This window comes from Rubricella aquisinus (assembly GCF_014199445.1).
Lineage (GTDB): Bacteria > Pseudomonadota > Alphaproteobacteria > Rhodobacterales > Rhodobacteraceae > Rubricella > Rubricella aquisinus.
In genome coordinates this window covers 57672-282034 of sequence record NZ_JACIJS010000004.1, presented here as the reverse complement: position 1 = coordinate 282034, position 224363 = coordinate 57672, and the positions used below count along the sequence as shown (strand labels likewise).

The window sequence follows — 224363 nt, the reverse complement described above, 5'->3', positions numbered from 1 at the left end:
CGCGGCGGCCCTCACCCCGCGCACCCGTGCGGTGATCCCGGTGCATATTTACGGGATGCCCTGTGACATGGATCCCATCATGGCGCTGGCTCAGGAGCACCGGCTTTGGGTGCTGGAGGACGCGGCGCAGGCCCATGGTGCGCTCTATCGCGGGCAGCGTATCGGGGGGCATGGGCATGCCGCCGCGTGGAGCTTTTATCCCGGCAAGAACCTTGGCGCTTTTGGCGATGCGGGGGCCGTGACCACCAATGATCCCGCCCTTGCCGCGCGGATGCGGCGGATCGGCAACTATGGGGCGGAGGAGAAATACAAGCATCTTGAGCAGGGCCTGAATGCGCGACTCGACCCGCTTCAGGCGGCGCTGCTGCGGGTAAAGCTCGACCATCTGGAGGCGTGGAACGCACGGCGCGCGCGGATCGCTGCACGCTATGACGCCGAATTGCCCGGCGATTTGCTGCGGCTTCCGCACATGCCGAATTGGGCGCAATCCTCTTGGCATCTTTATGTGGTGCGCGCTGCCGAGCGGGACGCGCTGGCGCGCCATCTGGCACAGGACGGGATCGAGACGATCCAGCATTACCCGATCCCCTGCCACGCCCAAGCCGCCTATGCAGGCGATCAATGGCCCGCGCTCCCCCGGGCCGACGCGTTGGCGCAGGAGGTGCTGAGCCTGCCCATCGGGCCACATCAGACCGATGCGCAGACCGACAGGGTGATCGCGAGCCTGCACCGCTTTTTCGCCACATGACAGATAAAGGGAGCCAGTGATGGGCACGACATTTCACCCGTTGAGCGATGTTCAGGCCGATGCCATCGGGGAGGGCACGACGATCTGGCAATTCTGCGTCGTCCTGAAGGGCGCCACAATCGGGCGGGATTGCAACATCTGCTCCCATTGCTTTATCGAAAACGATGTTGTGATCGGGGACCGCGTGACGATCAAGAACGGCGTGTCGCTATATGACGGGATGCGCATCGGGGATGATGTGTTCATCGGGCCGAATGTGACGCTGACCAATGATCCCTATCCCAAAAGCGCGCGTGGATCAGCGCGCGCGGCGCAGGCTTTCCCCCAAACCCATATCGGCAAGGGTGCCTCCATCGGTGGCGGCGCGGTCCTGCTGCCGGGGATCACGATCGGTGCGGGTGCTATGATCGGTGCGGGCGCGGTGGTGACGCGGGATGTCGCGCCGGGGCAAACCGTGGTCGGCAATCCCGCGCGGGCGGTCACGCGCCCCTAAGGTCGTCCAGCGCCTCAGGCGGCGTGAGACCGGCCGCGATGTCATCGGCCACCTGTGCCTCAAGCTGTCGGATTTTGTCCTCCAGCCATTTGCGGGTTTTTCGGGGCCGGGGGGAATAGGTATTGCTGTCGATCAGGCTTTGCCGTTTGTCGCGCAAGAGGCTCAGCCGGTTGAGCGCGCGCATCCCCTGATGCGCGCCCTTGATCTGGTGCGGATTGAGGTCACTGATCCCGCCATCGCGGTGAAACACCAGCGGTTCGGGCACATGCTTGATCGTGCCCGCCAGAAACGCCCGAAAGGTAAACACCCGATCCTCCGCGATGCCCGGCACGCTGAGCGGGCCAAAGCGGTGGTATATCTCCGGGTTATAGGCCGCGACCGCCCCGACGATGCCATAATGGGACATGGCCATGCGAAACAGGCCCATGCGCCGCATCTCGACATTGGTGACGATATAGTCGCCCACATGACCGTCATAGGTCATGCCGACCATGTCGGAGAACACGATCATCGGGCGCGCCGTGCCCTCTGCATCGCCCTCCACATAGGCCGCATGAAGTTTGCGCGCGCGGTCGGGAGTGGAGATATCGTCGCCCGCCTGCAACACCACAAGCGCGCCTTCGGCCCTCTCGAACATCAGATTGACATGCGGCGCGATGCCAAGGTTACGGGGCGTGCGGTTCACCTCCACATCATGCGGGCCATCATACCCCGCCACGACCGATCGGATCACATCGAATGTCTCATCGGTGGAGCAATCGTCAGACAGGATGATTTGCAGGTTCTCATAATCCTGATCGAGCGCCGATTGCACGGCCTCCGCCACTACGGGGGCCTGATTATAGGCCATGACTATGAAAGTGACCCGCTCTGCCTGCGCCATCAGTTGCTCCGCAATTTTCCTCAGAGGGTTGTAAGGCTTTTGTAAAACTGGTGAAAGCCATTACCCTTGCGACCAAAGGGCGACAGCACGCAACCCGTCACGCCGGAGGTGATCCGTGACCCGAATGCTCGTAACAGGAGGTGCCGGTTTTATCGGATCAGCGCTGGTGCGCAGGCTGGTGGGCGCAGGGCATGAGGTCTGCACGCTGGATGCGCTGACCTATGCGGGCACGCGCACGTCCCTGCGCGGGGTTGATCCGCACCCGCGCCACCGCTTTGTCGAAGGTGACATTCGCGATGCCGGCACGGTTGCGGACGTGTTTGCCTCCTTCCAGCCGGACCGCGTTTTTCATCTGGCCGCTGAAAGCCATGTTGACCGCTCCATCGACGGGCCGGGGGCGTTTATCTCCACCAATGTGACCGGCACCTATGTGCTGCTGGAGGCCGCCCGCGCCTATTGGGACAAGCTGCCGGGTGCTGCGCAGGCGCGGTTTCGGTTTTTGCATGTGTCTACCGATGAGGTTTATGGCTCTCTCGGGGCGGAGGGCGCATTCAGCGAGCACAGCGCCTATGACCCATCCTCCCCCTATTCAGCGTCCAAGGCCGCGTCGGACCACCTCGTGAAAGCATGGACGCGGACCTATGGCTTTCCGGCGATGATCTCAAACTGCTCGAACAATTACGGCCCCTATCAATTCCCCGAAAAGCTGATCCCGCTCACCATCCTGAACACCGCGGCGGGGCGCGCGCTGCCGGTGTATGGCACGGGGGAGCATATCCGCGACTGGCTGCATGTGGAGGATCACGCAAGCGCGCTTGACCTCATTGCAGCACAAGGCCAGATCGGCGCGACCTACACCGTGGGCAGCCGCAATGAGCGGCGCAATATTGATGTCGTCAGAACCATCTGCGCGGAAATGGACGCGCTCCGGCCAGAGGCCGCGCCGCATGATCGGCTGATCACCTTTGTCGAGGACCGACCCGGCCATGACGCGCGCTATGCCATTGATCCAACCCGGCTGGAGCAGGATTTGGGCTGGCATGCGCACCATGGCTTTGCTGACGGCATCCGTGCGACGATCCGTTGGTATCTGGAGAACGTGGACTGGTGGCAGCCCTTGCAGGCGCGCTATGCGGGCGCGCGATTGGGCGTCACGCGTTAGGGCGGCAGCGCAGGGGGCCGCGCCATTGCCTATGGACAAGCCTGCCCGCGCGACAGCACAGTCAATGTCCCAAGGGGCGGCAGGAGAACGGCGATGAAGGGCATCATTCTGGCAGGCGGCACCGGATCGCGGCTTTGGCCGATGACGCAGGCCATCTCGAAACAGATCATGCCGGTCTATGACAAGCCGATGATCTATTACCCGCTGAGCGTTCTGATGCTCGCGGATATTCGGGAGGTGCTGATCATCACCACACCGCATGACCGGCCCGCGTTTGAAGCGCTCTTGGGGGACGGTGCGGGATGGGGGCTGCGCCTGACCTATGCCGAGCAGCCCGACCCGGGCGGCCTGGCGCAAGCCTATACGATCGGGGCCGCGTTTGTGGGGGAGGAGCCGTCCTGCCTGATCCTTGGCGATAACCTGTTCGTCGGGCAAGGCCTGTCGGAGATGCTCGCCCGTGCGCGCGCGCGGGTCGAGACAGAGGGCGGCGCGACCGTGTTCGGCTATAGCGTCGCGGACCCCGATCGCTACGGCATCGTCACGCTCGACGCCTCAGGCCGGGCCACGACGCTGGAGGAAAAGCCCACAAGCCCCCGCTCAAATATGGCGGTGACAGGGCTCTATTTCTATGACGGCACGGCGGCAGCACGCGCCGCCACGCTCACCCCCTCCCCGCGCGGGGAGTTGGAGATTACCGATCTTAACCGCAGCTACCTTGCCGATGGCGCACTGCATGTGGAGCAGATGGGGCGCGGCTATGCGTGGCTCGACACCGGAACGCCCGACAGCCTGTTGGAAGCGGCCACCTTCATCGGCACATTGGAACGCCGGCAAGGGGTCAAGATCGCCTGCCCGGAGGAGATCGCCTATCGCAAGGGATTGATCGACGCGGCAGGGCTGCGGGCCGCAATCGCGAAGCTCGCGGGCAGCCCTTACGCGGCCTATCTTGAAGGCTTATTGCCGGACTAGGCCGCGCTCACGCCTGCCCGTCAAACCAGATGGGTGGGGCCGTGTCAGACCATAGCGGGTATTTCGACATGATCCGGGCGAAATCTGCGCTTTCCAGAAACCGGTCCAGCCACACGATCAGATGCGGCCAATCCTGTGCCCGGAACCACGCCCGGTCGATATGCGCGAATTGGCGGACAAACGGCAGAATGGCGAGGTCCGCCAGCGTCAGCCGCGCACCAAAAAGCGCGCCATGATGGCCAAGCTGCGCATCCAGTTTGCGCAGGAAAACGGCCGCCTTCTCCCGCTCCTCGTCCGGGTCATGCGCGGGGTAACGGCTGGCGTATTTGGTGCGATCCAGCGCCGCCTTGAACGGGCCATCGCATTCCGCGATCCATGCCCAACCCGCATCGGGCATGTCGCGCAGGCCATCGGGGTCATTCCGCTCAAGCGCCCAGATCATGATATCGAGGCTCTCATCCAACACCCGGTCCGGCAGGCGCAGGCAGGGCACCGTGCCGCTGGGGGATGTCTCAAGAAAAGCCTGCGGCTTGTCGCGCAAGAGGATTTCGCGCAATTCCACACGCTGACCCGCGCGCGCAATGGCGAGCCGGGCGCGCATGGCATAGGGGCAGCGTCGAAACGACCAAAGGACCGGATGGGACGTCATAAGCTCATCCCCGGGCATCACAGCGGCGGAAGCCCGACCGCAGCGCGGCCCTCCGGCGTTTTGATCGAAAAATCGCCGCCCAGATGCGGATCAGCCGCCGCCGTACACAGCCACGCAAGCGCATCTGCTACCCATTCGGGCGGAATATGCACCCCGGGATCAAGCTGGCTTACTGGATTGATCCCGGAGGCCCGGATCTGCGTCTGCATCGGCGTGGCGACCGTGCCGGGGCTGAGCCCGACCACCCGCACGCCCTGATCCGCGTATTCCTTATGGGCCACTCGGGTCAGCGACAAAACGGCGGCTTTCGTCGCACAATAATGGCTCCACCCTTCCAGCGCGGCCGTGGCGGCACCGGAACTGATGTTGATGATCGTGCCGGACCCGTTTGCGACCATCACCGGGATCGCATAGCGCAGACCGTGATAAACGCCCTTGAGGTTCACATCGACGACGCTGCCCCATGCATCCACATCGCTGTCCGCAAGCCGGGCAATCGGGTCGATGAGACCGGCATTGTTGATCAGCACGTCGAGCGTCCCGGTGGTGCGCACAGCCAAGTCGATCAGCGCCTTCACATCCGCCGCGCGGCTCACATCGCAGCGCAGCGCGTCGGCCTTGCCCCCCGCGGTGCGGATCTCATCAGCGATGGCGGCGATGCGGCCCTCATTGCGGGCGGCCAGAATGACATGCGCCCCACGTGCCGCGAAGCCACGCGCCGCCGCCGCGCCGATGCCCTGACTTGCGCCCGTGATGACGACGGTTTTTCCATTGAGTTCGGTCATGCTTCGATCCTTATTGGGGTTGTCAGTCATTTCATGTTCGCCAGCGCCGCCAGCTTATCGGGATCGCGTCCCACCGGGAAGGCGTGGGGCCGGTCCGCTCCCACAGGCGGCTAACGGGCGCGCCGGGAACGGACCCGCAAGGGATCAGAAGGGCGGGATCGCCCGCGTCTGCGCCACGAAATGCGGCTGCTTCAAGCGCCTGGGCGTGGTCAATCTTCATTCCCTCGTCTCCGAATGGTGGTGCGATGGTCAGACCCTATTGATGTAACTCTTTGGGAAAAACAGATTGAATGACATAAGTGTCGTGCGCATTCTACATGAATGGATATCGCAACCCTCAAAACCGTGGTGCTGGTGGCCCGACATGGCAGCTTTGCCGCGGCGGCGCGGGCGCTGGATGTGGACCCGTCCTCCGTGTCGCGCATGGTCGCGGGGGTGGAGGCTGAGTTGGGGGTGCGGCTGTTCCAGCGCTCCACCCGCAGGCTTTCCGTCACCGAATTGGGAGCGCGCTACATCGCTGAGATCACGCCGCTCTTGGAGGAGATGGACCGCGCGCTCGACACCGCGCGCAGCGCCGCGCACGCGCCGTCGGGCACGCTGAAGATGACGGCCTCCGTCGCCTTTGCGCAGGAATGTATCGTGCCGCGTCTGGGGCAATTCATGGCGCGCTATCCGGCCATTGCGATCGAATTGATCCCGACGGATGACATGCTTGATCTGACGGCGAAGGGCATCGACCTTGCCATCCGGCTGACCCCTGCCCCGCGCGGTGATCTGATCAGCACCCGGCTGATGGACACCCGCTATGTCGTTTGCGCCTCGCCCGCGTATATCGCGGGCGCGTCCCCCCTGACGGAGCCGGGGGATTTGCGGCACCATCGCTGCCTGCGCTTTGCCTTGCCGGATTACCGGACGCGCTGGCGGTTCCGCCGGGCGGGGAAAGCGCCCTTCGCGGTGGATATCACGGGGGATCTGGTGATTGCGAATGCGCTGGCCCTGCGCCGGGCCGCGCGCGACGGGCTGGGACCGAGCCTGCTCGCGGACTGGTTGGTTGGCCCAGATATCGCAGCGGGGCGGCTTGTGGATGTGTTTCCGCAGTATGACTGCTCCGCCGCGCAATTCGATACGGCGGCTTGGGCGCTTTATCCGTCGCGGTCCTATCTGCCGCAGAAGGTCCGGGTGATGATCGACTTTCTGCGCCAATCCTGAGCGGTTTGGGCAGTGCCCGGTCAAAGCTGGGGCGCGACGCCCTTTCGCGGCAATCGCGGCGCAGCGGTCGGTCCCATTTGGCCAACCCACACGCTGCCCAGAACAAGGGCCATGCCAAGGCTCTGCGGCAGGGTCATCCCCTCCCCCAAGAGGGCAAGGCCAAGCAGCGTCGCCACCACCGGGCTGAGAAGCCCAAGGGGTGCCACGGTCGATGGTCCCAACCGGGCGATGCCCCGGAACCAGATGAAATAGGTCGCAGCCCCCCCGATCAGACCGAGCCAAACCAGCCCAACCACCGCGCCCGCATCCAGCGGCGGCAAGGGCGGCTCCAGCCAAAGCGCCACTGGCACCAAGATCAGCCCACCCGCCGTCAACTGCCATGCGGTGAAGGTGAGCGCAGGCACGGGCGGCTGCCATTTGCGCGTCAACACCGTGCCACAGGCCATGGAGACCGCACCGCCAAGCGCTGCCAATATCCCCACCATGTCAAACCCGGCCCCCGGCTTGACCACCAAAAGCGCAACGCCAAGCATCCCGCCAAGGCCCGCGAGCACAGCGGCCGGGCGCACCGATTGATCCAGCAAGAGCTTTGCCAGAAACAACACGATCAACGGCTGGATCGCGCCAAGGGTCGCGGCAAGCCCGCCGGGCAGTGCATAGGCCGCCACGAACATCAGCCCCCAAAACAGCGAAAAGTTCAGCACACCCAGCACCAAAGAGCGCAGGATCCACACGCCACGCGGCAGATTTCGTGTCCAGAGCAGGAGCAAAAGCCCGGCGGGCGAGGCGCGCAGCATCGCAATGGTAAGCGGGGAGCCATCCGGCAGGAGTTCGGTTGTCACGATATAGCTGCTGCCCCAGATCGCGGGGGCGAGGGCGGTGAGGGCAAGGTCAAACGGGCGTGTCATGGGATTTCCTTTTATCTTGACGTCAAGATAATGGCACTTCTCTTGATGTCAAGATAACTGTCTGATAGCCTCCCCCCATGGACGCAGTAGACCGAATTTTCGCGCAATGGCGCGCCGAACGCCCCGACCTTGATGTGACGGCAATGGGGCCCATCGGGCGGCTGTCGCGCGTCTATCATCATCACGCGCGCCGGATGGGGGAGACGTTCGCCCGGCATGGGTTGAATGGCGCAGGGTTTGACGTGCTGGCCACTTTGCGCCGGTCCGGCCCGCCCCATGCGCTGTCACCCGGGGCGTTGATGGCTGCGATGATGATCACATCCGGCACGATGACGAACCGTATTGATCAACTGGTCAAGCAGGGGCTTGTGAGCCGCGCGCCCGATCCCGACGACGCCCGGCGCGCGGTGGTTCAACTGACGGATAAAGGCTTCGCGCTGATCGACAAGGCCGTCGCTGACCATGCCCAAACGCAAGCCGCGCTGCTGGCACCCCTTTCAGATACGGAAATCGCGGCCCTTGATGCGGGATTGCGCAAACTGATGGCAGCCGAAGAGGACCGCGCGCCGGAATAGACGGGCGCGCCTAGTCGCCACCATGCGCTTGAAATGCCGCGATCAGCCGCTCTTGCGTGGCATGCGGGTCTGCGGGCGCGGTGGGTGCCTTGACCCGTTTGCGTCGCGGCTTGGGCCGGGGTTTCGGTGCGGTCACCGGGGTGCGGCGCACGACCTGCGCGGGGATACCCGCGACGGTGCATCCGGGCGGCACGTCCTCCAGCACCACACTGCCCGCGCCCACCTTGGCACATGCGCCGATCTCGATATTGCCGATGATGTTCGAGCCTGCCCCGATCATCACGCCCTGCCGCACCTTTGGATGCCGGTCGCCAAGCACCTTACCCGTCCCGCCAAGGGTCACGTTTTGCAGAATCGTCACGTCATCCTCGACCACCGCTGTCTCCCCGATCACGATGCCCGACCCGTGATCAAGCATGATCCCCGCGCCAAGCTGTGCGGCGGGGTGAATATCCGGCCCAAACACCAGCGATGCGCGGTTTGATAGCCATGCGGCAAGCTCCCGCCGCCCCGTCATCCACAGCCGATGCGCGATCCGGTGCACCTGCACCCCATGAAATCCCTTATAATTCAGAAACGCATGAAGGTGCGTGCGGCAGGCCGGGTCATTGGCGTGGACCGCACTCAGATCAAGTGCCGTGTCCGTGATGATATCCGGCGCGTCGCGCATCACGTCAAGAAGGAGGATCTGATACATCCCCTCACTCGTCTTGCTGGCCGTCAGGTCAAACGCAAGCCGCGCGGCGAGCGCCTCCTCAAATGTTCGGGGGATCAGGATCGTGCGGTTGAGCATCGGCGCGAGAAACGGCTCTGCCGCACCCATGGCACGCGCCTCCCGCCGGAGTGTTTGCCACATGCGGGACGGGCGAATTTTGGTGGTTTGCTCACGGCTCATGGCGCTGCTCCCGCGACATGCGCGCCGCCTGCCCCACCGCGCGGGCCTGTGCCGATCCGGTGGCCCCGATGACAAGACCGGCAATCACGACGATCAGCGCCAGCACCTCCACCAGACCCGGCCACTGCCCCAAGACCGGGATCGCCATTAGCGCCGCTGTGCCGGGCACCAGTGCGGACAATGCCGCCGCGCGTGCGCCCAGAAGGTGCAGCGCGCGACCAAAGGCAAAAAGCGACACGAGACCCGACAGAACCCCCTGAAACATCGCCTGAAACGCGATATCGGGCAGGCCCGCCGCGCGGATATTCGACAGATCACCAAGCACCCAAACCGGGACCAGCACCACAGAGGACAACGTGCCCACAACCCCAATCGCGAGATAGGGGGAGATGTCAGAGTTGCGCATCGTCACCGTAAAGGACGCCCAACAGACCGCCCCTGCCAGAAACAGCACATGCCCGGTCAATAGCTGATCCGTGCCCGGCGCGATCCGGGTATGGGCAAGGATCGCCATCGCCCCCGTGAGGATCAGCGCGATCGACAGCATCTGCCGCCGGACCAGCCGCTGCCCAAGAAACACAAGGCCAAGGAGCGCCGCCATCACGGGCATCAACCCCGGCACCAGCGCCCCCGCATGGGCGACGGGCGCGAATTTCAGCCCATAGCCCACGCAAATCGTGAATGGCGCGCCATAGGCGGTCAATGTCAGGCAGCGCAACAGGCCCAATTGCCTGACTTTCGCCCGCTGGTGCCACAAGAGCGGCGCAAGAAGCACCGCAGGGATCAGCGCGCGCAACCCCGCCAGATCAACAACAGACAAGGCGGTCGTGCGCCCGGAGGAGGTCAGCACCAGCCACCCCGCCCAAATGAGCACGGCCAGCGCCATCCACGCATAGCCCGCCAGCACGTCCCTATCATCGGGGCCGGGCGTCATCCGACCCTCCGCAAGGGCGGACCGTCCTGCACGCGGGGAAGGCTGGGCAACAGGACATGGCCAGACCCGCTTGGCTGCGCGAACCAATGCGGGTGCTGCGGCATCGTGACCGCCGTCCCGCCCGGCCGGGCCTGCCCGAGGGCGGCTGACGGTTTCGGGCGCGGTTCGATCCGAATGGGACGAAACATGCGGCGTCTCCCCTCAAATCCGGCGCGCGATCGGCGCGCCGGGGGTCATGGACCCTGTGCGTCCTGTGCCGCGCTGGCTCAGGACTGTTTCGCGCGGATCTGCGTGACCTGTTGGCCCTGCATCCCCCAGTTATCGAGCGGCACCTCGTCGATCACAACGAATGTGGTCGCCGGGTTCTTTCCCAGCACATCCTGCAAGAGCTGCGTCACCCCCGCAATAAGCTGCGCCTTTTCCTCGGATGAGGGGCCGGTGCCGTTGGGGCCGCCCTCTTGGGTCACTTTGATGTTTACATAGGGCATTGTGTCAGTCCTTTCGTTCGACAAATGAGAAAACCTTGGTCAGGACGCGCCATCCTTCATCCGTGTTGATGAGGGTCAGAAGATCCTGATAGTTGCGGCCCAGCATGGTCATGCGCGCCTCGACGATGCCGATCCGGTCCCCTTTGAGCGCGATGCGTTCAACGACTTCCTCGCGGGGGTCATTGCGCGATGCGGGCGGGGTGCGGGCGTCGATCCGCGCCATGTAATCCTCAAGGCCCATGGTCTCATAGGTGCCGTCCGTCCCGTTCACATAGGACAGGTCGGTATGGAAGACGGTGCGCAAAACGCTGCTGTCGGAATGATAGAGACCGTCGAAATAGCGCCCAAGGAGGGCGTCGATTTCAGCGTCATGTTGTGTGCTCATAGTGCGGATCCTTTTGTCACGCCTGAATAAAGCCGGATACGGGCCTGACCCATGGGCCGCAGGCAGATGAGAGGCGGTGCGGGCATGGGTCAAAACGGCTCCGAACGGTGTTTGCCCATCCTGTCTAGCGCCGCAGAGGAACAATTGATAATATCGTGTTTTCAAGATTTCGATCTGTTTTCTCGATCATGTGAGGGTGAATGACGCTGGACCAACTCATCGCGCTCGATGCCATTGTCGCAGCAGGCACGTTCCGCGCGGCAGCGGATCGGCTGAACAAGGCGCAATCGGCGGTCAGCCACCAGATCCGCAAGCTGGAGGACGAACTGGGGTTCGACCTCTTTTCCCGCGAAAGCTACCGCCCCCGTTTGACGCCCGAGGGGGAGATTTTCTATCGCGAGACAACCCGCGTTCTGGAGCAGGTCCATGGGTTGAAAGCGGTGGCCGCTGGGCTGGCGAGCAAGCAAGAGCCGATGATCTCCATCGCGATGTCAGCCACCATGTCGCTTGACCCGATCCTGACGGTTCTGGGGGAGGTGGGCCGCCAATTCCCCGGCACGCATATCCGCGTCGCGACCGAGATGATGGGCGGTCCGCTCGCGCGTCTCATGGGGGGCGAGGCGGACATGATCGTGGCGGGGCTGGATGGCGTGCCGATTGATCTGGTGGAAACACTCCCCGTTGGCAGCATAACGATCCAGCCCGTTGCCAGCCCCACCTTTCCGCCCGCGCAGTTGCCCGGCATACGCTCGCGCCGCGCGATGCAATCCTACACGCAAGTCGTCGTGTCCGGCACCGGCGGGCGCGATTACGAACAGAGCCGCGATCTTTTATCAGGCGGACAACGCTGGACCGTATCGGATTTTCAGGCGAAGAAATCCATCCTGCTCGCCGGGCTGGGCTGGGGCGGCATCCCCGAGCATATGATGGGGGACGAGCTGGCCACCGGGCAGCTTGTGCCGCTCGCGGTCGAAGGCTATCCGCCCCGCCGGACAGAGATTTTCGCGATCCGCCGCCGGGACCAGCCGATGGGTCAGGTCATGTCGAGCATCTGGAGCCGCCTTGCCGCGTGATCACCGACAGGGGCGCAAAAATTGTCTAGGTTTCACATCAAAATCGTTCTCTCAAACAGAACGATTGATCCTATAATGCATATTTTATTTTAGAAAACCCCTCCCCTATGGTGCGGCCTCAAGCCGGATACGGAGGGTTTCATGGTCTCGATGTCGTTTCTTTCACCGCTGGTTCTTGTGGCTATGTCCGCATATGCGTGGCGCATGCCCGGTCGCAGGCCAGAGGCCGTGCCGCGCCTGTCTGAATACGCAGCCCTTGGCGCACTCGCACTTGCGGTGTTGGGCTTGGTCCAGCTTGCCGTCGCCGGGCCAGCGGTGCTGTCCACAAGCGAAGGTGGCGGCGCGCTGACGCTTCAGGCCAATCTGGTCAATATCACGCTGACGCTGCTTGTCGCCTTTATCGGCTGGGTCGTGATCCGGTATAGCCGCACCTATCTGGATGGTGAGGCGGATGAGGGGCGGTTTCATGCGCTGATGCTGGCGACGCTCGCGGCCGTGCTCATTTTCGTGCAATCGGGTAGCCTGATGGTGCTGATCCTGTCCACGCTGGTGGTTGGGCTGGGGCTGCGGCAATTGCTGCTGTTCTATGCCGACCGGCCAGAGGCGCAGCGCGCGGCGGCGAAATTCACGCTTGTCTGGCATGGCGCGGACCTTGTGCTGTTCCTTGCCGCCCTCTTGCTGATCTCCAGCTATGGCACGGGGGTGTTGAGCGGGATTGCCGAGGCTGCGGGCGCACAGGGCCTGACCACCGGCGCGTCCATCGCGGTTTTCCTGATCGTGCTTGCCGCCGCGCTCAAGACCGCAGCCTTCCCCCTGCATGGCTGGCTGACCGAAGTGATGGAAGCGCCGACGCCCGTGTCGGCCCTCCTTCATGCCGGGATCATCAATTCGGGTGGCGTGCTGCTGATCGCCCTGTCCCCATTGGTGCAATATAGCCCCGGCGCGATGGCGGCCCTTGTGATGATCGGTGGCTTTACCGCCCTGTTCGGCGCGGCGGTGATGCTGACCCAGAGTGCCGTGAAAACCTCCCTTGCGTGGTCCACCGTGTCGCAGATGGGATTTTTGCTGTTGCAATGCGGGCTGGGACTTTGGGCGCTGGCGCTGCTGCATATTCTGGCGCATTCGCTTTATAAGGCGCATGCTTTCCTGTCCTCCGGTGGCGCGGTGCAGGCGGTGGCGGGGCTGCGCCGGCCCGGTCCGATCGCGGTGCCGAATGTGGGTGCGGTGCTCAAATCCTTCGCGCTTGCCGTGGCGCTTTATGCGCTGATCGCGACGGTGTTCACCGCTGTGACGGGGCCAAAAACAGCGCAGGCGCTGGCGCTTGGTGGCATCCTGATCTTTGGCGTCGCCTATCTGGTGGCGCAGGGCCTTGCCGATCTTGCGCCGCGCGAATTGACCAAGCGCACGGCGCTCACGGCGCTTGCCGCGGCGGTGGCCTATTTCGGGTTTCAGGCAGTGGCGCAGGCCATTTGGGGTCCGGCCCTGCCGATGGCGCCGGTCCCCGGCCCGCTGGAATGGGCGCTGATCGTGCTGGCTGTCGCGTCCTTTGGGCTTGTGGCCTTCGCACAAGCGCTGTTCCCGCTCTGGGCGCATCACCCTGCCACGGCCGGATTGCGGGTGCATCTCGCAAACGGGTTCTACCTCAACGCCCTTTTGGATCGCGCGATTGGTGGCTTTCGCCGCACATCGTCCAACTGAGATCATGGAGACACCGATGCTCGACACTGACGCACAGATCGCCCCTGCTGACACCTCAATGATCCTGACCGCCGCAGAGGCCGCTGGCCGCCGCATCCCGCCTGCCTTCCCGCTGGAGGCCACCGTGGCCGTGAACCCGTTTCTGGGCCAGACGGGCGAGGACCTTGCGACCGCTTCCGCGCGGTTGCAGCGGGTCGCGGGCGTGCGCGCCACGCAATCCGGCGCGGTCTATCGCCAGATGCTCGCCGATGGGCAAATGACGGAGGAGGACCTGACCGCAGCCCTTGCCGCGTCACCTGCCGTGGATAAACCCGCGAGCGTTGCAGCCCTGCGCGCCCTGCTGGACGAGGACGCAGGCACCACCACCCGCGCCCGCGCCACCGTGGCCGACCTTGCCGCTGCGGCGACCGGCATCGACTGGCCCTCCATCATCGAGAAAACCGTGGGCCTGTGGGCCGCAGGTCAGTTTGATCGCGGTCAGGCACTGTGGTCGCCCGCACCGGGGCAGGACGCGTTCGCCGCATGGCAATCCTGGGCCACCCATGACCTGACGCCAGAAGTGGCGGGGCTTTCGGGCTTTTGCGCCCATGTGGCCGCCGCCCCCGACACGCCGGAGCGTGCCATCCTGCGCGCGTCCGAGGCGCTTGGCCTCAGCGAAGCGTCAGCGGAGACAGTGTTTCACCGGCTCTACATGGACCTTGGCGGCTGGTCGCAGCACGCGCGCTGGCTGTTGTGGCAGGCCGAGCTTGCGGGCACGAGCGACCGTACGCTGGCTGACCTTCTGGCGATCCGCCTGATCTGGGAGGAAGCCCTTTTGGCCCACGCGCCGGAGGTGGCGGAGGCATGGGCCGCAATGGTCGCCTCTCATGCGGAACCGATCACGCCAACGCCGCAGGACATCGCCCTTTCCATCGCGCAAGAGGCCGCCGAACGGGCGCATCAGCGCACGCTCACATCCGCACTGAGCGGACCAACCCAGCCGGGGGAGCGGCCCGCGCTACAGGCGGCGTTCTGCATCGACGTGCGGTCCGAAGTGTTCCGCCGGGCGCTTGAAAGCGTCGATCCGGGGGTGGAGACCATCGGCTTTGCGGGCTTTTTCGGCCTGCCGTTGGCGCATAAATCCCATGGCTCCGATGTGGTCGAGGCGCATCTTCCGGTGCTGCTGAACCCCGGTGTCGAGACCACGAGCCACGCCAAACCGGCGGATGAGGAGGAAACCCGCATCGCGGCGCGCACCGCGCGGGCATGGGGGCGGTTCCGGCAGGCGGCGGTGTCCTCCTTCGCCTTTGTCGAAGCAGCCGGGCCGGTTTATGCCGGAAAGCTCTTGAAGGACGCGCTGGGCATGGGCGACAAACCCGCCCCTGCCGCACCCGCGCCGCAGGTCGTGGGCGGCATGGACGCGACGGCCAAGGCCGACACGGCCGCCGCCGTTCTGGGGGCCATGAGCCTGACCAAAGGCCATGGGGAGGTCATCCTGCTGCTTGGCCATGGCGGGCATGTCACGAACAACCCGCATGAGAGCGCCTATCACTGTGGCGCATGTGGAGGCTATACTGGCGAGGTTTCCGCGCGGCTGCTTGCCGCCCTGCTGAACGATCCTGAAACCCGCGCGGGCCTTGCCGAACGCAAGATCACCGTGCCCGATGACACGCTGTTCGTCGCCGGGCTGCATGACACGACCACCGATGAGATCACGATCTATGAGGATGGCCTGCCGTCATCGCGCGGCGACGATCTGCGCCGGATCAAGGGCTGGCTGAAACAGGCCGGAACCATCGCACGGGCAGAACGCGCGACCACCCTGCCCGGTGCCACGCCGCTGACCGTGGCGGAACGCGCGCTGAACTGGGCCGAAGTGCGCCCCGAGTGGGGGCTGGCGGGCTGCGCCGCCTTCATCGCTGCCCCACGCACCGCCACAGCGGGCAAAGACCTTGGCGGGCGGGCATTCCTGCACAGCTATGACTGGCAGGCGGATGACGGTTTCGGCACGTTGGAGCTGATCATCACCGCACCTGTGGTCGTGGCAAGCTGGATCAGCCTGCAATATTACGGCTCCTCCGTGATGCCGGGCGTGTTCGGCGCGGGCAACAAGCTGATCCACAATGTCGTGGGCGGCATTGGCGTAATCGAGGGCAATTCGGGTCGTCTGCGCCCAGGCCTGCCATGGCAGGCAGTCCATGACGGGGAGCGGCTGATGCATGATCCATTGCGCCTGTCCGTCATGATCGAGGCCCCGCGTGAGGCGATCACAGATGTGCTGGAGCGGCACCCCGGCGTGCGCGATCTGTTCGACAATGGCTGGCTGCATCTGTTCACGCTGAAAGATGGACAGGTCGATGCCCGCTACCGGCCCGGCCTTGCATGGGACAGCACGGCACTGCCGCTGGCGGCGTGACGCCCCTGTTTGAGCAATTTCTTCGGTCGCGCGGATCGGCTGCGCGACCGGTAGAGCATCCCTTTCGTTGCGCCCACCGCGGCACAAGCCGGCGCGCGCTGCGCCATTTACCGCGCAAATCGGCCAAAGCTGCGGCGGTATTCGCTCAAGGTCATGCCGGTCGTCGCCTTGAACATGCGCCGCAGGTTTGGCTCGCTTGAAAAGCCCAACTCCGCGCAGATCGCGCCGGGGCTTTGCGTGCTTTCCGCCAGCCGTTGCGCAACCTGAGACAGTTTGATCCCGCGCGCCCATTGGCCCAACGCCTGCCCGGTGTCCTGCTGAACCCGGCGCGCCAAGGTGCGTTCGGACATGCCCATCGCATCGGCCAAAGCCGCCGCAGACAGATCGGTCGCGGGTAGACCCCGGACAAGCGTGTGCAGGCGGCGAGTCAGGGCCGTCGGTTGGTCAATCAGCGCGGCATGGCGGAACGCGTCATGCGCAACCGGCGGGCGGGGCAGCACCATGAACCGAGACACGTCCCGCATCACGTCCTCCCCCGCAAACCGCTTCACCAGCCACAGTGACAGGGGGACATAACCCATCGCGCCGGACGCCGTGACGATGTTGCGGTCTTGCACGAAATCCAGATCGGTCTGCCAATCCACGTTTGGGTATTTCTGGCGCATATAGCCCTGCACCCACCATGTCACGGTCGCGCCGCGCTCCGCCAACAGGCCCGCCTCCGCCAGCAGGCACACCCCCGCGCAATACCCGCAAATGATCTGATCTGGTGAGATCGGGCCAAAGCGCCGCAAAACGCTGTGGGAGCGCTCGATCCCCTGTGAGATATCGCGCAGGGATTCCGCCCAGAAGCCGGGCACGACCAGCGTGTCATAAGGTGGATCACCCGCCCCCTCCTTGGCCGCGAGGGGATGGTGGAGCGATGGGTTGTCCTCATGGGCAGAGATAAGCGACACGCGGAACCGGGGCGCATCCGCGAGCCTGTTGGCAGCATGGAGGATATCGGCGAAGGCCAGCAATCCGGCCAGCATACTGCCGTCAAAGGCGATCAGCCCAACGTGATGCGGATCGGACATGGCGTAAATTGAACTCTAATTGTCATTTCCTGCCATATTGCCGCAATCCCCGCCGCGCTACAACAGGGACCGCAGCAAGAGGGCCAGATGATGAAAATTCACCAGATTCGCAACGCAACCATCCTTGTCGAATATGATGACGTGCGGCTTTTGGTCGATCCTATGTTGGCCCGGAAGGGCGCGTTCCCGACGATGACGTTTCTCAAGGCAAAGGGGCGCAATCCGACGGTTGATCTGCCCGAGGGCGCGATGGCGCTGATGGAAACCGCCACCCATTGCCTGATCACCCATTGCCGGCGCGGGCATTTCGATCATTTCGACACCGCCGCCAAACGGTGGCTGCGCAAACGACAGATACCGGTGTTCTGCACGCCGCGCGACATGCCCTTCCTCAAGCAAAAGGGCCTGAATGTCGTGCCGCTGAAACGGGACGACGCGCGCGCGCAAGGCTTTCTTACAGGAACGATCCAGACGACGCCCTGTCGCCATGGGCGCGGGATCATCGGTCCGTTCATGGAGCATGGCGCGGGTTACCTCATCAAACAGCCCGGCGAGCCGTCCCTGTATCTGACCGGAGACACCCTCCTGACCGAGCCCATCAAAGAGATCGTTCGCACGCAGACGCCCGATGTCATCGTCGCCCCGGCAGGCGATGCCCGCTTCGACATTGGGGGACCAGTGATCATGGGGGTTGCGGACATGATTGCGCTGGCGCGGCTGACGCCGGGTGTTGTTGTGGCCAACCACCTTGGCGCGATCAATCATTGCCTTGTGACGCGCGACGAGGTTGCGTCCGCCGCCGAGAGGGCCGGATTGGGCAACCGGATCTGCGCGCCCGATGACGGGGCAACCTTGACCTTTGAAAGCCGGATCAAAACAGGTGACAGGCCGCGCGCTGTTTGAGGAGGGCGGCGCGGGGCCGTGCGCGGCCCAATCGTCGCTTTTTGAAACTGTGACAAACCGCCCCGCTTGCACGCGGGCAATTAGCTGATACTTTTTGTCAGGTACACACGGGAATCGTCACATGCTTGCCTTTCAGAAGGTCACCACACTGCCCCACCGCCCCGAATCGGATCCGGTTCTGGAGCGGCTTCGGCGTGTGATGCGCCGCTCCCGCGCGCAACGGCGGCTGGATTTGTTCACCGCCTGCACGTTGTTGTCGTCGGATCGGTCGGTCGCGTTTGACGCTTATGCGCAGGCGCTGTTGCGCACGCTGGGGCGCGAGGTTGGCCAGCCTTTGGTCCTGTTCCACCCTGGTACTGCTGAGCGGTCCTTTGATGAGGACTGGATTTTGCGCTGCCTTGAGCGGATCAGGGCGGGCGATGGCGCGAGCGTGATGTTCCTGATTTCGCGACGCGTTCCCAAATTCAGCCGCAGACAGGTCATGTTCCTCCTTAATGGTTTGGCGGAGCGAGCGGATGTGCTACATGTTGAAGGACATGCAAGCCATCGCCAGCACGTACAAACTATATGAATTTACTAAGGAATATGACATGACCCAAACGGCACAAAGCCTGTCGGCCTCTGCACAGGAAGCCATTTGCGAGGCGCTCAACCAAGCCGTCGCAGAAACCGTTGTGACCACGATGATGGCGCAAAACTTTCACTGGAACGTCACCGGCATGGCGTTTGGCCCCCTGCATGCCCTGTTTCAGGAAATCTATGAGGATCACTTTACAGCGCAGGATGACCTTGCCGAGCGGGTTAAGGCGATTGGCGGCCATGCCAATGGGGTGCTCGCGGATATGGTCGCGGCATCCAAGGTGGACGAATTCACTGGCCATGGCACTGACAAGGAAATGATCGCAGCCCTCGCTGCCGCACAGCGCACCGTGGCAGAAACCCTTGCCGGGACCGCCGCTGTTGCCGAAGAGCATGGCGATCTGCTGACCCAAGACCTCGCCATTGGTCGTGGTCAGGTGCACGAAAAATTCGCGTGGCTCCTCTCCGCCCATCTGGGGTAACGGTCCAAAACGAAGGAAAAGCCGGCCCGAGGGTCGGTTTTTTCCATTTGAGGGTTCAAACGTCATGCGCGCCGCGATTGCATGGGCTGGCATCCGTGGCCTCGGCACCCCGACACCCGTGACCAAAGGGCGGCATGACGTGATGCAGGAACTGTCGCTTCACTAAGGACCGCCCGATGATTCCAGATTGGACAGAACGGTTCCAAGGCACCGCCGCCTTGCCACGATCGGTCAGAGATCGGTTGGTCCGGGTCGCGCGCGTCATAAAAATGACCAAAGGCGCGCAGGTATTCGGCCCCGTGAACGTGCCAGACAGTCTCCTTTTTCTTTACGAAGGTCGCATTCGCGTCTCTCAAAGCTCGGACTCGGGGCGAGAGATCGTGCTCTACCGGGTCGATGCGGGGGAAAGCTGTGTGCTGACGACCGCCTGCATGTTGGCTGAGGAGGCCTATAACGCCGAAGGGATCGCGGAAACAGACATCACCGCAATCGTGCTCCCCAAGCCCGCCTTTGACCAATTAGCCTCCGAAGAAGAGGCCTTTCGCAAGTTTATTTTCGCGGCCTACTCGCGACGCCTTATTGATTTGCTCCGCGTCGTGGATGATGTGGCTTTTGGGCATATGGATGTGCGTCTCGCCGAACGGTTGCTTGATTTGGCGGGTGACATGAAAGAGGTCACCGCGACCCATCAACAACTCGCAAGCGAATTGGGAACGGCCCGGGAGGTCGTAAGCCGCGTGCTGTCTGATTTCCAAAAGCGCGATATGATCGCCCAATCGCGCGGACGTATCGCGCTCATCGACAAACCGACCCTCCGCGCCCTCGCAGAAAGCCGCTGAGCGAAGAATCTTCGACTTAAGTGACAATGTCACTGAAGGCGCGCCGGTGGCGTCATACCTGTTCTCCAGATCATATTGAATGGAGACACTAATGACGATGAATGTTGGAACGATTGACCGTATCCTGCGCGCCGCACTCGGCCTTGGATTGTTCTACCTCGCTTTCTTGAGCGGGCTGCCTTTGTTTGATGGCGGTCTCTTCAAATACGGCGCAGCGATCCTGGGTGGGGTCATGCTGATTGTCGCGGCAGTACGCATCTGCCCAATCTATGCGCTTTTTGGCTTCAATACGTGCCGGGTGTAACGATGGTGACTGAATTTACCCCCTTTGCGTCTTTTGGTGGCGGGCTGGCGATTGGATTGGGGGCCGTCCTCCTGATGCTTGGCCTTGGTCGCATCCTCGGCGCGACCGGCATCCTGTCTGGCCTGCTTTTCGTGGAAGATCGGGAGGAGTTCGGCTGGCGTGCCGCGCTGGTCACGGGCATGGTTTTGGCCCCGGGCCTCGTCTTTTTGGTGACGGGAACCCTGCCGGAGGTCAACGTCCCGGTCAGCCCGGCCATGATCGCCATTGGGGGCGTTATTGTCGGGTTTGGTGCCAGCCTCGGGTCCGGCTGCACCTCGGGTCATGGCGTTTGCGGCCTTTCGCGACTGTCCGCCCGATCCCTCGTTGCCGTGCCGGTCTTTATGACCACCGCTGCACTGACCGTCTTTATCATCCGCCACGTCATAGGAGCCTGAGACATGAAACATATCTATGCTTTGCTCACCGGTCTGGTGTTTGGAACAGGCATTGCGGTGTCTGGCATGATGGATCCGGCTAAGGTCCTGAATTTCTTTGATGTTGCTGGCAGTTGGGATCCGAGCTTGGCTTTCGTGATGGGGGGCGCTTTGGTCGTGACCTTCATCGGCTACCGCCTTGTTTGGCGCCGGAATGCCCCGCTGTTCGCAACTGAATTTCAGGCACCCAACGCGAGCGTTATTGACCGCAATCTCATTGGGGGCGCGGCGCTTTTTGGCATCGGCTGGGGTACTGCGGGCTTTTGTCCCGGTGCGGCGATCCCGGCGCTTGGTACGGGTCGCTGGGAGGTGGTGCTTTTCCTTGTTGCTGTTGGCGTCGGCTCCGGTCTTCGGCGGGGCCTTGGCGCGTTGGCGAAACGGCAAGTGATCCTTTGACCCATAAGGCGATCACCGGGCTGCTGTCTGAAGCAATCCCATTGGCCACCGCGAAAGGAGCGGAGAAAGATGACTTATCCTGTCAACATGACCATCACCCCCAAGGTGCAGGCCTTCTTTGATGATGCCACCAACACGATCAGCTATATCGTGCAAGATCCGACCAGCAATTCGGCTGCCATCATCGACAGCGTGATGGACATTGATTACGCGGCGGGCCGTATCACCTTCGGCCATGCCGACGCGCTGATCCGACAGATTGAGAGCCAAGGTCTGACGCTTGAATGGATCATAGAGACCCATGTCCATGCGGATCACCTGAGCGCCGCACCGTATATCCAAGACAGACTGGGCGGCAAAATCGGCGTCGGGGCCAAAATCACCGTGGTGCAGGAAACCTTCGGCAAGGTCTTTAACGAAGGGACAGAGTTCCAACGGGACGGAAGCCAATTCGACGCGCTGTTCGAGGACGGCGACACCTACATGATCGGCAACATGCAGGCGTTTGCAATCTATACGCCCGGCCACACGCCCGCCTGTATGGTCCATGTGATGGGCAATGCCGCCTTTGTGGGGGACACGCTGTTCATGCCCGATGGCGGCTCCGCGCGCGCCGATTTCCCGGGCGGGTCGGCTGAAGTGCTTTATGACAGTATCCAGAAGGTGCTGAGCCTGCCTGATGAGATGCGATTGTTCATGTGCCACGATTACGGCCCCAATGGGCGGGACATTCAGTGGGAAACAACCGTCAAAGACGAGAAACTGCACAACATCCATGTCGGCGGCAACAAGACGAAAGAGGAATTCGTCAGGTACCGGACCGAGCGGGACGCGCAGCTTGCCATGCCGAAGCTCATCATACCATCGCTTCAAGTGAATATGCGGGCGGGGGAAGTGCCAACGGACAAGGACGGGAACCCGATGCTCAAAGTGCCCGTGAACGCGCTCTGACATCGGAATCCTAAACGTGCAGACCCTCACAAGCGGACCATCCAAAGGCGCGCCCCATGGCGCGCCATCCACCCCTGTCTAAAGCAGTTCCCATGACAAACCCTCGCCGCTTTTTGCCGATCCTTGACTGGGGACGGTCCTATGACCGGTCTTCCTTCTCCAATGACATGATCGCGGCGGTGATCGTGACGATCATGCTGATCCCCCAAAGCCTTGCCTATGCTATGCTCGCGGGCTTGCCACCGGAGGCGGGGATCTATGCCTCGATTGCGCCGATTGTGCTCTACGCGGTTTTTGGCACCTCGCGCGCGCTCGCCGTCGGGCCAGTCGCGGTCGTGTCATTGCTGACGGCCTCAGCCATTGGACACGTCGCGGAGCAAGGTACGGCGGGCTATGCTGTGGCCGCCCTGACGCTGGCATTCCTGTCAGGTGGCATCTTGTTGCTGCTGGGCGTGTTGCGACTTGGGTTTTTGGCTAACTTCCTGAGCCACCCTGTGATCGCGGGCTTTATCACGGCAAGCGGCATCCTGATTGCCCTGAGCCAGTTTAAGCACATCCTTGGCATCAGCGCGTATGGGCATACTTTGCCGGAAATGCTCTGGTCCATGATCGCCCATCTTGATCAGATAAATTGGATCACCATGGCCGTCGGCTTTTCCGCTATCGGGTTTTTGGTCTGGGTCCGGGGCAACCTCAAGCCGCTCCTCAGGCGAATCGGAATTGGCCCAACACTGGCCGATTTTCTGGCCAAAGGCGGGCCGGTGGTGGCCGTGGTTGCATCAACCTTGGCTGTCTGGAGCTTTGATCTGGAGGGCCTTGGGGTTCAGATCGTCGGCGCCGTCCCGCAAAGCCTGCCGCCGCTGACCCTACCCAGCTTTGCGCCTGATCTCGTGGGGGCGTTGCTGGTGCCTGCTCTCCTCATCTCGGTGATCGGGTTTGTCGAAAGTGTTTCCGTGGCCCAGACACTTGCCGCAAAGAAACGCCAGCGCATCGACCCTGATCAGGAGTTGATCGGGCTGGGTGCTGCCAATCTCGGCGCGGCGTTCACGGGGGGATTTCCGGTCACGGGCGGCTTTTCACGATCGGTGGTGAATTTCGACGCTGGTGCTGCGACACCGGCTGCGGGCATTTACACGGCGATGGGGTTGGCGGTTGCTGCTGTCAGTCTTACGCCACTCATCTACTACCTGCCCAACGCCACATTGGCCGCGACGATCATCGTGGCGGTGCTGAGCCTTGTGGACCTGTCGATCCTGAAAAAGACGTGGGGCTATTCACGGGCCGATTTTACCGCCGTCGCCGCGACGATCCTCCTCACGCTCGGGCTGGGTGTGGAGATTGGCGTGGGCGCAGGTGTTGCGATTTCCGTGCTGCTCCATCTTTATAAAACATCGCGCCCCCATGTTGCGGAAGTGGGCCTTGTTCCCGGCACGCAGCATTTCCGCAACATCCACCGTCATGAGGTGGAAATCGACCCGAGCCTTGTGACCCTCCGGGTCGATGAAAGCCTCTATTTTGTGAATGCGCGCTTTCTGGAGGATTTGATCCAAAGCCGCGTTGCCACGGGCTCAGCGGTAAAAAACGTCGTTCTGCTTTTCTCAGCCGTCAATGAGGTCGACTATTCGGCGCTCGAAAGTTTGGAAGCCATCAACGCCCGCCTCGGCGATATGGGAGTGGGTCTGCATTTGTCCGAGGTGAAAGGCCCCGTCATGGACAGGCTGAACCGATCGCATGTGATTGAGCAACTGAATGGGGAGGTTTTTCTTTCCCAATTCGACGCATGGCACGCGTTGAAGGGCCAATCGTGATCTGATCCCCGCGCGTAACGGTGCCGATTGCCTGATGGGAAAGCTATGGTGTTTGGGGCGTCATGCACCCTGTGTCCCGCCCGCCGATGGACACCCCACCATCAAGACCAAACACTTCGGGCGGCAGATAAATGCCGCCCGTGTTGTCCCAAGGCACTACTCAAGCGCGTCTTGGCCAAACCAGTTCTGTCGCTTCGCTTACGCCGCGATCAGGCCAAGGCTTTCGAGCTTCAGGATCACCTGTTGCGCGCAGTAATCCACCTCAAGCCCGGCGGTATCAAGGCGCAGTTCGGGATTTTCGGGCGCCTCGTAAGGGTCAGAGATACCGGTGAATTCCTTGATCTTGCCTTCGCGCGCGAGCTTATAGAGCCCTTTGCGATCCCGCTTTTCGCATTCCTCAAGGGAGGTCGCGACATGGATTTCGACGAACGCGCCAAACGCTTCGATCTCCTCACGCACGGCGCGGCGGGTGGCGGTGTAGGGCGCAATGGGTGCGCAGATCGCAATCCCGCCATTCTTTGTGATCTCGGACGCGACATAACCGATCCGGCGGATGTTCAGATCGCGGTGCTCCTTGGAGAAGCCCAGTTCGGAAGACAGGTTTTTGCGCACGATGTCACCGTCGAGCAGCGTCACCGGGCGGCCGCCCATCTCCATCAGCTTGACCATGACCGCATTCGCAATCGTGGATTTACCGGAGCCGGAGAGGCCCGTGAAAAACAGCGTGAAGCCCTGCTTTGAGCGTGCGGGCTTGGTGCGGCGCAATTCCGCGACCACTTCGGGGAAGGAGAACCATTCAGGGATTTCCAGCCCTTCTTGCAGGCGGCGGCGCAGTTCCGTGCCGGAGATGTTGAGCACCGTGTGCCCCTCCTGCACCTCGTCGATGGGCTGATATTCCGCCCGCTCCGACACCCAGACCATGTGTTTGAAATCGACCATTTCGATGCCGATCTCGTCCTGATGCGCCTTGAACATGTCCTGCGCGTCATAGGGGCCGTAGAAATCCTCGCCCTGACTGTTTTTGCCCGGTCCGGCGTGATCGCGGCCCACGATGAAATGGGTGCAGCCGTGGTTCTTGCGGATGATCCCGTGCCACACGGCCTCCCGCGGGCCTGCCATGCGCATGGCAAGGTTCAACAGGCTGAGGGAGGTGGTCGAGGCCGGATATTTGTCCAGCACCGCCTCATAGCAGCGCACGCGGGTGAAATGGTCGATATCGCCAGGCTTGGTCATGCCGACGACGGGATGGATCAACAGGTTTGCCTGTGCCTCCCGCGCGGCGCGGAAGGTCAGTTCCTGATGCGCGCGGTGCAACGGATTGCGGGTCTGGAAGGCCACAACCCGATGCCAGCCCATCTTGCGGAAAAAGGCGCGCAGCTCGTTCGGCGTGTCGCGCCGGGCGCGGTAGTCGTAATGCACGGGCGGCTGAATGCCGGTGATCGGCCCGCCAAGATACACCTTGCCCGCAACGTTATGCAGATAGTTCACCGCCGGATGCGCCAGATCGTCAGCGCCAAACACCTTCTCCGCCTCGCGCGCCTTGTTCGGCACCCATTTGTCGGAGACCGAGAGGATCGCGAGGATCACCCCTTCCGGGTCACGCAGGGCGATATCCTGACCGGGCGCAACACCTTCGGCGAATTTCTCCGTCACATCGAGCGTGATCGGCATCGGCCACAGCGACCCATCCGTCAGGCGCATCGTTTCGACCACGCTGTCGTAATCCGCCTCACTCAAAAAGCCGCGCAACGGGTTGAACCCGCCATTCATCAACAGCTCCAGATCGCAGACCTGCCGTGCGGTCAAATCCCATGACGGCAGATCAGCCGCTTCCAGCTTGAGCTTGGATGCGCTATCGGGGGAGACGTAGAGTTCTGGGAGAGGGGCGTGGGCGAGGTTCATGACAGCGGGCCTGGGTTTTTCTACAGAGTGGAATTGGTGATGCGGGCCTCATGGCCGATCTCTTGTGAAAAAGCAATGTTGCAGTGCAGCTTAAATGAAGGTTTCTGTCCATGAGCAGCCTTGGCATCGGTGTTCTGACATGGCGCTCCCCGGCCAATCTGGATCGGACCTTGCAGAGCCATGAAGCGGGCGGGCTGTGGCCGCTGGTGGATCAGCGCCTCGTCTTCGTACAGGAGGGCGATGCCGACAGCGTCGCGGTTGCGCGCAATGCGGGCTATGAGGTGGCGACCAGCCGCGAAAATCTGGGCATTTTCGGCGGGTTTCAGGCGCTGGGGCGCGCGATGCGCACAGACTTGATCCTGCCCAATGAAAACGACTTCCAGATCATTACATCGCCTGAGACCACGGCAAGCGAACTTGCCCACGCGCGATCCCTGATCGACACCGGACAGGCCGATATCGTGATGCTGCGCAGCCGGAAAGAGCCGGGTGAGCCGTTTTTTCAGGCAAAATACCATGCCTTTTTCCCGGAAGGTGCCGACACCATGACGGCCCGGCTTCGCCGTATCCTGCGCCCGTTCAAGGCGCGCCGCATGGCCGCCCGCGGCATCCGCTTGTTCGAGGATGCGGCCCAACGCGCGCCCTTCGCCCTTCAAGAAATCGCACCGGGCTGGAATATGACGACATCCCGGTGGCAAACATGGAGCAACAATCCCTGCCTTTTGCGCCGCGATTTCTTCAACGACGTGATCATCGCAAAAGCCGATCAGACCCCGACCCGTCGCCGGATCAACGGGCACAAAAACCTTGAGATGGAACTCAACAGCCGCTGGTGGCGCGCGCAGGCATTCAGGATCGCGCAGGGCCCCGGCATCTTTTCCCATGATCGGGTCGGATATCGCGGCTACGACTGATTTCTTTTTTCGTCAAATACCTCCCGCCGGAGGCTCCAACGGCTGCTGTGGAAGCCTCCGGCGGGAGGTATTTTGGGAAAAAAGAGGCACTTGGCCGCGCTATTCTTTCCAGTGTTCCGCGATCCACGGGGTCGGGCGGACATGTTTGTAGAGTTTCTTCCACGCGGATTTCACCGGAAAATGACCGATCACCGCGTCCTCTGGGTCCGGCTTTCCGGTAAAGACAACAATTTTCGCGTCTTTCGGCAGTTTTGGCGCCTGAAAGAAATTGAGCGGCCAAGGCGGCATCAGCGTGTGTTTGAAGCTGACGCACCATTCAGCGGGCCAGAAATTCACCACGTCCAACTGGCGCGTGATCATGTCCTGCTCGTTGCGGTATTTCTTTTTGTTGGGCCAGAAATCATCCTGAATCTGATGATAGAGTTCCGGCGCTTGCCCCACATGGAACCGGAAACAGGAGGTATTGCCGATCTTTTGCGCTTTCTGTGTCCAGTTCAGGATCACGCAAAAGGTGCCCGGTTTGTAATCCCAGAAATCATCCAGATTGCCGGTGATCAACAGGTCCAAATCAAGGAACAGGCAATCGCCCTCGACCCCTTCAAGGTTCTCCTGCCACAGCGACATTTTTCGCCATGGTTTCCAGCGCCATTCTTCTGGCAACTCAATCTCGGGCAGCGGATAGGGCTCAATCCCCTCAACCAGCCCCGTCGCGTCATCGGTATAGCACACCACCCGCGTCGGTCGCGTCGTGTTGCGCATCACCGCGGCATAGAGCCGGTTGACGTATTCAGGGCCATATCGCGTGCCCCATTTCATGCAGATGACGGTTTGGGGCCGGGTCACGCTGCATCCTCGGACGCGGCGGCCTCTTGCTCTGCGATGAAGCGTTCAGCCTCAAGGGCAGCCATGCAGCCCATGCCCGCACTCGTCACCGCCTGACGATATTTGTCATCCGTCAGGTCGCCCGCTGCAAACACACCGGGAATAGAGGTTGCGGTGCTGTCGGGCGCGGTTTTAACGTAAGACCCCGAATGCATTTCCAGCTTGCCTTGCACCAATTCGGAGGCAGGCGCATGGCCGATGGCGATAAACACGCCATCGCAGGCAATCTCGCTATATTCGCCCGATTTGGTGTTTTTCAGCCGCACACCCGTCACGCCTTTGGGCTGATCGGTGCCGAGGATTTCGTCGATTTGCTCAAACCAGCGGGTTTCGATCTTGGGGTTCTTGAACAGGCGGTCCTGTAGGATTTTCTCTGCCCGCAATTCATCACGGCGGTGCACCAGCGTGACCTTGGACGCGAAGTTGGTGAGGAACAGCGCTTCTTCCACCGCGGTGTTGCCACCACCGACCACCACGACCTCCTTGCCGCGATAAAAGAACCCATCGCAGGTCGCGCAGGCGGACACGCCAAAGCCCTTGAACGCTTCTTCGCTGTCCATGCCGAGCCATTTTGCCTGCGCGCCCGTGGCAAGGATCAGCGCGTCACAGGTATAGGTCGTGCCGCTGTCACCCACGGCCTTGAACGGTCGGCTGTCCAGATCAAGCGCCATGATATGATCGGAGATGATTTCGGTCCCCATGGCGCGGGCGTGCTCCTCCATCCGTACCATCAGGTCGGGGCCCTGCACCTCGGTATCGCCGGGCCAGTTTTCGACCTCCGTCGTTATGGTGAGCTGTCCCCCCGGCTGGATGCCCTGAATGAGCACCGGGTTCAGCATCGCACGCGCGCCATAGACAGCCGCGGTATAGCCCGCAGGGCCGGAACCGATTATGAGGAGTTTGACGTGGCGCGTATCGGACATGGGACTTCCCTCGTGATCTGTATTTGGCCGCTATATAAGGCCCATGGGAGGCAGGATGCTAGGGGATGCGCACATTTGGGTGATCACCGATGGAAAGATCGGCGATCTGGTGCAATGCCGCGGCGTGGCGCGGCGCTTGTCGCACCATGTGGAGGAGCGCGTGGTGGCACCGAGCGCCCCTTGGGATTGGTTCAGCCCGCGCGGCCCGGTGCCGCCACGGGACCACCCCAGCCGGGCGGGCAGCCCCATTGCCCCGCCTTTTCCGGCACTTGTGATCGCGTCGGGCCGCCGGACGGTCCCGTATCTGCGGGCGATCAAACGGGCGCATCCGGCAACCTTCACCGTGTTCTTGAAAAATCCACGGATCATGGACCGGGCGATTGATCTGATCTGGGCGCCTGTGCATGACGATATCGCAGGGGCGAATGTGTTTTGCACCGATACCGGCCCGCATCCCTTTACTCAAGATGTGCTGAACAAAGCGTCCGACAGCGGCAAGGCGCGCTTCGCCGCGCTGCAGGCGCCTCGGATCGGCGTGATCCTCGGCGGCGATTCGGGATCGGTGACGTATGATGGCGCCCATGCTCAGAAATGTGCCGCCGCAATCGCGGCTGGCGTGGGCGGGCAGCAGGCTATGGTCGTCCCGTCGCGCCGCACGCCCGATGCCTTGGCCAAGGCGATCCGCGCGGCACTGCCCAATGCATGGTATTGGAATGGCAGTGGGGCGAACCCGTATCTTGAGGTGCTGACCACCGCCGATCAGCTTATCGTCACGGGCGATAGCCATAACATGGTGTCTGAGGCATGCCTGTCCGGCGCGCCGCTCCATGTGTTTCGCCCGGACCGGTTGCAGGCGAAACTCACCCGGTTTCTCGACCGGATGGAGGCGCGCGGGGCGCTGCGCACCCTCGATGGCCCGGCAACCCCGTTTCAGACAGAGCGTGTCGATGCCTCTGGCGAAATCGCTACCGAAATCGCGCGCCGTTTCAAAGGAGCCTAGTCCCGCGATTCGGCCGTGGGTCAAGGTCCGAGGAACGAGCGGCCTTGACGCGCGGGCGAAGCGTGACACCCACAATTGAGACGGTGATTTGAGGAACAGACCTGTTCCTCAAACACCTCAGCGCAATCTTAAACCGGCGCGCAGCGCCGGCCTTTCCCGGCGCTTCATTTCATTCCGCGCGTTCGGGCGCAAACGCTGCCCCGCAGCGTTTGTCTTTCGCCCTCACCCCAAAGGGAGGCGCAGCCGACGTGCGGGAGCGCGCCCCTTGACCAGTTATGCGGCCGTTTTGACGAATTGCCCCGGGAAGGCGAGCTGTTCGACGGCGCGCCAGTCTTTCGTGACATAGTTCACGATCAGGGATTTGCGGATGCCCTTGATCTCTCGCGGCTCAAACCCGTGCCATGTCTTGTCCGAGGGGACAAAGATCATCGCCGCATTCGGCGCGAATGGCGACCGGCCCACATGGGTATCCGCATCGGCATAAATATCGGTGCCAAGATTTTCATGCCCCTCCCCATCCGACAGATACAGAAGGAAGGTAAATTTCTTCACGCCAATATCCGTGTGCGGCTGAAGCCAGAACCCTTGCGTATCCTGCGCGTATTCAATGCGCAGATAGGTGTCGGTCAGATCGGTGTCATAGATCTCTTCGACCGCTGCGATCATCTCGGGCGATTGCAGCGCCTCGGCCACCTCTGCGGCGACGGGGAATTGTGCGGTGCTCTCCGCGTCAAAATAGCGGCGGGTCTTGTTGTTGGCCTCTCGTGTGCCGCCCTCGACCTCCAGATCGGGTGCCGGGAAGGGCAGATCGCGGACCTCCTCCATCACGTCCTGCGGCAACACATCGGTCAGGTTCCAATGGCGATAGGGCTCCTCGCCCTGTTTGCCTGCCTTGAAAGAGGCAATCACGCTGCGCTTGATCTCATCCACTCGGCTCATATCGCTTTCTCCGCTCTTTCCTTTGATTTTAAACCTTATGTCGCGTGACAAACCGGGCGGGTCAAGATAGATCGCCGTTTTCCCGCCGACGGGAAAAAATATGTCGCTATCTTGAAATATTCTTGCGGGAAATCTATGGATGCGGCTAACTAATGAAAATCGACAGAGGTTAATCTGATCCCCATGCCCGGCATTAAACTTGATCCTATCGACCGCAAGATCCTCGCCGAATTGCAGGCCGATGGGCGAATGACCAATGTGGAACTCTCCCGCCGGGTGGGTATTTCCGCACCGCCCTGCCTGCGCCGGGTGCGCGCGCTGGAGGAAACGGGCTTTATCCATTCCTATCATGCGCGGGTAAATGCCCGCGAATTGGGCTTTGAGGTCACGGTGTTTGCGATGGTGTCGCTGCGCAGTCAGGCCGAAGCCGATCTCAGCGCCTTTGAGGATCGCGTCCGCGCGTGGCCGCTTGTGCGCGAATGCCACATGCTCAACGGAGAGATTGATTTCATCCTCAAATGCGTGGCCCCCGACCTGTCGAGTTTCCAAAGCTTCCTGACGGGCGAATTGACCGCCGCGCCCAATGTCGCGAGCGTCAAGACGAGCCTCGTGATCCGCAACGGCAAGGAAGAGCCGGGCGTGCCTTTCGACGTGCTAGAATCGCGGATCAGCGACGACGACTGATCCTTAGCGCGCGAGTGCGGCCTGCACCTGCGGATGCGCCATGAAATCAAACGCGGACAGCCACGCCAGCCCGCGGATTTCCGCGCGCGTCACACGGCCGTCGCGCACCTCCGGCACAACCGACACGGTGAAGGAAAACGGCAATCCGCCGCGCGGGCGGTCCACGGTCCAGACCATGCTCAGCACCGTCGCCCCATCCGCCCGCTCCGCCCGGTCAAGCGTGCCGACCATCACAAACGCTTCGCGGGCTGAGACGAAAGCCTCGGCGGTCAGGTCCGGCCCCAGCAACCGCACGACCTGATCTTCGATCACCTGTGATAGGGCCGGGGCGAACCCATCATCGACATCAACAATCGCCACGACCCGGTCCCCCAGCCCGACGACGCGGGTCGATGCTGCGGGCGGTGGCGTGCAAGCGGCCAGCAGCACAAGGGCAAGAACAATGATTGCGCGCATCACACCGTCAGGCCGAGCGGCAAACGGGACAAGGGCTCAATCCCGCCCTCCGTCACGATGGAGGAGCGTCCGGGGCACATCGCGGCACCCGTTTCACTGTCCATCAGGATCATATGCAGGAAATAGACTTGCCCTGCCCCGATCACCTGATCGGAGCCCGCGTGAAACATCTGCGGCTCCATCCAGCTTGGCGCGTAGCGCGCGCCGAGCGCATAGCCGCACGCGGCCAACCGGTGCGCGCCCAGCCCCGCCTCATCAAAAATCCGCGCGTGTTCCGCGTAAACATCCCGCATCAGCGCGCCGGGTTTGAGTGCGGCTTCACAGGCGGTCAAGGCATCCGTGGCCACGGTGAACAGCCGCTCATGCACCGCTGTCGGCTCCCCCACGCACAGGGTGCGCATCGCCGCCGCGTGGTAATGGCGATAGACGCCTGCCCATTCGAGCGTGATTTGATCGCGCGCCGCCAAGGTCCGCCGCCCCGTGGCATAGCGGCACAAAAGCGCGTGATCGCCGGAGCCGATGATGAACGGATTGCCCGGATAATCCCCGCCGCCCGCAAAAACGGCGCCTTGCATCGCAGTGAGGATATCGCCCTCCTCCGCGCCCGGTTGGATCAGCGCGGCCCCGGCGGTGAATGCCGCGTCACACAGCCGCCCCGCCTCACGGACATAGGCCAATTCGGCCTCCGATTTCGTCAGGCGAAACGCAGGGATCATCTCTGAGCAATCATGGAGCCGATCCGCGCCCAGCGCGCCCGCGATCCGCAGCCAGTTCTTTGCCGTCAGCCCGTGGGTGTCCACCTCCACCCCAAACCGCCCGGACAAGAGCCCCAGATCGGCCAGCATGTCCAGAAGGGCCTCCGCCGGATCGGTCCCATCCTGCCAGACGCGAATGTCGCTGATATTGGACGTCAACTGCGCCTGCCGCAAATCCGCCGAGCGGGTCAACAGATGCGCGCGCCCTTCGGCAAACACCAGACACTGGAAAAAGCAGTAGCCGAACGTGTCATATCCCGTCAGCCAATACTGGCTTTCGGGTGCAAAGATCAGCAGGGCATCCAGCCCGCGCTCTTCCATGGCGTCGGTCACCTTGGCCCGGCGGGTGGCGAATTCAGCGTCGTCGAAATGCAGCATGGTCAGACCTTGATGACAGAGATCAACCGCCCGTAATCGGCCTCTCCCTTATGGGTGGTGCGGCGATAGGAATAAAAGCGGTCGGGGTCGGTATAGGTGTCCCGCCCGATCCATTCGGCCTCTGCCCCTGCGTCGCGCAATCGGTGCAGGACCAGCCCCGGCAGATCAAATTGCACATGATCAGCGTCGCGCCCCCCGGCGAAGAAGCGGTCATAGTCCGGGTCTTCGTCCAGAAACCGGTCAAGGAAATCGAGCGTGACCTCATAGGAGCCTTGCGCGATGCACGGGCCAACAGCGGCCCGGATGTCGCGTGCGCCAAGGGCGCGCATCGCCTCCACCGTGGCGCTGAGCACTCCGGTCAACGCGCCTTTCCAGCCCGAATGCGCCGCCCCCACAACGCCCGCCTCCCTGTCGGCAAACAGCACCGGCGCGCAATCCGCGGTCAGGATGCCAAGGCCAAGGCCCGGCGTGTTCGTGACCATCGCATCCGCTGCCGGGCGGGTCGCGGGCGGCTCCGTCAGGGTGACGACATCGGGCGAATGCACCTGATTGAGGGAGACAAGCTGATCGGGGCGCAGCCCCATCGCCTCTGCCACGCGGGTGCGGTTGATCCGCACGCAATCTTCCAGATCGCTGGAGCCGGGACCACAATTCAGCCCCTCGAAAATACCTGAGGACGCGCCGCCCTTGCGGGTGAAGAAGCCATGCGACACCCCGCGCAAACTATCGGACTGGAGGATTTCAAGCGTCATATCAGTCAAACCCCGGCAGGCCGGGCCGTGCAGGATCGCACAGCGCCAGAACCTTAAAGAGCGTCCCCATTTCCGCGCCATGCGTCAAGCGGCGGTGCTGGGTTGCGATGCGTTCCGCAGCGTCGGGCGCGCGCGCCAGCGCCTGTGCGCGCGCCGTGATCCCCAGCCGTTCAAGGAACGCGCCCTGCGTCGTGAACCCGCCCCGCATCGGCGCGGCCCACGCGGCAAGGTGGGAGAAATTGACATGGGAGGTCAGGTCCGCCGCCCCGATCCGGGTAAGCGGCGGGATCATCTCGTGCTGGTGCAGCGCCTGTATCGTGTCGCCAGTGCCGTCCCAATCGCCATAGTCGATGATGACCGCCACACCACCCGCGCGGAGCCGTGCCGCGAGCGTCTCCATCATCCCTTGCGCGGGTCGGTATTCGACCAGCGTGTCGGGCGGGGTGGCTGGAAACAGCGCATCAAGCCATGGCAGCGGCTGCGCGGGGGAAAGGCCGAAGGCCAGCGCGTCCCCCTCTAGCCCCACCATCCGCTCTCGCCACGCCGCCCCATCGCGCACGAATTGGCGGATGGGCAGCGCGTCGAAAAACTCGTTGGCAAGCAGGAACAGCGGCCCCTCGGGCAGGGTCGTGACCGTATCATGCCATATCGGCGCGTGACCCGTCAGCGCCTCTGCCTGTTTGGCGCGCAGGGCGGGGGAGGTTTCAACGAGCGCGACCCTTGCGGCGGCATGAAAGCCCGGCACGCCGCGCGTCGCGCGCAGCACATCCGCCATCAACGTGCCCCGCCCCGGTCCCAACTCGGCAAGGTTGAAGGGCGCGGGCATCCCCTGATCCATCCAGACCTGCGCCAGAAACAGGCCCAACATCTCTCCGAACATCTGGCTGATCTCGGGCGCGGTGGTGAAATCGCCCGCCGCGCCCAGAGGATCGCGAGTGGTGTAGTAGCCATGCGTCGGATGCTGGAGCGACACCTCCATAAAGCGGCTCACCGGGATCGGGCCGGTCTGCGCGATCTCCGCCTTCAGGATGCGTTCAAGCGGCGTCATGCTTTGGCCGCATCCGCAGGATGATCACCCCAATCACAATGAGCGGCAGCGACAGAACCTGCCCCATGGTCAGCCCCATCTCCCCCAAGGCGATCACATGGCCCAGCGGATTGCCCGCCGTGACGAATTGCGCATCGGGCTGGCGAAACAGCTCGACAAAGCTGCGTGCTATTCCATAGCCGATGAAAAACACGCCAATCAGCGTACCGGGCCGTTTCAGCGCGCCCCGGCGGAAGGCCAGATAGGCCAGAACGGCAAACAGGACCAACCCCTCAAGCCCCGCTTGATAAAGCTGCGACGGATGGCGCGCGCAGACTGCCGCCAGCACCTCCGGCGGGCAAATCTGAGCCTCTGCCGATGGGAACACGACGCCCCATGGCACGTCTGTCACGCGACCCCACAATTCGCCATTGATGAAGTTCGCGATCCGGCCAAGGCACAGGCCAATCGGTGCGACCAGCGCCACCGCATCGCCAAGTTGCCACGCGGGCACGCCATTGCACCGCGCCCAGATCAGCCCCGCCACGATCACCCCGGCAAAGCCGCCATGGAACGACATACCGCCATTCTGGATCATCACGATCTCAACCGGATTGGCGAAATAATAGGCCGGCTGGTAGAACAGCACAAAGCCGAGCCGCCCCCCGATCACCACGCCAAGGATCATCCATGTCAGCAGATCCTCGGGCTGTTGCGGCGTCATCGGGGCGGTGTTGTTGGGCCACAGCGCGGGCCGTTTCATCATCCGCGCCATGATCTGCCAGCCCGCGATCAGGCCCGCGATATAGGCAAGCGCGTACCAGCGGAGCGCCAGCGTGACGCCAAACAGCTCAACGCTGAAGATCACCGGATCAATATCGGGAAAGGGCATGGGCACTCCATGGGTTGTTGCCGTTTGATCCGGGGATATCGGGGGTGTGTCAACCCTGCGCTTGCCCCGCGCGATGCGATACCCCATATCAAGGGAAAGGAATGTCCCACGAGGAGCAAGACAATGCAGACCCGCAACAAAGTGTTCGACGATCTGTCCCAGTTGATGACCAACGCGATGGGTGTTGCCCAAGGTGCGAAGGATGAGGCAGAGAACGCGATGAAATCCATGATGGATCGCTGGCTCGCCGATCGCAACCTTGTGACCCGCGAAGAGTTCGAAGCGGTGCGCGCGATGGCGCAAAAGGCTCGTGAAGAAAATGACGCGCTCAAGGCCCGGATTGAGGCGCTTGAGGGCAAGGGCGACGCTTAACAACCCCACCTTAGCCGGATCGCGCCCTCCCTCAGGTGGGCGCCAAGACAAATGATCTACATGCTTTATTGCGCAAGCCTGCACGCAAGTTCCGCTGTTCGAGAGCGCGTAATGCGCCCTCCCGTGCGGGAGGGTGGGGGCGATCCGGCGCCTGCGGCTTGATCCCGGATCAAGACAGTTTGACCTCGAAAACCGAAACCGCCGCTCTGATCCAGAGCGGCGGTTTGTCGTTCTACATATTCGGGTAGTTCGGCCCCTCGCCGCCCTGTGGCACGGCCCAGACGATATTTTCGCTCGGGTCTTTGATGTCGCAGGTTTTGCAATGCACGCAGTTCTGCGCGTTGATCTGGAAGCGCGGGTTGCTGCCATCCTCGTCGCGGATCACCTCATAGACCCCTGCCGGGCAATAGCGTTGCGCGGGTTCTGCGTATTTCGGCAGGTTCACGCTGATCGGCAGGCTCGGGTCTTTGAGCTTGAGGTGGCTCGGCTGCTCCTCCGCGTGGTTGGTGGCGGAGAATGACACGTTCGTCAGCCGGTCAAAGCTGAGCTTGCCGTCGGGCTTGGGGTAGTCGATCGGGGCAAAACGGCTCGCCGGGGCGGTCGATTGCGCGTCATTCTTGCCATGCTTGAGCGTGCCGAAAATATTGAACCCGGTGAGCGTATGCGCCCACATATCCGCCGCCCCACCCAGAAGGGACGCGATTATGCCATATTTGGACCAGAGCGGTTTGACGTTGCGCACGGCTTTGAGGTCTTTGCCAACCGGGCCAGTGCGCAATTCCTGCTCGTAGCCGAACAGCTCATCCGACCCGCGCCCGGCCTCAAGCGCTTCATGTGCGGCTTCTGCTGCGGCCTTGCCCGACAGCATCGCGTTATGGTTCCCCTTGATCCGGGGCACGTTCACCAAACCGGCAGAACAGCCCAAGAGCGCGCCGCCGGGGAAGGTGACTTTCGGGATCGACTGATAGCCGCCCTCGGTGATCGCGCGCGCGCCGTAGGCGACACGCTTGCCGCCCTCCAGCACTGCCGCGACTTCGGGATGATGTTTGAACCGCTGAAATTCCATATAGGGAAAGAGATGCGGGTTCTCGTAGTTCAGATGCACGACAAAGCCGATAAACACCTGATTGTTTTCCGCATGATACATGAAGGAGCCGCCGCCCGCATTCCCGCCCAAGGGCCAGCCCATCGTGTGCGTGACCTGACCGAGCTTGTGGTTTTCGGGCTTTACCTCCCAAATCTCTTTCATGCCGAGGCCGTATTTCTGCGGCTCGGAATTGGCATCAAGGCCGTAGCGCGCGATGACCTGCTTGGAGAGGCTGCCGCGCACACCTTCAGACAGGAAGACGTATTTGCCGTGCAGTTCCATGCCCGGCTCGTAATTCGGGCCTTTGGTGCCGTCCTTCTCGATCCCGAATTCACCAGCGATGACGCCTTTGACCTCGCCATTCTCGCCATAGATCAGTTCAGAGCAGGCGAAACCGGGGAAAATCTCGACGCCCAGTTCCTCGGCCTGTTCGGCGAGCCAGCGGCACACATTGCCCATCGACACGATGTAATTGCCGTGGTTGTGCAGCAGCGGCGGCATCGGCCAGTTGGGCAGTTTCAATTGCCCGGCTTCACCCAGAACAAGGAACCGATCCTCGGTCACTTCGGTCGTGACCGGCGCGCCGCGCTCTTTCCAATCGGGGATCAGCGCGTCCAGACCGCAAGGATCAAGCACCGCACCTGACAGGATATGCGCGCCGACCTCGGACCCTTTTTCAAGAACGACAACTTCCCGCTCGGGATGAAGCTGCTTGAGGCGGATCGCCGCTGAGAGGCCCGCAGGGCCAGCCCCCACGATCACCACATCATATTCCATCGACTCGCGTTCTACGTCCGCCATTGCATCCTCCCATTGCCTGCGCGCGCTCATGTTTTGCGAAAGCAGGTCTGCATTACAAGTTGCTATACGAAATATTCGTGCGCAGGCGGTGCGTCAAACACGACACAACGTCACGGGGGCACACATGGGAATTATCGTGGCTTGACCCATGTGTCTTGCGCGGATCGGCGACTAGATGCCCTTGCCCATCTCACCAATATCCCAGAACAGCCCGGCCATCAGCCGCAGCGCGTCGCGGGTGACGGGCTTGAGGATGTGCTCGTTCGGCGCGTGCTGGGAACAGCCGCGATAGGAATGGGGCACCCAGACAGTCGGCAGGCCCAGCACATCCGCGAATACCTCGTTCGGCAATGACCCGGCGAGGTTGGGCAGGATATGGGGCGCTTTGCCGGAGGTCTCTAGCAGCGACCGCGCCACGAACCGGACCCACGGATGATCGGGCGACAGCCGCGTCGCATCAAAGAACGCGCGCTCATGGGGGATGATCTGCACCATCCCGAACCCATGCGCATCCAGATGACGGCGCAACGCGGGCAAGATGTCATCCTGATCGGTCCCAACGACAAAACGCAACTGACAGGCGGCTTTTGCCATGCCGGAGATTGCGTTGACCGGGGCTTCCGGCACGCCGCTTTTCATCGCGAGCACGGCAAAGCTGTTCCAGCCGAACAGGCGTTCGGCGGGGGTCAGGCCCTCTTCGCCCCAGTTGGGGTCAATCTCCGGGCCGCCATCGCCTTCGATAGGCAAATCGCGCAAAGCGTCGCGGATGTCCTGGGTCAGGCTGGTGGGGCGCCATTCGGGAAGTTTGATCTGCCCGCGCGCATCGGTGATCGTGGACAGAGCCTGCGCCACGATCATCGCGGGATCGGCAAGCACACCGCCCCAATTGCCCGAATGATGCGCCCCATCCCGCAGATCGACCACCAGATCGAAGGAAATACCCCCGCGCGCACCCATGAACATCGTCGGCGTGTCCGACTGAAGCCGTGGCCCGTCGGACGCGATCAGAACATCGGCGGCAAGCTCCTGCCGGTGGGCCGCGCAGAACTCCGACAGCCCCGGCGATCCCATCTCCTCCCCCATCTCGATGAGGAAGCGGCAGTTGAAGCCGAGCGATCCGCGCGCCTCGATCACAGCGGCAAGGGCGGCCATATTGATCAGGTGTTGCCCTTTGTTGTCCGCGGTTCCGCGCCCATAGAGCCGCTCCCCCTCCTCGACAAGTTGGAACGGATGCACCCCCTCGCGCCACTGCTCGGTCTGCGCACGGATCACATCGCCATGGCCATAGGACAGGATCGTGGGCAGCGCTCTGTCCTCGATCCGGTCGGCCACAAGGATCGGCCCCGCGTTCTCCATCGGGTTTGGGTAGATGCTGCTGGTAAAGCCCAGCGCCTCAAGACGTGGGATCAGGACCGCCTCAAGATAGTGATGCAGCGTCTCGATAGTGCCGGGTATCTGGCTTTCCGTCGGGCAAGCAACAAATTCGCCAAGCGCGCTGGCAAACGCGCCCGTGTCGAAAAAGCGGGTGGCGGCGTCTATGGCGGTGGCACGGCTCACGCGGTTAACCTTTCAGACCGGAGGGCGGACATCATCAGGGATCGGGCAGCTATAGGGTGTCTGCTCAAGATGGTCATGATGCGTGTCCCGCGCAGCCGTGATCAAGGACGGGTCTTCGATCAGGCGGCAGGCCGTCGCGGCCATCGCCTTTGCCGCATAGATCATGCCCTTATGCGCGGCAGGTGCCTTGCCCTGCGCCACGGTCTGCCATGTGTGAAACGGAGTGCCGATGGCACATGTGGCGACTCGCGCCTGCACGGTTGGCACGGCCCAACTGACATCGCCCACATCGGTGGAGCCTTCGCCCCCCTCACTGTGCCGATCAAGCGGCGCGATGAAATCGCACAGCGCCAGCCCTTTCACCGGTTTGGCCCCGATCCGCTTAAAGGTCGTGTCGATATCGGCTTGGGTCAGCGTGGCCTGTATTTCGCGGGCGAACGCATCGTCGGCTGCATCAAACACCACCGGACCGAGCTTTTCCAACTCGCGCTGCATCGTCTCCTCCAGCGGGCGGTTTCCCAAAAGGTTTGACACGCCTGAGAACACTTGGCTCGTGACGCGTGTGCCGGTCATCAGCGCGGCACCATCCGCGATATTGCGCACGCGGGTCACGAGGTCTTGCAGATCAGGAAGCGAGCTTGCCCGGATCAGTTGGCGCACCGTGGCCTTGGCCTGCACCACATTGGGCGCAACCCCGCCCGCATCAAGATAGGCATAATGCACGCGCGCCGCGTCCGGCATGTGTTCGCGCAGGTAATTGACGCCGATATTCATCAACTCGACCGCATCAAGGGCAGAGCGGCCCAATTCAGGCGCGCCTGCCGCGTGCGCCGCCTTTCCGTGAAAGGTGAAATCAATCCGCGTATTGGCCAGCGAGCGCGCCTCGTTCACGCCGGTGAACGTCGCCGGATGCCATGAAATCGCGGCATCCACATCATCAAACAATCCTTCGCGCACCATGTAAGTCTTGGCCGCGCCGCCTTCCTCCGCCGGGCAGCCGTAATAGCGCACGCGCCCCTTGATGCCGTTCTCGGCCATCCAATCCTTGAGCGCGGTTGCCGCAAGCAGCGCCGCTGCACCCAACAGGTTATGCCCGCAGCCATGCCCGTTTCCGCCTTCTTCAAGCGGCTGATGCTGCGCCTTGCCGGGTTCTTGGCTCAGATAGGGCAGCGCGTCATATTCCCCCAAAATGGCGATGACCGGGCCACCCTCGCCCGCTTCCCCGACCACGGCGGTGGGGATACCGGCGGCATTCTCCGTTAGCGTGAACCCTTGGGATTGCAGCATCCGTTTGTGTTCAGCGACCGATTTGTGTTCGGCATAGAGGGTCTCTGGCGTGTCAAAAACGCGGTCGGACAGGGTGATGAAGTCATCACGGTGGCGGTCGACATGGTCCCAAATCGGGTCAGTATTTTGCAAGGGAAGCTCCAGCGTCACGCATCAAGCGGTTTCGAGATGTTCCAGAAGGCAGGCGGTTTCGCGCCCGTCCTTTCCGGCTTTCAGTTCGGGTATGGTGGTCCGGCACGCGGCGGTCGCGACCGGGCAGCGAGGGTGGAAGGTGCATCCCGGCGGCGGATCAAGCGGCGACGGGATTTCCCCTTCGATCGGTGCAAACACCCGGCGCCGCTGATCAAGGCGCGGCGCCTCGGCAAGCAGTGCCTTGGTATAGGGATGGCGCGGGTTCGAGAAAATCTCCTCCGTCGTGGCGCTTTCCACGATCCGGCCCAGATACATGATCGCCACCCGATCCGCGATATGCTCAACCACGCTCAGGTCATGGCTGATGAACAGATAGGTCAGGCCCAACTCTTCGCGCAGGTCCATGAACAGGTTGATGACCTGCGCCTGAATCGACACGTCAAGCGCCGCGATGGCCTCGTCACAGACGAGGAATTTCGGCTTGACGGCAAGGGCCCGCGCGATGCCAATCCGCTGCCGCTGTCCACCGGAAAACTGGTGCGGGTACCGCTTTTTCAGGGAGGGATCGAGACCGACCTTACGCATCACCTCTTCGACGTAAGCGGGGATGTCGTCCTTGGTGACGATGCCGTGCATTTGGGGCGCTTCACCAATGATATCCTCGACCCGCATCCGGGGATTGAGGCTGGCGAACGGATCCTGAAAGATCATCTGGATGGCCAGCGTCGCCGTCCGCTTATCCGCGTTGTTGAGCGTGGCGACATCCCGGCCTTCAAAGAACATCTGTCCATCGCTTGCCGCATGAATACCCGCGACCACCCGCCCTAGCGTAGACTTGCCGCAGCCAGACTCGCCCACAAGGCCCAGCACCTCCCCCGGTTGGATCGACAGGGTGACATTGTCGACCGCATGGACGGTTTCCTCACGGATATCCGCGCCGAGCTTTTGGGCGATCTTGCCCGCCACGTCCAATCGCTTGGTAAAGCGTTTCGAGACACCCCGGATTTCTACGAGCGGTGCGGTCATTGGCCTGCCTCGACTGCAAGATGTGGATTGAAACAGCGGAACCGGCGGTCGCCCGCATGGTCATTGGGTGGCTGCTGATCGCAGGCAGCGGTCCGGGCATGACAGCGCGGGCCAAAGGCGCAGCCTTCGGGCAGGGCCAGCATGTTGGGCGTCATCCCTTCGATCTGAAAAAGCCGCTTGCCGCGCCGGTTCGCCGTCGGCACCGATCCGAGCAGGCCAACGGTATAGGGGTGCAGCGGCCGGTCGATCACATCGTCAATCCCGCCCTGCTCCACGATGCGCCCGGCATACATGACCGATATCCGATCCGCGAGCCCCGCCACCACGGCAAGGTCATGGGTGATCCAGATCATCGCCGTGCCGGTCTGTTTGGTGAGCTTTTGCGCCTCATGGATGATCTGCGCCTGAATGGTGACATCAAGCGCCGTGGTAGGCTCATCCGCGATGATCAGGTCCGGCTTGTTCAGAAACGCCGTGGCAATCGCCACGCGCTGTCGCATCCCGCCCGACAATTGGTGCGGATAGGCCCGCAGCCGCTCCTCCGGGGAGGGGATACCGACAAGGCCAAGCGCATCGCGCGCCCGCTCCCACGCGGTCTGTTTCGACACGGCCTCATGCGCGAGGATCGCCTCCATCATTTGCGTGTCCACCCGCAGCACCGGGTTGAGGGTCATCATCGGATCCTGAAAGATCATGGAGATACGATTGCCCCGCAGGCTTTGCAGCCGGTTTTCAGGGGCATTGGCGATCTCCTCGCCGTTGAACTTGATCGACCCTTCAACGATGCGACCGGGCGGGTCGATCAGACCAAGGATGGAGAAGCCGGTGATCGACTTGCCCGAACCGGACTCGCCCACCAGCCCCATGATTTCTCCCTTTGAGACGGTGAAATCGACACCATCCACGGCTTTCACCACGCCTGCATGGGTGAAGAAATGGGTCTTGAGCCCGCTGATTTCGAGAACGGCGCTCATTTCTTCAACCTCGGGTTCAGGACGTCGCGCATGTGGTCACCAACAAGGTTGATCGACACCACGGTCAGCAACAGCGCGAGGCCGGGGAAAACGGAAATCCAGTAGCGCCCGGACAGCATGTATTCAAAACCGTTCGCGATCAGCACCCCGATGGACGGCTCGGTCTGGGGCAGCCCGACGCCAAGGAAGGACAGCGTTGCCTCCAAAGAGATCGCACTCGCGGTCTGGACCGTGCCCACAACGATGAGCGGGGCCATGCAATTGGGCAGGATATGGCGGAACACGATGCGCGCGCGAGAAATGCCAAGGCATTGTGCGGCCTCCACATATTCCTTGCTCCGCTCAACCAGAGCCGTCGCGCGCACCGTGCGCGCGTAATAGGCCCATTGCGCGATAACGAGCGCGAGGATGATCTTGTCCACCCCTTTGCCTAATGCCGCGACCATCATCAGCGCCACGAGCGACGCGGGAAAGGACAATTGCAGATCGACGATGCGCATGATGATCGCTTCGATCCGTCCGCCCGCATAGGCCGCGACCAAACCGATCACCATCCCGATCAAGAGCGCGATCACACCTGACGCAAGCCCCACGGTCAGGGAGATGCGCAACCCATAAAGGATCGCGGAATAAAGATCCCGCCCCGACCCGTCAGAACCGAGCCACATCGTATAGCCGTCAATCGATTCCGATCCGGGGGGCAAGCGCCCGTCCATCACCGTGACCTGCGCAAGGTCATACGGGTTTTGCGGCGTGATCCATGGCGCGAACACCGCCAGCAGCACGATGATCACAAAAATGGCGAGCGCCAGCGTGGCGATCTTACTCTCAAAGAATTCTGCGCGAAACCGCTGGAACGGGGTCTCTACCCGTGCGGGGGTCGCGGGGTTGTTTGCGGTCATATCGCTCATGCGCCCTGATCCTGTAGCCGGACCCGTGGGTCGAGAATGGAGTAGAGGATATCGACCACCAGATTGATCAGCACAAAGAACAGCACGATGATCATCAGGTAGGCCACGACGACAGGCCGGTCGAGTTGGAGGATCGCGTCGATCAAGAGCTTGCCCATTCCGGGCCACGCAAAGATCGTTTCGGTCACAACCGAGAAGCCGATCAGGCTCCCGAATTCAAGGCCCATGACCGTGACCACCGGGATCATGATGTTCTTCATCACATGCACAAGGATGATCCGGCGCGTCGCCAGCCCCTTGGCACGGGCATATTTGACGTAGTCCTGTCCCATGGCCTCCCGCACCCCGGCGCGGGTGAGGCGGATGGCGAGGGAAATCTTGAGAAGCGCGAGGTTAAGCGCGGGCAGGAAGATATGGCTTAGCCCATCGAGCGTGAACAGGCTGCTTTGAATGCCAAGGAAACTTCCCAGATCGCCACGCCCGGTCGCGGGCACCCAGCGCAATTCCACCGCGAACAACATGATCAGCATCAGACCGACCCAGAATGTCGGCAGCGAAAAGCCGAAGATCGACACGGCCATGATGCCCTTTGAAATGCGGCTGTCGGGATACAACCCGGCATAAAGCCCAAGCGGAATGCCAATCACGATGGCCAGAATAAGCGCGGAGAAGGCCAATTCCATGGTTGCGGGCATATGGTGGAGGATCAGCTTCAGCGCTGGTTCCCCAAAGATGAAACTGTCGCCAAGGTCGCCCTGTGCGGCCCCTTTCAGAAACAACCAGTATTGCTCAAGGATCGGACGATCCAGACCAAGCCTGCGGATCGCGGCTTCAATATCGGCCTGATCGGCATCGGGGCTGACCAGCATATACACCGGATCCCCCACGATATTGACGCCGAAAAAGACGATCACGGACATCAGGAACACGACAAGCAGCGCCTGTAGCATCCTTCGGATCACGAACACGGTCATGAGACTGCTCCCCGAGCAAGGTGACCGGGCCGCATGTGCTGCGGCCCGGAGGAGGTGTGGTTACTCTTTCACCACGCCCATCGCGAGCGTGTACTCGTCGGTGCGCGCGATATAGCTCAGACCTTTCCGTGCCGCCCAGGTGTTGACCTGGAAATGGGTCGGAATGATCGCCACGTTCTCGATGGCGCGTTCGGTCGCTTGCGCCAGAAGGCTCTCGCGCTCTGCGTCATTGACCGTGCGCAGGGCCTGTTGGATCAGCGCATCCGTCTCAGGATCGGAATGCCGCCCCCGGTTGGAGGAGCCAAAACCCGCATCCTTATCATAGGTCGCGATCAGCGACTTGAGCGGCGAGGACGCCTCACCAGAGCCAGCCCCCCAACCCACGAGGATGAAGCTGAACTCAGGCAGACCTTCGGGGCTGCCGGTCGATGCGCGCCCGAAATACACCGAGCGGGGCATGGTCTCCACCGCCGTCTTGATCCCGACACGGGTCAGCATCTGCGCAATCGCTTCCGCGATTTTGGCATCGTTGATATAGCGGTCATTCGGTCCGTGGATCGTCAACTCAAAGCCATCGGGATACCCGGCTTCGGTCAGCAGCGCCCGTGCGCCCTGCGGATCATAGGCCACGACCTCCAGATTGTCGGACACGCCAAAGAACCCATCCGGCAAAAGCTGCCCGGCGGGCCGCGCGACGCCTTCCATCACACGCTCGACAATCGCGTCGCGGTTGATGGCCATGCTGATCGCCTTGCGCACGCGCACGTCAAGCAGCGGGTTTACGATCTCACCACCGCCATTTGCACGGACATAGGGCGAATTCTCGCGGAATTGGTCCAGATGGAGGTAGATGACCCGGTTGGACACGCCTTGGCTCAACTGGATATCGTCATTGCCACTCAGGGTTTCGATATCGGTCGTCGGCACACCCGAAATCATGTCCACGTCACCTGCCAGAAGCGAGGCAACACGGCTCGGCCCGGAGGTGATTGGCCGGAATTCGACTTCGGACCAGATCGGCGCTTCGCCCCAATAGTCGTCATTGCGCACAAGCACGATGCTTTCGCCCGGCGTGTAGCTCTGGAATTTGAAGGGCCCGGTTCCAATCGCGGCGGTGCCTGCGTTGAAATCTTCCGTGGTAGAATTGCAGCCAAGCTCGGAAATCACCGGGATGGTGGAGATATCGTTGCCCATCAGCGGATAAGGTTCTGCGGTGCGGAAATGCACGGTGTAGTCATCCACCTTGATGACTTCCTTACCCTTGAGATAGGTGCCATAGCCTGAGGGCGAGTTCGGCACTTCGGGCGCGCGCGCCATGGTGCAGATCACGTCATCAGCGGTGAAATCGCTGCCATCATGGAATTTCACGCCCTCGCGCAGTTTGAATTCCCATGTCAGATCGTCAATCGGCTCCCATGAGACGGCAAGACCGGGGGACAGGCGCTGCCGTTCGTCCTGCGCAATAAGCCGGTCGAACATATGGACCGACATCGCGTTGTTCGGGCCAAGGTTGTGGAAATGCGGATCAAGAGATGTCGGCTCTGACGCGAGACCGATGGTCAATTTCTCTGCGGATGCGGCACCTGCGCCTAAGGCCAGAATGCCAAGTGCGACGGCTGTCGCGGTAGTGAGTTTCCTCATCGAATGAACTCCCTGTTCAATTGGCGCTTTGAGGGATCGAATCTCCGTTCGGCCCCTCGCACTGAAAAAAGGCTAGCTACCGCAAAAATCATTGCCAATACTCAATGCTATGCACTTCTGCATAGATCAATCCAGCCGCTTTGCAGCAGCGGCCAGCCTCAGGGGAGCGTCCCATGGTCGAACATCGGCATCGTTTGCGTGAATTCGAGTGTTTGCGGGCGGTGGTTGTGACGGGCACGACGATCGGGGCCGCGCGCCGCCTTGGCATTTCGCAATCCGCCGTCAGCCGGTCCCTGTCCCAGCTGGAGGCGCGGGTGGGGCGCCTCCTTTTTCTGCGCAGATCAGGGCGGATCGAACCAACGGCAGAGGCACTGCGGCTCAATGACAAGCTGGATCCGATTTTCGAGACGCTCGCGGATATCGAAGGTGCCGAATGGGTGACCCCCGATGCCGAACCGCTGCGCCTGATCGTGCCGCCGACGCTGGCGCATCACTTTGTCATTTCGCGGGTCGCGCGGTTTCTGAAGGAAAACCCGGGTAAGCAGTTGCAACTCGATATTCAGGCAACGGATGTGCTGGTGTCGGGTATTCTGGAGCTTCGCTACGACCTTGGCCTGACAAGCGGCATGATCCAGCGGTCGGGTGTCCATCTGGTGCCATGGCGGCGCAGTCAGGTCGTGTGTGCGATGCCGACCGGTCATCCGCTGTCGGAAAAGGAGGTCATCACGCCCCATGATCTGGAAGGCGTGGCCCTCATCGAATTTCTCCGGCGGCTCGGGACGCGGGCGATCACCGAACAGCTATTCGCCCGCGCGGGCGTGCATCCGAAACAGGTGGCCGAAACAGCAACGAACATGGCCGCGCTGGAACTGGTGCGGCAGGGGCTGGGCGTGACCCTGATCAACCCATTTCCGCTATTGACCTCCGGGCTGGACGGGATCGAGGTGCGCCCCTTTGATGCCGCGATTTTCTATAACACCAGTTTCGTGCTGCCCTCCGGCCGCCCGCCATCCCAGCTTGCACGGCAATTCATGCAATTCATCAAGCTGACCACGCCGCTCGACAAATACTCCGAGCCGGTCTAGCCCCTATCCGTCCACATCCGCCTGACAGATCAGCCATCCTTGTAATAATAGCTATAGCCGTTCAACGCTGGTGCACCGCCCAGATGGGCATAGAGCACCTTTGAGCCTTTCGGGAAAAAGCCCTTTCTGGCGAGGTCAATCATCCCTTGCATGGATTTCCCTTCATAGACCGGATCGGTCATCATCGCTTCCGTCTTGGCCGCGAGGCGGATGGCATCATTGGTTTCCTCGGATGGCACGCCATAGGCCGGATAGGCATAGTCTGGATTGATATGGATTTCATCTTCGCGAACCTTGCGGCCCAGTCCGACAAGCTCTGCGGTGTTGTCCACGATGCCGCGGACCTGCGCGCGGGTCTGATCCAAAGTGCCGGAAGCGTCGATGCCAATCACCCGGTCGGCCCGGTCCTGCGCGGCAAAGCCCACGATCATCCCGCCTTGGGTTGAGCCGGTGACCACGCACACGACGATATAGTCGAATGTGACGCTCAACTCGGCCTCCTGCTCGGCCACTTCTTCGGCAAAGCCGACATAGCCCAGCGCGCCATATTTGTGAACGGATGCGCCCGCCGGGATCGGATAGGGCTTGCCCCCCGCATCCTTGACCGACTGGATCGCATCCTCCCAGCTTTTGCGAATGCCGATATCGAACCCGTCCTCCACAAGGCGGCTATCTGCCCCCATCAGGCGGGTCATCAGGATATTGCCCACCCGGTCATAAACCGCATCGTAATGCGGCACCCATTTTTCCTGAATGACCACGCATTTCATGCCGATCTTCGCCGCGGTCGCCGCCACCATGCGGGTATGGTTCGATTGCACCCCACCGATGGAGACGAGCGTGTCCGCACCACTCGCAATCGCGTCGGGCACGATATATTCAAGCTTGCGCAGCTTGTTCCCCCCAAAGGCGAGGCCGGAATTGCAATCCTCCCGTTTGGCATAAAACTCGACATCGGCCCCGATGGCGTCTGTCAATCGTGGCAGATGTTCAATGACGGTCTTGCCGAAGGTGAGGGGGTAACGATCAAACGGGGCGAGCAGCGACATGGGGCATCTCCTGATTTGCTAACGAGAAAAGCGTAGCAAGAGAGAGGCGAAAGGTGCTTTCAAAATAATGCGTGAATGCTTATAACTTGACGGATGATGGGGCCATTATATTCGCAGATTACGAGCCAATACCCGCCTTTCTGAAAGAATCCTTCATCCCTCATGGACCGAATCGACAAAAACATCCTGCGCCACCTTCAGGCCGATGGCCGTCTGACCAATGCGGAATTGGCCAAGGCGGTGAATGTCAGCCCGGCGACCTGTCATCGCCGCACGCAGGCGCTGTTCGACAATGGCCATATCACCGCCGTACATGGGAAGGTGAACCCCGCTTCGGTCAATCGCGGCACGCTGGTGATGGTAGGGGTCGTGCTGGACCGCTCCACCCCCGAAAGCTTCGCCGCGTTTGAGGAGGCGGTGTCGGATACGAAAGAGCTGCTTGATTGTCACCTTGTCGCTGGGGATTTCGATTATCTGCTCAAAATCCGGGTCAAGGACATGACCGACTTCAACACGATGCACAACAAGATGCTCATCGCCTTACCGGGCGTGCGGCAGATCAGAACGTTCTTCGTTCTCAAAGAGATCAAGGAAAACGCGCCGCTCGATTTCTGAACGCGGCAGCCCTAGATCGCGCTGGTCTCTTTTCTGCAAAAAAGCCCGGTGATCCGTGCAACCGACCCTACCCGCTCACAGGCGGCTTCACACCCTTTTTCGCACAACGCTTGAGATAGGCGGGAAGCCACGCCGTGAATTTGCCCATCTGGGCCTGCTGCTTGGCCAGCATCTCCACGAATGCGCGGCGGTGTTTGTCTTTCTTCAATGTCTTGAAGAGGGACTTTTGCGGCTTGGTCATCGAACAGGCGATACAGTGACCCGCACGCCGGTATTTGCACACGCCAATGCAGGGCGATGGGATTTTCGACATGGTGCGTTCCTTGGCTGACTGCAGCTGGCTGAGGGATGTTATTTGGTCAGGATGAGTTTGCCCGCGCGGGTGATCCGCAGGGTGTAGATTTGGTCATCAAGCTTGATCAGGGCGAGGCCACTTTCGCCGGTCAACTGGCGCGCGTCATGCATCGGCAGGGACGGGTGCGCCTCATCGCGGGCGGGCGTGGGTTTGCACAGGGCGTTCATGATGTATATCCCTCCCGCCGTTCAAACCGGTCCATCAGAACCTCAAGCGAGGGTCCGTTCCAAAGCCCCGCATCCTGAAGGATTTGGGCAAGCTCAAGCTGCGCGATCCGCCGCTCCTCAGCGGTCGGTTGGGCGGGATGGGCCGCGCGCGTCGGTGTCTGTATCATCGGTCGCTCCCTTTATCAGGGGGTGGCAGATCTTGGCTTGTCCCCGGTGGGGATGGCTCAGACGAAAGACTTACTCAATTAGTCAGGTACGTCAACCCTGAGTGTTTCGCTTAGGTATTTCCTATCACCATATCGCATCTTTCGGGTGGTCAGGTTGGCCGGATTGGCCCATGGTGGCGGGACAAAGCAAGAACGAGCCTTAAATGACCCCCCTGAAAATCCCGAATAAGACCGCGCGCAACCTCTGGCTCTCCGCCCAGCATCTGAGCGCGGCACCGGTGGGTGTGACCGATCTGTCGGGTCTGATCACCGATCTGGGGATGGTCCAGCTTGACAGCATCCAGAACATCGCGCGGGCGCATCACCATATCCTGTGGAGCCGGATGCAATCCTATCGCGCGCCAATGCTCGACCGCCTGATGCGCCCAAAGCGGGAGGTGTTCGAGCATTTCACCCATGATGCGTCCGTCCTGCCGATGAGCCTGTTGCCGATGTGGCAGCGCCAGTTCCGGCGGCGGCGGGAGCGGATCGAACGCTCAGCGTGGTGGCAAAGCATGGCCGGGCCGGAGGAGCGGCGGCGGATCAAGGACCGGATCGCGCAGGAGGGGCCGCTCTCCACCCACGCCTTTGACAGTGAACATGCCCGCAAAGGGGAGATGTGGGCCCGCCCGCCACATAAGCTCGCCCTCGATTACATGTGGTATTCGGGCGAATTGGCGACCTGCCATCGCGATGGATTTACCAAGGTGTACGACCTTGCTGAACGGGTGTTTCCCGCGCATCTGCGCGCCATGGAGGTGCCAGATGCAGAGCAGCTCAACTGGCTCTGTGACGCGGCATTGTCCCGGATCGGCTTTGGCACCAGCGGCGATATCCAGCGGTTTTGGGACGCGATGGACGCCAGCGAGGCGAAGGGATGGGTGACTGCCCACACCGCACTTGTCCCCGCGCAAATCGAATGGACGGACGGGACATGGCAGGATGTGGTTGCCTATCCCGATATCGAGGCACGGATTGCCAAGCTCAAACCCGCATCAAGCCGATTGCGCATTCTCAACCCGTTCGACCCGGTCATTCGAGATCGCAACCGGCTGGCGCGGCTGTTTGGATTTGACTATCGCAACGAGATTTTCGTGCCTGCCGACAAGCGCAAATACGGCTATTACGTCTATCCCCTGTTGGAGGGGGATCGGTTTGTCGGGCGGCTGGAGGCCAAGGCGGATCGCAAGACGGGGCAGCTTCATGTGCTCAACCTCTGGCCCGAACCAAAGGTAAAATGGAGCACAAACCGGCGGACGAAACTGGATGGTGAACTGGACCGGTTCGCCCGGTTTGCCGGGTTATCCACCATTCGGTGGGAGGTGCCGTGATGAAAACCATCACAAAATTGTATCATTCCGCAGGCACGATCACCATTGCCGAACATTCAGACTGGTGCCATTGATGTGGCCATGACTGATACACTCCCCTCATATATTGACGACCGGCGCGCGCGGCGGAACGTCTGGTTCCTCGTTGCGGCTCAGGGCATCATGGGCGCACAGATGCCCATGGCTTTTGTCATGGGGGGGCTTGCGGGGCAGATGCTCGCCGGGAACCCGATCCTCGCGACCCTGCCGATTTCGATGATCGTGCTTGTCTCGGCCTTCACGGCACCCGTGATTTCGGGTGTGATGGGCAAATATGGGCGCAAGACCGGCTTTATGATCGGGCTTTTGGGCGGGGGTGTGGGCGCGGCCCTGTCGGCCTATGCGATTGTGAGCGGCAGTTTCCTGTTGCTGTGCGTCGGCCACGCGCTGACCGGTGTGTATATGGCCGCGCAAGGCTTCTACCGTTTTGCCGCGACGGACACGGCAAGCGATGATTTCCGACCCAAGGCGATAAGTTGGGTGATGGCCGGGGGCCTTGCCTCCGCGATTGTCGGGCCGCAACTGGTGATCTGGTTTGGGGATGCCATCGTGCCGTTCCAGTTTGCGGGCGGCTATGCGGCGGCGGCGCTTGTGAATGTGGTGGGGGTGTTCATCATCCTCGGGTTGGACCTGCCCCGTCCCCCCAAACGGGAGAAAGGCGCTTCCACCGGGCGGCCCCTGAAGCGGATTCTGCGCACGCCTGCGGTGCTGACGGCCATGATCTGCGCGATGGTGGCCTATGCGCTGATGAACCTGATGATGACCTCGGCCCCGCTTGCCGTGGTCGGCTGCGGGTTCACGACCGACAGTGCAGCGCGGGTCGTGCAATTCCACGTTCTGGCGATGTTTGCGCCAAGCTTTTTCACCGGGCATCTGATCGCGCGGTTCGGGGTCGAGCGGATCATCGCGATTGGTCTCACGATCCTGTTTGGGGCGGGGCTGGTGGCGCTGGCAGGGGTCGATTTGATGAATTTCTACCTTGCGCTGATCCTGCTTGGCTTTGGCTGGAATTTTGGGTTCATCGGGGCGACCGCATTGCTGACAGCCTCCCACGCGCCGGAGGAACGCTCAAAAGTGCAAGGGCTGAATGATTTTCTGGTGTTCGGACTGGTGGCCGTCGCGTCGTTCAGTTCCGGTGGGTTGATGAATGGTGTCGGCGCGGGCGATCCGGTGCTGGGCTGGACGGCGGTGAATTATGCGATGGTGCCGTTCCTGATACTGGCCGGGGGCACGTTGCTGTGGTTCGTCCTGCAAAAGCCGAAATTCGCGCCTGCGGAATAGGTGCGACTTTTTATGCCTCCGGCGGGAGGTATTTAGGGAAAAAAGAAACGCAAAGGTGTCACCAGCGGCCCATCATGCTGCGCCAGAGAAAGCCGAAGCGGCGGGCGAATTCTGATTGCACCGGCGGGTCGGTCAGAAGGCTCGCGGGGTCAGTGACCGCGCGGTTCAGGACAGGCTCGATCCGCCATCCATGGAGCAGAGCCGGTGTCACAGCGCCGGGAAGGCTCGATTTGCGGGCCTGCGCGATGCGCGCGCGGGCATCCGCCGCAATCGGTTTGATGGCACTGGCCAACGGTTCCGGCATCCGGCCTTCGATGAGGGCGTTGCGGTCAAGATCGCCCGCCACCGGTATTGGGTTGCGCCCGGATGCGTACAGCGCTGGCAAGGCCGATAACAGCACCCCAACCCCGCAGCCATAGCCGAACTCTCCTGCCGCCTTGCGAGCCGCCGCATCCCCACCCAAGGACAGCACCGCAAGCTGCATCAGATTGCCCGCCGTCGCGGTGATATAAGCGTCAAAGCCCGCGCGCCCCATATGCGGCGCGTCATAGATGTCAAAACCGCGCGCGTCGATCATCGCGTCAAAGAGGTTGCGCGGCAGGGCGCGGGCGGTGATGACCTCTGCCAATGGTGTGACGACCTCATGCCGCCGGGGCGGGCGGCCCTCATAGATTTCAGCGATTGCGTCGCGCCACCATTGCAGGCGGATCTCGGCCAGTTGCGGCTCTGACGTGACCCAAGGGGCCTTGGCCAGTTCAAGGTTGAAGGCATAGAGCGGAAACAGCATCGCGCGGCCCGCAGGCGGGGCCGCCATCGCGGACATGAAGCGATCCGGGTCGCCCTGCTCCACAAGAGCCGCGCAATCCTGCCAACTCATGATGCCGCCTCCACGATAAAGAAGGCATAGCCGTAGCTGTCGCCATGCCGCTCAAACAACTCGGCCTCCTGCACCGCGCCGTCAAGGACCGCGCGCAGGGTTTCATCGGCACCGGGGCGCAGTTCCGCCGCACGGGTGCCAAGCGGGCCGAGATAGGCGCGCCAGTCGCTTTCGGGCTGCACGAAATCCGAAATCAGGCGGCATCCAGCAGCCTCAATGCGGCGGATCACACCAGCCCGGTCGGTCATATCGGGATATTCCATCCAGAACAGTTCCGCGTCCTTAGGCCTGTCCGGGCCAAGCCAGATCACTTCGGAGAACACGATCCGCCCGCCGGGCCGCAGCAGCGGGCGCCAATGGCGCAAGGCGCGCTCCAATCCGACGAAATAGACCGCCCCCTCGCACCAGATCAGGTCAAGCGAGCCATCCATGAAGCCCGGCCCCACCATATCCTGTTCCAGCGTCCCAATGCGGGAGATCAGCCCCGCCGCCGCCGCGCGCGAGATGATCGTATCGAGATAGGGTTCATGCGTGTCCACAGCCGTGATCCATGCGCCGGGCAGCGCGCGGGCCAGAAGGAGCGTCGCCGCCCCCGGTCCTGCGCCCATATCCGCCACCGTCACCTCCCCGCCAAGGCCCGTCAGCCCAAGCGCCCGAAGGGTCGAGGCATCCGATCCGGGTGCCTCCCGCAACAGGCCGCTATGGAGCGTGAAAATGGCGTCGGAAGGCTGGGTCACTCTGGGCTCACATCCCGCAACAGCTTCCAGTTGATCGCATCGACCAGCGCCTGAAAGGACGCATCGACGATGTTGGCGCTCACGCCCACGGTGGACCAGCGGCGGCCCTGCCCGTCGGCGCTGTCGATCAGCACGCGGGTCACGGCCTCTGTCCCGCCGCCGGTGATGCGCACCTTGAAATCCACCAGCCGCATATCGGCAATCACATCAGCATATTTGCCAAGGTCATGGCGCAGCGCGGCACTCAGCGCATGGACCGGGCCCTGATCGGCCTCGCTATCCCCATAAAAGCTGTCAGCGGCGGAGATTTTGCGCTCCCCGGCCACATCGACCACGACGACCGCTTCGGACACCGTGATCCGCTCATCCCGCGCATTGCGGCGCTTTTCGACCGTCACGCGGTAGCGTTCGACGCTGAAGAATTGCGGCCGCTGGCCCAGCACGTCGCGGGCGATCAGCTCAAAGGACGCGGCCGCACTGTCATAGGCATAGCCGCGATCCTCCCGCGCTTTCACCTCTTCAAGGATGCGGGCAAGGCGCGGGTCGCCCTGCGCCACCTCGATGCCCGCCTCTGCCAGACGGCGACGCAGGTTCGATTGGCCCGCCTGATTGGACATCGGCACGATGCGCGCATTGCCGACCATTTCGGGCGGCACATGCTCATAGGTGGTGGGGTTCTTGAGGATGGCCGACGCGTGAAGCCCCGCCTTATGCGCGAAAGCCGACGCGCCCACATAGGGCGCATGGGCATCCGGAATGCGGTTCAGGATATCGTCAAGCATACGGCTGATCCGGGTCAGATCGGACAGGTCGTCCGCCTTCACCCCAATCTCAAACCGATCCTTATAGGGCGCTTTCAGCAGCAAGGTGGGGATCAGGGTCACAAGGTTGGCGTTGCCGCATCGCTCCCCCAGCCCATTGAGCGTGCCCTGTATCTGGCGCGCGCCTGCGTCCACGGCGGCAAGCGTGCAAGCGACGGCATTGCCAGTGTCGTCATGGGTATGGATGCCAAGCCGGTCGCCGGGGATGCCCGCCGCAATCACCTCAGCCGTGATGCGGCCCACTTCGGCAGGCAGCGTGCCGCCATTGGTGTCACACAGCACGATCCAGCGCGCGCCAGCATCGAGCGCGGCGCGCAGGCAATCCATCGCATAGGTCGGGTTCGCGCGGTAGCCATCAAAGAAATGCTCCGCATCGAACAGCGCCTCCCGGCCCTGGGCGACCAGATGCGCGATGCTGTCGGCGATATTGTCGCGGTTGTCGTCAAGCGGGATGCCGAGGGCCTCGGTCACATGAAAATCATGGGTTTTTCCGACAAGGCAGACGGACGACGTGCCCGCGTTGACCACCGCCGCGAGCACATCGTCATTCGCCGCCGACCGGCCCGCGCGTTTGGTCATGCCAAAGGCCGTGAGGGTCGCGCGTGTCAGGCTGGGCGCTGCGTTGAAAAACTCGCTATCGGTCGGGTTCGCCCCGGGCCAGCCGCCCTCCACATGGTCGATGCCAAGCGCATCAAGGGCTGCCGCGATGCGCTGCTTTTCCGCGGTGGAGAAGGCCACGCCTTGCGTTTGCTGCCCGTCGCGCAGGGTGGTGTCGTAAAGGTAGAGGCGTTCTCGGGTCATTGGCCGACCCTCCTGCCGGTGTGCATGCACACCGGCCAGCGCCCGTGCCGCCCCCCACGGGGCGGGCACTTCACGCCCTCCCCGCCGGGCCGGGCGCTGGCCTCTGTCCCATATAGCCGAACGGTCATAGTAGCCCCTCCAGCTTGCCCGCGTCAAAGCCCGGACCGGGGACCAGATCGACCCCCGCCTTGCTCATCCGCACTTCGAGCCCCGCATCAAGATAGGCCCGTTTAAGACGATCCACCTCGCTGAAATCCTTGCTCTCCATCGCAGCGGCGCGCGCGGCGGCAAGCCGATCCGCATAGGCAGTGAGGTCGATACCGGCATCGAGCCAGCCGCCCATATCCTCCGACAACAGCCCCATCAGGCGCGCGGAGGCCAAAAGCCCCGCGCCATCACCCGCCCCGGCAAGCTTGTGCAATTCGGCAATCGCGCCTGCGGTGTTCAGGTCATCCGACAACGCATCCAGCACGGGCTGGGCCACCTCACCCGGCTTTGCCCCGGCAGTGATCTCCCGCCATTTGCGCAGGCAGTTTGCGGCCTCGTTCGCCTTCTTCTCCGTCCAGTCCATCGGGCTGCGGTAATGGGTGGAGAGCAACACAAACCGGATCACCTCCCCCGGCACGCCCTTATCCAGCAAATCGCGCACGGTGAAGAAATTGCCCAGGCTCTTGGACATCTTCTTGCCCTCGACCTGCAACATCTCGTTATGCATCCAGATCGTGGCGAACCCCTCCCCCGGATGCGCGCAGCAGCTTTGCGCGATTTCGTTCTCGTGGTGCGGGAATTGCAGGTCGATCCCGCCGCCATGAATGTCAAAGCTCGGGCCGAACAGGTCCGCTGCCATGGCCGAGCATTCGATATGCCAGCCGGGGCGGCCCCGGCCCCATGGGCTGTCCCACCCCGGCAGCGCAGGTCCGGACGGTTTCCAGAGCACGAAATCCATCGGGTTGCGCTTATAGGGCGCGACCTCGACCCGCGCCCCTGCGCGCATATCGTCGAGCGACCGACGCGACAGGCGGCCATAGTCCGCGTAGCTGTCCACCGCGAACAGCACATGCCCCTCTGCCGCATAGGCATGACCATCCGCGACCAGCCCTTCGATCATCGCGATCATCTGCGGGATATAGGCGGTCGCGCGCGGCATGTGGTCCGGCTCAAGATTGCCGAGCGTGCCCATATCGTCGAGATACCAGGCGGTCGTCTCCTCCGTGATCTCAGCGATGGTGCGGCCGGATTCTGCGGCGCGCGCGTTGATCTTGTCATCTACATCCGTGATGTTGCGCGCATAGGCGACGTGATCCGCGCCATACACATGGCGCAACAGCCGATAGAGCGTGTCAAACACGGTCACCGGGCGCGCGTTGCCGATATGCGCCCGGTCATAAACGGTCGGTCCACAGACATACATCCGCACATTCGACGGGTCGAGCGGAGCCAGCGGCTCCTTGCGCTTGGACATCTGGTTATAAAGATGGATCGTGGTCATGGTCGGCTCTCCGGCGGGCGGAGGATGCGTATCCATGAAAGACCGTGCAGCAAACCCCCGCGACGCGTGTCAGCGGATAATAATGGTGGGGATGATGCAACAAATCGTCATGCGCAGGGTGTGGCATGCTTTGGCATGCAGGGCAAGAGCGAAGGAAAGCGCGCCTTGCACGCGACATCCCGACGCAAGGCAGGTTGTCTCACTGCGGGCGAGGCAAAGATGGCCTATCTTCCATTCTATGAAAGACACAGTTGCATATCATCAGCCCCATACCGACGAAGAGCGGGACGTGAACCAGTCCCTTCTGCGCGGGTGGAAACGGAAATGCCCGTCCTGCGGCAGCGGGCCGATGATGCGTGGCTATCTGACGGTGCGGCGCACTTGCCCCGTTTGCGCCACGGAGTTGCACCATCACCGCGCCGATGACGGTCCTGCTTGGGCCACCATGCTGATCGCGGGGCATCTGATGGCCCCGGTGATGATGTTCACCTATGAGACATGGCGGCCCGAAGGCTGGATCATGGGGATCGGGCTGTCGATCGTGTTTGTCACGCTGTCGCTGTACCTTTTGCCCCGGATCAAGGGCATGTTCGTGGGCTTTCAATGGGCCAAGCGGATGCATGGCTTTGGCCATGATCAAAGCTGACTAGACGCGCGCGCGACCCCGGTGCACCTTAACCGTCCAGGCGGAGGTGCCATGACAGAGTTCAAAGACGTTCCCATTCGTGACGCGGCCAGCGTCATCCTGTTGCGTGACGGGGCTGAGGGGCCGCGTGTGCTGATGGGGATGCGCGGCGCAAAGGCCGTGTTCATGCCGTCAAAATATGTCTTTCCGGGCGGCGCGCTGGACCCAACGGACCGCGCGATGACCGTCGCCACCCCGCTGCGCCCTGACGTGGCACAGGCTCTGTCGGCCCAAGCCGATGAGGGCGAGGCCGAGGCGCTGGCGCTGGCGGCGATTCGGGAATTGTGGGAAGAAGCGGGCCTTGCCCTCGGCTCCCCCGGTACGCTTGACGGTAGGGTGCCGGAGGGATGGGAAAGTTTCGCGGCGCGGGGTCTTTTGCCCGCACTCGACCGGCTGGATTTCGTGTTTCGCGCGGTGACACCGCCGGGGCGACCACGCCGGTTCGACGCGCGATTCTTCCTCATTCATGCGGATGAGTTGGACGGCGACCCGGATGATTTTTCCGCGGCAAGCGATGAGTTGTCCCATCTCCATTGGATCGGGCTGCGGGAGGCACGCGATCTGGCGCTGCCCTTCATCACCGAGGTCGTGTTGTCCGAAGTGGAGGCGCGCCTGAGCGGGCGAAACAGGGACGGTGTGCCGTTTTTCTATCATGAAGATGGCCGGTCGCATTTCCATATGCTCTAGCCCGGCAGGTCAGGAACCAAACTTCCCGGCAGCATCGCCCCTGAAACACTTGACACCACCCCACGCTCGTGTAGGTAACGGCATCTGAATTTCGGGTGTGCCTGAGCGCGCCCTGTTGTTGTTAGCGGGCAGATGCCCGGTTGGGAGACGGATACCATGGCGAAGCCAGCCACCATCAAAATCCGCCTGAATTCCACCGAAGGAACCGGGCATTTCTATGTGACCACCAAAAACGCCCGCACCATGACCGAGAAAATGGTCGTGCGGAAATATGACCCGGTCGCGCGCAAGCACGTTGAATACAAGGAAGGCAAGATCAAGTGATCTGAGCCACATGCACCCCATCAACGGGGTGATGCCTTAGACGGCGGAGCATCACGCTCCGCCGTTTTTTATTGCGCATGGAGCCGCGTTAGGATCGTGTGGATGCGGTCAATCGTGCGGCGGACCTCCGGCAGGAACCTGTCCTCATGGTGGCTGACAAGCCATTCGTCATGGTCCAGTTCCGGGATCGGGGCGGTCAGGGGGATCAGGGGCGTGTCCCGCCCGATGAAGGTCGGCAGGGTCACGCGCGCCGTACCGGCAAGCGCCAGATCCAGCGCAAGACGCCCTGTCGTCACCTCAATCACCTCCTCCTCCCCGATCTGCGCTCTGGTCCAACGGGCAGAGGGCGTGTCGCCCACGACACTGGCCCAGCGGGTGACCCCCGGATCGGTGGCATAGACTGCAAACCGCACCCGCCCGACCCGCCGCCCGGCAAGGCCCGCTTCCGTCGGGCGGCTGTTGCGGATACCGATCACCGCCTCACGCCGCGCGATATCAAGCCGCTCATTCGCGGTGATGAATCGCAGCGCGATCCGTTCGCGCCCGATCAACTCAGCGGCATGTTGGGCAAGCACATGGCTGATCCATGTCCCAGCAGAGAGTTTCACGAGCGCAGGCGCGGAGGCCCCCGCCGTCATTGCCTCAACCCGCGCTTCCACCTCAAGGCATTGCGCAAGAAACGCCTCGCCCTCCGCCGTCAGCGCATAGCCGCGCGGCAGGCGGCGGAACAGATCGCGGCCCATGCGCCGCTCAATCATGACCATCCGGCGGCCAAGGGTGGGCGCACTTTTGCCCGTGGCCCGCGCCGCCGCACTCAGCCCCCCGGCGCGGGCCACGGCCACGAACAGGCGCAGATCGTCCCAGTCAAAGTTCATTTCATTCATGAAACGCAGTTTACATTCTGTTTCATTTCAGACGCAACCGATCCGTGCTTCCTTTGTCGCCATCCAATTGGACACAGGAGCATGACCATGGATTTTCTAGGTAAGGATATCGCACCCCTTGGCATGGGCTGCTGGCCCATCGGTGGGGAGATGTATGATGGGGACACGCCCATCGGCTATTCCGGCACGGATGACGCAACCTCGATCCGCACGATCCACGCGGCACTTGATGCGGGCATCCGGCTGTTCGACACGGCGGCGGCTTATGGCGCGGGCCATGCCGACAGGTTGCTCGCACAGGCGCTCAGGGGGCGGGATGATGTCGTGATCGTCAGCAAGGTCGGCATCCCGATCAACGAGACGACCAAGCGGCTGGAGATCGGGACACCAGCCACCCCCGACATGATCCTCCCCCAGATCGAGGCCTGCCTGCGGCGGCTGGAGCGGGATCAGATCGACGTGATGCTCTTGCACCTCAACGCCCTGCCCCCGGCGGAGGCGCTGCCCCTGTTCGAGCAGATGGAGATCGCGCGGGAGCGGGGCCTGATCGCCAGCTACGGCTGGAGCACCGACATGGTCAGGAATGTGGAAGCGATGGCCGCCCGGCCCGGCTTTAGCACCGTGGAATTCGCCCGCAACATGCTGATCGACGCGGACGCCATTCAGGCGGTGACAGCGGAGCATGACCTCTACCGTCTTATCCGCTCCCCCTTGGGCATGGGGATGCTGACTGGCCGCTATTCGAGCCGCAATCCGATCACGGCAAATGACATCCGCAAATCCGGGCAGGTGCGCACGGATTATTTCGAGGACGGTCAGCCAAAGCCGGAATTCCTTGCCGCATTGGACGCCGCACGCGATCTGCTGACCACCGCGGGGCGCAGCCTCACGCAGGGGGCCTTGTGCTGGCTCTGGGCCAAGGATGCGCACAACATCCCTGTTCCCGGCGCGCGCACGGTGGAGCAGATCACCGACAGCGCGGGTGCCTTGGCCCATGGCCCACTTCCCGCCGATGTGATGGCGGAGATTGACCGGCATCTGCCCAAAAGCCTGATCCTCAAGGGCGATCAGCCCCGGTGAAACGAAAAAGGCCGGGGTTTCCCCCGGCCTGATCCCGTCTCTCTGGCACAGCGATTACTCGCGGGAGCCGAAGAGTTGCAGCAACATGACGAACATGTTGATGAAGTTAATGTAGAGGCTGAGCGCACCAAGGATGGCGGATTTCTCAAGCCATGCTGCACCGCCCGGCTGGGTCGCGAAGTGCAGATACTCGGACTTCAGCCGCTGCGTGTCATAGGCGGTCAGCGCTGCGAACAGCAGAACACCAATCGCGGAGATCGCCATCATCAGCGGGCCGCTCTGCAAGAACAGGTTGATGATCGACGCCACGACGATACCGATCACACCCATCATCAGGAAGCTGCCCCAGCCGGAGAGGTTCTTCTTCGTGGTGTAGCCATAGATCGACATGGACGCGAACATGATCGACGTCGCAAAGAAGATCTGCGCGATGCTCATGCTGGTGTAGACGAGGAAGATGGAGCTCAAGGAGGCACCCATCACAGCCGCGAAAACATAGAACAGCAATTGTGCCATCGGCGCGGACAGACGGTTGATCGCCGCCGACAGGCCGAACACGAACGCAAGCGGTGCAAGCATCACAACCCAGCGCAGCGGGGAGGCGTACAGCGCCATGCCCAGCGAGTTGAGATACAGACCCTCACGGATCATGCCCTGTGCCTGGCTCGGATCAGACGTGACCGTCAGCCCGGACAAAGCCCAAGCGACAAGACCCGTGATCACCATGCCGATCGACATGGTGGCGTAGATCTTGTTCATATGTGAGCGCAGGCCGGCATCAATCTCGGCGCTGACGCCAGAGCCGGTGCGCGTTGAGGTATAGAGTTCAGCCATTTGACCGTGTTCCCCTGTTAATAAATCCGTGCGGCACGCAGCTGTGCCACTCATCGCCTAATATCGTGTCGCGCCGCCGTCCGTTCAAGGCGCAATACTGTCGTTCCCACATCGTGGATGATAGGAATTTCCTATCCTGATCAGTCCTGCGCCCGCAAGATACCCGCAGGGCGGATGCTCAGGGGGCGCAGCGCGAAACTCAGGCCCGCGATCAGCGTGGCAAGCGCGCCGCCGATGACGATGGCAATCGCGGAGACAGGCTCGAACCGGTAGGTCGCCTCCATCACGAAGGTCATCACACCCCATCCCGCCAGCGCCCCGGCGAAAATCGCGACAATCCCTGCCGCTGCTCCCAGTATCGCGGAGCGCAGCGCGAAGCTCAGAAGGATACGCCCGCGCGCAGCCCCCAGCGTTTTGAGCACCGCCGCCTCAAACACCCGCGCCCGCTCCCCCGCAGCCGCCGCCCCGATCAGCACGACAAATCCGGTCACCAGCGTGGCCGCCGCGCCATAGGACGTGGCCGCCGCAAGCCCCGCCAGCGCATCGGCCACCCGAGCAATCGCATCGCGCACCCGCACGGCGGTGATATTGGGATAAGAGGTTGCCAAATCACGCAAAAGTGGCGCCTCCGCCGCCTCCTCGGCATAGACGGTGGCGATATGGGTATGGGGTGCGCCCGCCAGCGCGGCAGGGTTCAGCGTCATGATGAAGTTGATGCCCGCGTTGGAGAAGTCGATGACCTGAAAATTCACGATCTCCGCCGTGATGTCGCGGCCAAGGATGTTGACCGTAATCTTATCGCCAAGGGTCAGGCCCAGTTCCAGCGCCTCTTCTTCCGCGAAGCTGACGACGGGCGGCCCGGCGTAATCCTCCGCCCACCATTCACCTTGCGTGATGATCGCCCCATCGCGCGGCGCGGTGGAATAAGTGACCCCCCGGTCACCACGCAGGGTCCAATGATCGCCCGCCACCTCGCGCGCCGGCTGGCCATTGATCCGGGTGATGATGCCGCGCAGCATCGGCGCGGTATCCACCTGATTGACCAGCGGATCGCCCTCTGCTCGCTCAAGGAAACCGGGCAACTGGTCATTCTGGATGTCGATGAAAAAGTAGGACGGCGCGACCTCGGGCAATTCATTCGCGATAGAATTGCGCAGGTTCGAATCGATCTGCCCCACTGCCGCCAGCACCGTCAGGCCAAGGCCAAGAGACAGCACAACGCTCGTCGCCTCCCCGCCCGGACCACCAACAGAGCCAAGCGCCAGGCGCAGCGCGGTCTTGCCGCGCACGGCCTTGGCCCGCGACAGGCGGCGGCTGATCCGGCGCACAAGGAACGCGGACAGCATCAACAGCCCAAGCGCCCCCACGATGCCGCCCGCACTGATCAGCGCGAGTGTGGGGATGCCGGAAAGCCACGCCGCCCCACCGATCAGCATCGCAGCGAGCACGCCCAGCGCGATGAGGTAGATGCCGCGCGGCAACCCCTTCGCCCCGCCGGTCACATCCCGGAACAGGGCAGCGGCGCGGACTTCTTCGGTCCTCGCCAGTGGCCAAAGGGTGAAAATGAGTGCCGTCAGAACACCATAAAGCCCCGCTTCTGCCAACGGGCCGGGATGCACGCCAAACGCCGCCGGAATGGGCAGGCGCGCTTCGATCAAGGGGGCAAAAAGCAGAGGCAGGATCGCGCCCAGCATCAGGCCCAGCGTCACCCCGATCACGGTCAGCACCCCGATCTGGAAGAAATACACCAGAAAAATCGTGCGCCCCTCCGCACCCAGCGTCTTGAGCGTCGCGATCACATGCATCTTTCCGTCAAGATAGGCGCGCACGGCTGCCGATACGCCGACGCCACCAACGGCCAATCCGGCAAGCCCCACAAGCACCAGAAACGCGCCGATCCGGTCCACGAACCGGGCGACACCCGGTGCGCCATTGCGGCTATCGCGCCAGCGCATGCCGTTGTCGCGGAACAACGCCTCCGCCTCCGCCTTGACGTCATCAAGCACCGCACCATCCGGCAGGCGCATCCGGTATCCGGTCTCAAACAGGGTTCCGGTGGTGATCAGGCCCGAGCCGTTCAACCCTTCGGTCGTCACGATCGTGCGGGGGCCAAGGCCAAAGCCGCCGCCCGCGCTATCCGGCTCCGTCACCAGTGCCGCGCGCAGCTCAAATTCCTGCGTGCCAAGGCGGAACGTGTCGCCGGGGGACAGGCCCATCCGGTCCATCAACACCTGTTGCATCACCGCACCCGGCAGATCGCGGGTCGCCAGCGCTTCCTCCAACGGGATCGCAGGGTCGAGCGTGACGGTGCCGTAGAGCGGATAGAGGCTATCGACACCCTTGACCTGCGTCAGTCCGCGTTCAACCACATCGCCGCGATCCACCACCGCCATGGACCGAAAATCCACGATCTCCGAGACCTCAAGCGCGGTCGCGGCCATCCATGCGCGCTCCTCTTCGGTCGCGAAACGGTAGGTGAATTGCATCTCCGCATCGCCACCGAGGATCGCGGCCCCTTCGCGGGTCAAGCCTTCGGAAATGGCCACACGGACGGAGCCGACAGCGGCAATCGCAGCCACCCCCAACGCGATACAAGCAAGGAAAATGCGAAAGCCCTTCAGCCCCCCGCGCAATTCACGCCGGGCGATGCGGGCCGCGATGGCCGCACTCATTGGATATTCCACTTCGGAGACATGACCGAGATTATCCGTTGGCGGATGTCATATGCACGGTCTGGCAATGCTTCAGCCTTAAAATACACTTCGATTTTTGCCCGCTCCTGCACCGCTTTTGTGATCATTGCATTTACGCGAACATACGTCTGGTTCCCCCCTTTATAGCAACTCGCTGGGGAAATATTCCCGATGCCACCATTACCTAGGATTGCCCGAAGGGTCCGCTTTGTCCTCCCTACAAAAACCGGGACGTTGTCTTCTGCGATGATGTAAATGCCAGCCCGTTCTTTCGAGGATATCAGTCCAAACCGACAGAATGGGCCATCACCATAAGGCAATAATGGCCTATCTTGTAACTTGGCCTCTAGGTGTGGGTGATAGAGTACGATGTCACCATCTGGCCCGCGTTCGGGCGTGATCTCCTCCACGAGGTCAAAGCCATCTAACAAACTCATTCCGCAGCCCTCCGCGCTTCATCCGCGTCCACCCGACCATCGCGCAGGCGCACCACGCGGTCGCAGCGCGCGGCCAGTTCCGGGGAATGGGTCACAAGGATCAGGGTCGAGCCGTGCTTGTCCCGCAGGCCAAACAGCACATCCATGATCGCCTCCCCCGTGGCCCCGTCAAGGTTGCCAGTCGGCTCATCCGCGAGCAAAATCTCCGGCCGGGGCGCGGCCGCACGGGCGAGGGCGACGCGCTGCTGCTCCCCCCCCGACATCTGACTTGGATAGTGATCCATCCGCGCACCCAACCCCACGGCGCGCAACTCCTCCTCCGCGCGCTCAAATGCATCGGGCTTGCCTGCCAGTTCCAATGGGGTTGCGACATTTTCCAGCGCGGTCATTGTGGGAATAAGGTGGAAGGATTGGAACACGATGCCCATATGCTCCCTGCGGAAGCGCGCCAGCGCGTCCTCGTTCATCGCCGTCAGGTCATGGCCGAGGGCGTGGATACTGCCACCCGTGGCGCGCTCAAGCCCGCCCATGAGCATAAGGAGAGATGACTTGCCCGACCCGCTTGGCCCGATCAGCCCCAGTGTTTCGCCCTTTGGCACCTCAAGGGAGATGCCGTGGAGGATATCCACCCGCCCGGCATTGCCGTCGAGCGTCAGTTTCGTGTCTTGGAGCGTGAGAACGGGCGCGGTCATGGGGAGTGTCCTGTCTGGGGTCGGTCGGTTTGCATATGGGGCGCGGCGCGGTATCCGCAACCTTGCCACCGTGGCGCTGTTACTCAGTGGTACGCAGGCAATCGCGGAACCGATCACTCTTGCTGCCCTTGGCGATAGTTTGACCCAAGGCTACGGACTGCCGCAGGAGGATGGGTTTGTCCCCAATCTGGAAGCATGGCTGCGCGCGCAGGGCGCGGATGTGGCGGTGATGAATGCGGGCGTCTCGGGCGACACGACCGCAGGCGGGCTGGCGCGGGTCGGGTGGACGCTGACGCCAGAGGTCGATGCGATGATCGTGGCGCTTGGCGGGAATGACCTGTTGCGCGGCATTGATCCGGCGGCAAGCCGCGCAAATCTCGACGGCATCCTGAGAGAGGCTTCGGGGCGCGGCCTGCCGGTGCTGTTGATCGGCCTGCCCGCGCCCGGCAATTATGGGCCGGATTTCCAGCGTGATTTCAACGCGATGTACCCTGAACTGGCCGAAACCTATGACGCGCTTTACGTCGAAAATTTCCTTGGCCCATTGACAGAGGGCGATCAGGCGCAGGCCTTGCGCGAGGACATGCAGGAGGACGGCATCCACCCCAACGCCAACGGTGTGGACAAGATTGTCGCCGCCCTTGGCCCCGTGGTGATGCAACTGGTGGAGCGCGCCCGCTGATGCGCGCGTTCATCGCCCTGCCCTTGCCCGACGCGCTGTTAGAGCCGGTCGCGGCCCTTCAGGATGGGTTGGAGGATGGGCGGGTGGTGCCGGAGGAGGATTTGCACATCACCCTCGCCTTTCTGGGGGAGGTACGCGGCGATGTGATCGCCGATATCGCCGACATGCTGGAGCGGATCGACGCGATGCCGGTGCCGATCACGCTCGATGGTGTGGGGGGATTTGGCGATGATCTGCGCAGCCTGCACCTGCATGTGCAGCCCGCGGGGGAATTGGTCGCACTCGCCGGGAAGGTAAAACGCATCGCGGAGATGGCAGGCACCACCGTCCCGCGCCGCCGCTTCACGCCGCATGTCACGCTATTGCGGCGCACGCCCGGCCCGGTGTCGCCCAACCTCAATCGCTGGATCGCGGACCATGCACATACGAAAATCGGCCCGGAATGGGCCGATGAGGTGGTGCTGTATCAATCTGATCTGACCAAATCCGGGCCGATCTACACCCCGCTGGCCGAAGGCTGGCTGGGTGCTGATCTGCCGCCGGAAATCTGGGATCAGTAATCCCAGAGCGGGCGGGACGCTTCGCGATGGGCCTGCTTTGCAGAGATGCCCAGATCGTCAAGCCGCGCGTCGTCGAGGGCGGCGAGGCGCTGACGCTGCTGCCATACGCTGTGCATATGCATCGCCATGGCGATCAGGGAGAAGCTGGCGAGGGAGGAGATGAGCGGGAGGGAGAGGGCGCGATCCATATCTGATATCCACTTTCTTGATGATTTCGGTTCATTGCATCGTTTATGGTGATGGATGTAGGTGAGTCGCACTCATTCTTCAAATGAATGGTTTTGAAGCAATACATCACGAGGAGTGATTAAAATGCCCCGCAATCTGGATATGACCGCGCTCCGGTCCTTTGTCACCGTGGCCGAATGCGGGGGCGTCACGCGCGCAGCCGGACAGCTTCACCTCACGCAAAGCGCCGTGTCGATGCAGATCAAACGCTTGGAAGAGGCGCTTGGCCAGCCACTGTTTGACAGATCAGGCCGGGGTGTGTCGCTGACGGCACAGGGCGAGCAGCTTTTAGGCTATGGCCGCCGGATCCTCACGCTGAATGATGAAGTGTGGTCACGCATGACCGATCAGGCCTATGAGGGGGAAATCGTGCTGGGCGTGCCCCATGACATCGTCTATCCGCATATCCCGGCGGTTTTGCACCGGTTCGCGGCGGCGTATCCTCGGGTCAAGGTGCAACTCATTTCCAGCTACACGAAGGGGTTGAAGGCGCAGATGGCGCGCGGTGAGGTCGATCTTATCATGACCACCGAAAGTGCCGTGGACCGGGGCGGCGAAACGCTCGCCACCAAAAACCTTGTTTGGGTCGGCGCGCCGGGTGGCACCGCGTGGCGGCAGCGCCCGCTGCGGCTCGCGTTCGAATATGCGTGCATTTTCCGCGCCAGCGTTCAAAGCGCGCTCGATACCGTCGAAATCCCGTGGGAAATGGCGGTCGAGAGCGACTCGACCCGTACCGTCGAGGCGTCCGTCTCCGCCGATCTGGCGGTTCATGCGGCGGTTGGCGGCTCCACGCCTGCGTATATGGAGGAAGTACGGCATGGCGGCGCGCTGCCAGCGCTGCCCGATATCCTCATCAATCTCTATGTTGCCAAAGGGGCCAATCAGACGCTGGCGGCACGGCTCGCCAGTTTCGTGCGGGCGGCTTATGCCACCGAAGGTGGCGTCTCCATGGCGGCGGAGTAACCGCACCCATTCTCAACAGGACGCATCGCGGTCAGCGGGGTGCGTCCTGCGCGCCTAGGGCCTGAAGCCGTGTGCCCACATCGACAATCGCCTGAATAGCGGGCAGCAATTCGCGCCCCAAATCCGTGAGCGTATATTCCACCGATGGTGGGGAGGTCGGCATGACGTGCCGATCCACGATCCCTTGCTCTTCCAACTCGCGCAACCGTTTGGTCAGCACCCGTGCGGTGATCGGCGGGATGTCTCCCTTGAGTTCGGTAAACCGGCGCGGCCCGCCGCTGAGATACCAGATGATGCTTGGCGTCCACGCCCCGCCAATGACGGAGGTGCAGGTCAAAAGCGGGCAGTCCTGCGGCGGTTTCGGGGAATGGTTCTTGCGTTTGCGTAGGGACATGGCGGCTCCTTGGGTATCCGATCGGATACCACAGATTGCTGGTATCCACAAGAAACCTACTATCCAAACATAACTTGATACCTATTTTGCCGTCGTCACCAACGGCGGTCCCGGCCAATCGGGCGGACGCCAAACCAAAATGGAGTTCGAAATGGCAAAAATTGCTATCGTGTATCACAGCGGCTACGGCCATACGGCGGTTCAGGCCGAGGCGGTTCGGCAGGGGGCGAGTGCCGTCGCGGGGGCGGATGTCACCCTGATCCCGGTCGAAGACTATGAGAAAAACTGGGATGTTCTCGACGCGGCGGACGCGATCATCTTTGGCACGCCAACCTATTTCGCCAGCGGTTCGGCACAGTTCAAGGCGTTTCTCGACGCGACGGCGGCGCGCTGGATGGAGGGCCGTTGGGCCAACAAGGTCGCATCGGGCTTCACCAATTCGGCAGGGATGAGCGGGGACAAGCTGTCGACGCTGCAACAGATCAACCTCTTTGCGATGCAGCACGGAATGATCTGGGTCGGGCTGGGGCTGCCGCCGGGCAACCATTCCAGCGAAGGCTCCCCAGAAGACCTCAACCGGCTTGCCGGTTTCATCGGCGCGATGTCGCAGGCGAATGCCGATGTGGGACCGGAAGTCGCCCCTGCCGGGTCTGACCTGCGGACCGCCGAATACCTTGGCCGTCGGGTGAGTGAGGCCGCCGCGCGCTGGGTGACTGGCCAAAGCTATGAGACTGTTTCCATCTGATCGGAGCAGGCTTTGTTGGCTCCCCGTGCTGCGACAGGATCGGCAAGGGGGGCCAATGGGCCGCGTGATCTTTACGATACGAAAAAGGGCGGGGGTCAGGCACACTGACCCCCGCCCTTCTCATTCTAGCAGATCAGCGGCAAATCTCGCCGCTGTAGCGGACCAAGCCTTGCAGGTCATTGGGGTCGCGCAGGTCCACCAATCCGTAGCTGTTGAATTGACCGGAAACCCCTTCAAGCGTGCCACGGGTCGTGCCATCCTGAATGTCATAGGTGATCTCGATCATGTAGCGGCCCGGCTTTTCCGGTACGGCGGTCAGTACGGCCAGATCCTTGGTCAGGAACGCGCCGCCATCGGTGCGCCCGAAATAATGCTCAAGGTCCATCTCCAGCCCCGTTGCGGTTTCCCGCTGGGCCAGAATTTTGCCCGCCGCGTTCTGCACCGTGCCCGTCAGCGCGGCGGAGATGATCATCGGCTGCCCCTCCCCTTCAAAAAAGAAGTTGGGAATACCCACACCGCCAAGCGGGAAGCATTCCTCCGCTTGTGCGGTGGACGCGATGGAAAGGCTGCCCGCAAGCGCCAGAGACAGCGACAGGGCAAGAGTTCGGCCATTCAGTTTCATGTGTTTGATCCTTTGTAAGCTGGGGTTCAGGAATAGTAGGGAGAGTTGAGATACCGGCTTGCCGTCTCGGTCGTGCGGGCGTCGAAAATCCGGGTGTAGAACGCCGCGTTCATCCGCGCCGCCGTTTGCGGGAACGCGTCGATGGCAAAGGCTTTTGCGTTCTCCAGCGTGTCGAACGCATCCAGCCCGCCCAGCGTGTTAGTGTTCACGCCGCTCAGCCATGTTTTCGCGATCAGGCCGGGCGTGGCGCGCAAGAGCGGGTTGCGATCACGCCATGGGGCCTGACCAAACGGCACGTTGACCTGCACTTCGGTATAGACGAACGCGCCCGGCTCCTGCGCCGGCGTATCCCCGAAATGAGGGGATGCAAGGTCAAGGCTGGCCTCTGCCACCACGGTCGCATCGAAAATCCGGCTGGTATGGGCCACGCCAAATCCGCGCGCTTCACCGGGGAAGTAGTCTTTCACGAACCGCTGGGCGTTCTCCACGCTGTCAAAGGCATAAAACCCACCGAGCGACCCTGTACCGAGGCCAGACAGCCATGTCTTGTTCAGGAAACCGGGCTGTTGAAGGATCGCGTCGCTGACGGCGGTCCAGGGGGCATCGTCGAACGGGATGGAAATTTGCACTTCGGTATAGACGAACGCGCCGGGTTGCGGGCGTGCCGGGGCCTCTTGCGCGCCAGCAAAGCCCGGCAAAGAGGCAGCGGCTGCGGTGGCCGCAACAGCCGTCATTGCGTCGCGACGGGTCCAATCGCCCTTGGACGATGTGTCTTTTGGATGGGTCATCGGATGGTTCTCCTGATGTGGGTTACGAGTCATTTCATCAACTTGCGTTTTGCAAGTTGATATGGCCTACGAATTCAACTTGCAAAACGCAAGTGGAAAATTTATCGTTCTCTCATGAGTGCTTCAGATGACAAACGCCCCTCGGGCTGCCCCGTGACCTTTGGATTGGACACCTTTGGTGACCGGTGGACCCTGCTCATCATTCGGGAAATGCTGTTTCGCGGGAAATCGACCTATGGCGAATTCCTTGCCGCGGATGAGGGCATCTCGACCAACATCCTCGCCAATCGGATGAAACAGCTGGAAGCGGACGGCATCGTCGTGAAGCGGCGCGACCCGGATAATTTCCGCAGCTTCCTCTATCAGTTGACGCCGAAAGGATACGATCTGGCCCCGATCCTGATCGAGATCATTCGCTGGAGCGGCCAGTATGACGAGCGCCCCACCAGATTGACGGAGATGTTCGACCGCGTCCAATCCGACCGTAAGGGACTGGAGCAGGAAATCATGGCACGGCGCAGCGAGACCCGCTCCTAGCGGTGACGCGGCGCTCCGGTTTCGTCGAATTGATGCGTCGTGCCCCGCTCGATCAGGCGGCAGGGCAGCACGGCGTCCTCTTTCTCCACCTGCCGCTCTTCTAGCTGGCGGAACAGGATGCGGGCGGTTTCGCGGATCATCGCATCGGCGGGTTGTTCCACGGTGGTCAGGTCATACCCTTTCCAGCCCGATTCCGGCACATTGTCGAAGCCAACGACGGACACTTCGCGCGGGACCACAAGATCAAGCTCATGGCGCAGCACATCAAGCACGGCAAACGCCATGTGGTCATTGCCGACAAACACCGCATCGGGCCGCTCTTTCTGGGTGAACAGCGTGCGCGCGGCTTGAGCGGCTTGCGCGAACGTATAGCCCCCCACCGCGCGGGAATGCAGATGTTTGCCCCCTGCCGCCAATCCTTCAAGAAAGCCGAACTCCCGGTCGCGGTTGGTTGAGCTGTCTTCCGCGCCCGCGATATAGGCGATGCGCTCATGCTGGGCGCGCAGGAACAAATCGGCGACCAGCCGCCCGCCCGCGCGGTTATCCGTGGTCACCGAACTTGCCGGGGAGCCGGGCACATAGCGGTTGAACAACACTACGGGTATCCCCGCCCGCTCGCATTCCTGCGCCAATCCGGTGGAGAGCGTCGCGGAGGCCATGACCACAGCCTCCACCTGATATTGCATCATGTCCTCAACCACCGCGTCCTGATTGCCCGGATCGGTCATGAACAACAGCACGCGATAGCCGCGATCCTGCACCGCGCGGGAAAACTGCTCCAGCACGATGGGGTAGAACTGGTTGTCGAGATAGGCGACCAACAGCGCGATGGTCCGCGACCGTCCGCTGATCATCGCGCGCGCGAGGGCATTGGGGCGGTAGCCCAACTCCCGCGCGGCGGCCTCCACCTTTTCGCGGGTCTTGGCCGAAACGCTCGCACCCGGCGTGAAGGTCCGGCTCACCGCTGATTGCGATACCTTGGCGAGCCGCGCCACATCCCCGGATGTCACTGTTGTTCTGTTCATCCGCTCAGCATAGGCGGCGGGCGGCATATCGGCAAAGCGAAAAGCTAACCGTCACCATCATGGACGCTGCGGCTGTCCGCTGGCGCTTGGTCCCGGTCGTGAAGGCCATAGTCCCGCATGACATGGGCGATCCGCAGGCGGTAATCGTCGAACAGCCCACCGCGCCCTTTCGATTGCGCAGACCGGTGCGCGGCGAGCTTGCGCCACCGCTCAATCGCGGCTTCATCCTCGAAAAAGGACAGGGACAGGAGCTTTCCGGGTGTGGTCAGGCTCTCGAACCGCTCGACGGAGAGGAACCCCTCCACCTCCTCCACCATCGGGCGCATCTGTGCGGCAAGGTCAAGATAGGTGCCGCGTTTCCCATCGGCAGGCGTGACTTCAAAGATGACAGCGATCATGTGGTGGCTCCGTGCGGGGCTGAGGCGAGGGTGTAGAATTGCCGATCCTCCCGGCGGAGGAAACGCTCCTTTTGCGAAAAGAGGTAGTTTTCCCGGCCCACAGGATCATCGGCGAGCCGCGCGCGATAGGCTTCATAAGCGGCAAGCGATGGGATCTGATAGATGCCATAGGCGGTGGTCGTCGTGCCCTCATGCGGCGCAAAATAGCCGATCAGGTCAGCCCCGCAACGCGGGATCGCCTGCCCCCAATTCTGTGCATAGGTGGTGAAGGCGTCCCGTTTGTAAGGGTCGATTTCATAGCGGATGATACAGGTCAGCATCTGGTGTCTCCTTTGTCTTGTGCTGTCCCCTTGTGCACGATTGTGCGGGGCAGATGGTTCGGCTACGGTCGAACCATGAAAGACGGACCGGATATTGCACGCATCGCAGCCCTGATCGGTGATCCGGCGCGCGCCGCGATGCTGACCGCGCTGATGGACGGCGCAGCCCTCACCCCGACCGAACTTGCGGCGGAGGCAGGCGTCACCAAACAGACCGCCAGCGCCCATATCGCCAAGCTGGAGGCCGCGGGCCTCACAGCGCGGGAGGTGCAGGGCCGCCACCATTATCTGCGCCTTGCCGATGGGGACGTGGCCACCGTGCTGGAGGCGCTGATGACCGTGGCGGAGCGGCGCGGTGGGCGGCGCACTCGGCCCGGCCCGGCGGACCCGGCGCTGCGGTATGCGCGCGTCTGCTACGACCACCTCGCCGGGGCGCAGGGCGTGGCCCTTTACGATCATATGCAGCGCAAGGGCTGGATCGCGGATGGCCCCGTCCTGACCGATACCGGGGCGCGGGCGTTCGAGGATTTGGGCGTGGATATCGCCGCGCTCCGGGCCAAGCGCCGCCCGGTCTGCCGCGCCTGTCTGGATTGGAGCGTCAGGCGTCATCACCTTGGCGGCGGGTTGGGACAGGCCGTGTTGACCCGGTTTGAGGAAATGGGCTGGGTCCGGCGCGCGGCGGCAAGCCGCGTCATCACCTTCACCCCGACCGGCAAGACCGCGTTCGCGGCCTTTCTGCGCTAAAGCGCGTCAGCAAAGCGGCGCAGGGTGACGAGCGCCTCGGCAAGGGCCGCATCCTCGACCGTCAGTGCGACGCGCACATGCCCGGCTGCCGCCGCGCCAAAGCCCTCCCCCGGCATGACGGCAATCGCGTGGGTGTCGAGCAATCGCTCGGCAAAGGTGACGCCCGACAGCCCCGTCGCCCGCACATCCAGCATCACATACATCGCCCCCTCCGGCGGAGAGAGGCGCACGGCATTGGCCCCCTCAAAGAGCCGCACCGCCATGTCGCGCCGCGCGGCATAGGTCGCGGTGACTTCCGCGGCGATGGCGTCGCCATGGGTCAGCGCGTGCATGGCCATGTCCTGAGTATAGCCCGGCACGCCATAGGTCGTGGCGATCTGGAATTCCCAGAGCGGCGCGATCACGGCACGCGGCGCGATCATCCATCCCAGACGGGAGCCGGTCATCACATGGCTTTTCGACAGGGAGCCGATGACGATCGTTCGCTCCGCCATGCCGGGCAGGCTGCGCGGGCTGAGATGGGTTTTGCCGTCCCATATCTGGCTGTCATACACCTCGTCAGAGATCAGCCAGAGGTCCTCTTTCCGGCAAATCTCCGCGATACCGTGGAGCGTTTCGGCCGAATACACCGCGCCCGTGGGATTGTTCGGGCTGTTGATCAGAAGGGCGCGCGCGCCTTTCGCGGCCTCGGCCAGCGCGGCAAGGTCAGGCTGAAACCCCCGGTCAGGGTCGGCGGGGCAGATCACGGCGGTGCCGGAGGCCGCGCGGATGGTCAGCGGATAGGTCGCATAATAGGGGTCGATCATCACAACCCGATCACCGGGATCGAGCGTGGCGATCAACGCGGCATAGAGCGCAAATTGCCCACCCGGCGTGACGGTCACCTCCTCGGGCGTCGTCGCGGCCCCCGTGATCCGTGCCGCACGCGCGGCAATCGCGGCGCGCAAGGCAGCAGCACCCGGCACCGGCGCATAGCCGGTGTTCCCCGCGCGGGCGCTTTGCGCCATCTGATCGAGCAGGGCCGCCGGGGTCGTCCGGTCGTGATCCCCGATGGAGAGCATGGTGACGGGCCGCCCCGCCTCTTGCATCGCGCGCGCCCGCTCAAAGATCGCCCATGCGTTTCCGGCGGGATCGGGGAGGGACAACACTCTGTCGGATGGCCGCATTCTGACGCTCCTTCTTGCTCAACCCGTAAGCGGTACGCCCGGCCCGCGCCGGGTTCAACCCCGCCTGGGCCTCCCCCCCTGCGGCGGGGCCATGAAATTTTTTTCGCGCAAATGGCGACGGAACCAAACGCGCCTTGCGTGCAACGCTATGACACGGGCGGAATGGCCGCTCTGTCCTGAGATAGAAAACCCTAGGCAGGAGACCCGCTATGAAAACCACATCCAAGATGACACTCGCCCTGATGACCGCCCTGATGCTGGGCACCGCGTTGCCCAGTATCGCGCAGGAGCGCGGCGCCCGCGCTGGCTTCGATTTTGAAGCCGCTGACACGAATGGCGACGGCTTTGTCACCGCAGAAGAGCTGACCGCGCTGTCCAATGCGCGCTTTGCCGATGCCGACACCAATGGCGATGGCGAATTGAGCGTCGAGGAACTCACCGCTCGCGCGACCGAAGCCGCCGCCGAGCGGGCACAACAGCGCGCGGAACGCGCCATTGAGCGGGGCGACACGGATGGCGACGGCACGTTGTCCGTCGATGAAATCCGGCGCGGCGATCCCAATCGCCTGATCGAGCGTGTCGATGCCGATGGCGATGGCGCAATCAGCACGGCCGAAGCCGAAGCCCATCAGGCCGCGCGCGAAGACCGCCGCGAGGAACGGCAAGAGCGCCGCGAAGAGCGCGGCGGCGAGCGTGGCGGCAACCGCGGCTGATTGATCGCGTGACCCGTTGGCGGATCGTCCCTATCCTGACGATCCGCCCAACCGGAATAAAGATGTGATGAGTGGTGATGACCCCGAACGATCCCTACCCGGATGTCGATGATGACACCCTCGTCGCACGATACGCGATGGGGGATCAATCGGCTGCACGGGCGCTGACCACGCGGCATGCAAGCCGTCTGATCGCGCTGGGATACCGGATGCTGGGCGACCGGGCAGAGGCAGAGGACGTGGCACAGGAGGCATTGATGCGATTGTGGAAAACAGCGGCGGACTGGCAGGCGGGTGGGGCGAAACTCTCGACCTGGCTCTACCGTGTGGCGTCGAACCTGTGCATTGACCGGCTGCGCCGCGCCCGCTCCGAACCGCTGGACGCGGCCCCTGAACAGATTGATGAGGCACCCTCGGTGGAGGCGCGGCTGCAAACGCAAAGCCGTGCGGCGGCACTCCACGCGGCCCTCGCCACCCTGCCCGAGCGGCAGCGGCTCGCCGTCAGCCTGCGGTTTCTGGACGACCTCGCCAATCCTGAGATTGCGGATATCATGGAGCTGAGCGTTGATGCGGTCGAAAGCCTGCTGGCGCGCGGCAAACGGGCACTTGCCGCGCAACTGCGCCCGATGGGAGATGCGTTATGACACGGACACCACAGGATCGGTCAGAGGATGCTTTCCTCGCGGACCTCTTTGCCGAGGAGGCCAGCCCGGCGCCATCCACCCAGTTTCTCGAACGGGTCACGGCGGACGCCGCAGAGGTGGCCGCGGCCCGGCGGGTGATCGTCGCCGCCCCCACGCCAAGGCCGCGGTTCAGCTTCGCGGGATGGTTTCAGGGCATGGGCGGCGCGGTGGCCGCGATGGCCACGGCCATGGTGATCGGGATCGGGGTTGGATATGCCGATCCGGGCGCAATCGCGGGCGGGATCAGCCTCTCCTATTCGGATGAGGGCACTGGCTGGAGCGGGGTCGAGGAATTTGACCTCGACCTTGTCGATACATTCGCGACGGAAGGGTAGAGCATGGGCACCGCATCGCAGAAATGGCTCAAGATTGCGCTGGTCGGATCGGTCTGCGTCAATCTGTTGGTGGTGGGCGTGGTGGCGGGCGCGTTCTTGCGCAATCCCGATAGTGGCGGCACGCCGCCCGCGCCGCCAAGCCTGCGCCAATTGACCCAGAGCCTGCCCGACGCGCGGCGCGATGACCTGCGTCAAGTCCTGCGCAGCCGTCTCGACGGGCAACGGCAAAGCCCGCGGGAGCGGGTGCTGGCCGGGCGCGCTCTGCAACAAGCGCTCTTGAGTGATCCGTTTGATCGGGACGCGATGGACCGGGTGCTGTCAGAGCAGCGCGTGCGGATCAACGCGGTGTTCGATCTGTCGCAATCAGCCCTTCTTGATACGTTGGAGAGCATGACCCTGGCGGAGCGTGAAGCCTATGCGCAAAGCCTGCGGGAGCGTCGCCCCGGCGCGGGCCGCGACGGGCGGGATCGTCGGGAGGACGGAGAGCGCCCCCCGCGTGAGCAGCGTTAAGCCGCGCCCGCGAGTGTGACGCGATTGCGCCCGGCATTCTTGGCCGCGTAAAGCGCGCGATCGGCGGCATCCAGCAATTCCTCTGGATCAAGCTCCTTGCCGGTCGATTCCGCCACGCCAATGCTGACGGTCACCTTCAGGTCGGTGCCATCCGGCAGCAAAAACGGCTGATCACAGATCGCGCGGCGCATCCGTTCCGCCGCGCGGATCGCGGTTTTGAGCCCGGTATCGGGCATGACGAGGCAAAACTCCTCCCCCCCGATCCGGGCCACCAGATCAACGCCGCGCACATTGTCGGTGAGCCGGTTGGCAAATTCGCACAGAACCTTATCCCCAGCGCCATGCCCGAAGCGGTCATTCACCATCTTGAACCGGTCCAGATCCATCACCAGCACGATCAGATTGCCACCGTGATGCCGCCCGTCCTGAAACATGGTGTTGAGGTGGTTGCGCAGATAGCGGCGGTTATGCACGCCGGTCAGCGGATCAATCACGGCAAGCCGTAAGCCATCGCGCACGCTGCTGCGCAACCGGTCAGAGAACACCTTGCGCCGGACCTGCAATCGCAATCGCGCCACCATCTCCATCGGGTCAAAGGGCGCCTGGATATAGTCATTCGCACCCACATCAAGGCCCAGCGCCGCGGTCTGCACATCATCCGCCGCGAGCGTGAGCAGGATGGCAGAGCCGCGTGCGTTGCGATCCGCGCGCAGTTTGGCGATCAGCCGCAGGCCATCTTCGGAGCCAAACACCTCCCGATGGACAACAAGCGCATCGGGCGGATTGATGGCAACCGTATTGAGCACCATCGACATGCTTTGCCCCACCTCAATCACCAGACCCAACCGCTCCCGTGCGGCGGGGATCCATTCAAGGGCCTCGGACGGGTCATGGGGCACGACCATCACGCGCCGCCCCGCCACACGCTCCGCCGTCAGGCCGCGCGACGGGCGTTCCTGCTCCATCGAACTGACCTCAAGGGCCGCACCCGATTCGTCGCGCACACGCAATTCGTCGATCACCAGTTTCATGCGCATCAGGCTGCGCACCCGCGCCAAAAGCGTGACCTCGTCCAAAGGTTTGAGCAAAAAATCATCCGCGCCCGCATCGAGCGCCTGAACTCGCGTTTCAGCCGCCCCGCCTGCCGTGATCATCACAACCGGAATATCGGCTGTGACCGGATCGCGTTTCAGTTTTGCGCACATATCAATGCCGGACATGTCGGGCAGGTTCACGTCCAACAGGATCAGATCGGGCTGAGCACCCCGTGCGATGGTCATGCCCTGCACACCGTTCGAGGCGACCATGACCTCATAATAGGCGGCAGTCAGCTTCGCCTTGATCAGGAATCGGTTAGTCGCCACATCATCGACGATCAGAATGCGCCCCGGCATGTTCTCTCCAAACACACTGCCCCACGAAATCCGAGTGCGGATGACTTGCCGCAGCCCGTTCGGGGAGACTAATACGCATGTGTTAATGACCCGTTTGCAAATTCGGGCGAATTCTCTAGGTAGGCAGAATGAACCAATCCTCCGCAGAAACACTCGCGATCACCGCATTGTCCTGGATGGCGGCGGATGAAGACCGGCTCATGCCCTTCATGGCGCAAACCGGCGTCGGCATTGATGATCTGCGCAACGCGATGGAGCAGCCCGAAATCCTTGGCTTCATTCTGGACTTTCTGTTGCAGGATGAGGCCGCTTTGATCGCGTTTTGCGATGATAAGGGGCTCGATTACATGAAACCGGCACAGGCGCGCGCAGCACTTCCGGGTGGCCAAATTCAGCATTGGACGTGACACGAATGCTGAATGACCAAATCCGCCCTCAGTTGGAAACGCTGAGCCTTGAGCCGGGCAAACCGCTTTTGGTGGTCGATGCGGATGAGGTGCTGGTGTATTTTCTGCGGGATTTTAGGCATTATGTGGGCGCGCAAGGCTGGGATTTGCGGCTGACGGAATACAGCCTTGAGGCCGCGCTGCATCACCGCAGCCAAGGCCATGTCGGGGATCGCGCCACCGCACTTGCCCTGATCGACGCCTATTTTCAGGAGCGCACCGCCGGGATGGAGGCGATCACCGGGGCCGCTCGCGCGCTGTCCCACCTTTCCGATCAGGCCCAGATCGTGGTGCTGACGAACCTCCCCCATCACGCCAAATCCATGCGTGAGCAGAACCTGCGCGCCCATGGCATCCCCTACCCCGTCCTGACCAATCACGGGGGCAAAGGGCCAGTGTTGCATCATCTGGCGGAGCGTGTCGGCGCGCCAGTAGCCTTTGTCGATGACAGCCCGTCACAGGTGCGCAGCGCGCGAAAACACGCGCCGACGGTCGCCACCCATCACTTTGTCGGCTGTGATGAGGCGCGCGCCGTGATCCCCGCCCCCGAAGACACCCCCTATCTGGCGGAGACATGGGAGGCGCTGGTGCCCCATCTGGAAGTCGCCTTGTCCTAAAGCAGCCGCGGCTTGGCGTCAGGCGGGCCGCGATCTGGGGTGACCTGCCAGAAATCATCCGGCGCCGCGGCCATCAGGCGCGCGGCCCCGTGCCCTTCCTCCCCCAGCCACAGGCCATACCCGTCAGCAGGGATCACCACGGGCATTCGCGCGTGAATATGCGACAATGGCGCGGGTGCTGCGCAGGTGACGATGGCGACGGTGTCCATCTCGCGGCCCTCTTTGGAGCGGCCCGGCTGCCAGATGCCCGCAAATCCGAACAGAGCCTCGCCTGCGGGTGCCAAATGATGCACCCGTTTGCCATGGGGCACGGATTGCCATTCGTAAAATCCATTGGCCGGGATCAGGCATCGCCGCGCCCGGCACGCCGCACGAAAAGCGGGCTTCTCCGCGATGGTTTCGGAGCGCGCGTTAATCAAAAGCGGCCCATCATCCCAATGCGCGTACCAGTCCGGCATAAACCCCCAGCGCATCGGAGCCAGCACCCGCGCATCCTCCCCGGATCGGACGACCGCGATGGTCTGGGTCGGGCGAATATCGGGGAGGGGATCGCGGCGCGGCGGCAGCTTTTCGACCGCGTCAAAGGCGCGGGCGACCTCCGATTGCATCGTATTGAGCAGGAACCGCCCGCACATCAGCCAATCCTCAACCCTTCAAGCGCATGGCGAAACATATCTGGTATCGGCACCGGACGATGGGTTTGCGCATCGACATAAACATGGGTGAAAGCGGCCGCTGCTGCGGCCTCCTCCGCGTCCCCATCGAACAACCCGACGCCATAGGTCACGGAACTGGAGCCGAGCCGGTCCACCCGCAGCCCTGTATGCACGGGGCGGGGAAAGCGCAGCGCCGCGAAAAACTGGCATTCGGAATGCACCACAAGGCCCACCACTGGCCCATGCGGCACAGCCAACCCGCCATATTCAATGATCCATCCGTTCACTGCCGTGTCGACATATTCGAAAAAAACAGCATTATTAACATGCGCATAGACATCGTTGTCCCGCCAACGCGGTGTGATGGCGGACATATGCCGGTAGTCGGAGCGAAGTGGCCTTGGGGGCTTGGACATAATGATTATCCTGTTTCGGGCTGCCGGTTATGATGGTGCCCGACAATGAAACACTCAAGTGCTCGTCACAATCAGCGGGTTGACGCCATTCTGTTTGATAAAGACGGGACCTTGTTTCGTATCACCTCCCAATGGGAAATGTGGTTCAGCCAATTGATCGGGAAACTTGCGCGGCAGGCGGATCGCTCCATCTCGGACGCGTTGGCCTCCGAATTGCGCTATGATCCGGCGACGGACCGGTTTGCACCAGACAGCCCGGTTGCGATGGCATCGAGTGAAGACATGGCCGCCTTGCTGAGCCGGTACTTGCCGGGCACCGATGTCTGCCTCCTTCAGCGGCAGCTTGATACCGCGGCGGATGACATGCCGCTGACGCCTGCCGCGCCGCTGATCCCGTTGTTGAGCACATTGCGCCAGACGGGACTGAAAATTGGCCTGTCCACCAATGATTCCGAAGCCGCGGCGCGCGCGCATCTTGATCGGTTCAACCTGTTGGGCATGTTTGATTTTGTTGCCGGATATGACAGCGGTTTCGGGGCCAAACCCGGCAGCGGGATGCAGCGCGCCTTTGCCGAGCAGATGGCATTGGCCCCCGACCGGATCGCGATGGTGGGCGACAGCGTTTATGACCTCACGGCGGGCCGCGCCATTGGCATGGTCACAATCGGCGTGCTGTCCGGCCCCTCGACCGAGGATATCCTGTCCCCGATGGCCGATGTCGTGCTGCCCGATATCAGCCATTTGCCGCATTGGCTCTCTGACCATCCGTGACAACGACCTATCTGATCTGAAAAGCGACATCTGGTGTCGCGCAATGCACAGAATCCCCTCCCTCCTGCCCCATGCTAATGACAGCCAAGACCGAGGGGACTTCGACCGTGACCATGCAAGACCGCAAAAACCGCCGCAGCGGGGGGCGTGCCGGAAACGCGCGCCGCACTTCCGCCAGTGCCATTGAGCAACTCACATGGCGGCAGGTCATCAATCCGGATCACCCGACAGAACCCCTGGATGAGGCCGGGGTGCAGGCCGTGCACAATGCCGCGATGCGCGTGCTTGAAGAAATCGGGATCGAATTTCTCAATGACGACGCGGTCGCGCATCTCAAAGCGGCGGGCTGCATTGTTGAAGGGCAGAATGTCCGCATGGGCCGTGATTTCGTGATGGAGATGGTGGCCAAAGCCCCCGCTGAATTCACCATCACCCCCCGCAACCCGGACCGTGCAATCCGGCTCGGCGGCAAGAACATGGCCTTCGTCAATGTCTCCTCCCCGCCGAATGTGATGGATCTGGACCGGGGACGCCGGGTCGGAGATTTCGAGAGCTTCAGCGATTTGCTCAAAATGACCCAGTATTTCAACTGCATCCATGTGGCCGGCGGCTATCCGGTGGAGCCGGTGGATATTCACGCCTCCGTCCGTCACCTTGACTGCCTAGAGGCCAAGCTCACACTGACAGACAAGGTGGTGCATGCCTATTCGCTGGGTCCGGAACGGGTGGATGACGTGATGGAGATGGCCCGCATCGCGTCGGGCATGGATCACGACACGTTCTTCAGCGAACCGCGGCTCTACACCAATATCAACTCCTCCAGCCCGCTGAAACATGACTGGCCAATGCTTGACGGCTCTATGCGGTTTGTGAAGCTGGGCCAGCCGGTGGTGGTGACGCCCTTCACGCTGGCCGGGGCGATGGCGCCGGTCACGATGGTGGGCGCTGTGGTGCAATCGGTGGCCGAATGTCTGGCCGCGATCGCGCTCTTTCAATGGCTCAACCCCGGCACGCCCTGTGTCATGGGCACCTTCACCTCAAACGTGGACATGAAAACCGGCGCGCCCGCTTTTGGCACACCTGAATATGTGCGCGCGACCCAGATGACCGGGCAAATGGCGCGGTTCTACGGCCTTCCGCTGCGCGCCTCCAATGCCTGCGCGTCAAACGCACCGGATGGTCAGGCGGTGTGGGAATCCATGAATTCGCTCTGGGCGGCGGTGAATTCGCGCGTGAACCTTGTTTATCATGCAGCGGGTTGGCTCGAAGGCGGGTTGATCGCGTCTTACGAAAAATTCGTGATGGATTGCGAGATTCTGCAGCAATTCGAGCGCTATTTTGAAAGCGCGATCACCGCGACGACCGAAGCGGACCTCGCCGTTGATGCCATTCGTGAAGTGGGGCCGGATGGCCATTTCTTTGGCGTGCAGCACACGCAGGATCGGTATCAGGAGGCGTTTTATTCCCCGTTCCTCAGCGATTGGCGCAATTATGAAGCGTGGCAGGAGGCCGGGGCCGTCTGGACTGCGGAGCGTGCAAATAAAGTCTGGAAAGACATCCTTGCCGAATTCCAGCCCCCACCGATGGAGGACGCGATCCGTGAGGAATTGGCGAGCTTCGTTGCCCGCCGCAAATCCGAGGGCGGCGCGCCGACCGATTTCTGATCAGCCGCCAAGCCCGGCGGGCCGGGCGCGCGGCACCGGCTCTTGCGGCGTGTTGAGGGAGCGGCGCCACACATCGGTGCGCGCCCCGACCGTGCGGCCAAGCTGGAACAGCGATTGCATCGCCACCGGATCGAACAATTCCTCCGCCTCGGCCACGTAATCCGACGGGATCGAGACGAAAGCGAGATCGGCCTCCCCCCGCAGGGCAAGGTTTTCGATCCGCAGGATATTGGCCTGTGTCTGCGATTTCACGAGCGTTTGGATGGTGCGCTGGGTGATGTCGAACAGTCGGCCACGCGTGGGCGCATATTCCGGCTCGATCTTGGTGTTCATGATGATCCAGATGCGGCGCTTGGCGAACGGACCACCGCGCACGCGCTCTAGCTCTGCGAGCGTCAGATTGCGCGGCAGAACGAACACTTCTTGCGTAACCGCGCCGTCCACATGCAATTCCCCATAAAGGTCGCCATTGGAGCGCACCGCGAACTCCACCGGCGGGAACACACCGGGAATAGCGGAGGAGGCAAGGATCACGTTGCGCACCAAATCCACGGCCCCCGGCGCGCCAGAGGACGCGATCGCGCCAATGTCCCAGATCACCGGGCGCTGCGCATCAAGATTGGTGGACCCGATCAAGAGCCTGCGCCCCTTGGCATGTTCCGCCGCGATGGCTTGCAGCAACTCGGGCGTCACCGATTGCTCCATGATTTCACGCAACGGCGTCGTATCCGTCAGCGACGGGCCACCGCGCAGCGCCTGAAAGAATGTGAAATCCAACAGATCAGAGGTGCGGGTAAAGGTATAGAACCGCTCCAGATCGTCATCATATTCCGGCCCAAGAAACGCAAAAGGCGCGATGATGGCCCCGGTGGAAACCCCCGTGACCACATCGAATTCCGGGCGATTGCCCGCCTCTGTCCAGCCGCGCAGGATGCCCGCGCCAAACGCGCCATTGGCTCCGCCAGACGAAATGGCAAGCACATCAAGCGTGGTATCGCCCCGGTCTCGCCTTGCCGCGCGGGCCGACAGCGTCGTCTCCACAAGCGTATCTATTCCCGGATCAAGATCGCCCCAGAACCGGATCGCGGCCGGAAATCCCTCCAAAACGGCATTTTCATAGTCGAGTTCCGGGTCAATCTGGAGCGTCCGTCCGGGGGCCACACAGCCCGCGAGCGCCAGAACAAGAACGGTCGCGAGAACAGGCCGCCACATATCAGATGCCCTGATCCCGCTGCATCAGCATCGCCTCAATGAGATCGGCCATGCCACGCGCCTGATACCCCGGGACTGTGCCCCCAATCCCGATGCGCCGACCGGTGATCCAGAACAGGCCCGGCATGGTCCGGCGTTTCTGCTTTTCGCGCATCACCAGCACAAATCCACCGGAGGGTTTGAAGGTGAAAATACTGCGATCAATGCTCTCGATCCCGTCAAGCGGGGCGAGCATCTCCCCGGTATCAAGGTAAAGCCCATCCTCATAAAGCTGGATGCGCCGTTGGCCCGCAATGTGCATCCGCCATGCCTGCCAGTAACACACCGCCATCATCCCAACCATCAGCACCGGCCAGCCCAGCCCCGGCGGTGGGGAGGACAGCAAAACATAGAGTAGCAACAACCCCAAAAGGCTGATGGAGCCGACACCGATCCAGCGTCGGGCGGGGGTCGTCCAAATCTCGAAAATCTTTTCAGACACCGGGTGCTCCTCATTCTTCGGTTGCCCCGATGTATCGCCAAATCCGGGGTCGCGCCAGATGCAACCGGTCAGCCGTCACCGCGGCCAAAGCTGGGGCGCGCCGCGTCATAGCGGATCGGCTCTTCGGCCATCATCAGATGTAGCCCGTCGCCAGTATAGGGATGCGCGCGGGCCACGTCCTCATTGACCGACAGGCCCAGACCCGGCTCGATGGAGGGGGTGACATGCCCGTCCTCCACATAGAGGGGACGATCCACGAGATCGGCATGAAACCCCCGGCCATCCCCGATGCTTTCCGCGATCAGCGCATTCGGGATCGCCGTGGCAAGGTGGATATTGGCGGCAAACTCGATCGGCCCGGCGTAGAGGTGCGGCGCCATCTGCGCGCCGTAACTTTCAGCCAGCGCCGCGATCTTGCGCGCCTCCCAGATGCCACCGACGCGGCCCAGCGCCGGTTGCAGGATCGACGCGGCCCCCGCGCGCAGCAGTGCCGCGAACTCCACCTTGGTCGTGAGCCGCTCACCACTTGCCACCGGGATGGACGTGGCGCGCGCCACTTGGGCAAGGTCATCAGGATGCGTATCGGGCGGGCACGGCTCCTCAAACCAGAGGGGGGAGAAGGGCGCGATCCGCTCCGCCATGCGGATGGCCCCCGACGGGGTGAACTGGCCATGGGTGCCGAACAGGATGTCGGCGCGGTCCCCGACGGCCTCCCTGATCTGCGCGCAGAACGCCTCTGAACGGGAGAGATCGGCCAGACCCGGCTGATGCCCGCCATGGATCGTGTAGGGGCCAGCCGGGTCGCATTTGACCGCCGTGAACCCTTGAGATGCGAACTGATCCGCAACCTCCGCCGCGCGACTGGGGGAGGCATAGAACGCGCCCGCGTCCTCCGCCGGATCGGGATAGAGGTAGGTATAGGCCCGCACCCGAACCCGCATCCGGCCACCCAACAGCGCCCAGACCGGCTGGCCCAGCGCCTTGCCCCAGATGTCCCAACAGGCCATCTCCAGACCGGAGAACGCGCCCATGACGGTCGGATCGGGGCGTTGGCTAAACCCGGCGGAATGGACGCGGCGATACATCAACTCCACATCACGCGGGTGGGTGCGCTCCATATGCCGCTCGAACACGTCACGGATCACGGCCTCCATCGCCTTGGGGCCGACCGTGGCGGCATAGACCTCCCCCCAGCCGATGATGCCGCAGGCGGTCGTGACCTTCACGAACAGGAAATACCGCCCCCCGAAACCGGGCGGCGGATTTCCCACGGTGATCACGTCAAGATCGGCCAGCTTCATGGTCGCCCTCCCCTTTTGCGCCACTCAGCCACAGGTGCCGCGATGCGGCAAGGGTTTCCCGCGCCCGAGTGGAAACATGGGGGTCTCGGGCGCGGGGCTTGCTCCCGGCCTTAAGGGGTCAGCGGCGGGAGAAGCTGGGGTCCGCGTCACCCACAAGGCACCGCGGGATGTAGGGATAGGTGTCGGTCAGGAAATAGGCATATGTGCCGCCCGGATAATCGGCGGATGTGGTCATCATCCCATTGCATTGATCGAGCGAGCCAAGCCCGGCCACATATTCCCAATCCTGTACGAAGGTGCCGTCATAAACGCCCGTGGGCTGCGATCCGCCCGGCCGCTCCCCCGATTTCAGGGCATAAGAGGACGTAACCATGCGCACCTCCCCCTCCACCACGCCCGTCAGCGCATAGATCGGGAAGCCGTCAGCGGCATAGCCCAACAGCGGCGAATGGCTTGACTGCGTCCACCCCTCATCCTGCATCAACCCGATGGGCAGGCCGTGGTAGTGATAGGCCCCGGTCGGCTGCACATGGGCATAATTCGCATCAAGCCCCAGCGCGATGGCGCCGCCCAGCGCATCGTAATTCCAGCCAGAGGACCGATCCCCCTGCCAGACTTCTGCCGTGCCCGGCTCGAAGGGCACTCCATTGATCGCGACGCCAAAGAGACCCCGATAGGGCGTGACCCCTGCCGTCACGACAGGTGTGGCATCGACGGTAAAGCTATAGGCTTGCGCGCGAATGCTGTTGGGATTGCCCGCGTTGGGGAACTGCCCCACCTCATGCTCGGGGATGCCGTTTGAGCGGATCGTGATCTCGTCGCCCAGTTGCGTGATGGTGACCTGCGGATCGCCCGCGCCACGTGTGGCGGAGACGAGCGTTACCGCCTGTGCCTCCGTCGCCGTATGCACCCGGCTTGGCGGCCCTGCGGGGCGCTGCCCCGTGCCGCGAGGGCCGATGGGCCGCTCCATCATCGCCAGATCGCTGCCCTGCTGAGCAACGGCACCCGGACCACAGGCGGATAATGCAAGGCCAAGGGCCAGAGAGAGGGATGCATAAATGCCAGAATTCTTCATGTGAACGGCTCCTTGTCAGGTCATGAAAATGGTGACGGGTCCAGCCGCGCCACTGTCAAAAATCACCATCAGGGTGAAGAGACCCACGCCCGCGCGGGTCAGATCGGTCACCACCAGCGCATCCGCGCCGGTCAGGTGCAGCACTTGCCCCGCATCAAGCGTCAGGGAAGGTGTCGCAGCGATCGCACCAATCGGTGCGGCAAATCCCGCGATGGTCATCGGGGCGTCGCCCGTATTGCTTAGGGTGAGGTCCAGCGTGATGGCGCCATTGGCCTCCTCCGCGCGGTGGGTTGTGACCTCAAGCATGGCCCCCGCGTGCCCGTCATGGGCTACGGCCTGCCCTGTACATGCCATCCCCAAAACCCCGATCATGAACATGCGGCGGTTCATCCCTGCTCCCTATTGCGACCTATCTGGGCATGACACGGGCGCGCGGGCTGGTTCCGTCGCGTTGGGATGAAAAATATTCTATAGTGGCAGCGCCGTTTCGTGTTTCACCTCCCGCAGCGCGATCTGGGAGGCGGAATTGGCAACACCGGGATGGGCGAGGATACGCTCCATCAACAGGGTCTCGAATGCTTCCACACTGCGCGCGCGAATGATCAGCGTGTAATCAAAACCGCCCGTCACGGCGTAACAGTTGAGTATCTCCGGGCAGGCGGCGACCATCCGTTCAAACCCTTTGCGGGTTTCAAGGTCATGCGCGCGCAAATTGACCTGCACGAACACACAAACCCCCATGCCAGCCCGCGCGGGATCAAGCAGGGTCACCCGCCGCGCAATCACGCCCCGCGCCTCCAGATCCTGAATGCGCCGCCAAACGGTGGATTGGGACATCGCCACACGCTCCGCGATGTCGCGCAGCGATAGGGTCGCGTCCTTTTGCATGACGGTCAGGATCGCGCGATCTGCGTCGGTCAATTCCATTCACAATTACCTATCCTGTGGAACATATGTCCCATCTTTCTATTTAATTCCGGATCATATGAAAAGCATTCCCCTTGGTTTCCGGCACACTGATCAAAACACAGGGAGAGCATCATGACCATCGAAGGAAAAGCCCGCTTTGACGGGGTTACACATGCCGCTGATTTCACCATTGATCAGGGCTGGGCGTCTTATACCGCTGCCGAACATGACCGCTGGAACCGGCTGGCCGCTGCGGTTTGCGACCTTTTGCCGGGGCGCGCGGCACCGGCTTTTGTGGAGGCGGTGCGCACGCTTGGGCTGGATCGGGGCGGGGTGCCGGACATGGCGCGTCTGTCGGAGCTACTCCACCCGCTGACCGGCTGGACGGTGGTTCCAGTGCTGGAATTGGTGCCTGATGACGTGTTCTTCGATCATCTGGCAAACCGCCGCTTCCCGGCGGGCGCGTTCCTGCGCACCGAGGCGGAAATGGATTACCTGCAAGAGCCCGATATCTTCCATGACGTGTTCGGGCACGTCCCGCTGCTGGCCGATCCGGTTTATGCCGATTTCATGCAAGCCTACGGAAGGGCAGGCGCGCGCGCGATGAAGCTGGGGCAATTGAGCAACCTTGCCCGGCTCTATTGGTACACGGTCGAATTCGGGCTGATGCGCGGGCCAGATGGTTTGCGCATCTTTGGCGCGGGCATCCTGTCCTCCACCGGGGAAATCCGCTTTGCCCTTGAGGATGACAGCCCGAACCGCATCGCGTTTGATGTGGAGCGTGTGATGAAAACCGCCTACCGGATCGACGACTATCAAGAGACCTATTTCGTCATCGACAGTTTCGAGGATCTGATGGCGCGCTGCGCGGTGGATTTCAAGGATCACTACGCCGCTGTCCGTGGGGCGCCCGCCATCGCGCCGGGCGCAGTCCAGCCGGGTGACACGGTGCTGCATACCGGAACCGGGCGCTATTTCGGGGCGAAACGCGCCGGATAAGAACGGTTGATGCAAGACGGGGCGCGGGGGCATAGTGGCACCAATGCCACCCTATCGGAGCCGCACCATGCCCTATCTGCCCCGTCTTGCCCTTATGATCGGAGCGGTGGGCCTGATGGCCTGCGCGGGGCCCGCGCCCACCACATCCGCGCCACCGCCGCCAGAGGATGTGGTGACATGGCGCGATTCGGACGGGTGTTGGCGTGCGCTGCCCCGACCGGGGGAGGCGGTGAACCTGATCCGTGAGGTTGATCAGGCGGGCAATATCATTTGCCCCGATATCGCAGGCCCGGCCCCAGCGGCGGTCGCCAACGTGCCGGAAGCCACCCTGCCCATACCGGTGGCCGCATCCGAACCGGAAGTCATTCGCCCGGCAGAGCCATTGCCCGAACCAATTGCCGCACCGGCCCCCGCGCCGGAACAGGTCGTCGCCACAATGACGGAGGCCACGCCCGGCTCCCCCATGCCTGTCGCGCGCCCTGCGACGACGCCACCTGCGACCACTGCGCCCGCACCGGCCCCAGAACCCGGCCCATCCGGGCGGTTCGTGCAGGTCGGTGCGTTTGGAGAACCGGCCAATGTCACCCGGAACAAGCGGAATTTCGATCTGGCGGGCATTCCGACCGTGACGCGGGAGGCACGCGCGGGATCACGCGCCCTCACACTTTTGCAGCTTGGCCCATTCCCGAGTGCGGAAAGCGCGGAAACAGCGCTTGAGATCGCGCGCTCCGCCGGCTTTGCCGATGCGTTCATCGTGACCATCGACTGAATGCAAAACGGCGCGGGATCCCTCCCGCGCCGCTGTTCTTTAATCCGCGTGTAACGCCCTTACAGGCCGAGGGAGCGATAGCTGGCCGCAACGCGCCCGATGGACACAAGATAGGCCGCCATCCGCAGATCATCGACATCCGCCCGGTCATGCCACACTTCGCGCATCGCCTGAAAAGAGCTGCGCATCGTGTCGTCAAGGCCCGAGCGGACAAGCTCCAATTCCGTCGCCCCATGGAGGTATTCCTTACGGAAGAAATCCGACAAGGGGGCCACGCCCGGCGCGTCCGCCCGGATCCGGTCCAATTCGTCAACGAGCAACTGGTGGCGGGCTTCCTCCCGGCGCCGCTCCATCCGGCCAAAGCGGATATGGGTAAGGTTCTTGACCCACTCGAAATAGGATACGGTCACACCGCCTGCGTTTGCATAAAGGTCGGGAATGATCACGATGCCGCGCTTGCGCAGCACATCATCCGCACCCGCCGTGATCGGTCCGTTTGCGGCCTCGATGACCAAGGGGGCCTTGATCCGGTCCGCGTTGCCCATGTTGATCACGCCTTCCAGCGCGGCGGGCACCAGAATATCGCATTCCAGTTCAAGCGCTGCCGGGCCATTCGGATCATAGGTCGCATCGGGGAAGCCCTTGACCCCACCCGTGGTCATCAGATGGTCGCGCACGGCCTCCACATCGAGGCCCTCTTCGTTGAAGATCGCGCCGTCCCGTTCAGCGATCGCGATGATCTTGCACCCGTCCTGTTCGCTGAGGAATTTGGCCGCGTGATAGCCCACATTGCCAAGCCCCTGCACGACAACCTTCTTGCCATCCAGTTTGCCCGTCAGGTTCGCCTTGGCCACATCCGCGGGCTCCCGGAAAAACTCGCGCAGCGCGTATTGCACGCCGCGGCCCGTCGCCTCGACCCGGCCCGCGATACCGCCTGCGTTTTGCGGCTTACCCGTCACACAGGCGCGGGCGTTGATGTCGGTGGTGTTCATCCGGCGGTAGGTATCCGCGATCCACGCCATTTCCCGCTCCCCTGTGCCCATATCGGGCGCGGGCACGTTCTGAGACGGGTTGATGAGGTCACGCTTGCACAGCTCATAGGCAAAGCGGCGGGTGATCCGCTCCATCTCCTCATCGTTCCAATCGCGCGGGTTGATGCACAGCCCACCCTTGGAGCCTCCAAAGGGCGTCTCGACCAAGGCGCATTTGAAGGTCATGAGGGCCGCGAGCGCCTCGACCTCATCCTGATTGACACCCATCGAGAAACGGATGCCACCCTTCACGGGCTCCATATGTTCAGAATGCACGGAACGGTAGCCGGTGAAGGTGACGATATCGCCGCGCAGCTTCACCCCGAAGCGGACCGTGTAGGTCGAGTTACAGACCCGGATCTTCTCCGCAAGGCCGGGCGACAGGTCCATCAGGCCCATGGCCCGTGTTGACATGATTTCCACGGATTCGCGGAAAGAGGGTTCTTTGAGCGGCTTCATTCTTGGTTCTCCCCAGAGCTGCGTCATTTTGCGCGCACCCTACCCTAACGGAACTATGAGAAAAATGAATGGTCCTGATACGAGGTATCAGGGATGGCGATTGGATCAGCCGCACAAAACTGCGTGAACAACGGCTGCGACCGCCTTTGCAGGGCGATGACATTTCCTCTGGGGAATCTTCACAGATGATATTGACGCTCCCCGCGCCACATGGCACATACCGCGAACCTAAGCGGAGGGGCGACTCTCCGGTGCGGTCACAACGGGCGTATAGCTCAGCGGGAGAGCACTTCGTTGACATCGAAGGGGTCACTGGTTCAATCCCAGTTACGCCCACCATTTACCCCTCGCGGGGCAGACATTGAGAAGAGAGCGGCGGCGCACACCGCAGCGCCGCACAGTAGGAGAAGAACGATGAAAATCCGGAATTCGCTTCGCTCCCTTAAAGGACGCCACCGCGACTGTCGTGTTGTGCGTCGTAAAGGGCGCATCTATGTGATCAACAAGACGCAGCCGCGTTTCAAGGCGCGTCAGGGCTGATCCAGTTCAGTCTGGTTGACAGAAAAGCCGCTCCTTCGGGGGCGGCTTTTTCGTTTGGGGGGTGTGAGCGCTCAGAATATCTCTCGCAGCCACTCGAGAAAGGCAGACATCATCGGATGCTGCGGGCCACGCGGCGACACCGCGTAATACACAAGATAGGCCGCGCGCGGCAGCGGCAGGGCCACCACATCGCCGCGCGCAATGTCAAACCGCGCGATCCGCTCGTTGAACAGGCCAACGCCGATGCCCTGTTTCACCGCCTCCGCCTGCAAGCTGGGGCTGCCGATGCGGGCCTGTTGCAACTCATCCACCGGCAGGCCACATCGGCGCATCAGCGTGAGTTTCAGATCCATATCCTCCTCATGCCAAAGCCATGGCAATCGGGTCAGATCCCGCCCGCGCGTCGCCACAAGCGACGTGGCGGCGATGGCCACGGCCTCTGTCCGGGCGAAAACATGGGAGGTGGTGCCCGGAATATCCGGTGTCTGCCCCTCCGCCAGCGATGGCAGGGCGAGGTCAAAACTGCCCGCCTGCACGCCAGAAAAATCCCGCAGCGGCAGCAGCGATATCTCCACCCCCGGACAGCGCTGCCAGAACTGGGCGAGGTTGGGCACGATCATCCTGTCAACCATATAGGGCCGGGCGATGATCCGCAGCGGGCGGGCGGTGCCGTCCTGCCGTGCCTCCGCGACACCCTGCGCGAGCGTGGTGAACCCCTGTTCCAACGCTGCCGCAAGCCGCATTCCCGCAGGCGTGAGGCTCACCGTCCGACCGGCCCGCACGGCCAGACTGACGCCCAATTCGGCCTCCAGCCCACGAACCTGCTGAGCAACAGCCGCCTGCGTCACGTTCAATGCCCGCGCCGCCCCGGCAAACCCGCCATGCCGCGCCGTGACATCAAAGGCGCGCAACGCGGTCAGGGAGGGGAGCGTTTTCCAGTCCAGTAACACAAGCTCACCTATCGTTTGAGAAATATTGCTGAGTCGCTTGACCGCAACACCAATGCTAAAATCCTACTCGAAAACGCCGTAAAACCCGAAAGGAAAGGCGATGCCAATGCAAGAGCGCCGCGACACCCCGGACAGCCAAACAATAGCTTCCCTCTCGCCTTTGCCGCAATCAGGCCCGCAGCGCACCGATGCCAGCCAGTATGGCGGGCGCGTCGGATATGTCATCGAACGCTATCACCGGCTCGACGATGTCCCGCTTGAGGAGGCACGCGATCTGCTCGTGGAATATGCCATCATGATGCACGCGCGGGTCGTCGATCATGGCGGTCCGGATTTCGACTGGCGCGATCACGTCAACAGCTTCATGCACAATTTCCCCAACATCCTGCCGCCCAATGGCAGCTATCTCATGGCGCGTGACGCGCAGGGCGCCCTAGTCGGGACCGCCACGCTGATGCGCGTTTCCGAGGACACGGGCGAGATGAAGCACCTCTATGTCCGCCCCGAAGGCCGCCGCACCGGATTGGGTGAGGCGCTCGTGCGCGCCCGGATCGACGATGCCCGCAGCCTTGGCCTGCGCTGGCTGGTTGCGGACACGTTCAAGATCAACCGCGAATTGCCCGCCCTCTATGCCAAGCTGGGCTTTGATGAGGTGGTCAATAGTGGCATGAGCAAAAGCGCCGCGATCTCCCCTCAAGTCGTGGATTGGATGTGGTTCTACCGCCTTGATCTGCAGAAATAGGGGTCAAAGCGGTTGGCACTTCGACCCGCGCGGTTCGGGGCTGAACGCGCAGACCCTGCACGGCAGGATCAGGGCATCACTGGCCCGGCAGCCACCCACCATCGGGGTTGGGCCGCGCGCAGAGTGTCCGCGGCGCGCAGGGCCGCGCGTTCGTCACCGAACAGCCCGAACACTGTCGCCCCGCTGCCCGACATCCGGGCAAGGTGGCATCCAGCAGCCTGTTCCAGCGCCGTGATCACATCCCCGATCACGGGGCAAATGGCGCGGGCGGGCGGCTCAAGGTCGTTGCGGTTGTCGCGCAGCCATGCGGCAAAGCTGCGCAGATCGGGCGCATCCGGCATCGGTGTGCAGCGCGGGTTGTGCTTACTGGCAAGGCCCTGAAACACCGGGCCAGTGGGCACTTTCACACCCGCATTGACCAGCACCAGCCAAAAGGGCGGCAGGCCCTGCGCCGCGTGCACATCGCCCCCGATCCCCCGCATCCATTGGGGCCGTGGGGAGAGGCACACGGGCACATCCGCGCCAAGGCTCAGCACATCGGCAGGCATCGCCCGCCCGTATTGCCGCGCCAACAGCCGCAGGGTCGCGGCGGCATCGGACGAGCCGCCTCCGATGCCAGAGGCGACCGGCAGCGCCTTGTCCAACAACAGCGCGGCACCATGCTCCGGCCCGAGGATCAGGCGCGCGGCGCGCAGCACGAGGTTGTCCTCATCCGCCGCCAGATCAATGCCGAATGGTCCCCGCAGGGTCAGCGATAGACTGCGCGCAGGCTCCACCGTCACCAGATCGCCAACGCGCGGGAACACGACCAGACTGTCCAACAGGTGATAGCCGTCGGGCCGTTGGCCAGTGACATGCAGGGTCAGGTTGACCTTAGCGGGCGCAAGCTCCTGATCGGGCGCAAGGCTAGTTTGCAACGGAATGGCCTTCCTCCGCCCGCACCGCATCAAGGCCGATGTCGAGCTTGCGCAGGATACGCGCCCGCTCCTCCGGCTCAGGGTCGAAGGAGAGCGCGCGGCGCCACTGGAATTCGGCCTCCCGCTCGCGCCCGACCATCCAATACACGTCGCCCAGATGATCGTTGATCACGGGATCAATCGGCTCCAGCGCCACGGCCTGCTCCATTGGGTCCACGGCCTCGTCATAGCGGCCAAGCTGGAAATAGACCCAGCCGAGGCTGTCGATGATATAGCCGCTGTCGGGGCGCTGCTCTACCGCGCTTTGGATCATGCCCAGCGCCTCGTCGAGCTTCAGACCCTTCTCCACCAGCGAATATCCAAGGTAATTGAGCACCATGGGCTGATCGGGGCGCAATTCCAAAGCGCGCCGGAAATCGGCCTCCGCCCCCGGCCAGTCATCGGTCAGGTGTTTTGAGACCGCGCGGCCATAATAGAGCTGCCAGAACGCGCGGTCCTGCGCCACGGCCAGATCGACGCTCTGGTCATAGATCGGCAGCGCGTCCTCATACCGCTCCGCCACGCGCAGGGCCTCCGCCTGAAAATACCGCACGCGCAGCGCTTCAGGATAGCTTTGGGCGAGTGCGGAAAGGGTCGCGATCGCCTCATCATCCCGCTCGGCCGATTGGTACACGGCGGCAAGGCCAAGGCGCGCTTCAGCCGATTGCGGCGCGTCGAGGGGCACCGTTTCAAACACCTGCCGCGCCAGATCGAATTGGTCCTGCTGTTCGAGGATTTGCCCGATCAGGAGGGCTGCTTCATGCAGATCGGGTTTCAGGAAATGCGCGACGCGCAGATACAACAGCGCCTCGCTGCGCCGCCCGGTGTTCAACTGCGATCCGATGTCGAACAGAGCGATGGCAAACCCGTCCATCGGCCCGGCCATGGATCGCTGCACCGGATTGCCGTCGGTCAGGGCCGCGCGCAACGTCTCAAGCTCCACATCCCCGATACTGCCCTCAAGGAGCGTATCGACCAGATCGAGAGCCGCCCGGGTCTCCCCCGCTTTGGCCTGTGCTTCGATCCGCACGCGCGTGCCAAACCGGTGCAGCGTCGTCGTCACCGGATCAAGATCGGCAAAAACCTGCGCCGCCGCGTCGTAGTCGCCAAGGGCCACATGGGCGAGCGCGAGGTGGTTCTGCCCGAACAATCCCCATTCGGGATGCAGGGCGAGGTCGCGCAGCGCCTCGAACCCGTCCTCCTCCTCGCCTGTATTGATCAGGAGCCAGCCGCGCCAGATATCAGCCAAAAGCGGCAGGCTTTCCTGTGCTTGCGGGTTGGACAGGGTCTCAAGCGCCGGGGTCAACTGCCCGTCGCGCACATTGCCCGCAAGTTGCAGGATCAGGCCCAACGGATTGGTGTCCGTCTCCTCCAGCCTTTGGGCCAGCACAATCGCGGTGGACACTTCCCCCCGTGCCACCTGTGCGCGGATCGCCGCATCCAAGAGGGCGGGATTGTCCACGTCATAGGACAGCGCGCGCACGAAATAGCGGGCGGCCTCCTCGTAATCGAGCTGTTGTTCGGCCTGAATACCCGCAAGATACGCCCCGGAAAGAGACCGCGCCTGACCCGCGCCGGGCAACACCAGCGCCGCTGCCACCGCCGAGGCCACTATTCCATTCCAGATCAACCGCACAATCCTGCCCCCTCCTACAAAACAGCGGCAGAATAGGCAGCCCCTCCCCGGAACCGCAAGCGGTCAGGACGAAATCCGGCTCCACCCCACAGAAATGTGCGCAGGATTACCCGATATGGGGAAAAACGCCGGTTTTCTTGACGGTGCCATAAACGAAACTGGTGTCGATGGACCGCATCCCCCCGATGGGATGGAGCCGGGTGCGCACGAATTCCTCATAATCGTCGAGGTCCGCCACAACCACGCGCAGCAGGTAATCCGATAATCCAGTCATGACATAGCATTCCAGAACGGCGTCGATCGCGTTCACCTGCGCCTCGAAATGGCGCACCGCGTCCTCGGTATGTTTTTCAAGGCTGATGCGAACGAACACCGTCACAGGCAGGCCATAGGCTTTTGCATTCACATCGGCGGTATAGCCCCGGATCGCGCCGGATTTTTCCAGATTGCGCAGGCGGCGCAGGCAGGGCGAGGGGGAGAGGTTCACCGCCTCCGCCAAATCCTGATTCGTCATCCGCCCATTGCGTTGCAGCGCGCGGATGATCTGGCGGTCTTTCTGGTCCATGTCGCTCTGTATTGGCAGAAAATGCTAATCTTGGCTTAGATAATGGCATATCTCGCAATCTTTGCCAAGACGACCTGCCCTATCCTGCGGTCAACAGGAGGACCGGATATGATCAACCCCAATGCCAGCTTTGCCACCCGCGCCATTCACCACGGCTATGAGCCGATGGACCATGAGGGCGCGTTGACCCCGCCTTTGCACCTCACCTCGACATTCGCGTTCGACAGTGCGGAGGCCGGTGGGGAGATGTTCGCGGGGGAGCGCGCGGGCCATATCTATTCGCGCATTTCCAACCCCACGCTTGATCTGCTGGAACGGCGGATTGCGGCGCTCGAAGGGGCAGAGGCCGGGTTGGCGCTGGCTTCCGGCATGGGGGCGATCACGGCGACGCTTTGGACGCTCCTGTCCCCCGGCGATGAGGTGATCGTGGACAAGACCCTCTATGGCTGCACGTTTTCGTTCATGCAGCATGGGCTGGCGAAATTCGGGATCACCATCACCCATGTGGACCTGACGCAGCCCGGCGCGCTCGATACCGCGATCAGCGGCAAAACCCGGGTGGTCTATTTCGAAACCCCCGCCAATCCGAATATGCGATTGGTGGATATCGCGGCCATCAGCGCCGTGGCCCATGCCCATGGCGCGGTGGTCGTGGTGGATAACACCTATGCCACGCCGTACCTCACGCAACCGATCCAGCTTGGCGCGGATATCGTGGTGCATTCGGCCACGAAATATCTTGGCGGGCACGGGGATGTGGTGGCCGGGCTGATTGCCGGGACGGCAGAGCAGATCGCGGAGATCCGCCTGTTCGGGATGAAAGACATGACCGGCGCCGTGATGGCCCCATTCAACGCGATGCTGATCCTGCGCGGGATCAAGACGCTGGAATTGCGGATGGAGCGGCACTGCGCCTCCGCCCAGACCGTGGCGGAGATGCTGGAGGCCGCGCCCGGTGTCGCAGCGGTGCATTACCCCGGCCTGCCCGGTTTCGCCCAGCACTCCCTTGCCCAGCGCCAGATGGCCCTGCCCGGCGGCATGATCGCGTTTGAGCTGGAGGGAGGGATCAGTGCCGGGCGGGAGATGATGAACCGCCTGCGCCTCATTCGCCGCGCGGTGTCGCTTGGCGATGCGGAAACGCTCATTCAGCACCCGGCCAGCATGACCCATTCGACCTATACGCCGGAGGAACGCGCGGCCCACGGTATTTCCGAAGGATTGGTGCGCCTGTCGGTCGGGTTGGAGGGTGTGGGCGATATTCTTGCCGATCTGGAACAGGCCCTGCCCGCCCCGGCGCGTGCCGCCGCCTAGATCATGCGCGCCAGTTCGGATTTCACCCGGCGCAGCGGAATTGAGCTTTCAATAGATGCGACGCCGGGGATTTTCGTCAGCCGCCCCACGAGGAACGTCTCAAACTCCGGCAGGCCCGTTGTCACGACCCGCAAAAGGTAATCGCGATTGCCCGTCATGAGCCAACAATCCACGACCTCCGGCAGGGTGCGGATCGTCTCCTCAAAAGCGGCCAATGCCCCGTCGATCTGCCGATCCAGCCGGACGGAGACAAAAACGGACACGTCAAAACCAAGGGCGGCCTCATCAATCAGCGCGCGGTATCCGGTGATCACGCCCGCTCCCTCCAGCCGTTTGATCCGGCGGGTGACGGGCGTTGGGCTAAGGCCAACTTCGGCGCTTAGCTCCTGCACGGTGATCCTGCCATCGGTCTGCAACGCGCGAAGGATACGCCTATCAAATTCGTCAAAATGAGTGGATTTCATTACATACTTCCGCCAAGGAACGCAATTTCCCCAACATAGTCGCAAATCACGCCGAAATCGCAAGGATTCGCTCCCGCGTCCCGTGATATCCAGCCCCCAAACACGCACAGGAACTCCACCATGTCCCATCTGAAAACCATCGAACAGCGGCTTTTGTGGCTGTCCCATTGGATGATCCACAACGCCAACCACCTCCGGCCCAAGGAGGACGGGATCAAGGTGGGTGGGCATCAGGCGTCGAGCGCGTCGATGGTGTCGATCATGACGGCGCTCTATTTCCACACATTGCGGCCAGAAGACCGGGTGGCCGTGAAGCCCCATGCCTCCCCCATTTTCCATGCGATCCAGTACCTGATGGGCAACCAGACCCGCGAAAAGATGGAGGCGTTTCGGGGCTATGGCGGGGTGCAAAGCTATCCTAGCCGGACAAAGGATATCGACGATGTGGACTTCTCCACCGGGTCGGTGGGCCTTGGCGTGGGCATCACGTCCTTCGCGTCCATCGTGCAGGATTACATCGCGGCAAAAGACTGGGGCGGCATCCCGCTGGGCCGGATGGTCGCGTTGGTGGGTGACGCGGAATTGGATGAAGGCAACGTTTATGAAGCATTGCAGGAGGGCTGGAAAAACGATCTGCGCAACACATGGTGGATCATCGACTACAATCGCCAATCGCTGGACGGTGTGGTGCATGAGGGGCTGTTTGCGCGGATCGAGAAGATTTTTGACGCGTTCGGCTGGGATGTGGTGCGCGTCAAATACGGTGCCTTGCAACGTGCCGCGTTCAAGGAGCCGGGGGGTGAGCGGCTGCGCGCGTGGATCGACACCTGCCCGAACCAGCTCTACTCCGCGCTCACCTTTCAGGGCGGGGCTGTGTGGCGCAAGCATCTGATGGATGATCTGGGCGATCAGGGGGAGGTGACGGCCCTGATCGACCGCCGCTCAGACACCGAACTCGCGGCCCTGATGGAGAACCTTGGCGGCAATTGTGTGGCGACGATGGCAGAGGCGTTCGATGCGATCGACCATGACCGCCCTGTCTGTTTTCTTGCTTACACGATCAAAGGCTGGGGCACCCCCATCGCAGGCCATAAGGACAACCATGGCGGCCTGATGAACAAGACCCAATTCGCCGCATGGCAGCAGCATATGGGTGTGCCGGAGGGGCAGGAATGGGAGCCATTGGCGACGGTCAAGGATGCCAAGGCGCTGCAAACCTTCCTGGATCAAGCACCCTTCTTTGCCAACGGGCGGCGGCGCTATTCCGATGCGGTGATCCCAGTGCCCGAGATTGCCCTGTCAGCGGACCGGGAGATGTCCACGCAAGCGGGCTTTGGCAAGATCCTCGACGATCTGTCCAAAGGCGACAGCGATCTGGCCGCCCGCATCGTCACGACCTCCCCCGATGTGACGGGCACCACCAACCTTGGCCCGTGGGTGAACCGGCGCAAACTGTTCGCGCGCGCCCCCCGCGCCGACCTGTTCAAAGAGCGGCAAATCCCCTCCACCGCGAAATGGGAATTCACCCCCGATGGCCAGCATATCGAGTTGGGCATCGCGGAGATGAACCTGTTTCTGTTGCTCGGCGCGGCGGGCCTGTCCCATTCGCTGTTTGGAAAGCGCCTGTTGCCCATCGGCACGGTCTATGACCCGTTTGTCGCGCGCGGCTTGGATGCGCTGAATTATGCCTGCTATCAGGATGCGCGGTTCATGATCGTGGGCACGCCCTCCGGTGTGACGCTGGCACCCGAGGGCGGCGCGCACCAGTCCATCTCCTCCCCCCTGATCGGGATGAGCCAGGACGGCTTGGCCGCGTTCGAGCCTGCTTTTGTCGATGAATTGGCGGTGATCATGGAATGGGCGTTCGCCTATATGCAGCGCGACGGCGAGGGTGATCCGGATGAGCGCACATGGCTGCGGGACGAGACGGGCGGATCGGTCTATCTGCGGCTGACCACCAACCCGATTGAGCAACCCGTAAAGCGGCATGACGATGCCTTTGTGCAGGGCGCGATTGACGGGGCCTATTGGCTGCGCAAACCGGGGCCGAATTGCGAGGTCGTCCTTGCCTATCAGGGCGCGGTCGCACCCGAGGTGGTGAAGGCCGCAGGCATGATTGCCGAGGCGCGCCGCGATGTGGGCGTGCTCGCGGTGACATCAGCGGATCGTCTCAATGCCGGATGGACCGCCGCACAACGCGCCCGCGCAGACGGAAACAAGGCCGCACGGTCCCATGTGGAGACCCTGTTTGATCCCCTGCCCCGCGACTGCCGCATCGTGACCGCGATCGACGGGCACCCGGCGACGCTGGCCTGGCTTGGTGCGGTGAAAGGACATCAGACCTTCTCCCACGGGGTTGAGCATTTCGGGCAAACCGGCACAATCATGGACCTTTATCGCCACTTCCGGCTCGACGCCGCGTCGCTCGCAAAAACCGCGCTGGCGTGATGCTGGAAAGACTTGAAAACTGATTTCTTGCCGCGTAAGAGGCAGGCGTTGCCCCTATAGCTCAGCTGGTAGAGCGCCTGATTTGTAATCAGGATGTCGGGAGTTCGAGTCTCTCTGGGGGCACCACTTTTCAGGTGATGCAGGTGAGAAAACGTGGCTTCCGGTGGGTATCGGGGGCCAGCCTGAGCGGCCTTGGCTATTGCTGTCTCCTGCATCTTTGCCAGAATTTCCGGGTCGCATTTTCTTTTGCACCGCGCGCGCTATCTCAAGGGGCTGCGAAACAGAGTGGTGCGGTCATGCTCAGAAGCCTTTTGATCCTAGCGATTCTCGTGACACCTCAGGCGCTGATGGCGCAGGGCCGTGCCGCCGCCGTTGGCGTGCAGACCGTCGAGGAGCGGGTACTGGCAGAGACCGTTCCCATCTTTGCCGAGGTTGTCACCTCCCGCGATGGATCGGTCGCGGGTCGGATCGCGGGCAATGTCGAGGCCGTGCATGTCCTTGCTGGGCAAATGGTGCGTGAGGGCGATCTGCTGGTGGAGTTGACCCGCGATCTCCTCGAAATCCGGCTTACCCAGTCCCAAGCGCGCATTGCCGAAACGCAAGCGGGCTCCGCCACCGCGCGCGCGCGGCTTAACCGCAGTGAGATCACCTTTGAACGGATCGAGGCGCTGCGCGGCACGTCGGCCTTTAGCCAAGGCCGCTTTGACGATGCGGAGGCCGAAGTGCTTGAGGCCCGCTCCCAATTGGCTGAGGCCGTGGCGCGTGAGAAATCCGCCGAGGCGCAACTCGCGGAAACCGAATACCAACTGGAGCGGACGGAAATCCGCGCGCCTTTCTCTGGCGTGGTTCTGTCTGTCTCCACCATTCCGGGGGCCTATATTCAGGCCGGAACGCCAGTGGTGCGAATGATTGATACAGGCGCATTCGAGGTGCGGGCCAATGTCCCGACGCGCTACACCTCCTTTCTGACACCAGGGACGGAGATGATCGCCCGGACCGAGGATGGCAGCGAAGTTACACTCATCCTGCGCGCGCTCTTGCCCGTTGAAGACCCCGCGACCCGTACCCGGGCGGTGCTGCTCACCAGCGCGCCGGATACGGCGGCGACCCTTGTGGCAGTTGGCCAATCGCTGACCGTGAATTTCCCGGTGGGGGAGCCGCGCAGCCTCTTGTCGGTCCCGAAGGACGCACTGGTGCAGGCGCGCGGCGGCTGGACCGTGTTCGTCGCGGCGGACGATCAGGCGCAACCGCGCAATGTGACGCTCGGCGTGCCTTTGGGGGACCGGTATGAGGTGCTCAGCGGCCTTGCGCCGGGCGATCTGGTGGTCGTGCGCGGCAATGAGCGACTGCGCCCCGGTCAGGCGATCAGCCCCTCCGTCGTGGAGACGAATTGATGAACCCGATCCGCTACGCCATTGAGCGGCCCATCGCTGTGGTCGCAGCGGTCCTGATCGCGGTGCTGTTTGGCACGCTGGCGCTCAGCCAAATCCCGATCCAACTGGCCCCCGATGTGCGCAAACCCATTGTGGTGGTGGAAACAAGCTGGCCCGGCGCCGCCCCGTCGGAGATCGAGCGGGAGATCGTCAACCCACAGGAGGAAACCCTGCGCGGGCTGGAAGGGCTGGAGATCATGACCTCCCGCTCCCGCACTGGGCAGGCCTCCGTCACGCTGGAGTTCGCCGTTGGCACCGATATGAGCCAGTCGCTCCTTCTGGTGTCGAACAGGCTCGACCGAGTCGGCGGCTATCCCGATGAGGCGAGCGAGCCGACGCTGAACACATCCGGCTCAGACGACAGCCCGATCGCGTGGGTTCTGCTGACCGCGCAGGAGGGCAATACCCGCCCCATGCCCACCTATGGCGACTTTCTGGAGGATGTCGTCAAGGATCGCGTGGAGCGGATCGAGGGCGTGTCGGCGGTCAATGTGTTTGGCGGCACGCAGCACGAATTGCAGGTGGTGATCGACCCGCAGCGGCTTGCCCGGTTCGGGCTGACGGTGCCGCAGGTCGTACGCACGCTGCGCGCGGAGAATATCTCCATCTCCGCAGGGGATGTGGATGAGGGCAAGCGCCGCTATATCGTGCGCACCGAAAGCAGCCTCAACACCGAAGAGGCGATCCGCAATGTCGTGCTGCGCTCCGGTGTGGCGGCGGGCGGCGTGGGGCGCGTGCGGGTGATGGACGTGGCGGATGTGTCCTTTGCCTATCGCGACGCGACCAGCCGCCTGCGCTTCAAGGGGGAGCCGGGGCTTGCCTTCAACGTGGTGCGCGAGTCGGGTGCCAATGTCATCAACGTGATGGAGGAGTTGCGCGTCGTCCTCGCCGAATTGCAGGACGGGCCGCTCAACGATGCGGGCCTGACTGCGCAGCAGGTCTATGACGAAACGATTTATATTCAGGGCGCGATTGATCTGGTGGTGCAGAATATCTGGATCGGGGCGGTGCTCGCCGCGCTGATCCTGTTGTTGTTCCTGCGCAGCCCCCGCGCGACGCTGGTTGTATCCCTCGCCATTCCGGTCTCCATCGTGGCGACATTCGTGGTGATGGCGCTGACCGGGCGGACGCTCAACGTGATCTCCCTTGCCGGGATCGCCTTTGCCATCGGTATGATCGTGGATGCGTCCATCGTGGTGCTGGAGAATATTTACCGCCTGCGCGAAGCCGGATATAACCGCCGTGAAGCCGCCTATCTGGGGGCAAAGCAGGTTTGGGGCGCGATCCTCGTCTCCGCCCTCACGACCGTGCTGGTGTTTATCCCGATCCTGATCATGGAATTGGAAGCAGGCCAATTGTTCCGCGATATTGCCGTGGCGATCTCCGTCTCGGTGCTGCTGTCGCTGTTGGTGGCGGTGACGGTGATCCCCGCGCTGGCCAGCCGCCTGCTGCGCAAAGGCGATCAAAAACCGATGCCGATCTGGGGCGTCGATCATCTGGCGCGCGGGTTTCATCGGGCGGTTATGTCTTATGTCCGGCTAACCGTCCGGGTGCGCTCTGTGGGCATCACCATGGTGCTGCTGATCGCCGGGGGTGCGGCGGTCGCGAGTTATGTCTTTCTGCCCCGGCTCGAATATCTGCCGGAGGGCAACCGCAATCTGGTGTTCGGCCTGATCATCCCACCGCCGGGCTATAACCTTGAGACCACGGAAACCATCGCCCAGCGGATCGAAGGTGTGGCCCGCCCGCTTTGGGAAGCTGCCCCCGCGCTGGAAACGGAGGACGGCACACCCACGATTGACAGCTTTTTCTTTGTCGCCACGCCCGGAAATTCCTTTGTTGGCGCGGGGGCGATGGACGCGGATCGCGCGGGCGATCTGATCCCGGTCCTGAGCCGCCCCATTTTTGCCGAGCCGGGCACATTCGGCTTCATGACCCAACCGTCCCTGTTTGGCCGGGGCGTCGGTGGGGGGCGCACGATTGAGTTGAATGTGTCGGGTCAGGATCTCGATGATATCCTTGCCGTCGCGGGGCAAGCCGCCGGGATCGTGTCGCGTATCCTGCCCCGGTCCGAAGGGCACCAGTTCCGCCCCATTCCGGGGCTGGAGCTTGGCGCGCCGGAAGTGCGGCTTTTGCCCGACAGGTTGCGGCTTGCGGATGCGGGGCTCGATAGCTCCGAGCTTGCCACGACGGTCGATGCGTTCAACGATGGCCTGCGCGTGGCGCAGATCACCATCGGGGCGGAACGGGTCGATCTGGTGCTGAAGGGCGATCCGTCCGTCTCTACCGCGACGCGGACGCAGGATGTGGGCAACTACCCGGTCGTCACGCCAAGCGGGCAGATCCTGCCCGTCTCCGCCCTTGCCGAAGTGCGCCTGACCGCTGGCCCCACGGAAATCCGCCACCGGGAGCGATTGCGCACCGTCACGCTGGAGGTGCGCCCCTCCAATGACCTGCCGCTGGAACAGGCCGTTGACCTGTTGGAGACGGAGGTCGTCGCCGTGCTGGAGGAACAGGGCCTGCCGCCAGACATTCGCCTCAGCGTATCGGGCACGGCGGATCAGTTGAGCCAGACATGGGGAGCCATTCAGATCAACCTCATCGTGGCGCTGATCATCGTGTTCCTCGTGATGGCGATCCTGTTTGAAAGTTTCATCCTGCCCTTGGTGATCCTGATCGCGGTGCCTGTGGCCGCGGCGGGCGGCGTGGGCGGATTGGCGCTCCTGAACACCTATCAGACGCAGCCCTTGGACATGCTCACGCTGCTTGGCTTCGTGATCCTCATCGGGATCGTGGTGAACAATGCGATCCTGATCGTGCACCAGACCCTCTATCACCTGCGCGAGGAGGGGATGGAGCCGATCGACGCGATTGAGGAAGCGACCCGCAACCGCATCCGCCCGATCTTCATGTCCACGCTGACGAGCGTCATGGGGATGCTGCCCCTGATCCTGTTCCCCGGTGAAGGGTCGGAGCTGTACCGGGGCTTGGGCGCGGTGGTGGTGGGCGGCTTGTCGATGTCCGCCTTCCTGACCCTTTTGACGGTGCCACCGCTGTTGCGGCTCACCTTGCGCAAACCGAAACCGGATGAGGCCGAAGAGGCCGCCCCGCAATCCGCGTGACCGGACAATGCGGGGCGGATGGGGGCTATCCCCGCTCCGCCGCGATGGCGGCACCCCGATCCAGCGCCCTTCGCCAGAGCCATGCGGCCAGACGGTCCAGCCCGATGCCGGTGCGGAACTCGAATTCCTCATAGGCAAAGCGCCGCCGCGACACGCCCCGCCGCGCGAGCGATGGTTTGAGCGCCTCCCGCAGGGACACCGGCCCGCAAAACGCGACATGTGCCTTTGACAAACGAAACCCTGCCTTTTCCGCGATATAGGCCCCGGTCAGGCGCGCGCCCTCCCCCGACACGACAAGGTGCAGCGTGAGATTGGGCAAGGAGCGGGCCAGCGCCTCGACCTCCGCCAGATGCGGGGCCATCGCGCGGTCCTTCACGCAGTAAAACAGATGCACCGGGCCGATATCGGGCTTGAGCGCTGCGGCCCATGTCAGAAACGGCGTGATCCCGATCCCGCCCGCGATCCAGACCTGCGGGCCACTGCCCCGTCGGGTGAAGCGGCCATAGGGCCCTTGCAGCGTGACCCGCTGACCAGGGGCGACGCGCGCCCCGAGCCTGCCGGTGAAATCGCCCAGCGCCTTTACGGTGACCCGCAGACTGCCATCCTCTCCGATTTGGGAGAAGCTGAAGGGATGCGGCTCATCCATCCGCGCGTCGGGAAACCGCAGCACACCGAACTGACCGGGGCGCGGGGACAGCGCCCGGCCATCGGGCCGCATCGTGATCGCGACCGCCCCGCCGGTCTGTTCCACCTGGGTCACGGTATACGTGGCCTTGGGACGCCATGTTTCTGGCAGCAGCGTCCAGCCATAGGCCAGCACACCCGCCACACAAAACGCCCCGGTGAACATGCCCGCCGGATCGGTCATGGCGAAGGGTTTGAGGATGAACACAAAATGCAGCGCCCCAGCGGCAAACAACACCCCCATCGCCTTATGCGTCCAGCGCCACAGATGATACGGCACAAAGGTCAGGACGGAGAGCGCAACAAGGATCAACAATCCATAAAGGCTGACCTCCCCCATCGTTTCGGCAAGGCTGGTCAACAGCGTTTCCCGGCCCAGACCGTCCATTTCCGCATCAATCGTATCGTGAAGCAGCACCGCGCCCATGGCCGCGATCCCAGCCCATTTATGCACAACATAGACCCGGTCCATACCGCCAAAAAGAGGCTCGATCCCCAGCGCACGGGTGGCGAGGATTTGGCTCCATGCCATCAGGATCAGTGCCGCCATACCCAGATATTGACTGAACAACGCAATCTGATCCGCCACATCCGGCAGGGTGAAAAGCTGAAAGGCTGGCACAAGCACCGTGCCAAGGATGAGGAAAAGTCCAAATGGAGTCATTCTGTTGTCCAATCGGTCATTGGCGCGCGGCCCCTTGCACAAGGTCGTCGGCCAAAAGGTCATCAAGAAAAATACTGAGAAGCTGCACCCGCCCGGCGACGCCCGCCTTGCGATAGACGGCGGCGCATTGCGCCTTGATCGTGCCAAGCTTGGTTTCGCGCAGATCCGCGATCTCAGCGATGGAAAAGCCCTTGATCGCGAGCACCGCGACTTCCCGTTCCGCGGCGGTGAGCGACCAATGGGTGAACCGCGCCTCCAGCACATCGGCAAACGCACCGGACGCAACCCGGATCTGGTCATCCAGATGGGTCTGCCGCCGCAGCAATTTGCGCAATTCGCTGCCCGTGAATGCCAGCCCGACAAACAGGGCGATTGTCACCAGAGCCTCAATCGCGTCGCTTTCCGCGAGGCTGTTATAGGTGTCTGGCAGGAACAGATCGAAAATGATGTCCATCAAGAAATACGCGCAGCAGATCGCTTGCAACGCAAAAAGGGACCACAGGACAACGGTACGCGACATTGCATCAGGCTTTCGATTTGGGGGTGCGGCACCCCGGAGGGGGTGAGAGGGGGGAGCGGGATGCCGCATTCACATATGCAACTATTGCATATGTTTTCTCACGCGTCGTCCTCTTCGAGCGCGATGCCCGTGACGATGCCGCGCGCGGTGGACACTTCGATCTCATAGAGCACGCCATCAAGGCGGGCTTCGGCCTCAATCTCGTCACCTTCGATCTCCATCTCGATGATGGTGTAGCCAAGGTCGAGAAGCGTGGCGCGAACCTGCGCTTCGGTGGTTCCGGCAGGATCACCCACGCCGATCTGAGCGACAGCGAGTGCCGGGGCCAATAGCCCGGCGGTGAGGGCGATGGGGTTGAGTTTGATCATCGGATCGTCCTTTCAGAATTTGGGGTGCCGCGTCATGCGGTCCCCATCACCTGAACAGAACCGCCCGCCCGGCCAATTGGACTTTTGGGTCATAGGTGGCGGCCTAGGCCGAAGGTTTATGCGCAGGTTGCCCGCGCGGATCAGTGAAAATCCCGCGATTTGGGGATGACGCGCATATCGCGCGGGTGCCGCCCGCCATGCTCGGGCACTGGGCGGATCACCTCATCTGCGCGGGCAATCGGGGTTGGCATGGCATCCTGAGACAGGCGCGACAGGGCATCGGTGCGGTCCTCCAGATGGTGCGCGACCACATGGATGATATCCGCATCGCGCTGCACCCGCCCGCGCACAAGGATCAGGCGGGCTTGCATGATGACGGGGCGGTAGGCCTCCATCACTTTGGGCCACACGACCAGATTGGCCACGCCCTGCTCATCCTCGATGGTGATGAAACACACCCCCTTGGCCGAGCCGGGGCGCTGGCGCACCAGCACGATCCCCGCAAGGGTCACATGCTCCCCATTATGGGTGCGGCTGAGCGTATCGGTGGAGATAAGGCCCTGTGCCGCCATGCTCCGCCGCAGGAAAGACAAGGGATGCGCCTTCAGCGACAGGCGCAGGGTCTGGTAATCGGCCACCACATGCTCACAAGTGGGCATCTGCGGCAGGGGCACGCGGGCCTCTGCCCCCTCATCGCGGGTGCCCGTTTGGGTGAACAATGGCAGGTCGGGTGCGTCGCGCAGCGCGGTCGACTCCCAAAGGGCCGCGCGCCTGTCCAGCCCGATGGACCGAAACGCATCCGCCGCCGCGAGTTTGCGCAACGATCCCGCATCCAGCCGCGCGCGCGTCTTGAGATCCTTCAGATCCTCATAAGGCGCGTCGCGCCCCGCCAACAGCCGCGCAATCCCGTCCTCCCGCACGCCATCGACCTGCCGCAGGCCAAGCTGCACGGCAAACCGACCCGGCCCAATGGGCTGCAAACTGTTGTCCCAATCGCTGAGATTCACATCCGGTGCGCGCACCTCCACACCGTGTTCGCGCGCATCCCGCACGATCTGCGCAGGGGCATAAAACCCCATCGGTTGGGAATTCAGCAAGGCGGCGCAAAACACATCCGGGTAATGGCATTTGATCCAGCTTGAGACATAGACGAGATGCGCGAAACTCGCCGCGTGGCTTTCGGGAAAGCCATATTCGCCAAACCCCTCGATCTGACTGAAACAGCGCGCGGCGAATTCAGGGTCATAGCCCCGCGCGACCATGCGCTCCACCATCGTTTCTTTATGCGCACTCACCAGCCCCTTGGCGCGGAAGGTCGCCATCGCCTTGCGCAACTGGTTCGCCTCCGCCGGGGAAAAGCGCGCGGCGACCATCGCGAGCTTCATCGCCTGTTCCTGAAAGATCGGCACGCCAAAGGTGCGGCCAAGGATGTTTTTCAGCTCATCATGCGGCCCGTGTTCCGGCGCAGGGGTGGGATAGATCACCGGCTCCACCCCTGAGCGGCGCCGCAGATAGGGATGCACCATATCCCCCTGAATGGGACCGGGCCGCACGATCGCGACCTGAATGACCAGATCATAGAACACGCGCGGTTTGAGGCGCGGCAGCATGTTCATCTGCGCCCGGCTTTCCACCTGAAACACGCCCAGACTGTCCCCTTTACAGAGCATGTCATAGACCGCCGGATCATCCTGCGGCACAGTGGCAAGGCTATACGTCTTGCCGTAATGGGCCGCGATCAGGTCAAAGGATTTGCGGATACAGGTCAGCATACCCAGCGCCAGCACATCCACCTTGAAGATGCCAAGCGCGTCGATATCGTCCTTGTCCCATTCGATGAAGCTGCGCTCGGGCATCGCGCCATTGCCAATGGGCACCACCTCTGTCAGCGGCTCTTCGGTTAGGATGAACCCGCCCACATGCTGGCCCAGATGACGCGGCATCCCGATCAGTTGATCGGCAAGCCGGATGGTGCGCGCCAGATGCGGATCGCGCAGGTCAAGCCCGGCCTCTGCCGCGTGTTCCGCCCCGATCTCCCGCCCCCATGAGCCCCAGATCGTTTTGGCAAGGGCTGCGGTGATATCCTCCGACAGGCCCATCACCTTGCCCACCTCGCGGATCGCCATGCGGGGGCGGTAATGGATCACGGTCGCGCACAGCCCGGCGCGGGCCCGCCCGTATTTGGAGTAGATATACTGGATCACTTCCTCGCGCCGCTCATGTTCGAAATCCACGTCGATATCGGGCGGCTCTTTCCGCTCCTCAGAGATGAAGCGCTCAAACAGCACGTCATGCTGCGCGGGATCGACCGACGTGATGCCAAGGCAATAGCACACTGCCGAATTCGCCGCCGACCCGCGCCCCTGACACAGGATCGGCGGCGTGGCCTCCTCCCGCGCGAACCGGACGATGTCGCGGATCGTGAGGAAGTAGCGGGCGATGTCGAGCTTTTCGATCAGCCTGAATTCCTTTTCGATCGTCGCGCGCACATGCTCCGGCACTCCATCCGGGTAGCGGCCCGCGGCCCCGTCCCATGTCAGCCGGGTCAACTCCGCCATCGGCGTGGTGCCCTTAGGCACGATCTCATGCGGATATTGATAGGCCAGATCGGTCAGCGAAAAGGTGATGTCATCGGCAATCGCGCGCGTGGCGCGGATCGCATGGGGCCAGTCGGCAAACAGGCGCTGCATCTCCTGCGGGGATTTCAGATGCCGTTCCGCATTCGCCTCCAGAAGGAAGCCTGCCTGCGCAATCGTGGTCTTGTGGCGGATACAGGTCAGCACATCCTGCAAGGGCCGCCGCGCGGGGCTGTGATACAGCACATCATTCGTGGCAAGGATCGACAGCCCATGCCGCCGCGCGATCCGGTCAAGCCGGTTGATCCGCGCGCGATCCTCCCCGCGATACCGATGCACCGCCGCGATATGGCACATCTGGGGCAAAGCCGCGATGAGCCGGGGCAAATCGGCCTCAAAACCCCCGATATCCTCCCCCGGCAGCACGATCAGATGCAGCCCCTCGGCATGATCGCTGAGCATCTCCAGCGTCAGATGCGTCTCTCCCTTGTCCTGCCACGCACCGTCAAGCGTGCTCATCTTGCCCTTGGACAACAGGGTGGACAGCCGCCCATAGGCCGCGCGATCCCGTGGATAGGCCAGAAATGCCGCGCCGCAGGTCAACTCCAACCGCGCGCCAATGAGCGGGCGCAGGCAGGCCGTTTGCGCCTCGCTATGTACGCGCACCACCCCGGCCAGCGTGTTCACATCCGCCACCCCGATACTGTCATAGCCCAGCGCATGGGCGGTGGCGCATAAATCCACCGCGTCAGACGCTCCGCGCAGAAAGGAAAAGCAGGTCGCCAGCCCCAATTCGACATAAGGCGCGCGCGGGTTGGGGGTGAAGCCGTCCTCCTCAATCCGGCGGCGCGGCACCTCGTGATCCTTGAGCGGCATCAGGCGAACATCCCGTGCATGAACCAGCGCGGATCGCCACCGCGCCCGTCACCATGCACACCTTCGCGGTAGAGCCAGAAGCGGCGGCCCTGCTGATCCTCGATCTTGTAGTAATCGCGCAACCGGGTGCCGGGCAGATCCTGCCACCATTCGGGCGCGATCCGTTCCGGCCCGGCATAGCGCGCCACATGCAAACGTTGCCGCCGCCAGACGAATTGCGCGGGCGGTCCTTCCGGCACGGCATAGATCACGCGAATTTCCTCCGGGCTGCGCAAGAGACGGATCGGACGCTCCCGCGCGGGCAGTGTGGCGGCATCCGTGGCCGCCTCTAAGGCCGGGACCATCTGTTCGGCCCGCTCGGGCACATGGCTTTCACGCGCGATGGGGCGCAGGATCGCATCCGCCCCGAACCGGGCTGAAAGGCGGTCAATCAGATGCGCCAGCGGCAGGCCATCCTGCGCCGCGCCATCCAACCGGGATTGCCGGGTCGAAAGCGGCTCGACCCCACCCGCATGAAGCGTGATCAGATCAAAGCCAAATCCGGGGTTGAGCCGCTCCAGCTTGCCCTCAAAGAGCCGCGCGAGATGCGCAGGATCGCGGCTGGGTTGGGAGATCGCGGCATGTACCGTGCTGACCTCCCCATCGGTGCGGTAGACCACCACCTCCACCCGGCGGCAGCCCATCCCGGCGTGATCGAGTTGCGCGCACAGATCCGCGCATAGATCGAGCAGATGCGGGGTGGGATCCTGTATCGGCTCTGGCAGGCGGGCGATGGCGCGAATGGGGGGCGGGGCCTCCTTGCTGGAGACCGGCTCCCCCATCAGGCCCATCGCCTGATCAAGCCGCATCAGCGGATTGCCCGTCAGCGCCGCCTTGGCAAAGCGGCGGGTCAGGGACAGGCGCGGGATCGCCGCGATATCCGCAACGGTTTTCAGCCCCAACCGGTGCAACAATTGCACCGTGCCCGCATCCAGCCGCAGGGCGCGGGTCGGCAGGGGGGCAAGCGCGCGGCCCAGCCCCTCCTCTCCGCAGATCGCGCGCACCGGCCCGAACCGCGCCAGCGCCCAGGCCGCGCCCCATGTGGGTGCCATGGCGCTGCGGGTCGTGAGGCCAATCCGCGCGAACTGCTCCTCGATATCATAGAGCAGCGCTGCTTCCCCGCCGAACAGATGCGCCACTCCGGTGGTGTCCAGCACGATCCCCGCCGCCCCATCCGGCGCGGTGAACGGGCTCCACCGTCGGGACCAGATCACCAGCCGCTCCAACACCGCGCGGTCGCCCGCGATATCGGCATATTCGACCTTCAGGTCGGGGCAAAGCGCGCGCATGTCCACCACCCGCTCCCCCGGTTGAATGCCCTTGAGCGTAGCCGCACGGTTTGCGGCATGGATCACGGGGCCATGATGCCCCTCTGTCGCCAGCACAACAGGCACGTCCGGGGGCGGCGGCGTGCCGATCCGCTCGCGATGCTTCTGCCAACGCTCCATCGCCAGATGCGGCAGCGAGATGGAAACGATCCTGCGCGCGGTCATGCTGCATCACCTCGGTGATGTGCCGGGCTGAGTGTCCGGTGGGGATCATGCCCAAGCCCGCGCTGGGCCGCCACGGGACGCGCGCCCTGAAACGGGTCTGGCCTGACACATCTGCGGCCCCAGACATCGGGCGGCATCATAGGGATGGATGGGCAGAGGATCATGAACCATAACCGGGGCCCCTGAGCGGGTGGCACCCCGATCCGCGCGCGCCGTGTCTGCCTGCGCGCGATCATGGCTGCCATAACCCGCCTTTGCCCGCGAAGAACAGCACCCGGCAGGCAAGGGCAGCTATCGTCCTGCACCCCGCGCAATCGCATCACCGACAGACAGACCCGCGCCAAACGACCCCACGATGGCGCGCATCCTGCTCTTTCACGCCCGACATATGCCAGATGGAAAGCGGGCACGCCCAACGCACAGCCCCTACACACTTGGCTAATGGGTGCCTCCCTGCAGCCGCTATGACTGGCCAGACCGCTCTTATGCTTCGGCTCGTCTATCGGCATACATACTGAGAGGGGGAGGCCGCCGTGCCGTGCCCAAGGCTCTGTGCGGGAAAGTGGCGTGTCGCCCCCCCTGCGCCTGTTACGGGACCGCATACCGATCTGCGGGCGTGGCATCCGCCAGCGCATCCCCGTCGGACATGGCCATGAACCGCAACCGATCCTGCGCCCGGTCATAGCGGGCCACCCATGTGCCGGGCGCCTGTGTGCGGGAGCGAAACAACTCCACCCGCCAGCGCGGATCGCCGGGGGCGGCAGGGTCGTCCCTGTTGGGCGCAGAAGGCAGCGACGCCACGCGCCAGCGATTGCGCGCCGCACTGAGGTTCGCCACCGCGCCGTGCCGGATCAGCCAGCAGGGCACGCCATGCGCCTCCGACCGGAGGGCAAGTCGTTTCGTTGCGGTGAAGGTGAGGCCCTTTGGCTCCCCCCACATCTCCCCCACCACGGCCCCCAAGGCGCCGCTGGACAGGCCGTCCTCCATCGCTTGCAGCACATCGACCGCCCGCCCGAGAGAGACATGCAAAACCCGCGCGCCCAGCCGTTGTGGCAGGTACAGCCGCCCGGCCTCCGCCCCGGTCATCCGGTCCCGCACCCAGAGAATCGGCCCGGATCGCCCGGTGAGCGTGGCCAGCAGGAAACCGACGCTCCCCGCATCCTCCGCCGTGGCGGGAAACAGATCGCAAAACCCTGACATCGCTTGCCTTTCCGGGATGGCACCCGCATCGCGATAGCTGGACAAGGGGACGATATTGCGCATGCACGGCAGTCTCTATCTGGTAAATGTTCCTGTTATGTTCTAGCATCTTTTCAGCAGAGTCAAAAGCCGCACATCCGATCTTTTCAGCCCATGGCAGGGCAACCCATGATTGCCAGAGCCACCCCCCTGCCCCATGATCGGGCACCACGCCACAGGAGCCAAGCCCATCGCCACCCCCGCCCAAACCGTCCGGCTGATCCCGTGGTATCGGTTTTGCCTGAGCCTGATGTTCTGGCAGGCAGCATGGTTTCTCTATTTCCAGAATGCGCTATCCGCGGCTGAAGCCATCCTGCTTTATGCCGTGTACGACATTGCCACCACGGTGCTGGAAGTGCCCTCGGGCTATCTGTCGGACAGGCTCGGCCGCAGGCGCACGCTGATCGCCGCCGCGACCGCACAGGCCATTGGCGCGGGCCTCTTGGCGATGGGGGGCGGATTTGCGGTGTTTGCCGCGGGTCAGATCATGCTGGGCACTGGCGCGGCTCTCCTGTCGGGAACAGACAGTTCCCTGCTCTATGAAAGTCTGGCGGAGGATGGACAGGCCGACATGATCGAAGCACAAGAGGTGCGCGCATGGCGGTTCAGCTTTGCCGGATTTGCCCTTTCGGCCATCACGGGCGGGGCCATGGCGCTCTATAGCGATGCGTTGCCATTTCTGGCGGGGGCTGGGGCGGCCGTATGCGCGATATGGATCGCAAGCCGGTTTCACGAGCCCGCCCATGCAAGGCCAAGCAGCGCGATCCCCCTAAAATCGCTCGGCATCGCGTTTCGCACGCCTGTCCTGACATGGTTGTTTGTGCTGAGCCTGCTGATGTATGGCTATAGCCATATCCCATTCGTGTTCGGGCAGCCCTTCATCCTTGAGGCGCTGGACAGCACGGGTTTTGCCGCCACGGCCCCTCTGGTCAGCGGGGCGGTCACCACGGTGATGATGCTCCTGTCGGTCGCGGCATCGGTGATTGCGGTGCGGTTGCGCGATGGCTGGGGGTTGAGCATGTTGCTGCTGATCGCCTTTGGCATGCAGATCGCGCTCGCCGGGGCATTGGCGCTGTCGAACAGTCTGATCGTGGTGGGCCTCTTGTTCCTGCGGATGGTGCCGGATGCGCTGTCGCGCCCCTTCATCCTTGCCCGGATTCAGCCGATGCTGAGCGATGACAGCCGCGCGACCTATCTGTCATTGCAGAGCCTTGCGGGGCGGGTGCTGTTTGCCGGTTCGCTTATCCTTGCCTCGGGCGTGGCATCGGATGCGGGGCAAATGGCCTATGCCGATTTGCAGGTGGTGCTGGGGGGATATGCGCTGTTCGGGCTGCTCTGCCTGATCGGGCTGGCGCTGGCCGCGCGCCATGTGCCGCTGAACGTGAAAACGGCCCCCAGCACGGAGGGCCGTTCCTAAAAGCATCAGGCAAGCGCGATCAGGCGGCAGCAGCCACCGCGCGCTTGGTCATCACGCCGATCAGATGCGCGCGATATTCCGGCGTGCCGTGCAGATCACCGATCATGCCATCGGCATCAACGCTCAGCCCCGCAATCGCATCAGCGGAGAAATTGGCCGAAAGTGCTTCTTCCGCTGCGGTCCAGCGGAACACACCCTCCTCCGACGCTCCGGTCACGGCCACGCGCACGCCATCGGCGTATTTCGCGACCATCACACCGACAAGCGCGAAGCGCGAGGCGGGCTGCACGAACTTCTGGTAGTTGGACTTTTCCGGGATCGGGAATTTCACGTTGATGATGATCTCCCCTTCCTCCAGCGCGGTGGTGAACAGACCCTGAAAATAGTCATCCGCTGCGATCTCGCGCGTATTCGTCACGATGGTCGCGCCGGAGGCCAGTGCCGCGCAGGGATAGCAGGCAGACGGATCGTTATTGGCAAGGCTGCCACCGATCGTGCCACGATTGCGCACCGCAGGATCCCCGATATGCGCGGCCATCGCGGCAAGGCCGGGATAGTCGCCCGCTTCTGCCGCCACGGTCGCGTGGGTGGTCGCACCGCCAATAGCAAGGCTGTCGCCATCGCGGCACACGCCCTTCATCTCCGCAATGCCCGTGAGGCTCACGAGCGTGCCGGGCATAGCCAGCCGCTGCTTCATCGTGGGGATCAGGGTCTGCCCGCCGCCCAGCGCCTGCGCGTCCTCATCGGCCAAAGCCGCGACCGCATCCGCGATGCTCGTCGGTTTGGTGAACTCGAAATTATACATCATTTCCTCCCATCAAGTGCCCTTGGGGCATCGGAGTTGTCATCCTTGTGGCCCCCCGCCGCAACGGGGGGCCGAACCCTCAACCATTCATCGCGGACCAGACGCGGGACGGCGTGACGGGCATGTCGATATGCGCCACGTCATGTCCACCGCGATTGAGCGCGTCAATCACCGCATTCACCAGCGCCGGCGGAGAGCCAATCGCCCCCGCCTCCCCGCAGCCCTTCACCCCAAGTGGGTTATGGGTGCAGGGCGTGGCACAGGAATGATCCACCGTGATCATCGGCACGTCATCGGCACGCGGCATCGCGTAATCCATATAAGAGCCGCTCATCAACTGGCCGTTTTCGTCATAGGTCGTGTTCTCGATCATTGCCTGACCGATCCCTTGCACCACACCGCCATGAACCTGACCCTCAACGATCATCGGGTTCATCACGTTGCCGAAATCATCGGCGCAGGTAAAGGCAACCACCTCAACCACGCCCGTATCGGGATCCACCTCCACTTCACACAGGTATGCGCCTGCCGGATAGGTGAAGTTGTTGGGATCGTAGAACGCGGTCTCCTCCAGCCCCGGTTCGACCTCCTCCAGCGGGTAGTTGTGCGGGACATAGGCGGCAAAGGCGATCTCGCCAAAGGCTTTCGCCTTGTCGGTGCCTTCAACCTTGAAGCTGCCATCCTCAAACACGATATCGCCCTCGGATGCTTCGAGCATATGAGCTGCGATCTTCTTGCCCTTGGCGATGATCTTATCCATCGCGCGATCCATGGCGGAGCCGCAGACAGCGAGCGAGCGGGAGCCATAGGAGCCCATCCCGAACGGAATTTTCGACGTGTCGCCATGGACGATATCCACGGCCCCCTCATCAATGCCGAGCTTATCTGCAACGATCTGGGCGAACACCGTTTCATGCCCCTGCCCGTGGGAATGCGCCCCCACCATGACAGAGATGGAGCCGGTCGCGTTCACCCGCACCGTCGCCGCATCATAAAGCCCGACGCGGGAGCCAAGCTGACCCACCAGATGCGACGGGGCGATGCCGCACGCCTCGATCCATGTGGACAGACCCATGCCGCGCAGCTTGCCACGCGATTTGCTTTCTGCCGCGCGCGCCTCGAACCCGGCGTAATCGGCAAGCTCCAGCGCCTTGTCGAGCGTCGCCTGATAGTTCCCGGTGTCATACACCAGCGCCACTGGCGTCGTGTAGGGGAATTGATCAGGGGTCAGCAGGTTCTTGCGCCGCACCTCCACAGGGTCAAGTTTCAACTCCCGGGCCATCTTATCGACGGCCCGCTCGATGCTGTAGGTCGCCTCGGGCCGACCGGCCCCGCGATAGGCATCCACGGGCGCGGTGTTGGTGAACACGGCCTTCAGGTTCACATAGACATGCGGCACCTTGTAGGGACCAGCCATCAGCGTGCCATGCAGGAAGGTCGGCGTCGCGGTCGAGAAGTTGGACAGATACGCGCCGACATTCGCCAGCGTGTTGGTGCGAATGGCAAGGATTTCCCCGTCCAGCGTCGCGCCGACCTCAATGGTGGTGACGTGATCGCGACCATGGGCGTCGGAGAGGAAGCTCTCGGATCGTTCGGCGGTCCAGCGCACCGGGCGGCGCAGCTTTTTCGCGGCAACGAGCACAAGCGCCTCTTCGCCGTAGTGATAGATCTTGGAGCCGAAACCACCGCCCACATCGGGGGCCACCACGGTCATTTTATGCTCAGGAATGCCCAGCACGAAGGCACAGACCAGGAGTTTCGTCAGGTGCGGGTTCTGGCTGGTCGTCGTCAGTTTATAGCTGTCATCAGAGGAATAGTACTCCCCGATGGACGAACGCGGCTCCATCGCGTTGGGCACGAGCCGGTTGTTCACTAACTCAAGCGTGGTGACATGGGGTGCGTCCTTAAGCGCCTGATCGACCGCATCGCGATTGTCCTCGATCCAACCCCAGTCAAAGCAGAGGTTATCGGGGATCTCATCATGCACGCGGTTGTCCGCGTTGGCGACGGCGGCTGCCATGTTGACGACCGCTGGAAGCTCCTCAATCTCTGTCGCGGCAGCGAGCGCTTCGGCCGCGTCGCGGCCCTGCTGCACCGTCTCTGCGATGATGGCGGCATAGGCGTCACCGACATGGCGGACCTTGCCATGCGCCAGAACGGGGCGCTTTGGCTCCCGCATTGGCTCCCCATCGCGCGAATGGATCAACCAGCCTGCGGGGTTGCCGCCCACCTCGACGAAATCCTCACCGGTGAACACGGCCAGAACGCCGGGCATGTTCTCTACTGCGGAGGTGTCGATGGATAGGATTTTCCCGTGCGCGACGTTGGAGCGGACCATGACGGCATGGGCCTCACCTTGCATGGAATGGTCATCTGTGTAATTGCCGTTGCCGGTCAGAAAGCGCACGTCTTCGCGCCGCTTGCTGCTGGCTCCGATGCCTGAATCTTTTGGCATGTTTCATCTCCCTAGATTGGTCATGGGCGGCGCTCATCTGATGCGAGGCTCTGCCCGGCCGCATGGGGGAGGAATGCCCCCCAGCGACAGATCACGCGCGCCTTATTCGGCAGCGACGGCGGTCAATTGGCCGCTGGCGGCCTGAATGGCCTTGATGATGTTGTGATACCCGGTGCAGCGGCAGATGTTGCCTTCGAGATATTCGCGGATTTCCGCCTCGGTCGGTTTCGGGTTGTCCTTCAAAAGCGCCGCGGCGGACATCACCATGCCCGGTGTGCAGAAACCGCATTGCAGCCCGTGGTGATCCTGAAACGCCTGCTGGATCGTGCCAAGCGAGCCATCGGCATTCGCCATGCCCTCGATCGTGCGCACATCCGCGCCATCCGCGTCGGCGGCAAACATCGTGCAGGCTTTCACCGCTTCGCCGTTCACATGCACCACGCATGCGCCGCATTGGCTGGTGTCGCAGCCCACATGGGTGCCGGTCAGGCGCAAATCCTCACGCAGAAACTGGACCAGAAGGGTGCGGCCCTCCACCTCGCCCGAGGCGGGTTTGCCGTTCACCGTCATGGAAATGGATGTCATTCAATCCTCCCCTAATCTTCAAGAAATGGCTGGGATGCAGGATGCAACGCCAGCACGAATCCGGGCCCTTTCGGACCTCTTGGGGAGGAGTGTCACGGTTAAACCCGGCCCTGCCAAGTGATTTTCACCTGACTAAAACGGTAGGAATTGGCATCGCGTTGCCATGGCCGCGGCCCCGCCCGATGCGCATCGCGCGGGGGATATTTGCGCAAAACTGAATTCGGTCTGGTTTAATGCGCGGCAGCACAGGTGCGGCAAAACGGGGTGAAGGGCAGCACATCAAGCCGTTCGGCGCTGATCACCTCCCCGCATGTGGTGCAATAGCCATATTGGCCCGTCGCGATCCGGTCCAGAGCGGCATCGATCATGCGCAATTCCGCCTGCGCTGAGGTTCCAAGGCGTTCGAGCACCTCATCCCCCTCAATTTCCGTGGCGCGGTCTTCGCTATCCTGGCTATGGGGCGCGTCAAGCTCATGCTCGATCTCGGTCATTTTGGCGATGAGATTGGCACGGAGTTTTTGCAACTCTGCGCGGCGGGCTTCGGATACGGTCATGGCCTTTCCTCCTGATCTGGTCCGACAGAAGGGAACCACGGCAGCGGCCAGCCCGCCTTGATTTGGCTCAAGACCGGGCGGGGGCGAAGGTTTTGAGCGGGGACTGTCCGGCACTGCCCGCGCGCTCGCCCCCAAGCCTTTCCACCTGTTGGAAAAGCCGCGCGGTGGCGTCGCGCGCATCCGCAGGCAAATGGCGACCGTCAATCGCCGACCCGGCGCGCAGGCGGAAAGGCTGCCGCCCTTTGTTGAGCACCTCATGGAACAGGGTGATGTCGCGCAAACTGGGATGGAGCCAGTCGAAAAGGTAGAACAGCACCGAATTGCGCGCCGTGATCCGCAGGGGCACCACAGGCACATCCATCTTGCGCGCCATCATAGCGGCGGAGGTCATCCAGTCCCGCTCATGAAGCCGCAACCCCCGCCGCTTCGCGAGCCGCCCGGAGGGGAAGATGACGCCCGCGCGCCCCGCACCAAAGGCCCGCTTCGCATAAAGGAGCGTTTCACGGTTCGACGCATGGCTGCGCCGGTCCGCGCGCCATTCCACGGGGGCGATGATCCGGTCCATCTGCGGCAGAAGCCTCAGCACGTCCCGGTTGGCAAAGAAAAACAGATCGGGCCGCTTTTGCCGCAGGATCGCCCATAAGATGATCCCATCCGCGATGCCCGTGGGATGATTGGCAAGGATCATCACCGGGCCGTCCTTCGGAAGCCTATCAAGCCCTTCCAAATCGACCCGATGCGCGATCAGCCCCGCCATACGGTCCATGATCTGCTCGGGCGGAAGCGGGGCCAAAGCCTCCGCAATCGCGACCGTGCGGTCATAGGATAACAGCCGGAACAAAAGCGCGCGCAAAGGGCGCATCCACGCGGCGGGATGGAACAGCCACGGCGCGCGCTCCCGGATCAGATCGTCAAGTTCATCACGCATGGCGCAACCTCCCTCGCTTATCCGCTTCTGATACTTACCCGATACGACGCTTTCATGTCAGCCCCCGCGACCTTGACGCGCGTTGAATGGTCCGCCGAAGCGGAGTAGCCCATGGGCAAAGAGATGCCAGCCAAAGGAGATTTCCATGATCGGTCGCCTCAACCATGTAGCCATTGCCGTGCCTGATCTGGAGGCCGCCTCCGCGCAATATCGCGACACACTCGGCGCCAAGGTGGGCGCGCCACAGGATGAGCCGGATCACGGGGTCACGGTCGTGTTCATCGAATTGCCCAACACCAAGATCGAGTTGCTCTACCCGCTGGGAGAGAACAGCCCGATCCAAGGCTTTTTGGACAAGAACCCGTCAGGCGGCATCCATCATATTTGCTACGAGGTGGAGGATATTCTGGCCGCGCGCGACCAGCTTCAGGCGTCGGGCGCGCGGGTGCTGGGGACCGGGGAGCCGAAGATCGGCGCGCATGGCAAGCCCGTGCTGTTCCTCCATCCCAAGGATTTTACCGGCACATTGGTGGAACTTGAGCAGGTTTGACGTATCTCCCTTGAGAGGACGGATTAAAGGAACGAATGAATGACCATCACCGGCGCAATCGTGATGTATGCGGTTATCTGGTTCATGACCCTCTTGGTCATCTTTCCCATCGGCTATCGCAGTCAGGAAGACGCGGGAGAGGTGGAGCCGGGCACGCCCGCATCCGCCCCCGCAGGCCCCATGGTCGGGCGTAAGATCAAGCAGGCCACGATCTGGTCCACCCTCTTTTGGGCGGTGATCTGCGGCATCATCATGTCGGGCTGGATCAGCATCGACGATATCGACTGGACCAAGCAATGGCGCGAGTGATCGCAGCCCTTCTGATCCTGACCCTATCGGGCTGCGCCAGCGTTGGCTCAAGCCTTTTGAACGCGGTGTCAGGCGACGACACCGTGACGGAGCGGGCCGATATCTCCTATGGCCCCGCGCCGCGCATGGCCTATGACCTCTACACCCCCGATGACCCGACCGGGCCGATCCTGATCTATGTGCATGGCGGCTCATGGGATGAGGGGGACAAGGGGATTTACCGCTTCCTCGGCACCGGGTTTGCGGGCGATGGGCTGGAGGTCGCGATCCCCAATTACCGATTGTCGCCGGAGGTGGTGTTTCCCGCCTTTGTCGAGGATATCGCGCTGGCTGTTCGCGAAATCCGGGACGATCTGGGCCCGGATCGACCGCTGTTTCTGATGGGGCATTCGGCAGGCGCGCAGATTGCCAGCCTGATTGCCTATGATCCACGGTATCTGGCCGAAGTCGGGCTTGATCAATGCGTGATCGCGGGCTTCATCGGTGTGTCCGGCCCCTATGATTTCCTGCCGATCATCAATCCGCGATACAAGCGCGTGTTCCCCGAGGACACCCGGCCCGAAAGTCAGGCGATCAACTTTGCCGATGGGCCAAAGCCGCCCTCCCTTTTACTCCACGGGACGGCTGATGTGATCGTGCATGAGGAGGACAGCATCCTCATGGCGCAGGCGCTGAGCGATGCGGGCAATCTGGTCGAGTTGAAACGGTACGAGGGCAACGGCCATATCGACATCATTTCGGCCACGTCGGACCTGTTGCGCGACGATGCCCCGACCCATGGAGATGTGATGGCCTTTATCTCGGCTTACCGGTCCGCCGCGCCGCGCCCGGGCTGTTAGGACGACACGCCGGGTGATGCGTCAGGCACCACGCCCGGCACCGCCCGCGCGGTGCTGCGCCCGATAGAGCGGCAAACAAGGATCACCGGCAACAGGCCAAAGGCCACGATGACGAGGCTTGGCACCGCCGCCTCCGCCAGCCGCTCATCACTGGCAAGCCTGTGCGCCTGTACCGCGAGCGTGTCATAGTTGAAGGGCCGCATGATCAGCGTCGCGGGCAATTCCTTCATCACATCGACGAACACGATCAGCATCGCCGTGAGGACAGAGCCGCGAATGACCGGCAGATGCACGCTGCCCAGCACTTGCCCCGGGCTGCGACCCAAGGTCCGCGCCACCGCGTCGATATTGCGCGGCACGGTCTCCATCCCGCTGTCATAAGCGCTGAGGGCAGCGGCCATGAACCGCGCCATATAGGCCATGATGAGAAGCCAGATGGATCCGGTAAACAACAGGCCCGTGCGGATGCCGAACATCTCCCGCATCCAGGCGTCAAGCGCGTTGTCGAACAGCGCGAAAGGCACCATGAGGCCAATGGCGATCACCCCGCCGGGCACCGCATAGCCAAGGCTTGCCGCCATCACCAATCCGCGTGAGCGTCGACCGGGCATCAGGCGCGCGCGAAATCCGATCAGGATCGCACCCGCGACCGTGACGACGGAAGCAATCGCCGCCAGCGTCAGCGAATTGGTCATGAACGCGATATAGCGGCGGGAGGTCAGGCTTTGCTCCGCATCAAGGGACATGACGCCCAGCGCGATCACAGGGATCACGAAGCCAAACAGAACCGGGGCGGCGCAAAACGCTGCGGCAAGCCAGCCTTTCGCCCCGTCAAGCCGGGTGCGGGCCAGCCCGTCAAACCGCGCGCCGCGCCCAGCGGTGCGCCCGTCCCCCCGCTGATACCGCTCCAGCGCGGCAAGCAGCAGCGCGAAACTCAGGAGGCACAGCGCCAATTGCGCGGCCGCCGCGCGATCTCCCATCGAAAACCACGCCTGATAGATGCCGGTTGAGAAGGTTTGCACGTTGAAATAGGCGACTGTGCCGTAATCCGCGATCGTCTCCATCACCGCGAGCAACACGCCCGCCGCAATCGCCGGCCGCGCCATGGGAAGGGAGACACGCCAGAACGCGCCAAACGGCCCGGTCCCAAGAGTGCGCGCGGCCAGATACGCATTCGAGCTTTGCTGCCGGAACGCCGCGCGCGCCAGCAGATAAACATATGGATAAAGCACAAAGATCAGCATCGCCGCCGCCCCGCCAAGCGACCGGATTTCGGGGAACCAATAATCGCGCGGTCCCCATTCCATCACCTCCCGCAAGGTTGTCTGCACGATGCCCGGATGATCCAGAAGGTCGGTATAGGCATAGGCGAGCACATAGGCCGGAAAGGCGAGCGGAAGGGCGAGCAGCACCTCCAGCACCCGCGCGCCGGGGAAGCGGTAAACGGTCACGAGCCACGCCGCCCCCGTGCCAATCGCCGCCGTACCGATGCTCACCAGCAGCACCAGCGTCAGGGTCGCGGTGATGTAGCGCGGCAGCACCGTATCGGCGAGGCCGCGCCATGTCTCCAGATCGCCAGACACAGCCGCAATCGCGGCGGCGATCATCGGCGCCACACACAGCCCCGCGACGATCCATGCCCCTTTTGTGAGTGCGCTGCTCACCTGCCGTTCCGCCCGAATGAGTGATCCTTTCTGTCGGGCTTAACGGGGGATGGAACGGGTAGCAAGGCCAGCGGTTATCCTCTTGCACGCCGCACCGGGCGTGATACCCATATGCTCAAACCGGTTTGAGCCGGACGCACCTTGAGGGAGGTCACGATGAACATGCTGAACGTAGACACCAAACCGATTGACGGTCAAAAGCCGGGCACCTCGGGCCTGCGCAAACGGACAGCGGAGTTCAGCGTGCCGGGCTATCTGGAAAACTATGTGCAATCCACGTTTGACGCGCTGGGCGGGGTGCTCGGCAATACGCTCGTCGTTGGCGGTGATGGGCGGTTTTTCAACGCCGAAGCCATTGGCACGATCCTGCGCATGGCGGCGGCCAATGGCGTGGCGCGGGTGATCGTCGGGCAAGGTGGCATCCTGTCCACGCCTGCCGCCTCCAACATGATCCGCCAGCGTAAGGCCGATGGCGGGTTGATCCTGTCGGCCAGCCACAACCCGGGCGGCAAGAACGGGGATTTCGGCCTGAAATACAACATCTCGAACGGTGGCCCCGCGCCGGAGGCGATCACCGCGAAAATCCATGAGATGACGACCAAACTCACCCGCTATCTGATTGCGGAGGAGGATGCGCCCTCCATCGACACGCTCGGGGAAACCCGGTTCGGCGATATGGTGGTCGAAATTGTGGATCCGGTCACCGATTACGCGACCCTGATGGAGGATCTGTTCGATTTCGATGCGATCCGCGATCTGTTCGCCAGCGGCTTCACCATGAAATTCGACGCGATGCACGCGGTCACTGGCCCTTACGCGACGGAAATACTGGAACGGCGGCTCGGCGCGCCCGCGGGGACGGTGATGAACGGTGTGCCATCGGTGGATTTTGGCGGCGGGCATCCTGATCCGAACCCGGTCTGGGCCAAGCCGCTGGTCGATCTGGTGATGTCCGACGCGGGCCCCGATTTCGCCGCTGCCTCCGACGGGGATGGGGATCGCAATATGATCCTTGGCCGGGGCCTTTATGTCACGCCATCTGACAGCCTTGCGGTGTTGGCCGCGAACGCCCATCTGGCCCCCGGTTATGCGCGCGGGATCGCAGGGGTCGCCCGCTCCATGCCGACCTCGCGCGCGGCGGACCGTGTCGCGGCAAAGCTGGGCGTGAACGCGTTTGAGACGCCGACGGGCTGGAAATTCTTTGGCACGCTTCTGGATGCGGGTCATGCCACTATTTGTGGTGAGGAAAGCGCCGGCACCGGCTCCGACCATGTGCGCGAAAAAGATGGGCTATGGGCCGTGCTTTTGTGGCTCAACATCCTTGCCAAGCGGCGCGAGAGCGTGGCCGAGGTGATGGCACAGCACTGGGCCGAGTATGGCCGGGACTATTATTCGCGCCATGACTATGAGGAAGTGGACAAGGCCGCCGCTGAGGCGATGATCGACGCGCTGCGCGGGCGGCTGGATGGGCTGGCAGGTACCGCCGCCGGGCCGCTCTCGGTCGAGAGGGCGGATGACTTTGCCTATACCGATCCGGTGGATGGCAGCACCTCCGCGCATCAGGGCATCCGGCTGTTTTTCGAAGGCGGCGCGCGCGCTGTGATGCGCCTGTCCGGCACGGGCACTGTGGGGGCAACGCTGCGCGTCTATCTGGAACGGTTCGAGGCCCCCGATGGCGATCACAGCCTTGACGCGCAAGAGGCGCTCGCCCCGGTCATCGCGGCGGTTGAGGCCGTGGCCGGGATCAAGGATGCAACCGGGCGTGATGCCCCCGATGTGCGGACCTGACCACATGGCGCGATCAAAGGCCGTCACCACGACCGAACCCACCCCGTCGCGCGCGGCGGCCCGCCCCTTGCCCAAGCGCACACCAACCCGGCTCACCCCCGGCGAGCAGCGCATTTTCGAGTTGCGCTTTGACCGCTCCCGCGCCGATCTGTTTGGCCCGCTCGATCACCTTTACGGTCATTTGCCGGGCTATGAGCGCTTCGCCAGCCAGCTTGTGCAGATGCTGCGCCGCAATTGGCGCGAACGCCCGAAAGACCTCAAAGACCTCGATCTGCGCCGCGATCTGGAGCCGGACTGGTTCCTGCGCGAAACCATGGTCGGCTATGTGTTCTATATCGACCGCTTTGCCGGAACGCTGGCCGATCTGCCCGCCAAGCTCGATTATCTGGAGGAGTTGGGCGTCACCTATGTGCACCTGATGCCCTGCCTCAAGCCGCGCGACGGCGACAATGATGGCGGCTATTCGGTGCAGAATTACCGGGAAATTGATCCCCGTCTTGGCACTATGGCGGAGTTTGAGGCGATCTGCGCCGCGTTTCGCGCGCGCGGTATTTCGCCCTGTATCGACATGGTGCTCAATCACACCGCGAAAGAGCATGATTGGGCCATGCGCGCCCGCGCCGGGTCCGAACAGCACCGGGCCTATTACCGCATGTATGAAACGGATGAGACGCCCCGCGAATATGAGAAAACCCTGCTGGAGATTTTCCCCAATCAGGCGCCCGGTAATTTCACCTATTACGCGGATATGGACCGCTGGGTCTGGACCACATTCAATGAGCATCAGTGGGATCTGAATTGGGAGAACCCCCAAATCTTTATCGAGATCCTCGACGTGATGCTCTATCTCGCAAACAAGGGCGCGGAGGTGCTGCGGCTGGATGCCGTGGCCTTCATGTGGAAACGGCTGGGCACCCAGTGTCAGAACCTGCCTGAAGTGCACCATATCCTTCAGGCGCTGCGCGCGGCCTGCCGGATTGCCGCGCCCGCCGTGATCCATAAGGCAGAGGCGATTGTGGCGCCTGATCAGCTTCTCCCCTATCTCGGGGTTGGGGAGCATACGGGCAAGGTTGCCAATCTGGCCTATCACAACTCCCTGATGGTGCAGTTCTGGTCAGCCTTGGCCGCGCGCGACACCGGGCTGATGACCCATGTCCTGCGCACCCATTTCCCGACCGTGCATCGCAACGCGACATGGGGCACGTATCTGCGCTGCCATGACGATATCGGCTGGGCGATCACGGATGAGGATGCGGGCCAGCTTGGCTTTTCGGGCTTTGGCCACCGGCAGTTTCTGGCAGATTTCTATGAGGGCGTGTTTCCGGGCAGTTTCGCACGGGGCGGGCGGTTTCAGTATAACCCGGTCACGCAGGACCGGCGCACCAATGGCACCATGGCATCGCTGTGCGGGCTGGAAACAGCCCTTGAAGCGGGCAATGACGCGTGGGTCGGGGATGCGATTGCGCGCATCCTGATGGGCCATGCCCTGATCGCGAGCTTTGGCGGGGTGCCGTTGCTCTATATGGGGGACGAGCTTGCCCTGCTGAACGACCATGACTGGGCCGCGCATAGCCGGGGCGAGGATGACAGCCGCTGGATGCACCGCCCATTGATGGATTGGGACCGCGCCGCAGAGCGCCATGATCCTGCCACCCCGACAGGGCGGGTTTATGCAGGGGTCAAGGCGCTGCTTGCGGCGAGGAAGGCGACGCCGGAACTGCATGGCGATGTGCCGCGTGACATTCTGGACGTCCCGCACGCATCGGTATTTGCATTCCGGCGCGTGGCGGCTGCCCGAACGCTGGTCGCCGTATTCAACTTCTCCGAACAGCATATCGCGCTCGACCGGGGATGGTTGAGCGCGCATGGCGTCGTGGATTTTGAAGATCGTCTGTCAGGTCGCGCCATTCAGGGCGCCGTCACCTTGGCCCCCTATCAGGCCATGTGGCTGGTTTAATAATTCGGCCCGTAAGGCCCGATTGCCATGGCCCGAACCACGAAATCACTCAGCCCGTGGATGCTCACATCCGGGGCGAAGGTCATTGCGGCATATACAGTATCAGACGCCACTGCCGGGCTGGCCAGCGCCAGAAAAGCAGCGATGTAGAGAAGCGGTTTCATCCGTCTATCCTTTGGAAAAAAAGGGGTGAGGTGCCGATGTGTGGGATGACATCGGCACCTATCCCGGTCGTCATCAGTTGGTCACGCGGGACCATTCGTCGTTCTCAAGGAACGCTTTGTAGCCTGCGATTTCCTGAACGCTCAGGCCCTGTGCTTCAGCGGGCGTCAGGCCAGCGGAGGCTGCAAGCTGCGCGGTGTTGGCGAATGCGCCACCGGCTGCGACGGTCAGGACGGATGCGGCGAGGATGGTTTTCAGTGTCTTGGTCATTTTCATATTCCTTCTAAGGTCGGTTTCAGTCTGGGGAAGGGGATCAGTTGGTCACGCGGGACCATTCGTCGTTCTCGAGGAACGCTTTGTAGCCTGCGATTTCCTGCACGCTCAGGCCCTGTGCTTCGGCGGGCGTCAGGCCAGCGGAGGCTGCAAGCTGCGCGGTGTTGGCGAATGCGCCACCGGCTGCGACGGTCAGGACGGATGCTGCGAGGATGGTTTTCAGTGTCTTGGTCATTTTCATATTCCTTCTAAGGTCGGTTTCAGTCTGGGGAAGGGGATCAGTTGGTCACGCGGGACCATTCGTCGTTCTCGAGGAACGCTTTGTAGCCTGCGATTTCCTGAACGCTCAGGCCCTGTGCTTCGGCGGGCGTCAGGCCAGCGGAGGCTGCAAGCTGCGCGGTGTTGGCGAATGCGCCACCGGCTGCGACGGTCAGGACGGATGCGGCGAGGATGGTTTTCAGTGCGTTGGTCATGTGTAGTCTCCTTTGTTTGGTGAGGCGTTTTGTTCGTCGCCTCGTTGCGATGATGGACAGATGTGGAGGCCATCCGCATTCGTGTACCCCAGTTTTTCAGACGCATTTTTTCGCAAACAGAAACAAACGCTTACGCGCCGCCTTGCGTGAGAAAATCGCGCGTTTTCGTGAAAATGACGTGGCGTCACGAGGGTTGAAATAGGATTTCAATTCATAATGAACCGTTCAGTTCATCACGGCGCTGTGACGAAAAAAATACCGACTTTTGTCTCAACGAAATTTGAGTGATCCAACTCTTGACGGATTTGGGCCGCATCGTGGAATCGCATTGCTCAAAATGGAACCATAGGCCGCAAACCCGCCCCCTGCCCGGCTGCATTTGCGCGATGTCGCTCTGCGCGACAGGCCACCTGGCCAGTCATTTGGACCAAAACGCCCAATTTTGGCTCAAAACCGACCGCAGAATGGGAAAAATCAGTCTTATGCGCCGGGACGCGCGTCCATTCTTGCACTTGTGGAAATTCTACTGTTACGTTTCGGATCAGGACGCCATGCGAAGACACATTTGCAGGCAAAACAGGGAAATCTGGAGAGTGCGTGTGACAGTGACGCCGCAGGACGAGGCATTCGTCAGTTTTGATCGTGTGCAAAAAAGCTATGACGGCGAAACGCTCGTCGTTAAAGATCTCAACCTCCATATCGGCAAAGGCGAGTTTCTCACGATGCTTGGCCCGTCGGGATCGGGCAAGACGACCTGCCTGATGATGCTCGCGGGATTTGAGACCGCGACCCATGGGGAGATTACGCTGGACGGGCGCCCGATCAACAACATCCCCCCGCATAAGCGCGGCATTGGTATGGTGTTCCAGAATTACGCGCTGTTCCCGCATATGAGCGTGGCCGAAAACCTCGCCTTCCCTTTGGAAGTGCGCGGCATGGGAAAGACGGAGCGTGACGCCGCCGTCGCGCGCGCGCTTGATATGGTGCAGATGGGGGAGTTCGGCGGGCGCCGCCCCGCGCAACTGTCCGGTGGTCAGCAGCAGCGGATCGCGCTGGCCCGCGCGCTGGTGTTCGAGCCGGAGCTGGTTTTGATGGACGAGCCGCTGGGCGCGCTCGACAAACAACTGCGCGAGCATATGCAGTATGAGATCAAGCACCTGCATGAGCGGCTCGGGATCACGGTCGTCTATGTGACCCACGACCAGTCCGAGGCGCTGACCATGTCAGACCGGGTCGCGGTGTTCGATGATGGCCGCATCCAGCAGCTTGCGACCCCGCAGGCGCTCTATGAAGAGCCGGAGAACGCTTTTGTTGCCCAGTTCATCGGTGAGAATAACAAACTCATGGCCGAAGTGACCGCGATCGACGGCGACACGGTGCATGTGAAGTTTGACGACGGGGAAACGGGAACGGCACTTGCCGTGGCCAATACCGGCGTCGGAACCCGCACGCTTCTGTCTATCCGGCCAGAGCGTGTGACATTGAACCCAACCAACGGGGCCAACGCGGTCGCCGCGGAGGTTCTGGAGTTGATTTACCACGGCGACCATATTCGGTGCCGGATGCGCGTGCATGGGAATGACGAGTTTATCGTCAAAGTGCCCAATGCAGGCGGCCAAGGCCCGCTTGAAGAAGGTCAAAAGCTGACCATCGGCTGGGCGACACGAGATTGCCGCGCGCTCGACGCGTGAGCAGTGATACCCCGCGCGCATGAGGTCCCGCGTGCGGGGGCACATAAAGACGGACCAAGACCAACCAGGAGAGACCAAATGAAAACCAAGTTTTATCTTGCCACGACCGCGATGGTCACCGGCCTGATGGCTGCAAGCGTCGCTTCCGCTCAGGAAGTGACCGTGATGTCTTGGGGCGGTGCATACACCAAGTCCCAGGTTGAGGCCTATCACAAGCCGTTCACCGCGATGACCGGCATTTCCGTTAATTCCGTGGATGCCAGCAACCCGGCAACCCCGATCAAGGCGCAGGTTGAGGCCGGCAACGTGACCGTTGATGTCGCAGACGTCGAGTTCTCCGATGCGATCCGCCTGTGCGACGAAGGTCTGCTTGTCGAGCTGGATCATTCCATGCTGCCCGCAGCCCCCGACGGCACGCCTGCCGCCGATGACTTCATCGAAGGCGCGCTTCAGGATTGCGCCGTGGCCAACATCGTTTGGTCCACCGTTTTCGCGTATAACACCGAGACCAACGCGAACGCGCCCGACAGCATCGACGATTTCTTCAACCTTGCGGATTTCCCGGGCAACCGTGGTCTGCGCAAGAACGCGAAAGCCAACCTTGAGATGGCTCTGATGGCAGACGGCGTTCCGGCATCCGAAGTCTATGACCTCCTGGAAACGGATGAAGGTGTGGATCGCGCCTTCGCGAAGCTCGACACCATCAAGGACAGCGTTGTGTGGTGGGAGTCCGGTGCACAGCCGCCGCAGCTTCTCGCGGATGGCGAAGTGGTGATGTCCACCGCGTATAACGGCCGTATCTTCAACGCAGCCGTTGGCGAAGGCCAGCCGTTCGAAATCGTCTGGGACGGTCAGGTCATGGATTTCGATCTGTTCGTGATCCCGCAGGGCGCACCGAACATGGAAGAAGCCAAGAAGTTCATCGCCTTTGCGACGGACACGCAGCGCCTTGCCGATCAGGCAAGCTGGATCTCCTACGGTCCGGCGCGGAAATCCTCTGGTGAGCTTGTCGGTCTTTATTCCGACGGCGTGACCCAGATGGGCCCGCACATGCCGACCGCGGCTGCGAACCTTGAGAACGCCCTCGTCAACAACTTCGAGTTCTGGGCCGACCGGGACACCGAGTTGAACGAGCGTTTCAACGCTTGGCTTGCTCAGTAAGCACGGCTTTCGCCGGGCGCGGCCCTGTGCTGCGCCCGGCACCCCCCTTTTGATAGGATCGAGGATTTGGCATGGTGGATATGACCGCTGATACGGATCAGAACGACGCTGGTGAATTGCGCACCGCCGATGGCCAGCCGCTCAAGTCATCCCTTGCCCGCGCCCAGCGCCGCGCCCGCACCCGCGCAGCGATTTTGGTCGCCCCGCTATTGCTGTTTGTGTTGATCACCTTCGTCGTGCCCATTGGGCAGATGCTGTTCCGGTCGATCCACAATGACGGCTTTACGATGCACACCAGCATTTCAGACGGTGTGAAAACGCCGATCATGGTGAACCTGCGCGACTGGTTCGATGACAACCCGCGCGGAACCGAACCCGATGAAGCCGCCTATGAGGCGCTCGTGATGGATTTGCGGCTCTTGCGCGAATTGCGCGCGCCCGGTCAGGTCGGCACCCGGATCAATTATGAGCATTCCGGCTCCCGCTCCCTTTTCACCAAGACCGCGCGCCGCGCGGACCGGCTGGAAGCCCCATTCAAGGAAGCCGTGCTCGATGTGGATGAGGACTGGGCCGAGCCTGAATTATGGAGCGCAATGCGCACCGCCTCCAATCCCTATACGCTGAGTTTTTACCTCGCGGCGGTCGATATGACGACCACGCCGGAGGGGGATATCGTGTCAGTGGATGAAAACCGGCAAATCTACATCAACCTCTTTATCCGCACCCTTTGGCTGTCGGCGCTGATTACGGGCCTGTGTTTCCTCCTTGGCTTTCCGGTGGCGCATCTCTTGGCGATCCTGCCGATGCGAACATCGAACCTGCTGATGATCCTCGTTCTGTTGCCGTTCTGGACATCGCTCTTGGTGCGGACGACCAGTTGGATGGTGCTGTTGCAAAGTCAGGGTGTGGTCAATGACGTGATGGTCGCGATGGGCATCATCGGGGACGATGGGCGCATCCAGATGATGTATAACCAGATCGGCACGATTGTCGCGATGACGCATATCCTTTTGCCCTTCATGATCCTGCCGATGTATTCGGTGATGCGGACCATTCCGCCAAGCTATGCCCGCGCGGCACGGTCCCTTGGCGCGACAAGCTGGACGACCTTCCGCCGGATTTATTTCCCGCAGACCATTCCAGGGATTGCGGCAGGCTCAATGCTCGTGTTCATCCTTGCGGTGGGCTACTACATCACGCCCGCGCTTGTAGGTGGATCGGACGGGCAGTTGATCTCCAACCTGATCGCCTTCCACATGCAGAACTCGCTCAATTGGTCGCTCGCGGCGGCATTGGCGGCCCTCTTGCTGTTCGGGGTTCTCATCCTCTACTGGCTTTATGACCGGCTGGTGGGCATCGACAACATGAAGCTGGGGTAACGGACATGGCACTCGCAACATACGCCTCACCCACAGAGAAAGCGTGGTATTACGCCTATCGCGTGATTTGTGCGCTGATCTTCGTTTTCCTGATTTCTCCGATCCTGATCGTGATGCCGCTGTCGTTCAACGCGGAGCCATACTTCACCTTCACGCGGGAGATGCTGACGCTTGATCCGGCAGGGTATTCGACGCGCTGGTATGATCTGCTTCTGACCTTCGGCATGGAGGCCCCTGACGGCCCGCGCGATGGGTCATGGTGGGCCGATGCCTGGGCGAATGCGGCGTGGATCAACGCCGCCAAAAACTCGGTCATCATCGGATTTTTCTCTACCATTCTGGCAACCGTGCTGGGCACTGTCGCGGCACTTGGCTTGTCACGGCCTGAAATGCCGTTCCGCCGGATCATCATGGCGATCCTGATCTCCCCCATGATCGTGCCGCTGATCATCACGGCGACTGGTCTGTTTTTCTTCTATTCATGGAGCGGGCTGGCGAATTCCTATGTGGGCGTTGTGTTCGCGCACGCGACACTGGGCATTCCCTTCGTGATCATCACGGTGACGGCGACGCTGATCGGGTTTGACCATTCGCTGACACGGGCGGCGGCGAACCTTGGTGCATCGCCGACGACGACATTCTTCAAGATCACGATGCCGCTCATTCTGCCGGGTGTGATTTCAGGCGCGCTGTTCGCGTTTGTCACGTCATTCGATGAAGTCGTCGTGGTTCTGTTCATCGCGGCCCATGACCAGCAGACCATTCCGCGCCAGATGTGGAACGGCATCCGAGAGCAGATCAGCCCCGCGATCCTGTCGGTGGCGACGATCCTCGTGATCATCTCCATCTGCCTGCTGACCACGGTGGAGATTTTGCGCCGCCGGTCGGAAAAGCTGCGCGGCCTGTCGCCCACCTGATCCCCGCCTCAAAGGGCAGAGTTACCTCAACCGCCGCGCAGAATTGTGCGGCGGTTTTGCTTTTTGAGGATGTCCATTGACATAGTACGATTTCGCACAATATATATGATACGAAATCGTACTATATGGAGTTTCCCAATGCCTGTCTCACGTCGATCCTTCCTGTCCGTCCTTGGGGGCGGTGTTATCCTTGCTGCTGGAGGGGGCGCGCTTTTTGCCACGACCCGCACCCCGACAAAGGCGCTCGCCCCGTGGGCGGAGGCCGGGCAATATGCTGATGCGCGCACATTCGCGCTGTCCCATGCGATCCTCGCGCCCAATCCGCATAACCTGCAGCCATGGATGGTGTCGCTGGATGGCGCGGATCAGGTGACGCTTTACCGCGATCCGACCCGTGCCCTGCCCCATACTGATCCCTATGACCGGCAGATCACCATTGGCCTTGGCTGTTTTCTGGAACAGATGCGGATCGCCGCGACCGCGCGGGGTATCCGCACCGAGACGAATTTGGTGCTGGAAGGCGACGTGGTCGCGCGTGTCACCTTCTATGACGAGGGGATTGCCACCGACCCGCTTTTTGCTGCGATCCCACATCGCCGCACCACAAAAGAGCCGTTCGACATGGCCCAGCCCGTCGCGGCGGCGGATATCCCGCGCCTGAACCCCGACATCGCGGGCATCCGTTTCGATGGCACGGCGGACAGCGCGAAAGTGGCCGAATTGCGCGATATCGCGTGGCAAGCATGGCTGATCGAGTATGAAACCCCGCACACCTTGCAGGAGTCCATCGACGTCATGCGCCTTGGCAAGGCTGAGATTGAGGCGAACCCCGATGGCATCGACCTTGGCGGTCCGTTCCTTGAGGGGTTGATGGTGGCGGGGATGCTGACCCGCGACGACCTTGGCACCCCCGGCACCCAATCCTATCAGGCGGGCTATGACATCTATCAGCCCCTGTTCACGGCAACGCCCGCTTTTGTCTGGATCACCAGTCCGGGCAATAGCCGCACAGATCAGATCGCGGCGGGGGCGGCATGGTTGCGCCTGAACCTTGGCACCACGGCGGCTGGCATGGCGCTGCATCCGGTCAGTCAGGCCTTGCAGGAATACCCGGAGATGACCGCGCAATATGACCGCATCCACGGGCTGCTTGCACGGGACGGAGAAACGGTTCAGATGCTGGGGCGGCTCGGTTATGCTGCGCCTGTCCCGCAAACCCCGCGCTGGAGCCTTGATGCCAAACTCCGATCCTCCGTCTGACACGCGCCTGATGTTTGAGCTGTTCAATGAGATTGGCATCATTGAGCAGCTCTCCCGCACGGCGTTTGAGGCCGTGATGACTGACGGCATGACGCTGCCGCAATTCAGCGTCCTTAACCATCTGGTGCGCGTGGGCGATGGGCGCACGCCGCTGGCCATTGCGCGCGCGTTTCAGGTGCCCAAGACGAGCATGTCCCACACGCTGGCCAAACTCGACCAAGCGGACCTGATCGAGATGCGGCCAAACCCCGAGGATGGCCGGGGAAAACTGGTGTTCATCACCGCAAAAGGGCGCGCGGCGCGTGAGTCGGCCATTCACGCCCTCGCCCCAGAGATTGCGCAAATCCTGCCGGTTTTTACGGTGCAGGAGGCCGCAGCCCTCCTTCCCGGCTTGCGTAAGCTGCGGGAGTTTCTGGATAAAGCGCGCGATCCGCTCTAATTTCGCAAAATCAAACTGGTGCGAAAGCGCAACTAAAGCTATGGTCAGAAGATGCGTACACTTTTGTTTACACATGACGACTGTCTAAATCACGTTACACCTGAAGGTCATGCCGAGCAGGTGGCGCGGATGCATGCCGTGCGCGACGCACTCGCCCCGCTGGATGGCCTGATCCGGCAAGAGGCGCCCGATGTGGCGGATGAGGCGATCTTGCGGGTGCATCCCCAGTCCCATCTTGATGCCATCACCGGGGCCGCTCCAGCAAGTGGCATTGTGCAACTCGATCCCGATACATTCATGTCCCCCGGTAGCCTGAGTGCCGCGCGCCGGGCGGCAGGTGCGATGGTCGCTGCCGTTGATCAGGTGCTGACCGATCAGGCGGACCGCGCCTTTATCGCCATGCGCCCGCCCGGTCATCATGCGGAGAAAACCACGCCGATGGGCTTTTGCCTGTTTGGCACGGTCGCGATTGGCGCGGCTCATGCGCTTGCGGCCCATGGGCTCGACCGGGTCGCGATTGTGGATTTCGACGTGCATCACGGCAACGGCACGCAGGATCTGATCTGGGATGAGGAGCGGGTGCTCTTTATCTCATCCCACCAGATGCCGCTTTATCCCGGCACAGGTGCGGCAAATGAGACGGGCGCCCATGGCAACGTGATGAACCTGCCCCTGCCCACTGGTTCTGATGGCGCGCATATGCGCCGCGTCTATGAGCGGGACGTGCTGCCAGCGCTGGATGCGTTTGCGCCACAACTGATCCTGATCTCCGCCGGGTTTGACGCCCATGCCCGCGACCCTCTGGCACAACTGAACTGGGACGAAAGCGACTATGTTTGGGTGACGGAGGCGCTGTGCGCGCTGGCCGACAAACACTGCGCCGGGCGTGTCGTCTCGACGCTGGAGGGCGGATATGATCTGGATGCGCTTTGGGCCTCAACGGCCGCGCATGTGAAGAGTTTGATGGGAACGACCGATGACTGAGATAGCAAAAATGTCCTTTGAGGACGCGATGGCCGAACTGGAGCGGGTGGTCGATCAACTCGACCGGGGCGAAGTGCCGCTGGAGCAATCCATCACGCTCTACGAGCGGGGCCAAAAGCTGAAAGCGCATTGCGAGGCAAAGCTGCGCGATGCCGAAGAGCGCGTCTCCAAAATCACCATGGGCCCCGCCGGAGAGGCCACCGGAACCACCCCTTTCGACGCTGAGTGACCCAGATGCTTGACGCCTCCCCCTTTCGTTCTGCCCTGACCGACGCCCAGTCGCGGGTTGAGGCAGCGTTGGAGGCCGGATTGCCCCGCCCCACCGGGCCGGAGGCACCGATTGCGCACGCCATGCGCTATGCCACGATGGGCGGCGGCAAACGCCTGCGCGCCTTCATGGTGATTGAGACGGCAAAGCTGTTTGACGTTGACCCGGCAGGCGCGGACCGTGTCGCCGCTGCCATCGAATGCCTGCACGCCTATTCGCTGATCCATGATGATCTGCCCTGCATGGATGACGACGATCTGCGGCGCGGCCAGCCCACGGTGCATATCAAATGGGACGAGGCAACCGCCGTTCTGGCAGGCGACGCATTGCAAACCTGCGCCTTTGCCCTCTTGGCGGACCCGGCCACCCATGACAGTGCGGAGGTGCGGGTGCGCCTTGTCGCGTCGCTCGCGCAGGCGGCTGGGCAACACGGTATGGTGGGCGGACAGGCGGCAGATATTGCCGCTGAAACCGCAACCACCCCGGCCACGCTTGCCGATATCGAACATATCCAATCGCTCAAAACCGGTGCGCTGATCCGCTGGTCGGCGGAGGCAGGCGCGATGCTTGGGCAGGCCGATGCTGCCCAAACGCGCGCCCTGACCGCCTATGCCACCGCACTCGGCCTTGCCTTCCAGATCAAGGATGACCTTCTGGATGTCGAAGGCGACGCCGACGCCGCCGGTAAGCGCCTGCGCAAGGACGAAGCCGCCGGAAAAGCCACATTCGTTTCCCTTCTTGGTGTGGAGGAGGCGCGCGCGCGTGCCCTCGCCCTTGCCGAGGAGGCCCGCTCCGCCCTCGCGCCCTTTGGGGCGGCAGCAGACACATTGCGTGACGCTGCCACCTATATCGTGACACGCCAGACCTGACTTGGAGGATCCAGCCATGACCGACGCCCACCGCCCGGTGACACCCCTTCTGGATAAGGTCACCTATCCATCCGACCTCAAGCAATTCAATGATCGTGAGCTGCGACAGGTCGCTGACGAGTTGCGGCTGGAAACCATCTCTGCCGTGTCCGTGACGGGCGGCCACCTTGGCGCGGGCCTTGGCGTGGTGGAGATCGCGACAGCGCTTCACGCGGTGTTCGACACGCCACGGGACAAGATCATCTGGGACGTGGGCCACCAATGCTATCCGCATAAAATCCTGACCGGGCGGCGCGACCGCATCCGCACCCTGCGTATGGGCGGCGGGCTGTCGGGCTTTACCAAGCGCAAAGAGAGTACATACGATCCGTTCGGCGCGGCGCATTCCTCCACCTCCATCAGTGCTGCCACGGGCTTCATGATGGCGCGCGAATTGGGCGGGAACTGCCCCGAAGGGTTGGGCGATGCGATTGCCGTCATTGGCGATGGCTCCATGACCGCTGGCATGGCCTATGAGGCGATGAACCACGCGGGCCACCTCAAAAAGCGGCTGATCGTGATCCTGAACGACAACAAGATGTCGATCGCCCCGCCTGTTGGCGCGCTGTCCGAATATCTCACACGGCTGTATGCGGGCGAGCCGTTCCACGATCTCAAGGCCGCTGCAAAGGGTGCGGTGAGCCTCCTTCCGCCACCCTTCCGCGAAGGGGCCAAGCGCGCCAAGGAGATGGTCAAATCCATGACCGTCGGCGGCACCCTGTTCGAGGAATTGGGCTTTTCCTATATCGGCCCCATCGACGGGCACGATATGGATCAGTTGCTCGCCGTTCTGCGCACCGTCAAGACCCGCGCCGACGGCCCCGTGCTGATCCACGCGATCACGAAAAAGGGCAAAGGCTACGCCCCGGCGGAGCATTCCCCCGACAAGGGCCACGCCCGCGCGAAATTCGACGTCGTGACCGGGGAGCAGAAGAAATCCGCCTCCAACGCGCCAAGCTACACCAAGGTGTTCGCGCAAAGCCTCATCAAAGAGGCAGAGCATGACCCCCAGATTTGCGCGATCACGGCCGCGATGCCCGATGGCACGGGCCTTAACCTTTTTGCCGAGCGGTTCCCGAACCGCTGTTTCGACGTTGGCATCGCAGAGCAGCATGGCGTGACCTTCGCCGCGGGCCTTGCGGCAGGCGGGATGAAGCCCTTTGCCGCGATCTATTCCACCTTCCTGCAACGCGGCTATGATCAGGTCGTGCATGACGTGGCCATTCAGGGCCTGCCGGTGCGCTTCGCGATTGACCGCGCGGGGCTGGTGGGAGCGGATGGCGCGACCCATGCGGGCAGCTTCGACATTGCCTATCTCACGAACCTGCCCGGCTTTACGGTGATGGCCCCGGCGGATGAGGCGGAACTGGTGCATATGGTCGCCACCGCCGCCCAAATCGACGATGGGCCAAGCGCCTTCCGCTTCCCCCGTGGCGAAGGCGTCGGCGTCGATATGCCCGAGCGCGGCACCCCGATTGAGATCGGCAAGGGCCGGATCGTGAAAGAGGGCACGAAACTCGCGATCCTGTCCTATGGCACCCGGCTTGCGGAATCGGTTGCGGCGGCGGAGGTTCTCGACACGCGCGGCATCTCCACCACGGTGGCGGATGCGCGCTTTGCCAAGCCGCTCGATCACGATCTGATCCTGCGCCTTGCCCGCGAACATGAGGCGCTCGTGATCATCGAGGAGGGCGCGGTTGGTGGCTTTTCCTCCCATGTGATGCACCTTCTGGCGACCGAAGGGGCGTTGGACACTGGCCTCAAAATCCGCCCGATGGTGTTCCCCGATATCTTCATTGATCAGGACAGCCCGGCCAATATGATGAAAGTCGCGGGCATGACGACCGATCATATCGTGCAAAAGGCCTTGGATGCCCTTGGCATTGCGAGCCTTGACGCGCAACGCGCCTGACCGATGACGGAGCCGCGTGACCTGATCGGGGCGTCCCTGCCGGATGTCACCCTGCGCGCGACCGATGGCGCGGATATTGCGTTACGCGCGCTGCCCGGGATTACGGTGATCTATGCCTATCCACGGACAAGCCCCCCGGATGCACCCCCTATCGAGGGTTGGGATCTGATCCCCGGCGCACGCGGCTGCACGCCGCAATCCTGCGCGTTCCGCGATCATTTCTCCGATTTGACGGCTGCGGGAGCGGACGCGGTGTTTGGCCTGTCCACTCAAGGGACCGCGTTTCAGCAGGAGGCCGCCGCGCGCCTCCACCTTCCCTTTCCGCTCCTATCGGATGAGCGGCTTCACCTCGCGGGCACTTTGCCCACATTTGAGGCTGGCGGCATGCATCTTTTCAAACGGGTGACCCTGATCCTGCGCGACGGTGTTGTAATCCATGCCATGCACCCGATCCCGGACCCGTCGCAGAACGCGGCGGATGTGATCGCGTGGCTTACCGCCCATCGCAAGCCCTGATCCAATTCACTTTCTCTAAATATCCAGATGGGCCGCAGGCCCGTCGCGGGCCAAGCTGCGCCCCCTTTACGGGGGCAGCGGCGCGGCCCGCCCCCCTGATCAGATGTTCAGCGACCAGTCATACCGATCATCCGCGATGCGCGTGATCGTCTCAGGTATCGCGGCCCCATACTGACGCAGATGCGAGATCACACCCGCATCCGTATTGCCGAAATCCTCCTTGAACCACTCATAGATCGACGACACGACAAGCCGCCCATCCTCGACACTGGCCCCGCGCGGATGCGTGGCAAAGGCGCGCGCGCCCGCGTCAAGGTCGGGGCCAAGCGTTGCGGCCTCCCACGGGCGGCCCATCAGGTTCGGACACCCGATGGAAGCGCAATTGACCGCGTAATGCACGCGGGCGTCCTGCCAGACCGGGCGCAGGATGCCATGCTCGATATCGTCAAGGCTCAGCCGCGCGCCCGCAATGGTCACGACCTTGTCCGCCCATGGCCCGGTATTGAACAACCCGCCATTCACCTTGCGGATCGTATCGACCGGCATGGCACCCGCGACCAGCCAGACGGTGACGGCATTATAGGCGTTCACCCAAAACGCGAAGGCCGCATCGGGCGTCAGCCGCGTCGGGTCGGTGGCCTCCAGCACATCAATATAGTTGCGCAGCACCGGGACGGAGACATTGGCATAGTCAAACCGCGCCACCCCATCGGCCCCCATGCGCCAATGCTGCGCAAGAAGGTCGGCCCAGATACTGTTGTCGATGGCAGCCTGACCGCCGAACTGATCCCACGGGCCGGGAATACGTTTGGACGCGGGCGCGGCCACCACGACGGAGGGCGCTAGGATGGCAGCGCTCGTGAGTGCGAGAAACGTGCGGCGGGTCGTGTCATACATCTGAGCATACCTGTTATGGGTTGGCGTATAGCTGACCTAACAGGCACGGGCTTATTCTCAACCCAGCTAACAGGAGTGTGACCGATCGTTACGAGAGGCTCTGCACCCCGGCCCAGATGGCAATCCCGGCGGAGACGGAGATATTGAGTGACCGCGTACCCGGTGCGGTGGGAATCACCACCCGGGCGTCTGCCGCGTCATGGACGTAATCGGGCACGCCCGCGCTCTCACGTCCCATGAGAATCGTGTCCGTCTGCTGAAATTGAAACGCCCCGAGCGGGCTTGCCCCGCGTGTGGTCATCAACACCAACCGCCCGGATCGGCTTGCCTGAAACGCGTCCCAATCATCATGCCGGGTGATATCGGCCAGATCGGCATAATCCATCGCCGCGCGACGGTAGGATTTGACCGAAAAAGGAAAGCCACAAGGCTCAATCACGTCCACCGGCACCCCCAGACAGGCACAAGTGCGCACGATTGCCCCCAAATTCGGCGCAATATCGGGTTGAAAGACAGCAAGTCGCATGTGCAATCCTGTTCAATGGGCTAAGTCACACCTCACAATGGGCGCCATGCCATAACACAACTGCGTCGCACTGTCCGCTGGACCGGACGGGGCAGGCAGTGTATGGCACGGCGATCCGCACTGCGTTTACGCGGTGTTAGAGGTTTTGGAGCCCTAAGGGGCGGAACGCAATGAGGGAGATGTTCGTGTCCCATGTAGACGAAAACGAGCCAAACCGCCGCGATTTTCTCTATGTCGCAACGGCTGGGGCAGGCGCAGTGGTGACAGGGGCCGCCGTTTGGCCGCTGGTCAACCAGATGAACCCAAGCGCGGACGTGCAGGCACTGTCCACCATTGATCAGGACGTGAGTGCATTGGAGCCCGGCTCCCAGATGACCGTGCTGTTCCTTGGTAAGCCAGTTTTCATTCGCCGCCGGACGGAGCAGGAAATCGCCGAAGCGCGTGATGTTGAGCTGTCCCAACTGCCCGATCCCAACGCCCGGAACCCGAATGCGGGTGACGACGCGGCGGCGACCGACGCGAACCGCGCGTTGGACGAGGCAGGCGAATGGCTGGTCATGACCGGCGTTTGCACCCATCTTGGCTGTGTGCCCTTGGGCGATGCGGGTGACTTTGGCGGCTGGTTCTGCCCCTGCCATGGCTCGCACTACGATACGGCTGGCCGTATCCGCCGGGGCCCGGCACCTGAAAACCTTCACATCCCGGTTGCAGAGTTCGTTTCCGACTCTGTGCTGCGGATCGGCGCATAACGAAAGGGAGAACGAACTATGGGCGGTATCCCACACGACCATTACGAGCCAAAATCAGGCGGAGAGAAGTGGCTTCATCGTCGCCTCCCCATCCTTGGTCTGGCTTACGACACATTGATGATCCCCACGCCAAAGAACCTGAACTGGATGTGGATCTGGGGCATCGTGCTGACCTTCACGCTGGTGCTGCAAATTGTCACCGGCATCGTTCTGGTGATGCATTACACACCGCATGTGGACATGGCGTTCAACTCTGTTGAGCACATCATGCGGAACGTGAATGGCGGGCATATGCTCCGCTATATCCACGCAAACGGCGCATCGCTGTTCTTTATCGCTGTGTATCTGCACATTTTCCGTGGCCTTTACTATGGCTCCTACAAGGCGCCGCGCGAGGTGACATGGATCATCGGTATGCTCATCTTCGTTCTGATGATGGCGACCGTGTTCATGGGCTACGTTCTGCCTTGGGGTCAGATGTCCTTCTGGGGTGCAACCGTGATCACCGGCCTGTTTGGTGCGATCCCGGTCATTGGTGAGCCGCTGCAGACATGGCTGCTGGGCGGACCGTTCGTTGGGAACGCGACGCTCAACCGCTTCTTCTCACTGCATTACCTGCTGCCCTTCGTGATCCTTGGTCTTGTGATCGTGCACATCTGGGCATTCCACACCACGGGCAACAACAACCCGACCGGTGTTGAAGTGCGCCGCACGTCGAAAGAAGACGCCGCGAAAGACACGCTGCCCTTCTGGCCCTATTTCGTGATCAAGGATCTGTTCGCACTGGCGCTGATCCTCGTGGCGTTCTTTGCGGTGGTTGGCTTCATGCCGAACTATCTGGGCCACCCGGATAACTACATCCCGGCGAACCCGCTGGCGACCCCGGCGCATATCGTGCCTGAATGGTATCTGTTGCCGTTCTACGCGATGCTGCGGGCGATCACCTTCCCCATCGGTATTCCGTTCACGGATATTATCATTATCGACGCGAAATTCCTCGGCGTTTTGGTCATGTTCGGCTCCCTTGCCGTGATGGCCATCGCACCCTGGACGGATACGAGCCGCGTGCGCTCGGGCCGCTATCGCCCGATGTTCAAGTGGTGGTTCATCGTGCTGATCATCGACTTCTTCGTCCTGATGTGGGCGGGTGCGATGCCGGCAGAGGGTCTGGTGCCGCTGATCTCCCTGATCGGGACGATCTACTGGTTCGCCTATTTCCTCGTGATCCTGCCGGTCCTTGGCATCATCGAGAAACCGTTGCCGCAACCGGCCACGATCGAGGAGGCGTTTGACGCCGATCACCCGATCGAGTCGAAAAGCGCTGGCACCACTGCCGCGACACCCGCGGAATAAGACCGGAGCATAGGAGACAATTATGACTATCCTCAAAACACTCCGGACCGCTGTTGCAGCCCTCGTCCTCGCCACTGGTGGGGCATGGGCCGCGGGCGGCGCGGGCTATGTCGAAGATTACGACTTCTCCTTCGAGGGGCCGTTCGGCAGCTATGACCAATTGCAGCTTCAGCGCGGTCTGAAGGTGTATCACGAGATTTGCTCTGCCTGTCACGGGCTGGAGCAGGTCTATTTCCGCAACCTGACCGATCCCAACGGCCCCGGCCTGCCGGAAGATCAGGTGCGCGAATTCGCCAAGAACTATTTCGTAGCGGATGATTCCTTCGGCGCACAGCCGGGCGACACGCGTGAAGCGGGCCTGCCGGATCAGTTTCCCGGCTCCGCGCTGGAAAACGCACCGGACCTGAGCCTGATGGCGAAGGCGCGCGCGGGCTTCTCCGGCCCTTACGGCCTCGGCACCAACCAGCTCTTTAAGGGCATGGGCGGGCCAGAGTATATCGCGTCGCTGCTGACCCATTACACCGGGTCTGAGCGGGAAGAGGCGGGCACGATCCTCTACGGGAACGAGACCTTCTCTGGCGGGTATATCGGCATGGCGCCGCCGCTCTGGGGCGAGGATGTGGTGTTCGACGATGGCTCCCCGAACGATCTGGAAAGCCTGTCCAAGGATGTCGCGGCCTTCCTCATGTGGTCGGCAGAGCCGAAGCTGAACCAGCGGAAACATGCGGGCCTCGTGGGCGTGCTGATCCTTGGTCTGCTGACGGTGCTGCTGTACTTCACCAACAAAAAGCTGTGGTACAACGTCAAACACCGCAAGGAATGATCCTTGCCAGTTGCGAATAGTGAAAAGGCCGGGCGCACTGCCCGGCCTTTTTGCTTCTGGACAAAGCGTGGTGTTTTCCCGGCGCCGGGCGCAGCCCCCGCCGGGCCACCCCCAAAGGGAGCCGAAGGCGACGTGCGGGAGCGCCCCGCTCAGATCAGCGCGCGAATATCGGCAACCGTCGCGGCCTCCTCGATCGGTTTGTCCCACCGGATGCGCCGGATGCGGGGAAACCGCATCGCGAGGCCCGATTTGTGGCGGGGCGAGGCCTGCACCGCGTCAAACACGACCTCCAGCACCAGCCCCGGCCTGACGCCCCGCACCGGCCCGAACCGTTCGGTGAAATTGGCGCGCACCCATTTATCGAGCCGCACCAATTCTTCATCCGTGAAGCCGGAATAGGCTTTGCCCACGGGCAACAGCCGCCGCCCCTCCGGCCCGTCCACCCAGGCGCCAAAGGTATAATCGGAATAATAGCTCGACCGTTTGCCATGCCCGCGCTGCGCGTACATCAGCACGCAATCAGCCTCTAAAGGATCGCGTTTCCACTTGAACCACGGCCCCACCGGGCGGCCCGCGACATACGGCGCGTCGCGCCGTTTGAGCATCAGCCCTTCAAGCGCATCGTCGCGCGCCCCGGCCCGCAATGCCGAAAGCTCCGCCCAATCGTCAAACGCGATCGGTGCCGACAGATCAACGCCACCGGGCCGCACCCGCCCCACCCACGCCGCCAGACGCGCCTGTCGTGTCTCAAGCGGCAAGGGGCGCAGATCCTCGCCGTCCTCCTCCAAGATGTCATAGACGCGGATCATCGCGGGACGCTCCGCCATCATCTTAGCCGTCACCCGCTTGCGATTGAGCCGCTTTTGCAGATCGGCAAAGGGTGCGACATCCGCCCCCGCCCGCACCAGCAATTCGCCATCAAGACACGCGTGCCAATCCATCCGGTCAATCACATCGGGAAACGCGGCGGAGATATCTTCGCCCGTCCGGGTATAGAGCCTGCGCCCCTCAGGCGTAGCGACCGCCTGCACCCGGATACCATCCCATTTCCATTCGGCAACAAACTGCGCAGGCACCATATCGGCCAAGCGGGCCTCATCCAGTGGCGTGGCGAGCATCACCGGGCGAAAGGCGAGCGACAGGTCCAGATCAGGCCGCGCGCCACCATCCAGCCACGCGAAAAGCGGCAGATAGGGCGGCTCCAGCCCGAACCACATCTCGGTTATGTCCTCAAGGGGATGGTCAGGACCGGCAAGTGCGGTTTGCACCAGCCGGGTGGAGACGCCCACGCGCATCCCGCCCGTGCAAAGTTTGATCAACGCATAACGCCCCGACCCATCAAGCCGCTCGAGAAGCTGCGCCAACACCGCAGCCCGGTCCGTCCGCCCCGCCATCCGAAGCGAACCGACAACCTCATCAAGGGTCGGTGGGGTGCCATTCCCCTTGCCCGGCCACAGCAGCGCCACCGTCTCCGCCAGATCACCAACATAGTCATAGGACAGCCGAAACAGGACCGGATCAACCCGCTCCTCCACCAGCGCACGAATGACGGAGGAGGTCACATGCGGCAGATCGAGCGTTCCGGCAAGCGCCGCCAGCGCCCATCCCCTGTCCGGGTCAGGTGTTTGCGCGAAAAAGTGCTGCAAATGCGCGAGTTTCGCATTGCGGCCCGGCGTGAATGCCAGCGTTTCAAGAAGATGGGCAAAAGGCGTCATGGATCACAAGCCTAGCGCCCCGCCCCGATTGCTCAAGGGGCGGCAAGCACGCCAAGCCCGGGCGCACCTAGGCTGCTGACATAGAGAAGATCGCCAACGATCCGCCCGCCCGTGACCAGCGGATAGGCCCCGTCCGCGTCATGCAGCACATCCAGCACCTGCCCCTGCCCGTCGATCCGCATGAGGATGCCATGATCAATGGGGGTCGGGCGGACCTGCTCGGGCAGCCGCCAGATGACCTCCCGCAGGGTCGGGAAGGGTGCCAGCACATCCGCGATCTTGCGGCGCGGCGACACAAGGCCGACCCAGAAGGTCCCATCCCCCTGCGCCTGCACATTGTCCGGGAACCCCGGTAGATTGGTCAGGATTTCCGTCCGGGTGCCAGTGGCAAGATCGAGCCGCCATATCCGGTAGCCGCCCGTCTCCGCGATAATCAGCGCGTCCTCCTCCGGTGTCAGCGCCACACCATTGGTATAGGTGAACCCTTCGGCAAGGATCGTGACCTCCCCATCGCGCCAGCGGGCGACATAGCCGGTATCGCGATGCTCCCACAGATCGAGGATAGAGGTCGCCAGCGTGCCGCCCTGCGTCGCGGGATCAAACCGCTGGGTGGACACGCTGAAATACACACTGCCGTCCGATCCGACATCAAGCTGGTTGATATAGCGCAGCGGCGCGCCGTTCACGCGATCCAGCAGCACCTCGCTGCCGCCATCAATCGTCCAGCGCAACAGGCCAATCGTCGGGTCCGCTATGTAGAGCGCGTCATCCGCGCCAAATTCCAGCCCCAGCGGGCGATCCGTCAGCCGCCCCACCTCCAGCGCGCTGCGCCCCTCGACCCGCCAGAGGATACCATCCTGCGTTGTGGTCCAGATCGAACCGTCGGAATGCACCGCGATGTCCTCTGGCCCGACACTGCCGCCAAGCGGGATCGCCTGAAGCGGGGCAAGCCGCTCATTGAGCGCAAAGTCACCGGTAAAGCCCTGATCCCGCTCCGGCGACCATGCCACCGCATCCACCTCAACAGGGGAGAACAGCAGCCATGATGTGCCCAGCGCGAACAGGAAGATGAACAGGAAAAGTCGAATAATGCGGAGTATCATGGCGCCACATTGCGCGAGTTTCGCGCGCCGTGCAATGGCCCGATCAGTCGCCGTCACCGTCCTCCCCGCGCCCTGCAAGCGCCAGCGGGGCCGCGTCAATTCCTTGAGTCGCGCACCAGTGACAGAGCGCCTCTTCCGCGCCATGGGTGACCCAAACCGTGCGCGCACCCGTCTCCGTGATGGTGCGGGTCAGCCCCTCCCAATCGCAATGATCGGAGATGATCAGCGGCAGTTCGACCCGCCGCTGCCGCGCACGGGCGCGCACTTGCATCCAGCCCGATGCCCCCACCGGCAACACATCGCCCAGACGGCGCGACCAGCGATCCTGCAACGCGCCGGGCGGGGCGAGCACGATCTCCCCGGCGAAATCCTTGCGCGCGGTTGTGGCAGGCGCGCGGGGGCCAAGCGGCACGCCAAGCTCCTCATAAAGGTCACAGAGCCGCTCTAAAGCGCCATGGATAAAAACCGTCCGGTCATAGCCCGCAGCACGCAGCCCCGCGAGGATGCGCTGCGCCTTGCCCAAGGCATAGACGCCGACCACATGACACCGCTCGGGAAAGGCCGCGACGGAGGCGAGAAGCTTTGCGATCTCTCCCTCAAGGGACGGATGATCAAAAACTGGCAGGCCGAATGTGGCCTCGGTCACGAAAAGATCACAGGGGACCAATTCAAACGGCGTGCAGGTCGGGTTGACGCCACGGGTGTAATCCCCCGACACGACCGCGCGCACCCCGGCCCGCTCGATCACCACCTGCGCCGAGCCAAGCACATGACCCGCCGGAGCAAAGCGGACCGTGACACCGCCAACTGCCTGCGCCATGCCATAGGGCAGCCCTTCGACCCGGCCAAACGCCTCCGCGCCATAGCGCGCCTGCGCGATCAGCCCGGTTTCCGGCGTGGCAAGGATCGCCCGGTGGCCGGGTCTGCAATGATCGCCATGGGCATGGGTGATGACCGCCCGCTCCACCGGCACCACGGGATCAATGAAAAAGCCACCCTGCGGGCAGTAGAGCCCCTGATCGCGCACCTCCAGAAGGGCGCGGGCGGTATCGCGTGGCCCGGCGATCAGAACCTCGTCAGGCTCAATTGCCGCCGAAACGCCTTTTTGAGCATATCCAATTCGGCCCGCAGCAGATCGAGTTCGGCCGTCAGGTCATAGGGCAGCACGTCGCCTGCCATCATGGGCATCGTGGCGACCGGCTCCACCGCGCCCTCCGCCCGCAGGATCAGGGTCTGTATCCCGTCATTCAGCGCCTCTTTCGGCACGTCGATCTTGACCATATGAACGCCCTGCTCCCCCGGCATGGCCTGCACATCGGCATAGCCAAGCACCCGATTGCCCAGCACCAGTTCCATGATCGGCATCAGCGCGGTTTCGGGCGTCACTTCGACGATCGTGGTCAGCACGCCGTCCTGTAGGGACATGGTGCGGCATGTCAGGGTCGGCTCCATCGGCGGTTTCCTTCAATAATGACTACAGCGACAGGCGCGGGCGGCGCAGGATCGATACGTCGCGAATATGAATTTCGTTCATGGTGGGGGTTTGGAAGATAAGGTCAAGCCACATGTCCTTGCCCCGCTTCGGATCAAACTGTGAATAAAAGATATCGAACTCGACCCAAGGATCGGCGGCGTTGAAATCCAACTCGCGCACGATCTGTTCCACATTGGGACCATGCCGCAGATTGAGCCGGGCAAAAACCTCCAGCGGCACATCAAGCGACATATCGAAGGTAAAGCGCACCAGATCATCGCGGCTGGTGCGCTGCGCCTCGCCCTCAGGGCAGGACAGCGCCAGTGACAGAAACGTCCCGCCAAGCTCATAGGATTCGATTACCAAGCCAAAGCGCGCAGGGCTTTCCGTCTTGTTGCGCACCTGACGGACGGTGAAATCCGGCTCCGGCACATCATGGTGCAGCGTCACCCCTTCCCCCAAAAGGGTGCCACTGGCCGGGCGGGCCAGCCCGGGGCGGGCAAGCGGTTTTTCAAACACCTGCGGGCGAAAGAAAAAGGACGTGTCGCGGGGCAGGATATCGCGCCCCGTGGCGCCTAGGGTCTCTGCCTGGGTGGTGGCCTGATCGACGTCACGCTCCAATTCCGCAAGAAGCGGACGCAGCTCGCGCGCCTGCCGCCGCCAGCGCCGCGCATCCTTATCCGCGCGCTGACCGGCCAACACCGCCGCATGTCGCCTGCGCCAGATGCGCAGCGCCAGTTTGTGCACAAGTGTGGCCATCAGGAAGCTGAAGCGGGATGCCATGGCGTGCTCTCCTGCCCGCGATCAGTTGGTCAATTGCGCGTTCGTGGTCCGCACCGCCTCACGCAGCGCGGCCAGATGACGGAACAGCACGAAATCACCGGGATAGTTCGGCTCGTAATCGCTGATGGTGAGCACGACCATCCGGTCATTCTCCTCCGTGAAAGCGCGCCAGAACCGGGGCGAGGCCCCTGCGGGCGTGGTCGCGCGATCCTCTTCGCCCAGCACATAAAGCGCATTGCCAAGCTGGCGTGTCTGGCGCACCCGCACCGGGCCTGCCTCCACCCCACGGGCGAGAACAGCGCCCGCCTCCGGCTGGTGAACCGCACGCTCCAGCACGTCCAGCCGGTCCCCGTCTGGGATACCTTCCAACAGGCCATTCGGTGCAATGCTGACCGTCAGCAGGGCCGCAACGGGCGCGCGGATCTCTGCCGCATCCCCGTACAGCGGGGCGGGCGAAAAGGACGCCGGGAAATCCGCCAAGGTCACATCCGGGGCGACTTTCGCGCAGTCCCCCAGCACCACCGTGGCCCCGGCTTCGGTTGCCTGGATGGAGGACGGGTCAAGGCAGAACCCGCGTGGCGTGCCCACGGCCACCTCCCGCTCCCCCAGTTCAAACACCACGCGCGTGGGTGTCAGATCGGTGATGTAGGGATTGGACCGGGCAATCTGTTCTGCGGTGGGGGCACAGGCCGCCACCGCCAGAAGAAGGAACACCGCACCAAGACGGCAGGACATCATCACCCGATCAGAGATCGGCATAGATATGCTTTTCCATCTTGGCCCCGGGATGGGTCACCGCACCCTTGCGCGCGCCACCCACCTGCTGCGCGTATTTCCACAGCGCGCCGGAGGCATAGATCGTCTCGCGCGGGCCTTTCCAGTTCGCCTTGCGCGCCGCAAGCTCCTCATCCGTCAACGCGACTGACAATTCACCAGTGATCGCATTGATGGTGATGCTGTCTCCGTCCTGCAACAGCCCAATGGGCCCGCAATGTGCGGCCTCCGGCCCCACATGGCCAACGCAGAAACCGCGTGTCGCGCCAGAGAACCGGCCATCGGTGATTAGCGCCACCTTCTTGCCCATCCCCTGTCCGCTGAGGGCTGCGGTCGTGGCGAGCATTTCTCGCATCCCCGGCCCGCCGGACGGCCCCTCATTGCGGATGACGAACACGTCGCCCTCCTCATAGGCGCGTTGCTGCACGGCCTCGAACGCGTCCTCTTCGCATTCAAACACGCGCGCGGGGCCAGTAAAGACGAGCTGCTCATCTGCCATGCCTGCGATTTTCACGATGGCCCCTTCGGGCGCGAGGTTGCCCTTGAGGCCAACGACGCCACCGGTTTTCGACAATGGCTTGTCCACCGGATAGATCACGCGGCCATCGGCGGCGCGGGTGACCTTGTCGATTTCCTCCCCGATGGAATAGCCCGTGACGGTCATGCAATCGCGGTGGATCAGACCGGCGCGATCTAGCTCTTTCAATACGGCAGGCACGCCGCCTGCTTCATAGAGGTCTTTCGCCACATACTGCCCGCCGGGCTTGAGATCGACGAAATAGGGTGTGTCGCGGAAAATGTCGGTGACGTCCTCAAGGAAAAAGTCGATCCCCGCCTCATGCGCGATCGCGGGCAGGTGCAGCCCTGCATTGGTCGAGCCGCCGGTGCAGGCCACGATGCGCGCGGCGTTCTGCAGGCTTTCAAGGGTGACGATATCGCGGGCGCGGATGTTCTTTTCAATCAGGTTCATGACCGCGCGGCCCGATGCCTCACCATACTGGTCGCGGCTCTCATAGGGCGCGGGCGCACCGGAGGAGTTGGGGAGCGCCAGACCAATCGCCTCGGACACACAGGCCATGGTGTTTGCGGTAAACTGACCGCCACAGGCTCCGGCGGAGGGGCAGGCCACCCGCTCCAGCGCGCGCAGCGCCTCGTCGGACATATTGCCCGCCTGATGCATGCCCACGCCTTCGAACACGTCCTGAACGGTCACGTCGCGGCCCTCATGCCGCCCCGGCAGGATCGACCCGCCATAGACGAACACGGAGGGCGTGTTGAGCCGCACCATCGCCATCATCATGCCCGGCAGCGACTTGTCACAGCCCGCAAGACCGACAATCGCGTCATAGCAGTGGCCGCGCATGGTCAACTCCACCGTATCGGCAATCGCGTCGCGCGACGCGAGGGAGGACCGCATGCCCTCATGCCCCATCGCAATCCCGTCGGTGACGGTGATGGTGGTGAATTCGCGCGGCGTGCCGGAACCTTGCTTCACACCATGCTTCACGGCCTGCGCCTGACGGTTCAGGGCGATGTTACAAGGTGCCGCCTCATTCCAGCAGGTCGCGACCCCAACGAAAGGCTGCGCGATCTCCTCTTCGGAAATCCCCATCGCATAGTAATAAGACCGATGCGGCGCGCGGCTTGGCCCCATGGTGACATGGCGGGAGGGAAGGCTGGACTTGTCGAACTTTTTCATCTGGCACGTTTCCTGAAATGAGTTTGCTCCTGATTAAGCCGCCCATGGGCGGGTGACAAGCATGGAAGCCCATACCACGCGCATTCCGCCCTGTTTCGACGCCTCCGGCGGGAGGTATTTTCAGAAAAAAGAATTGCGGGGCGGCGCGCCAAGTGGCTTCTTTTTTCCCCAAATACCTCCCGCCGGAGGCTTCCCCGGTCTCAGCTGGTCAAAGTGCCTTAGTATATATTGCCAGCGCATCCTCATATGTGACCTCACGCGGGTTGTTGATCAGAAGCCGGGTCTGCTTCATCGCGTCCTCGGCCAGCATCGGCAGGTGATTATGCCCGACGCCGACGTCGCTGAGACGTGTTTTCAGCCCAATGCGCGGGGCCAAGGTGCGAAATCCATCGGCCAGCGTTGCGCCGTCAAAACAGATGCTGGCCAGTTCCGCATAGGCATCTTCCGCTGCGGGCGCGTTGAACTCCAGCACATGCGGCAGGACAAGGCAGTTGGACAGGCCGTGGGGCACCTTGAAATGGCCGCCCAGCGGATAGGCCAGCGCATGCACCGCCGCAACCGGCGCATTGGCAAAGGCCATGCCCGCGAAACAGGAGCCCAGCAGCATCGCGCCCCGCGCGGCCTCATCCTGTGGTGTGTCGCAGACCCGTTCGATATTGGCGGACAAGAGCGTCAAGGCTTCCCGCGCCAGCGCGTCCGACAATGGGTTTTTGCGGTGACGGCTGGTGAAGGCCTCGATCGCGTGGACCATCGCATCCACCCCCGTCGCCGCCGTATGATCGCGCGGCAATCCGAGTGTGAGCCGCGCGTCAAGCAAGGCCACATCCGGTAGCAAAAGCGGGGAGACGATGCCCATCTTCTGCGCCTCCCCCGTTGTGAGAATGGAAATCGGCGTCACTTCCGATCCGGTTCCAGCCGTGGTCGGCACAAGGATCAGCGGCAGGCGCGGGCCAGTTGCGTTGCCCACGCCATACATCGCGCCAAGCGGTTGATCCGACGCGTTCAAAAGCGCCACGACCTTCGCCACATCAAGGGCCGATCCCCCGCCCAAGGCGACGATCCCGTCACACTGGGTAAGCTGGCTGGCCACATCCTCAACCAGTGCCTCGGGCGGGTCGGGGATGATCGTGTCCACGACCGTGCACGCCAGCCCCGCCGCCCGGATCGACCGCTCCGCCTCCTCCGTCAGACCGAGCGCGCGCACGGGGGCATCCGTGACAAAGCCCACATGCCGCACACCGCGCGCCGCCATCAGCGCGCCAATCTGCGCAGAGGCCCCGATTTCGCACACGATCTTGGGTGTCGTTTCAAAGTTGAACGGTTGCATCGTGATCCTCCCTCACAGCACGTCCCGGCCAGAGTGGCGGGTGGGAGAAAGCGCCTCAACCCCCCTGAGCAAAAACCTGCAATTTTCCTCTTGAAGCCCGCCGCACACCCGCATAAAACCCGCGCACCTGTTGGGGTGTAGCCAAGTGGTAAGGCAGCGGTTTTTGGTACCGTGTATCGTAGGTTCGAATCCTACCACCCCAGCCAGGTCTTTCCTGAATGTGCAGACAATCCCTTCGACGCAGCTGGACAGGCGGTGGGCGCGGACACACAGTATCCTCATGCTGAGTGGGAGAGAGCGATGATACCCGATTACACCCTGTTCGCCCGTGACTGGGAAGCCGCGTGGAATGCGCATGATCTGGATCGGATCATGGCCCATTACACCGACGATATCGTTTTCCGGTCCCGCAAGGCGATTGCCCATACCGGCACCGGCGCATTGCGGGGTAAGGCCGATTTGCGGCGGTACTGGGCTGCCGCGCTGAACCAACAGCCCGATCTGCGGTTTCGGGTGCAGTCGGTGCTGGGCGGCCACGACATGGCTGTGATTGTGTATCTCAACCATCGGGACGTTCTGGCGGCAGAGACGCTCTATTTCCGCGAAGACGGCTTGGTCGAGCAGGCCGCGGCCTGTCACGACATGGCCTAGGGACTGGTTTGGATGGCTCCGAGCACAAGCATTCTCCATTTTAGAACAAAAACTTACAAACGTTATATTTTTTAAATCTAATCGGTTGCGATATCTCCCTCCCCAGCAGAACGGAGGGGTTTCCCATGGATATCGCATTGACCATCCTCGGCACATTGGCTGAGCAATTTCAAAAGCCAACCCTCGCGTTTTTGATCGCGGGCATGATGCTCGCGGCGCTCGGCAGCAAGTTCGAAGTGCCGGAACCGGTTTACAAATTCATCGTGATCCTTTTGTTGCTCAAGGTGGGTATGGGCGCGGGGATCGCTATTCGGGACGCCAATTTCCTTGAGCTTTTCGTGCCTGCCATCGGGGCGGCGGCCATCGGGATCGGCGTTGTGCTTTTGGGCAGCCGGACACTGGTAAAGGCCAAGGGCGTGACCGAAGTGGACGCGCTGGCCACCGTTGGCCTGTTCGGCGCGGTGTCCGCCTCCACCCTCGCGGCAGGCATGGCGATGCTTGATGACAGCGGGATCGCTTATGAAGGATTTATCGGTGCGCTCTACCCGTTCATGGATATTGCGGCTCTTGTGACGGCCATCGTGATGGCCAAGGTGGCCGCGGCCCGGCGGGCGAGCACGCATGTCGCCATGGGCGGCGGCACACTCGCCGTGTCCGGCGGGAAAGGCGGGGCCAAGGGCGCGTTGGAAGAGGGTCTGCTCAAAGGCATTCTGGTCGATACGTTCCGCAGCCCCGCCATCTCCGCCCTTGTGGCAGGGTTGGCCATTGGCCTGCTGTCGGAGCCGCAATCGGTTTACAAAAGCTTCTATGAGCCGCTGTTCCGGGGTCTGTTGTCGATCCTCATGCTGATCATGGGGATGGAGGCTTGGGCGCGGTTCTCCGAATTGCGGAAGGTGGCCCATGCCTACATCCTTTATGGTGTGATGGCGCCGATTGTGCATGGGCTGATCGGGTTTGGCGTGGGCATGATCGCGCATGAGTTGACCGGCTTTTCGGCGGGGGGGGTGGTGCTCTTGGCGGTGATGGCCGCGTCCAGTTCTGACATTTCCGGCCCGCCGACGATGCGCGGCGCCCTGCCCGATGCGAACCCGTCCGCCTATGTCGGCACGTCCACCGGGATCGGCACGCCTGTCGCGATCCTCAGCATCCCGCTGTTCATCGCGCTGGCACAGGCATTTATCGGCTGACAGAGCACTGAATTCATCCCAAACCAGAGGCGCGTCGAGAAATCGCCGCGCTTTTTTTATTCAATATCAGGGCATTATGATTTTTCTGGCAATTTTGTGAACAAAGTTCACGATTGCGTATTGCATCCGCGCGCACCCCTCCCAATATAATTTGAACAATGTTCACAAAAGGAGACGCCTCATGTTCAAGCGCATTGCATCCGCCCTCACCGCCCTTACCCTGATGGCGACCCCGGTCCTTGCAGGCCCCAGCACGCAGCATTCCGCGCAGGCCACCTATCACAGCGGGCAGGCGGTCAGCGAAGCAGGTTCTGCCGTGGCCAGCGGCGCAGCGGCGGCGGTTTCCGTCCCGGTCAAGGTCGTTGGTGCCACGGTCGCGATCACGGGCGCGGGGCTGTTGTCCGCAGGCGCGGGCATGATGGAAGCGGGGGATGAGATTTACCCTGCCTATCCCAATTCCGATGAGAAACAGGTCCGCGTGCTGCCCAATGGCCGCCCGTCGCTCGACTGATCCTTCAACCGCATAGGAGACTGCCATGAAACGCCTGTTCGCAGCCTTGACCCTTGCCCTGTCCGCCGCTGTCCCGTCCCTCGCTTGGGCGGGCAGCACGGAGGGCGACAAACCCATCCTCCCCACGGAGGAGATCGCAGCCTTTGCCGATGACGTGCAACACAGCCTTGCCGCGCATGGCGCCCATGTCGCCATTGTGGGCCGGGTCGGGCGCGACCCGGACGTCCTGCCGGATGGCATCGAATACACCCATGTCGCGTTTTGGGTCTATTCCCAGATCAAGGAGGCCGATGGCAGCACCGGCACCGGATACCGGGTCTATAACCTCTATCAGGGTATCGACAACGACACCCGCAGCAGCCTCGTGCAAGAAGATCCGGCGCGGTTCTTTTCCGGTGTCTATGAGTTGAACGCGGGCATCATCATTCCTGACCCACGGATGCAGGAACGCTTGCTCGATGTGATTGCAAGCCCGACCTATGCGGCCTTGCACAATCCGAACTACGCGGTGCTCGCCAATCCGCGCAGCACCACCTATCAGAACTGCACCGAGCACACGCTCGATGTGATCATGGCCGGGGTCTATCAGACTGACGATATTCCGCAGATCAAGGCGAATGTCGCGGCCTATTTCGATCCGCAGCATGTGCAGATCGGCGGGATGAAGCGGCTCTTTGCGCCCGCCATGTCAGCGGCCTTCACCACCTCCGATCATGATGACCGGATCGAGACGGCGACCTTTCGCTCCATCGCCCGGTTCATGGAGGACAACGCACTCAGCAGCGTCGTCTATAGCCTGCATCCCGACGGTCAGTTGGGTGGGTAATCCTTGACTTGCACCATAGGCCGCTTCAACAAGCGGCCTATGACCACGCCGAAACAGCTTTCCAAACGGGAGCGTAACCTCAGCGATATCCGCGACCGCGCCATCCCGGTCGCGGAACGGATCGTTCTGGATGAGGGGGTAGAGGCGCTGAGCGCCCGCCGCTTGGCGCGGGAGATCGGCATCTCCGTCGGATCGCTCTACAATGCGTTTGGCGATCTTGATGCGGTGGTCAGTGCCGTAATCTCGAAATCCGCGCGGCTGATGTCCGACGTGTTGCGCACCGCGGCGGAGGCACCGGGGGGCGACCGGCTGCAAAAGGTCATCGCGATCGGAGAGGCCTATCTCGGCTTTGCGCTGGAGAACCCGATGCGCTGGTGGCTCCTGTTCGAGTTTCGCCCGAACCTGACGCTTGATGAGCGCGCGCGGGCGTATCAGATGGGCCTGTTGGACATGCTGATCACGGTGGGTGAGGGCAATCCGAAATCAGACACGCACCGCCAGTTTTTTCTGATGCTCTGGGCCTCGGTTCATGGGCTGGTATCCCTCGCCTGCCGCCCGACCATCGTCGCGATCGAGCCAGAGGTCGCACGGCGGTTTCTGTCGGAAATGGTGATCTCAGGGTTCGAGCGGTTTCCACCGGAATAGAACAGGCCCATCGGGCGCGCACACGGTACAAATCAGCCTTCACGGCCGAACCGACACCATTGCGCGTTTTTGGCCGAATTGGCCCCAATCTTACGGTCCAGTAACCGCCCTATCGGATGCCTGTGGTGCCGCTGAAGGGACTCGAACCCCCGACCCCATCATTACGAATGACGTGCTCTACCAGCTGAGCTACAGCGGCGACGGGCTGTCTTTAATTTGCTTCTGATCGCGGTGCAAGCGCGATCAGGGCTGTTTTTCCGTTTCCTCTGTCGGTGTGCTGTCTTCGGTCACGTCCGCGTCGTCCACATCCGGGCTGGGGTCGGGCTGTTTCGACGAATCCTCCAGCATTCCGACGATCAGAGGCAGCATCGCCGCCGCGCCAGAGGTGCTGTCCGCCGGGGCGGGCTGGTCGATCCAGTCGAGCGTGTCGAACGCGTCGCAATTCTCGCAGGTCGGCACCCAATCGGAATGGACATGGCCACAATTGGTGCAGGTCCATTGCGGGCCGCGTGGCGCGGTCAGCGCACGGGCAAGCCAGCCCCGCACCACCGAATCGTCGGCCCCCTGCCCCCGCTCGATAGCCGCCATGATCGCGATGGAGCGGATCGACGGGTCCGTCTCTGGCAAGGATCCAATCGCCTTGCGCGCCGCCGGGAAATCCTCAGCCGCGAGCGCCAGTTCAGCGGCGAGCATCTTCGTCTCCGGATGGTCGGGATGCACCGTCAACAGCGCGTCAAACCGCTTGCGCCGCTGATCCGGCGTCTCGTCGGCATGGATCGCGGCGAAGGCCGCGGCGAGAGCAGGATGCGGCGCGGTTTTCCATGCTTTCGTGATCGTCCGATTGGCCGCACGAGGCGAGCCTGCTTGGATATGCAAGCGCGCGGCAAGGGCGGCGGCCGGTATCAGTTCGGGCGCAAGCCTGTTTGCCTCCAAACCAGCGGTTTTGGCGGCTTCGGTCTCTCCCCGTTCCAGCGCGGCTTCGGCATCGGCATAGGACAGGACAGCATCCCGGCGCATGGCCACATCGCGGGTCATGTCGGGCGATTTCGCCTTGGCGCCAAGGGTTATGCGCGCGCCAGCCCAATCTTTTTGCGCGGTTTGCAGGGCGAAAAGACTATCGAGAAGGCCATCATGCTTGGGCTTCAGCGCGAACGCTTTTTCTGCCAATTTCAGGGCGGTTTCCGTGTCCCCCGTGGCCAAACGCTGGCGCATCAGGCCATGCACACCCACGAACCGGGTGCGTGGGTCTTCCAACATGCGTTTATAGTACGTCTCCGCTTCATCCGGTTTTCCGGCCATTTCCGCTGCCTGCGCGTTGATCAGGCGGGTCAATTCTGGGCGGTCCAGCAGTTTTTCGGCCTTGCGCGCCTTGGTCATGGCGTTCTTTCCGTCGCCCGACGCCAGCGCCATCATCCCTTCGGTCAGGGCCGCAAACCCGCGCCGTTCGCGCGAGCGATCGAAAAAGCGGGAAATCGCGGTTTCGTCTCCGGTGAGGAATTTCAAGGTCGCAACCAGCAATCCCGCCGCTTTCAACGCCAGCCAAAACACCAGCAACAGCACCACAAGAAGGATCAGCACCTCCACCGGGGTGAAGGCAAATTCGCGTCCGGCAAAGCTGACGGACAGCCCCCCGCCATTGTCCATGATGAACAAAACGGCATAGGCACCCGCCGTGACAAGCGCGAGGAAGATGACAATTTTCAGTAAAGTCCAAAGCATATTACTGCGTCCTCACACTTAGTTTTCTGAGCCAAGCTCGGCGGCAAGCGCCCCGAACCCGGCAAGCGCATCGCGCCGCGCGGCCACGGCGACAAGCCAATCTTCCATCACGCCGCGTGCGACTTCGGGCAAGGCGTCAGCCTCGGTCAGGACCGCATCAAGGTCGCCTTCGTTCAGGCGTGCTTCCATCCGGGACAGGATCGCGTCGGGCGTGGCACCCTCAATCTCCACCAAGGACCGGCCGACGGTGCGCGCGCGCAATTCAGCCCGCGCCCGGGCGAAGGGCGAATCGCCCGCGGTCGCGATGATCGACTGGCGGATCGCCTCATGGGCCAGATCGCCAAACTGTGCCTGCAACCCGGCAAGCCGTGCAACCCCAGCCCCGGCGGACCGGGCAAGGCCATCTGGCACCTCCGCCTGCGCCGACAGCGCATCAAGCGGCGCGCTGTACGCCTCTCCTGCGGCGAGGGCGGCAGATACTGCGTTGAGTTCGGCCACGACAGCGGCATCGGCGACTTGCGCCTCTGCTGCGGCCTCGGCCTCCGCGATTTGGGCTTCGGCCTCCGCGATCTGGCGGGCAGCGCTTGCGGCAACCTCGTCAATGCGCTGGCTCATGTTGCCCTGCCGCCCGGCAAGCGCTTCCAACTCCGCCCGCAATCCAGCGACCTGTGCGGTCATCGCGGCGTCAAATGCTGCAACCTGCTCCGCCGTTTCCTCCGGCAATTCGGCTGCGGTGCTTTCCAACCCGGTGAGGTCCGTTCGCAGGGAATTCAACTCCCCAAACAGCCCGCTTGCCTGGGTTTCGAGCGTGGCAAGGCGCGCCTCGATCTCCCCGGAATCGGCTGCGGCCACCTGATCCGACATTTGCCCGATCTGCGCGGTCAGATCGGCGCGCAACTGCTCCAGACCATCGGAGAGGGCCGCGGAAATGCGCGCATCCACCGCGTCCGCCGAAAGGCCCGGCTCAATCGATTCCATTTCATTTGTGATACGAATTTCGAGTTGGGCGATGCGCTCCTCCATCTCCGCCGCACCCGGCGTGAGCCACGCGGCAACAGGCGCCATGCCCTGCGGCAAGCGCGGAGCGACCTGTGGCGCGGCCCAGATAAAGAAGGCACCACCGGCGAGGAACACGACGATAAACGTCAGGACTTGCGCCGCGAAGGACCGCCGCTCATGCTCCTCATGATGGTCGTCATATTCGTCGTGATGCGGCTCCTCGCGGACCTCCTCCAGCACTTCTTCGGCGTCCTGCCGATCCGTGATCGCGACCCCGGCCATGGCCCCGGCCGCAACAACCGCAGGGTCAAATCCAGACGCGGCCTCTTCGGCTTTTTCGTCATGTTCCGCGTCGGTTAGCGTGTTTTCCGGCTCGTCCTGTGGCGTCTCATCGCCCGACACATCGTCATAAGCGGTCTCAAGCGGTTGGTCCGGGTCGGTGCCGTCATCCACATCTTCCGCCGCTGTGTCATCCGGCTGAGTGTCGTCCGATGCCACCGCGATATCGCTGCGCGGGGCGAAGGGATCAACGATGTCGTCAGGTGACACGTCCTCGGGCTGTGCGGCAGCATCCTCGCCCGGCGTTTCGTCCTCCAGATTGTGCTGATCCTCCCCCTCGGGCGTCACCTCCTCCTGTGGGGTCAGGTCGGCCTCGTCATCTTCGGGTTTTTTCGGATCGGACATTGAAAACGCTCTTTTGCAAGTTGGGGGACGGTCGCTTTGCTAACGCATAGACTAGGGTAAGGGTTCACCCCTCTCAAGCGCAGACGCAAAAGCGGGGCCGAGTGCCGCACGCATCGCGGCGGCATTTGGTGCATCCGCAAGCCGAATTTCGCCGAAGCCGCGACCGCGCAGCGGATCGGCAGCGGCAGGACTGATCGCAATGGCACATAGCCGCTCTAGCGGCCAATCGGGGCGGATTTCATCGGCAAAAAGGGTCGCCGCACGGGGGGAGAAAAGCATGACATATCCGATCTCACCGCGCGCCAGAGCTGTTACCACCGCGTCCGGCAATGGGTGCGCCACGGCGCGATAGACAACCTCATCCCGCAGGTCGTGCCCCATGTTGCGCAAGGTGCCCGCGACATTCCCCGTGCTGTGCGCCCCCCGCAGATGGACGAGGGTTTGCGCATGATCCGCGCCGATCATCGCGATCAGATCATCGACACTGCCTGCCGCGGATTGGGCCGCATAGCCGCGCGCCTGCGCCGCCGCCGCTGTCCGGTCTCCCACGCAATAGGCTCTGAGGCCCTGCCCCTCGGGCGCAAACCGCACCCCGTTCTGGGAGGTGAAGATCACCGCGTCGATATTATCGGGCAAAGCGGGCAGGCCGGCGCCCTCAATCCGTGTCAGTGGGGCAATGACCGGAACGATCGTGTCAGGCAAGGTCGCCGCGAACAGGTCCGCCGCGGGCTGGGGTCGTGTGATGAGCACCCGCTCAGGCAAAGAACCCCGCGCCGCCGCGCTGTTTCATCTCCCGCCCGGCAGCATGTCCCATCTCGATCGCATCGGCGCGTGAGCCGGACCATTGGTCTTTATGCGCCTCGGCCCCATCGGGCCGCAAAATTTCGCCGTGAAGCACCACCTGATCCCCGTCGATCAGTGCAAGGCCGCCTAACGGCGTGCGGCACGAGCCGTCCAATTCCTGCAAGAACGCCCGCTCCACCCGAACCCGCAATTCCGTCTCAGGATCGTTGAGCGGGGCGAGCATCTGGCTCACACCCTCATCATCGGCGCGCTGCTCAATGGAAATGGCACCCTGCGCCACGGCGGGCAACATCACGTCCACCGGCACTTCGTTCACCAATTCGGGCGTTCCAAGCCGACGCAGCCCCGCGCTCGCCAGAAAGGTTGCCTCCGCCACACCTGCATCGAGCTTTTTCAGCCGGGTCTGCACATTTCCGCGAAACTCGACGAAAGACAGATCGGGCCGCAGCCGCGCCAATTGCGCCCGCCGCCGGATGGAGGACGAGCCGACCACAGCCCCCTCCGGCAAATCCTCGATCCGCGCATATTTGCGGGAGATGAAACTGTCCGTCACGTCCTCGCGCGGCAGATAGGTCGACAGAACCAGCCCGTCAGGCAGCACCGTCGCCACGTCCTTTGTGGAATGTACGGCAAGGTCGATCCGCCCGTCGAGCATCGCGGCCTCGATCTCTTTCGTGAAGAGCCCTTTGCCGCCAATCTCTGACAACGGGCGATCCTGCACCGCGTCCCCGGTCGTCTGGATGACATGGACCTCAAACGCGGCCTCTGGTAGATCATGCGCATCCATCAGGCGCTGGCGCGTTTCATAGGCTTGCGCAAGGGCAAGCGGAGAGCCACGCGTACCAATGCGAAGGGGTCGGTCGGGGTGATAAAAGTGTACAGTCATGTTGACACTTCTAGCCAGTCGCCCATGCGGACGCAATCGCGCATAGAGATCAGGATCAAAATTCAATGATCGTGCTTGGCATCGAATCCAGTTGCGATGAAACCGCTGCCGCTTTGGTGCGGGACGATGGCACGATCCTGAGTTCCGTCATCTATGATCAGATGGACCTGCATGCGGCCTATGGCGGTGTGGTGCCAGAGATCGCGGCCCGCGCCCATGCCGAACGGCTCGATCTGGTGACCGAACAGGCGCTGGCGGAGGCTGGGATGACGCTCGGCGGCATCAGCGCCATTTCCGTTACTGCCGGGCCGGGCCTGATCGGCGGCGTCGTGTCGGGCGTGATGTTTGCCAAAGGGTTGTCGCGCGGAACCGGCATACCGCTCATTGGGGTCAATCACCTTGCGGGCCATGCGCTGACGCCGCGCATGACCGATGGTGTGGCTTTTCCCTATCTGATGCTTTTGGTGTCGGGCGGGCATTGCCAATTCCTGAGCGTTCTGGGGCCGGACCAATTCCAGCGGCTCGGCGGCACCATCGACGACGCACCGGGGGAGGCATTTGACAAAACGGCAAAGCTGCTTGGCCTTGGCTATCCCGGGGGTCCAGAGGTGGAGCGCGCCGCGCTGACCGGCGATCCGCGCCGATTTCCGCTGCCCCGCCCGCTGCTTGACCGCCCCGGCTGCGACATGAGCTTTTCGGGGCTGAAAACGGCGCTGCGGCGTGCGCGGGATACGCTGGTGGCCGAACAGGGCGGGCTGACGCAAGCGGATCGCGCGGACCTATGCGCCGCGTTTCAGGACGCAACCGCCGATGTGCTCACCGAAAAAACCCGCCGCGCGATGGCGGCTTTCGCAGCGGAGCATGGCCCCACCACCATCGCCGTGGCAGGTGGGGTCGCGGCGAACCGGGCCTTGCGCACCGCCCTTCAGGACGCCGCGGCGGAGGCCGGTTTTGCCTTCACCGCGCCGCCCCTGAAACTCTGCACCGACAATGGCGCAATGATCGCATGGGCCGGGATTGAGCGGTTGCGCAGCGGTGAGGCGGTCGATGATCTGACGCTCAGCGCGCGCCCCCGCTGGCCATTGGACCGCGACGCGGCCCCCCTGCTGGGATCAGGAAAGAAAGGGGCCAAGGGATGACGCGCCGCATTGCCATCATCGGCGCGGGTGCCTTTGGCAGCGCGCTGGCGCATGTCTGGGCCAGCGCCGGGCAGGACGTGACCCTGATCGGGCGCAAAGCATCAGGGCAGGCCCCGGAGGCGGCGCACTACGCGACCGAATTGCCACAGGATACAGGCATTGTCGTCATGGCGGTGCCCGCACAGGCCACAGCGGACGCGCTTGCCACTTACGCCCCGGCGCGGGACGTGCCGCTGGTACTGACGGCGAAAGGGGTCGAGCGGGGCAGCTTGCGCCTGCAAACCGACATTGCCACCGGATGGGAGACCAGCGTGCTGACCGGCCCGAGCTTTGCCGCTGATCTGCGGCTTGGCAAACCCACGGCATTGACGCTGGGGTCCGCGACCATTGGCGCGGCTCATGGGCTGGCCGATGCGTTGCAAAGCCCGGTTTTGCGGCTTTATCCGACCGATGATCGCGTGGGCGCGCAAATCGGTGGGGCGCTGAAAAACGTGATCGCGATTGCCTGTGGTGCTGCGATGGGCGCGGGGCTGGGGGAGAGCGCGCGCGCCGCGCTTCTGACCCGTGGTCTGGCTGAGCTTACCCGGCTAACCGTCGCGCTTGGTGGCCGGGCGGAGACGGTGGCGGGCCTCTCTGGCCTTGGCGATCTGACGCTGACCGCTACGTCGGAGCAATCGCGCAATTACCGCTTCGGGCTGGCCTTGGGCCGGGGTGACACGCTGCCCGCGGGCACGGTGGAGGGGCGGGTGACGGCGGGCGCTGCGATGGCGCTTGCTGAACAGCATGGCATCGACATGCCGATCACGCGGATGGTTGCGGCCCTGCTGGATGGACAAGTGACGCTGGCCGACGCGATGGAGCGGCTTCTCTCCCGCCCCACCCGCACCGAATAGGCGCGCTACCGCCCGACACCGACATATTTAAAGCCCAGCGCCTCTAGGCTTTTCCGGTCATAGATGTTGCGCAAATCGGCCATGGCGCGGCTGCGCATCGCGGAGCCGAGCCGGTCCAGATCCAGCGCGCGAAACGCGTTCCATTCGGTCAGGATCACGACGGCATCGGCATCCTCAGCCGCCGCGTAGGCATCCTCGCACCATGTCACGCCGGGCAACAGCGCCTCACCCTCTTTCAGACCCTCGGGATCGGTCACGCGCACCTCTGCCCCATTGCCGACCAGTGCCGGAACGATGGTGAGGGAGGGCGCGTCGCGCATGTCGTCCGTTTCCGGCTTGAACGTGACGCCCAGCACCGCGATCCGCTTTTTGTTCACCGAGCCATCAAGCAGGTCCATGATCTTGTCCGTCATGGCGCGCTTGCGCTCCTCATTGACGGCGATCACCGTCTCGACGATCTGCATCGGCGCGGCGTGTTCCTGCCCAATCCGGGCCAATGCCTTGGTATCTTTCGGAAAACACGACCCGCCATAGCCCGGTCCGGCATGGAGGAACTTGCCCCCGATCCGGTTATCAAGCCCCATGCCCTTTGACACCTGCTTCACATCCGCGCCGACCTTTTCACACAAAGCCGCGATTTCGTTGATGAAGGTGATCTTGGTGGCAAGAAACGCGTTGGCCGCGTATTTGATCATCTCCGCACTTTCCAGATCGGTGGTGATGATGGGGGCTTCGCGCAGGGAAAGCGGGCGGTAGATGCCTGCCATGACCTCCGCCGCGCGGTCCGTCTCCACCCCCACGACCACACGGTCAGGGCGCATGAAATCCTCGATCGCGGCCCCCTCGCGCAGGAATTCGGGGTTGGAGGCCACATCGAATTCCGCGTCCGGGCGCGCCTTGCGGATGATTTCCTCAACCTTGCGGTTGGTGCCGACGGGGACGGTCGATTTGGTCACGACGACGGTATAGCCGTCGAGGGCGGCGGCAATTTCCTCCGCTGCGGCATAGACATAGGTAAGGTCCGCATGGCCATCGCCGCGCCGGGTCGGCGTGCCCACGGCGATGAACACCGCATCCGCGGCTGCCACTGCCGCCTTCAAATCCAGCGTGAAGGACAACCGGCCAGAGGCCACGTTGCGCGCCATCAGATCGTCAAGACCCGGCTCAAAGATCGGCACTTCACCCGCTTCAAGTTTGGCGATCTTGCCCGCGTCCTTGTCCACGCAAACCACGTCATGCCCGAAATCGGAGAAACACACCCCCGACACAAGGCCGACATATCCGGTTCCAATCATTGCAAGGCGCATGGCTCAGTCTCCTGTCGTTCGGCCCGCTCATAGCGCGATCCCATGCGGGGCGGAAGCCCCCCGCGCCTAGTCCATCTCCCCGGCCAATGGGGTGCGGATCAGGGTGGCGGGGTCGTCGGGTGCTTCGCTCAGGGCGATCATCACTTTGGCATAGGCGGCCTCTGCCGTCATGCCGCGGCCATCAATCACTCCGTGATCAGTCATTATGCTGCCCGCAGCATAGGTGCCAAGGCTGACGCCACCCGCCGCACATTGGCTGACCGCAACAACAGGAATGCCCCGCGCCTGCGCTGTGGCAAGGGCGGCGCGCAGGGCGGGCGTGTCGGGCATGGTGCCCGAGCCGAAACAGCGCAGGATGATCCCGTCTGCCTCTTGTGCCGCGCGTGTGAGGGCGCGGGCGTTCATCCCCGGTGCGGTCGTGATCACCTCCACATCCTGCGCGGAGATCACGGGCGCACCCTGCCCGGCGCGGCGGGGCGGATGATCGCTTGGGCTGGCGTCGAAGGCGGTGAACCCCGTCGAATGCACCTTGCGCACCCGCGCCCCGTGAAGCACCCGCCCGGCAAAGGACAGCCAAACCCCCGGTCCTGCGGTTTTGGCCGCGTCAATGGCACCGCGCAGATTTGCCTCCCCATCGCTGCCCGCCACGGTCAAGGGCAGCATGGAGCCGGTGAGGATCACGGGCCGCGCCAACCCTTTCAGCGCAAAGGTGAGGGCTGCCGCCGTGTGGGCCATCGTGTCGGTGCCGTGAACGATGACAATCGCGTCGCTCGGATCGGCTGTTGCGACTGCGTGTGCGATCCGCGCCCAATCGCGCGGCGTTGCAGCAGAACTGTCAATCAGTGGCTCAAAGTTAATGACCCGCGCGTCCGGGTCCACCACCGCCAACGCGGCCTCAAGCACACCTCGTTTTGGCGCGAACCCATCCGGGCCCGCCACCATTCCGATCGTGCCGCCCGTGTTCAGAACCAGAACGCCCACGGCTCAGAAATCGAGGTTTTCAACGTCGAGCGCGTTATCCTGAATGAACTGGCGGCGCGGCTCCACCACATCGCCCATCAGCTTGGTGAAAATCTCATCCGCTTCGTTGACCTGATCAACCTTGACCTGCAACAGCGTCCGCGCCTCCGGGTCCAGCGTGGTTTCCCAAAGCTGGTCGGCGTTCATCTCGCCCAGCCCCTTGTAGCGCTGAAGCGTCAGACCCTTTTCTCCCTCGGTCATCACCAGATCAAGCAGCTCCGTCGGGGCATAGACCGCCGCGTGTTTGTCCTTGCGGTGCAGCTTTGCGGGCTGGGTGTAGATGTCCTGCAGCGCCTTGGTCATGGATGCGAGGCGCCGTCCTTCGGCGGATCGCAGCGCCGTTGCTTCCAACGTGCGGACTTCCTCCACACCCCGCACGACGCGGGCGAAGCGCAAACCGCCATCCTGCGTCGGGCGACCCTGCCAGCCGCGCTCCGTCTCCGGCGCGATGAGGTTGAGTCGGGCTGCGACGCGATCCGCGGCCTCCTGCGGCGCGCCTTGCAGGCTTTCCGCGAGCAACGCGCCCGCAATCGCGGCCTGTTCCAGCACGATCCGGGGATGATGGGTGGGGAAGGATTGCAAGATGCCCCGCACCTGCCGGGCCTCCTCGACCACGCGGGCCAGATCCTGCCCGGCAAGCTGTGATCCGTCGCCAAGCTCCAGCACCGCATCCGCGATGCCCTGCTCAATCAGATAGCCCTCAAGGCTGGGCTGATCCTTGAGATAGACCTCCGACTTGCCGCGCGCGACCTTATACAAGGGGGGCTGCGCGATATAGAGATGCCCGTTCTCGATCAGCGACGGCATCTGCCGATAAAAGAACGTGAGCAGCAGCGTGCGGATATGCGCGCCATCCACGTCCGCATCCGTCATGATGACGATCTTGTGGTATCGCAGCTTGGCCAGATTGAATTCATCGCGGCCAATTCCGGTGCCGAGTGCTGTGATCAGCGTGCCGATTTCCTGACTGCCGAGCATCCGGTCAAACCGCGCGCGCTCCACATTGAGGATTTTGCCGCGCAGGGGCAGCACGGCCTGATTGGCACGGGACCGGCCCTGTTTGGCCGATCCACCGGCGCTGTCGCCCTCCACGATGAACAATTCGGATTTTGCCGGGTCTTTTTCCTGACAATCAGCGAGTTTGCCGGGCAGGCTTGCCACATCCATCGCGGATTTGCGGCGAGTAAGTTCGCGAGCCTTGCGCGCGGCTTCCCGCGCGAGCGCAGCCTCAACGATTTTGCTGACGACCTGTTTTGCCTCGATCGGGTTTTCCTCAAACCATTCCGATAGCTTTTCGTTCATCAGGCTTTCCACCGCCGGGCGCACCTCGGAGGAGACGAGCTTGTCCTTCGTCTGGCTGGAGAATTTCGGATCGGGCACCTTCACGGAAAGAACGCAGGTCAGCCCCTCCCGCGCATCGTCGCCCGACAGCGTGACCTTTTCCTTCTTCGCGATCCCGGAGGAGCCGACATAATTGTTGATCGTCCGGGTCAGCGCACCGCGAAAGCCCGCCAGATGTGTGCCCCCATCGCGCTGCGGGATGTTGTTGGTGAAGGGCAGCACGTTCTCGTGATAGCTGTCATTCCACCACATCGCCACTTCAACGCTGATGCCATCCTTTTCGCCGCTGACAAAGATCGGCTCCGGCACGAGCGGGCTTTTGGAGCGGTCGAGATAGCGGACAAATTCCTTCACCCCGCCTTCATATTCCATCACCGTTTCAATCGGCTCCGCCGGGCGCTCATCGCGCAGCATGATCCGCACGCCACTGTTGAGAAAGGCCAGCTCGCGCAGGCGATGCTCCAGCGTTTTGAAGATGTAGTTGGTGTCAGAGAACGTCTCCGTCGAGGCAAGGAAGCGCACCTCCGTCCCCTTCTCCCCATTTGCGTCACCGACAACGCGCAATGGCTCCACCGTGTCCCCATGGGCGAATTTCGCGTAATGCTCTTTCCCGTCGCGCCAGATGCGCAACTCAAGCCAGACAGACAGCGCGTTCACCACCGACACGCCGACGCCGTGCAGACCGCCCGAAACCTTATAGGAATTCTGGTCGAATTTGCCGCCCGCGTGAAGCTGGGTCATGATGACCTCGGCGGCGGAAACGCCCTCTTCTTCATGGATGCCAACCGGGATACCGCGCCCATTGTCGCGCACGGAGACAGAGCCATCGGGGTGCAAAATCACCGAAACCTGATCGGCATAGCCGCCCAGCGCCTCATCAATTCCGTTATCGACGACCTCATACACCATATGGTGCAGGCCCGAGCCATCATCCGTATCGCCGATATACATGCCCGGCCGCTTGCGCACAGCCTCCAAGCCCTTGAGAACCTTGATGGAATCAGCGCCGTATTCGGCTGGTGTCTGCGCGTCCGAGGCCATTCGGAAAATCCCTTATTTTGTGTCCCTCTTTTTAGACGCTCGCGGGGGGATTGTCACGCGCCAGAAGGCAAAAAGGCGGGGGTCAGGCTTCGGCTTGAGTGCGGGATTCGCCGCCCTCTTCCGTCACATGAAGCCGCATCGCGCGTGGGCCAAGCGCGTCAAACAATTCCGCCCCCGTCCCGGTCATCCACGCCTGTGCGCCCAGCGCGCAAATCTCGTCATAAAGCGCGGCGCGGCGGTCCGTATCAAGATGGGCTGCGACCTCATCCAACAGCAGGATCGGCGGCGCACCGAAACTGTCTGCGAGCGCGCGCGCATTGGCCAGAATGAGGGAGATCAGCAGGGCCTTCTGCTCCCCGGTGGAACAGTGGCGCGCGGGCATGTCCTTGTCGGTGTAGATCGCGGACAGGTCGGCCCGGTGCGGGCCGGTCAGGGTGCGCCCGGCGGCCATGTCGCGGCGCCGCCCTTCGGCAAATGCGCGGCGCAACTGGTCCTCTGACCCATCGGGCGCGTCCTCCCCGTCAGGGCCAGTGATCGACAGGGTCGCGCGGGGAAAGGCCGTGGCGGCATCTTCCTGCGCGCGGGCGACTCGCGACAATGCCTCCATGCGGGTGGCGGTGATCGCGGCACCCGCACGCGCCATCTGATCTTCCAGTGCATCATACCAACCCGCATCGCGCGACTGGTCTTTCAACAGGCGATTGCGGTCGCGCATCGCGCGCTCATAGGTGATACTGGCCTCGGCATGGGAGGGGGTGAAGCTGAGCGCCATCCGGTCCAGAAACCGCCGCCGTTCGCCCGCGCCTTCGAGCCAGAGCCGATCCATCACCGGAACGAGCCAAAGGATGCGGGCGATCCGGCCCAGCGCGACCTGTGCTGCGGCCTTGCCATCAATGGTGACACTGCGCGCGGCATCTCCCTCGACGCCGGTCACGACCTCATGGGATTGTTCAAGCGAATGCAATTCCGCCGTGACGCGCCAACCGATCCCGGTGGCACTGCGCGCCATGTCAGCCGCTGCCGCCCGACGCAGCCCGCGGCCCGGGGACAGCATGGAAATCGCTTCAAGGATGTTTGTCTTGCCCGCGCCATTCGGCCCGTAGATCGCCACGGGTCGTCCATCCGTTTCCACCCGCAAGGACGCGTGGGAGCGGAAAGCCGCCAGTTTCAGCGATGTGAGCGCAAGGCGGGTCACCGCGCCCAGTGTCAGACGCGCATCGGCATGACGACGTAAATCGCGCTTTCGTCATCGCCTTCGCGCACCAGCGTCGGATCACCGGAGGTGTTGAAATGGAACACCGCGTTTTCGCGATCCACCTGCCCCGCGATCTCAATGAGGTATTTCGCGTTAAAGCCGATTTCCAAACGATCCGCATCATAGGCCACGGCGATCTCCTCATCCGCGGCACCCATATCGGGGGCGTTCACGGACAGAATGAGCCGATCCTCATCAAGCGCCATCTTGACCGCGCGGGACCGCTCGGACGACACGGTGGAGACACGGTCAACCGCGCTCGCGAATTCCTTGGCATCCACCTCAAGCCGGTTCGGATTGTCCTTCGGGATCACGCGGGTGTAATCGGGGAAGGTGCCGTCGATCACCTTGGAGGTCAGGGTGATGTCGGGGGTGGCGAAACGCACCTTGGTTTCGCTGACGCTGACGGCGATGATCATATCATCATCGCTCAACAATTTACCCAACTCACCCACGGTTTTGCGCGGGACAATCACGCCGGGCAGCGTGTCCGCCCCGTCGGGCAGGTCCGCGTCAATCCGCGCGAGCCGGTGCCCATCGGTCGCCACACAGCGCAGCGTCGCGCCGTTCGGGCCATCGGCTGCGTGCATGTAGACGCCATTGAGGTAATAGCGCGTTTCCTCGGTCGAGACGGCGAATTTCGCCTTGTCGAACAGGCGGCGCAGCACCGGCGCCTTGATCGAGAAATTGCACGGGTAATCCGCCGTGCCCATCACTGGGAAATCATCGCGCGGCAAGGTCGCGAGGGAGAAATTGGAGCGGCCCGCATGGACCTCCAACCGGCCGGTTTCCGCATTCGCGATCAACGAGACGGTCGCACCATCGGGCAGCTTTTTCACGATCTCATGGAGGGTATGGGCAGCAACGGTCGTGGCCCCAGCCCGCTCCACCATCGCCGGTGCTTTATCCAGCACTTCGATATCGAGGTCGGTCGCGCGCAGGTGGATCGCATCCCCGTCCGCTTCGATCAGCACATTGGCGAGGATCGGGATGGTGTTGCGCCGCTCGACCACGCTTTGGGCACGGCCAAGCGCCTTGAGGAGGTCACCACGCTCGATACTGACTTTCATGTGCTTTCACTCCGTCTCAAAGCCGCCCTAGGGCTGCAAACGTTACGGTCATTCCGGGGGAGAGGCAAACGCATTTCGCAAGCCGCGCGCAGAGATTTCATGCCTCCGGCGGGGTATATTTGAAGAAAGTGAATTGATTACGCTTCCAGCATCCGGCGGAGCATTTCGAGGTCATCCGCGATCTGGCTGTCAGACTGGCGCAGCTCCTCAATCCGCTTGACCGCATGCATCACCGTGGTGTGATCGCGCCCGCCAAACCGGCGGCCGATTTCGGGCAGCGATTTGGTGGTAAGCGTCTTTGACAGGAACATCGCGACCTGCCGTGGCCGGGCCACCACACGCGCTCGGCGCGGGCTGAGGATATCGGTCTGGCGGATGTTATAGTGTTCGCAGACTTTGCGGATAATCTCCTCCACCGTCACCTTGCGCGACGAGGCCCGCAGGATATCGGACAGGCATTCCGTCGTCATATCCATGTCGATGGCGCGCCCGACGAGGGAGCCGAAGGCGAACAGCCGGGTCAAGGCCCCCTCAAGCACCCGCACATTCGAACTGATCCGGTGCGCGAGGAATGGCAGCACTGTCGGGTCAAGCGTGACTTCGGGATGGTCCGTCAAATAGGCCTCCGCCTTGGCCTGAAGGATGCCGAGGCGCAATTCGTAATCCGTTGGATGCAGATCCGCGACGAGACCCCATTGCAGGCGGGAGCGGATGCGCTCTTCCATCCCATCAATCTCCCCCGGGGCGCGGTCGCCGGAGATGATGATCTGCTTCTTTTGCTCGATCAGCGCGTTAAAGGTGTGAAAAAACTCCGCCTGCGTGCTGTCCTTGCCCGCGATGAATTGCACGTCATCAACCATGAGCACATCGACGGAGCGAAACAGCTCCTTGAATTCGATGGTGTTGCGGAAACGCAGGGCCTGCACGAAGCGAAACATGAATTGTTCGGCGGAGAGGTAGAGCACCCGGTAGCCCGGATTCTTCTTTTGGATTTCCCAGGCGATTGCGTGCATCAGGTGGGTTTTTCCCAGACCCACCCCGCCATAGAGGAACAATGGGTTGAACAGCACCGGGCCGCCTTCCGCCACGCGGCGGGCAGCGGCGGCGGCCATCTCATTGGGTTTGCCAACAATGAAATTGTCGAAAGTGAAGCGCGGATCAAGCGGCGCACCGGGCAGCGGTTCCGGCTCTGCCGGGGTGGCGGCAGCGCCCTTTTCTTCGCGCACGGGTGCCACGGGTGCGGCGCGGCGCGAGTCGTCCACATGAAATTCGAGGCACGAGATATGCTCCCGATGTTCGGCAAACAATTCGATGATCTTGTCGCCGGAATTGCGCTTCACATAGCGCCCGATAAACGCAATCGGAACGGAGAAATGCGCGACGCCCTCAATCACGGCCTCAAAGGTGAGCGGCGCGATCCAGTTGCGGTAGGCATCCGTGCCAAGCTCTGCTTCCAAAATTGAGCAAACCGAGTCCCAAGCCGCAGATTGCGCAGGCGTCAAATCCATTATGTAGCCACTTCCCATGCCGGATCACGCGATGCGCCCGGATTATCGTTATCGGCACCCCGTTCGGGCGCGTTTTTTGAGCCTTCCCTCGCAGTGGATCGCCGACCCACCCCGCCGCGTATCCGCCAAAGGGGACGCGCGGGAATCAAGGTATGATGATCTGCTGATCTTTGCCCCCGATTCATCCATCACGATACGATAAACGGGCCACTCAAACAACAACTTCAAGAAATAAATGTGGCGCAAATATTTGATATAAAACAATAAAACCCCTGAATATTACTTCAGAGGGGCCAAGTGTTTCGCAAAATTAGGAGAGCCATAGGCGCTGTCTGGAGAACAGTAGAAAGCGGATGCGATTCGATCAACCGGACCGAATAGCGAACATTCCGGCATTTCCGACCATGGTTAAGCGCATCGACCACACATGCAAAAAGCGCCACCCGAGGGCAGCGCCTTGAAGCGGTGTCAATGCGGGTGCGTTACGCGCCCATTGCCTTTACGCGATGCGCGAGGCGGGACATTTTGCGGGACGCGGTGTTCTTGTGCAGAACGCCCTTCGTCACGCCGCGCATCAGCTCAGGCTGTGCGGCCTTCAATGCGGCTGCGGCTGCGGCCTGATCACCAGAGGTGATGGCATCTTCAACCTTACGCAGGAAGGTGCGGATGCGCGAACGGCGCGCGGTGTTGACGGCGGTGCGGCGCTCGGTCTGGCGCACGCGTTTCTTAGCTGACGGCGAATTTGCCATGTGAGTTTATCCGGTTCTTAACTGCTGCAAGATGAGCCGCGTCTCTACACAGGGGATAGCCCCGAGTCAACGGGCGCAAGCGCAGTTTCGTTACGTTTATGTGTCGCGGAATTGCGGGCTGCGTTTTTCGATGAACGCGGCCATTCCTTCGGACTGGTCATCGGTGGCGAAAAGCGAGTGGAACACCCGCCGTTCGTAAAGCAGCCCTTCGGACAGGGTCATCTCATAGGAGCGGTTCACGGCCTCTTTCGTGGCCATCACGGCGATCATGGATTTCTCCGAAATTTTCTTGGCCGTCTTGATCGCTTCATCCACCAGATCCTTTGCCGGGATCACGCGCGACACAAGGCCGGAGCGTTCGGCCTCCTCAGCATCCATGAAACGGCCTGTCAGGTTCATTTCCATGGACTTGGACTTGCCGACAAAACGGGTCAGGCGCTGGGAGCCGCCAAGCCCCGGCATCACGCCAAGGTTGATCTCCGGCTGGCCGAATTTCGCGGTGTCTGAACACAGGATGAAGTCGCACATCATGGCAAGCTCACATCCACCGCCCAGCGCATAGCCGGACACGGCGGCGATGATCGGCTTGCGCGTGCGGATCACGGATTGGCCCGCAGGGCCAAACATGTCGTCCTTGAACACCTCTGCGAAGGTCTTTTCCGACATTTCCTTGATGTCCGCCCCGGCGGCAAATGCCTTTTCCGAGCCGGTCAGCACGATGCAGCGCACATCATCATCCGCGTCCATCGCAGCAAGCGCTTTGCCCAATTCGCCCAAAAGCTGGGAATTGAGCGCATTCAGGGCATCGGGGCGGTTCAGGCGGATGAGGCCGATATGGTCGGTCGTCTCAACAATCAGGGTCTCGTAAGCCATGACGGCAACGTCTCCGGTTTGGTCAAATCGGCCCTGTGTCTGACCGAGCAACGATCCAAGATCAACCCCCAGCGCTTATCGCTGGCAGGTGCTGCAATAAAAGGAGGAGCGGCCGGATTGCACGATTCGGCCAATCTGCCCGCCACAGTCGGGGGTGCGGCATGGCTCCCCTTCCCGGCCATAGGCGGCGAAAGAGTGTTGAAAATAGCCAAGTTCCCCATCCGCCTGCCGGTAATCCCGGAGCGAAGATCCCCCCGCCGCAATCGCGTCATCGAGCACCGCACGAATGATCGGCGCAAGTTTTTCAACCCTCTTTCTGCTCACATTTTTCGCGAGCCGTTTGGGTGAAATTCCAGCCCGCCAAAGCGCCTCACAAACGTAGATATTGCCCAAACCTGCCACGATTCGCTGATCCAGCAGGGCCGATTTGATGGGCGTGGATTTGGCCGCGAACGCGTCCGCCAGATAGGCCGCGTTAAACCGGTTGTCATACGGCTCCGGCCCCAGAACGGCGATGAGCTTATGCGCGTCGATCTGATCTGTGGCGCAGATATCCATCGCCCCGAACCGGCGCGCATCATTGAACGTGACCCGCGCGCCACCCTCGATATCGAGCACGACATGATCGTGCTTTTCGGGCGCGGGGTGGAGGTGGTGGAATTCCCCCAACATATCCCGCCCGGTGATCAGCATCCGGCCTGACATGCCCAGATGGATAATGAGCGTCTCCCCCGTATCCAGATCGGCGAGGATGTATTTCGACCGGCGGCCAAGGCGCAGCACCCGCGCGCCCGTCAGCCGCTCTGCCATCCGCGGCGGGAACGGCCAGCGCAGATCAGGGCGGCGCACATCCGCGCGCGCGATCACCTTGCCTTCCATCACGGGGACAAGCCCGCGACGGACCGTCTCAACCTCTGGCAATTCAGGCATATTCCCTCCGTTCACGGGGAGTGAGGCGATTTGGCCCTTCCCCCCGGCGCAACTATGACTAGTTTAGCCGTGAATAAAGGAGATACATCCATGGCAATCGAACGCACCACCCATTTCGGGTTCCGCGACGTGGCGGAAGAGGAAAAAGCAGGGCTGGTGCACGGCGTGTTTTCCTCCGTTGCGGGCAATTACGACGTGATGAACGATGTGATGAGCCTTGGCATTCACCGGCTGTGGAAAGACGGGCTGATGGATTGGCTCGCGCCCCGGCCCAATATGCGGCTCTTGGATGTGGCGGGCGGCACGGGCGATATTGCGTTTCGCTTCCAAAAGCGCGGCGGGGGGCACGCAACGGTGTGCGACATGACCGCCTCCATGCTGGAGGAGGGCAAGAAACGGCCAGAGGCGCAAGGCGCGCCGCTTGATTGGGTTGTGGGCGACGCGATGGCCCTGCCGTTTGAGAACAACACATTCGATGCCTACACGATCAGCTTTGGCATTCGGAACGTGACCCGGATCGACGACGCGCTGCGCGAGGCCTTTCGTGTGCTCAAGCCCGGCGGGCGGTTCATGTGCCTTGAGTTCAGCCAGATCCCCAACGATCTGCTGCAATGGGCCTATGACCGGTATTCGTTCAACGTGATCCCGGAAATGGGCGCGGTGATCGCCAAGGATCGCGATAGTTATCAATACCTTGTCGAATCGATCCGCAAGTTTCCCGATCAGGACAGCTTTGCCGCGAAAATCCGTGATGCGGGCTTTGAACAGGTGAAATATCGCAACTTCTCCATGGGGATTGCGGCGATTCATTCGGGTTGGAAGATTTGAGCGTTTTCAGCAATCTTTGGCGGCTTGCGCGCACTGGCACCACGTTTCAGCGCACAGGTGCGCTCGATCAGGCGATGGAGGCGATGCAGGCCCCTCGGTCCCTGCGCATTGCGGGCAAGGTGCTGTTATGGCCGGTTCAATGGCTGGGGCTGAAGGGCGATCCGACCCTCCCCCCCGTTGTCCGCGCGATCACCGCCCTTGGGCCGTCCTACATCAAGTTCGGGCAGATCCTGTCCACCCGTCCCGATGTGACGGGGCAAGAGTTGTCGATGCAGTTGCGCATCCTTCAGGATGATCTGCCGCCCTTCTCCATGGCGGAGGCGCGGGCCGAGATCGCCTATGACCTTGGCCAACCGGTTGAGGAGGTGTTCAGCGAGTTTAGCGAGCCGATCGCGGCTGCCTCCATCGCGCAGGTCCACCGCGCCCGGATGCGCGACACAGGCGAGGAAGTCGCGGTCAAGGTCCGCCGCCCCGGCATCGCCAAGGCGTTTCGCAAGGATATCGACGCGTTTTATTTCGTGGCGTCGGTCATCGAGTTTTTCGCACCCAAGGCCCGCCGCCTGAAACCCCGCGACGTGGTCGCGCATTTCGACCAAACCGTGCAGGGGGAGATTGATTTCCGCCTAGAATGCGCCGCCGCCGCCGAATTTGGCGCCAATACCGCGCAGGATGAGGGCTTTCGCGTGCCTGCGGTCATGTGGGGGGCCAGCGGCTCTCGCGTGATGACGACAGAATGGATCAGCGGCACGAATTTCGGGGATATCGACGAATTGCGCGCGCGCGGCATCGACATGACCGAAATGGCGGAGCGGGTGAACCAGATGTTCCTCAGCCACGCGCTGCGCGACGGGCTATTTCACGGCGACATGCACCATGGCAACCTCAAGGTCGATGAGGCGGGCAACCTTGTTGCCCTCGATTTCGGGATCATGGGCCGGATTGATGCCTATACCCGCCGCGTCTACGCCGAAATCCTGTTTGGCTTCCTGAGCAAGGATTACAAACGTGTGGCGGAGGTCCATTTCGAGGCAGGCTATGTCCCTGCGGATAAGGACGTGGATCAGTTCGCTCAGGCGCTGCGCTCCATCGCGGAGCCGATTTTTGGGCAGGATGCCTCCAAAATCTCCATGGCGCGTCTGCTGGCGCATCTGTTCAACGTGACGGAGCAATTCGGGATGGAAACCCGCACCGAATTGTTGCTGTTGCAGCGCACGATGGTGGTGGCCGAAGGGGTCGGGCGCTCCCTTGATCCGAACATGAATATGTGGCGCTACGCCAAGCCCATCGTGGAGAAATACATCCGCGATAACCTTGGGCCAAAGGCGATTGCCCGCGATCTGGCCGAAACGGTGAAGGTGCTGGCCCGGTTTGGCCCCTTGTTGCCGCGCATGGCAGAGGACGCGCTGATCCGCGCCAATGCGACACCGCCCCCCGCCAAGGACAACCGCATCCCCGGCTGGATGTGGTTTTTGAGCGGCATGGGCTGCGCGGGGGGCGTGTTGGTCGTCATTTGGGCCACGCTGAGCGCGCTGGGATAGCGCGCTACTGCGTCACGATCTTGACCACCTGACCGGGGCGCAGGACCGTGTTGGCGGGCAGCGAATTTAGAACAAGAAACTGGTCCAGCTTCGGCTCCGGCACCTCCATTCGCTGCGCGATGCTGGCTGCACTGTCACCGCGCCGCACGGTATAGGCGCGAATGCGCGGCGGGGTTTCTGAGGCGATCTCACGCGCGCTGAGGGCGCGGAAACTGGTCGCCGCCCGCGCAATCTCCGCCCGGCCCGCGGTCGAATTGACCGGCGTCAGCCCGCGAAAGCGATAAATCTGCTCCCCCTTTTGGATCGCGTAAAGCTGGGCATAACCGACGCCCGATTGCACCCGCAGGCGCGCATCAATCCGTGCGGCCTGCAATCCGTTGACCGTGAGGCGTTCAATTTCGGAGGCTGGCTGAATGCCATTGCTCTCCGCCAGTTCCGGCAGCCATGACTGACGGATATAGTCTGCCGGTGACAGCCGCGACAGGCCGCCATCGAACACAAGCTGCGCACCCCCCGGCCCGCGCATCCCGACCAGGGTCGGCAGGTTGTCCAGGCTCCATCCCGGCGGCGGCGTGAATTCAAAGCCCAAACCGGGATGCACAAACGCTCCGTTCCGCACAAAGCCCTGATCGGCGGCATCCGAATACACCATGCCGTCAATCGCGGCGAGGTGCTCTGCCGTGCCAAGACGGGGCGCGGGGACAGTGCGCAACAGCTCCTCACCATAGCGGCGGGCCTGCGCGATCCGGTCGCCAGTCGCGGGGTGCGTGGCCAGAAAATCGACGCGACCTGCCATCCGCTCCCGCCCCGCGCGGCGATCATTCAGGGCGGACTGCTGTTCAAGGGACTGCAAGAACGTGGCCTGCGCGCGCGGATCATATCCAGCGAGCGCGAGATAGCGGATGCCGATGACATCCGCGTCAAACTCCTGCGACCGGGAATAGCTGGCGGTCCGACCGCCCGCGAGCGTCGTGCCGATCTGCTGGCCGATCTGCGCACCATCCTCCCCACCCAGCACGGCCCCGACAAGGATCGCACCCAGAACGCCCAGATTGCCCTCCTGCGCCCGTTCGTTCCGTTCGCGCGAATGTTTGGCGGTAATATGCCCGATCTCATGGCCGATAACGGCAGCCAATTCGGCCTCATTATCGGCAAGCGCAATCAGCCCGCGCGTGACATACACATACCCCCCCGGCAGGGCGAACGCGTTGATGACCGGGCTGTCGAGGATGGTGAAGGTCCAGCGCTCATTCGGCTCCTCTGAGATGGCGACAAGGTCGCGCCCGATCCGGTCCACATAGGATTTGAGCCGCCGATCCGTGACCTCCCCGCCGAATTCCGCGATGATCTTTGGATGCTCCTCATCCCCGATGCGCTGCTCCTCGGCGGTGCGGGTGGAGCGGGCGATCCGCGCGGGTTGTGAGGTTATGGGGCTGGCGGCAACCGCGCCGCCGCCCGTAATCCGATCGCGAGACACCTCCACCGGCTGCGCCCCGCCCGCCGGGGCCGTCACCACAGGCGGTGCGGGCCGCGTATCCGTCGCCACCGGAATCGGCTCACAGGCCATGACAAGGCTGGCCAGACCAATGGCAAAGACGGACGACAAGCGGAACATGGGCGGACCTCGTGACTGGTTATCTCTCAAGACAATACGCAAGCAGCCTAACGGTTCCAATCCGATTGCTGAATTGACGCTCGCGTGAGCGGTCGCTAGACCGAAAAAGCAGTGTCCGGCCCCGTAGCTCAGCAGGATAGAGCATCAGATTCCTAATCTGAGGGCCACTGGTTCGAATCCAGTCGGGGTCACCACTGATCATATTGAAATTATTGAGAATTTCGGATCGCTGTCTTTGAGCGGCGAGATTCCTTGCCCCTATTTTGACTCTATTTTTGCGCCGGTCGGTCTCTCACCGCTCTTTAACGGAGAGGCCATGTCATCAATAGACGAAGCCCCATGATGCTGGAAAACCGACCCGTCAAAAGGACTGGGAGGAAGGATTACTGCCAGTCCAGATGGACCATAGCTTGCGACAACGTCACCGGTTTGCGTGAACAGCACGCATCATCCCGAAACTCGGAAAGGACGTGTCGAATTGCCCGCCGCTTCTGACCATGCGAGAGTGACGCTCCACATCTCTCGGATACACACAAATATGGATGGCCACGGGCCAAGACGCTTGCATACGAATGCAGATAAGGATTTCTTCTAGATACAAAGCATCCCCAGCGCGCAGGAAAAGGGCCAAATCATGAAACGTTCCGAAATCAACGAAATCCTCCACGCCGGGGACGCGTTCATCCGGTCTTTTGGCTATATTATGCCGCCCTTCGCCTATTGGAGCGCAGCGGAGATGCAGGAAAAGCGCCCCGATGGGATCGTCAAAAGCCGCCTTGGCTGGGACATTACCGATTACGGGCAGGGCAAATTTGATGAACTGGGCCTGTTCCTCTTTACCGTGCGCAATGGGGAGATGGCGGATTTGAGCAAAGGGCGCGGGATGCTCTACGCGGAAAAGATCATGATCTCCCGCGAAAATCAGATCAGCCCGATGCACCGCCACAACATCAAGGCGGAAGACATCATCAATCGCGGCGGCGGTGCGCTGGTGCTGGAACTGTTTGCCTCCGCGCCCGATGGCAGCATCGACCGGGAGGCCGATGTGACGGTGCCGTGCGATGGGCAATTGCGCACCGTGAAGGCGGGCGGAAAGATCGCGCTTGCCCCCGGCGAAAGCGTGACCTTGATGCCCGGCGTCTGGCACGCGTTCTGGGGGGAAGGGGCCGATGTGCTGATCGGGGAAGTGTCCACCGTCAATGACGACCTGACCGACAACGTGTTCGAAGCCCCAATCGGCCGCTTCGCCAAGGTCGAGGAGGACGAGACACCCGCGCATCTTTTGGTATCCGACTACGACACCTGGCTGACGTCCTGAGCGCCCTGCCGGTCCCGGCGCAGCGCAATGGGGGCTGTGCCGTGATATTTGCGAAACGCGCGCGTGAACCCTTCGGCAGAGCCATACGCATAGCGATGCGCCACCGTGCCTATCCGGTCCCCCCGCTCGATATCCTGTCTCGCGAGGGTCAGCCGCCAGCGGCGTAGGTAGGACATCGGGGTCTCCCCCACGCAGGTCAGGAACAGATCGGAAAACCGGCTGAGGGACAGGCCCGCGACGTCGGCAAGGCTCCCGCTGGTCCAGCCATGACCCGGATCATCATGCATCGCGACAATAGCCCGGCTCAATCGCGGATCGGCCAGTCCGGCAAGCACCCCGCCGGAGGACGCGCCCTCCTCAATCTGGCGGCGCAAAAGCCGCACGACCAGCACTTCGGCCAAGCGGCTCAGCACCGATCCGCCGCCGCAGCGCTGCGCTGTCACCTCGGCCCGCATGACCGCCACGAGCGCGCTCAGGTCCGCATCCTGAGCAATCGGAAGGGTGATCCGCTCCGGCAGTGCCGCCAAAAGCGGGTTCTGCGCCCCACCCCAATCAACACGCGCGGCGAAAAACACCGTGTCCTTTGGCCCCGGCGCGATCCCCCGCCCAAACAGCAGCATCTCTGGCGCGGATCCACCCGTGATCAGCAGATCCGCCTTGCCAACAGGGGCTGGGCGCACATCAAGGCTGAACCGTTCCATCAACGTGTTCAGCCGATCAAACCGGCGATTATCGGGAATTTGGTCAGGTATATTGGAATTATCAGACATGAACATCTGATATCACAATCTCAGCACCACACAAACACAAAGGATTGCCCGATGCTGATGCCCCGCCAGAAAACACCCGATTTGTCCCTGCCCACGCTTGACCACGGCGCGTTTGATCTGTCCTCCGACAGCGATGAGCGCGGCACGGTCATCTGCTTTTACCGCGGGTTGCACTGCCCGATCTGCGCGACCTATCTGACCGAGCTTGAAAAACGCGTGGCCGATTTCGCGGAGCGTGGCGTGAAAACCATCGCGATCAGCTCCGATGGGGAGGAGCGCACCCGCGCGATGCAGGAAAAGATCGGCGCGACCGCGCTTCGGTTCGGCTATGACCTGTCCTTGGCCAAGGCGCGGGAATGGGGGCTTTATATCTCCACCTCGCGCGGCAAAACCTCCATCGGGATCGAGGAGCCTGCGCTGTTTTCCGAGCCGGGGCTGTTTTTGGTGACGCCGCAACAAACGCTCTATTACGGGTCGGTGCAGACCATGCCGTTCGTGCGGCCGCATTTCTCCGAATTGGTCGGCGCGCTCGATTTCGCGATCAAGAATGACTACCCGGCGCGCGGCGAATATACCGGCGCCGTCTGATACAGGATGAGGCGGGTCAGACGCGGCCCGCTTCCTCCACCGCTTCCACGATCTGGGCGAGCGTGCTGTCCATAAGCGCCTCGTCCTCGCATTCGCCCATCACGCGGATCAGCGGCTCTGTCCCCGATTTGCGGATCAGAAGGCGGCCAGCATCGCCAAAGGCCTCTTCGCCCTCTTTGATCGCGTCCTGCACCGTGTCAGAGCCGAGCGGATTGGCCCCGTCCTCGTAGCGCACATTGATGAGTTTTTGCGGCACTGGCTCGAACCGATGCAAGAGCGTGCTCGCCCGCTCCCCGGTTTCCTTGAGTGCGGCGAGCACCTGAAGCGCTGCGATCAGCCCGTCGCCGGTGGTCACATGGTCGTGCAGAATGATATGGCCCGACTGCTCCCCGCCGAGGGAATGCCCGCCCTCACGCATCGCTTTCATCACATGGCGATCGCCCACCTTGGTGCGCAAAAGCGACAGGCCCATCGTATCAAGATGCCGCTCCAGCCCCAGATTGGACATCACGGTGGCCACCAGCGTCCCGTTCGACAAACGCCCTAGGCCATGCAGCCGCTCGGCAATCAGCGCCATAAGCTGATCGCCATCCGCGACGCGCCCATGCTCGTCAATCAGGATCAGACGGTCCGCGTCGCCATCAAGGCAAATGCCGATATCGGCATTGTTGTTGATCACCGCGGCCTGCGCCGCCGCGGTCGAGGTGGAGCCGCAATCCTGATTGATGTTGTAGCCATTGGGATTGACGCCAAGCGGAAAAATCTCCGCCCCAAGTTCCCACAGCACCTCCGGCGCGACCTTATAGGCCGCACCATGGGCGCAATCGATCACGACGCGTAGCCCGTCAAATCGCATCCGGCGGCTGATGGTCGTCTTGGCAAACTCGGCATAGCGGCCCGCGCCATCCTCCAGCCTGCGGGAGCGGCCGATTTTCATCGCGTCCACCGGCTCGACCCCATCAACGGCAAGCCGCGCGATCTCCGCTTCCAGATCGTCGTCGAGCTTATAGCCATCAGGGCCAAAGAATTTCAGGCCATTGTCATGGCTGGGATTGTGGGAGGCCGAAATCATCACGCCAAGATCGGCCCGCATGGATTTCGTCAGCATCCCGATGCCCGGCGTCGGCAATGGGCCGGACACGAACGTGTCCATGCCCACAGCGGCAAAACCAGCCGTCAACGCTGTCTCCAGCATATAGCCGGATCGCCGCGTGTCTTTTCCGATCACGACCCGCTTGACGCCGTTCTTCCGGGCAAAGATATGACCCGCCGCCATGCCGACGCGGAGCGCCATATCGGCGGTCATCGGGTAACGGTTCGCACGGCCACGAATGCCGTCGGTTCCAAAAAGCGTGTCGGACATGGGTGTGGACCTTGGACTTTATTCGTCGTTCGTGGCGAGTTCGGGATCGAAGCTCGGGGTGATGGCGTTCGGATAGGAGTCCCGCAACCGGAACAGCTCAAACGGTGGGTTGAGGATCTGCGCGGCATAGGGATTAAAGATGGATCGACCGAACAGCACCTGCGTGAGCGTCTGCGCTTCCTCCCGCACGATGGCGTCATCATCCGCCGTCACGAGCGCGCGGATATTCGCCGTCTGGGATGCGCTTGGCAGCATGGCGAGGAAGATCTGCTCACCCGGGCTGGTGCCGGCATTTGGCTCTTCGGCGGTGCTGGCGGCGCGTACGAAAATCTCTCGCACGGCATCGTCGGAATTGCGATCAATCCGGCTTGGCGCGCCGGCCTGCGGCAGGGGAAGCGTCGCGCTGAGCGAGGGAGGGATGATCAATGGCGCACGCGGGATGACCTGAAACTCATCGGGGCCGCCATCCTGCAACGTCGCCCGCTCAAGGATCGACCGCTCCGCACTCGCACCATCGCGATTGCCGCAAGCCGCAAGGGCCGCGACCAGCGCCACAGCACAGCTCAAACGCATCCAAGGGGTAGGTGCAGTGTTCATTCCCGCGTCTCCAAACTCGTGTTGCCCCATTGTCTAAGGGGAAATGCGCCCGGCGTCACGCCTTGCTTTGCTCAAGATCACGCCCGCCATAGACCAAAAGCAGCCCCGCCCCGGCAAAGATGAAGATATCGGCAACGTTGAACGTATAGGGGTTCTGAAAACCGCAACAGGACATATTGAGAAAATCCGCCACCGCACCATACAACACACGGTCGATCGCATTGCCCAAGGCCCCGCCGATGATCATGCCAAACGCGGCCCACATGCGCCACCGATCCGCCTTACGCCCCCAAAAGGAGAGCAGGATCGACACACCGATGGCGATGGAAATCAGAATGATCCGGCTCCATTCGGGGCTATCGGACAAAAGGCCGAAATTGATCCCGCGATTCCACCCCATGATGAAGGTGAGATAAGGCGGGAACACCTCGACCACGCGCACAAGCGGCAAATCAAGGCCATAAATGACCCAGACCTTGCTGGCCTGATCAATCAAGAAGGTCAAAAGAGCCACGGCCCATATGCGTATGAGAGCAGTCATGCGCGTGTTCTGCGCTGAATGAAGCGCGGATTCAATACGGAAACCCTCCCGCCCGTCGTTCCGTCGCTGACGCTCCGTCCTCCCGTTTGGCCGGGCCGCCCGCTGGCGCGGGCGGGTGCGCGCCGCGCGGGGTATATTTGAAGAAAGTGAATTGGACTTGGCGTGGCGAGAGCAGCCCCCGCGATTCGGCTGTGGGTCAAGGTCCGAGGAACGAGCGGCCTTGACGCGCGGGCGAATCGTGACACCCACAATTGAACAGGTGTTTGAGTAACACTCCTGTTCCTCAAACACCTCAGCGCAATCTTAAACCGGCGCGCAGCGCCGGCCTTTCCCGGCGCTTCATTCCATTCAGCGCGTTCGGGCGCAAACGCTGCCCCGCAGCGTTTGTCTCTCGCCCTCACCCCAAAGGGAGGCGAAGCCGACGTGCGGGAGCGCTCTTTAGTGACGGAAGTGGCGCATGCCCGTGAACACCATCGCAAGACCAGCCTCATCAGCCGCCGCGATCACCTCCTCGTCGCGCATCGAGCCGCCCGGCTGTATCACCGCCGTGGCCCCTGCTGATGCGGCCGCCAGCAATCCATCTGCAAAGGGGAAGAACGCGTCCGATGCAACCACCGCGCCGATGGCGGGGCTTTGGGCAAGTTCGAGCGCCTCGGCCATGTCCTCGCCTTTGCGGGCCGCGATGCGGGAGCTGTCCACCCGGCTCATCTGTCCAGCCCCGACGCCCACGGTCGCTGCGTCCTTCGCATAGACAATCGCGTTGGATTTGACATGTTTCGCCACCGTCCACGCGAACAGCATGTCGCGCAACTCAGCCTCGGACGGGGTGCGTTTGGTCACGACCTTCACGTCCTTTGCCGTGACAAATCCATTGTCACGATCCTGCACCAGATAGCCACCCGCGACCTGCCGCCAGACGCGGCCCGTGCTGCGCGGATCGGGCAGGCCACCCGTCGTCAGAAGGCGCAGGTTCTTCTTTGCGGAAAAGACCTCGCGCGCCTCATCCGTGGCGTCGGGCGCGATGACCACCTCTGTAAAGATACCCGTGATTGCCTGCGCCGTATCCCCATCCAGCGTGCCGTTGAGCGCGATGATCCCGCCAAAGGCGCTGACCCGATCACAGTCGAACGCCCGCTGATACGCCTGCGCAAATGTCGCGCCGCGCGCCACACCGCAGGGGTTCGCGTGTTTGATGATCGCGACTGCCGGGCCATCCTTGGGATCGAATTCCGCCACCAATTCGAATGCCGCATCCGTATCATTGATGTTGTTGTAGCTCAGCGCCTTGCCCTGATGCTGGCGGGCGGTTGCCACGCCCGGGCGCGCGCTGCCATCGGTGTAGAAAGCCGCCGCCTGATGCGGATTCTCGCCATAGCGCATTTCCTGCGCCAGCGTCCCCGCCACAGCCCGGCGGCGCGGGGTGTCCTGCCCAATGGCCCCTGCCATCCAAGTGCTGACCGCCGCGTCATAGGCCGCCGTCCGGGCATAGGCGCGCTGGGCGAGCATCTGGCGAAACGCCATCGTAGTGCCGCCCTGCGCGTCGAGCTCCGCCAGCAGCGCGTCATAATCCTCCACATCCACGACCGTCGCGACAAAAGCGTGGTTCTTGGCCGCCGCGCGGATCATCGCGGGGCCGCCAATGTCGATATTCTCGATGCAATCCGCGTAATCGCCGCCCTTGGCCACGGTTTCCTCGAACGGGTAGAGGTTCACGACCAGAAGGTCGATTGCGCCGATCCCGTGCGCCTCCATCGCGGCAACATGGGCCGCGTCATCGCGAAGCGCCAAAAGCCCGCCATGCACCGCCGGGTGCAGGGTCTTGACCCTGCCATCCATCATCTCGGGAAAGCCGGTGAGCTCCGCCACGTCGCGCACCGGCAGGCCCGCATCGCGGATCGCCTTGGCCGTGCCCCCGGTGGAGACCAGTTCAACCCCCCGCGCATCAAGCGCACGGGCCAGATCAATCAGGCCGGTTTTGTCGGATACGGAAAGCAGCGCGCGGCGCACGGATACGGTGTCGGTCATGGAGAGGGGCTTCCTTCAGGTCGCGTGATCAGGGCCGGGTTGCTCTGGCATCATCAGATCGCGCGTGTGACGCCCGCCATCTTCTGTCCGCCGGAACACCCAATTGACGCGCGCTCCATAGCCCGTCAGATCGCATTTGACCACAATCTGTTTTGTCGCGCGGGGCCGAAGCCGCCGATGATCGAGATAGGTGGACGGCTCCAGCGTGATCTCCCCGCCTGATTGGCGGAACACCCAGACTTCCCCGCTCAGGAGCGTCAGCGACACCGCCTCTCCGGCCATGTCCAGTTTTGCCTCCACATCCGGGTGCAGATGGAACCGGCAGATCACGGGCAGCGTGCCGCCATGGGATTGGATTTGCGCAGCGAGCGTGCCTTTGTCGCGGGTCGATTGCGCGCTCAGCGTGTCCTCGCCGCGCAAATCCCGCCCATCGGGGGAGAGGAACAGCCGCCGCTCATGGGTGAGGCCAAAGGCGGGCACGAACCCATCCTGACTGCACAGCATCCAAAAGCCCGACCGATCAATCGCGCGTTCCGCCGTGACGGTGCGCGGGCCTTCGGTCAACAGGGTGGCGCCGCCCTTGCCGGGCACGAATTTTGCCGGGTTGGCCCCGGCGATGGTGAGGCCGGAATGGGCCTCTGCCTCCCGCGCGGCAAGGGTCCATGCCGCGCCGAACATGCCGCCCGCACCCGTATTGACGACGATCAGGCGGCGGCCCGAGCCCATCTCGAAACTCAGCGGCGCTGCGTGTGCCGTTGGCGATTTGTCCGGCAGGGGGGCCGCGTCGATCAACAGCACCGCACGCCCGGCCTGCATCCGGCAATAGCCCATCGCATATTTCGCGCGGGTCGCATCGGTGTTGCCACTTTCGGCAAGCGCCTGCTCCAGCGCGCCCGGCATGCCACGCGTGCCGCCGTGAAAGTGCGGCAGCATCCCGTCCATCAGCCGCAGATTGCGCAAGACCGGAGCCATCCGGTCAATCGCAGCGCCAAGGGCGGCGGGCGCGGTGTGGCCGGTTTCCTCAAGACTGCGCGCGCACCAGACAAGCCGGGCAAAGACCTGCGCGAGTTCTTCGGGATTGCGGCTTGGCAAGCCGCCCTCGGCGGTGATCGTGCTGGCGCATTCCCGTGCCAACCCGGCAAGCGCCCCTTTGAGATGCGACTCCGCCCCTTCAAGGGACAATCCCGCATAGGCCAGCCCGGCCAGCGCCTCAAACCGGGGCAGGCCCGCGGGCGCGTCTTCCCATGTGTGCGACAGGTAGCTCGCTTGTCGGGCCAGTTGGGCGAAAAAGGTGGCGGATGCGTCGGCTTCCAAAGCGCGCAGCAGAAACGGCGCGTGGGTGATCCAGCGCAGCACCCGGCTGCCCGCAAGATCGGCGCGCCATCCCGGCCCGCGCCCCGCGCCAAACCGAGTGCACCAAGCGTGAACCCACGCTTGCGCCGTGCTGCGCGCGCGCGGATCGCCATTCCCGATCGCGGCCAGATCGTCAAGCCATTCGAAACCGTGCAGCGCATCGGTGAAGGCGGGTGTCGGGGCCTTGACGTCCCAGATCGCCGTGCCGGGCGCGGACACAAGCTCCCCCGCAAAGAGGAAATTGCCCGACAGAAGCTGACGCCCGCGCGCGGCATTGCCGATTACATGTGGCTCAGGCTGGGACACGATGGCGCGCACCCGCGCGTTCAGGCCCGCGCGCCAGATATGGTAGCGGTTGTCGATGTCCCGCAATTTGCTGCTCAGCCCCGTCATGCGGCCCTGCCCCGTTTGCCCCTGTTGCGCCCGAGTCTAGCCAAAGCTGCGACCGCTGCCACCCTGTTTTCTCAGGACGGCGCCTCTGGCCCCGGTGGAAGCCTCCGGCGGGAGGTATTTAGGGAAAAAAGAAACGAAAGGGTCACGCATCCTTGCGCAGATGCGCGATGAAGAAGCCGTCCATGCCGCCACGATCCGCCCAGAAGTCGGGGCGCAGGCGCAGGTGGCCGTCCTTCGTGGTCCAATGGGGTTCCCCGCCCAGCGCTATCGGGTCGATGGCAAGGGATGTAATGCCAGAGCGAGGCGTGATCTGCGCCTCGCCTTCTTCGGGCAGGAGGGAGCAAGTGCAATAGATCAGATCCCCCCCCGGTTTGAGCCAAGCGAGTGCGCGATCCAGAAGGGCCGCCTGCAATTTGGCGAGTTGGGCGACGGCCTTGCTATCCCGGACCAACGGCAATTCTGGATGGCGGCGGATCGTTCCGGTGGCCGAGCAGGGCGCGTCGAGCATGATCGCGTCAAAGGGAGCATCCGGCGTCCATTCGAACGCATCGGCCGCAATGATGCCAGCGCCAAGGCCCGTGCGCTCAAGATTGGCGCGCAGCCGTTTGAGCCGCGCATTGGAGATATCAAGCGCCGTGACCCGCGCGCCTGCCGCCGCAAGCTGCATCGTTTTGCCCCCAGGTGCGGCGCAAAGGTCAAGCACATGCTTGCCCGCCACATCCCCCAAGACCCGCACGGGAAGGGCCGCGGCGGCGTCCTGCACCCACCATGCGCCCTCCTCAAAGCCCGGCAGGGCCGTGACCTGCCCCGCGCGTGGCAACCGGATCGTGCCTGTGGGAAGCGGTATGGCCCCGTCCATATCCGGCATCGGTCCTTTCGGCGTCAGATCGAGCGGCGGTTCGCTGGCGAACACCGCCTCCATCGCGGCCACCGCGTCGCTGCCATAGGCGCTCATCAATCGTCCGCGCAGCCATTTCGGCAAGCGTGGCGGTTTGAGACCCGCCCAGACCTCCCGCCCCGGCCCGTCCACCTTGCGCAGCACGGCATTGGTGAGGCCCGCGAATTTCATCATCCGCTTGTCGGCTTTCAGCCCGCTCACCGCCGCATCCACCGCGCCATGGGCAGGCGTGTCGAGCACGAGCATCTCTGCCGTGGCGATCTGGATCACGGCGCGCACCTGCGGCGGCGGCGGTTTTTTCAAAAACCGGGCCAGCACCGCGTCGATCCGGGGCAATTGGCGCAAGGCCGTCAGCGCCAGCCGTTGCGCGCGCGCGCGGTCCTGCGGCGCGAGGCTTTCAAGGATATCGGTCGCCTCGGTCAGCATCACCCGCTCTTGCGTGATCCGCTCCAGAAGGGCAGCCGCGCCCAGCCGCGCGCGATCCGGTCCGCTCACGGCTCACGCCGGATGGTGGGGATGCGCGATGGGCGCATTTCTGCTTTGGGGTAGTCTGCGGCCATATCAGTCAGCGCCTTGATCCTGTTTTCGACATTGGGATGGGTGGAGAAAAGGTTATCCACGCCGCCCCGCGTCAGGGGGTTGAAGATGAACATATGCGCGGTCGCGGGGGCGCGCTCGGCACTTTCCATCACGCTGCGTTTGACACCGCCAGAGATCTTGCGCAAGGCGGAGGCAAGGGCGAGCGGATCGCGTGCGATCTCTGCCCCCATCCGATCGGCGGCATATTCGCGGGTGCGCGAGATCGTCATCTGCACCAGTGTCGCGGCAAAGGGCGCAAGCAAGGCTGCCGCAATCACCCCCACCAACCCCAGCGGGCCACGGTCATTGCCGCGCCCGAACCACAAACCAAACTGCGCCATCATCGAGATTGCCCCACCCACGGTCGCCGCGATGGTCATGATCAGCGTGTCGCGGTTCTTGATATGCGCAAGCTCATGCGCCATGACGCCCGCCAACTCGTCGCGGGTCAAAAGCCGCATGATGCCGGTCGTCGCGGCCACGGCGGCATTTGAGGGATCACGCCCGGTGGCAAAGGCGTTGGGCTGGTCCTCCTCAATCACATAGATCGCGGGCATGGGAAGGTCGGCATTGCGCGACAATTCCTCGACCATATCGAACAACTCGGGATGGGATTGCCGGGTCGCGGCGCGTGCGTTGTGCATCCGCAGGGCCATCTTGTCCGAATTCCAGAAGGCAAACGCGTTCATCCCCATCGCGATCAGCAGCGCGATGAAGGCCCCCGCAGCGCCCCCCATCAAATATCCCATGCCCATGAACAGCGCCGTCAACACGGCAAGCAAAAGGGCCGTTTTTGCGTAATTCATCTCTCAGCCTCCAAGCCGATTGCTTGCCCCTGTGCCTGTCAAGCGCATATCCATGGGCAAGCGTTTCATGATAAAGGGATATAGGATGTCAGACCCAACAGATAAACAGGCCCGCATCGCGGAAGCCGCGAAACGCGCATTGGCCGAAGCACAAGAGCGCAAGGCGAACGCAAAGCCGCTTGACCTGCCAAAAGAGCTTGGCGGGCGCGACGGGCCAGAGCCGATCCGCTATGGCGATTGGGAGAAGAAGGGCATCGCGACCGATTTCTGATCGCGCCTTGCACATTCCCGGATCCAAGCGCAGTCTGCGCCGCAATTCATCTATAAGACGTAAGGAGGTGTCCCATGGACCTGAAGAACAAAGCGCTCTTTGCCACGCAAAGCCTGATCGGCGGCACATGGTCAGACGCGGATAGCGGCGCGACATTCGCCGTCACCAATCCCGCCAATGGCGATGTGGTGGCAGAGGTCGCGGATTGTGGCCGGGCCGAGGTCGCCCGCGCGGTGGATATCGCCTATGACGCGCAAAAAGGCTGGGCCGCGATGCTGGCTTCTGAGCGGCAAAAGGTGCTGATGCGCTGGCACGATCTGATCATCGCGAATGCCGATGATCTGGCCGCGATCATCACCGCTGAGATGGGTAAACCATTGGCGGAGGCCAAGGGCGAGGTCGTCTATGGAGCGTCCTTCATCGAATGGTTCGCCCATGAGGCCCCGCGCATCTATGGCGACACGATCCCGCAGCATCAGGCGGACAAGCGCATCGTTGTTTTGAAACAGCCCATCGGGGTTGTCGGCTCCATCACGCCGTGGAACTTCCCCGTCGCGATGATCACGCGCAAGGTTGCCCCTGCGCTGGCCGTGGGCTGCTCCGTCGTGGCGCGCCCGGCGGAATTGACGCCGCTCTCTGCAACCGCGCTGGCCGTTCTGGCAAAGGAAGCGGGCTTCCCCGATGGTGTGTTCAACGTGGTCACGGGCGCTGACGCATCCGAGATGGGCAAGGAGCTGTGCGAAAACCAGAAGGTGCGCAAGATCACCTTCACCGGTTCGACCCGCGTGGGCCGTATTCTGATGAAGCAATGCGCGGAGGACATCACCAAAGTATCGCTCGAATTGGGCGGCAACGCGCCCTTCCTCGTGTTTGATGACGCCGATATTGATGCCGCGGTCGAGGGTGCGATCATCTCCAAATATCGCAACGCGGGGCAAACCTGTGTCTGCGCGAACCGGATCTATGTACAGGCGGGTGTCTATGACGCCTTCGCGGAAAAGCTCGCCGCGAAAGTCTCTGAAATGAAGGTCGGGCCCGGCACCGAAGAGGGCGTAAATATCGGGCCGCTGATCTCTGAGCCTGCGCTCAAGAAGGTGCGCGAGCATCTGGAGGATGCGACCGCGAAGGGTGCTGAAATCTTGATCGGCGGCACGCAGCCGAACCTTGGCGGCACGTTCTTCAACCCCACCGTGATGACTGGTGCCACGCAGGATATGCTGATCGCGCGCGAAGAAACCTTCGGCCCGGTCGCGGGGCTGTTCAAGTTTGAGACGGAGGATGAGGCCGTCGCGATGGCCAATGACACCGAATTCGGCCTTGCCGCCTATTTCTACACCCGCGATCTGGGCCGGAGCTGGCGCGTCGGTGAGGCGCTGGAATACGGCATCGTCGGCCTCAACACCGGGCTGATTTCCACGCAGGTCGCGCCGTTTGGCGGGGTCAAGCAATCGGGGATCGGGCGCGAAGGTTCCAAATACGGGACCGACGATTTCCTTGAGATTAAATATCTCTGCATGGGCGGCGTCTGACCCCGCGCTGGCTGACCTGTCACGCGGCGGGTCAGCCCCCCTCACGGGCATAGGTCTGCGTGAGATAGGCCATGATCTGGCCCAACTCACCCTCGCTTGCGGTCAGGCCATTGGCGACCATGCGGGTGACAAGCTGCACCACATCCTGCTCTGTCCGAAATCCGGCGGCCTCCACCAATGCGGGGCTATGACACTGCGCGCATTTGGCCGCGAACACGGCGCGCGCGGCCTGCGGATCATAGTCGTCGGGCGGACCATCGTTCGTTGCGCGTAGGGCCGCGAAACTCTGCGATGAGGCCAATGCCTCCTCCCGGCTGTCCTGCACCCCTTGTTGTAGCGTCGGGGTGATCGCGATGAGGTAGGCCGTGACGCTCCATTGCTCGCTCTCAGAAATCGGGTGCATCGTCGTCGCGCGCTGGGCCATGCGCGTGACGGTGCTGTGCCATGCCTCCGGCGTGCGCGGCTTGACGAGGATCGTGCGCAGGTCATGGCATTGGGTGCATTTGCGGGTCAGAACATCCCGCCCTTCGGCTAACCCAGCAGCAGAGGCGAGCGTCGCCAGCCCCGCCGCATCCGCAAACCCGATCTGCGGCAGATATGTCGTGACCCGGTCAATCCGCTCCTGCGAGAAATTCTGCCCGTCCTGCGCGGTTGCCCTCAAATACGCCTCCCGCGCGGCATAGGGCAGCGCCAGCCCCGCCAGCAGGATGGTGCAAATTAAAAGCGCCGTGCCAAGGATCGGTGCCAGCGTCGATTCCAAATGCTTGAAGAACCGCACCACGAGGATTTTGACCAGCAACAGCGCCCCAACCGCCATGCCCAGCATCAGGTGAAACACCGTCCGGGCGGGCAATTCGATCTGATAGGACCATAGGCGCGGCACCATATCCCACATCAGCACCACATAGATCGCGACAAACACATAGCCGAACGCGCGGTGCAGAAACATCAGCGCGCGCGGCGCACTGCTGCGGTGCCGCGTCTTGTCAAACGGATAGCCCCACAGGTGGAACATCAGGATCGTCAGCCCCAGCGCCAGCAGGACAAACACCCCGCCCAGAATGGCATTTGTTGACGCGCCCATATGTCAGCCCTCCCCGATCCGTGCCACGACCCGGCGCAAATGGCGCGGGCCTTACCGTCGAAAACACGCGGGGCCGGGATTTATTCGGTTTTGGGAACGGAGCGCGGCGCTGCGGCTCCCCTTGCCCTTCGCGGGCTTGCGCGGTATCCGCTGCAAGACATGCTAACGGAGGAACCAGATGTCCGCGCCCAAGAAAGTCGTGCTCGCCTATTCCGGTGGGCTTGATACATCCATCATCCTGAAATGGCTCCAGACGGAATATGGCTGCGAGGTCGTGACCTTCACCGCCGATCTGGGACAGGGCGAGGAATTGGAGCCTGCACGCCAAAAGGCGGAGCTTTTGGGCATCAAACCGGAAAACATCTTCATCGAAGATGTGCGTGAGGAGTTTGTGCGCGATTTCGTGTTCCCGATGTTCCGCGCGAATGCGGTTTATGAAGGCCTGTATCTCTTGGGCACCTCCATCGCGCGGCCGCTGATTTCCAAGCGGCTTGTCGAGATTGCGGAAGCCACCGGCGCCGATGCGGTCGCCCATGGCGCGACTGGCAAGGGCAATGATCAGGTGCGTTTTGAACTCAGCGCCTATGCCCTCAATCCCGATATCAAAGTGATCGCGCCATGGCGTGAGTGGGATTTGACCTCCCGCACGCGGCTCCTGGAATTTGCTGAAGCGCACCAAATCCCCATCGCGAAGGACAAGCGGGGGGAGGCCCCCTTCTCCGTCGATGCGAACCTTTTGCACACCTCCTCCGAGGGGAAAGTGCTTGAAGATCCGGCGGAAATGGCACCCGATTACGTCTATCAGCGCACGGTGCATCCCGAGGACGCGCCGGACGCGCCGGAATATGTCGAAATCACCTTCGCCAAGGGCGACGCGGTCGCCATCAACGGCGACGCGATGAGCCCCGCCACGATCCTGACCCGCCTCAATGAGTTGGGCGGCAAGCATGGCGTGGGCCGGCTTGATCTGGTTGAGGGTCGCTTTGTCGGCATGAAATCCCGTGGGATTTATGAAACACCCGGCGGCACGATCCTGCTGGAAGCGCATCGCGGGATCGAATCGATCACGCTCGACCGGGGTGCCGCACACCTCAAGGACGAATTGATGCCGCGCTATGCGGAACTGATCTATAACGGTTTCTGGTTCAGCCCGGAGCGGGAGATGCTTCAGGCCGCCATCGACAAATCGCAGGAACATGTCGAAGGCACGGTGCGCCTGAAACTCTATAAAGGATCGGTGAACACCGTTGGCCGCTGGTCCGACAAGAGCCTTTACTCGGAGGAGCATGTGACCTTTGAGGATGATCAGGGCGCCTATGACCAGAAAGACGCCGCTGGCTTCATCAAGATCAACGCCCTGCGCCTGCGCCTTTTGGCGATGCGGAACAAGCGCGGTTAAGCGGTGCGCAACTGCAGAATACGGGTTCAGGGGCCATGGTCCCTGAACCGACGTCGCCAGATTGCATCATTGGATGGTCCCAAACTGACATAATCCATCACGCGGCATCACGAGCCTGCAAGACAGCGACACAATCCTTTCCTTACATGCATCCTCCCGCCCATATGTGAGCAGATCACAGGACAGGAGAGACCCGATGCTGACCCGACTGCTTTTCGCGACCACGCTTCTTGCCGCGCCTTTGGCCGCACAGGCCGATGAGGCCACCGCCGTTTTCGCGGGCGGCTGTTTTTGGTGTGTCGAGAGCGATTTCGACAAGGTTGATGGCGTGCTCGCCACCGTTTCCGGCTATACAGGCGGCACCACGACCGAGCCGACCTATCGCGACGTGACGCGCGGCAATACCGGCCATTACGAGGCGGTAGAGATCACCTACGACCCGGAGGTCGTGGATTTCGAGACGCTGGTGCGCCACTTCTTCACCCATGTGGACCCGACCGATGATGGCGGGCAGTTCTGCGACCGGGGGCACAGCTACAAAACCGCGATCTTTGCCCAGACTGACGAGCAGCGCAGCATCGCCGCCGAGGTTAAAGCGGAGTTCGACACCGCCGGCATCCTGCCCGCCCCGATCGTGACGCCAATCCTTGATGGTGCCCCGTTCTGGGACGCCGAGGACTACCATCAGGATTACTACATGAAAAATCCGATCCGCTATAATTTCTACCGCCGCTCATGCGGGCGTGATGCGCGGGTTGATGCGCTTTGGGGTGACTACACCAGCTAAATGACCCCGATCCCGGCAAGGATCAGGCCACACAGCCCCCCCGCCGGGATCATCACCAGAACGGACGGATTGCGCCACGCGGACAGGCCCGCAAAAAGGATCAAGAGCCCGATCTTGGGCCAATCCGGCTCTGCCCATCCGGCAGGAAAGAGTGCGGCTTGCCCGAAAAACACCGCCAAGTTGGCGATCACGCCAATCACGGCAGCGGACACTCCGGCAAGGGCCGCGCGCACCCATCCGATCCGGCCCAAACGATCCGCCTGCGGGGCGGCGGCGAACATCAGGGTAAAGCTGGGCGCGAAGGTGAAAAAGCAGGTGACCGCCGCCGCGGTCACGGCTGTCCCGATCCCGCCCGCGCTTAGGCCCCCGAAAAACCCGGCATAAAGTGTCACAAGGATCAGCGGCCCCGGCGTCGTCTCCCCCAAGGCAAGACCATTGATCATCTGCCCGGCGGTCAGCCAGCCTTCGGCCTCCACCGCGCGCTCTGCGATGAAGGGCAACAGCGCATAGGCCCCGCCGAAACTGACAAAGGCCGCCGTGGTGAACAGGGCCGCGATATCCGCCCAGATCGACCCGGCCAGCACCGCGAGCACAAATCCCCCGCCGATCAGCGCGCCGCCGATGCCCAGCGCGCCAAGAGAGGGGCCAAGGTTGAGCGCCGCCGGGCGGTCCGTCGCCGCCCCGTCCCGCATCAGGATCACGCCTGCCAACCCCGCAAGCCCTATCACCAGCGGAAAACTCAGGCCCCAAAGCAGCGCCGCGAAGGCCGCAAGCGCAATCGCCCATGTCAGCCCCGCGCCTTTCGCCTTCCCCCCGAGCCGCCACAGCGCCCGCGCGACGATCACCAGCACGACCGGCTGAATGCCGTAGAAGAGCGCTTCCAGCCACCATGCCTGCCCCTGCGTGACTGCAAGAATGGCAAGGAGCGTGATCAGCACCGCACCGGGGATGATGAAGGCCAACCCGGCAATCAGCCCGCCCCACACACCGCGCATATGCCAGCCAAGATAGACGGCAAGCTGCTGCGCCTCCGGCCCCGGCAGGATCATCGCGATGTCGAGGCCGCGGCGAAACGCGTCCGCGCTGATGGCCTGCCTGCGGGTGACGATCTCGTCTTGCATCAGCGCGATCTGGCCCGCAGGTCCGCCAAAGGACAAAAGGCCGATCTTGACCCAAAGGGCCGTGAAAGACGCGAGCGTCATTGCACCACCCCCGCATCCATCATCGCGGCAAAGCCACCTTCGACGAACACCGCGTCGCGCCCATGGAGCCGTGCTAGAACGCAGGCAAACTGGCTGACCTCGTGGCCCGCGACACAGAAAAAGGTGATCGGCCCTTTGGCCTGCATCAGCGGGTGGTCATGGCCCAGATCAAAGGGATCAATCCATTCGGCGCGCCCGTCGCGGCGCGGATCGGCCTGCCGCGCGGGGGCCTTGCGCACATCGACAAGACGCCCGCCGCGCGCGGCAATCTCGCGCGCAGGGATGGACGGGATATAGGGATTTTGAACAGCAGTCATGGGCTCACACTCCACGTGTCAGGTCAGAGCGATGCTTGGGTGTGAGCCACCGAAATCCGGGGGATCGCCAAACCCCGTATGTCGATGCTACTCCTGATCGCGACAGCTACACAAGCGGAATGGGATGACAGAGATATGACACAGATTGATCATCTGGTGGTCGGGGCCGCGTCTCTTGAGGAGGGGCGCGCATGGATGGAGGCGCAGCTTGGCCTGCCTGCCACTGGCGCGGGCAAGCATCCGGCGATGAGCACCCATAACGCGCTATGGCGTGTCGGCCCCTGTTATATGGAGGTGATCGCGATTGATCCGGCCGCACCCGATCCGGGCCGCCCGCGCTGGTTCGGGCTGGATGATCCGACCGTGCAGGCGATGCTGTCGAAGGGTCCGCGCCTTTTGACATGGGTGGCGCGGGTGGATGATATGCCCAGCGCGCTTGAGCGTGTGACCTATGACCCCGGCCCGGCCCTGCCATTCACCCGTGATGCGCTGCGGTGGCAACTCACCGTGCCCGAGGACGGGCATCCGGCGCATGAGGGCTGCGCGCCTGCGCTCATCGCATGGGACGAGGGCAGCACACCGCCTTCGGCCAGCCTGCCGGATCAGGGCATCGGGCTGGAGCATTTCAGCCTGCGCGACACGGCCCCAGTGCGGGAGGCGATCACGCGCAGCGGGCTTGCGCATCTGGTCACATTTTCCGAGCAGGACACGCCCTTGCGCGCCGTTTTGACCACACCGATGGGGCGCGTCATCCTCAGCTAAGGGTCGATCCGGTCCGGCCCGGTGCGGAAATAGGACACGTTGTTGGTGAAGATGCTCTCCGGCACCAGCCGGAGAAAGCGGTTCTCGTCGTTCTCGACATCCGCGACCTGCTCCACGAACCATGTGTTCCACTGGGCCTCATCCGGGCCGAGGTATTTGGCCAGCAGGCGGCGAAACCGCGCGGGGTCTTTCGGCAGGACATCTGCGTGCCCCCGCAAGCCCAGATGCAAAAGGATACCCCGGTCCACGTCGAAGTCCACGATATCGACCGCGCAGGCCGGGTGCTGCATGAGCCGTTCCGTACTGCTAGACCCCTCAGCGCCAAGCATCCAGACCGCTCCCTCCTCCCAAAGAAACCAAACGGGGGAGGTGCGCGGGCCGTCCGCCCCCTGCGTCGCAAGATGCGCCATCAGCGGGCGGCGCAGCACAATTTCCGGGTCAAAGGGGACAGGCACGCGGGCCTAGACGAGGTTATTGCGGATGATAATCTCCAGCGCATAAAGGCCAAAGATGAACACCAGCGGTGCCAGATCCAGCCCGCCCGTGCTGGGCAGTGCATTTCGGATCGGGGTATAGATCGGCTCCACCAATCGGTTCAGCCCGGACCAAAGCTGATACACGAATGGCTGCTGGAGGTTGATGACGTTGAACGTAATCAGCCAGCTCATGATGATATGGACGATCACGATAAAAAACACGATGTCGATCGCGAGAAGCAGGATCAAAGCAAGAGACGTCATCAGATACCTTCACACCAGTTTTGCCATGCCCCGGTGAGGGCCGCATGAGGCAAGAGGTAGTCGCCATCCCCCCGTCCTGCAAGGGTTGGGCTGACGCCACGGCATGACTTGCACGCAGGATCGGCTCCCCCATCTTAAGCGCATAGCCGCAACGGAGCCGCCCGATGTACCCATTCCCGCGCCTGATCAAGGAAATGCTGATCGCCCGTAAACAGCCCAAGCTGCCGTTTGAGGGGGTGCATGTGTCCCATCATATCTGCTGGCCATGGGATATCGACATGTTCGGGGAGATGAACAATGGGCGCATCCTTACCGTGTTTGACCTTGGCCGGTTTCCGCTGGCGCTGCGGGTCGGGCTGTTTGACCTCTTGCGGCGGAAGAAATGGGCGCTGACCATGGCGGGCGCGTCGGTGCGGTATCGCAAACGCATCCTGCCCTTTCGCAAATATGAGATGCGGTCGTCCTGTGTCGGGCGGGACGCACGGTTTTTCTACCTGCACCAGTCATTGTGGGCGGGCGACACCTGCTGCGCGTCGGTGCTCTATCGCAGTGCGGTTCTGGAGCGCGGAAAGATCGTGCCGACGGACCGGGTCGCGACCGAACTTGACGCGCCCGAGTGGAACCCGGATTTGCCGCCATGGGTGCAGGCATGGATTGACGCGGACAACACCCGCGCATGGCCGCCTGAGCATTGATCCCGCACCCTTTTCACACACGCCCGCGCCTTTTGCCTTGAACGAAGCGGGAGCGAATGTTTCCATCCCTTAAAGCGCAACCGCGCGACACCACGGGGATAGACGACATGAGCGATCGCGCACAGAAAAAGGGCATCTGGGGCTGGATGCTGTTTGATTGGGCGAGCCAGCCTTTTCACACCCTCCTCATCACTTTCATCTTTTCCCATTATTTCGTGAACCGTGTCGTGGCGGACCCAGTCGCCGGTCAGGCGCAATGGGCGTTTATGCTGTCGATTGCGGGTTTCATCATCGCGATCATGGCCCCGTTTCTGGGTGCATTCGCGGATGCGGCTGGCCCGCGCAAGCCATGGATCGCGTTTTTCTCCATCTTTTATGTGGTCGGCGCGGGGATGCTTTGGCTCGCCGTGCCGGGCATGATGGACCCCACGATTGTGCTGATCGGCTTTGCCATTGGCTTAATTGGGGCGGAATTTGCCACCGTGTTCACCAACGCGATGCTTCCGGACCTAGGCCCGCGTGAAGAGGTTGGCCGCGTGTCAGGATCCGGTTGGGCGATGGGCTATTGGGGCGGATTGGTGAGCCTCATCATTGTGTTGGGGTTCATGGTTGGAGACCCTGAAACCGGCAGCACCCGCTTCGGCACGACGCCCATCCTCGGCCTTGACCCGGCTATGGGCGAGGGCGAGCGTGGCGCGGGCATTCTCACCTCCATCTGGTATATCGTATTCATCATCCCGCTGTTTTTATGGACCCGCGACGCACCCCGACGCGCGACCAAGGGCGCGTTTCAGCGGGGCTTGGGGCTGCTCGTCCAGAACATTAAAACCCTGTCTTCACGCCCCAGTTTTGCCAGCTATCTGATGTCTTCGATGTTCTATCGTGACGCATTGAATGGGCTCTATATGTTTGGCGGGATTTATGCTGGTAGCGTTTTGGGTTGGTCGATCGTTGAAGTCGGCACCTTTGGGCTCCTCGCAAATGTTACAGGGGCGCTGGGGGCATGGGCCGGGGGGCGGATCGACCGCGCGCAGGGGCCGAAACTGGTGATCCGTGGCTCCATCTGGCTTTTGATCGGTGTGTGCCTTGCCGTGGTGATGACGGACCGGAGCATGGTCCTGATGATCCCCGTGGCGGAGACGTCGGCACTGCCCGATATCCTGTTTTATGTCTGCGGTGCAGTGATCGGTGCAGCCGGCGGGTCGCTTCAGGCCGCGTCGCGCACCATGCTCGTGCACCAGTCGGAGGAGGAGGCGATGACCCAGTCCTTCGGCCTTTATGCCCTCACCGGGAAAGCGACCTCGTTCCTTGCGCCGATGCTGATAGGCTGGGCCACGTTGGTGACGGAAAGCCAGCGGCTTGGCATCGCGCCGGTGATCGGGCTGTTCATCATCGGGATCGTAATCCTTTACTGGGTCAAACCACAGGGAGATGTTCGTGTTCAGCCTGCCTAAACTCGCCCTTGCCGCCGCATTCCTGATCGCAGCCCCCGCGCAAGCCGAAAGCTGGGGCGCCGCGAAATTCGCCTTTGGCGCGATGGAGGATGGCAGCGCCCAAGCGCCCGACCCGATTGGCTCCTATGCGCGGGGATGCGTCGCGGGCGCCGTGGCCCTGCCGGAGACCGGGCCGACATGGCAGGCCATGCGGCTGAGCCGCAACCGCAACTGGGGCCATCCCGACACCATCGCCTTCTTGCAACGGCTGAGCCGGGCGGCGGCGGAACAACCGGGCTGGGAAGGCATCTATGTCGGTGATATCAGCCAGCCGCGCGGCGGGCCGATGCTGTCGGGTCATGCATCGCACCAGATGGGGCTCGATGCGGATATCTGGATGCGCCGCGCTGACCGGCTCAACCTCACGCGGCAGGAACGGGAGGATATCTCCTCCATCAGTGTGCGCTCTGCCGATATGCGGGGCTTGAGCGAGTATTGGTCGCAGGCGCACTACGAGATCATGCGCGCCGCCGCGAAAGACCCCGCCGTCGCCCGTATTTTCGTCACCGCCCCGGTAAAGCAATATATGTGCGACGCCGCCGGGGAGGATCGGGACTGGCTGCGCAAGGTCCGCCCATGGTGGGGGCATCACTATCATTTCCATGTGCGGCTGCATTGCCCGCCGGGGGCTGCGGGATGCGTTGATCAGGCACCGCCACCTGCCGGGGATGGCTGCGATGCGACGCTGGCCTGGTGGACGTCTGACGAGGCGCTGGTGCCCGCACCGACCGTGCCGCGCCCTGACAACGCGCCCCGCCCGCGTGCCACGCCCCCCCTGCGCGTGGCCGACCTGCCCAGCGCCTGTGCGGCGGTGCTGACCTCTCCATGATCCGGGCAACCATCGGTGCGGCGATCCTCGCCTGCCTTGCCGGGGCGGGTGTGGCGGATCACACGCGCATGACGCTTGCCTCACAGGTGACATGGGCGCTGCCGGATGAATGGTTCGGCGGCTTCTCCGGCCTGTTGATGGCACCCGATGGGCGGACTTTCCTCGCCGTGACGGATCGGGGCACCTTGGTTGAGGGCGGGCTGGAGCGTGACGCGACCGGGCTGATCACGGATATCCGGCTTGACCGGTTTGGCCCGTTGCGCCCGCCGCGTGGCGACAGCCTGCCCCGATACTACACCGATGCCGAGGATATCGCCCCCGATCCCGATGGCGGCTTCTACATCAGTTTCGAGGCGGAGCATCGCATCCGCTACTACCCTGCCCCGTTCCGGGCCGCGCGGCCCCGGCCCCGGCACCCGGATTTTGCCTCCCTTCAGAACAATTCAGGGCTGGAGGCCATCGCGACGGACGGGCAGGGCCGGGTCATCGCGATCCCCGAACGCTCCGGCGCGTTGGATCGTCCCTTTCCGGTCTATCGCTGGGATGGCGTGGACTGGTCCCTTCCGTACCGGATCCCGCGCCGCAACGGCTATCTGCCCACCAGCGCGGATTTCGACGCGGCGGGGCGGCTTTACCTTCTTGAACGGCAGTTCCAGCTTTTGGGTGGGTTTACCGTGCGCATCCGCCGTTTCACCCTGACGGGCGATGAGATCACGGATGAGGAAACCCTGCTCGTCTCTGCGCCCAATGCGCTTGATAATGCCGAGGGGCTGTCGCTGTGGGTTGACGATCAGGGCCGGCAGCGGGTCACCCTCATCTCTGACGATAACTTCCAGTTTCTGCAACGTACCCTGCTGACTGAGTATATTTTGGAGTGACCCATGCGCCAAATCGCGACGATCCTGACGATCCTTAGTATCCTGAGCGCGTGTGCCGCGACACCCGCCGATCAGGCCAATGGTGCGCCGCGCAACACCGATACCGACACTACCATTCTGGCGCTTGGTGGTATCCTGATCCTCACCCTGATCGCGGCAGACATCGCAACCGATGGGGTCTGCGAAGGCTTGGCGACAAGTTGCTGATCAGAACCCTTGGCGGGCACGCATTGCGCATGACGCCCCACCGCGCTATTTGAGCGTCCAACGCTGAATGCCACTGGCCCTGCGGGCCTCTTGTCAAGGGATCACACCATGTCTAACGCCGCACTGGAATCCGCAATCGAAGCCGCATGGGACGCGCGCGACACGATCAGCTTTGACACCAAAGGCGAGGTGCGCGACGCGGTGGAGACAACGCTTGACGCGCTCGACAAAGGCACCCTGCGCGTGGCGGAGCCGCAGGATGGCAACTGGCATGTGAACCAATGGGCAAAGAAAGCGGTGCTTTTGTCCTTCCGCCTCAACGATATGGGCGTGATCCCCGGCGGCCCCGGCAATTCGGGCTGGTGGGACAAGGTGCCGTCCAAATTCGATGGCTGGGCCGAGGCCGATTGGCGCAGCGCGGGCTTTCGCGCGGTGCCCAACGCGGTCGTGCGCCGCTCTGCCCATATCGGCAAGGGCGTTGTCCTGATGCCGTCTTTCGTCAACCTTGGCGCTTATGTGGACGAGGGCACGATGGTCGATACCTGGGCAACGGTCGGCTCCTGCGCGCAGATCGGCAAGAATGTGCACCTCTCGGGCGGCGTCGGGATCGGCGGCGTGTTGGAGCCGATGCAGGCTGGCCCCACGATCATTGAGGACAACTGCTTCATCGGGGCCCGCTCCGAAGTGGTCGAGGGCTGCATCGTGCGCGAAGGCGCGGTACTCGGCATGGGCGTGTATATCGGCAAATCGACCAAGATCGTGGATCGCGCCACCGGCGAGGTGATGTATGGCGAAGTGCCGCCCTACTCCGTTGTGGTCTCTGGCTCCATGCCCTCCTCCAACAGCGTGAACCTTTACTGCGCTGTCATCGTGAAGCGGGTGGATGAGAAAACCCGCTCCAAAACCTCGATCAACGACCTGCTGCGCGACTGATCCGTGGCCCGCGACAAGCCGAAAGACACCAGACCGCTCCAAGTCTACACACTCGTGGTGGAATTGGGGCGGCTTGACGGGGACGGGTTGCCTGACACGGCGTCGGGCGGCGGCATGATCCTCTATGCACCGGGCCGTGACGAGCCGGAGGCCGTGCGCGACGCGGTGCGTATTCTCAAGGATGCGGGCCTCAACCCGCTCGACGTCGAATCCCACGGCACTGCTGAAGAACAGCGCGCCGATGGCGTGGATCTGGGGCAAGAGGAGCTTGACCTCATGGACCGCGCCCGCGCGGAAAACTCTGTCGTCGTCGCTCAAAAAGAAGCCTATTACGACTAGGCATCCCACCCCGTTTCTTTTTTCCATAAATACCTCATCCGCACCCTCATCCCCTCACTGGCGGTTGAAGCGGCGCGCGCATGACATACCTCAGGGCCATTGACCAAAGGATGACCCGATGAAAATGAACCCGCTGGGCCGCACTGGCCTATCCGTTTCCGAAATCTGCCTCGGCTCGATGACCTGGGGCACCCAGAATGATGAGGCGGAGGGCCATGCGCAGATCGACCGCGCACTGGAGCGCGGCGTCAATTTCATCGACACCGCCGAGATGTATCCAACCACGCCCCCCTCGCGTGAGCGTCAAGGCCGAACGGAGGAGATCATTGGTTCTTGGTTCGCCAAAACCGGACGACGGGAGGATGTGATCCTCGCCACCAAAGTGATCGGCAAGGGCACTCAGATCGTGCGCGACGGCGGCCCGATCACCCCAGCCGTGATCCATACGGCGGTTGAGCAAAGCCTTCACCGCCTGCAAACCGACTATATCGACCTCTACCAACTGCATTGGCCCAATCGCGGCAGCTATCACTTCCGGCAAAGCTGGACATTTGATCCCAGCGGACAGGACACGGCAGCGACGCTCGCCGATCTGCGCGCCACGCTCGAAGGATTGGCGGAGGAGGTTGCCGCTGGCCGCATCCGCCATATCGGCGTGTCCAATGACAGCGCATGGGGCATCATGACCATGCTGCGCCTCGCGGATGAGTTTGGTCTGCCGCGCATTGCGTCGGTGCAGAACGAGTATAGCTTGACCTACCGGCCGTTTGACCTTGATCTCGCGGAAGTCGCACATAACGAGGATGTGGGGCTGTTAGCCTATTCGCCGCTCGCCGCAGGACTACTGACAGGGAAATATGCAGACGGTGTGCCGAAAGCCTCCCGGGCCGATGTAGGCTCCCCCAATCTTGGCGGGCGCATGACGGAGCGTGTCGGCCCGGCGGTCGCGGCCTACAATGAAGTCGCCCGCGCCCACGACACGACGCTCACGAAAATGGCAATCGCGTTCTGCCTTTCGCGACCTTTCATGACCTCGGCCATTATCGGGGCGACCTCTCTCGCGCAGCTTGATGAGGTGCTCGACGGGGCGGATCTGGAGTTCACGGACGCGATGAACGACGATATCACCGCCGTCTATCGCGCCCATCCGTGGCCCTACTAAGCGCTAGAGCGCCGCTGTATCCGCCACGATAAAGGCAAACCGATCCGACAGGGCGGCCAGCGTCGCCCTGTGCACGTCCCTCGCCGGCACGATCCCATGACCCAAAGGATTGGGCAGATCGCGTGTGGCACAGGCCCCCGCGACAATTGTGACAGGCCCGAGCCCAAGATCCAGTGCCGCGCGCGCCGTTGCACTGACGCACATATGGGTCATGAAACCCGCAAGGATGAGGTGCTGCACCCCCGCCCCGCGCAGCGTTTCCTCCAGATCGGTTCCGGCAAAGCTGTTGGGCAGGCGCTTGCGGATCACGGGTTCATCCGCGATGGGGGCAACCTCGGGCATGATCGCGCCGCGTCCTGAGGGGATATCAAATGGCCCGCCATTCGCGCCCTCGTGCTGGATATGGATCACCTGTCCTCCCATGGCACGCAGATGCGCGATCAGCCGCGCGCCCTCATTAAGCGCGGCCTCTACTCCCGGCAGGGTCAGCGCATGGGAGCGATACTCCTCCTGCGCATCGATCATCACCAAAGCGGTGGTTGGCCAATCGGGTGCCGGGCGCGCGGCCCCGGCCATATTTAGCAATGTGGTTGCCATTCCATGTCCTCCGGTTTTTAGTGCTCCCGACCGTAGCCCGGTTTTCCGCGGCACGCCCTGCTCATTTCGCAACCCGGCCTTGCGTCCTTCAAGGAGCCTTCATGCCCACCGATCCCGTCGCCCTGACCCAAGAGTTGATCCGCTGCCCCTCCGTCACGCCAGAGGAAGGGGGCGCGATCACGCTTCTGGCCGCGCGGCTGGAGGATGCGGGCTTCACTTGCACGCGGGTGGACCGGAACGGCATCGCAAACCTTTTCGCCCGCTGGGGCAACAACGGAAACGGGCCTGCATTCGGCTTTAATGGTCACACGGATGTGGTGCCGATCGGCAATCCGGCGGATTGGACCCATGATCCCTTCGGCGCGGTGATCGTGGGCGACACGCTCTATGGCAGGGGGGCGTGCGACATGAAATCGGGGGTCGCGGCCTTTGTCGCGGCGGCGATCGACTTTGTGGCCGAAACGCCCCCCGATGGCTCGATCGTGATCACCATCACCGGGGACGAAGAAGGCGACGGCGTCGACGGCACCGACGCGATCCTCGACTGGATGGAGGCCAATGGCGAGCGGATGGATGCCTGCCTCGTCGGGGAGCCGACCTGCCCCGATGTGATGGGCGACATGATCAAGATCGGGCGCCGTGGCTCCATGACCGCCTATATCACCGCAACAGGCCAGCAGGGCCACGCGGCCTACCCTCACCGGGCGCGCAATCCGCTGCCGGTGCTGGTGAAATTCCTCGACCGGATCGCCTCGCATCAATTGGACGACGGCACCGCGCATTTCGACGCCTCGACCCTCGCCATCGCGTCGATTGATGTTGGCAACCCTGCCAATAACGTGATCCCGGCGCAGGGCACGGCAATGGCCAATATCCGCTTCAACGATGCCCATACCAGCCAGATGCTGATCACTTGGCTGGAACAAACAGCACAGCAGGTGAGTGCTGGCACGGATGTTGAGATCGCGATGACCTACAAGGTGTCGGGGGAGAGTTTCATCACCCCGCCGGGCGCGTTGTCGGATCTGATCTCAATGGCGGTTGAGGCCGAAACCGGCCGCGTGCCGGAGATGTCGACCACGGGCGGCACATCGGACGCGCGCTTCGTCAAACGGCACTGCCCGGTGGTGGAGTGCGGCCTTGTCGGTCAATCCATGCATCAGGTGGATGAGCATGTGTCGGTCAGCGATATCCATACGCTCAAGGCGATCTATACCCGCGTGCTCAGGGGTTATTTCGCCGCCTGAGCCTCCGCCAGCGCCGCGCCGAACACCTCCTCCAGCACATCAAGCTGCGCTGGCCGCCCGGCGGAAATGCGGATGCAACGATCCTGCGGCGCGACAAAGGGCATCCGCACGAACACGCCGCGCTTGCCCAATGCGGCCACCATGGCCCGCGCCAGATCGCCGTCGCCGCCCATATCCACAGTGACAAAATTCGTCGCGGATGGCAGCGCGCGCAGCCCATGGGCGGCCGCAATCGCGCCGATCCGGTCCCGCGCGATGGCGACATCCCGCTTCACATGACCAAGCCATATCTGGTCCTGAAGGGCGGCAAGCGCGCCGATCTGGCTCGCCCGGTTCATCCCGAAATGATTGCGCACCTTGTCAAAGGCCCGCACGAAATCAGGATGCGCCAATCCATAACCGACCCGCGCCCCGGCCATGCCGTAGGCCTTGGAAAAGGTCCGCATACGAATGACGCGAGGATGGGTGAGCTCAAGCGGCAACAGATCATCGACGAAATCACCATAGGCTTCATCAAGGCACAGCACGGCCCCCTCAGGCAGGCCCGCGATCATTTCCGCGATCACATCCGGCCCATGCACCCCGCCCATGGGATTGTCGGGATTGGCGATGTAGATGAGCTTTGCATCCACGTCCCGCGCCTTCGCAACCAGGCTTTCGGGGTCTTCCATGTCATCGACATAGGGCACCGCATGGATCACCCCGCCAAAGCCCACCACATGATAATTGAACGTCGGATAGGCCCCGGCGGAGGTCACGACCGCGTCCCCCGGCCCGATCAGCAATCGCACGAGCAGACCCAACAGCCCGTCGATCCCTTCGCCCACGACAATATGCGCGGGCGTCACGTCCAGATGATCCGCCAACGCGGCCTTGAGGTCATGGCTCTCCGGGTCCGCATACATCCACTGGTCACCTGCAGCGGTGGCCATGGCGCGCACTGCGTCCGGTGATGGCCCGAAGACGCTTTCATTCGCCCCGAGCCGCACGCGAAAGCCCTGCCCCATCGCGCGCTCCTGCGCCTCTGGTCCCACAAATGGCACCGTCGCGGGCAGACTTTGCACAAGGTCGGTATATCTCGGATCGGCCATGTTTTTCACTTTCTTCAAATATACCCCGCCGGAGGCAGGCCCGGCACGGGCCTATTTCAGCGCCTCAACCCGCGCGAGCGCGAGCCGCAGTTTCGCAGCCTCATCCCCGGCGGTGACCAGCCGCTCACGCTGCTCGGCCACCACGTCCTCTGGCGCTTTGGCAAGGAATTTTTCGTTGGCGAGCTTTTTCTCCAACCCGCCGATTTCCTTTTCCACCTTGTCCAACGCTTTCGTCAGTCGTGCAGTTTCCGCGGCCACGTCCACCAACCCGGCAAGCGGCAGGCACGCCTCCGCTCCTTCGATAGGCAGGGTCACCGCCCCTTTTGGCGCGGCCTCCGCGAAGGTCACATCGACCACCCGCGCCAGCCGTTCAATCAGCGTGGCGTTGCGGGCAAAGCGCGCCTGCGCGGTCGCATCGGCCCCTACCATGACGAGCGGGACTTTCGCGCCGGGGTTCACGTTCATCTCCGCCCGGACGGACCGGATGCCTTCGATCAATGCTATGACCCATGCCATTTCCGCGTCGGCCTCCGCATCGGCAAGCTCCGCGCCATAGTCAGGCCAATCCCCATGCACCAGCATCTTCGACCGCTCGCCGAGATCGGCCCAAAGCTGTTCGGTGATAAACGGCATAATTGGGTGCAGCATCAAAAGGCACTGATCGAGCGCCCACGCCATCACGGCCTGCGTTTCCTCCCGCGCGTCGGACCCTTCGGCCAAAAGCGGCTTGGCAAATTCCACATACCAGTCGCAGAACACGCCCCAGACATGGGCGTAAAGCGCGCTTGCCGCGTCATTGAATCGGTAAGCGGCCAGCGCCGCATCAACCTGTTCGCGCAGTCGCGCGGTTTCCCCGATGATCCATTTGTTCACGGTTGCGGTCGCCTGCGGCACCTCCGTCGCGCCACCCGTGCAGCCATTCATCTCCGCAAATCGGGCGGCGTTCCACAGTTTCGTGCCGAAATTGCGATAGCCCTCCACCCGCTTTTCAGAGAGTTTCAGGTCACGCCCCATCGCCGCCATGGACGTGAGCGTGAACCGCACCGCATCCGCGCCATATTGGTCGATCAGGTCCAGCGGGTCGATCACGTTGCCGATGGATTTCGACATCTTCCGCCCCTTCTCATCCCGAACGAGCGCGTGGACATAGACGGTGTGGAACGGGATGTCGTTCACGGTTTCAAGCTGCATCATCATCATTCGGGCCACCCAGAAAAAGATGATGTCAAACCCGGTGATCAGAACGGAGGTCGGGAAATATTTGGCCAACTCATCCGTCTGCTCCGGCCAGCCCAGCGTGCCGATGGGCCAAAGCCCGGAGGAGAACCAAGTGTCGAGGACGTCGGGGTCGCGGGTCAGCTCTGCACCCCCCGCCATTTCGCGCGCCTCGTCCTCGGATGCGGCGCAATACTGGTTACCCTCCGCATCATACCAAACCGGCACCTGATGCCCCCACCACAATTGGCGGGAGATGCACCATGGTTCGATATTCTTCATCCAGTGGAAATAGACCTTCGCGTCCCGCTCCGGCAGGATCTGGGTGCGACCGGACTCCACCGCCTCAATCGCCGGTTTGGCCAGCGTTTCGGCATCCACGAACCATTGATCGGTCAGCATCGGCTCGATCACGACCTTGGAGCGGTCCCCGAAGGGCTGCATGATCTTTTTGTTCTCAACAAGCGGTTCGGAGGTGGTGATCTCCTCCCCCGTTTCCTTGTCGGTGCGTGTGACATCGTGCATCACGGCAAGGCCCTCGTCGGTGATATCCGCGACCACCTTTTTGCGCGCCTCGAACCGGTCGAGCCCGCGATACTCCTCAGGCACAAGGTTCATCGCAGCGATTTTCGCCTCGTCGAACCCTTCCTCACCATTGGCGATGGCCTGCGCCGTCGCGGCTTCCTCTGCGTAGGGCCGCCCATCGGCGCGCATCCGCCCTTTGGTGTCCATTAGGGAATACATCGGGATATTGCCGCGCTTGGCGACTTGGTAGTCGTTGAAATCATGCGCGCCCGTGATCTTCACCGCGCCGGAGCCGAAAGTCATATCCGGGTATTCGTCGGTGATGATCGGGATCAGGCGGCGATGCTCTTTCGGGCCGACGGGAATTTCGCAATACGTTGTACCGTTCTTCCAAAGGGGCCAATATCGTTCATCGTCTGCGTGGACAGCGACTGCGCCGTCGCCCAGCATCGTCTCAGGCCGGGTCGTCGCGATGGAGATATAATCCCGCGTCTCCCGCAGGGTGACATTCCCGTCCTCATCCTTTTCGACATATTCATAGGTGGCCCCCCCCGCGAGCGGGTATTTGAAGTGCCACATATGGCCGTCCACCTCGATATTCTCGACCTCAAGGTCGGAAATCGCGGTTTCGAAATGAGGGTCCCAGTTCACCAACCGCTTGCCGCGATAGATCAGCCCCTTGTTATAGAGATCGACGAAAACCTTGATCACCGCGTCATGGAAATTCGGCCCGCTGCCCTTGTCCGGGTCGCCCGCAGCGCCCCCCATGGTGAAGGCTTCGCGGTCCCAATCGCAGGACGCGCCAAGGCGTTTGAGCTGCCCGATGATCGTGCCGCGCGATGCGACCTTTTGCTGCCAGACGCGATCCAGAAACGCCTCGCGCCCCATCTCGGCACGGGTCGGCTCGCCCTTGGCGGCCATGTCACGCTCCGTCACCATCTGGGTGGCGATGCCCGCGTGATCGGTGCCCGGCTGCCACAGCGTGTCAAAGCCGCGCATCCGGTGCCAGCGCACCAGAATATCCTGCAACGTGTTGTTGAACGCGTGCCCCATATGGAGCGAGCCGGTCACGTTCGGGGGCGGGATCACAATGGAGAACGCATCCGCGCCGGGTTTCGCATTTGCCCCGGCAGCGAACGCCTTGTTCGCCTCCCATGCCGCGATGATCGCGGCCTCACTGGTGGTGGCGTCGAAATTCTTTTCCATGGTCATGGCATCTACCCGCGCGGTCAGGATGAATTGGTCTGACCGGGTGCATAGCCTGTGCCGCGCTCAAGGAAAAGGGGTCAGCCCCGTTTGAACGCGTTGGCCAGTTCCTCGCGGATCATCGCCCCGATATTGTTCGACAGGGTCTGGCCCAGATCGCCCTGCAATTCCTCCCGGATCACGTCGCGGATCATGGCGCGAAGGGTATCCTCGTCAATCTCAGGCGCGGCGGGAGCCGGGGCGGTAGGGACAGGCACCGCGTCGAGCGTGGGCTCGGGAGCGGGGGGCGGTGGCAAATCCTGCTGCGCCATGGCCGGAATGACGGCAGCAGGGGCCGCGTCCTCAACCAGTCGCAGCGCGGGATGCGCTTGTTCGTCAGGGGTGGTTTCCTCGTCCGCTGCGTCCTCAAGGATCAAGGGGTTCTCATCCTCCTCCGCCACGGTCGGCGGCGCGTCGTCCTCCGCGTCCGACAGGATAAGCGGTTCATCATCCTCCACCGGGTCGCCAAGGATCAATGGTTCCTCGTCAGGCGCAGCGTCCTCCTCGGTCAGCGTGAGCGGCGCGTCGTCCTCCACCGGGTCGCCAAGGATAAGCGGTTCTTCATCTTCCACCGGGTCGCCAAGGATCAGGGGCTCCTCCTCCTCCGCCACTGTCGGCGGCGCGTCGTTCTCCGCGTCCGACAGGATGAGCGGCTCCTCCTCCTCCGCATCCTCAAGGATCAGCGGATCGTCCTCCACCATGTCCTCAAGCACCAGGGGGCTGTCCTCCTCGGGCATGTCGAAATCCGCTGGCTCCGCGCTGTCCTCATCGGACAGGATCAGCGGATCATTGTCTTCCTCGGCAACCATGTCGGACAGGATGAGCGGTTCTTCTTCTTCCGCGGTGGTCAGGATCAGCGGCGCGTCGTCGGTTTCCTCGGGCGTATCGAGGTAGTCGGACAGATGCAGCGGCTCCTCCGGCTCGGGGTCGGCGGGCACCGGCGCATCGGCCACCGGGTCGGTGAGCAAAAGTGCTGCCTCATCGTCGGCAGGATCAAGCGTGCTTTCCCCACCCCCAAGGATCAGTGGCGCATCGTCCGGGTCGGAGGATGGCGTGGGCGCGGGGGGCGTGGCCTGCCCGCGCATTTCCCGCTCATGCTGACCCACCCGCGCGCGGATGGATGCCAGCACTTCGGCAAGGCTTTCCTCACCGTCTCTTTGATCGTCGCTCATGTCGTCCCCTCCCCCGTTGGCGGCAATTGGCCCCCGAGGACGGTTCAGTACCGCCCGAGGATCCGATCCAGCGCATCCCCTCGGCTTGAGCTGAAGGGGCCGCTTTGCACACGGTTGAAATTCTCAACCGGGTCATACTGCTCCACTTCAAGGCCAAGATGCTGCACCGTCAAGAGGCCCATGGCCGCAAGAAGCGAATAGACGGCAACATATTCGTCTCTTTCGGCAGAAACGAGGTTGGATTGGGCGTTCAGGAGTTCCTGCTCCCCGTCAAGCACCTCTAGCGTGGTGCGTGCACCAAGCCGTGCTTCCTCCCGCACGCCTTCAAACGCGACGCGGGCGGCGGTGATCTGCTGGCGGCTTGCCTCGATGGAGGATCGCGCGACGGTCAGGTTGGCCCAAGCGGACGCAACGTTCTGGCGAACCTGACGGCCCGCGTCCTGCAATTCCGCGTTGCGCTGATCCAGCGTGGCCTGCGCCTGCCGGATTTGGCTCGACAAAGCGCCCCCGCGATACAGCGGCAAGGAGGCCTGAAGGCCAACCGTGGCCGTATCGGTCTGGGTGTCCTGAGCGGTGCCGCTTGATGCGATCTGCGCCGTGGCGGTCAGCGTCGGGCGGGACGCTGCGCGGGCACGGTCCACATCTGCCTCGGCCACGCGGACAAGCTCTTGCGCGGCGACCACAGACGGATGGGTACGCAGGGCGACCCCTTCCGCATCGGCTAGGGTTGCGGGCAGCGCGGGCAGCGCGGGCGGCGGTGCCAGATCCTCAGGCGCTGATCCGATCGCTGCGATATACGCCTCCCGCGAGCGGGCCAACGCACCCTCATTCGCGACAAGGTTGGATTGTGCGGCAGCAAGGCGCGCGCGTGCCTGCGCCACATCGGTGCGGGTCACTTCGCCCACTTCGAACCGGTCCCGCGCGGCCTGCAATTGGCTGGTGATCACGCGCACGTTGTTTTGCGCCAGTGACACGAATTGCGTGTCGCGCCGCACATCGCCATAAGCGGTGACAGCGGCCAACAGAACGGTCTGTTCCGTGCCGACAAGGGCCGCGCGCGCGCGATCCACATTCGCCAGTGCACCCGCGACGGCAGCCGCGGTGCTGCCCCCGTCGATCAACGGAAGCGAGCCATCAATGGAAAGTGTGCTGGTATCGGTCGCCCGGCCATCGAACCGATCCGCCGAAGTCAGCCCGGCCCGCGCGGATGCGGTCACCGTCGGGCGCTTTCCCGCGCGCGCCTGTGCGACATTCTCATCCGCCGCACGCAGCGCCGAACGCGACACCGACAGGGAAGGGTGGTATTCATAGGCCCCGATCAGCGCCTGCTCCAGCGTTTGCGCCGAGGCCATGGTTGCTGAAAAAGACATACACCCCAGACCAGCCAAAAAGGCTGCCGTGAGCTTGACCGACACGCGCATTGCGAAACTCCTGCTTCTTTTGTTGCAGCCTACATTAAGCCGCGCCCCAGCCGAAACAAGACTGTTTCGTTCAGTTTGGTCAGAAAACGAAGGTTGGAGCCTTTGAAAAGCCCGGCAAAACCGGCGCTGTTGCATCAAAGATACGCCGCCAGCTGACACCGCGCGCACCTTTCACGCCCAGAACGGCATAGCATAGCGCGCCCTCAGCCTTGAGCATCACGATACGCCCATCGGGGCGCAATTGATCCACGATCGCCTGCGGCAATTCCTCGACAGCACCCTGAACGACCATTGCGTCATAAGGACCATGGGCCGCGGCGCCTTCGGCCAGCGGGCCGGTTTCGATGACGGCATTGTCGGCACCTGCCGCACTCAGCGCGGTGGTGGCAGCGGTGGCGAGGCTCTCAACCTCTTCCAGCCCGATCACCGCTTGCGCCATATGCGCGATCACGGCGGTGGAGTAGCCATAGCCCGCCCCGATATCGAGCACGAGTTCATTGCCGCTCAGCGCCAGTGCATCGAGCATCTTTGCAAATGTGCGCGGGGCAAGGATTGACCGGTCCGCCGATAGGGAAATGTCCTCTCCCGCGTAGGCGACGCTGCGCATATCGGAAGGCACGAATTCCTCACGCGGGACACTCAGCATCGCGGAGATGATGGGATAGCGGGTCACATCCGACGGTCTGACCTGACAATCCACCATCGCGGTGCGGGCTGCGGCAAAATCGGACATCATGCTGACTCCATCTCAAGAAAGGATCGTGTGCGGCGCTCTCGAACCGCTCCGCGTTTTTCTGTCACTGCCACAGATGATGGCATCGCGCAACCGATCCCGGTGCCGCAGGCCAACAAGATGCACTTTGCGCTGGACGCGCCCGATTGGCTGTTATACCTCCCCTGTCAGCGGGGCGACGTGGCGGAGTGGTTACGCAGCGGATTGCAAATCCGTGTACACCGGTTCGATTCCGGTCGTCGCCTCCAGCTTCCCCGGACAGGATGAAAGACCCGCACCGCGAAGGGCCACCCCGTGACCGATGATGACGTAACCAACCCCGATTGGCGCCAACGCCAGCTTGACGACATGGACGCAAAATGGCGTCCCATGCTGGCCACACCCGAGGGTCGGCGCGCGGTGGAGCGGGACATGACATGGTCCGATCACGGCTTTATCCGCAACTGGTATCCCAACCGGCACCAGATCGCGCCACAGGCATGGCGCTCCGCGCAACCCAATCCCGAACAGATCAAGTGGTTCGCCGATCAGGGCGGCAAGACAGTGATTTCGCTGCGCGGCGGCATGTCCTTTGGCTCCCTCCCGCTGGAGGTCGAAGCCTGTGACGCGCATGGCCTGACCTTCATCATCTACCGGCTCTATTCGCGGGATCTGCCCCCCCGCGACGAACTTTTGGGCTTTATCGACCTGATCAAGAGTGTCGAGACGCCGGTGCTGTATCACTGCAAGTCCGGCGCGGATCGTGCGGGGCTGGCGGCGGCGCTGCATATGCATTTTGTGGAAGGCCAAGAGGTGGAGGCGGCGCGCGCGCAACTCTCCTTCAAATACCTCCATCTGCGGCACGCAAAAACGGGCGTGCTCGATGCGTTTTTCGACGCCTATCTGACGGCGCGTGGGGACAGTGACCTTGACCTGCGCACATGGATTGAGACCGCCTATGACCCCCAAGCGATCAAGGCGGAGTTCCTGTCATCGCGGAAGCTCGGCCTTGCTTGGCTTGTGGATAAGGTGCTGCGGCGCGAATAATTCCTTTTAGAGGGGGGCCGCGCCTGACGGCGCGGCGGTGCCTCCGGCGGGGTATATTTGAAGAAAGTGAATTGGACTTGGTGTGACAATAGCAGCCCTCGCGATTCGGCCGTGGGTCAAGGTCCGAGGAACGAGCGGCCTTGACGCGCGGGCGAATCGTAGCCCCACAATTGAGGGGGTGATTTGAGGAACACACCTGTTCCTCAAACACCTCAGCGCAATCTTAAACCGGCGCGCAGCGCCGGCCCGGCCCGGCGCTTCATTCCATTCCGCGCGTTCGGGCGCAAACGCTGCCCCGCAGCGTTTGTCTCTCGCCCTCACCCCAAAGGGAGGCGCAGCCGACGTGCGGGAGCGCCTTTTAACCGTCGCTCACGCCCGCTTCGGCAAAAGTCGCCATCCCCGAATGGCACGCAACCGCCGCCTTGAGAATGTGGATCGCGACAGCAGCACCCGATCCTTCGCCCAAGCGCAGGCCAAGGGACAGGAGCGGCGATTTCTCCATCGCGTCGAGCATCGCCCCATGTGCCCCCTCTTCCGACAGATGCCCCGCGACACAATGGTCAAGCGCCGCCGGATCGCATTTATGGAGGACCAGCGCTGCCGCAGAGCAGATGAACCCATCCAGGATCACCGGGATGCCCTCCGCCCGCGCCCGTGCGATCGCGCCCGCCATCGCGGCGATTTCGCGCCCGCCAAAGCTGCACAACACATCCATCGGCGCGCGCCATGGGTTCTTGGCCAGCCCAGCGTCGATCACCTCGGCCTTGCGGCGCAGGCCCGCATCATCGACGCCCGTGCCGCGCCCGGCCCAATCCGCCCCCGTTCCTCCAAGGAGCGCGGCCGCAATCGCGGCGGCGGAGGTGGTGTTGCCAATGCCCATCTCCCCCACCACGAGCAGATCGGCTGACGGATCAACCGCCCCCCAGCCCGTGGCCAGAGCCGCGACACAGGCACCGCCATCCATCGCGGGCCCTTGTGTGAAATCCTGCGTCGGGCTGTCCAGATCAAGCGCATGAACGCTCATCTCCGCCCCAGCGAGACGCGAGAGTTGATTGATCGCCGCACCACCAGCCTCAAAATTCGCGACCATCTGCACCGTGACCTCCGCTGGGAAGGCCGAGACGCCCTGCGCGGTCACGCCATGATTGCCCGCAAACACGATCACCTGTGGCCGCTCGACGCGTGGGCGCGGCGTGCCGCGCCAGCTTGCATACCAGATCGCCAGATCCTCCAAGCGGCCCAAAGCGCCCGGCGGTTTTGTCAGCATGCCGTTGCGTTCCGACGCGGCCTCTGCGGCGCTGTGGTTCGCGGCAGGCAAGGTCGCGAGCATCGCGGCGAATTCTTCGGGGCTGTGGAACGGGGCGTCGGTCATGGCGGGCCTTTCGTCTGGCATGTCTTTCGTGGCACAGGGATACTCTGACCGACACAGGATGCCACCCTGTTTTCGACCCTATGAGGAAGGAAATCACCCCATGCCCCACGCCACGCGATTTGAGCTGCATGATATCTGGGTCGCGTTCTCCCTGCTGACGCGGTTGCCGGTGCCGGTTGACCATGCGCGGGCCGGGCAGCGGGGGGCTTTGAGCAGTTGGGCCTGGCCCTGTGTCGGGGCGATTTTGGGGGCGCTCGCTGGCGCGGTGGCCATGGTGCTGAGCCATGCGGGCCTGCCCGCGGGTGTGGCGGCTGCCGCGGCACTGGCGGTCCTCGCACTTCTGACCGGGGCGCTGCATGAGGACGGGTTGGCCGATTGCGCCGATGGGCTGGGCGGCGGGCGGGACAAGGCGCATAGCCTCGACATCATGAAGGACAGCCGCATCGGGGCCTTTGGCGCGGTGGCACTGATCGTCATGCTCCTTGCCCGGTGGAGCGGGATTGCCGCGATCCCGGCAGAGCAGGTCATCGCCGGGCTGGCCGTCGCCGGGGCCGGGTCGCGCAGCGTGATGGCGCTCGCCATGCGGCTGCCCAATGCGCGGGAGGGGGGCTTGAGCGCCAGCACCGGACGACCGGGCGGCGCGGCCCTGCTGACAAGCGGCGCGTTGTCGCTGGGGCTGGCAGTCCTGTGTTTCGGGGTGACGGGGTTTGGGATCTTGGCCGGGGGATTATTGGCGGTGCCCTTTCTGGCTTATGCGCGGCATAAGCTCGGCGGTCAGACCGGCGATGTGTTGGGGGCCACGCAGATCCTGTCGGAGCTTGGCATGGTGCTGATGCTATTGGCGCTGATGGCAGCTTGAAGCAAAAACACCCCCGGTCCAGCGCGGACCGAGGGTGTTTTTCGTGTTGAATGCGCTTTGGATCAGGCCGCGCGGCTGACGAGAACCTCATCCACACGGGCGGCGGCGGCGCCCTCATCCACGCCATTGACGGCGGCCAGTTCGCGGGTCAACCGCTCAAGGGCTGCTTCATACAACTGACGCTCGGAATAGCTTTGCTCGCGCTGATCGTCGCCACGGTGCAGGTCGCGCACGACCTCCGCAATCGCGATCAGATCGCCAGAGTTGATCTTTTGCTCGTATTCCTGAGCGCGACGGGACCACATGGCCTTTTTCACACGCGCGCGGCCCTTCAGGGTTTCGAGCGCTTTGTCCATGATGTCGGGCGATGCGAGCGACCGCATGCCGACGCTGTTTGCCTTATTGGTCGGGACGCGCAGGGTCATCTTGTCCTTCTCGAAGGAGATGACGAAAAGCTCCAGCGTCATGCCCGCCACTTCCTGCTCCTCAATCCGCAGGATTTGCCCAACGCCATGCGCCGGGTACACGATGTAATCGTTGGGACGGAATTCACTGGATTTCGACTTGGCCATGTTATGCCTTTCCTCTCTCACAAAAAACGCCGGTCAAAAACCCACCCCGGCGATTGCGAAAACCGCCCGACAAGGCTCAAAACCAGCGATAACCAGCATTCGAGGGGCACGCCAAACCAGATGCGGCTGCGCCAGCCTAAGAATGTATGACCGTTATATAACAAATTTTGGGGGCATATTCAAATGAACCCCGCCAGAATCGGATGCAGGGCCTGAAAACAAGGCCCCTTCACAACCTAAGGATGCATTTTCACCAGAAACCTGCGGAAAATGGGATAAGCATTTGGCATCGCAGGAGGTTTGTGCACCGAATCGGTCGCTCAATCACCCTCGCCGGGCTTCTCCGAAAAATGCGTCTCCAGCTTGTTCGGCACGCCGTCGAGTTTTTCCGCGTCGGGCAACTGATCGCGTTTGGTCACGATATTGGGCCACGCTTCGGAATATTTGCGATTGAACTCCACCCATTTTTCCATGTCCGGCTCCGTATCCGGGCGGATCGCGTCGGCGGGGCATTCCGGCTCACAGACGCCACAGTCAATGCACTCATCGGGCTGGATGACGAGCATGTTCTCGCCCTCATAGAAACAATCCACCGGGCAAACTTCGACGCAATCGGTGTATTTGCAGGCGATGCAGTTATCAATCACGACATAGGTCATCTGGGCAGTCCTGTTTCGGCACTATATCTGTCAACTTAGGTTTACGGACGCATGGCCGCAAGCCCTTAGCCGGGGCTTCTATGCCCCTGTGCCTTGAGGATCAAGTGACAGGATTGCGCAGGGCATCCATTTCGCGCCGATCCTTTTTGGTCGGGCGGCCGCCGACACGATCAGCTTCGGGCTCTTGCGCGCGGTCCTTGGGTGTGACGGGTGCCAGATCGGTGTAGAGCGCCTGCGCCTCGGGCGCTGGTCCGCGCCGCTCCCCAAGCGCCTCGACCTGAACCAATCGGACATCCCGATTTTGCGGAAAAGTCACGGTATCCCCGATGCGGACAAGCACGGACGCCTTGGTCACCCGCGTCTCACCAATCCGAATGCCCCCGGCCACGACCTTCGCGGCCAGGCTGCGGGTTTTGAAAAACCGCGCATGCCATAGCCATTTGTCGATCCGCAGGCCGGGGCGCGGGTCTGCCATCAGTCCTTGTTCTTGAGCGCCATCAGCGCTGCGAACGGATTGTCGGGATCAATCGCCTTTTCCTTGCGGGGCGGTTTGGCGGAATGCACCTTTGGCCCCTCCGGTTTGCGTCCGCCGGGTTTGCCGCCCTTGCCGCGCGGCTTGCCCTTGCCTTGCGGGCGACCGCCGCCGGGCTTTTCGCTGCGCTCCGGGCGGCGGCCCTGCGGGTCGGGGCGGCGGCGGGGCGCGCGGGTGAAGGTGTAGAACACTTCCATCTCCGGTGCGGCCTCTTCGCCCGCAGGCGCGGCAGCGGCGACATCAAGCGTGCTGTCGCCCTCCTCCGTCGTCACTTCGGCAGGGGCAGTCGCGTCGGTGGCCTCAATGGGTGTGGTGTCGGCCCCGGCCTCCGCCAAGGGGGCGTCCATCTGGCCCTCTTGCGGTGCGGTGACAGGATCATCCTCCACCGGGGCGGCGGGCGTTTCGGCCACAACCGGGACGGCCTTCACCTTGACCCGCTCCCCCTTTTCGGCGGCATAGCCAAGGCCGGTCATCAGATCAGCGAATTGTTCCAGCGTCAGGCCGGTGATCGACAGCATGTCGGCAGTCGCCTCGAACCCGCCGCGCGCATCGAGATTGCGCAGCATATCCGCGAGCCGCTCGACCATATCGACCCGGATCGCCCGCGTCGCGGCAAGCCGGTAGCCCGCCTTGGGATAATAGCCCTCCGGCACCCCAACCTGCGCCGGGATCGTCACCAGCCCCGGCGGCGGGCTTTCGGGAAATTCCCCAAAGCCTTCAAACAGCGACCACAGCACGAGCCGCATCCGCGTGGGCGCGGGCTTGAGCATCAACGGCATGAACACCGTGAACTGGCCAAAGCGCACACCATGCTTGCGCAGCAATCCGCGCGCGTCCTGATCGAGGGATTTGACGTCCTGCGCGATCTCCGCCCGGGGTACAACGCCGAGGTTTTCGACCAGTCGGAACGCCACACCGCGCGCGAGGCCTGACATGGTTTCATCGTCGCGCATCGCGATCAGCGGCTCATAAAGTGCGGCGATCTTGCGCTCCAGCCAGATGGTGAGCTTGCGCTTGACCCGCTCGGCCACATCCGCGCCCGCCTCGTCATCGACAAAAACCGCCACTTCGGGCGACAGGATATCGGCCCCCTTGACCATCTTGCCCACTGCAAGGTCGCCCCACATCAGGCCCCCCTGCTCGGTGATGTCGAGTTCCTTGTCCGGTGCGTTATAGAGCCGGTCGGCGGCAAGCTGATATTGCGGCGCGAGGGCGGCCAGCGCGGCAGAGCGCAGCGTTTTTGCCTCCTCGCCCGTCGCACTTGGATCCAGCTTGAACCGGAACCCGTCCAGACGCCCGACGAATTGACCTTCGACGCTCACGTCACCATCAGCAGTAATTTCAGCCACGAGGCTCTCCTTCTCTTTCAACCGGCGCATCAGCACGGATGTGCGCCGGTCGACGAATCGTTGTGTCAGCGCGTGGTGTAGCGCGTCTGACAGGCGGTCTTCTACCGCACGGGTTTCAGCCCGCCAATGCTCGGCATCGGCGACCCACTCTTTACGCTGGGCAACATACGTCCAAGTGCGGATAAAAGCGAGACGTCGCGACAGCGCATCTATGTCGCCCAAGGGGCGGTCGATCCGCTTGATATGTTTGGCCAGCCACGCATCGGGCAACGTGCCGCCATTGTGCAGATGGTCATGCATCGCGGACAAAAGGCTGGCGTGCTCTTGCGGGGCGACTTTGCGGAAATCGGGGATCTGGCACACGTCCCATAACAGGCGCACGTCGCGGGCATTGTTGATCTTGTCCTGAATGTCCGGCATCGCCCAAAGCGCGCGCAAGGACAGCACGTCATCGGCCTCCCGTGCGCGCATCAGATCGGCGTCTTGCGGCAATTCCTCAAGAGAGGCGAGCAGCGCCTCGACCGATCCGTAATTGAGCGCGGAATTGCGCCAATGCAGCTTTTTGATCGGGGAGAAGCGGTGGTTTTCGATGGCGTCGACCACCTCCGGCTCGAACGGCTCTGCTTCTGCCGTCACGCCGAACGTGCCGTCATTCGTGTGCCGCCCAGCCCGCCCGGCGATCTGTGCCAACTCGTTGGGCATCAGATGGCGGAATTTGCGCCCGTCGAATTTGCTCGTTCCGGCAAAGGCCACATGGTTCACATCAAGGTTAAGGCCCATGCCGATGGCGTCAGTGGCGACGAGGTAGTCAACCTCTCCGTTCTGATACATCTCCACCTGCGCGTTGCGGGTCCGCGGGCTGAGCGCGCCCATCACCACGGCAGCCCCCCCTTTGACCCGGCGCAGCCATTCGGCAATCGCGTACACATTCTCCACGCTGAAGCCGACGATGGCCGCGCGCGGTGGCAGGCGGGCGATTTTCTTGGAGCCCGCATAGGTGAGGGTCGAGTACCGCTCCCGCCGGATGAAGGACGCCTCCGGCACCAGATGGGCGATCCGCGCGCGCATCGTCTCTGCCCCCAAAAACAGCGTCTCCGTCAGGCCGCGCGCGTTCAGCAGACGGTCGGTGAACACATATCCCCGGTCCGGATCCGCGCAGAGCTGGATTTCATCGACGGCCACGAATTCCGTTCCCAGATCCAGCGGCATCGCCTCCACTGTGCAGATCCAATAGCACGCGCGGGGCGGCACGATCCGCTCCTCCCCCGTGATCAGCGCGACGACGGACGGCCCGCGCAGCTTGACCACCTTGTCATACACCTCCCGCGCCAAGAGCCGCAGCGGAAAGCCGATCACGCCATTCCGGTGACCCAGCATCCGCTCAATCGCGAAATGGGTCTTGCCCGTGTTGGTCGGACCAAGCACGGCCGTCACGGTACGGTTGCGGGCAGAACTGGCCATACGCGGCCCCTTGTCATTGAAGTGTTAGAGGGCCTGCCCGATACCAGACACACGCAGGCGGTCAATCGCGTTATTCACCCGTTCCTGATGCGGATTGAGGCTGCGTGAGGCAAGATAGGCGGAATAGGCCGCCTGATCGTATCCCAATTCCTCATAGATTAGGCCCAGCCCGGCAAGCGCGCCGAAATGCTGCGGATTGAGGGCCAGCGCGCGCTCGATATCTGCAATCGACAGGCCCAGATCGCCATTGAGGTAATAGGCGGTCGCGCGCGCGTTCCAGCCTTCGGCAAAATCGGGGGCATGGTCTGTGAGGGCGGTCAGATGCTCAATGGCAAGGATGTAATCCTCATCCTGAATGGCCTCTGTCCCCCGCTCCAGCAAGAGGTCCATCGCCTCCGACCCGGAATTGGACCATAACCGCCCGATCCTGTTGACCAATCGGATCGGATCGGTCGTCTCTGGATCGGCCAATTGGGCATAGAGCTGCTCCAGCTCGGACGGCTCATGGCCTTCCGCAAGGGCAGGTTGGAATAACGCTACGGCACAGGCCGCAAGGATGATTGTCACCGGTCTCATGATGCCTAAAGTAACGCGCATATCAGGAAATGCGAGGGGCAGCTTCGCATCATAACAGGGGAGTGACCCAAATGAGCGCAGTCATCGACGCAGCCGTCGCCGCACTGAAGGAAAAATTCGGCGCAGACGGGATTGAGGACGGTTCCGTGAAGTTCCAGATCGAAGGCGAAGGCGCTGTTCGCGTCGATGCCTCTGGCGTCTCGGCGGACGATTCGGACGCGGATGTGACCCTCATGGCCGATGCCGACACGTTTCAGGAAATGATGAGCGGCGATCTGAACCCGACTTCCGCGTTCATGACCGGCAAGCTCAAGATCGACGGCGACATGGGTCTTGCCATGAAACTGGCGACTGTTCTGGGGTGAGCACCGCTCCCCTTCATACCGAGATTGCCGCCCTCCCTGCCGGGGGGGAGGCGCAATATGTCACGGCGCGTGACGGCACGCGGCTGCGCATTGCGATATGGCAGGGAACGCGGGGCACCGTTCTGCTCCTGCCCGGTCGCACCGAGTATATCGAGAAATATGATCGCGTGATCACGCGGCTCGTGGCGCTTGGCTATGCGGTTGCCTGTATCGATTGGCGCGGACAGGGGCTGTCTGATCGCAAGGTGGCGGACAATCTGGGCTATGTCAGGCGGTATTCTGAATTTCAGCAGGATATGGCGGCACTGCTTGGGGCCGTGCAGGGCTTTCCACGACCTTTGCATCTGATCGCGCACAGTATGGGCGGGGCGATTGGCCTGCGGGCACTTGCCGATGGGGCGCTGCGGGATGCGGGCGTCTCGCGCGCGGTGTTCTGCGCTCCGATGTGGGGGCTGAACCTGCCGGTAGAGAAACGGATTTTCGGCCCCTTTGTCGCGCGGTTCCTTGAGGCATTCGGGCGCGGGCAGACAATCGCCCCCGGCGGCCGGGCGAGCGATTTTCTGCGCAACACAACGCTTGAGACCAACAAACTGACTACAGATCGGGAGCGGTTCGACTGGATGCGCGGCCATCTTGACAGCCATCCGCAACTGACCCTTGGCGCGCCGACCGTTTCGTGGGTTGCGGCCAGTTTTGACGAGATGAACGCCCTGATGGATGTGGGCATGCCGACCACCGAAACGCTGGTGTTCCTTGGCACGGAGGAGCGGGTTGTCTCCGAAGGGGCGATCATGACCCAAGTGGAACGCCTGCCCAACAGCACCTTGGTCAAGGTGCCGGGCGCACGGCACGAAATCCTGCAAGAACGCAGCCAGTGTTTTGAACCGGTCTGGGACCGGATCACCGCATTCCTGACCGCTGACGCCTAGCTGTTGAGCAGGTCCATCGCGGCCTGATGCAGCGCCTTGTTTCCGGCAGCAAGAATGCGCCCGCCCTGATGCGCCGGGCCACCATCCCATGTGGTGACAATCCCGCCTGCGGCCTCGATCACCGCTTGTGGCCCTTGAATGTCATAAGCATTCAGCCCGGCTTCGATCACCAGATCGACTTGCCCGGTTGCGATCAGCGCATAGGCATAGCAATCCAGCCCATAGCGGGTGAGTTGCACCTGATCACGGACCCGCTCAAACGCCGCGCGCTCCGCCGCCTGACCGACCTCCGGGAAGGTTGTGAGCAGCTTTGCCCCGGACAGGGCGGTCGTTGCCCTATTGGTCTGCAAGGATGTCGTGATACCATGATGGGTGAGGGTCGCGCCATT

General features: G+C 62.7%; 230 protein-coding genes and 6 tRNA genes (2 of these 236 cut by a window edge). 106 read left to right on the top strand and 130 right to left on the bottom strand.

Annotation, left to right across the window (positions count from 1 at the left end; genetic code table 11):
* Positions 1-748: the 3' portion of a DegT/DnrJ/EryC1/StrS family aminotransferase gene (locus FHS89_RS08195; RefSeq protein ID WP_184010483.1), read on the top strand. The gene continues 350 nt to the left of window position 1, outside the view; 748 of the gene's 1098 nt are visible here — the last part of the coding sequence; the start codon falls outside the window, past its left edge; it ends in the stop codon at positions 746-748.
* A 19-nt stretch (positions 749-767) separates the two neighbouring features.
* Positions 768-1241: an acyltransferase gene (locus tag FHS89_RS16350; protein WP_184010481.1), complete on the top strand. Its 474-nt coding sequence runs from the start codon at positions 768-770 to the stop codon at positions 1239-1241.
* Here the strand turns inward: FHS89_RS16350 and FHS89_RS08185 are convergent.
* A complete protein-coding gene (locus FHS89_RS08185; protein WP_184010479.1) occupies positions 1228-2124 on the bottom strand; it encodes a glycosyltransferase family 2 protein in 897 nt (298 codons plus the stop codon). The two genes, FHS89_RS16350 and FHS89_RS08185, sit on opposite strands and share 14 nt — an antisense overlap.
* Positions 2125-2248: 124 nt before the next feature.
* Here FHS89_RS08185 and rfbB point away from each other — a divergent pair, with 124 nt between their 5' ends.
* Together rfbB and rfbA are read left to right on the top strand one after the other, a co-directional pair.
* Positions 2249-3286, top strand: a complete 1038-nt coding sequence (gene rfbB, locus FHS89_RS08180) for a dTDP-glucose 4,6-dehydratase (protein WP_184010628.1) — start codon at positions 2249-2251, stop codon at positions 3284-3286.
* Positions 3287-3379: 93 nt separating this feature from the next.
* Positions 3380-4255: a glucose-1-phosphate thymidylyltransferase RfbA gene (rfbA, locus tag FHS89_RS08175; protein ID WP_184010477.1), complete on the top strand. Its 876-nt coding sequence runs from the start codon at positions 3380-3382 to the stop codon at positions 4253-4255.
* A 7-nt stretch (positions 4256-4262) separates the two neighbouring features.
* On the opposite strand, the gene FHS89_RS08170 is transcribed toward rfbA, so the two are convergent.
* Positions 4263-4904, bottom strand: coding sequence for a glutathione S-transferase (locus FHS89_RS08170; RefSeq protein WP_184010475.1), 642 nt, complete (start codon positions 4902-4904; stop codon positions 4263-4265).
* Between the two features lie 17 nt (positions 4905-4921).
* The gene (locus FHS89_RS08165; protein ID WP_184010473.1) at positions 4922-5689 is read right to left on the bottom strand and encodes an SDR family oxidoreductase; all 768 of its coding nucleotides are present in this window, start codon (positions 5687-5689) and stop codon (positions 4922-4924) included.
* A 321-nt stretch (positions 5690-6010) separates the two neighbouring features.
* Here FHS89_RS08165 and FHS89_RS08160 point away from each other — a divergent pair, with 321 nt between their 5' ends.
* The gene (locus tag FHS89_RS08160; RefSeq protein WP_184010471.1) at positions 6011-6898 is read left to right on the top strand and encodes a LysR family transcriptional regulator; all 888 of its coding nucleotides are present in this window, start codon (positions 6011-6013) and stop codon (positions 6896-6898) included.
* Positions 6899-6918: 20 nt separating this feature from the next.
* On the opposite strand, the gene FHS89_RS08155 is transcribed toward FHS89_RS08160, so the two are convergent.
* A complete protein-coding gene (locus FHS89_RS08155) occupies positions 6919-7806 on the bottom strand; it encodes a DMT family transporter (RefSeq protein WP_184010469.1) in 888 nt (295 codons plus the stop codon).
* A gap of 77 nt (positions 7807-7883) precedes the next feature.
* Here FHS89_RS08155 and FHS89_RS08150 point away from each other — a divergent pair, with 77 nt between their 5' ends.
* On the top strand, positions 7884-8381 hold the full coding sequence (locus tag FHS89_RS08150) for a MarR family winged helix-turn-helix transcriptional regulator (RefSeq protein ID WP_184010467.1): 498 nt from the start codon (positions 7884-7886) through the stop codon (positions 8379-8381).
* Positions 8382-8391: 10 nt separating this feature from the next.
* Here the strand turns inward: FHS89_RS08150 and cysE are convergent, their stop codons facing one another.
* From cysE to FHS89_RS08125, 5 genes are all read right to left on the bottom strand, one after another.
* Positions 8392-9276, bottom strand: coding sequence for a serine O-acetyltransferase (gene cysE, locus FHS89_RS08145; RefSeq protein WP_221229322.1), 885 nt, complete (start codon positions 9274-9276; stop codon positions 8392-8394).
* Positions 9266-10210 (bottom strand): DMT family transporter, encoded by a 945-nt coding sequence (locus tag FHS89_RS08140; RefSeq protein WP_184010465.1) that lies wholly within the window; start codon positions 10208-10210, stop codon positions 9266-9268. Before FHS89_RS08140 ends, cysE begins: the two co-directional genes overlap by 11 nt.
* Entirely contained in the window at positions 10207-10398 is a 192-nt protein-coding gene (locus FHS89_RS08135; protein WP_184010463.1) for a hypothetical protein, read from the bottom strand. Before FHS89_RS08135 ends, FHS89_RS08140 begins: the two co-directional genes overlap by 4 nt.
* A 78-nt stretch (positions 10399-10476) precedes the next feature.
* Positions 10477-10698 carry a tautomerase family protein gene (locus FHS89_RS08130; RefSeq protein ID WP_184010461.1) on the bottom strand — a complete coding sequence of 74 codons (222 nt, stop codon included), beginning with the start codon at positions 10696-10698 and terminating at the stop codon, positions 10477-10479.
* Between the two features lie 4 nt (positions 10699-10702).
* The gene (locus FHS89_RS08125) at positions 10703-11083 is read right to left on the bottom strand and encodes a nuclear transport factor 2 family protein (RefSeq protein ID WP_184010459.1); all 381 of its coding nucleotides are present in this window, start codon (positions 11081-11083) and stop codon (positions 10703-10705) included.
* Between the two features lie 200 nt (positions 11084-11283).
* Here FHS89_RS08125 and FHS89_RS08120 point away from each other — a divergent pair, with 200 nt between their 5' ends.
* The 3 genes from FHS89_RS08120 (at position 11284) to FHS89_RS08110 (ending at position 16249) form a co-directional block, all read left to right on the top strand.
* Positions 11284-12156 carry a LysR family transcriptional regulator gene (locus tag FHS89_RS08120; protein WP_184010457.1) on the top strand — a complete coding sequence of 291 codons (873 nt, stop codon included), beginning with the start codon at positions 11284-11286 and terminating at the stop codon, positions 12154-12156.
* Between the two features lie 204 nt (positions 12157-12360).
* Positions 12361-13854, top strand: a complete 1494-nt coding sequence (locus tag FHS89_RS08115) for a proton-conducting transporter transmembrane domain-containing protein (protein WP_246413677.1) — start codon at positions 12361-12363, stop codon at positions 13852-13854.
* Positions 13855-13870: 16 nt separating this feature from the next.
* Positions 13871-16249 carry a YbcC family protein gene (locus FHS89_RS08110; protein ID WP_246413675.1) on the top strand — a complete coding sequence of 793 codons (2379 nt, stop codon included), beginning with the start codon at positions 13871-13873 and terminating at the stop codon, positions 16247-16249.
* 107 nt (positions 16250-16356) lie between these two features.
* On the opposite strand, the gene FHS89_RS08105 is transcribed toward FHS89_RS08110, so the two are convergent.
* A complete protein-coding gene (locus FHS89_RS08105; protein ID WP_184010453.1) occupies positions 16357-17325 on the bottom strand; it encodes a GlxA family transcriptional regulator in 969 nt (322 codons plus the stop codon).
* Positions 17326-17415: 90 nt separating this feature from the next.
* On the opposite strand from FHS89_RS08105, the gene FHS89_RS08100 reads away from it, so the two are divergent.
* The 9 genes from FHS89_RS08100 to FHS89_RS08060 all read left to right on the top strand — a co-directional run bounded on the left by FHS89_RS08100 (position 17416) and on the right by FHS89_RS08060 (position 24060).
* Positions 17416-18228 (top strand): MBL fold metallo-hydrolase, encoded by an 813-nt coding sequence (locus FHS89_RS08100; RefSeq protein WP_184010452.1) that lies wholly within the window; start codon positions 17416-17418, stop codon positions 18226-18228.
* A gap of 121 nt (positions 18229-18349) precedes the next feature.
* Positions 18350-18799, top strand: a complete 450-nt coding sequence (locus tag FHS89_RS08095; protein ID WP_184010450.1) for a hypothetical protein — start codon at positions 18350-18352, stop codon at positions 18797-18799.
* Between the two features lie 19 nt (positions 18800-18818).
* On the top strand, positions 18819-19289 hold the full coding sequence (locus tag FHS89_RS08090) for a Dps family protein (RefSeq protein WP_184010448.1): 471 nt from the start codon (positions 18819-18821) through the stop codon (positions 19287-19289).
* Between the two features lie 176 nt (positions 19290-19465).
* Positions 19466-20128 carry a Crp/Fnr family transcriptional regulator gene (locus tag FHS89_RS08085; protein WP_184010446.1) on the top strand — a complete coding sequence of 221 codons (663 nt, stop codon included), beginning with the start codon at positions 19466-19468 and terminating at the stop codon, positions 20126-20128.
* Between the two features lie 91 nt (positions 20129-20219).
* Positions 20220-20432, top strand: coding sequence for a YgaP family membrane protein (locus FHS89_RS08080; RefSeq protein ID WP_184010444.1), 213 nt, complete (start codon positions 20220-20222; stop codon positions 20430-20432).
* Between the two features lie 2 nt (positions 20433-20434).
* On the top strand, positions 20435-20866 hold the full coding sequence (locus FHS89_RS08075) for a YeeE/YedE family protein (protein ID WP_184010442.1): 432 nt from the start codon (positions 20435-20437) through the stop codon (positions 20864-20866).
* Between the two features lie 3 nt (positions 20867-20869).
* Positions 20870-21301 (top strand): DUF6691 family protein, encoded by a 432-nt coding sequence (locus FHS89_RS08070; protein WP_184010440.1) that lies wholly within the window; start codon positions 20870-20872, stop codon positions 21299-21301.
* A 69-nt stretch (positions 21302-21370) separates the two neighbouring features.
* Positions 21371-22252 carry an MBL fold metallo-hydrolase gene (locus FHS89_RS08065; RefSeq protein WP_184010437.1) on the top strand — a complete coding sequence of 294 codons (882 nt, stop codon included), beginning with the start codon at positions 21371-21373 and terminating at the stop codon, positions 22250-22252.
* A gap of 92 nt (positions 22253-22344) precedes the next feature.
* Positions 22345-24060, top strand: coding sequence for a SulP family inorganic anion transporter (locus tag FHS89_RS08060; protein ID WP_184010434.1), 1716 nt, complete (start codon positions 22345-22347; stop codon positions 24058-24060).
* Positions 24061-24258: 198 nt separating this feature from the next.
* On the opposite strand, the gene FHS89_RS08055 is transcribed toward FHS89_RS08060, so the two are convergent.
* Positions 24259-25962: a bifunctional sulfate adenylyltransferase/adenylylsulfate kinase gene (locus tag FHS89_RS08055; RefSeq protein ID WP_184010432.1), complete on the bottom strand. Its 1704-nt coding sequence runs from the start codon at positions 25960-25962 to the stop codon at positions 24259-24261.
* 110 nt (positions 25963-26072) lie between these two features.
* Between FHS89_RS08055 and FHS89_RS08050 the strand changes: the two genes are divergently transcribed.
* Positions 26073-26876 (top strand): hypothetical protein, encoded by an 804-nt coding sequence (locus tag FHS89_RS08050; RefSeq protein WP_184010429.1) that lies wholly within the window; start codon positions 26073-26075, stop codon positions 26874-26876.
* Positions 26877-26975: 99 nt separating this feature from the next.
* On the opposite strand, the gene FHS89_RS08045 is transcribed toward FHS89_RS08050, so the two are convergent.
* Complete coding sequence (locus FHS89_RS08045; RefSeq protein ID WP_221229320.1) at positions 26976-27719, bottom strand: glycosyl transferase; 744 nt, start codon at positions 27717-27719, stop codon at positions 26976-26978.
* On the bottom strand, positions 27716-28681 hold the full coding sequence (gene trxB / locus FHS89_RS08040; protein ID WP_184010426.1) for a thioredoxin-disulfide reductase: 966 nt from the start codon (positions 28679-28681) through the stop codon (positions 27716-27718). The genes FHS89_RS08045 and trxB overlap by 4 nt, the downstream gene beginning before the upstream one ends.
* A 55-nt stretch (positions 28682-28736) precedes the next feature.
* On the opposite strand from trxB, the gene FHS89_RS08035 reads away from it, so the two are divergent.
* Positions 28737-29681 (top strand): mitochondrial fission ELM1 family protein, encoded by a 945-nt coding sequence (locus FHS89_RS08035; protein WP_184010423.1) that lies wholly within the window; start codon positions 28737-28739, stop codon positions 29679-29681.
* Positions 29682-29954: 273 nt separating this feature from the next.
* On the opposite strand, the gene FHS89_RS08030 is transcribed toward FHS89_RS08035, so the two are convergent.
* On the bottom strand, positions 29955-30620 hold the full coding sequence (locus tag FHS89_RS08030; protein ID WP_221229317.1) for a 2OG-Fe(II) oxygenase: 666 nt from the start codon (positions 30618-30620) through the stop codon (positions 29955-29957).
* Between the two features lie 183 nt (positions 30621-30803).
* Between FHS89_RS08030 and FHS89_RS08025 the strand changes: the two genes are divergently transcribed.
* Entirely contained in the window at positions 30804-31304 is a 501-nt protein-coding gene (locus FHS89_RS08025) for an Lrp/AsnC family transcriptional regulator (protein ID WP_184010421.1), read from the top strand.
* A 3-nt stretch (positions 31305-31307) separates the two neighbouring features.
* On the opposite strand, the gene FHS89_RS08020 is transcribed toward FHS89_RS08025, so the two are convergent.
* Genes FHS89_RS08020 through lgt form a run of 5 tightly spaced genes read right to left on the bottom strand, consistent with a single transcriptional unit; the run spans position 31308 to position 35564 of the window.
* A complete protein-coding gene (locus FHS89_RS08020; protein ID WP_184010418.1) occupies positions 31308-31760 on the bottom strand; it encodes a hypothetical protein in 453 nt (150 codons plus the stop codon).
* Entirely contained in the window at positions 31760-32893 is a 1134-nt protein-coding gene (locus tag FHS89_RS08015) for a M24 family metallopeptidase (protein WP_184010415.1), read from the bottom strand. Before FHS89_RS08015 ends, FHS89_RS08020 begins: the two co-directional genes overlap by 1 nt.
* A 2-nt stretch (positions 32894-32895) precedes the next feature.
* Complete coding sequence (gene pgeF / locus FHS89_RS08010) at positions 32896-33645, bottom strand: peptidoglycan editing factor PgeF (RefSeq protein WP_184010412.1); 750 nt, start codon at positions 33643-33645, stop codon at positions 32896-32898.
* A gap of 1 nt (position 33646) precedes the next feature.
* The gene (locus FHS89_RS08005) at positions 33647-34693 is read right to left on the bottom strand and encodes a class I SAM-dependent methyltransferase (RefSeq protein WP_184010410.1); all 1047 of its coding nucleotides are present in this window, start codon (positions 34691-34693) and stop codon (positions 33647-33649) included.
* Entirely contained in the window at positions 34680-35564 is an 885-nt protein-coding gene (gene lgt / locus FHS89_RS08000; RefSeq protein WP_184010407.1) for a prolipoprotein diacylglyceryl transferase, read from the bottom strand. The genes FHS89_RS08005 and lgt overlap by 14 nt, the downstream gene beginning before the upstream one ends.
* A 123-nt stretch (positions 35565-35687) precedes the next feature.
* Between lgt and FHS89_RS07995 the strand changes: the two genes are divergently transcribed.
* Positions 35688-35936: an accessory factor UbiK family protein gene (locus tag FHS89_RS07995; protein ID WP_184010404.1), complete on the top strand. Its 249-nt coding sequence runs from the start codon at positions 35688-35690 to the stop codon at positions 35934-35936.
* Between the two features lie 232 nt (positions 35937-36168).
* On the opposite strand, the gene FHS89_RS07990 is transcribed toward FHS89_RS07995, so the two are convergent.
* The 8 genes from FHS89_RS07990 to FHS89_RS07955 all read right to left on the bottom strand — a co-directional run bounded on the left by FHS89_RS07990 (position 36169) and on the right by FHS89_RS07955 (position 46326).
* The gene (locus tag FHS89_RS07990) at positions 36169-37824 is read right to left on the bottom strand and encodes an electron transfer flavoprotein-ubiquinone oxidoreductase (protein WP_184010402.1); all 1656 of its coding nucleotides are present in this window, start codon (positions 37822-37824) and stop codon (positions 36169-36171) included.
* Positions 37825-37995: 171 nt separating this feature from the next.
* Complete coding sequence (locus FHS89_RS07985) at positions 37996-39381, bottom strand: M20/M25/M40 family metallo-hydrolase (protein ID WP_184010399.1); 1386 nt, start codon at positions 39379-39381, stop codon at positions 37996-37998.
* 12 nt (positions 39382-39393) lie between these two features.
* Positions 39394-40800, bottom strand: a complete 1407-nt coding sequence (locus FHS89_RS07980; protein ID WP_184010396.1) for an amidohydrolase — start codon at positions 40798-40800, stop codon at positions 39394-39396.
* 21 nt (positions 40801-40821) lie between these two features.
* Positions 40822-41826: an ABC transporter ATP-binding protein gene (locus FHS89_RS07975; protein ID WP_184010393.1), complete on the bottom strand. Its 1005-nt coding sequence runs from the start codon at positions 41824-41826 to the stop codon at positions 40822-40824.
* Positions 41823-42800 (bottom strand): ABC transporter ATP-binding protein, encoded by a 978-nt coding sequence (locus FHS89_RS07970; protein ID WP_184010390.1) that lies wholly within the window; start codon positions 42798-42800, stop codon positions 41823-41825. The genes FHS89_RS07975 and FHS89_RS07970 overlap by 4 nt, the downstream gene beginning before the upstream one ends.
* Positions 42797-43711, bottom strand: coding sequence for an ABC transporter permease subunit (locus FHS89_RS07965; protein ID WP_184010387.1), 915 nt, complete (start codon positions 43709-43711; stop codon positions 42797-42799). Before FHS89_RS07965 ends, FHS89_RS07970 begins: the two co-directional genes overlap by 4 nt.
* The gene (locus FHS89_RS07960) at positions 43708-44685 is read right to left on the bottom strand and encodes an ABC transporter permease (protein WP_184010384.1); all 978 of its coding nucleotides are present in this window, start codon (positions 44683-44685) and stop codon (positions 43708-43710) included. The genes FHS89_RS07965 and FHS89_RS07960 overlap by 4 nt, the downstream gene beginning before the upstream one ends.
* 60 nt (positions 44686-44745) lie before the next feature.
* Positions 44746-46326 carry an ABC transporter substrate-binding protein gene (locus FHS89_RS07955; RefSeq protein ID WP_184010381.1) on the bottom strand — a complete coding sequence of 527 codons (1581 nt, stop codon included), beginning with the start codon at positions 46324-46326 and terminating at the stop codon, positions 44746-44748.
* A gap of 173 nt (positions 46327-46499) precedes the next feature.
* On the opposite strand from FHS89_RS07955, the gene FHS89_RS07950 reads away from it, so the two are divergent.
* Positions 46500-47411 carry a LysR family transcriptional regulator gene (locus FHS89_RS07950; RefSeq protein WP_184010379.1) on the top strand — a complete coding sequence of 304 codons (912 nt, stop codon included), beginning with the start codon at positions 46500-46502 and terminating at the stop codon, positions 47409-47411.
* Positions 47412-47440: 29 nt separating this feature from the next.
* Here FHS89_RS07950 and FHS89_RS07945 read toward each other — a convergent pair whose 3' ends face one another.
* Positions 47441-48460: a 1-aminocyclopropane-1-carboxylate deaminase gene (locus FHS89_RS07945; protein WP_184010377.1), complete on the bottom strand. Its 1020-nt coding sequence runs from the start codon at positions 48458-48460 to the stop codon at positions 47441-47443.
* Between the two features lie 162 nt (positions 48461-48622).
* On the opposite strand from FHS89_RS07945, the gene FHS89_RS07940 reads away from it, so the two are divergent.
* Complete coding sequence (locus tag FHS89_RS07940; RefSeq protein ID WP_184010375.1) at positions 48623-49075, top strand: Lrp/AsnC family transcriptional regulator; 453 nt, start codon at positions 48623-48625, stop codon at positions 49073-49075.
* Positions 49076-49142: 67 nt separating this feature from the next.
* Here FHS89_RS07940 and FHS89_RS07935 read toward each other — a convergent pair whose 3' ends face one another.
* Genes FHS89_RS07935 through FHS89_RS07925 form a run of 3 tightly spaced genes read right to left on the bottom strand, consistent with a single transcriptional unit; the run spans position 49143 to position 49764 of the window.
* Positions 49143-49388 (bottom strand): DUF1289 domain-containing protein, encoded by a 246-nt coding sequence (locus tag FHS89_RS07935; protein ID WP_184010373.1) that lies wholly within the window; start codon positions 49386-49388, stop codon positions 49143-49145.
* 38 nt (positions 49389-49426) lie between these two features.
* Positions 49427-49597, bottom strand: a complete 171-nt coding sequence (hemP, locus tag FHS89_RS07930; protein ID WP_184010371.1) for a hemin uptake protein HemP — start codon at positions 49595-49597, stop codon at positions 49427-49429.
* Complete coding sequence (locus FHS89_RS07925) at positions 49594-49764, bottom strand: hypothetical protein (RefSeq protein ID WP_184010369.1); 171 nt, start codon at positions 49762-49764, stop codon at positions 49594-49596. The genes hemP and FHS89_RS07925 overlap by 4 nt, the downstream gene beginning before the upstream one ends.
* Before the next feature lie 203 nt (positions 49765-49967).
* Here FHS89_RS07925 and FHS89_RS07920 point away from each other — a divergent pair, with 203 nt between their 5' ends.
* Positions 49968-51134: a winged helix-turn-helix domain-containing protein gene (locus FHS89_RS07920; protein ID WP_184010366.1), complete on the top strand. Its 1167-nt coding sequence runs from the start codon at positions 49968-49970 to the stop codon at positions 51132-51134.
* An 81-nt stretch (positions 51135-51215) separates the two neighbouring features.
* Positions 51216-52454 carry an MFS transporter gene (locus FHS89_RS07915; protein WP_184010364.1) on the top strand — a complete coding sequence of 413 codons (1239 nt, stop codon included), beginning with the start codon at positions 51216-51218 and terminating at the stop codon, positions 52452-52454.
* A 58-nt stretch (positions 52455-52512) separates the two neighbouring features.
* Here FHS89_RS07915 and FHS89_RS07910 read toward each other — a convergent pair whose 3' ends face one another.
* From FHS89_RS07910 to cysS, 4 genes are all read right to left on the bottom strand, one after another.
* Positions 52513-53331, bottom strand: a complete 819-nt coding sequence (locus FHS89_RS07910; protein WP_184010361.1) for a phytoene/squalene synthase family protein — start codon at positions 53329-53331, stop codon at positions 52513-52515.
* The gene (locus FHS89_RS07905; protein WP_184010358.1) at positions 53328-54068 is read right to left on the bottom strand and encodes a methyltransferase domain-containing protein; all 741 of its coding nucleotides are present in this window, start codon (positions 54066-54068) and stop codon (positions 53328-53330) included. Before FHS89_RS07905 ends, FHS89_RS07910 begins: the two co-directional genes overlap by 4 nt.
* Positions 54065-55690, bottom strand: coding sequence for a citramalate synthase (gene cimA / locus FHS89_RS07900; RefSeq protein ID WP_184010355.1), 1626 nt, complete (start codon positions 55688-55690; stop codon positions 54065-54067). Before cimA ends, FHS89_RS07905 begins: the two co-directional genes overlap by 4 nt.
* Positions 55691-55814: 124 nt before the next feature.
* Complete coding sequence (cysS, locus tag FHS89_RS07895) at positions 55815-57179, bottom strand: cysteine--tRNA ligase (protein WP_184010620.1); 1365 nt, start codon at positions 57177-57179, stop codon at positions 55815-55817.
* A gap of 238 nt (positions 57180-57417) precedes the next feature.
* On the opposite strand from cysS, the gene FHS89_RS07890 reads away from it, so the two are divergent.
* The 3 genes from FHS89_RS07890 to rpmG all read left to right on the top strand — a co-directional run bounded on the left by FHS89_RS07890 (position 57418) and on the right by rpmG (position 58875).
* Positions 57418-57825 carry a DUF983 domain-containing protein gene (locus FHS89_RS07890; protein ID WP_184010352.1) on the top strand — a complete coding sequence of 136 codons (408 nt, stop codon included), beginning with the start codon at positions 57418-57420 and terminating at the stop codon, positions 57823-57825.
* 51 nt (positions 57826-57876) lie between these two features.
* The gene (locus FHS89_RS07885; protein WP_184010349.1) at positions 57877-58551 is read left to right on the top strand and encodes an NUDIX hydrolase; all 675 of its coding nucleotides are present in this window, start codon (positions 57877-57879) and stop codon (positions 58549-58551) included.
* Between the two features lie 156 nt (positions 58552-58707).
* Positions 58708-58875, top strand: coding sequence for a 50S ribosomal protein L33 (gene rpmG / locus FHS89_RS07880; RefSeq protein WP_184010346.1), 168 nt, complete (start codon positions 58708-58710; stop codon positions 58873-58875).
* Positions 58876-58943: 68 nt separating this feature from the next.
* On the opposite strand, the gene FHS89_RS07875 is transcribed toward rpmG, so the two are convergent.
* The gene (locus tag FHS89_RS07875) at positions 58944-59750 is read right to left on the bottom strand and encodes a LysR family transcriptional regulator (protein ID WP_246413673.1); all 807 of its coding nucleotides are present in this window, start codon (positions 59748-59750) and stop codon (positions 58944-58946) included.
* Between the two features lie 96 nt (positions 59751-59846).
* On the opposite strand from FHS89_RS07875, the gene FHS89_RS07870 reads away from it, so the two are divergent.
* Entirely contained in the window at positions 59847-60839 is a 993-nt protein-coding gene (locus FHS89_RS07870; protein WP_184010340.1) for an aldo/keto reductase, read from the top strand.
* Positions 60840-60893: 54 nt separating this feature from the next.
* Here FHS89_RS07870 and FHS89_RS07865 read toward each other — a convergent pair whose 3' ends face one another.
* The 4 genes from FHS89_RS07865 to FHS89_RS07850 form a co-directional block, all read right to left on the bottom strand.
* On the bottom strand, positions 60894-61673 hold the full coding sequence (locus FHS89_RS07865; RefSeq protein WP_184010337.1) for a Bax inhibitor-1/YccA family protein: 780 nt from the start codon (positions 61671-61673) through the stop codon (positions 60894-60896).
* 140 nt (positions 61674-61813) lie between these two features.
* Positions 61814-64345 carry an ABC transporter permease gene (locus FHS89_RS07860; protein ID WP_184010334.1) on the bottom strand — a complete coding sequence of 844 codons (2532 nt, stop codon included), beginning with the start codon at positions 64343-64345 and terminating at the stop codon, positions 61814-61816.
* Positions 64342-64803, bottom strand: coding sequence for a GIY-YIG nuclease family protein (locus FHS89_RS07855; protein ID WP_184010331.1), 462 nt, complete (start codon positions 64801-64803; stop codon positions 64342-64344). Before FHS89_RS07855 ends, FHS89_RS07860 begins: the two co-directional genes overlap by 4 nt.
* Positions 64800-65495 carry an ABC transporter ATP-binding protein gene (locus FHS89_RS07850; RefSeq protein ID WP_184010328.1) on the bottom strand — a complete coding sequence of 232 codons (696 nt, stop codon included), beginning with the start codon at positions 65493-65495 and terminating at the stop codon, positions 64800-64802. Before FHS89_RS07850 ends, FHS89_RS07855 begins: the two co-directional genes overlap by 4 nt.
* Between FHS89_RS07850 and FHS89_RS07845 the strand changes: the two genes are divergently transcribed.
* On the top strand, positions 65494-66177 hold the full coding sequence (locus tag FHS89_RS07845) for an arylesterase (protein ID WP_184010325.1): 684 nt from the start codon (positions 65494-65496) through the stop codon (positions 66175-66177). The two genes, FHS89_RS07850 and FHS89_RS07845, sit on opposite strands and share 2 nt — an antisense overlap.
* Entirely contained in the window at positions 66177-66737 is a 561-nt protein-coding gene (thpR, locus tag FHS89_RS07840) for an RNA 2',3'-cyclic phosphodiesterase (RefSeq protein ID WP_184010322.1), read from the top strand. The genes FHS89_RS07845 and thpR overlap by 1 nt, the downstream gene beginning before the upstream one ends.
* Here the strand turns inward: thpR and FHS89_RS07835 are convergent.
* Positions 66731-66925, bottom strand: a complete 195-nt coding sequence (locus FHS89_RS07835; RefSeq protein ID WP_184010319.1) for a DUF1127 domain-containing protein — start codon at positions 66923-66925, stop codon at positions 66731-66733. The genes thpR and FHS89_RS07835 overlap by 7 nt on opposite strands.
* A 124-nt stretch (positions 66926-67049) precedes the next feature.
* On the opposite strand from FHS89_RS07835, the gene FHS89_RS07830 reads away from it, so the two are divergent.
* On the top strand, positions 67050-67928 hold the full coding sequence (locus tag FHS89_RS07830) for a LysR family transcriptional regulator (protein WP_184010316.1): 879 nt from the start codon (positions 67050-67052) through the stop codon (positions 67926-67928).
* A gap of 31 nt (positions 67929-67959) precedes the next feature.
* Here the strand turns inward: FHS89_RS07830 and FHS89_RS07825 are convergent, their stop codons facing one another.
* Positions 67960-68322 (bottom strand): winged helix-turn-helix transcriptional regulator, encoded by a 363-nt coding sequence (locus FHS89_RS07825; protein WP_184010313.1) that lies wholly within the window; start codon positions 68320-68322, stop codon positions 67960-67962.
* 151 nt (positions 68323-68473) lie between these two features.
* Here FHS89_RS07825 and FHS89_RS07820 point away from each other — a divergent pair, with 151 nt between their 5' ends.
* The gene (locus FHS89_RS07820; protein WP_184010311.1) at positions 68474-69067 is read left to right on the top strand and encodes a flavodoxin family protein; all 594 of its coding nucleotides are present in this window, start codon (positions 68474-68476) and stop codon (positions 69065-69067) included.
* Between the two features lie 133 nt (positions 69068-69200).
* On the opposite strand, the gene FHS89_RS07815 is transcribed toward FHS89_RS07820, so the two are convergent.
* Together FHS89_RS07815 and FHS89_RS07810 are read right to left on the bottom strand one after the other, a co-directional pair.
* Positions 69201-69689, bottom strand: a complete 489-nt coding sequence (locus tag FHS89_RS07815; RefSeq protein WP_184010308.1) for a hypothetical protein — start codon at positions 69687-69689, stop codon at positions 69201-69203.
* A gap of 26 nt (positions 69690-69715) precedes the next feature.
* A complete protein-coding gene (locus FHS89_RS07810) occupies positions 69716-70510 on the bottom strand; it encodes a YdhR family protein (protein WP_246413671.1) in 795 nt (264 codons plus the stop codon).
* 81 nt (positions 70511-70591) lie between these two features.
* On the opposite strand from FHS89_RS07810, the gene FHS89_RS07805 reads away from it, so the two are divergent.
* Positions 70592-71014 carry a winged helix-turn-helix transcriptional regulator gene (locus FHS89_RS07805; protein ID WP_184010304.1) on the top strand — a complete coding sequence of 141 codons (423 nt, stop codon included), beginning with the start codon at positions 70592-70594 and terminating at the stop codon, positions 71012-71014.
* Here the strand turns inward: FHS89_RS07805 and FHS89_RS07800 are convergent.
* From FHS89_RS07800 to FHS89_RS07790, 3 genes are read right to left on the bottom strand one after another with little or no spacing between them, the layout of a single operon-like run.
* Positions 71011-72039: a LacI family DNA-binding transcriptional regulator gene (locus FHS89_RS07800; RefSeq protein ID WP_184010301.1), complete on the bottom strand. Its 1029-nt coding sequence runs from the start codon at positions 72037-72039 to the stop codon at positions 71011-71013. The two genes, FHS89_RS07805 and FHS89_RS07800, sit on opposite strands and share 4 nt — an antisense overlap.
* A gap of 44 nt (positions 72040-72083) precedes the next feature.
* Positions 72084-72437 (bottom strand): antibiotic biosynthesis monooxygenase family protein, encoded by a 354-nt coding sequence (locus FHS89_RS07795; protein ID WP_184010299.1) that lies wholly within the window; start codon positions 72435-72437, stop codon positions 72084-72086.
* Positions 72434-72757, bottom strand: a complete 324-nt coding sequence (locus FHS89_RS07790; protein WP_184010296.1) for an NIPSNAP family protein — start codon at positions 72755-72757, stop codon at positions 72434-72436. The genes FHS89_RS07795 and FHS89_RS07790 overlap by 4 nt, the downstream gene beginning before the upstream one ends.
* Positions 72758-72832: 75 nt before the next feature.
* Here FHS89_RS07790 and FHS89_RS07785 point away from each other — a divergent pair, with 75 nt between their 5' ends.
* Positions 72833-73501, top strand: a complete 669-nt coding sequence (locus FHS89_RS07785) for an ArsR/SmtB family transcription factor (RefSeq protein ID WP_184010293.1) — start codon at positions 72833-72835, stop codon at positions 73499-73501.
* On the opposite strand, the gene FHS89_RS07780 is transcribed toward FHS89_RS07785, so the two are convergent.
* Positions 73498-74667 (bottom strand): pyridoxal phosphate-dependent aminotransferase, encoded by a 1170-nt coding sequence (locus tag FHS89_RS07780; protein ID WP_184010290.1) that lies wholly within the window; start codon positions 74665-74667, stop codon positions 73498-73500. The two genes, FHS89_RS07785 and FHS89_RS07780, sit on opposite strands and share 4 nt — an antisense overlap.
* A 209-nt stretch (positions 74668-74876) precedes the next feature.
* Between FHS89_RS07780 and FHS89_RS07775 the strand changes: the two genes are divergently transcribed.
* The 4 genes from FHS89_RS07775 to FHS89_RS07760 all read left to right on the top strand — a co-directional run bounded on the left by FHS89_RS07775 (position 74877) and on the right by FHS89_RS07760 (position 76908).
* The gene (locus tag FHS89_RS07775) at positions 74877-75380 is read left to right on the top strand and encodes an EF-hand domain-containing protein (protein ID WP_246413669.1); all 504 of its coding nucleotides are present in this window, start codon (positions 74877-74879) and stop codon (positions 75378-75380) included.
* A gap of 74 nt (positions 75381-75454) precedes the next feature.
* The gene (locus FHS89_RS07770; protein WP_425502783.1) at positions 75455-76024 is read left to right on the top strand and encodes an RNA polymerase sigma factor; all 570 of its coding nucleotides are present in this window, start codon (positions 75455-75457) and stop codon (positions 76022-76024) included.
* The gene (locus tag FHS89_RS07765) at positions 76021-76398 is read left to right on the top strand and encodes a hypothetical protein (RefSeq protein ID WP_184010285.1); all 378 of its coding nucleotides are present in this window, start codon (positions 76021-76023) and stop codon (positions 76396-76398) included. Before FHS89_RS07770 ends, FHS89_RS07765 begins: the two co-directional genes overlap by 4 nt.
* Positions 76399-76401: 3 nt before the next feature.
* Positions 76402-76908 carry a periplasmic heavy metal sensor gene (locus FHS89_RS07760; RefSeq protein WP_184010282.1) on the top strand — a complete coding sequence of 169 codons (507 nt, stop codon included), beginning with the start codon at positions 76402-76404 and terminating at the stop codon, positions 76906-76908.
* Here the strand turns inward: FHS89_RS07760 and FHS89_RS07755 are convergent.
* Entirely contained in the window at positions 76905-78302 is a 1398-nt protein-coding gene (locus tag FHS89_RS07755) for a PleD family two-component system response regulator (protein ID WP_184010279.1), read from the bottom strand. The two genes, FHS89_RS07760 and FHS89_RS07755, sit on opposite strands and share 4 nt — an antisense overlap.
* A 128-nt stretch (positions 78303-78430) precedes the next feature.
* Between FHS89_RS07755 and FHS89_RS07750 the strand changes: the two genes are divergently transcribed.
* Complete coding sequence (locus FHS89_RS07750) at positions 78431-78709, top strand: DUF3572 domain-containing protein (RefSeq protein WP_184010276.1); 279 nt, start codon at positions 78431-78433, stop codon at positions 78707-78709.
* Between the two features lie 5 nt (positions 78710-78714).
* Positions 78715-79365, top strand: coding sequence for a hypothetical protein (locus FHS89_RS07745; RefSeq protein ID WP_184010273.1), 651 nt, complete (start codon positions 78715-78717; stop codon positions 79363-79365).
* On the opposite strand, the gene FHS89_RS07740 is transcribed toward FHS89_RS07745, so the two are convergent.
* Entirely contained in the window at positions 79362-80000 is a 639-nt protein-coding gene (locus FHS89_RS07740) for an SOS response-associated peptidase (protein ID WP_184010270.1), read from the bottom strand. The genes FHS89_RS07745 and FHS89_RS07740 overlap by 4 nt on opposite strands.
* The gene (locus FHS89_RS07735; RefSeq protein ID WP_184010268.1) at positions 80000-80437 is read right to left on the bottom strand and encodes an acyl-CoA thioesterase; all 438 of its coding nucleotides are present in this window, start codon (positions 80435-80437) and stop codon (positions 80000-80002) included. The genes FHS89_RS07740 and FHS89_RS07735 overlap by 1 nt, the downstream gene beginning before the upstream one ends.
* A gap of 45 nt (positions 80438-80482) precedes the next feature.
* On the opposite strand from FHS89_RS07735, the gene FHS89_RS07730 reads away from it, so the two are divergent.
* Together FHS89_RS07730 and FHS89_RS07725 are read left to right on the top strand one after the other, a co-directional pair.
* Complete coding sequence (locus FHS89_RS07730; RefSeq protein ID WP_184010265.1) at positions 80483-81208, top strand: HAD family hydrolase; 726 nt, start codon at positions 80483-80485, stop codon at positions 81206-81208.
* Between the two features lie 113 nt (positions 81209-81321).
* Positions 81322-82872, top strand: coding sequence for a trimethylamine methyltransferase family protein (locus FHS89_RS07725; RefSeq protein ID WP_184010262.1), 1551 nt, complete (start codon positions 81322-81324; stop codon positions 82870-82872).
* Here FHS89_RS07725 and FHS89_RS07720 read toward each other — a convergent pair whose 3' ends face one another.
* The 6 genes from FHS89_RS07720 to FHS89_RS07695 all read right to left on the bottom strand — a co-directional run bounded on the left by FHS89_RS07720 (position 82873) and on the right by FHS89_RS07695 (position 87868).
* A complete protein-coding gene (locus tag FHS89_RS07720; RefSeq protein WP_184010259.1) occupies positions 82873-84084 on the bottom strand; it encodes a patatin-like phospholipase family protein in 1212 nt (403 codons plus the stop codon).
* A 1-nt stretch (position 84085) separates the two neighbouring features.
* Entirely contained in the window at positions 84086-84565 is a 480-nt protein-coding gene (locus FHS89_RS07715) for a hypothetical protein (RefSeq protein ID WP_184010256.1), read from the bottom strand.
* A 68-nt stretch (positions 84566-84633) separates the two neighbouring features.
* The gene (locus tag FHS89_RS07710; RefSeq protein WP_184010253.1) at positions 84634-85866 is read right to left on the bottom strand and encodes a mandelate racemase/muconate lactonizing enzyme family protein; all 1233 of its coding nucleotides are present in this window, start codon (positions 85864-85866) and stop codon (positions 84634-84636) included.
* Between the two features lie 118 nt (positions 85867-85984).
* On the bottom strand, positions 85985-86941 hold the full coding sequence (locus tag FHS89_RS07705; protein ID WP_184010252.1) for a YHYH protein: 957 nt from the start codon (positions 86939-86941) through the stop codon (positions 85985-85987).
* A 15-nt stretch (positions 86942-86956) separates the two neighbouring features.
* Entirely contained in the window at positions 86957-87331 is a 375-nt protein-coding gene (locus FHS89_RS07700; RefSeq protein WP_184010249.1) for a hypothetical protein, read from the bottom strand.
* A 78-nt stretch (positions 87332-87409) separates the two neighbouring features.
* The gene (locus FHS89_RS07695) at positions 87410-87868 is read right to left on the bottom strand and encodes an Lrp/AsnC family transcriptional regulator (RefSeq protein WP_184010246.1); all 459 of its coding nucleotides are present in this window, start codon (positions 87866-87868) and stop codon (positions 87410-87412) included.
* A 114-nt stretch (positions 87869-87982) separates the two neighbouring features.
* Here FHS89_RS07695 and phhA point away from each other — a divergent pair, with 114 nt between their 5' ends.
* Both phhA and FHS89_RS07685 read left to right on the top strand, forming a co-directional pair.
* Positions 87983-88849, top strand: a complete 867-nt coding sequence (gene phhA, locus FHS89_RS07690) for a phenylalanine 4-monooxygenase (protein ID WP_184010242.1) — start codon at positions 87983-87985, stop codon at positions 88847-88849.
* A gap of 67 nt (positions 88850-88916) precedes the next feature.
* Positions 88917-89618, top strand: a complete 702-nt coding sequence (locus FHS89_RS07685) for an SPOR domain-containing protein (RefSeq protein ID WP_184010239.1) — start codon at positions 88917-88919, stop codon at positions 89616-89618.
* A 59-nt stretch (positions 89619-89677) separates the two neighbouring features.
* Here the strand turns inward: FHS89_RS07685 and FHS89_RS07680 are convergent, their stop codons facing one another.
* Positions 89678-91108, bottom strand: a complete 1431-nt coding sequence (locus FHS89_RS07680) for a Glu/Leu/Phe/Val family dehydrogenase (RefSeq protein WP_184010236.1) — start codon at positions 91106-91108, stop codon at positions 89678-89680.
* A gap of 264 nt (positions 91109-91372) precedes the next feature.
* Between FHS89_RS07680 and FHS89_RS07675 the strand changes: the two genes are divergently transcribed.
* Both FHS89_RS07675 and ykgO read left to right on the top strand, forming a co-directional pair.
* A tRNA-Val gene (locus FHS89_RS07675) sits at positions 91373-91447 on the top strand.
* A 75-nt stretch (positions 91448-91522) separates the two neighbouring features.
* Positions 91523-91648, top strand: coding sequence for a type B 50S ribosomal protein L36 (gene ykgO / locus FHS89_RS07670; protein ID WP_184010233.1), 126 nt, complete (start codon positions 91523-91525; stop codon positions 91646-91648).
* A 71-nt stretch (positions 91649-91719) separates the two neighbouring features.
* Here ykgO and FHS89_RS07665 read toward each other — a convergent pair whose 3' ends face one another.
* Positions 91720-92598, bottom strand: a complete 879-nt coding sequence (locus FHS89_RS07665) for a LysR substrate-binding domain-containing protein (RefSeq protein ID WP_184010230.1) — start codon at positions 92596-92598, stop codon at positions 91720-91722.
* A gap of 100 nt (positions 92599-92698) precedes the next feature.
* Between FHS89_RS07665 and FHS89_RS07660 the strand changes: the two genes are divergently transcribed.
* Entirely contained in the window at positions 92699-93340 is a 642-nt protein-coding gene (locus FHS89_RS07660; protein WP_184010227.1) for a GNAT family N-acetyltransferase, read from the top strand.
* A gap of 68 nt (positions 93341-93408) precedes the next feature.
* On the opposite strand, the gene FHS89_RS07655 is transcribed toward FHS89_RS07660, so the two are convergent.
* From FHS89_RS07655 to FHS89_RS07645, 3 genes are all read right to left on the bottom strand, one after another.
* Positions 93409-94287 (bottom strand): 4-(cytidine 5'-diphospho)-2-C-methyl-D-erythritol kinase, encoded by an 879-nt coding sequence (locus tag FHS89_RS07655; RefSeq protein ID WP_184010615.1) that lies wholly within the window; start codon positions 94285-94287, stop codon positions 93409-93411.
* Positions 94247-95932, bottom strand: coding sequence for a tetratricopeptide repeat protein (locus FHS89_RS07650; protein ID WP_184010224.1), 1686 nt, complete (start codon positions 95930-95932; stop codon positions 94247-94249). Before FHS89_RS07650 ends, FHS89_RS07655 begins: the two co-directional genes overlap by 41 nt.
* A gap of 106 nt (positions 95933-96038) precedes the next feature.
* The gene (locus tag FHS89_RS07645; protein ID WP_184010221.1) at positions 96039-96497 is read right to left on the bottom strand and encodes an Lrp/AsnC family transcriptional regulator; all 459 of its coding nucleotides are present in this window, start codon (positions 96495-96497) and stop codon (positions 96039-96041) included.
* 108 nt (positions 96498-96605) lie between these two features.
* On the opposite strand from FHS89_RS07645, the gene FHS89_RS07640 reads away from it, so the two are divergent.
* Positions 96606-97808, top strand: coding sequence for a methionine gamma-lyase (locus FHS89_RS07640; RefSeq protein WP_221229341.1), 1203 nt, complete (start codon positions 96606-96608; stop codon positions 97806-97808).
* Here the strand turns inward: FHS89_RS07640 and FHS89_RS07635 are convergent.
* Positions 97805-98272 carry an Lrp/AsnC family transcriptional regulator gene (locus tag FHS89_RS07635; RefSeq protein ID WP_184010215.1) on the bottom strand — a complete coding sequence of 156 codons (468 nt, stop codon included), beginning with the start codon at positions 98270-98272 and terminating at the stop codon, positions 97805-97807. The genes FHS89_RS07640 and FHS89_RS07635 overlap by 4 nt on opposite strands.
* A 120-nt stretch (positions 98273-98392) precedes the next feature.
* On the opposite strand from FHS89_RS07635, the gene FHS89_RS07630 reads away from it, so the two are divergent.
* The 4 genes from FHS89_RS07630 to FHS89_RS07615 all read left to right on the top strand — a co-directional run bounded on the left by FHS89_RS07630 (position 98393) and on the right by FHS89_RS07615 (position 105275).
* A complete protein-coding gene (locus FHS89_RS07630) occupies positions 98393-100720 on the top strand; it encodes a 1-deoxy-D-xylulose-5-phosphate synthase N-terminal domain-containing protein (RefSeq protein WP_184010212.1) in 2328 nt (775 codons plus the stop codon).
* 50 nt (positions 100721-100770) lie between these two features.
* Positions 100771-100846 (top strand) — tRNA-Thr (locus tag FHS89_RS07625).
* A 170-nt stretch (positions 100847-101016) separates the two neighbouring features.
* On the top strand, positions 101017-102114 hold the full coding sequence (locus FHS89_RS07620) for an efflux RND transporter periplasmic adaptor subunit (protein ID WP_184010209.1): 1098 nt from the start codon (positions 101017-101019) through the stop codon (positions 102112-102114).
* Positions 102114-105275, top strand: a complete 3162-nt coding sequence (locus FHS89_RS07615) for an efflux RND transporter permease subunit (protein ID WP_184010206.1) — start codon at positions 102114-102116, stop codon at positions 105273-105275. Before FHS89_RS07620 ends, FHS89_RS07615 begins: the two co-directional genes overlap by 1 nt.
* 25 nt (positions 105276-105300) lie before the next feature.
* On the opposite strand, the gene FHS89_RS07610 is transcribed toward FHS89_RS07615, so the two are convergent.
* The 6 genes from FHS89_RS07610 to FHS89_RS07585 all read right to left on the bottom strand — a co-directional run bounded on the left by FHS89_RS07610 (position 105301) and on the right by FHS89_RS07585 (position 113758).
* Entirely contained in the window at positions 105301-106623 is a 1323-nt protein-coding gene (locus FHS89_RS07610) for a ferredoxin reductase family protein (RefSeq protein WP_184010203.1), read from the bottom strand.
* 16 nt (positions 106624-106639) lie between these two features.
* Positions 106640-107143, bottom strand: coding sequence for a helix-turn-helix transcriptional regulator (locus FHS89_RS07605; protein ID WP_184010200.1), 504 nt, complete (start codon positions 107141-107143; stop codon positions 106640-106642).
* 98 nt (positions 107144-107241) lie between these two features.
* Positions 107242-107511 (bottom strand): PepSY domain-containing protein, encoded by a 270-nt coding sequence (locus FHS89_RS07600; protein WP_184010197.1) that lies wholly within the window; start codon positions 107509-107511, stop codon positions 107242-107244.
* A gap of 140 nt (positions 107512-107651) precedes the next feature.
* Positions 107652-110963, bottom strand: coding sequence for an error-prone DNA polymerase (locus tag FHS89_RS07595; RefSeq protein WP_184010194.1), 3312 nt, complete (start codon positions 110961-110963; stop codon positions 107652-107654).
* Complete coding sequence (locus tag FHS89_RS07590; RefSeq protein WP_184010191.1) at positions 110963-112495, bottom strand: Y-family DNA polymerase; 1533 nt, start codon at positions 112493-112495, stop codon at positions 110963-110965. Before FHS89_RS07590 ends, FHS89_RS07595 begins: the two co-directional genes overlap by 1 nt.
* A 588-nt stretch (positions 112496-113083) precedes the next feature.
* Positions 113084-113758, bottom strand: a complete 675-nt coding sequence (locus tag FHS89_RS07585) for an ImuA family protein (protein ID WP_246413663.1) — start codon at positions 113756-113758, stop codon at positions 113084-113086.
* 133 nt (positions 113759-113891) lie between these two features.
* On the opposite strand from FHS89_RS07585, the gene FHS89_RS07580 reads away from it, so the two are divergent.
* Complete coding sequence (locus tag FHS89_RS07580) at positions 113892-115151, top strand: MFS transporter (protein ID WP_184010189.1); 1260 nt, start codon at positions 113892-113894, stop codon at positions 115149-115151.
* Between the two features lie 19 nt (positions 115152-115170).
* Here FHS89_RS07580 and FHS89_RS07575 read toward each other — a convergent pair whose 3' ends face one another.
* The 5 genes from FHS89_RS07575 to FHS89_RS07555 all read right to left on the bottom strand — a co-directional run bounded on the left by FHS89_RS07575 (position 115171) and on the right by FHS89_RS07555 (position 120478).
* Positions 115171-115956, bottom strand: coding sequence for an FAD binding domain-containing protein (locus FHS89_RS07575; RefSeq protein WP_184010187.1), 786 nt, complete (start codon positions 115954-115956; stop codon positions 115171-115173).
* Positions 115957-116035: 79 nt separating this feature from the next.
* Positions 116036-118411 carry a xanthine dehydrogenase family protein molybdopterin-binding subunit gene (locus FHS89_RS07570; RefSeq protein WP_184010185.1) on the bottom strand — a complete coding sequence of 792 codons (2376 nt, stop codon included), beginning with the start codon at positions 118409-118411 and terminating at the stop codon, positions 116036-116038.
* A 102-nt stretch (positions 118412-118513) separates the two neighbouring features.
* Positions 118514-118996 carry a (2Fe-2S)-binding protein gene (locus tag FHS89_RS07565; protein ID WP_184010183.1) on the bottom strand — a complete coding sequence of 161 codons (483 nt, stop codon included), beginning with the start codon at positions 118994-118996 and terminating at the stop codon, positions 118514-118516.
* A 230-nt stretch (positions 118997-119226) separates the two neighbouring features.
* Positions 119227-119550: a TraR/DksA family transcriptional regulator gene (locus tag FHS89_RS07560; RefSeq protein ID WP_184010181.1), complete on the bottom strand. Its 324-nt coding sequence runs from the start codon at positions 119548-119550 to the stop codon at positions 119227-119229.
* Positions 119551-119617: 67 nt separating this feature from the next.
* Complete coding sequence (locus FHS89_RS07555) at positions 119618-120478, bottom strand: 1-acyl-sn-glycerol-3-phosphate acyltransferase (protein ID WP_184010179.1); 861 nt, start codon at positions 120476-120478, stop codon at positions 119618-119620.
* Positions 120479-120623: 145 nt separating this feature from the next.
* Between FHS89_RS07555 and mce the strand changes: the two genes are divergently transcribed.
* Genes mce through FHS89_RS07540 form a run of 3 tightly spaced genes read left to right on the top strand, consistent with a single transcriptional unit; the run spans position 120624 to position 122176 of the window.
* Positions 120624-121028 carry a methylmalonyl-CoA epimerase gene (gene mce / locus FHS89_RS07550; protein ID WP_184010177.1) on the top strand — a complete coding sequence of 135 codons (405 nt, stop codon included), beginning with the start codon at positions 120624-120626 and terminating at the stop codon, positions 121026-121028.
* Between the two features lie 39 nt (positions 121029-121067).
* The gene (locus FHS89_RS07545) at positions 121068-121337 is read left to right on the top strand and encodes a DUF1467 family protein (RefSeq protein ID WP_184010175.1); all 270 of its coding nucleotides are present in this window, start codon (positions 121068-121070) and stop codon (positions 121335-121337) included.
* Positions 121325-122176 (top strand): alpha/beta hydrolase, encoded by an 852-nt coding sequence (locus FHS89_RS07540; RefSeq protein WP_184010173.1) that lies wholly within the window; start codon positions 121325-121327, stop codon positions 122174-122176. Before FHS89_RS07545 ends, FHS89_RS07540 begins: the two co-directional genes overlap by 13 nt.
* Here the strand turns inward: FHS89_RS07540 and FHS89_RS07535 are convergent.
* Complete coding sequence (locus FHS89_RS07535) at positions 122173-123783, bottom strand: ABC transporter permease (protein ID WP_184010611.1); 1611 nt, start codon at positions 123781-123783, stop codon at positions 122173-122175. The two genes, FHS89_RS07540 and FHS89_RS07535, sit on opposite strands and share 4 nt — an antisense overlap.
* 213 nt (positions 123784-123996) lie before the next feature.
* On the opposite strand from FHS89_RS07535, the gene FHS89_RS07530 reads away from it, so the two are divergent.
* Both FHS89_RS07530 and FHS89_RS07525 read left to right on the top strand, forming a co-directional pair.
* Positions 123997-125628, top strand: coding sequence for an alpha-D-glucose phosphate-specific phosphoglucomutase (locus tag FHS89_RS07530; RefSeq protein WP_184010171.1), 1632 nt, complete (start codon positions 123997-123999; stop codon positions 125626-125628).
* A 4-nt stretch (positions 125629-125632) separates the two neighbouring features.
* A complete protein-coding gene (locus FHS89_RS07525; protein WP_184010169.1) occupies positions 125633-127585 on the top strand; it encodes an amylosucrase in 1953 nt (650 codons plus the stop codon).
* Here the strand turns inward: FHS89_RS07525 and FHS89_RS07520 are convergent.
* The 4 genes from FHS89_RS07520 to FHS89_RS07505 form a co-directional block, all read right to left on the bottom strand.
* The gene (locus FHS89_RS07520) at positions 127582-127749 is read right to left on the bottom strand and encodes a hypothetical protein (protein WP_184010167.1); all 168 of its coding nucleotides are present in this window, start codon (positions 127747-127749) and stop codon (positions 127582-127584) included. The two genes, FHS89_RS07525 and FHS89_RS07520, sit on opposite strands and share 4 nt — an antisense overlap.
* 73 nt (positions 127750-127822) lie before the next feature.
* On the bottom strand, positions 127823-128017 hold the full coding sequence (locus tag FHS89_RS07515; protein ID WP_184010165.1) for a hypothetical protein: 195 nt from the start codon (positions 128015-128017) through the stop codon (positions 127823-127825).
* A 43-nt stretch (positions 128018-128060) separates the two neighbouring features.
* On the bottom strand, positions 128061-128255 hold the full coding sequence (locus FHS89_RS07510) for a hypothetical protein (RefSeq protein WP_184010165.1): 195 nt from the start codon (positions 128253-128255) through the stop codon (positions 128061-128063).
* Positions 128256-128298: 43 nt separating this feature from the next.
* Positions 128299-128493 (bottom strand): hypothetical protein, encoded by a 195-nt coding sequence (locus FHS89_RS07505; RefSeq protein WP_184010163.1) that lies wholly within the window; start codon positions 128491-128493, stop codon positions 128299-128301.
* 551 nt (positions 128494-129044) lie between these two features.
* Between FHS89_RS07505 and FHS89_RS07500 the strand changes: the two genes are divergently transcribed.
* From FHS89_RS07500 to FHS89_RS07450, 11 genes are all read left to right on the top strand, one after another.
* Positions 129045-130184 carry an ABC transporter ATP-binding protein gene (locus FHS89_RS07500; protein ID WP_184010161.1) on the top strand — a complete coding sequence of 380 codons (1140 nt, stop codon included), beginning with the start codon at positions 129045-129047 and terminating at the stop codon, positions 130182-130184.
* A 78-nt stretch (positions 130185-130262) separates the two neighbouring features.
* Positions 130263-131345 carry an ABC transporter substrate-binding protein gene (locus tag FHS89_RS07495; protein ID WP_184010159.1) on the top strand — a complete coding sequence of 361 codons (1083 nt, stop codon included), beginning with the start codon at positions 130263-130265 and terminating at the stop codon, positions 131343-131345.
* Between the two features lie 71 nt (positions 131346-131416).
* Complete coding sequence (locus FHS89_RS07490; RefSeq protein ID WP_184010157.1) at positions 131417-132724, top strand: ABC transporter permease; 1308 nt, start codon at positions 131417-131419, stop codon at positions 132722-132724.
* A gap of 5 nt (positions 132725-132729) precedes the next feature.
* Positions 132730-133641, top strand: a complete 912-nt coding sequence (locus FHS89_RS07485; protein WP_184010155.1) for an ABC transporter permease — start codon at positions 132730-132732, stop codon at positions 133639-133641.
* Between the two features lie 138 nt (positions 133642-133779).
* Positions 133780-134901, top strand: a complete 1122-nt coding sequence (locus FHS89_RS07480) for an Acg family FMN-binding oxidoreductase (protein ID WP_184010153.1) — start codon at positions 133780-133782, stop codon at positions 134899-134901.
* 10 nt (positions 134902-134911) lie between these two features.
* Positions 134912-135340 carry a MarR family winged helix-turn-helix transcriptional regulator gene (locus tag FHS89_RS07475; RefSeq protein ID WP_246413661.1) on the top strand — a complete coding sequence of 143 codons (429 nt, stop codon included), beginning with the start codon at positions 134912-134914 and terminating at the stop codon, positions 135338-135340.
* 51 nt (positions 135341-135391) lie between these two features.
* Positions 135392-136324, top strand: a complete 933-nt coding sequence (locus tag FHS89_RS07470; RefSeq protein ID WP_184010149.1) for a histone deacetylase family protein — start codon at positions 135392-135394, stop codon at positions 136322-136324.
* Entirely contained in the window at positions 136317-136553 is a 237-nt protein-coding gene (locus tag FHS89_RS07465; protein ID WP_184010147.1) for an exodeoxyribonuclease VII small subunit, read from the top strand. Before FHS89_RS07470 ends, FHS89_RS07465 begins: the two co-directional genes overlap by 8 nt.
* A 5-nt stretch (positions 136554-136558) precedes the next feature.
* Positions 136559-137461 carry a polyprenyl synthetase family protein gene (locus FHS89_RS07460; RefSeq protein ID WP_184010609.1) on the top strand — a complete coding sequence of 301 codons (903 nt, stop codon included), beginning with the start codon at positions 136559-136561 and terminating at the stop codon, positions 137459-137461.
* A 16-nt stretch (positions 137462-137477) separates the two neighbouring features.
* Positions 137478-139412, top strand: a complete 1935-nt coding sequence (gene dxs, locus FHS89_RS07455; protein WP_184010145.1) for a 1-deoxy-D-xylulose-5-phosphate synthase — start codon at positions 137478-137480, stop codon at positions 139410-139412.
* A 3-nt stretch (positions 139413-139415) separates the two neighbouring features.
* Positions 139416-139928, top strand: coding sequence for a peroxiredoxin (locus FHS89_RS07450; protein ID WP_184010143.1), 513 nt, complete (start codon positions 139416-139418; stop codon positions 139926-139928).
* A gap of 99 nt (positions 139929-140027) precedes the next feature.
* Here the strand turns inward: FHS89_RS07450 and FHS89_RS07445 are convergent, their stop codons facing one another.
* Both FHS89_RS07445 and FHS89_RS07440 read right to left on the bottom strand, forming a co-directional pair.
* Entirely contained in the window at positions 140028-140825 is a 798-nt protein-coding gene (locus tag FHS89_RS07445) for a DUF547 domain-containing protein (protein ID WP_184010141.1), read from the bottom strand.
* Positions 140826-140913: 88 nt separating this feature from the next.
* The gene (locus FHS89_RS07440; protein WP_184010139.1) at positions 140914-141351 is read right to left on the bottom strand and encodes a tRNA (cytidine(34)-2'-O)-methyltransferase; all 438 of its coding nucleotides are present in this window, start codon (positions 141349-141351) and stop codon (positions 140914-140916) included.
* Positions 141352-141536: 185 nt separating this feature from the next.
* Here FHS89_RS07440 and petA point away from each other — a divergent pair, with 185 nt between their 5' ends.
* The 3 genes from petA to FHS89_RS07425 are packed head-to-tail and all read left to right on the top strand — an operon-like array spanning position 141537 to position 144276.
* Positions 141537-142100, top strand: a complete 564-nt coding sequence (gene petA, locus FHS89_RS07435; RefSeq protein ID WP_184010137.1) for a ubiquinol-cytochrome c reductase iron-sulfur subunit — start codon at positions 141537-141539, stop codon at positions 142098-142100.
* 18 nt (positions 142101-142118) lie between these two features.
* Positions 142119-143453 (top strand): cytochrome b, encoded by a 1335-nt coding sequence (locus FHS89_RS07430; protein ID WP_184010135.1) that lies wholly within the window; start codon positions 142119-142121, stop codon positions 143451-143453.
* A 28-nt stretch (positions 143454-143481) separates the two neighbouring features.
* Positions 143482-144276, top strand: coding sequence for a cytochrome c1 (locus FHS89_RS07425; RefSeq protein ID WP_425502782.1), 795 nt, complete (start codon positions 143482-143484; stop codon positions 144274-144276).
* A 149-nt stretch (positions 144277-144425) separates the two neighbouring features.
* Here the strand turns inward: FHS89_RS07425 and FHS89_RS07420 are convergent, their stop codons facing one another.
* The 8 genes from FHS89_RS07420 to FHS89_RS07385 all read right to left on the bottom strand — a co-directional run bounded on the left by FHS89_RS07420 (position 144426) and on the right by FHS89_RS07385 (position 153151).
* A complete protein-coding gene (locus tag FHS89_RS07420; RefSeq protein ID WP_184010131.1) occupies positions 144426-145991 on the bottom strand; it encodes a cisplatin damage response ATP-dependent DNA ligase in 1566 nt (521 codons plus the stop codon).
* Positions 145992-146023: 32 nt separating this feature from the next.
* Entirely contained in the window at positions 146024-147094 is a 1071-nt protein-coding gene (locus FHS89_RS07415) for an SMP-30/gluconolactonase/LRE family protein (protein ID WP_221229314.1), read from the bottom strand.
* Between the two features lie 43 nt (positions 147095-147137).
* Positions 147138-148121, bottom strand: coding sequence for a ligase-associated DNA damage response exonuclease (locus tag FHS89_RS07410; protein ID WP_343051362.1), 984 nt, complete (start codon positions 148119-148121; stop codon positions 147138-147140).
* Between the two features lie 38 nt (positions 148122-148159).
* Positions 148160-148546 carry a hypothetical protein gene (locus FHS89_RS07405; protein WP_184010129.1) on the bottom strand — a complete coding sequence of 129 codons (387 nt, stop codon included), beginning with the start codon at positions 148544-148546 and terminating at the stop codon, positions 148160-148162.
* Positions 148547-148568: 22 nt separating this feature from the next.
* Positions 148569-149351 carry a DUF6478 family protein gene (locus tag FHS89_RS07400; RefSeq protein ID WP_184010127.1) on the bottom strand — a complete coding sequence of 261 codons (783 nt, stop codon included), beginning with the start codon at positions 149349-149351 and terminating at the stop codon, positions 148569-148571.
* 21 nt (positions 149352-149372) lie between these two features.
* Positions 149373-150110 carry a hypothetical protein gene (locus FHS89_RS07395; protein ID WP_184010125.1) on the bottom strand — a complete coding sequence of 246 codons (738 nt, stop codon included), beginning with the start codon at positions 150108-150110 and terminating at the stop codon, positions 149373-149375.
* Positions 150097-151824, bottom strand: a complete 1728-nt coding sequence (ilvD, locus tag FHS89_RS07390; protein ID WP_184010123.1) for a dihydroxy-acid dehydratase — start codon at positions 151822-151824, stop codon at positions 150097-150099. Before ilvD ends, FHS89_RS07395 begins: the two co-directional genes overlap by 14 nt.
* 208 nt (positions 151825-152032) lie before the next feature.
* Positions 152033-153151 (bottom strand): iron-containing alcohol dehydrogenase, encoded by a 1119-nt coding sequence (locus FHS89_RS07385; protein WP_184010121.1) that lies wholly within the window; start codon positions 153149-153151, stop codon positions 152033-152035.
* A gap of 131 nt (positions 153152-153282) precedes the next feature.
* On the opposite strand from FHS89_RS07385, the gene FHS89_RS07380 reads away from it, so the two are divergent.
* The 6 genes from FHS89_RS07380 to FHS89_RS07355 all read left to right on the top strand — a co-directional run bounded on the left by FHS89_RS07380 (position 153283) and on the right by FHS89_RS07355 (position 156971).
* Positions 153283-153357: transfer RNA gene (locus tag FHS89_RS07380), tRNA-Gln, on the top strand.
* A 94-nt stretch (positions 153358-153451) separates the two neighbouring features.
* Complete coding sequence (locus FHS89_RS07375) at positions 153452-153802, top strand: nuclear transport factor 2 family protein (protein WP_184010119.1); 351 nt, start codon at positions 153452-153454, stop codon at positions 153800-153802.
* 125 nt (positions 153803-153927) lie between these two features.
* Positions 153928-154989 (top strand): sodium-dependent bicarbonate transport family permease, encoded by a 1062-nt coding sequence (locus FHS89_RS07370; protein ID WP_184010117.1) that lies wholly within the window; start codon positions 153928-153930, stop codon positions 154987-154989.
* A gap of 181 nt (positions 154990-155170) precedes the next feature.
* Complete coding sequence (locus FHS89_RS07365) at positions 155171-155500, top strand: hypothetical protein (protein ID WP_184010115.1); 330 nt, start codon at positions 155171-155173, stop codon at positions 155498-155500.
* 25 nt (positions 155501-155525) lie between these two features.
* Positions 155526-156326, top strand: a complete 801-nt coding sequence (locus tag FHS89_RS07360; protein ID WP_184010113.1) for a DUF2145 domain-containing protein — start codon at positions 155526-155528, stop codon at positions 156324-156326.
* Between the two features lie 39 nt (positions 156327-156365).
* Complete coding sequence (locus FHS89_RS07355) at positions 156366-156971, top strand: TetR/AcrR family transcriptional regulator (protein ID WP_184010111.1); 606 nt, start codon at positions 156366-156368, stop codon at positions 156969-156971.
* A gap of 123 nt (positions 156972-157094) precedes the next feature.
* Here FHS89_RS07355 and FHS89_RS07350 read toward each other — a convergent pair.
* The 5 genes from FHS89_RS07350 to hemC all read right to left on the bottom strand — a co-directional run bounded on the left by FHS89_RS07350 (position 157095) and on the right by hemC (position 162063).
* Positions 157095-157170, bottom strand: a tRNA-Thr gene (locus FHS89_RS07350).
* A gap of 44 nt (positions 157171-157214) precedes the next feature.
* Positions 157215-158690 carry a heme biosynthesis protein HemY gene (locus FHS89_RS07345; protein ID WP_184010109.1) on the bottom strand — a complete coding sequence of 492 codons (1476 nt, stop codon included), beginning with the start codon at positions 158688-158690 and terminating at the stop codon, positions 157215-157217.
* 18 nt (positions 158691-158708) lie between these two features.
* Positions 158709-160373, bottom strand: coding sequence for a hypothetical protein (locus FHS89_RS07340; protein ID WP_184010107.1), 1665 nt, complete (start codon positions 160371-160373; stop codon positions 158709-158711).
* Between the two features lie 51 nt (positions 160374-160424).
* The gene (locus FHS89_RS07335) at positions 160425-161123 is read right to left on the bottom strand and encodes a uroporphyrinogen-III synthase (protein ID WP_184010105.1); all 699 of its coding nucleotides are present in this window, start codon (positions 161121-161123) and stop codon (positions 160425-160427) included.
* A 4-nt stretch (positions 161124-161127) separates the two neighbouring features.
* Positions 161128-162063, bottom strand: a complete 936-nt coding sequence (gene hemC / locus FHS89_RS07330; protein WP_184010103.1) for a hydroxymethylbilane synthase — start codon at positions 162061-162063, stop codon at positions 161128-161130.
* A 65-nt stretch (positions 162064-162128) separates the two neighbouring features.
* Here hemC and tsaD point away from each other — a divergent pair, with 65 nt between their 5' ends.
* Together tsaD and FHS89_RS07320 are read left to right on the top strand one after the other, a co-directional pair.
* Positions 162129-163202, top strand: a complete 1074-nt coding sequence (gene tsaD / locus FHS89_RS07325) for a tRNA (adenosine(37)-N6)-threonylcarbamoyltransferase complex transferase subunit TsaD (RefSeq protein WP_184010102.1) — start codon at positions 162129-162131, stop codon at positions 163200-163202.
* A complete protein-coding gene (locus FHS89_RS07320; RefSeq protein ID WP_184010100.1) occupies positions 163199-164095 on the top strand; it encodes an NAD(P)H-dependent glycerol-3-phosphate dehydrogenase in 897 nt (298 codons plus the stop codon). Before tsaD ends, FHS89_RS07320 begins: the two co-directional genes overlap by 4 nt.
* 5 nt (positions 164096-164100) lie before the next feature.
* On the opposite strand, the gene FHS89_RS07315 is transcribed toward FHS89_RS07320, so the two are convergent.
* The 9 genes from FHS89_RS07315 to mutM form a co-directional block, all read right to left on the bottom strand.
* Complete coding sequence (locus tag FHS89_RS07315; protein ID WP_184010098.1) at positions 164101-165402, bottom strand: UDP-glucose dehydrogenase family protein; 1302 nt, start codon at positions 165400-165402, stop codon at positions 164101-164103.
* A 66-nt stretch (positions 165403-165468) separates the two neighbouring features.
* A complete protein-coding gene (locus FHS89_RS07310) occupies positions 165469-166383 on the bottom strand; it encodes an asparaginase domain-containing protein (RefSeq protein ID WP_184010096.1) in 915 nt (304 codons plus the stop codon).
* Positions 166384-166386: 3 nt separating this feature from the next.
* A complete protein-coding gene (gyrB, locus tag FHS89_RS07305) occupies positions 166387-168804 on the bottom strand; it encodes a DNA topoisomerase (ATP-hydrolyzing) subunit B (protein WP_184010094.1) in 2418 nt (805 codons plus the stop codon).
* An 82-nt stretch (positions 168805-168886) separates the two neighbouring features.
* A complete protein-coding gene (gene recF, locus FHS89_RS07300; RefSeq protein WP_184010092.1) occupies positions 168887-169999 on the bottom strand; it encodes a DNA replication/repair protein RecF in 1113 nt (370 codons plus the stop codon).
* Between the two features lie 11 nt (positions 170000-170010).
* The gene (gene dnaN, locus FHS89_RS07295) at positions 170011-171129 is read right to left on the bottom strand and encodes a DNA polymerase III subunit beta (RefSeq protein WP_184010090.1); all 1119 of its coding nucleotides are present in this window, start codon (positions 171127-171129) and stop codon (positions 170011-170013) included.
* A 137-nt stretch (positions 171130-171266) separates the two neighbouring features.
* Entirely contained in the window at positions 171267-172637 is a 1371-nt protein-coding gene (gene dnaA, locus FHS89_RS07290) for a chromosomal replication initiator protein DnaA (protein ID WP_184010088.1), read from the bottom strand.
* 482 nt (positions 172638-173119) lie between these two features.
* Positions 173120-173386 carry a 30S ribosomal protein S20 gene (rpsT, locus tag FHS89_RS07285; protein WP_184010086.1) on the bottom strand — a complete coding sequence of 89 codons (267 nt, stop codon included), beginning with the start codon at positions 173384-173386 and terminating at the stop codon, positions 173120-173122.
* A 96-nt stretch (positions 173387-173482) separates the two neighbouring features.
* Positions 173483-174259 (bottom strand): enoyl-CoA hydratase, encoded by a 777-nt coding sequence (locus FHS89_RS07280; protein ID WP_184010084.1) that lies wholly within the window; start codon positions 174257-174259, stop codon positions 173483-173485.
* 75 nt (positions 174260-174334) lie between these two features.
* Complete coding sequence (gene mutM / locus FHS89_RS07275; protein WP_184010082.1) at positions 174335-175189, bottom strand: bifunctional DNA-formamidopyrimidine glycosylase/DNA-(apurinic or apyrimidinic site) lyase; 855 nt, start codon at positions 175187-175189, stop codon at positions 174335-174337.
* Positions 175190-175279: 90 nt separating this feature from the next.
* On the opposite strand from mutM, the gene ubiE reads away from it, so the two are divergent.
* The gene (gene ubiE / locus FHS89_RS07270; RefSeq protein WP_184010080.1) at positions 175280-176017 is read left to right on the top strand and encodes a bifunctional demethylmenaquinone methyltransferase/2-methoxy-6-polyprenyl-1,4-benzoquinol methylase UbiE; all 738 of its coding nucleotides are present in this window, start codon (positions 175280-175282) and stop codon (positions 176015-176017) included.
* Complete coding sequence (gene ubiB / locus FHS89_RS07265) at positions 176014-177555, top strand: 2-polyprenylphenol 6-hydroxylase (RefSeq protein ID WP_184010077.1); 1542 nt, start codon at positions 176014-176016, stop codon at positions 177553-177555. Before ubiE ends, ubiB begins: the two co-directional genes overlap by 4 nt.
* A 4-nt stretch (positions 177556-177559) precedes the next feature.
* Here the strand turns inward: ubiB and FHS89_RS07260 are convergent, their stop codons facing one another.
* Positions 177560-179170 carry a M48 family metalloprotease gene (locus tag FHS89_RS07260; RefSeq protein WP_184010075.1) on the bottom strand — a complete coding sequence of 537 codons (1611 nt, stop codon included), beginning with the start codon at positions 179168-179170 and terminating at the stop codon, positions 177560-177562.
* Between the two features lie 117 nt (positions 179171-179287).
* On the opposite strand from FHS89_RS07260, the gene FHS89_RS07255 reads away from it, so the two are divergent.
* Positions 179288-179364, top strand: a tRNA-Arg gene (locus tag FHS89_RS07255).
* A gap of 440 nt (positions 179365-179804) precedes the next feature.
* Positions 179805-180488, top strand: coding sequence for a D-lyxose/D-mannose family sugar isomerase (locus tag FHS89_RS07250; protein ID WP_184010073.1), 684 nt, complete (start codon positions 179805-179807; stop codon positions 180486-180488).
* Here FHS89_RS07250 and FHS89_RS07245 read toward each other — a convergent pair.
* Entirely contained in the window at positions 180464-181258 is a 795-nt protein-coding gene (locus tag FHS89_RS07245) for a helix-turn-helix transcriptional regulator (protein WP_221229312.1), read from the bottom strand. The two genes, FHS89_RS07250 and FHS89_RS07245, sit on opposite strands and share 25 nt — an antisense overlap.
* A gap of 51 nt (positions 181259-181309) precedes the next feature.
* On the opposite strand from FHS89_RS07245, the gene FHS89_RS07240 reads away from it, so the two are divergent.
* Positions 181310-181846 (top strand): peroxiredoxin-like family protein, encoded by a 537-nt coding sequence (locus FHS89_RS07240; protein ID WP_184010071.1) that lies wholly within the window; start codon positions 181310-181312, stop codon positions 181844-181846.
* Between the two features lie 16 nt (positions 181847-181862).
* Here FHS89_RS07240 and glmM read toward each other — a convergent pair whose 3' ends face one another.
* From glmM to htpX, 7 genes are all read right to left on the bottom strand, one after another.
* Entirely contained in the window at positions 181863-183209 is a 1347-nt protein-coding gene (glmM, locus tag FHS89_RS07235; RefSeq protein WP_184010069.1) for a phosphoglucosamine mutase, read from the bottom strand.
* A gap of 18 nt (positions 183210-183227) precedes the next feature.
* A complete protein-coding gene (locus tag FHS89_RS07230; protein WP_184010067.1) occupies positions 183228-183806 on the bottom strand; it encodes a DUF3035 domain-containing protein in 579 nt (192 codons plus the stop codon).
* 55 nt (positions 183807-183861) lie between these two features.
* Positions 183862-184347 (bottom strand): signal peptidase II, encoded by a 486-nt coding sequence (lspA, locus tag FHS89_RS07225; protein WP_184010065.1) that lies wholly within the window; start codon positions 184345-184347, stop codon positions 183862-183864.
* A 438-nt stretch (positions 184348-184785) separates the two neighbouring features.
* Positions 184786-186372, bottom strand: coding sequence for a bifunctional phosphoribosylaminoimidazolecarboxamide formyltransferase/IMP cyclohydrolase (gene purH / locus FHS89_RS07220; RefSeq protein ID WP_184010063.1), 1587 nt, complete (start codon positions 186370-186372; stop codon positions 184786-184788).
* Between the two features lie 15 nt (positions 186373-186387).
* On the bottom strand, positions 186388-188118 hold the full coding sequence (locus tag FHS89_RS07215) for a heparinase II/III family protein (RefSeq protein ID WP_184010061.1): 1731 nt from the start codon (positions 188116-188118) through the stop codon (positions 186388-186390).
* A gap of 142 nt (positions 188119-188260) precedes the next feature.
* Positions 188261-189511 carry a transcription antitermination factor NusB gene (locus FHS89_RS07210; RefSeq protein ID WP_184010059.1) on the bottom strand — a complete coding sequence of 417 codons (1251 nt, stop codon included), beginning with the start codon at positions 189509-189511 and terminating at the stop codon, positions 188261-188263.
* A complete protein-coding gene (gene htpX, locus FHS89_RS07205) occupies positions 189508-190401 on the bottom strand; it encodes a zinc metalloprotease HtpX (protein WP_184010057.1) in 894 nt (297 codons plus the stop codon). Before htpX ends, FHS89_RS07210 begins: the two co-directional genes overlap by 4 nt.
* Positions 190402-190486: 85 nt before the next feature.
* Between htpX and FHS89_RS07200 the strand changes: the two genes are divergently transcribed.
* Together FHS89_RS07200 and FHS89_RS07195 are read left to right on the top strand one after the other, a co-directional pair.
* Positions 190487-190672 (top strand): DUF1674 domain-containing protein, encoded by a 186-nt coding sequence (locus FHS89_RS07200; protein ID WP_184010055.1) that lies wholly within the window; start codon positions 190487-190489, stop codon positions 190670-190672.
* A gap of 74 nt (positions 190673-190746) precedes the next feature.
* Positions 190747-192201, top strand: coding sequence for an NAD-dependent succinate-semialdehyde dehydrogenase (locus FHS89_RS07195; protein ID WP_184010053.1), 1455 nt, complete (start codon positions 190747-190749; stop codon positions 192199-192201).
* 31 nt (positions 192202-192232) lie between these two features.
* On the opposite strand, the gene FHS89_RS07190 is transcribed toward FHS89_RS07195, so the two are convergent.
* Positions 192233-193285, bottom strand: coding sequence for a hypothetical protein (locus FHS89_RS07190; RefSeq protein WP_184010051.1), 1053 nt, complete (start codon positions 193283-193285; stop codon positions 192233-192235).
* Between the two features lie 178 nt (positions 193286-193463).
* Here FHS89_RS07190 and FHS89_RS07185 point away from each other — a divergent pair, with 178 nt between their 5' ends.
* Both FHS89_RS07185 and msrA read left to right on the top strand, forming a co-directional pair.
* Entirely contained in the window at positions 193464-194684 is a 1221-nt protein-coding gene (locus FHS89_RS07185; protein ID WP_184010049.1) for an argininosuccinate synthase, read from the top strand.
* Between the two features lie 196 nt (positions 194685-194880).
* The gene (gene msrA, locus FHS89_RS07180; RefSeq protein ID WP_184010047.1) at positions 194881-195471 is read left to right on the top strand and encodes a peptide-methionine (S)-S-oxide reductase MsrA; all 591 of its coding nucleotides are present in this window, start codon (positions 194881-194883) and stop codon (positions 195469-195471) included.
* Here msrA and chrA read toward each other — a convergent pair.
* Both chrA and FHS89_RS07170 read right to left on the bottom strand, forming a co-directional pair.
* The gene (gene chrA / locus FHS89_RS07175) at positions 195468-196673 is read right to left on the bottom strand and encodes a chromate efflux transporter (protein ID WP_184010045.1); all 1206 of its coding nucleotides are present in this window, start codon (positions 196671-196673) and stop codon (positions 195468-195470) included. The two genes, msrA and chrA, sit on opposite strands and share 4 nt — an antisense overlap.
* The gene (locus tag FHS89_RS07170; RefSeq protein ID WP_184010043.1) at positions 196670-196990 is read right to left on the bottom strand and encodes a rhodanese-like domain-containing protein; all 321 of its coding nucleotides are present in this window, start codon (positions 196988-196990) and stop codon (positions 196670-196672) included. Before FHS89_RS07170 ends, chrA begins: the two co-directional genes overlap by 4 nt.
* A 135-nt stretch (positions 196991-197125) precedes the next feature.
* On the opposite strand from FHS89_RS07170, the gene FHS89_RS07165 reads away from it, so the two are divergent.
* The gene (locus FHS89_RS07165; protein ID WP_184010041.1) at positions 197126-197752 is read left to right on the top strand and encodes a VOC family protein; all 627 of its coding nucleotides are present in this window, start codon (positions 197126-197128) and stop codon (positions 197750-197752) included.
* On the opposite strand, the gene FHS89_RS07160 is transcribed toward FHS89_RS07165, so the two are convergent.
* Both FHS89_RS07160 and FHS89_RS07155 read right to left on the bottom strand, forming a co-directional pair.
* Positions 197749-198207: a pyridoxamine 5'-phosphate oxidase family protein gene (locus FHS89_RS07160; RefSeq protein WP_343051359.1), complete on the bottom strand. Its 459-nt coding sequence runs from the start codon at positions 198205-198207 to the stop codon at positions 197749-197751. The two genes, FHS89_RS07165 and FHS89_RS07160, sit on opposite strands and share 4 nt — an antisense overlap.
* 6 nt (positions 198208-198213) lie before the next feature.
* Positions 198214-198492, bottom strand: coding sequence for a YggT family protein (locus FHS89_RS07155; RefSeq protein ID WP_184010039.1), 279 nt, complete (start codon positions 198490-198492; stop codon positions 198214-198216).
* Positions 198493-198656: 164 nt separating this feature from the next.
* On the opposite strand from FHS89_RS07155, the gene FHS89_RS07150 reads away from it, so the two are divergent.
* The 8 genes from FHS89_RS07150 (at position 198657) to FHS89_RS07115 (ending at position 205028) form a co-directional block, all read left to right on the top strand.
* On the top strand, positions 198657-199187 hold the full coding sequence (locus FHS89_RS07150; RefSeq protein WP_184010037.1) for an acyl-CoA thioesterase: 531 nt from the start codon (positions 198657-198659) through the stop codon (positions 199185-199187).
* Positions 199188-199294: 107 nt separating this feature from the next.
* Positions 199295-200641, top strand: coding sequence for an MFS transporter (locus FHS89_RS07145; protein WP_184010035.1), 1347 nt, complete (start codon positions 199295-199297; stop codon positions 200639-200641).
* The gene (gene mepA, locus FHS89_RS07140; protein ID WP_184010033.1) at positions 200619-201509 is read left to right on the top strand and encodes a penicillin-insensitive murein endopeptidase; all 891 of its coding nucleotides are present in this window, start codon (positions 200619-200621) and stop codon (positions 201507-201509) included. Before FHS89_RS07145 ends, mepA begins: the two co-directional genes overlap by 23 nt.
* Entirely contained in the window at positions 201506-202387 is an 882-nt protein-coding gene (locus FHS89_RS07135; protein ID WP_184010031.1) for an esterase-like activity of phytase family protein, read from the top strand. The genes mepA and FHS89_RS07135 overlap by 4 nt, the downstream gene beginning before the upstream one ends.
* Before the next feature lie 3 nt (positions 202388-202390).
* Positions 202391-202594 (top strand): hypothetical protein, encoded by a 204-nt coding sequence (locus FHS89_RS07130; RefSeq protein WP_184010029.1) that lies wholly within the window; start codon positions 202391-202393, stop codon positions 202592-202594.
* A gap of 108 nt (positions 202595-202702) precedes the next feature.
* On the top strand, positions 202703-203527 hold the full coding sequence (dapD, locus tag FHS89_RS07125; RefSeq protein ID WP_184010027.1) for a 2,3,4,5-tetrahydropyridine-2,6-dicarboxylate N-succinyltransferase: 825 nt from the start codon (positions 202703-202705) through the stop codon (positions 203525-203527).
* A 3-nt stretch (positions 203528-203530) separates the two neighbouring features.
* The gene (locus tag FHS89_RS07120; protein ID WP_184010025.1) at positions 203531-203866 is read left to right on the top strand and encodes a hypothetical protein; all 336 of its coding nucleotides are present in this window, start codon (positions 203531-203533) and stop codon (positions 203864-203866) included.
* 118 nt (positions 203867-203984) lie between these two features.
* Entirely contained in the window at positions 203985-205028 is a 1044-nt protein-coding gene (locus FHS89_RS07115; RefSeq protein ID WP_184010023.1) for an aldo/keto reductase, read from the top strand.
* Positions 205029-205031: 3 nt separating this feature from the next.
* Here FHS89_RS07115 and FHS89_RS07110 read toward each other — a convergent pair whose 3' ends face one another.
* Positions 205032-205625: a cysteine hydrolase family protein gene (locus FHS89_RS07110; RefSeq protein ID WP_184010021.1), complete on the bottom strand. Its 594-nt coding sequence runs from the start codon at positions 205623-205625 to the stop codon at positions 205032-205034.
* Between the two features lie 101 nt (positions 205626-205726).
* Here FHS89_RS07110 and dapE point away from each other — a divergent pair, with 101 nt between their 5' ends.
* Complete coding sequence (gene dapE, locus FHS89_RS07105; protein WP_184010019.1) at positions 205727-206872, top strand: succinyl-diaminopimelate desuccinylase; 1146 nt, start codon at positions 205727-205729, stop codon at positions 206870-206872.
* On the opposite strand, the gene FHS89_RS07100 is transcribed toward dapE, so the two are convergent.
* From FHS89_RS07100 to FHS89_RS07080, 5 genes are all read right to left on the bottom strand, one after another.
* The gene (locus FHS89_RS07100; RefSeq protein WP_184010017.1) at positions 206857-207963 is read right to left on the bottom strand and encodes a pyridoxal phosphate-dependent aminotransferase; all 1107 of its coding nucleotides are present in this window, start codon (positions 207961-207963) and stop codon (positions 206857-206859) included. The genes dapE and FHS89_RS07100 overlap by 16 nt on opposite strands.
* 51 nt (positions 207964-208014) lie before the next feature.
* Positions 208015-210915 (bottom strand): valine--tRNA ligase, encoded by a 2901-nt coding sequence (locus tag FHS89_RS07095; RefSeq protein WP_184010015.1) that lies wholly within the window; start codon positions 210913-210915, stop codon positions 208015-208017.
* 74 nt (positions 210916-210989) lie between these two features.
* On the bottom strand, positions 210990-212120 hold the full coding sequence (locus tag FHS89_RS07090) for a hypothetical protein (protein WP_184010013.1): 1131 nt from the start codon (positions 212118-212120) through the stop codon (positions 210990-210992).
* 44 nt (positions 212121-212164) lie between these two features.
* Positions 212165-213490: a TolC family outer membrane protein gene (locus FHS89_RS07085; RefSeq protein WP_184010011.1), complete on the bottom strand. Its 1326-nt coding sequence runs from the start codon at positions 213488-213490 to the stop codon at positions 212165-212167.
* A 130-nt stretch (positions 213491-213620) separates the two neighbouring features.
* Positions 213621-214274, bottom strand: a complete 654-nt coding sequence (locus tag FHS89_RS07080; protein WP_184010009.1) for a protein-L-isoaspartate O-methyltransferase family protein — start codon at positions 214272-214274, stop codon at positions 213621-213623.
* Positions 214275-214448: 174 nt separating this feature from the next.
* Between FHS89_RS07080 and FHS89_RS07075 the strand changes: the two genes are divergently transcribed.
* Positions 214449-214522 (top strand) — tRNA-Cys (locus FHS89_RS07075).
* 46 nt (positions 214523-214568) lie between these two features.
* Positions 214569-215300: a fused DSP-PTPase phosphatase/NAD kinase-like protein gene (locus FHS89_RS16425; RefSeq protein ID WP_184010007.1), complete on the top strand. Its 732-nt coding sequence runs from the start codon at positions 214569-214571 to the stop codon at positions 215298-215300.
* A 358-nt stretch (positions 215301-215658) separates the two neighbouring features.
* On the opposite strand, the gene cobT is transcribed toward FHS89_RS16425, so the two are convergent.
* Positions 215659-216672: a nicotinate-nucleotide--dimethylbenzimidazole phosphoribosyltransferase gene (gene cobT, locus FHS89_RS07065; RefSeq protein WP_184010005.1), complete on the bottom strand. Its 1014-nt coding sequence runs from the start codon at positions 216670-216672 to the stop codon at positions 215659-215661.
* Positions 216673-216772: 100 nt separating this feature from the next.
* On the opposite strand from cobT, the gene cobS reads away from it, so the two are divergent.
* Complete coding sequence (gene cobS, locus FHS89_RS07060) at positions 216773-217531, top strand: adenosylcobinamide-GDP ribazoletransferase (RefSeq protein WP_184010003.1); 759 nt, start codon at positions 216773-216775, stop codon at positions 217529-217531.
* 62 nt (positions 217532-217593) lie between these two features.
* Here cobS and FHS89_RS07055 read toward each other — a convergent pair whose 3' ends face one another.
* The 5 genes from FHS89_RS07055 to FHS89_RS07035 all read right to left on the bottom strand — a co-directional run bounded on the left by FHS89_RS07055 (position 217594) and on the right by FHS89_RS07035 (position 222680).
* On the bottom strand, positions 217594-218103 hold the full coding sequence (locus FHS89_RS07055; protein WP_184010001.1) for a CarD family transcriptional regulator: 510 nt from the start codon (positions 218101-218103) through the stop codon (positions 217594-217596).
* 320 nt (positions 218104-218423) lie between these two features.
* Positions 218424-218762: a ferredoxin FdxA gene (gene fdxA, locus FHS89_RS07050; protein WP_184009999.1), complete on the bottom strand. Its 339-nt coding sequence runs from the start codon at positions 218760-218762 to the stop codon at positions 218424-218426.
* 100 nt (positions 218763-218862) lie between these two features.
* Entirely contained in the window at positions 218863-219237 is a 375-nt protein-coding gene (locus tag FHS89_RS07045) for an RNA-binding S4 domain-containing protein (RefSeq protein ID WP_184009997.1), read from the bottom strand.
* The gene (locus FHS89_RS07040; RefSeq protein WP_184009995.1) at positions 219237-222104 is read right to left on the bottom strand and encodes a helicase-related protein; all 2868 of its coding nucleotides are present in this window, start codon (positions 222102-222104) and stop codon (positions 219237-219239) included. Before FHS89_RS07040 ends, FHS89_RS07045 begins: the two co-directional genes overlap by 1 nt.
* Before the next feature lie 24 nt (positions 222105-222128).
* On the bottom strand, positions 222129-222680 hold the full coding sequence (locus FHS89_RS07035; protein WP_184009993.1) for a tetratricopeptide repeat protein: 552 nt from the start codon (positions 222678-222680) through the stop codon (positions 222129-222131).
* 71 nt (positions 222681-222751) lie between these two features.
* Between FHS89_RS07035 and FHS89_RS07030 the strand changes: the two genes are divergently transcribed.
* Together FHS89_RS07030 and FHS89_RS07025 are read left to right on the top strand one after the other, a co-directional pair.
* Positions 222752-223045: an SCP2 sterol-binding domain-containing protein gene (locus FHS89_RS07030; RefSeq protein WP_184009991.1), complete on the top strand. Its 294-nt coding sequence runs from the start codon at positions 222752-222754 to the stop codon at positions 223043-223045.
* Positions 223042-223974 (top strand): alpha/beta fold hydrolase, encoded by a 933-nt coding sequence (locus FHS89_RS07025; protein WP_184009990.1) that lies wholly within the window; start codon positions 223042-223044, stop codon positions 223972-223974. Before FHS89_RS07030 ends, FHS89_RS07025 begins: the two co-directional genes overlap by 4 nt.
* Here the strand turns inward: FHS89_RS07025 and hisN are convergent.
* On the bottom strand, positions 223971-224363 hold the 3' portion of the coding sequence (gene hisN / locus FHS89_RS07020; RefSeq protein WP_184009988.1) for a histidinol-phosphatase. Its footprint extends 405 nt past the window's final position; 393 of the gene's 798 nt are visible here — the last part of the coding sequence; its start codon lies off the right edge, out of view — the gene reads right to left on this strand; the stop codon is at positions 223971-223973. The two genes, FHS89_RS07025 and hisN, sit on opposite strands and share 4 nt — an antisense overlap.

Coding starts and splice junctions, on each gene's coding strand:
- FHS89_RS16350 (WP_184010481.1), top strand. CDS start 768: ATGGGCACGACATTTCACCCGTTGAGCGATGTTCAGGCCGATGCCATC.
- FHS89_RS08185 (WP_184010479.1), bottom strand. CDS start 2,124: ATGGCGCAGGCAGAGCGGGTCACTTTCATAGTCATGGCCTATAATCAG.
- rfbB (WP_184010628.1), top strand. CDS start 2,249: ATGCTCGTAACAGGAGGTGCCGGTTTTATCGGATCAGCGCTGGTGCGC.
- rfbA (WP_184010477.1), top strand. CDS start 3,380: ATGAAGGGCATCATTCTGGCAGGCGGCACCGGATCGCGGCTTTGGCCG.
- FHS89_RS08170 (WP_184010475.1), bottom strand. CDS start 4,904: ATGACGTCCCATCCGGTCCTTTGGTCGTTTCGACGCTGCCCCTATGCC.
- FHS89_RS08165 (WP_184010473.1), bottom strand. CDS start 5,689: ATGACCGAACTCAATGGAAAAACCGTCGTCATCACGGGCGCAAGTCAG.
- FHS89_RS08160 (WP_184010471.1), top strand. CDS start 6,011: ATGGATATCGCAACCCTCAAAACCGTGGTGCTGGTGGCCCGACATGGC.
- FHS89_RS08155 (WP_184010469.1), bottom strand. CDS start 7,806: ATGACACGCCCGTTTGACCTTGCCCTCACCGCCCTCGCCCCCGCGATC.
- FHS89_RS08150 (WP_184010467.1), top strand. CDS start 7,884: ATGGACGCAGTAGACCGAATTTTCGCGCAATGGCGCGCCGAACGCCCC.
- cysE (WP_221229322.1), bottom strand. CDS start 9,276: ATGAGCCGTGAGCAAACCACCAAAATTCGCCCGTCCCGCATGTGGCAA.
- FHS89_RS08140 (WP_184010465.1), bottom strand. CDS start 10,210: ATGACGCCCGGCCCCGATGATAGGGACGTGCTGGCGGGCTATGCGTGG.
- FHS89_RS08135 (WP_184010463.1), bottom strand. CDS start 10,398: ATGTTTCGTCCCATTCGGATCGAACCGCGCCCGAAACCGTCAGCCGCC.
- FHS89_RS08130 (WP_184010461.1), bottom strand. CDS start 10,698: ATGCCCTATGTAAACATCAAAGTGACCCAAGAGGGCGGCCCCAACGGC.
- FHS89_RS08125 (WP_184010459.1), bottom strand. CDS start 11,083: ATGAGCACACAACATGACGCTGAAATCGACGCCCTCCTTGGGCGCTAT.
- FHS89_RS08120 (WP_184010457.1), top strand. CDS start 11,284: ATGACGCTGGACCAACTCATCGCGCTCGATGCCATTGTCGCAGCAGGC.
- FHS89_RS08115 (WP_246413677.1), top strand. CDS start 12,361: ATGCCCGGTCGCAGGCCAGAGGCCGTGCCGCGCCTGTCTGAATACGCA.
- FHS89_RS08110 (WP_246413675.1), top strand. CDS start 13,871: ATGCTCGACACTGACGCACAGATCGCCCCTGCTGACACCTCAATGATC.
- FHS89_RS08105 (WP_184010453.1), bottom strand. CDS start 17,325: ATGTCCGATCCGCATCACGTTGGGCTGATCGCCTTTGACGGCAGTATG.
- FHS89_RS08100 (WP_184010452.1), top strand. CDS start 17,416: ATGAAAATTCACCAGATTCGCAACGCAACCATCCTTGTCGAATATGAT.
- FHS89_RS08095 (WP_184010450.1), top strand. CDS start 18,350: ATGCTTGCCTTTCAGAAGGTCACCACACTGCCCCACCGCCCCGAATCG.
- FHS89_RS08090 (WP_184010448.1), top strand. CDS start 18,819: ATGACCCAAACGGCACAAAGCCTGTCGGCCTCTGCACAGGAAGCCATT.
- FHS89_RS08085 (WP_184010446.1), top strand. CDS start 19,466: ATGATTCCAGATTGGACAGAACGGTTCCAAGGCACCGCCGCCTTGCCA.
- FHS89_RS08080 (WP_184010444.1), top strand. CDS start 20,220: ATGACGATGAATGTTGGAACGATTGACCGTATCCTGCGCGCCGCACTC.
- FHS89_RS08075 (WP_184010442.1), top strand. CDS start 20,435: ATGGTGACTGAATTTACCCCCTTTGCGTCTTTTGGTGGCGGGCTGGCG.
- FHS89_RS08070 (WP_184010440.1), top strand. CDS start 20,870: ATGAAACATATCTATGCTTTGCTCACCGGTCTGGTGTTTGGAACAGGC.
- FHS89_RS08065 (WP_184010437.1), top strand. CDS start 21,371: ATGACTTATCCTGTCAACATGACCATCACCCCCAAGGTGCAGGCCTTC.
- FHS89_RS08060 (WP_184010434.1), top strand. CDS start 22,345: ATGACAAACCCTCGCCGCTTTTTGCCGATCCTTGACTGGGGACGGTCC.
- FHS89_RS08055 (WP_184010432.1), bottom strand. CDS start 25,962: ATGAACCTCGCCCACGCCCCTCTCCCAGAACTCTACGTCTCCCCCGAT.
- FHS89_RS08050 (WP_184010429.1), top strand. CDS start 26,073: ATGAGCAGCCTTGGCATCGGTGTTCTGACATGGCGCTCCCCGGCCAAT.
- trxB (WP_184010426.1), bottom strand. CDS start 28,681: ATGTCCGATACGCGCCACGTCAAACTCCTCATAATCGGTTCCGGCCCT.
- FHS89_RS08035 (WP_184010423.1), top strand. CDS start 28,737: ATGCTAGGGGATGCGCACATTTGGGTGATCACCGATGGAAAGATCGGC.
- FHS89_RS08030 (WP_221229317.1), bottom strand. CDS start 30,620: ATGAGCCGAGTGGATGAGATCAAGCGCAGCGTGATTGCCTCTTTCAAG.
- FHS89_RS08025 (WP_184010421.1), top strand. CDS start 30,804: ATGCCCGGCATTAAACTTGATCCTATCGACCGCAAGATCCTCGCCGAA.
- FHS89_RS08020 (WP_184010418.1), bottom strand. CDS start 31,760: ATGCGCGCAATCATTGTTCTTGCCCTTGTGCTGCTGGCCGCTTGCACG.
- FHS89_RS08015 (WP_184010415.1), bottom strand. CDS start 32,893: ATGCTGCATTTCGACGACGCTGAATTCGCCACCCGCCGGGCCAAGGTG.
- pgeF (WP_184010412.1), bottom strand. CDS start 33,645: ATGACGCTTGAAATCCTCCAGTCCGATAGTTTGCGCGGGGTGTCGCAT.
- FHS89_RS08005 (WP_184010410.1), bottom strand. CDS start 34,693: ATGACGCCGCTTGAACGCATCCTGAAGGCGGAGATCGCGCAGACCGGC.
- lgt (WP_184010407.1), bottom strand. CDS start 35,564: ATGCCCTTTCCCGATATTGATCCGGTGATCTTCAGCGTTGAGCTGTTT.
- FHS89_RS07995 (WP_184010404.1), top strand. CDS start 35,688: ATGCAGACCCGCAACAAAGTGTTCGACGATCTGTCCCAGTTGATGACC.
- FHS89_RS07990 (WP_184010402.1), bottom strand. CDS start 37,824: ATGGCGGACGTAGAACGCGAGTCGATGGAATATGATGTGGTGATCGTG.
- FHS89_RS07975 (WP_184010393.1), bottom strand. CDS start 41,826: ATGACCGCACCGCTCGTAGAAATCCGGGGTGTCTCGAAACGCTTTACC.
- FHS89_RS07970 (WP_184010390.1), bottom strand. CDS start 42,800: ATGAGCGCCGTTCTCGAAATCAGCGGGCTCAAGACCCATTTCTTCACC.
- FHS89_RS07965 (WP_184010387.1), bottom strand. CDS start 43,711: ATGAGCGATATGACCGCAAACAACCCCGCGACCCCCGCACGGGTAGAG.
- FHS89_RS07960 (WP_184010384.1), bottom strand. CDS start 44,685: ATGACCGTGTTCGTGATCCGAAGGATGCTACAGGCGCTGCTTGTCGTG.
- FHS89_RS07955 (WP_184010381.1), bottom strand. CDS start 46,326: ATGAGGAAACTCACTACCGCGACAGCCGTCGCACTTGGCATTCTGGCC.
- FHS89_RS07950 (WP_184010379.1), top strand. CDS start 46,500: ATGGTCGAACATCGGCATCGTTTGCGTGAATTCGAGTGTTTGCGGGCG.
- FHS89_RS07945 (WP_184010377.1), bottom strand. CDS start 48,460: ATGTCGCTGCTCGCCCCGTTTGATCGTTACCCCCTCACCTTCGGCAAG.
- FHS89_RS07940 (WP_184010375.1), top strand. CDS start 48,623: ATGGACCGAATCGACAAAAACATCCTGCGCCACCTTCAGGCCGATGGC.
- FHS89_RS07935 (WP_184010373.1), bottom strand. CDS start 49,388: ATGTCGAAAATCCCATCGCCCTGCATTGGCGTGTGCAAATACCGGCGT.
- hemP (WP_184010371.1), bottom strand. CDS start 49,597: ATGAACGCCCTGTGCAAACCCACGCCCGCCCGCGATGAGGCGCACCCG.
- FHS89_RS07925 (WP_184010369.1), bottom strand. CDS start 49,764: ATGATACAGACACCGACGCGCGCGGCCCATCCCGCCCAACCGACCGCT.
- FHS89_RS07920 (WP_184010366.1), top strand. CDS start 49,968: ATGACCCCCCTGAAAATCCCGAATAAGACCGCGCGCAACCTCTGGCTC.
- FHS89_RS07915 (WP_184010364.1), top strand. CDS start 51,216: ATGACTGATACACTCCCCTCATATATTGACGACCGGCGCGCGCGGCGG.
- FHS89_RS07910 (WP_184010361.1), bottom strand. CDS start 53,331: ATGAGTTGGCAGGATTGCGCGGCTCTTGTGGAGCAGGGCGACCCGGAT.
- cimA (WP_184010355.1), bottom strand. CDS start 55,690: ATGACCCGAGAACGCCTCTACCTTTACGACACCACCCTGCGCGACGGG.
- cysS (WP_184010620.1), bottom strand. CDS start 57,179: ATGACCACGATCCATCTTTATAACCAGATGTCCAAGCGCAAGGAGCCG.
- FHS89_RS07890 (WP_184010352.1), top strand. CDS start 57,418: ATGAAAGACACAGTTGCATATCATCAGCCCCATACCGACGAAGAGCGG.
- FHS89_RS07885 (WP_184010349.1), top strand. CDS start 57,877: ATGACAGAGTTCAAAGACGTTCCCATTCGTGACGCGGCCAGCGTCATC.
- rpmG (WP_184010346.1), top strand. CDS start 58,708: ATGGCGAAGCCAGCCACCATCAAAATCCGCCTGAATTCCACCGAAGGA.
- FHS89_RS07875 (WP_246413673.1), bottom strand. CDS start 59,750: ATGAACTTTGACTGGGACGATCTGCGCCTGTTCGTGGCCGTGGCCCGC.
- FHS89_RS07870 (WP_184010340.1), top strand. CDS start 59,847: ATGGATTTTCTAGGTAAGGATATCGCACCCCTTGGCATGGGCTGCTGG.
- FHS89_RS07865 (WP_184010337.1), bottom strand. CDS start 61,673: ATGGCTGAACTCTATACCTCAACGCGCACCGGCTCTGGCGTCAGCGCC.
- FHS89_RS07860 (WP_184010334.1), bottom strand. CDS start 64,345: ATGAGTGCGGCCATCGCGGCCCGCATCGCCCGGCGTGAATTGCGCGGG.
- FHS89_RS07855 (WP_184010331.1), bottom strand. CDS start 64,803: ATGAGTTTGTTAGATGGCTTTGACCTCGTGGAGGAGATCACGCCCGAA.
- FHS89_RS07845 (WP_184010325.1), top strand. CDS start 65,494: ATGGGGAGTGTCCTGTCTGGGGTCGGTCGGTTTGCATATGGGGCGCGG.
- FHS89_RS07850 (WP_184010328.1), bottom strand. CDS start 65,495: ATGACCGCGCCCGTTCTCACGCTCCAAGACACGAAACTGACGCTCGAC.
- thpR (WP_184010322.1), top strand. CDS start 66,177: ATGCGCGCGTTCATCGCCCTGCCCTTGCCCGACGCGCTGTTAGAGCCG.
- FHS89_RS07835 (WP_184010319.1), bottom strand. CDS start 66,925: ATGGATCGCGCCCTCTCCCTCCCGCTCATCTCCTCCCTCGCCAGCTTC.
- FHS89_RS07830 (WP_184010316.1), top strand. CDS start 67,050: ATGCCCCGCAATCTGGATATGACCGCGCTCCGGTCCTTTGTCACCGTG.
- FHS89_RS07825 (WP_184010313.1), bottom strand. CDS start 68,322: ATGTCCCTACGCAAACGCAAGAACCATTCCCCGAAACCGCCGCAGGAC.
- FHS89_RS07820 (WP_184010311.1), top strand. CDS start 68,474: ATGGCAAAAATTGCTATCGTGTATCACAGCGGCTACGGCCATACGGCG.
- FHS89_RS07815 (WP_184010308.1), bottom strand. CDS start 69,689: ATGAAACTGAATGGCCGAACTCTTGCCCTGTCGCTGTCTCTGGCGCTT.
- FHS89_RS07810 (WP_246413671.1), bottom strand. CDS start 70,510: ATGACTCGTAACCCACATCAGGAGAACCATCCGATGACCCATCCAAAA.
- FHS89_RS07805 (WP_184010304.1), top strand. CDS start 70,592: ATGAGTGCTTCAGATGACAAACGCCCCTCGGGCTGCCCCGTGACCTTT.
- FHS89_RS07800 (WP_184010301.1), bottom strand. CDS start 72,039: ATGAACAGAACAACAGTGACATCCGGGGATGTGGCGCGGCTCGCCAAG.
- FHS89_RS07795 (WP_184010299.1), bottom strand. CDS start 72,437: ATGATCGCTGTCATCTTTGAAGTCACGCCTGCCGATGGGAAACGCGGC.
- FHS89_RS07790 (WP_184010296.1), bottom strand. CDS start 72,757: ATGCTGACCTGTATCATCCGCTATGAAATCGACCCTTACAAACGGGAC.
- FHS89_RS07785 (WP_184010293.1), top strand. CDS start 72,833: ATGAAAGACGGACCGGATATTGCACGCATCGCAGCCCTGATCGGTGAT.
- FHS89_RS07780 (WP_184010290.1), bottom strand. CDS start 74,667: ATGCGGCCATCCGACAGAGTGTTGTCCCTCCCCGATCCCGCCGGAAAC.
- FHS89_RS07775 (WP_246413669.1), top strand. CDS start 74,877: ATGAAAACCACATCCAAGATGACACTCGCCCTGATGACCGCCCTGATG.
- FHS89_RS07765 (WP_184010285.1), top strand. CDS start 76,021: ATGACACGGACACCACAGGATCGGTCAGAGGATGCTTTCCTCGCGGAC.
- FHS89_RS07760 (WP_184010282.1), top strand. CDS start 76,402: ATGGGCACCGCATCGCAGAAATGGCTCAAGATTGCGCTGGTCGGATCG.
- FHS89_RS07755 (WP_184010279.1), bottom strand. CDS start 78,302: ATGCCGGGGCGCATTCTGATCGTCGATGATGTGGCGACTAACCGATTC.
- FHS89_RS07750 (WP_184010276.1), top strand. CDS start 78,431: ATGAACCAATCCTCCGCAGAAACACTCGCGATCACCGCATTGTCCTGG.
- FHS89_RS07745 (WP_184010273.1), top strand. CDS start 78,715: ATGCTGAATGACCAAATCCGCCCTCAGTTGGAAACGCTGAGCCTTGAG.
- FHS89_RS07740 (WP_184010270.1), bottom strand. CDS start 80,000: ATGTGCGGGCGGTTCCTGCTCAATACGATGCAATCGGAGGTCGCCCGC.
- FHS89_RS07735 (WP_184010268.1), bottom strand. CDS start 80,437: ATGTCCAAGCCCCCAAGGCCACTTCGCTCCGACTACCGGCATATGTCC.
- FHS89_RS07730 (WP_184010265.1), top strand. CDS start 80,483: ATGAAACACTCAAGTGCTCGTCACAATCAGCGGGTTGACGCCATTCTG.
- FHS89_RS07725 (WP_184010262.1), top strand. CDS start 81,322: ATGCAAGACCGCAAAAACCGCCGCAGCGGGGGGCGTGCCGGAAACGCG.
- FHS89_RS07720 (WP_184010259.1), bottom strand. CDS start 84,084: ATGTGGCGGCCTGTTCTCGCGACCGTTCTTGTTCTGGCGCTCGCGGGC.
- FHS89_RS07710 (WP_184010253.1), bottom strand. CDS start 85,866: ATGAAGCTGGCCGATCTTGACGTGATCACCGTGGGAAATCCGCCGCCC.
- FHS89_RS07705 (WP_184010252.1), bottom strand. CDS start 86,941: ATGAAGAATTCTGGCATTTATGCATCCCTCTCTCTGGCCCTTGGCCTT.
- FHS89_RS07700 (WP_184010249.1), bottom strand. CDS start 87,331: ATGAACCGCCGCATGTTCATGATCGGGGTTTTGGGGATGGCATGTACA.
- FHS89_RS07695 (WP_184010246.1), bottom strand. CDS start 87,868: ATGGAATTGACCGACGCAGATCGCGCGATCCTGACCGTCATGCAAAAG.
- phhA (WP_184010242.1), top strand. CDS start 87,983: ATGACCATCGAAGGAAAAGCCCGCTTTGACGGGGTTACACATGCCGCT.
- FHS89_RS07685 (WP_184010239.1), top strand. CDS start 88,917: ATGCCCTATCTGCCCCGTCTTGCCCTTATGATCGGAGCGGTGGGCCTG.
- FHS89_RS07680 (WP_184010236.1), bottom strand. CDS start 91,108: ATGAAGCCGCTCAAAGAACCCTCTTTCCGCGAATCCGTGGAAATCATG.
- ykgO (WP_184010233.1), top strand. CDS start 91,523: ATGAAAATCCGGAATTCGCTTCGCTCCCTTAAAGGACGCCACCGCGAC.
- FHS89_RS07660 (WP_184010227.1), top strand. CDS start 92,699: ATGCCAATGCAAGAGCGCCGCGACACCCCGGACAGCCAAACAATAGCT.
- FHS89_RS07655 (WP_184010615.1), bottom strand. CDS start 94,287: ATGCGGTGCGGGCGGAGGAAGGCCATTCCGTTGCAAACTAGCCTTGCG.
- FHS89_RS07645 (WP_184010221.1), bottom strand. CDS start 96,497: ATGGACCAGAAAGACCGCCAGATCATCCGCGCGCTGCAACGCAATGGG.
- FHS89_RS07640 (WP_221229341.1), top strand. CDS start 96,606: ATGATCAACCCCAATGCCAGCTTTGCCACCCGCGCCATTCACCACGGC.
- FHS89_RS07635 (WP_184010215.1), bottom strand. CDS start 98,272: ATGAAATCCACTCATTTTGACGAATTTGATAGGCGTATCCTTCGCGCG.
- FHS89_RS07630 (WP_184010212.1), top strand. CDS start 98,393: ATGTCCCATCTGAAAACCATCGAACAGCGGCTTTTGTGGCTGTCCCAT.
- FHS89_RS07620 (WP_184010209.1), top strand. CDS start 101,017: ATGCTCAGAAGCCTTTTGATCCTAGCGATTCTCGTGACACCTCAGGCG.
- FHS89_RS07615 (WP_184010206.1), top strand. CDS start 102,114: ATGAACCCGATCCGCTACGCCATTGAGCGGCCCATCGCTGTGGTCGCA.
- FHS89_RS07610 (WP_184010203.1), bottom strand. CDS start 106,623: ATGACTCCATTTGGACTTTTCCTCATCCTTGGCACGGTGCTTGTGCCA.
- FHS89_RS07605 (WP_184010200.1), bottom strand. CDS start 107,143: ATGTCGCGTACCGTTGTCCTGTGGTCCCTTTTTGCGTTGCAAGCGATC.
- FHS89_RS07600 (WP_184010197.1), bottom strand. CDS start 107,511: ATGATCAAACTCAACCCCATCGCCCTCACCGCCGGGCTATTGGCCCCG.
- FHS89_RS07595 (WP_184010194.1), bottom strand. CDS start 110,963: ATGCCGCTCAAGGATCACGAGGTGCCGCGCCGCCGGATTGAGGAGGAC.
- FHS89_RS07590 (WP_184010191.1), bottom strand. CDS start 112,495: ATGACCGCGCGCAGGATCGTTTCCATCTCGCTGCCGCATCTGGCGATG.
- FHS89_RS07585 (WP_246413663.1), bottom strand. CDS start 113,758: ATGCGCAATATCGTCCCCTTGTCCAGCTATCGCGATGCGGGTGCCATC.
- FHS89_RS07580 (WP_184010189.1), top strand. CDS start 113,892: ATGATCGGGCACCACGCCACAGGAGCCAAGCCCATCGCCACCCCCGCC.
- FHS89_RS07575 (WP_184010187.1), bottom strand. CDS start 115,956: ATGTATAATTTCGAGTTCACCAAACCGACGAGCATCGCGGATGCGGTC.
- FHS89_RS07570 (WP_184010185.1), bottom strand. CDS start 118,411: ATGCCAAAAGATTCAGGCATCGGAGCCAGCAGCAAGCGGCGCGAAGAC.
- FHS89_RS07565 (WP_184010183.1), bottom strand. CDS start 118,996: ATGACATCCATTTCCATGACGGTGAACGGCAAACCCGCCTCGGGCGAG.
- FHS89_RS07560 (WP_184010181.1), bottom strand. CDS start 119,550: ATGACCGTATCCGAAGCCCGCCGCGCAGAGTTGCAAAAACTCCGTGCC.
- FHS89_RS07555 (WP_184010179.1), bottom strand. CDS start 120,478: ATGCGTGATGAACTTGACGATCTGATCCGGGAGCGCGCGCCGTGGCTG.
- mce (WP_184010177.1), top strand. CDS start 120,624: ATGATCGGTCGCCTCAACCATGTAGCCATTGCCGTGCCTGATCTGGAG.
- FHS89_RS07545 (WP_184010175.1), top strand. CDS start 121,068: ATGACCATCACCGGCGCAATCGTGATGTATGCGGTTATCTGGTTCATG.
- FHS89_RS07540 (WP_184010173.1), top strand. CDS start 121,325: ATGGCGCGAGTGATCGCAGCCCTTCTGATCCTGACCCTATCGGGCTGC.
- FHS89_RS07535 (WP_184010611.1), bottom strand. CDS start 123,783: ATGATCGCCGCCGCGATTGCGGCTGTGTCTGGCGATCTGGAGACATGG.
- FHS89_RS07530 (WP_184010171.1), top strand. CDS start 123,997: ATGAACATGCTGAACGTAGACACCAAACCGATTGACGGTCAAAAGCCG.
- FHS89_RS07525 (WP_184010169.1), top strand. CDS start 125,633: ATGGCGCGATCAAAGGCCGTCACCACGACCGAACCCACCCCGTCGCGC.
- FHS89_RS07520 (WP_184010167.1), bottom strand. CDS start 127,749: ATGAAACCGCTTCTCTACATCGCTGCTTTTCTGGCGCTGGCCAGCCCG.
- FHS89_RS07515 (WP_184010165.1), bottom strand. CDS start 128,017: ATGACCAAGACACTGAAAACCATCCTCGCCGCATCCGTCCTGACCGTC.
- FHS89_RS07510 (WP_184010165.1), bottom strand. CDS start 128,255: ATGACCAAGACACTGAAAACCATCCTCGCAGCATCCGTCCTGACCGTC.
- FHS89_RS07505 (WP_184010163.1), bottom strand. CDS start 128,493: ATGACCAACGCACTGAAAACCATCCTCGCCGCATCCGTCCTGACCGTC.
- FHS89_RS07500 (WP_184010161.1), top strand. CDS start 129,045: ATGCGAAGACACATTTGCAGGCAAAACAGGGAAATCTGGAGAGTGCGT.
- FHS89_RS07495 (WP_184010159.1), top strand. CDS start 130,263: ATGAAAACCAAGTTTTATCTTGCCACGACCGCGATGGTCACCGGCCTG.
- FHS89_RS07490 (WP_184010157.1), top strand. CDS start 131,417: ATGGTGGATATGACCGCTGATACGGATCAGAACGACGCTGGTGAATTG.
- FHS89_RS07485 (WP_184010155.1), top strand. CDS start 132,730: ATGGCACTCGCAACATACGCCTCACCCACAGAGAAAGCGTGGTATTAC.
- FHS89_RS07480 (WP_184010153.1), top strand. CDS start 133,780: ATGCCTGTCTCACGTCGATCCTTCCTGTCCGTCCTTGGGGGCGGTGTT.
- FHS89_RS07475 (WP_246413661.1), top strand. CDS start 134,912: ATGTTTGAGCTGTTCAATGAGATTGGCATCATTGAGCAGCTCTCCCGC.
- FHS89_RS07470 (WP_184010149.1), top strand. CDS start 135,392: ATGCGTACACTTTTGTTTACACATGACGACTGTCTAAATCACGTTACA.
- FHS89_RS07465 (WP_184010147.1), top strand. CDS start 136,317: ATGACTGAGATAGCAAAAATGTCCTTTGAGGACGCGATGGCCGAACTG.
- FHS89_RS07460 (WP_184010609.1), top strand. CDS start 136,559: ATGCTTGACGCCTCCCCCTTTCGTTCTGCCCTGACCGACGCCCAGTCG.
- dxs (WP_184010145.1), top strand. CDS start 137,478: ATGACCGACGCCCACCGCCCGGTGACACCCCTTCTGGATAAGGTCACC.
- FHS89_RS07450 (WP_184010143.1), top strand. CDS start 139,416: ATGACGGAGCCGCGTGACCTGATCGGGGCGTCCCTGCCGGATGTCACC.
- FHS89_RS07445 (WP_184010141.1), bottom strand. CDS start 140,825: ATGTATGACACGACCCGCCGCACGTTTCTCGCACTCACGAGCGCTGCC.
- FHS89_RS07440 (WP_184010139.1), bottom strand. CDS start 141,351: ATGCGACTTGCTGTCTTTCAACCCGATATTGCGCCGAATTTGGGGGCA.
- FHS89_RS07430 (WP_184010135.1), top strand. CDS start 142,119: ATGGGCGGTATCCCACACGACCATTACGAGCCAAAATCAGGCGGAGAG.
- FHS89_RS07420 (WP_184010131.1), bottom strand. CDS start 145,991: ATGACGCCTTTTGCCCATCTTCTTGAAACGCTGGCATTCACGCCGGGC.
- FHS89_RS07415 (WP_221229314.1), bottom strand. CDS start 147,094: ATGATACTCCGCATTATTCGACTTTTCCTGTTCATCTTCCTGTTCGCG.
- FHS89_RS07405 (WP_184010129.1), bottom strand. CDS start 148,546: ATGGAGCCGACCCTGACATGCCGCACCATGTCCCTACAGGACGGCGTG.
- FHS89_RS07400 (WP_184010127.1), bottom strand. CDS start 149,351: ATGGCATCCCGCTTCAGCTTCCTGATGGCCACACTTGTGCACAAACTG.
- FHS89_RS07395 (WP_184010125.1), bottom strand. CDS start 150,110: ATGCCGATCTCTGATCGGGTGATGATGTCCTGCCGTCTTGGTGCGGTG.
- ilvD (WP_184010123.1), bottom strand. CDS start 151,824: ATGAAAAAGTTCGACAAGTCCAGCCTTCCCTCCCGCCATGTCACCATG.
- FHS89_RS07385 (WP_184010121.1), bottom strand. CDS start 153,151: ATGCAACCGTTCAACTTTGAAACGACACCCAAGATCGTGTGCGAAATC.
- FHS89_RS07375 (WP_184010119.1), top strand. CDS start 153,452: ATGATACCCGATTACACCCTGTTCGCCCGTGACTGGGAAGCCGCGTGG.
- FHS89_RS07370 (WP_184010117.1), top strand. CDS start 153,928: ATGGATATCGCATTGACCATCCTCGGCACATTGGCTGAGCAATTTCAA.
- FHS89_RS07365 (WP_184010115.1), top strand. CDS start 155,171: ATGTTCAAGCGCATTGCATCCGCCCTCACCGCCCTTACCCTGATGGCG.
- FHS89_RS07360 (WP_184010113.1), top strand. CDS start 155,526: ATGAAACGCCTGTTCGCAGCCTTGACCCTTGCCCTGTCCGCCGCTGTC.
- FHS89_RS07355 (WP_184010111.1), top strand. CDS start 156,366: ATGACCACGCCGAAACAGCTTTCCAAACGGGAGCGTAACCTCAGCGAT.
- FHS89_RS07345 (WP_184010109.1), bottom strand. CDS start 158,690: ATGCTTTGGACTTTACTGAAAATTGTCATCTTCCTCGCGCTTGTCACG.
- FHS89_RS07340 (WP_184010107.1), bottom strand. CDS start 160,373: ATGTCCGATCCGAAAAAACCCGAAGATGACGAGGCCGACCTGACCCCA.
- hemC (WP_184010103.1), bottom strand. CDS start 162,063: ATGACTGTACACTTTTATCACCCCGACCGACCCCTTCGCATTGGTACG.
- tsaD (WP_184010102.1), top strand. CDS start 162,129: ATGATCGTGCTTGGCATCGAATCCAGTTGCGATGAAACCGCTGCCGCT.
- FHS89_RS07320 (WP_184010100.1), top strand. CDS start 163,199: ATGACGCGCCGCATTGCCATCATCGGCGCGGGTGCCTTTGGCAGCGCG.
- FHS89_RS07315 (WP_184010098.1), bottom strand. CDS start 165,402: ATGCGCCTTGCAATGATTGGAACCGGATATGTCGGCCTTGTGTCGGGG.
- gyrB (WP_184010094.1), bottom strand. CDS start 168,804: ATGGCCTCGGACGCGCAGACACCAGCCGAATACGGCGCTGATTCCATC.
- dnaN (WP_184010090.1), bottom strand. CDS start 171,129: ATGAAAGTCAGTATCGAGCGTGGTGACCTCCTCAAGGCGCTTGGCCGT.
- dnaA (WP_184010088.1), bottom strand. CDS start 172,637: ATGGATTTGACGCCTGCGCAATCTGCGGCTTGGGACTCGGTTTGCTCA.
- rpsT (WP_184010086.1), bottom strand. CDS start 173,386: ATGGCAAATTCGCCGTCAGCTAAGAAACGCGTGCGCCAGACCGAGCGC.
- FHS89_RS07280 (WP_184010084.1), bottom strand. CDS start 174,259: ATGGCTTACGAGACCCTGATTGTTGAGACGACCGACCATATCGGCCTC.
- mutM (WP_184010082.1), bottom strand. CDS start 175,189: ATGCCTGAATTGCCAGAGGTTGAGACGGTCCGTCGCGGGCTTGTCCCC.
- ubiE (WP_184010080.1), top strand. CDS start 175,280: ATGGCAATCGAACGCACCACCCATTTCGGGTTCCGCGACGTGGCGGAA.
- FHS89_RS07260 (WP_184010075.1), bottom strand. CDS start 179,170: ATGTTCCGCTTGTCGTCCGTCTTTGCCATTGGTCTGGCCAGCCTTGTC.
- FHS89_RS07250 (WP_184010073.1), top strand. CDS start 179,805: ATGAAACGTTCCGAAATCAACGAAATCCTCCACGCCGGGGACGCGTTC.
- FHS89_RS07245 (WP_221229312.1), bottom strand. CDS start 181,258: ATGTCTGATAATTCCAATATACCTGACCAAATTCCCGATAATCGCCGG.
- FHS89_RS07240 (WP_184010071.1), top strand. CDS start 181,310: ATGCTGATGCCCCGCCAGAAAACACCCGATTTGTCCCTGCCCACGCTT.
- glmM (WP_184010069.1), bottom strand. CDS start 183,209: ATGTCCGACACGCTTTTTGGAACCGACGGCATTCGTGGCCGTGCGAAC.
- FHS89_RS07230 (WP_184010067.1), bottom strand. CDS start 183,806: ATGAACACTGCACCTACCCCTTGGATGCGTTTGAGCTGTGCTGTGGCG.
- lspA (WP_184010065.1), bottom strand. CDS start 184,347: ATGACTGCTCTCATACGCATATGGGCCGTGGCTCTTTTGACCTTCTTG.
- purH (WP_184010063.1), bottom strand. CDS start 186,372: ATGACCGACACCGTATCCGTGCGCCGCGCGCTGCTTTCCGTATCCGAC.
- FHS89_RS07215 (WP_184010061.1), bottom strand. CDS start 188,118: ATGACGGGGCTGAGCAGCAAATTGCGGGACATCGACAACCGCTACCAT.
- htpX (WP_184010057.1), bottom strand. CDS start 190,401: ATGAATTACGCAAAAACGGCCCTTTTGCTTGCCGTGTTGACGGCGCTG.
- FHS89_RS07200 (WP_184010055.1), top strand. CDS start 190,487: ATGTCAGACCCAACAGATAAACAGGCCCGCATCGCGGAAGCCGCGAAA.
- FHS89_RS07195 (WP_184010053.1), top strand. CDS start 190,747: ATGGACCTGAAGAACAAAGCGCTCTTTGCCACGCAAAGCCTGATCGGC.
- FHS89_RS07190 (WP_184010051.1), bottom strand. CDS start 193,285: ATGGGCGCGTCAACAAATGCCATTCTGGGCGGGGTGTTTGTCCTGCTG.
- FHS89_RS07185 (WP_184010049.1), top strand. CDS start 193,464: ATGTCCGCGCCCAAGAAAGTCGTGCTCGCCTATTCCGGTGGGCTTGAT.
- msrA (WP_184010047.1), top strand. CDS start 194,881: ATGCTGACCCGACTGCTTTTCGCGACCACGCTTCTTGCCGCGCCTTTG.
- chrA (WP_184010045.1), bottom strand. CDS start 196,673: ATGACGCTCGCGTCTTTCACGGCCCTTTGGGTCAAGATCGGCCTTTTG.
- FHS89_RS07170 (WP_184010043.1), bottom strand. CDS start 196,990: ATGACTGCTGTTCAAAATCCCTATATCCCGTCCATCCCTGCGCGCGAG.
- FHS89_RS07165 (WP_184010041.1), top strand. CDS start 197,126: ATGACACAGATTGATCATCTGGTGGTCGGGGCCGCGTCTCTTGAGGAG.
- FHS89_RS07155 (WP_184010039.1), bottom strand. CDS start 198,492: ATGACGTCTCTTGCTTTGATCCTGCTTCTCGCGATCGACATCGTGTTT.
- FHS89_RS07150 (WP_184010037.1), top strand. CDS start 198,657: ATGTACCCATTCCCGCGCCTGATCAAGGAAATGCTGATCGCCCGTAAA.
- FHS89_RS07145 (WP_184010035.1), top strand. CDS start 199,295: ATGAGCGATCGCGCACAGAAAAAGGGCATCTGGGGCTGGATGCTGTTT.
- mepA (WP_184010033.1), top strand. CDS start 200,619: ATGTTCGTGTTCAGCCTGCCTAAACTCGCCCTTGCCGCCGCATTCCTG.
- FHS89_RS07135 (WP_184010031.1), top strand. CDS start 201,506: ATGATCCGGGCAACCATCGGTGCGGCGATCCTCGCCTGCCTTGCCGGG.
- FHS89_RS07130 (WP_184010029.1), top strand. CDS start 202,391: ATGCGCCAAATCGCGACGATCCTGACGATCCTTAGTATCCTGAGCGCG.
- dapD (WP_184010027.1), top strand. CDS start 202,703: ATGTCTAACGCCGCACTGGAATCCGCAATCGAAGCCGCATGGGACGCG.
- FHS89_RS07115 (WP_184010023.1), top strand. CDS start 203,985: ATGAAAATGAACCCGCTGGGCCGCACTGGCCTATCCGTTTCCGAAATC.
- FHS89_RS07110 (WP_184010021.1), bottom strand. CDS start 205,625: ATGGCAACCACATTGCTAAATATGGCCGGGGCCGCGCGCCCGGCACCC.
- dapE (WP_184010019.1), top strand. CDS start 205,727: ATGCCCACCGATCCCGTCGCCCTGACCCAAGAGTTGATCCGCTGCCCC.
- FHS89_RS07100 (WP_184010017.1), bottom strand. CDS start 207,963: ATGGCCGATCCGAGATATACCGACCTTGTGCAAAGTCTGCCCGCGACG.
- FHS89_RS07095 (WP_184010015.1), bottom strand. CDS start 210,915: ATGACCATGGAAAAGAATTTCGACGCCACCACCAGTGAGGCCGCGATC.
- FHS89_RS07090 (WP_184010013.1), bottom strand. CDS start 212,120: ATGAGCGACGATCAAAGAGACGGTGAGGAAAGCCTTGCCGAAGTGCTG.
- FHS89_RS07085 (WP_184010011.1), bottom strand. CDS start 213,490: ATGTCTTTTTCAGCAACCATGGCCTCGGCGCAAACGCTGGAGCAGGCG.
- FHS89_RS07080 (WP_184010009.1), bottom strand. CDS start 214,274: ATGTCCGATTTTGCCGCAGCCCGCACCGCGATGGTGGATTGTCAGGTC.
- cobT (WP_184010005.1), bottom strand. CDS start 216,672: ATGACCGACGCCCCGTTCCACAGCCCCGAAGAATTCGCCGCGATGCTC.
- cobS (WP_184010003.1), top strand. CDS start 216,773: ATGCCCCACGCCACGCGATTTGAGCTGCATGATATCTGGGTCGCGTTC.
- FHS89_RS07055 (WP_184010001.1), bottom strand. CDS start 218,103: ATGGCCAAGTCGAAATCCAGTGAATTCCGTCCCAACGATTACATCGTG.
- fdxA (WP_184009999.1), bottom strand. CDS start 218,762: ATGACCTATGTCGTGATTGATAACTGCATCGCCTGCAAATACACCGAT.
- FHS89_RS07045 (WP_184009997.1), bottom strand. CDS start 219,237: ATGGCAGACCCGCGCCCCGGCCTGCGGATCGACAAATGGCTATGGCAT.
- FHS89_RS07040 (WP_184009995.1), bottom strand. CDS start 222,104: ATGGCCAGTTCTGCCCGCAACCGTACCGTGACGGCCGTGCTTGGTCCG.
- FHS89_RS07035 (WP_184009993.1), bottom strand. CDS start 222,680: ATGAGACCGGTGACAATCATCCTTGCGGCCTGTGCCGTAGCGTTATTC.
- FHS89_RS07030 (WP_184009991.1), top strand. CDS start 222,752: ATGAGCGCAGTCATCGACGCAGCCGTCGCCGCACTGAAGGAAAAATTC.